The sequence below is a fragment of the Leisingera sp. M658 genome (assembly GCF_025144145.1).
Taxonomy (GTDB): domain Bacteria; phylum Pseudomonadota; class Alphaproteobacteria; order Rhodobacterales; family Rhodobacteraceae; genus Leisingera.
Genome location: NZ_CP083546.1, coordinates 2,968,320 through 3,199,005 on the forward strand (window position 1 = coordinate 2,968,320; position 230,686 = coordinate 3,199,005).

At 62.5% G+C, this 230,686-nt stretch carries 201 protein-coding genes, 1 tRNA gene and 5 pseudogenes (2 of these 207 only partly in view); 97 read left to right on the forward strand and 110 right to left on the reverse strand.

What is annotated here, in order from left to right:
* The 9 genes from glmM to K3724_RS14825 form a co-directional block, all read right to left on the reverse strand.
* A protein-coding gene (glmM, locus tag K3724_RS14785) for a phosphoglucosamine mutase (protein WP_259986557.1) crosses the window boundary here: on the reverse strand, positions 1 to 114 show its start. 1,233 nt of this gene lie to the left of the window's left edge; only the first 114 of its 1,347 coding nucleotides appear in the window; its start codon is at positions 112 to 114; its stop codon lies off the left edge, out of view.
* Between the two features lie 22 nt (positions 115 to 136).
* Entirely contained in the window at positions 137 to 1,132 is a 996-nt protein-coding gene (gene folP, locus K3724_RS14790) for a dihydropteroate synthase (RefSeq protein ID WP_259986559.1), read from the reverse strand.
* The gene (locus K3724_RS14795) at positions 1,129 to 2,049 is read right to left on the reverse strand and encodes a dihydroneopterin aldolase (RefSeq protein ID WP_259986569.1); all 921 of its coding nucleotides are present in this window, start codon (positions 2,047 to 2,049) and stop codon (positions 1,129 to 1,131) included. The genes folP and K3724_RS14795 overlap by 4 nt, the downstream gene beginning before the upstream one ends.
* Positions 2,050 to 2,179: 130 nt before the next feature.
* A complete protein-coding gene (locus K3724_RS14800) occupies positions 2,180 to 2,833 on the reverse strand; it encodes a cell wall hydrolase (RefSeq protein ID WP_259986571.1) in 654 nt (217 codons plus the stop codon).
* Between the two features lie 171 nt (positions 2,834 to 3,004).
* Positions 3,005 to 5,623: a pyruvate, phosphate dikinase gene (locus tag K3724_RS14805; RefSeq protein WP_259986573.1), complete on the reverse strand. Its 2,619-nt coding sequence runs from the start codon at positions 5,621 to 5,623 to the stop codon at positions 3,005 to 3,007.
* A gap of 135 nt (positions 5,624 to 5,758) precedes the next feature.
* The gene (glyS, locus tag K3724_RS14810; RefSeq protein WP_259986584.1) at positions 5,759 to 8,026 is read right to left on the reverse strand and encodes a glycine--tRNA ligase subunit beta; all 2,268 of its coding nucleotides are present in this window, start codon (positions 8,024 to 8,026) and stop codon (positions 5,759 to 5,761) included.
* A 9-nt stretch (positions 8,027 to 8,035) separates the two neighbouring features.
* On the reverse strand, positions 8,036 to 9,244 hold the full coding sequence (gene gltS, locus K3724_RS14815) for a sodium/glutamate symporter (protein ID WP_259986594.1): 1,209 nt from the start codon (positions 9,242 to 9,244) through the stop codon (positions 8,036 to 8,038).
* 33 nt (positions 9,245 to 9,277) lie between these two features.
* Positions 9,278 to 9,805: a DUF6446 family protein gene (locus K3724_RS14820; RefSeq protein WP_259986596.1), complete on the reverse strand. Its 528-nt coding sequence runs from the start codon at positions 9,803 to 9,805 to the stop codon at positions 9,278 to 9,280.
* Positions 9,806 to 9,822: 17 nt separating this feature from the next.
* On the reverse strand, positions 9,823 to 10,764 hold the full coding sequence (locus K3724_RS14825) for a glycine--tRNA ligase subunit alpha (protein ID WP_259986598.1): 942 nt from the start codon (positions 10,762 to 10,764) through the stop codon (positions 9,823 to 9,825).
* A 256-nt stretch (positions 10,765 to 11,020) separates the two neighbouring features.
* On the opposite strand from K3724_RS14825, the gene K3724_RS14830 reads away from it, so the two are divergent.
* Positions 11,021 to 12,793 (forward strand): trypsin-like peptidase domain-containing protein, encoded by a 1,773-nt coding sequence (locus K3724_RS14830; RefSeq protein ID WP_259986600.1) that lies wholly within the window; start codon positions 11,021 to 11,023, stop codon positions 12,791 to 12,793.
* Between the two features lie 296 nt (positions 12,794 to 13,089).
* Here K3724_RS14830 and K3724_RS14835 read toward each other — a convergent pair whose 3' ends face one another.
* From K3724_RS14835 to K3724_RS14850, 4 genes are all read right to left on the reverse strand, one after another.
* A complete protein-coding gene (locus K3724_RS14835; protein WP_259986602.1) occupies positions 13,090 to 13,731 on the reverse strand; it encodes an SDR family oxidoreductase in 642 nt (213 codons plus the stop codon).
* 29 nt (positions 13,732 to 13,760) lie between these two features.
* Positions 13,761 to 14,270, reverse strand: a complete 510-nt coding sequence (locus tag K3724_RS14840) for a DUF1178 family protein (RefSeq protein ID WP_259986604.1) — start codon at positions 14,268 to 14,270, stop codon at positions 13,761 to 13,763.
* Positions 14,271 to 14,338: 68 nt separating this feature from the next.
* Positions 14,339 to 15,112: an EcsC family protein gene (locus tag K3724_RS14845; RefSeq protein ID WP_259986606.1), complete on the reverse strand. Its 774-nt coding sequence runs from the start codon at positions 15,110 to 15,112 to the stop codon at positions 14,339 to 14,341.
* Positions 15,113 to 15,160: 48 nt separating this feature from the next.
* On the reverse strand, positions 15,161 to 15,649 hold the full coding sequence (locus K3724_RS14850; protein WP_259986608.1) for a GNAT family N-acetyltransferase: 489 nt from the start codon (positions 15,647 to 15,649) through the stop codon (positions 15,161 to 15,163).
* 121 nt (positions 15,650 to 15,770) lie between these two features.
* Between K3724_RS14850 and K3724_RS14855 the strand changes: the two genes are divergently transcribed.
* On the forward strand, positions 15,771 to 16,376 hold the full coding sequence (locus K3724_RS14855) for a flavin reductase family protein (RefSeq protein ID WP_259986610.1): 606 nt from the start codon (positions 15,771 to 15,773) through the stop codon (positions 16,374 to 16,376).
* A gap of 8 nt (positions 16,377 to 16,384) precedes the next feature.
* Positions 16,385 to 17,026 carry a CatB-related O-acetyltransferase gene (locus K3724_RS14860; RefSeq protein WP_259986612.1) on the forward strand — a complete coding sequence of 214 codons (642 nt, stop codon included), beginning with the start codon at positions 16,385 to 16,387 and terminating at the stop codon, positions 17,024 to 17,026.
* 270 nt (positions 17,027 to 17,296) lie between these two features.
* Here K3724_RS14860 and K3724_RS14865 read toward each other — a convergent pair whose 3' ends face one another.
* Entirely contained in the window at positions 17,297 to 18,937 is a 1,641-nt protein-coding gene (locus K3724_RS14865; RefSeq protein ID WP_259986613.1) for a SulP family inorganic anion transporter, read from the reverse strand.
* 238 nt (positions 18,938 to 19,175) lie between these two features.
* Here K3724_RS14865 and K3724_RS14870 point away from each other — a divergent pair, with 238 nt between their 5' ends.
* From K3724_RS14870 to K3724_RS14885, 4 genes are all read left to right on the forward strand, one after another.
* Positions 19,176 to 19,820 carry a PRC-barrel domain-containing protein gene (locus K3724_RS14870; RefSeq protein ID WP_259986614.1) on the forward strand — a complete coding sequence of 215 codons (645 nt, stop codon included), beginning with the start codon at positions 19,176 to 19,178 and terminating at the stop codon, positions 19,818 to 19,820.
* Between the two features lie 499 nt (positions 19,821 to 20,319).
* The gene (locus K3724_RS14875) at positions 20,320 to 21,183 is read left to right on the forward strand and encodes an S-methyl-5'-thioadenosine phosphorylase (protein ID WP_259992648.1); all 864 of its coding nucleotides are present in this window, start codon (positions 20,320 to 20,322) and stop codon (positions 21,181 to 21,183) included.
* A gap of 128 nt (positions 21,184 to 21,311) precedes the next feature.
* Positions 21,312 to 22,322, forward strand: a complete 1,011-nt coding sequence (locus K3724_RS14880) for a DUF418 domain-containing protein (RefSeq protein WP_259986615.1) — start codon at positions 21,312 to 21,314, stop codon at positions 22,320 to 22,322.
* A 178-nt stretch (positions 22,323 to 22,500) separates the two neighbouring features.
* Positions 22,501 to 23,040 carry an adenine phosphoribosyltransferase gene (locus K3724_RS14885; RefSeq protein ID WP_129371704.1) on the forward strand — a complete coding sequence of 180 codons (540 nt, stop codon included), beginning with the start codon at positions 22,501 to 22,503 and terminating at the stop codon, positions 23,038 to 23,040.
* 212 nt (positions 23,041 to 23,252) lie between these two features.
* On the opposite strand, the gene K3724_RS14890 is transcribed toward K3724_RS14885, so the two are convergent.
* From K3724_RS14890 to coxB, 11 genes are all read right to left on the reverse strand, one after another.
* On the reverse strand, positions 23,253 to 24,671 hold the full coding sequence (locus K3724_RS14890; protein ID WP_259986617.1) for an FAD-binding oxidoreductase: 1,419 nt from the start codon (positions 24,669 to 24,671) through the stop codon (positions 23,253 to 23,255).
* A gap of 41 nt (positions 24,672 to 24,712) precedes the next feature.
* Positions 24,713 to 25,537, reverse strand: a complete 825-nt coding sequence (locus K3724_RS14895) for an MBL fold metallo-hydrolase (protein ID WP_259986619.1) — start codon at positions 25,535 to 25,537, stop codon at positions 24,713 to 24,715.
* A gap of 206 nt (positions 25,538 to 25,743) precedes the next feature.
* Positions 25,744 to 26,334, reverse strand: coding sequence for a GNAT family N-acetyltransferase (locus tag K3724_RS14900; protein ID WP_259986621.1), 591 nt, complete (start codon positions 26,332 to 26,334; stop codon positions 25,744 to 25,746).
* Entirely contained in the window at positions 26,334 to 27,596 is a 1,263-nt protein-coding gene (locus tag K3724_RS14905; RefSeq protein WP_259986623.1) for a pitrilysin family protein, read from the reverse strand. The genes K3724_RS14900 and K3724_RS14905 overlap by 1 nt, the downstream gene beginning before the upstream one ends.
* Positions 27,593 to 28,981, reverse strand: a complete 1,389-nt coding sequence (gene thrC / locus K3724_RS14910) for a threonine synthase (protein ID WP_259986632.1) — start codon at positions 28,979 to 28,981, stop codon at positions 27,593 to 27,595. The genes K3724_RS14905 and thrC overlap by 4 nt, the downstream gene beginning before the upstream one ends.
* 12 nt (positions 28,982 to 28,993) lie before the next feature.
* Complete coding sequence (locus tag K3724_RS14915; RefSeq protein ID WP_259986634.1) at positions 28,994 to 29,662, reverse strand: SURF1 family protein; 669 nt, start codon at positions 29,660 to 29,662, stop codon at positions 28,994 to 28,996.
* A gap of 133 nt (positions 29,663 to 29,795) precedes the next feature.
* The gene (locus K3724_RS14920; RefSeq protein ID WP_259986636.1) at positions 29,796 to 30,605 is read right to left on the reverse strand and encodes a cytochrome c oxidase subunit 3; all 810 of its coding nucleotides are present in this window, start codon (positions 30,603 to 30,605) and stop codon (positions 29,796 to 29,798) included.
* A 24-nt stretch (positions 30,606 to 30,629) separates the two neighbouring features.
* Complete coding sequence (locus K3724_RS14925; RefSeq protein WP_259986638.1) at positions 30,630 to 31,217, reverse strand: cytochrome c oxidase assembly protein; 588 nt, start codon at positions 31,215 to 31,217, stop codon at positions 30,630 to 30,632.
* Positions 31,217 to 31,381, reverse strand: coding sequence for a cytochrome C oxidase assembly protein (locus K3724_RS14930; RefSeq protein ID WP_259986640.1), 165 nt, complete (start codon positions 31,379 to 31,381; stop codon positions 31,217 to 31,219). Before K3724_RS14930 ends, K3724_RS14925 begins: the two co-directional genes overlap by 1 nt.
* Before the next feature lies 1 nt (position 31,382).
* A complete protein-coding gene (gene cyoE / locus K3724_RS14935; protein ID WP_259986650.1) occupies positions 31,383 to 32,324 on the reverse strand; it encodes a heme o synthase in 942 nt (313 codons plus the stop codon).
* A gap of 96 nt (positions 32,325 to 32,420) precedes the next feature.
* Positions 32,421 to 33,266, reverse strand: a complete 846-nt coding sequence (gene coxB, locus K3724_RS14940; protein WP_259986662.1) for a cytochrome c oxidase subunit II — start codon at positions 33,264 to 33,266, stop codon at positions 32,421 to 32,423.
* Positions 33,267 to 33,464: 198 nt separating this feature from the next.
* Here coxB and tldD point away from each other — a divergent pair, with 198 nt between their 5' ends.
* The 5 genes from tldD (at position 33,465) to K3724_RS14965 (ending at position 40,925) form a co-directional block, all read left to right on the forward strand.
* Positions 33,465 to 34,886, forward strand: coding sequence for a metalloprotease TldD (gene tldD, locus K3724_RS14945; protein ID WP_259986667.1), 1,422 nt, complete (start codon positions 33,465 to 33,467; stop codon positions 34,884 to 34,886).
* Positions 34,887 to 35,125: 239 nt separating this feature from the next.
* Positions 35,126 to 36,307, forward strand: a complete 1,182-nt coding sequence (gene dprA / locus K3724_RS14950) for a DNA-processing protein DprA (protein ID WP_259986668.1) — start codon at positions 35,126 to 35,128, stop codon at positions 36,305 to 36,307.
* A gap of 195 nt (positions 36,308 to 36,502) precedes the next feature.
* Entirely contained in the window at positions 36,503 to 39,130 is a 2,628-nt protein-coding gene (gene topA, locus K3724_RS14955) for a type I DNA topoisomerase (RefSeq protein ID WP_259986669.1), read from the forward strand.
* Positions 39,131 to 39,573: 443 nt separating this feature from the next.
* Positions 39,574 to 40,296, forward strand: a complete 723-nt coding sequence (locus tag K3724_RS14960) for a CoA transferase subunit A (RefSeq protein ID WP_129371720.1) — start codon at positions 39,574 to 39,576, stop codon at positions 40,294 to 40,296.
* Entirely contained in the window at positions 40,296 to 40,925 is a 630-nt protein-coding gene (locus K3724_RS14965) for a 3-oxoacid CoA-transferase subunit B (RefSeq protein ID WP_259986670.1), read from the forward strand. The genes K3724_RS14960 and K3724_RS14965 overlap by 1 nt, the downstream gene beginning before the upstream one ends.
* Before the next feature lie 72 nt (positions 40,926 to 40,997).
* On the opposite strand, the gene K3724_RS14970 is transcribed toward K3724_RS14965, so the two are convergent.
* Positions 40,998 to 41,474: a hypothetical protein gene (locus K3724_RS14970; protein ID WP_259986671.1), complete on the reverse strand. Its 477-nt coding sequence runs from the start codon at positions 41,472 to 41,474 to the stop codon at positions 40,998 to 41,000.
* Positions 41,475 to 41,733: 259 nt separating this feature from the next.
* Between K3724_RS14970 and K3724_RS14975 the strand changes: the two genes are divergently transcribed.
* Positions 41,734 to 42,303 (forward strand): TetR/AcrR family transcriptional regulator, encoded by a 570-nt coding sequence (locus K3724_RS14975; protein ID WP_259986672.1) that lies wholly within the window; start codon positions 41,734 to 41,736, stop codon positions 42,301 to 42,303.
* Positions 42,304 to 42,310: 7 nt separating this feature from the next.
* Here K3724_RS14975 and K3724_RS14980 read toward each other — a convergent pair whose 3' ends face one another.
* Positions 42,311 to 43,120, reverse strand: a complete 810-nt coding sequence (locus K3724_RS14980) for a lytic transglycosylase domain-containing protein (RefSeq protein ID WP_259986673.1) — start codon at positions 43,118 to 43,120, stop codon at positions 42,311 to 42,313.
* A 355-nt stretch (positions 43,121 to 43,475) separates the two neighbouring features.
* Between K3724_RS14980 and K3724_RS14985 the strand changes: the two genes are divergently transcribed.
* From K3724_RS14985 to K3724_RS15065, 17 genes are all read left to right on the forward strand, one after another.
* Positions 43,476 to 43,667, forward strand: a complete 192-nt coding sequence (locus K3724_RS14985) for a Flp family type IVb pilin (RefSeq protein WP_129371725.1) — start codon at positions 43,476 to 43,478, stop codon at positions 43,665 to 43,667.
* A gap of 397 nt (positions 43,668 to 44,064) precedes the next feature.
* Positions 44,065 to 44,256 carry a Flp family type IVb pilin gene (locus K3724_RS14990; protein WP_129371726.1) on the forward strand — a complete coding sequence of 64 codons (192 nt, stop codon included), beginning with the start codon at positions 44,065 to 44,067 and terminating at the stop codon, positions 44,254 to 44,256.
* 343 nt (positions 44,257 to 44,599) lie between these two features.
* Positions 44,600 to 44,776, forward strand: coding sequence for a hypothetical protein (locus tag K3724_RS14995; RefSeq protein WP_259986674.1), 177 nt, complete (start codon positions 44,600 to 44,602; stop codon positions 44,774 to 44,776).
* A 98-nt stretch (positions 44,777 to 44,874) separates the two neighbouring features.
* Positions 44,875 to 45,732, forward strand: a complete 858-nt coding sequence (gene cpaB / locus K3724_RS15000) for a Flp pilus assembly protein CpaB (RefSeq protein WP_259986675.1) — start codon at positions 44,875 to 44,877, stop codon at positions 45,730 to 45,732.
* Between the two features lie 215 nt (positions 45,733 to 45,947).
* Positions 45,948 to 47,354: a type II and III secretion system protein family protein gene (locus K3724_RS15005; protein ID WP_259986676.1), complete on the forward strand. Its 1,407-nt coding sequence runs from the start codon at positions 45,948 to 45,950 to the stop codon at positions 47,352 to 47,354.
* Between the two features lie 15 nt (positions 47,355 to 47,369).
* Positions 47,370 to 47,999: an OmpA family protein gene (locus K3724_RS15010; protein WP_259986677.1), complete on the forward strand. Its 630-nt coding sequence runs from the start codon at positions 47,370 to 47,372 to the stop codon at positions 47,997 to 47,999.
* 154 nt (positions 48,000 to 48,153) lie between these two features.
* Positions 48,154 to 49,383, forward strand: coding sequence for an AAA family ATPase (locus K3724_RS15015; protein ID WP_259986678.1), 1,230 nt, complete (start codon positions 48,154 to 48,156; stop codon positions 49,381 to 49,383).
* A gap of 23 nt (positions 49,384 to 49,406) precedes the next feature.
* Complete coding sequence (locus K3724_RS15020) at positions 49,407 to 50,843, forward strand: CpaF family protein (protein ID WP_259986679.1); 1,437 nt, start codon at positions 49,407 to 49,409, stop codon at positions 50,841 to 50,843.
* A complete protein-coding gene (locus K3724_RS15025; protein ID WP_259986680.1) occupies positions 50,843 to 51,811 on the forward strand; it encodes a type II secretion system F family protein in 969 nt (322 codons plus the stop codon). The genes K3724_RS15020 and K3724_RS15025 overlap by 1 nt, the downstream gene beginning before the upstream one ends.
* A 10-nt stretch (positions 51,812 to 51,821) precedes the next feature.
* Positions 51,822 to 52,793, forward strand: a complete 972-nt coding sequence (locus K3724_RS15030) for a type II secretion system F family protein (protein WP_259986681.1) — start codon at positions 51,822 to 51,824, stop codon at positions 52,791 to 52,793.
* A gap of 11 nt (positions 52,794 to 52,804) precedes the next feature.
* Positions 52,805 to 53,395, forward strand: coding sequence for a tetratricopeptide repeat protein (locus tag K3724_RS15035; protein ID WP_259986682.1), 591 nt, complete (start codon positions 52,805 to 52,807; stop codon positions 53,393 to 53,395).
* A 30-nt stretch (positions 53,396 to 53,425) separates the two neighbouring features.
* Positions 53,426 to 54,274, forward strand: a complete 849-nt coding sequence (locus tag K3724_RS15040; RefSeq protein ID WP_259986683.1) for a lipopolysaccharide assembly protein LapB — start codon at positions 53,426 to 53,428, stop codon at positions 54,272 to 54,274.
* A gap of 3 nt (positions 54,275 to 54,277) precedes the next feature.
* On the forward strand, positions 54,278 to 54,775 hold the full coding sequence (locus K3724_RS15045; protein WP_259986684.1) for a prepilin peptidase: 498 nt from the start codon (positions 54,278 to 54,280) through the stop codon (positions 54,773 to 54,775).
* A gap of 151 nt (positions 54,776 to 54,926) precedes the next feature.
* Positions 54,927 to 56,234, forward strand: a complete 1,308-nt coding sequence (locus tag K3724_RS15050) for an ATPase (protein ID WP_259986685.1) — start codon at positions 54,927 to 54,929, stop codon at positions 56,232 to 56,234.
* Between the two features lie 90 nt (positions 56,235 to 56,324).
* Complete coding sequence (locus K3724_RS15055) at positions 56,325 to 58,742, forward strand: ligase-associated DNA damage response DEXH box helicase (RefSeq protein WP_259986686.1); 2,418 nt, start codon at positions 56,325 to 56,327, stop codon at positions 58,740 to 58,742.
* 37 nt (positions 58,743 to 58,779) lie between these two features.
* On the forward strand, positions 58,780 to 59,430 hold the full coding sequence (pdeM, locus tag K3724_RS15060; protein WP_259986687.1) for a ligase-associated DNA damage response endonuclease PdeM: 651 nt from the start codon (positions 58,780 to 58,782) through the stop codon (positions 59,428 to 59,430).
* Positions 59,431 to 59,503: 73 nt separating this feature from the next.
* A complete protein-coding gene (locus K3724_RS15065) occupies positions 59,504 to 59,911 on the forward strand; it encodes a PaaI family thioesterase (protein WP_259986688.1) in 408 nt (135 codons plus the stop codon).
* A gap of 149 nt (positions 59,912 to 60,060) precedes the next feature.
* On the opposite strand, the gene folD is transcribed toward K3724_RS15065, so the two are convergent.
* The 18 genes from folD to ruvC all read right to left on the reverse strand — a co-directional run bounded on the left by folD (position 60,061) and on the right by ruvC (position 76,952).
* Positions 60,061 to 60,963, reverse strand: a complete 903-nt coding sequence (gene folD, locus K3724_RS15070; protein ID WP_259986689.1) for a bifunctional methylenetetrahydrofolate dehydrogenase/methenyltetrahydrofolate cyclohydrolase FolD — start codon at positions 60,961 to 60,963, stop codon at positions 60,061 to 60,063.
* 103 nt (positions 60,964 to 61,066) lie between these two features.
* Positions 61,067 to 61,372 carry a chorismate mutase gene (locus K3724_RS15075; protein WP_259986690.1) on the reverse strand — a complete coding sequence of 102 codons (306 nt, stop codon included), beginning with the start codon at positions 61,370 to 61,372 and terminating at the stop codon, positions 61,067 to 61,069.
* Positions 61,373 to 61,431: 59 nt separating this feature from the next.
* Entirely contained in the window at positions 61,432 to 63,108 is a 1,677-nt protein-coding gene (locus K3724_RS15080; RefSeq protein ID WP_259986691.1) for a formate--tetrahydrofolate ligase, read from the reverse strand.
* Between the two features lie 188 nt (positions 63,109 to 63,296).
* Positions 63,297 to 63,872, reverse strand: coding sequence for an MOSC domain-containing protein (locus K3724_RS15085; RefSeq protein ID WP_259986692.1), 576 nt, complete (start codon positions 63,870 to 63,872; stop codon positions 63,297 to 63,299).
* A 273-nt stretch (positions 63,873 to 64,145) separates the two neighbouring features.
* Positions 64,146 to 66,059, reverse strand: a complete 1,914-nt coding sequence (ftsH, locus tag K3724_RS15090) for an ATP-dependent zinc metalloprotease FtsH (protein ID WP_259986693.1) — start codon at positions 66,057 to 66,059, stop codon at positions 64,146 to 64,148.
* A 78-nt stretch (positions 66,060 to 66,137) separates the two neighbouring features.
* Positions 66,138 to 67,391 (reverse strand): tRNA lysidine(34) synthetase TilS, encoded by a 1,254-nt coding sequence (tilS, locus tag K3724_RS15095; RefSeq protein ID WP_259986694.1) that lies wholly within the window; start codon positions 67,389 to 67,391, stop codon positions 66,138 to 66,140.
* Positions 67,388 to 68,218 carry a tol-pal system protein YbgF gene (ybgF, locus tag K3724_RS15100; RefSeq protein ID WP_259986695.1) on the reverse strand — a complete coding sequence of 277 codons (831 nt, stop codon included), beginning with the start codon at positions 68,216 to 68,218 and terminating at the stop codon, positions 67,388 to 67,390. The genes tilS and ybgF overlap by 4 nt, the downstream gene beginning before the upstream one ends.
* A 4-nt stretch (positions 68,219 to 68,222) precedes the next feature.
* The gene (pal, locus tag K3724_RS15105) at positions 68,223 to 68,732 is read right to left on the reverse strand and encodes a peptidoglycan-associated lipoprotein Pal (RefSeq protein WP_027259881.1); all 510 of its coding nucleotides are present in this window, start codon (positions 68,730 to 68,732) and stop codon (positions 68,223 to 68,225) included.
* A gap of 91 nt (positions 68,733 to 68,823) precedes the next feature.
* Positions 68,824 to 70,149, reverse strand: coding sequence for a Tol-Pal system beta propeller repeat protein TolB (gene tolB, locus K3724_RS15110; RefSeq protein WP_259986696.1), 1,326 nt, complete (start codon positions 70,147 to 70,149; stop codon positions 68,824 to 68,826).
* Positions 70,146 to 71,285, reverse strand: a complete 1,140-nt coding sequence (locus tag K3724_RS15115; RefSeq protein ID WP_259986697.1) for an energy transducer TonB — start codon at positions 71,283 to 71,285, stop codon at positions 70,146 to 70,148. Before K3724_RS15115 ends, tolB begins: the two co-directional genes overlap by 4 nt.
* Before the next feature lie 15 nt (positions 71,286 to 71,300).
* The gene (gene tolR / locus K3724_RS15120; RefSeq protein WP_129371750.1) at positions 71,301 to 71,792 is read right to left on the reverse strand and encodes a protein TolR; all 492 of its coding nucleotides are present in this window, start codon (positions 71,790 to 71,792) and stop codon (positions 71,301 to 71,303) included.
* A 3-nt stretch (positions 71,793 to 71,795) separates the two neighbouring features.
* Positions 71,796 to 72,491 (reverse strand): protein TolQ, encoded by a 696-nt coding sequence (gene tolQ / locus K3724_RS15125; protein ID WP_259986698.1) that lies wholly within the window; start codon positions 72,489 to 72,491, stop codon positions 71,796 to 71,798.
* Between the two features lie 105 nt (positions 72,492 to 72,596).
* On the reverse strand, positions 72,597 to 72,980 hold the full coding sequence (gene ybgC / locus K3724_RS15130) for a tol-pal system-associated acyl-CoA thioesterase (protein WP_259986699.1): 384 nt from the start codon (positions 72,978 to 72,980) through the stop codon (positions 72,597 to 72,599).
* 61 nt (positions 72,981 to 73,041) lie between these two features.
* Positions 73,042 to 73,584 carry an RNA 2',3'-cyclic phosphodiesterase gene (thpR, locus tag K3724_RS15135; RefSeq protein WP_259986700.1) on the reverse strand — a complete coding sequence of 181 codons (543 nt, stop codon included), beginning with the start codon at positions 73,582 to 73,584 and terminating at the stop codon, positions 73,042 to 73,044.
* Positions 73,584 to 74,252, reverse strand: coding sequence for a hypothetical protein (locus tag K3724_RS15140; protein WP_259986701.1), 669 nt, complete (start codon positions 74,250 to 74,252; stop codon positions 73,584 to 73,586). Before K3724_RS15140 ends, thpR begins: the two co-directional genes overlap by 1 nt.
* 323 nt (positions 74,253 to 74,575) lie before the next feature.
* Positions 74,576 to 75,607: a Holliday junction branch migration DNA helicase RuvB gene (gene ruvB, locus K3724_RS15145; protein ID WP_259986702.1), complete on the reverse strand. Its 1,032-nt coding sequence runs from the start codon at positions 75,605 to 75,607 to the stop codon at positions 74,576 to 74,578.
* A gap of 144 nt (positions 75,608 to 75,751) precedes the next feature.
* On the reverse strand, positions 75,752 to 76,441 hold the full coding sequence (ruvA, locus tag K3724_RS15150; protein ID WP_259986703.1) for a Holliday junction branch migration protein RuvA: 690 nt from the start codon (positions 76,439 to 76,441) through the stop codon (positions 75,752 to 75,754).
* Positions 76,442 to 76,454: 13 nt separating this feature from the next.
* A complete protein-coding gene (gene ruvC, locus K3724_RS15155; RefSeq protein ID WP_259986704.1) occupies positions 76,455 to 76,952 on the reverse strand; it encodes a crossover junction endodeoxyribonuclease RuvC in 498 nt (165 codons plus the stop codon).
* A gap of 326 nt (positions 76,953 to 77,278) precedes the next feature.
* On the opposite strand from ruvC, the gene K3724_RS15160 reads away from it, so the two are divergent.
* The gene (locus K3724_RS15160) at positions 77,279 to 77,497 is read left to right on the forward strand and encodes a DUF1127 domain-containing protein (RefSeq protein WP_259986705.1); all 219 of its coding nucleotides are present in this window, start codon (positions 77,279 to 77,281) and stop codon (positions 77,495 to 77,497) included.
* A 169-nt stretch (positions 77,498 to 77,666) separates the two neighbouring features.
* Here the strand turns inward: K3724_RS15160 and K3724_RS15165 are convergent, their stop codons facing one another.
* From K3724_RS15165 to K3724_RS15175, 3 genes are all read right to left on the reverse strand, one after another.
* Complete coding sequence (locus K3724_RS15165) at positions 77,667 to 78,011, reverse strand: hypothetical protein (RefSeq protein ID WP_259986706.1); 345 nt, start codon at positions 78,009 to 78,011, stop codon at positions 77,667 to 77,669.
* A 103-nt stretch (positions 78,012 to 78,114) separates the two neighbouring features.
* Positions 78,115 to 78,987 carry a 50S ribosomal protein L11 methyltransferase gene (locus K3724_RS15170; protein ID WP_259986707.1) on the reverse strand — a complete coding sequence of 291 codons (873 nt, stop codon included), beginning with the start codon at positions 78,985 to 78,987 and terminating at the stop codon, positions 78,115 to 78,117.
* Between the two features lie 146 nt (positions 78,988 to 79,133).
* Complete coding sequence (locus K3724_RS15175) at positions 79,134 to 80,369, reverse strand: MFS transporter (protein ID WP_259992650.1); 1,236 nt, start codon at positions 80,367 to 80,369, stop codon at positions 79,134 to 79,136.
* A gap of 122 nt (positions 80,370 to 80,491) precedes the next feature.
* On the opposite strand from K3724_RS15175, the gene K3724_RS15180 reads away from it, so the two are divergent.
* Positions 80,492 to 81,553 (forward strand): YeeE/YedE family protein, encoded by a 1,062-nt coding sequence (locus tag K3724_RS15180; RefSeq protein ID WP_259986708.1) that lies wholly within the window; start codon positions 80,492 to 80,494, stop codon positions 81,551 to 81,553.
* Between the two features lie 137 nt (positions 81,554 to 81,690).
* Here K3724_RS15180 and K3724_RS15185 read toward each other — a convergent pair whose 3' ends face one another.
* Positions 81,691 to 83,886 (reverse strand): primosomal protein N', encoded by a 2,196-nt coding sequence (locus K3724_RS15185; RefSeq protein ID WP_259992652.1) that lies wholly within the window; start codon positions 83,884 to 83,886, stop codon positions 81,691 to 81,693.
* 81 nt (positions 83,887 to 83,967) lie between these two features.
* Here K3724_RS15185 and fsa point away from each other — a divergent pair, with 81 nt between their 5' ends.
* The 5 genes from fsa (at position 83,968) to K3724_RS15210 (ending at position 87,990) form a co-directional block, all read left to right on the forward strand.
* Positions 83,968 to 84,621, forward strand: coding sequence for a fructose-6-phosphate aldolase (gene fsa, locus K3724_RS15190; protein ID WP_259986709.1), 654 nt, complete (start codon positions 83,968 to 83,970; stop codon positions 84,619 to 84,621).
* A 397-nt stretch (positions 84,622 to 85,018) separates the two neighbouring features.
* Positions 85,019 to 85,717, forward strand: a complete 699-nt coding sequence (locus tag K3724_RS15195; RefSeq protein ID WP_259986710.1) for a DUF484 family protein — start codon at positions 85,019 to 85,021, stop codon at positions 85,715 to 85,717.
* Positions 85,714 to 86,634 carry a tyrosine recombinase XerC gene (locus K3724_RS15200; RefSeq protein WP_259986711.1) on the forward strand — a complete coding sequence of 307 codons (921 nt, stop codon included), beginning with the start codon at positions 85,714 to 85,716 and terminating at the stop codon, positions 86,632 to 86,634. The genes K3724_RS15195 and K3724_RS15200 overlap by 4 nt, the downstream gene beginning before the upstream one ends.
* Before the next feature lie 51 nt (positions 86,635 to 86,685).
* Positions 86,686 to 86,913, forward strand: a complete 228-nt coding sequence (locus K3724_RS15205) for a GDCCVxC domain-containing (seleno)protein (protein ID WP_259986712.1) — start codon at positions 86,686 to 86,688, stop codon at positions 86,911 to 86,913.
* Positions 86,914 to 87,279: 366 nt separating this feature from the next.
* The gene (locus K3724_RS15210) at positions 87,280 to 87,990 is read left to right on the forward strand and encodes a phosphatidylcholine/phosphatidylserine synthase (protein WP_259986713.1); all 711 of its coding nucleotides are present in this window, start codon (positions 87,280 to 87,282) and stop codon (positions 87,988 to 87,990) included.
* A gap of 112 nt (positions 87,991 to 88,102) precedes the next feature.
* Here K3724_RS15210 and K3724_RS15215 read toward each other — a convergent pair whose 3' ends face one another.
* The gene (locus tag K3724_RS15215; protein ID WP_259986714.1) at positions 88,103 to 88,555 is read right to left on the reverse strand and encodes a methylated-DNA--[protein]-cysteine S-methyltransferase; all 453 of its coding nucleotides are present in this window, start codon (positions 88,553 to 88,555) and stop codon (positions 88,103 to 88,105) included.
* A gap of 195 nt (positions 88,556 to 88,750) precedes the next feature.
* On the opposite strand from K3724_RS15215, the gene K3724_RS15220 reads away from it, so the two are divergent.
* Positions 88,751 to 89,137, forward strand: a complete 387-nt coding sequence (locus K3724_RS15220) for a hypothetical protein (protein ID WP_259986715.1) — start codon at positions 88,751 to 88,753, stop codon at positions 89,135 to 89,137.
* Positions 89,138 to 89,294: 157 nt separating this feature from the next.
* Positions 89,295 to 89,648 carry a hypothetical protein gene (locus tag K3724_RS15225; RefSeq protein WP_259986716.1) on the forward strand — a complete coding sequence of 118 codons (354 nt, stop codon included), beginning with the start codon at positions 89,295 to 89,297 and terminating at the stop codon, positions 89,646 to 89,648.
* Here K3724_RS15225 and K3724_RS15230 read toward each other — a convergent pair.
* The 5 genes from K3724_RS15230 to K3724_RS15250 form a co-directional block, all read right to left on the reverse strand.
* Positions 89,605 to 90,630 (reverse strand): transporter substrate-binding domain-containing protein, encoded by a 1,026-nt coding sequence (locus K3724_RS15230; RefSeq protein ID WP_259986717.1) that lies wholly within the window; start codon positions 90,628 to 90,630, stop codon positions 89,605 to 89,607. The two genes, K3724_RS15225 and K3724_RS15230, sit on opposite strands and share 44 nt — an antisense overlap.
* Before the next feature lie 11 nt (positions 90,631 to 90,641).
* Positions 90,642 to 91,721 (reverse strand): transporter substrate-binding domain-containing protein, encoded by a 1,080-nt coding sequence (locus K3724_RS15235; protein ID WP_259986718.1) that lies wholly within the window; start codon positions 91,719 to 91,721, stop codon positions 90,642 to 90,644.
* 150 nt (positions 91,722 to 91,871) lie between these two features.
* The gene (locus K3724_RS15240; protein WP_259986719.1) at positions 91,872 to 92,666 is read right to left on the reverse strand and encodes a hypothetical protein; all 795 of its coding nucleotides are present in this window, start codon (positions 92,664 to 92,666) and stop codon (positions 91,872 to 91,874) included.
* Between the two features lie 234 nt (positions 92,667 to 92,900).
* Entirely contained in the window at positions 92,901 to 95,843 is a 2,943-nt protein-coding gene (ileS, locus tag K3724_RS15245) for an isoleucine--tRNA ligase (RefSeq protein ID WP_259986720.1), read from the reverse strand.
* Positions 95,844 to 96,166: 323 nt separating this feature from the next.
* Entirely contained in the window at positions 96,167 to 97,855 is a 1,689-nt protein-coding gene (locus tag K3724_RS15250; protein ID WP_259986721.1) for a calcium-binding protein, read from the reverse strand.
* 136 nt (positions 97,856 to 97,991) lie between these two features.
* Between K3724_RS15250 and K3724_RS15255 the strand changes: the two genes are divergently transcribed.
* Positions 97,992 to 98,414 (forward strand): group III truncated hemoglobin, encoded by a 423-nt coding sequence (locus tag K3724_RS15255; RefSeq protein WP_259986722.1) that lies wholly within the window; start codon positions 97,992 to 97,994, stop codon positions 98,412 to 98,414.
* A 104-nt stretch (positions 98,415 to 98,518) separates the two neighbouring features.
* Here K3724_RS15255 and K3724_RS15260 read toward each other — a convergent pair whose 3' ends face one another.
* From K3724_RS15260 to K3724_RS15270, 3 genes are read right to left on the reverse strand one after another with little or no spacing between them, the layout of a single operon-like run.
* Positions 98,519 to 99,508, reverse strand: coding sequence for a YcjF family protein (locus K3724_RS15260; RefSeq protein ID WP_259986723.1), 990 nt, complete (start codon positions 99,506 to 99,508; stop codon positions 98,519 to 98,521).
* A complete protein-coding gene (locus tag K3724_RS15265) occupies positions 99,505 to 99,960 on the reverse strand; it encodes a GNAT family N-acetyltransferase (RefSeq protein WP_259986724.1) in 456 nt (151 codons plus the stop codon). Before K3724_RS15265 ends, K3724_RS15260 begins: the two co-directional genes overlap by 4 nt.
* On the reverse strand, positions 99,957 to 101,372 hold the full coding sequence (locus K3724_RS15270) for a YcjX family protein (protein ID WP_259986725.1): 1,416 nt from the start codon (positions 101,370 to 101,372) through the stop codon (positions 99,957 to 99,959). Before K3724_RS15270 ends, K3724_RS15265 begins: the two co-directional genes overlap by 4 nt.
* Positions 101,373 to 101,484: 112 nt before the next feature.
* On the opposite strand from K3724_RS15270, the gene truA reads away from it, so the two are divergent.
* From truA to K3724_RS15290, 4 genes are all read left to right on the forward strand, one after another.
* Entirely contained in the window at positions 101,485 to 102,252 is a 768-nt protein-coding gene (gene truA, locus K3724_RS15275; RefSeq protein ID WP_259986726.1) for a tRNA pseudouridine(38-40) synthase TruA, read from the forward strand.
* A 186-nt stretch (positions 102,253 to 102,438) separates the two neighbouring features.
* Positions 102,439 to 103,179 (forward strand): NYN domain-containing protein, encoded by a 741-nt coding sequence (locus K3724_RS15280; RefSeq protein ID WP_259986727.1) that lies wholly within the window; start codon positions 102,439 to 102,441, stop codon positions 103,177 to 103,179.
* 102 nt (positions 103,180 to 103,281) lie between these two features.
* On the forward strand, positions 103,282 to 104,217 hold the full coding sequence (locus tag K3724_RS15285) for a glyoxylate/hydroxypyruvate reductase A (protein ID WP_259986728.1): 936 nt from the start codon (positions 103,282 to 103,284) through the stop codon (positions 104,215 to 104,217).
* 198 nt (positions 104,218 to 104,415) lie between these two features.
* Complete coding sequence (locus K3724_RS15290; protein WP_259986729.1) at positions 104,416 to 104,880, forward strand: NUDIX pyrophosphatase; 465 nt, start codon at positions 104,416 to 104,418, stop codon at positions 104,878 to 104,880.
* A gap of 173 nt (positions 104,881 to 105,053) precedes the next feature.
* Here the strand turns inward: K3724_RS15290 and gcvH are convergent, their stop codons facing one another.
* Both gcvH and K3724_RS15300 read right to left on the reverse strand, forming a co-directional pair.
* Complete coding sequence (gene gcvH, locus K3724_RS15295; RefSeq protein ID WP_134831259.1) at positions 105,054 to 105,413, reverse strand: glycine cleavage system protein GcvH; 360 nt, start codon at positions 105,411 to 105,413, stop codon at positions 105,054 to 105,056.
* 219 nt (positions 105,414 to 105,632) lie between these two features.
* Positions 105,633 to 107,081 (reverse strand): glutamine synthetase family protein, encoded by a 1,449-nt coding sequence (locus tag K3724_RS15300; RefSeq protein ID WP_259986730.1) that lies wholly within the window; start codon positions 107,079 to 107,081, stop codon positions 105,633 to 105,635.
* A 212-nt stretch (positions 107,082 to 107,293) separates the two neighbouring features.
* Here K3724_RS15300 and K3724_RS15305 point away from each other — a divergent pair, with 212 nt between their 5' ends.
* The 3 genes from K3724_RS15305 (at position 107,294) to K3724_RS15315 (ending at position 109,572) form a co-directional block, all read left to right on the forward strand.
* Positions 107,294 to 108,070, forward strand: coding sequence for an IclR family transcriptional regulator C-terminal domain-containing protein (locus K3724_RS15305; protein ID WP_259986731.1), 777 nt, complete (start codon positions 107,294 to 107,296; stop codon positions 108,068 to 108,070).
* Positions 108,071 to 108,152: 82 nt separating this feature from the next.
* Positions 108,153 to 108,467, forward strand: a complete 315-nt coding sequence (locus K3724_RS15310; RefSeq protein WP_259986732.1) for a hypothetical protein — start codon at positions 108,153 to 108,155, stop codon at positions 108,465 to 108,467.
* A 121-nt stretch (positions 108,468 to 108,588) separates the two neighbouring features.
* Entirely contained in the window at positions 108,589 to 109,572 is a 984-nt protein-coding gene (locus tag K3724_RS15315) for a type I glyceraldehyde-3-phosphate dehydrogenase (RefSeq protein WP_259986733.1), read from the forward strand.
* A 52-nt stretch (positions 109,573 to 109,624) separates the two neighbouring features.
* Here the strand turns inward: K3724_RS15315 and K3724_RS15320 are convergent, their stop codons facing one another.
* The 3 genes from K3724_RS15320 to K3724_RS15330 all read right to left on the reverse strand — a co-directional run bounded on the left by K3724_RS15320 (position 109,625) and on the right by K3724_RS15330 (position 111,042).
* Complete coding sequence (locus K3724_RS15320; RefSeq protein ID WP_259986734.1) at positions 109,625 to 110,233, reverse strand: hypothetical protein; 609 nt, start codon at positions 110,231 to 110,233, stop codon at positions 109,625 to 109,627.
* A gap of 64 nt (positions 110,234 to 110,297) precedes the next feature.
* The gene (locus tag K3724_RS15325; RefSeq protein ID WP_259986735.1) at positions 110,298 to 110,564 is read right to left on the reverse strand and encodes a hypothetical protein; all 267 of its coding nucleotides are present in this window, start codon (positions 110,562 to 110,564) and stop codon (positions 110,298 to 110,300) included.
* Positions 110,565 to 110,730: 166 nt separating this feature from the next.
* Positions 110,731 to 111,042, reverse strand: coding sequence for a hypothetical protein (locus tag K3724_RS15330; protein ID WP_259986736.1), 312 nt, complete (start codon positions 111,040 to 111,042; stop codon positions 110,731 to 110,733).
* Between the two features lie 84 nt (positions 111,043 to 111,126).
* On the opposite strand from K3724_RS15330, the gene K3724_RS15335 reads away from it, so the two are divergent.
* Together K3724_RS15335 and K3724_RS15340 are read left to right on the forward strand one after the other, a co-directional pair.
* Positions 111,127 to 112,929 carry an autotransporter assembly complex family protein gene (locus K3724_RS15335; RefSeq protein WP_259986737.1) on the forward strand — a complete coding sequence of 601 codons (1,803 nt, stop codon included), beginning with the start codon at positions 111,127 to 111,129 and terminating at the stop codon, positions 112,927 to 112,929.
* Positions 112,926 to 116,552, forward strand: coding sequence for a translocation/assembly module TamB domain-containing protein (locus tag K3724_RS15340; RefSeq protein WP_259986738.1), 3,627 nt, complete (start codon positions 112,926 to 112,928; stop codon positions 116,550 to 116,552). Before K3724_RS15335 ends, K3724_RS15340 begins: the two co-directional genes overlap by 4 nt.
* A gap of 21 nt (positions 116,553 to 116,573) precedes the next feature.
* On the opposite strand, the gene K3724_RS15345 is transcribed toward K3724_RS15340, so the two are convergent.
* A complete protein-coding gene (locus K3724_RS15345) occupies positions 116,574 to 117,524 on the reverse strand; it encodes a glucokinase (RefSeq protein WP_259986739.1) in 951 nt (316 codons plus the stop codon).
* Between the two features lie 198 nt (positions 117,525 to 117,722).
* On the opposite strand from K3724_RS15345, the gene K3724_RS15350 reads away from it, so the two are divergent.
* Together K3724_RS15350 and K3724_RS15355 are read left to right on the forward strand one after the other, a co-directional pair.
* Positions 117,723 to 118,715 (forward strand): glycosyltransferase family 2 protein, encoded by a 993-nt coding sequence (locus K3724_RS15350; RefSeq protein WP_259986740.1) that lies wholly within the window; start codon positions 117,723 to 117,725, stop codon positions 118,713 to 118,715.
* Positions 118,712 to 119,662: a glycosyltransferase family 2 protein gene (locus K3724_RS15355; RefSeq protein ID WP_259986741.1), complete on the forward strand. Its 951-nt coding sequence runs from the start codon at positions 118,712 to 118,714 to the stop codon at positions 119,660 to 119,662. The genes K3724_RS15350 and K3724_RS15355 overlap by 4 nt, the downstream gene beginning before the upstream one ends.
* 152 nt (positions 119,663 to 119,814) lie before the next feature.
* Here K3724_RS15355 and K3724_RS15360 read toward each other — a convergent pair whose 3' ends face one another.
* Positions 119,815 to 120,567 (reverse strand): WecB/TagA/CpsF family glycosyltransferase, encoded by a 753-nt coding sequence (locus K3724_RS15360; RefSeq protein ID WP_259992655.1) that lies wholly within the window; start codon positions 120,565 to 120,567, stop codon positions 119,815 to 119,817.
* 193 nt (positions 120,568 to 120,760) lie between these two features.
* Here K3724_RS15360 and K3724_RS15365 point away from each other — a divergent pair, with 193 nt between their 5' ends.
* From K3724_RS15365 to K3724_RS15400, 8 genes are all read left to right on the forward strand, one after another.
* Complete coding sequence (locus K3724_RS15365) at positions 120,761 to 122,224, forward strand: hypothetical protein (protein WP_259986742.1); 1,464 nt, start codon at positions 120,761 to 120,763, stop codon at positions 122,222 to 122,224.
* Positions 122,225 to 122,484: 260 nt separating this feature from the next.
* Positions 122,485 to 128,913, forward strand: a complete 6,429-nt coding sequence (locus K3724_RS15370; RefSeq protein WP_259992657.1) for a type I polyketide synthase — start codon at positions 122,485 to 122,487, stop codon at positions 128,911 to 128,913.
* A 4-nt stretch (positions 128,914 to 128,917) separates the two neighbouring features.
* The gene (locus K3724_RS15375; RefSeq protein WP_259986743.1) at positions 128,918 to 129,934 is read left to right on the forward strand and encodes a glycosyltransferase family 2 protein; all 1,017 of its coding nucleotides are present in this window, start codon (positions 128,918 to 128,920) and stop codon (positions 129,932 to 129,934) included.
* Positions 129,931 to 134,508, forward strand: a complete 4,578-nt coding sequence (locus K3724_RS15380) for a MupA/Atu3671 family FMN-dependent luciferase-like monooxygenase (RefSeq protein WP_259986744.1) — start codon at positions 129,931 to 129,933, stop codon at positions 134,506 to 134,508. Before K3724_RS15375 ends, K3724_RS15380 begins: the two co-directional genes overlap by 4 nt.
* Complete coding sequence (locus K3724_RS15385) at positions 134,505 to 135,194, forward strand: 4'-phosphopantetheinyl transferase (RefSeq protein ID WP_259986745.1); 690 nt, start codon at positions 134,505 to 134,507, stop codon at positions 135,192 to 135,194. The genes K3724_RS15380 and K3724_RS15385 overlap by 4 nt, the downstream gene beginning before the upstream one ends.
* Positions 135,191 to 136,129: a hypothetical protein gene (locus tag K3724_RS15390; RefSeq protein WP_259986746.1), complete on the forward strand. Its 939-nt coding sequence runs from the start codon at positions 135,191 to 135,193 to the stop codon at positions 136,127 to 136,129. The genes K3724_RS15385 and K3724_RS15390 overlap by 4 nt, the downstream gene beginning before the upstream one ends.
* On the forward strand, positions 136,126 to 138,663 hold the full coding sequence (locus K3724_RS15395; RefSeq protein WP_259986747.1) for a hypothetical protein: 2,538 nt from the start codon (positions 136,126 to 136,128) through the stop codon (positions 138,661 to 138,663). The genes K3724_RS15390 and K3724_RS15395 overlap by 4 nt, the downstream gene beginning before the upstream one ends.
* Complete coding sequence (locus tag K3724_RS15400) at positions 138,660 to 139,496, forward strand: glycosyltransferase (protein WP_259986748.1); 837 nt, start codon at positions 138,660 to 138,662, stop codon at positions 139,494 to 139,496. The genes K3724_RS15395 and K3724_RS15400 overlap by 4 nt, the downstream gene beginning before the upstream one ends.
* Before the next feature lie 177 nt (positions 139,497 to 139,673).
* On the opposite strand, the gene K3724_RS15405 is transcribed toward K3724_RS15400, so the two are convergent.
* Positions 139,674 to 140,879 (reverse strand): glycosyltransferase, encoded by a 1,206-nt coding sequence (locus tag K3724_RS15405; RefSeq protein ID WP_259986749.1) that lies wholly within the window; start codon positions 140,877 to 140,879, stop codon positions 139,674 to 139,676.
* A gap of 235 nt (positions 140,880 to 141,114) precedes the next feature.
* Here K3724_RS15405 and K3724_RS15410 point away from each other — a divergent pair, with 235 nt between their 5' ends.
* Positions 141,115 to 142,485 (forward strand): oligosaccharide flippase family protein, encoded by a 1,371-nt coding sequence (locus K3724_RS15410; RefSeq protein WP_259986750.1) that lies wholly within the window; start codon positions 141,115 to 141,117, stop codon positions 142,483 to 142,485.
* 2 nt (positions 142,486 to 142,487) lie between these two features.
* Here the strand turns inward: K3724_RS15410 and K3724_RS15415 are convergent, their stop codons facing one another.
* The 4 genes from K3724_RS15415 to K3724_RS15430 all read right to left on the reverse strand — a co-directional run bounded on the left by K3724_RS15415 (position 142,488) and on the right by K3724_RS15430 (position 147,059).
* Positions 142,488 to 143,738, reverse strand: coding sequence for a DUF874 domain-containing protein (locus K3724_RS15415; protein ID WP_259986751.1), 1,251 nt, complete (start codon positions 143,736 to 143,738; stop codon positions 142,488 to 142,490).
* Positions 143,739 to 143,869: 131 nt separating this feature from the next.
* Entirely contained in the window at positions 143,870 to 144,730 is an 861-nt protein-coding gene (locus K3724_RS15420; RefSeq protein WP_259986752.1) for a CpsD/CapB family tyrosine-protein kinase, read from the reverse strand.
* A gap of 149 nt (positions 144,731 to 144,879) precedes the next feature.
* Entirely contained in the window at positions 144,880 to 145,608 is a 729-nt protein-coding gene (locus tag K3724_RS15425) for a sugar transferase (RefSeq protein WP_409201422.1), read from the reverse strand.
* A 434-nt stretch (positions 145,609 to 146,042) separates the two neighbouring features.
* On the reverse strand, positions 146,043 to 147,059 hold the full coding sequence (locus K3724_RS15430) for an AraC family transcriptional regulator ligand-binding domain-containing protein (RefSeq protein ID WP_259986754.1): 1,017 nt from the start codon (positions 147,057 to 147,059) through the stop codon (positions 146,043 to 146,045).
* A gap of 349 nt (positions 147,060 to 147,408) precedes the next feature.
* Here K3724_RS15430 and K3724_RS15435 point away from each other — a divergent pair, with 349 nt between their 5' ends.
* Positions 147,409 to 148,251, forward strand: a complete 843-nt coding sequence (locus K3724_RS15435; RefSeq protein ID WP_259986755.1) for a 2-dehydro-3-deoxygalactonokinase — start codon at positions 147,409 to 147,411, stop codon at positions 148,249 to 148,251.
* 249 nt (positions 148,252 to 148,500) lie between these two features.
* Here K3724_RS15435 and K3724_RS15440 read toward each other — a convergent pair whose 3' ends face one another.
* Both K3724_RS15440 and K3724_RS15445 read right to left on the reverse strand, forming a co-directional pair.
* On the reverse strand, positions 148,501 to 149,301 hold the full coding sequence (locus K3724_RS15440; protein WP_259986756.1) for a TIGR03084 family metal-binding protein: 801 nt from the start codon (positions 149,299 to 149,301) through the stop codon (positions 148,501 to 148,503).
* A gap of 91 nt (positions 149,302 to 149,392) precedes the next feature.
* Positions 149,393 to 150,406: a hypothetical protein gene (locus tag K3724_RS15445; protein ID WP_259986757.1), complete on the reverse strand. Its 1,014-nt coding sequence runs from the start codon at positions 150,404 to 150,406 to the stop codon at positions 149,393 to 149,395.
* 362 nt (positions 150,407 to 150,768) lie between these two features.
* On the opposite strand from K3724_RS15445, the gene K3724_RS15450 reads away from it, so the two are divergent.
* Positions 150,769 to 152,082: a hypothetical protein gene (locus tag K3724_RS15450; protein ID WP_259986758.1), complete on the forward strand. Its 1,314-nt coding sequence runs from the start codon at positions 150,769 to 150,771 to the stop codon at positions 152,080 to 152,082.
* Positions 152,083 to 152,153: 71 nt separating this feature from the next.
* Here the strand turns inward: K3724_RS15450 and K3724_RS15455 are convergent, their stop codons facing one another.
* Positions 152,154 to 153,272: a class I SAM-dependent RNA methyltransferase gene (locus K3724_RS15455; protein ID WP_259986759.1), complete on the reverse strand. Its 1,119-nt coding sequence runs from the start codon at positions 153,270 to 153,272 to the stop codon at positions 152,154 to 152,156.
* A 277-nt stretch (positions 153,273 to 153,549) separates the two neighbouring features.
* Between K3724_RS15455 and K3724_RS15460 the strand changes: the two genes are divergently transcribed.
* From K3724_RS15460 to K3724_RS15500, 9 genes are all read left to right on the forward strand, one after another.
* Positions 153,550 to 155,283 (forward strand): ABC transporter substrate-binding protein, encoded by a 1,734-nt coding sequence (locus K3724_RS15460; protein WP_259986760.1) that lies wholly within the window; start codon positions 153,550 to 153,552, stop codon positions 155,281 to 155,283.
* A gap of 166 nt (positions 155,284 to 155,449) precedes the next feature.
* Positions 155,450 to 156,526, forward strand: a complete 1,077-nt coding sequence (locus tag K3724_RS15465) for an ABC transporter ATP-binding protein (RefSeq protein WP_259986761.1) — start codon at positions 155,450 to 155,452, stop codon at positions 156,524 to 156,526.
* Positions 156,527 to 156,533: 7 nt separating this feature from the next.
* Entirely contained in the window at positions 156,534 to 157,628 is a 1,095-nt protein-coding gene (locus K3724_RS15470; RefSeq protein ID WP_259986762.1) for an ABC transporter ATP-binding protein, read from the forward strand.
* A complete protein-coding gene (locus tag K3724_RS15475; RefSeq protein WP_129371819.1) occupies positions 157,628 to 158,491 on the forward strand; it encodes a carbohydrate ABC transporter permease in 864 nt (287 codons plus the stop codon). Before K3724_RS15470 ends, K3724_RS15475 begins: the two co-directional genes overlap by 1 nt.
* An 11-nt stretch (positions 158,492 to 158,502) precedes the next feature.
* Entirely contained in the window at positions 158,503 to 159,300 is a 798-nt protein-coding gene (locus K3724_RS15480) for a carbohydrate ABC transporter permease (protein WP_129371820.1), read from the forward strand.
* Positions 159,300 to 159,578 (forward strand): DUF2160 domain-containing protein, encoded by a 279-nt coding sequence (locus K3724_RS15485; protein ID WP_027259960.1) that lies wholly within the window; start codon positions 159,300 to 159,302, stop codon positions 159,576 to 159,578. Before K3724_RS15480 ends, K3724_RS15485 begins: the two co-directional genes overlap by 1 nt.
* A gap of 322 nt (positions 159,579 to 159,900) precedes the next feature.
* Positions 159,901 to 160,317 (forward strand): BlaI/MecI/CopY family transcriptional regulator, encoded by a 417-nt coding sequence (locus K3724_RS15490; RefSeq protein WP_259986763.1) that lies wholly within the window; start codon positions 159,901 to 159,903, stop codon positions 160,315 to 160,317.
* Positions 160,307 to 161,449 carry a M56 family metallopeptidase gene (locus tag K3724_RS15495; RefSeq protein WP_259986764.1) on the forward strand — a complete coding sequence of 381 codons (1,143 nt, stop codon included), beginning with the start codon at positions 160,307 to 160,309 and terminating at the stop codon, positions 161,447 to 161,449. The genes K3724_RS15490 and K3724_RS15495 overlap by 11 nt, the downstream gene beginning before the upstream one ends.
* A gap of 402 nt (positions 161,450 to 161,851) precedes the next feature.
* A complete protein-coding gene (locus tag K3724_RS15500; protein WP_129371822.1) occupies positions 161,852 to 162,100 on the forward strand; it encodes an EF-hand domain-containing protein in 249 nt (82 codons plus the stop codon).
* 119 nt (positions 162,101 to 162,219) lie between these two features.
* Here the strand turns inward: K3724_RS15500 and K3724_RS15505 are convergent, their stop codons facing one another.
* The 6 genes from K3724_RS15505 to K3724_RS15530 are packed head-to-tail and all read right to left on the reverse strand — an operon-like array spanning position 162,220 to position 167,104.
* Positions 162,220 to 162,444: an NnrT protein gene (locus K3724_RS15505; RefSeq protein WP_259986765.1), complete on the reverse strand. Its 225-nt coding sequence runs from the start codon at positions 162,442 to 162,444 to the stop codon at positions 162,220 to 162,222.
* The gene (locus K3724_RS15510; RefSeq protein WP_259986766.1) at positions 162,441 to 162,614 is read right to left on the reverse strand and encodes a hypothetical protein; all 174 of its coding nucleotides are present in this window, start codon (positions 162,612 to 162,614) and stop codon (positions 162,441 to 162,443) included. Before K3724_RS15510 ends, K3724_RS15505 begins: the two co-directional genes overlap by 4 nt.
* 1 nt (position 162,615) lies before the next feature.
* The gene (locus K3724_RS15515; RefSeq protein ID WP_259986767.1) at positions 162,616 to 164,493 is read right to left on the reverse strand and encodes a nitric oxide reductase activation protein NorD; all 1,878 of its coding nucleotides are present in this window, start codon (positions 164,491 to 164,493) and stop codon (positions 162,616 to 162,618) included.
* Between the two features lie 4 nt (positions 164,494 to 164,497).
* On the reverse strand, positions 164,498 to 165,292 hold the full coding sequence (locus K3724_RS15520) for a CbbQ/NirQ/NorQ/GpvN family protein (RefSeq protein ID WP_129371826.1): 795 nt from the start codon (positions 165,290 to 165,292) through the stop codon (positions 164,498 to 164,500).
* Positions 165,293 to 165,295: 3 nt separating this feature from the next.
* The gene (locus tag K3724_RS15525; RefSeq protein ID WP_259986768.1) at positions 165,296 to 166,639 is read right to left on the reverse strand and encodes a cbb3-type cytochrome c oxidase subunit I; all 1,344 of its coding nucleotides are present in this window, start codon (positions 166,637 to 166,639) and stop codon (positions 165,296 to 165,298) included.
* A gap of 12 nt (positions 166,640 to 166,651) precedes the next feature.
* Positions 166,652 to 167,104: a cytochrome c gene (locus tag K3724_RS15530; protein WP_129371828.1), complete on the reverse strand. Its 453-nt coding sequence runs from the start codon at positions 167,102 to 167,104 to the stop codon at positions 166,652 to 166,654.
* A gap of 124 nt (positions 167,105 to 167,228) precedes the next feature.
* Between K3724_RS15530 and K3724_RS15535 the strand changes: the two genes are divergently transcribed.
* The 4 genes from K3724_RS15535 (at position 167,229) to K3724_RS15550 (ending at position 168,504) form a co-directional block, all read left to right on the forward strand.
* Positions 167,229 to 167,441, forward strand: coding sequence for a hypothetical protein (locus K3724_RS15535; RefSeq protein WP_259986769.1), 213 nt, complete (start codon positions 167,229 to 167,231; stop codon positions 167,439 to 167,441).
* A 176-nt stretch (positions 167,442 to 167,617) separates the two neighbouring features.
* Complete coding sequence (locus K3724_RS15540; protein ID WP_129371830.1) at positions 167,618 to 167,824, forward strand: cold-shock protein; 207 nt, start codon at positions 167,618 to 167,620, stop codon at positions 167,822 to 167,824.
* A 143-nt stretch (positions 167,825 to 167,967) separates the two neighbouring features.
* Positions 167,968 to 168,198, forward strand: a complete 231-nt coding sequence (locus K3724_RS15545; RefSeq protein ID WP_259986770.1) for a DUF982 domain-containing protein — start codon at positions 167,968 to 167,970, stop codon at positions 168,196 to 168,198.
* A 111-nt stretch (positions 168,199 to 168,309) separates the two neighbouring features.
* Positions 168,310 to 168,504: a hypothetical protein gene (locus K3724_RS15550; protein WP_259986771.1), complete on the forward strand. Its 195-nt coding sequence runs from the start codon at positions 168,310 to 168,312 to the stop codon at positions 168,502 to 168,504.
* A gap of 231 nt (positions 168,505 to 168,735) precedes the next feature.
* Here K3724_RS15550 and K3724_RS15555 read toward each other — a convergent pair whose 3' ends face one another.
* Positions 168,736 to 169,431, reverse strand: a complete 696-nt coding sequence (locus K3724_RS15555) for a Crp/Fnr family transcriptional regulator (RefSeq protein WP_259986772.1) — start codon at positions 169,429 to 169,431, stop codon at positions 168,736 to 168,738.
* A 241-nt stretch (positions 169,432 to 169,672) separates the two neighbouring features.
* Between K3724_RS15555 and K3724_RS15560 the strand changes: the two genes are divergently transcribed.
* The 6 genes from K3724_RS15560 to K3724_RS15585 all read left to right on the forward strand — a co-directional run bounded on the left by K3724_RS15560 (position 169,673) and on the right by K3724_RS15585 (position 179,258).
* Positions 169,673 to 170,881: an NnrS family protein gene (locus tag K3724_RS15560; protein WP_259986777.1), complete on the forward strand. Its 1,209-nt coding sequence runs from the start codon at positions 169,673 to 169,675 to the stop codon at positions 170,879 to 170,881.
* 107 nt (positions 170,882 to 170,988) lie between these two features.
* A complete protein-coding gene (locus tag K3724_RS15565; RefSeq protein ID WP_259986787.1) occupies positions 170,989 to 171,990 on the forward strand; it encodes a cytochrome-c peroxidase in 1,002 nt (333 codons plus the stop codon).
* A 25-nt stretch (positions 171,991 to 172,015) separates the two neighbouring features.
* Entirely contained in the window at positions 172,016 to 174,391 is a 2,376-nt protein-coding gene (locus K3724_RS15570) for a response regulator (RefSeq protein WP_259986796.1), read from the forward strand.
* Positions 174,392 to 174,627: 236 nt separating this feature from the next.
* Entirely contained in the window at positions 174,628 to 176,712 is a 2,085-nt protein-coding gene (locus tag K3724_RS15575) for a peroxidase family protein (RefSeq protein ID WP_259986797.1), read from the forward strand.
* A 240-nt stretch (positions 176,713 to 176,952) separates the two neighbouring features.
* A complete protein-coding gene (locus K3724_RS15580; protein ID WP_259986799.1) occupies positions 176,953 to 178,884 on the forward strand; it encodes an acyl CoA:acetate/3-ketoacid CoA transferase in 1,932 nt (643 codons plus the stop codon).
* Between the two features lie 299 nt (positions 178,885 to 179,183).
* Positions 179,184 to 179,258: transfer RNA gene (locus K3724_RS15585), tRNA-Gln, on the forward strand.
* 163 nt (positions 179,259 to 179,421) lie between these two features.
* Here K3724_RS15585 and K3724_RS15590 read toward each other — a convergent pair.
* Together K3724_RS15590 and K3724_RS15595 are read right to left on the reverse strand one after the other, a co-directional pair.
* Positions 179,422 to 179,796 carry an HNH endonuclease gene (locus K3724_RS15590; protein WP_259986800.1) on the reverse strand — a complete coding sequence of 125 codons (375 nt, stop codon included), beginning with the start codon at positions 179,794 to 179,796 and terminating at the stop codon, positions 179,422 to 179,424.
* A 64-nt stretch (positions 179,797 to 179,860) separates the two neighbouring features.
* Positions 179,861 to 180,285: pseudogene (locus K3724_RS15595) on the reverse strand (transposase); the annotation flags it as partial.
* A 238-nt stretch (positions 180,286 to 180,523) separates the two neighbouring features.
* Between K3724_RS15595 and K3724_RS15600 the strand changes: the two are divergent.
* Positions 180,524 to 180,735: pseudogene (locus tag K3724_RS15600) on the forward strand (tyrosine-type recombinase/integrase); the annotation flags it as partial.
* Positions 180,736 to 180,834: 99 nt separating this feature from the next.
* A pseudogene (locus K3724_RS15605) lies at positions 180,835 to 180,959 on the forward strand (IS5/IS1182 family transposase); the annotation flags it as partial.
* On the opposite strand, the pseudogene K3724_RS15610 reads toward K3724_RS15605, so the two are convergent.
* From K3724_RS15610 to K3724_RS15685, 16 genes and pseudogenes are all read right to left on the reverse strand, one after another.
* Positions 180,954 to 181,265 (reverse strand): annotated as a pseudogene (locus tag K3724_RS15610) (transposase); the annotation flags it as partial. The pseudogenes K3724_RS15605 and K3724_RS15610 sit on opposite strands and share 6 nt — an antisense overlap.
* 341 nt (positions 181,266 to 181,606) lie before the next feature.
* Positions 181,607 to 182,980 carry an aspartate aminotransferase family protein gene (locus K3724_RS15615; protein ID WP_259986802.1) on the reverse strand — a complete coding sequence of 458 codons (1,374 nt, stop codon included), beginning with the start codon at positions 182,978 to 182,980 and terminating at the stop codon, positions 181,607 to 181,609.
* Between the two features lie 28 nt (positions 182,981 to 183,008).
* Positions 183,009 to 184,484, reverse strand: coding sequence for an NAD-dependent succinate-semialdehyde dehydrogenase (locus K3724_RS15620; protein ID WP_259986804.1), 1,476 nt, complete (start codon positions 184,482 to 184,484; stop codon positions 183,009 to 183,011).
* Between the two features lie 114 nt (positions 184,485 to 184,598).
* Positions 184,599 to 185,078 (reverse strand): Lrp/AsnC family transcriptional regulator, encoded by a 480-nt coding sequence (locus K3724_RS15625; RefSeq protein WP_259986806.1) that lies wholly within the window; start codon positions 185,076 to 185,078, stop codon positions 184,599 to 184,601.
* Positions 185,079 to 185,090: 12 nt separating this feature from the next.
* Positions 185,091 to 186,083, reverse strand: a complete 993-nt coding sequence (gene doeB, locus K3724_RS15630; RefSeq protein ID WP_259986815.1) for a N(2)-acetyl-L-2,4-diaminobutanoate deacetylase DoeB — start codon at positions 186,081 to 186,083, stop codon at positions 185,091 to 185,093.
* A gap of 3 nt (positions 186,084 to 186,086) precedes the next feature.
* Entirely contained in the window at positions 186,087 to 187,274 is a 1,188-nt protein-coding gene (gene doeA, locus K3724_RS15635; RefSeq protein ID WP_259986823.1) for an ectoine hydrolase DoeA, read from the reverse strand.
* A gap of 19 nt (positions 187,275 to 187,293) precedes the next feature.
* On the reverse strand, positions 187,294 to 188,286 hold the full coding sequence (eutC, locus tag K3724_RS15640) for an ectoine utilization protein EutC (protein WP_259986825.1): 993 nt from the start codon (positions 188,284 to 188,286) through the stop codon (positions 187,294 to 187,296).
* Positions 188,279 to 189,286: a hydroxyectoine utilization dehydratase EutB gene (gene eutB, locus K3724_RS15645; RefSeq protein ID WP_259986827.1), complete on the reverse strand. Its 1,008-nt coding sequence runs from the start codon at positions 189,284 to 189,286 to the stop codon at positions 188,279 to 188,281. The genes eutC and eutB overlap by 8 nt, the downstream gene beginning before the upstream one ends.
* 18 nt (positions 189,287 to 189,304) lie before the next feature.
* Positions 189,305 to 190,069 (reverse strand): ectoine utilization protein EutA, encoded by a 765-nt coding sequence (gene eutA / locus K3724_RS15650; protein ID WP_259986829.1) that lies wholly within the window; start codon positions 190,067 to 190,069, stop codon positions 189,305 to 189,307.
* Between the two features lie 10 nt (positions 190,070 to 190,079).
* Positions 190,080 to 190,517, reverse strand: a complete 438-nt coding sequence (locus K3724_RS15655) for a universal stress protein (RefSeq protein ID WP_259986831.1) — start codon at positions 190,515 to 190,517, stop codon at positions 190,080 to 190,082.
* Between the two features lie 12 nt (positions 190,518 to 190,529).
* On the reverse strand, positions 190,530 to 191,816 hold the full coding sequence (locus K3724_RS15660; protein WP_259992659.1) for a TRAP transporter large permease: 1,287 nt from the start codon (positions 191,814 to 191,816) through the stop codon (positions 190,530 to 190,532).
* A 10-nt stretch (positions 191,817 to 191,826) separates the two neighbouring features.
* Positions 191,827 to 192,393 (reverse strand): TRAP transporter small permease, encoded by a 567-nt coding sequence (locus tag K3724_RS15665; protein WP_259986833.1) that lies wholly within the window; start codon positions 192,391 to 192,393, stop codon positions 191,827 to 191,829.
* A gap of 69 nt (positions 192,394 to 192,462) precedes the next feature.
* Positions 192,463 to 193,479 carry a TRAP transporter substrate-binding protein DctP gene (dctP, locus tag K3724_RS15670; protein WP_259986843.1) on the reverse strand — a complete coding sequence of 339 codons (1,017 nt, stop codon included), beginning with the start codon at positions 193,477 to 193,479 and terminating at the stop codon, positions 192,463 to 192,465.
* 95 nt (positions 193,480 to 193,574) lie between these two features.
* Positions 193,575 to 194,969, reverse strand: a complete 1,395-nt coding sequence (locus tag K3724_RS15675; RefSeq protein WP_259986845.1) for a PLP-dependent aminotransferase family protein — start codon at positions 194,967 to 194,969, stop codon at positions 193,575 to 193,577.
* Between the two features lie 202 nt (positions 194,970 to 195,171).
* Complete coding sequence (locus tag K3724_RS15680) at positions 195,172 to 196,269, reverse strand: DegT/DnrJ/EryC1/StrS aminotransferase family protein (RefSeq protein WP_259986847.1); 1,098 nt, start codon at positions 196,267 to 196,269, stop codon at positions 195,172 to 195,174.
* Positions 196,266 to 196,718, reverse strand: coding sequence for an FdtA/QdtA family cupin domain-containing protein (locus tag K3724_RS15685; protein WP_259986848.1), 453 nt, complete (start codon positions 196,716 to 196,718; stop codon positions 196,266 to 196,268). The genes K3724_RS15680 and K3724_RS15685 overlap by 4 nt, the downstream gene beginning before the upstream one ends.
* Between K3724_RS15685 and K3724_RS15690 the strand changes: the two genes are divergently transcribed.
* Positions 196,651 to 196,863, forward strand: coding sequence for a hypothetical protein (locus K3724_RS15690; RefSeq protein ID WP_259992725.1), 213 nt, complete (start codon positions 196,651 to 196,653; stop codon positions 196,861 to 196,863). The genes K3724_RS15685 and K3724_RS15690 overlap by 68 nt on opposite strands.
* Positions 196,864 to 197,261: 398 nt before the next feature.
* The gene (locus tag K3724_RS15695) at positions 197,262 to 197,855 is read left to right on the forward strand and encodes a GNAT family N-acetyltransferase (protein WP_259986850.1); all 594 of its coding nucleotides are present in this window, start codon (positions 197,262 to 197,264) and stop codon (positions 197,853 to 197,855) included.
* A 309-nt stretch (positions 197,856 to 198,164) separates the two neighbouring features.
* Here K3724_RS15695 and K3724_RS15700 read toward each other — a convergent pair.
* Positions 198,165 to 199,326 (reverse strand): annotated as a pseudogene (locus tag K3724_RS15700) (IS3 family transposase).
* A 110-nt stretch (positions 199,327 to 199,436) separates the two neighbouring features.
* Here K3724_RS15700 and K3724_RS15705 point away from each other — a divergent pair.
* A complete protein-coding gene (locus tag K3724_RS15705; protein WP_259986852.1) occupies positions 199,437 to 199,835 on the forward strand; it encodes a glycosyltransferase family 2 protein in 399 nt (132 codons plus the stop codon).
* Positions 199,836 to 199,917: 82 nt separating this feature from the next.
* Positions 199,918 to 200,373 (forward strand): hypothetical protein, encoded by a 456-nt coding sequence (locus K3724_RS15710; RefSeq protein ID WP_259986853.1) that lies wholly within the window; start codon positions 199,918 to 199,920, stop codon positions 200,371 to 200,373.
* A 40-nt stretch (positions 200,374 to 200,413) separates the two neighbouring features.
* Here the strand turns inward: K3724_RS15710 and K3724_RS15715 are convergent, their stop codons facing one another.
* From K3724_RS15715 to pcaQ, 5 genes are all read right to left on the reverse strand, one after another.
* The gene (locus K3724_RS15715; RefSeq protein WP_259986855.1) at positions 200,414 to 203,059 is read right to left on the reverse strand and encodes a methyl-accepting chemotaxis protein; all 2,646 of its coding nucleotides are present in this window, start codon (positions 203,057 to 203,059) and stop codon (positions 200,414 to 200,416) included.
* 244 nt (positions 203,060 to 203,303) lie between these two features.
* Complete coding sequence (locus K3724_RS15720; RefSeq protein ID WP_259986857.1) at positions 203,304 to 203,762, reverse strand: hypothetical protein; 459 nt, start codon at positions 203,760 to 203,762, stop codon at positions 203,304 to 203,306.
* A gap of 153 nt (positions 203,763 to 203,915) precedes the next feature.
* Complete coding sequence (locus K3724_RS15725) at positions 203,916 to 205,574, reverse strand: transcriptional regulator (RefSeq protein WP_259986859.1); 1,659 nt, start codon at positions 205,572 to 205,574, stop codon at positions 203,916 to 203,918.
* 368 nt (positions 205,575 to 205,942) lie between these two features.
* On the reverse strand, positions 205,943 to 206,854 hold the full coding sequence (locus K3724_RS15730) for an MBL fold metallo-hydrolase (protein ID WP_259986861.1): 912 nt from the start codon (positions 206,852 to 206,854) through the stop codon (positions 205,943 to 205,945).
* Between the two features lie 128 nt (positions 206,855 to 206,982).
* Positions 206,983 to 207,909, reverse strand: a complete 927-nt coding sequence (pcaQ, locus tag K3724_RS15735) for a pca operon transcription factor PcaQ (RefSeq protein WP_259986871.1) — start codon at positions 207,907 to 207,909, stop codon at positions 206,983 to 206,985.
* Between the two features lie 88 nt (positions 207,910 to 207,997).
* Between pcaQ and pcaC the strand changes: the two genes are divergently transcribed.
* Genes pcaC through K3724_RS15755 form a run of 4 tightly spaced genes read left to right on the forward strand, consistent with a single transcriptional unit; the run spans position 207,998 to position 210,593 of the window.
* Positions 207,998 to 208,396: a 4-carboxymuconolactone decarboxylase gene (pcaC, locus tag K3724_RS15740; RefSeq protein ID WP_259986882.1), complete on the forward strand. Its 399-nt coding sequence runs from the start codon at positions 207,998 to 208,000 to the stop codon at positions 208,394 to 208,396.
* On the forward strand, positions 208,393 to 209,130 hold the full coding sequence (pcaH, locus tag K3724_RS15745) for a protocatechuate 3,4-dioxygenase subunit beta (protein ID WP_259986892.1): 738 nt from the start codon (positions 208,393 to 208,395) through the stop codon (positions 209,128 to 209,130). The genes pcaC and pcaH overlap by 4 nt, the downstream gene beginning before the upstream one ends.
* Positions 209,130 to 209,750 (forward strand): protocatechuate 3,4-dioxygenase subunit alpha, encoded by a 621-nt coding sequence (gene pcaG, locus K3724_RS15750; protein ID WP_259986894.1) that lies wholly within the window; start codon positions 209,130 to 209,132, stop codon positions 209,748 to 209,750. Before pcaH ends, pcaG begins: the two co-directional genes overlap by 1 nt.
* A 12-nt stretch (positions 209,751 to 209,762) precedes the next feature.
* Complete coding sequence (locus K3724_RS15755; RefSeq protein ID WP_259986896.1) at positions 209,763 to 210,593, forward strand: 3-keto-5-aminohexanoate cleavage protein; 831 nt, start codon at positions 209,763 to 209,765, stop codon at positions 210,591 to 210,593.
* Between the two features lie 129 nt (positions 210,594 to 210,722).
* Here K3724_RS15755 and cueR read toward each other — a convergent pair whose 3' ends face one another.
* Together cueR and K3724_RS15765 are read right to left on the reverse strand one after the other, a co-directional pair.
* Positions 210,723 to 211,112 (reverse strand): Cu(I)-responsive transcriptional regulator, encoded by a 390-nt coding sequence (cueR, locus tag K3724_RS15760; RefSeq protein ID WP_259986904.1) that lies wholly within the window; start codon positions 211,110 to 211,112, stop codon positions 210,723 to 210,725.
* The gene (locus K3724_RS15765; RefSeq protein ID WP_259986906.1) at positions 211,109 to 213,616 is read right to left on the reverse strand and encodes a heavy metal translocating P-type ATPase; all 2,508 of its coding nucleotides are present in this window, start codon (positions 213,614 to 213,616) and stop codon (positions 211,109 to 211,111) included. The genes cueR and K3724_RS15765 overlap by 4 nt, the downstream gene beginning before the upstream one ends.
* 356 nt (positions 213,617 to 213,972) lie before the next feature.
* Here K3724_RS15765 and K3724_RS15770 point away from each other — a divergent pair, with 356 nt between their 5' ends.
* Entirely contained in the window at positions 213,973 to 215,085 is a 1,113-nt protein-coding gene (locus K3724_RS15770) for an S-(hydroxymethyl)glutathione dehydrogenase/class III alcohol dehydrogenase (RefSeq protein ID WP_259992660.1), read from the forward strand.
* A gap of 112 nt (positions 215,086 to 215,197) precedes the next feature.
* On the opposite strand, the gene K3724_RS15775 is transcribed toward K3724_RS15770, so the two are convergent.
* Genes K3724_RS15775 through K3724_RS15785 form a run of 3 tightly spaced genes read right to left on the reverse strand, consistent with a single transcriptional unit; the run spans position 215,198 to position 219,989 of the window.
* On the reverse strand, positions 215,198 to 216,712 hold the full coding sequence (locus K3724_RS15775; RefSeq protein ID WP_259986909.1) for a SpoVR family protein: 1,515 nt from the start codon (positions 216,710 to 216,712) through the stop codon (positions 215,198 to 215,200).
* A complete protein-coding gene (locus K3724_RS15780; RefSeq protein ID WP_259986911.1) occupies positions 216,699 to 218,036 on the reverse strand; it encodes a YeaH/YhbH family protein in 1,338 nt (445 codons plus the stop codon). Before K3724_RS15780 ends, K3724_RS15775 begins: the two co-directional genes overlap by 14 nt.
* A gap of 18 nt (positions 218,037 to 218,054) precedes the next feature.
* Complete coding sequence (locus K3724_RS15785; RefSeq protein WP_259986913.1) at positions 218,055 to 219,989, reverse strand: PrkA family serine protein kinase; 1,935 nt, start codon at positions 219,987 to 219,989, stop codon at positions 218,055 to 218,057.
* Between the two features lie 727 nt (positions 219,990 to 220,716).
* Between K3724_RS15785 and K3724_RS15790 the strand changes: the two genes are divergently transcribed.
* The 4 genes from K3724_RS15790 (at position 220,717) to K3724_RS15805 (ending at position 228,091) form a co-directional block, all read left to right on the forward strand.
* Complete coding sequence (locus K3724_RS15790) at positions 220,717 to 223,239, forward strand: Ig-like domain-containing protein (protein ID WP_259986915.1); 2,523 nt, start codon at positions 220,717 to 220,719, stop codon at positions 223,237 to 223,239.
* A gap of 72 nt (positions 223,240 to 223,311) precedes the next feature.
* Entirely contained in the window at positions 223,312 to 224,601 is a 1,290-nt protein-coding gene (locus K3724_RS15795; RefSeq protein WP_259986917.1) for a TolC family protein, read from the forward strand.
* Positions 224,598 to 226,916, forward strand: coding sequence for an ATP-binding cassette domain-containing protein (locus K3724_RS15800; RefSeq protein ID WP_259986925.1), 2,319 nt, complete (start codon positions 224,598 to 224,600; stop codon positions 226,914 to 226,916). Before K3724_RS15795 ends, K3724_RS15800 begins: the two co-directional genes overlap by 4 nt.
* Positions 226,913 to 228,091: an HlyD family type I secretion periplasmic adaptor subunit gene (locus K3724_RS15805; RefSeq protein WP_259986927.1), complete on the forward strand. Its 1,179-nt coding sequence runs from the start codon at positions 226,913 to 226,915 to the stop codon at positions 228,089 to 228,091. Before K3724_RS15800 ends, K3724_RS15805 begins: the two co-directional genes overlap by 4 nt.
* Before the next feature lie 68 nt (positions 228,092 to 228,159).
* Here K3724_RS15805 and K3724_RS15810 read toward each other — a convergent pair whose 3' ends face one another.
* Entirely contained in the window at positions 228,160 to 228,873 is a 714-nt protein-coding gene (locus K3724_RS15810; protein ID WP_259986944.1) for a serine protease, read from the reverse strand.
* 544 nt (positions 228,874 to 229,417) lie between these two features.
* Between K3724_RS15810 and K3724_RS15815 the strand changes: the two genes are divergently transcribed.
* Positions 229,418 to 230,686, forward strand: partial view of a HAMP domain-containing methyl-accepting chemotaxis protein gene (locus K3724_RS15815; protein ID WP_259986946.1) — the 5' portion only. The gene runs 1,065 nt beyond the window's last position; only the first 1,269 of its 2,334 coding nucleotides appear in the window; it begins with the start codon at positions 229,418 to 229,420; its stop codon lies beyond the right edge, outside the window.

Below are 230,686 nucleotides of genomic sequence, written 5' to 3' on the forward strand. Positions count from 1 at the left end.
GTCACGCCGGAAGTAACGCCCGACTGCGGCGCCGATGCGCAGCGCCATCTCGGCGGTCATGGGATGGGTATTGGCAGTGCCGCGCACGCCATCAGTGCCAAAGAGTTTACGCATTATGCTTTTCCTGCCAAAAGCCTCAGCGGACGGCCTGCCAAAGTCGCAGCGCCTGAACCGTTTCAGCAACGTCATGCACCCGCAGGAATTGCACGCCTTGCCCCAGGGCCGCAAGCCCCACTGCGATTGAGCCAGGTGCGCGGGCATCCGCGCGCGGCTCTTTGCCGATTTTACCGATGAAACCTTTGCGGGACACGCCCAGCAAAATAGGGCAGCCAAGCCCGTGGAACAGGCTGAGATTGCGCAGCAGCGTCAGATTATGCGCCTGCGTCTTGCCAAAACCGATGCCAGGATCAATCACGATCTGTTCGCGGATCACGCCAATGGCCTCCAGCCGGTCGATCTGATCGCTCAGGAAGTCATAAACGTCCAGCAGCACATTGGCGTAATGCGGGTCCTGTTGCATGGTGGCAGGATCGCCCTGCGCATGCATGATACAGACCGGCACGCTGGCCTGGGCCGCCAATGGTGCCAGCGCCGGATCGAACGTGAAGCCTGAGACGTCGTTGAGCAGGTTTGCCCCCGCCTCCATCGCTTCCATGCCCACGGTGGCCTTGCGGGTATCAATGGAGACCGGCACCGGGCTGGCCGCCCGGATTGCTGCGATTACCGGCGCGGTGCGGTCTATTTCCTCAGCCTCGGAAACCTCTTCGGCGCCCGGGCGGGTAGATTCGCCGCCGACGTCGATGATAGTGGCGCCCTCCTCCACCATCCGCAGGGCTGCCGCCTTGCCGGCCTCGACACCGGAATGCCGGCCGCCGTCCGAAAAACTGTCCGGGGTCGCATTCAGGATGCCCATGATCTGCGGCTGGGTCATGTCCAGCCCGGCAATCGACGCACGCCGCGCGCTTAAGCGGCGGCGCTCCTTCTCAGGCACCAGCCCTGCCGGTGCGATCCGCGGCGGTGCGTCGCGGCTCAGGATTTCAACCTCGGTAAACCACAGGGCACTGCCTGCCAGCGGGACCGCACCTTCGGGGCGCGCCTCGCCATGCTGAACCAATGGCCGGTAATATATCACAGTTGTGTTTGCTCCACGCTGACGGCCCGCAAGGGGACACCGGGATTATCAGGCAAATCCCCGCCAAGCACAATCATTTCACCCGCCTCAAAGGTCGCCGCAAACCAGGCCGCCAGCGCAACCGAGTTCGACGGCGGGGCCGAGGGGCCTTCCACCGCGTCCAGCACGATCTTGGACGGCGCCCAGACGCAGATCTGGCCGTTCTTGATCGCCCAGTCCAGCTCGGTCCGGGTCGAAACCACCACGCAACGGTCATCCTTGGCGGCAAGGCGCCAGGCGTTCTGTTCGATTGCCAGCAGATCGATCCGGCGCTGTGTCCATTTGTGACCGGTGGTGGGGACCTCCAGCAGGTGGGCGCCAACGCACAGGATCAGCGGCCGCCGGCGGCATTCCATCTGGTCGATCCAGGCGGTCAGGTTGCCGCTGTCGATCGCGTCGTTAGACAGATACATCAGCCGCGGATGCGGGCGCTCTTCTTCATCCACCGGATGGGTGATCTGGTCCTTGGAGCGCACCACTTCGACGCCCAGCGCGCCGGGACCGCGGTCCAGTTTTTCGATCCGCACAAAGGCGCGCACCGCCTGATGCTCCAGCAGGATCCGCTCGGCCACCCGTTCGGCCAGTGTCTCCAAAAGGTTCAGCCGTTCGGCCGCCAGCTCATGGGCGATTGCCTCGGTCAGCTTGTCATAAGACAGAATCCGGTCGACATCGTCATCCAGGTCCTTGGGCAACGGCGCAATTTCGACCACCACATTGAAGCTGATCCGCTGGGTCGAGCCGCGCTCGGCCTGAAAGGCGCCGATCTCCACCTCGACAGTGTGATCCCGCAGGGAAATGCGGTCCAGCGGTCCCGGCGCAGCAGTGGCCACAGAACGCTCGGACGGGTGCGCAAAGGCAAGGCGGATTTCAGAGGGCATGGGAAAACGGGCCTTTGGCTGGCAGTGTCAGGTGATGGGACCCAACAATAGTATTTCAGCGCCGTCATAACAGGCCCGCAAACGCCACGCCAGTAGCCGAAAGCGGCACTGGCGTGGCGCCTTCAGGCGGTCAGTTGCTCAGCGCCGTCCGGTAACGTTCGTCCCGGTAGAACAGATGCACGCCGATGCGCGCTGTGTTTGTGAAGGTGCGGCTCCAGCGCGGCCGGACCGCGGTGGTATGATAGTAGGTCGCACCGCCGGTCAGCTCTGACTTCAGCCCGTTCAGCGCGGCGCGTGCCACCTTGGCCACCCGCTGATACGCCTTCTTTTCGTTGATCACTTCCTTGTGGCCATCGCAGGTATAGGTGAACTGGCACTGGTACTTGCGCCCGGTTCCCTGCTTGATCACACCGCAAAGCGAATTCGGGAATTGCGCGCTCTTGACCCGGTTCAGGATCACTTCGGCCACTGCAAACTGGCCTTTTACGGTTTCACCGCGGGCCTCGAAATACAGCGCTTCGGCCAGACAGGCGAATTGCTCGCCGCCGGCAGCTTTCGGCTGGGCATCCAGCCACGCCTTGCTGTATTCGATCTGCGGCCGCGCCTTGCGGCTCTTGAACGCGTTGTTGCGGATCCCGAAAAACCCGCTGAACTTCCGCGCAGGCACTGCGCTCAAACTGGCCTGTTCACGCTCGATCAGCGTACCCAGACCGGTTTCGGCAGCAACACTCTTACCCATCGCGATGGTGGCAGCCATCACGGCAATCATAGTCAACAATTTCATTCAGGGTTCCCCCGTCCTAGCAGCTTGTGCCCGGTTCCCCCGGCACATGCGGTCGCATCCCTTAAGGTAAAAGACCCGAAACGTCCAGCGTTCGGGCTGCAACCGCACTTATGGGGAACACATGCACACCGCCGGTGTTACATCGGCGGCTGTTGGATGGCCCAATTTTTCTTAATATTTTGTGTATGTTGGCGCCGTCTGCCCGGTCTTTCCGGAAATTGCCAGCTGGGCTGCGGCCAATCGCGCAACCGGGACCCGGAACGGGGAACATGAAACGTAATCAAAGCCCGCATCACGGCAAAAGGCAATCGATTCGGGGTTGCCGCCGTGCTCGCCGCAGATCGACAAAGTGATGGCGCTGTTTTCCGCCCGGCCGCGCTGCACACCCAGTTTCAGCAGCTCCCCCACCCCGTCGGTGTCCAGCACATGGAACGGATCCTCGGGAAAGACCCCCTGGTTCACATAGTCCGACATGAACCGCCCGGCATCATCACGCGACAGCCCATAGGTCATCTGGGTCAGGTCATTGGTGCCAAAGCTGAGGAACGCGGTATGCGGTGAAATCTCACCCGCCCTGAGCGCCGCGCGCGGTGTTTCCACCATGACGCCCAGACGGTAGGTAAAGTCCTCGCCGCGCTCTGCCTTGACCGCCGCGGCCACCGCATCGATGCGGGCCTTGACCAGCTCCACCTCGCGCTTGGCCGACACCAGAGGGATCATGATCTCTGGCACCACAGGCTCGCCCCATTTCGACGCCTCCAAGGTGGCTTCAAAGATCGCCCGCGCCTGCATGTCATAGATTTCCGGAACCGTGACCCCCAGCCGCACACCGCGCAGGCCCAGCATGGGGTTGTATTCGCCCATTTCCTCGACCCGGCGGGTGACATCGCTGACCGGGATGCCCAGTGCCTCGGACAATTCCCGCTGACCGGTTTTGGTGGCAGGCAGGAATTCATGCAGCGGCGGATCGAACAGGCGGATGCAGACCGGCATCCCCTCCATGATCCGGAACAGTTCGCGGAAATCGTCACGCTGCATCGGCAGCAGCCGCTCCAGCACCGCAGCCCGCCCTGACGGCGTCTCGGCAAAAATCATCTCCCGCATCACCGTCAGGCGGCCGGGCTCAAAGAACATGTGTTCCGTGCGGCAGAGCCCGATGCCCTGCGCATTGAATTTCCGTGCCGTTTCAGCATCTTCCGGCGTATCAGCATTGGCGCGAATGCCAATGTCGCGGGCCTCGTCCGCCCAGGCCAGCAAGGTTTGCAGCGCCCCGTCCTGGGCCGCCTCCAGCATCGCCGGCTGGCCCGCCAGCACATGGCCGCTGCTGCCGTCGATCGTGATAATGTCACCAGCCCGGAACACCCGGCCATCCGCCGCCTCCAGCATCTTGCGCTTGCTGTGGAATTTCATGTTCAGGGCGCCGACAATACACGGCAGCCCCAGCCCGCGGCCGATCACCGCAGCGTGGCTGGTCATGCCGCCCTTTTCGGTCAGCACCCCGGCAGCGGCATGCATTCCGCGCACGTCTTCAGGAGAGGTTTCCCGGCGCACCAGAATGCAAGGCTCCCCGCGGGACGCGCTGGCCTGCGCCCCGGCGGCGGTAAAGACCAGCTTGCCCGTGGCAGCCCCCGGGCTGGCGGCGATGCCGCTGCCAATCACATCCCGTTCCGCATCCGGCGCCACCTGGCGGTGCAGCATCTCATTCAGGATATGCGCATCCACCCGCATCAGCGCCTCTTCCTGCGGGATAATGCCGTCTTCGGCCAGCGCTACAGCGATCCGCACCGCAGCCTGCGCCGAGCGCACCACCCGCACCCCGTCGAGGATATGCACGCGCCCGTTCTCAATGACAAACTCCAGCTGCATTTCCTCACGCAGCTTCTCACGCATCAGCGCGGCATGGGATTGAATGTCCGCAAAAGCCTCCGGCGCCAGCTCCTCCAGCGACAGCCCGCGCGTATCCCTGGCCAGATACAGCGCCTTAGCCCCAGCCCCCAGCGCATCGCGCCCCTGGCTTTGGCTCAGGTAGCGTCCGGTCAGCCTGGGGCTGCCGGTGGTCGAATTCACCAGCTGCAGCACGCCGGAGCCGCATTCGCCCTGGCCGACACCGGGGATCATTTCCTGCACCACTAGCCCCAGGCCTGCATCAGCAGGTGCGCCCTTGGCCTGGCGCAAGAGCCGCGCCGAGGTGCCTTCCCAGGCCCGCGCCATCGACCGCAGCACCGCCGCCAGCTGTTCGCCTGGATCCTGCGGGAAAGGCTCATCCGTTTCCGCCTCGTAAGCGTGCAGGATCTCGCTCAGCGCGTCCGGGCCGCCATCCTCGACATCGTCGAACACATCCGGGTCCAGCCGCGCCACATGCACTGCATAAGATTGCACAAAGCGCAGGAACAAAGCCGCGGCGGCCTCGCGGCCCAGACTGTCGCAAAGATCCACGTAACGCGCGTCATTCATGCCGATATTCAGGATCGCGCCCGGTCCGCCCCAATCCGGATCCTCGGAAGACGGGCGCACGCACAGCAGCGCCTCCGGGTCGAATTCGCTCAGCACTGCTGTCAGATCCGGCATCTGGCCTTCGGCAATGGAATGCACCGCATCAAAAGACAGCGCCACTGTGCGCGGCACCGGCAGGTCCAGCCGCTCCAGCCGCTGCAGGCATTTCGCCCGCCCGCCATGGGTGGTGGCGGCAATCGGTGCGGTCGCGGTGATCAGGGAAGCCGGCGGGATCTGTTCGAAATCTTTCTGCACTGCAGCACGTCTCCTTTGCAAGTCACCATAAGGACAAGACATGATCGCGCAAGGGGCTTGTAACCGCCCTCCGGCAACTGGGCGCGGTTCTGCAAAAGAAAACCGGCCTTCCCTTGCGGAAAGGCCGGACCCTGCGGGGCGGGTATTTTGGACCAGAAAGAAGCAGCCGGCTGGTGCTCAGCCTTCAACCTTGGTGAGGTCAGCAACCTGGCCGCAGACCTGGCGGATCTGGCTGAGGAGGTTCAGGCGGTTGCGGCGGACGATGTCGCTGTCGGCATTCACCTGCACTGCCTCAAAGAACGCATCTATCGGCGCGCGCAGGGCGGCCATGCCCCGCATGGCAGCCGCGAAATCTTCGGCCTCGATGGCCGGAGAGATCGCCGCCCCGCCTGCCTCCAGCGCGTCGAACAGTGCCTTTTCGGTGTCGTCCTCGGCAAATTTGCGGTCGGCGCCATAGGAGTATTCGACGCCGTCTTTTTCCTCGGCCTGAGACAGGATGTTGTTGGCGCGTTTGAAGCCTTGCAGCAGGTTGGTGCCGTCCTCGGTCTTCATGAAGTCTTCGAGTGCGCGGGCGCGTTTGACCAGCAGGGTCAGATCGTCGTTACCGTCCATGGCGATGCAAGCGTCGATCACATCATGGCGGATGCCCTGATCGCGCAGGAAAACCTTGAGGCGGTCGTGGAAGAAGGAGAGGAGGTCGGTGGGTGCGTGGTCGAGATACTTGGTGTATTCGGCCAGTTCCGCAGCAAGCGCTTTGAGCTCTCGCTCCATGGCGGGCAACTGCTCCTCAAGTTCTTTACGGGTACCCGAAATCAACGTCCCTAGATACGTGGGGTCGGATAGAAGCCCCTTCACTCGATCAACCTCCGATTCCAGATAGTATAGAGCACCTTCCAAGGAAGCCTTCTTGGGCTGTTTAGCTAAACCTGCCGCGAAAACGGATTTTAGTCCGACCCGCACATCATTCTCCAGCACCAGCCGGATCACCCCCAGCGCGGCTCGGCGCAGGGCAAAGGGGTCTTTCGACCCGGTGGGCTTTTCATCAATCGCCCAGAATCCGGTCAGCGTGTCCAGCTTGTCGGCCAGCGCAACGGCAACCGAAACAGGCTCTGACGGGACATCATCGCCCGGTCCCAGCGGCGAATAATGCTGCTCGCAGGCGTTTGCCACTTCCTGCGGCAGACCGGCGGCCTGTGCATAGTAGCGGCCCATCAGGCCCTGCAGTTCCGGGAATTCATAAACCATTTCAGAGCTGAGGTCGGCCTTGGCGACCCGCGCCGCCTGCTCTGCCAGACCGGCATTGGCGCCGACATCCGGCGCGATCTCGCGGGCCAGCGCGGCGATGCGGTCAATCCGCGCCGCCTGGGTGCCCAGTTTGTTGTGAAATGTCACGTTGCCGAGGTTTTCGACCCAGGACCCCATGCCAGCCTCGGACTTGGCGGTGCGCAGGTCGTTTTCCCAGAAGAACTTGGCGTCGGCCAGCCGCGCCGACAGTACTTTTTGATTGCCCGCCAGAATGGTGGCGCCATTGTCCACGGTCTCGCGGTTGGCAACGGTGATGAATTTCTCGATCCGCCCGGTCTTGTTTTTTTTGACCGAGAAGAACTTCTGGTGCTCCTTCATGGACGTCTGCAGCACTTCGGCCGGCAGCTCCAGGAATTCGGCGTCGATGGCGCCCATCAGCACCACCGGGCATTCCACCAATCCGGCAACCTCGGCCAGAAGACCCTTGTCTTCGACCACCTCCAGGCCGCTGGCAAAGGCCTGATTGGTAGCCTCCTGCCAGATCGCCTCGGCCCGTTCGCGGGGGTCCAGCACCACATGCGCGCGCTTCAGCTTGGCGGCGTAGTCGTCAAAACCGGTGACGGTGATCTGGTCCGGAGCCATGAAGCGGTGGCCGCGAGTGATGTTGCCGGATTTAATACCGTCGATGTCCAGTTCCACCACGGTCGCGCCTGCCTCATCCGACAGGATACACAGGATTGAATGCAAGGGGCGCACCCAGCGCAAAGTTCCGGCGCCCCAGCGCATGGATTTGGGCCAGGGGAAGGTGCGGATGGTGGTTTCCAGTACCTCGGCAATGATCTCTGCTGCCGCACGCCCCGGCTTTTCGATCAGGGCGAAATAGACCGCACCCTTGGGGGTCTCGCGCTCTTCCAGCTGATCGCGGGTCAGGCCTGCGCCGCGCAGGAAGCCCTCGATTGCCTTGTCGGGCGCGCCGACCTTGGGGCCTTTGCGTTCTTCGCGGATGGTGGGGCTTTCCGCCAAGAGACCGTCAACCGCCAGCGTCAGGCGGCGCGGCGTCGACAGCGCTGCGGCACCGGCATAGGTCAGACCCGCCTCGACCAGGCCATCGGTCACGCGTTTCTTCAGATCCTCGGCGGCACGCGCCTGCATGCGGGCCGGGATTTCTTCGGAAAAGAGTTCAATCAGCAGATCGGGCATCGGGGGTCCTCAGAAATTCACGATCGCCTGGATGACGATGGCATTGGCGATATCAACAAAGAAGGCGGATACAAGGGGGAGCACAACAAAGGCAATAGGCGACGGCCCGTAGCGTTTGGTCACAGCGGTCATATTGGCGATGGCCGTGGGGGTGGCGCCCAGCGCAAAACCGCCGAACCCGGCGGCCAGCACCGCAGCCCGGTAGCCGCGTCCCAGCAGCGGGAACAGCACAAACAGCACAAAGGCCACCGTGAACAGCGTCTGCGCCAGCATGATGACGGCAATGGCCAGTCCCAGCCCCGCGATGGTCCACAGCTGCAGGGCCATCAGCGACAGGGCCAGAAAGGCGCCCAACGAGAACTCCGAGATCAGAGCAAGCGCCGGGGTGCGGGCGACAGGGTCCGCAGCGGGCGCAATCAGGCTGCGCAGGTTGGCCAGCAGAATGCCCGCGATCAGGCAGGGCACAAACAGCGGCAGCTTCACCCCCGCAGCGTCCAGGCTGATCGAGGCGGCATATCCCAGGATTATGGCAAGGTTCAGGTACAGCATCACCCGCATCAGATCGAGGTGGCCGACAGTTGCTGTCTCCGCCTCGTCATGCCCAAGGCCGACTGTCTGTTCCTCCTCCGGGCGTGCAGGCGTCAGCCCATGCCGGTTGATCAGGTGGCGGGCAACCGGCCCGCCCACCAGTGCTGCCAGCACCAGACCCAATGTTGCAACCGCCACGCCCAATTCAGCGGCACCGTCCAGCCCTGCCGCCGCCGCCACATCGGGCGCCCAGGCAATCGCTGTTCCATGCCCGCCGATCAGCGCCGCCGACCCGAACAGAACGCCTGCCTGAACCGGATATCCGAACAGCACGGCCCCGGCGGCGCCGATCACGTTCTGGGTCAGAATGGCCAGCAGGGTCAGCACCAGCAGGATAACCAGCGGCCTGCCGCCGGCAACCAGGTCGGAAAGCCGCGCGTTAAGGCCGATACCGGCAAAGAACAGCACCAGCAGGTAGTCGCGGCTCTGCATCTCGAACTCGATTTGCAGGCCGGTCAGGCTGTAGACCAGCAGCACCGCAACCGAGGCCGCCAGCCCGCCGGTCACCGGCTCCGGGATGTTAAACCGGCGCAGCGCTGCAACCTTGGCATTCAGGCGCGCTCCCAGCAGAAAGACCGCAAACCCCAGCGTTACCGAGATGAAGTCAGGTATGGTGATATGGGTTTCCATGTCCCGTGCGGGATTTGCCTCTTAACGTTCCGGTTATTCGCCTGTTGCCGGCCGGGCCGGGCATTCCTCGCCCACCACGGTGCCGTCATAGGCTTTCTGGCCGCAGTCATTCAGCTCATGCCAGACATAGCCGCGGCCATCGTCAGTGACGGCAACAACCCGGTCGACACCAAAGGAGATGTTCTTGACCGACAGGAAGGATTTGGCCGAGCCATTGGCCAGCTGTTTGCCGATGGCAGCCGCATCAAAACACTCAAACCAGCCCGGCGCGTTGCGCGGTTCCAGCTTGTCCGTCAGGGTGAACAGCTGCGCCAGTGCATCCGGCGTCACTTTGGTGCGGAAACACGCGCGGTAGCGGATCGGCGAACTGCCGGCGTCAATTGCCTCAAACTCTGAATAGGCGACCGGCTGCGCCTCGCCGCCATTCAGCGGCACAAGCATCACGTCGCGGCCCGGCTGCAGTTTCACGTCCTCATAAAACCCGTAAACCTGAAGGTAATACATTGCCCCGCCAGCGGCGAGCGCTGACAGGATCAGGATCAATGCCAGGAACTTTCCCATATCGCGCCCTACTCTGCTCAGGCTGCACTTTCGGCGGTATACCCGCCGGCGTCAGTCAGCACAAAGGCGTCGGCACATTGCTTGGCCAGCGCCCGGACCCGGCCGATATAGGCCTGGCGCTCGGTAACCGATATCACGCCGCGCGCATCCAGCAGGTTGAAGATGTGGCTGGCCTTGATGCACTGGTCATAAGCCGGGTGCGCCATGATGATGCGCTTGCCGGTCTTGGGATCCATATGCTCTTGCGCCAGGATGGCGGCGCATTCAGCCTCGGCCTCCTCGAAATGGCGCAGCAGCACTTCGGTGTTGGCCACGTCAAAATTCCAGCGGGCGTATTCTTCCTCGGTCTGCTTGAACACATCGCCATAGGTCAGCGGGATCAGCGCGTCCGGATCGTTGTAGGGCATGTCCATCACATGATCGACACCCAGCACATACATCGCCAGACGCTCCAGACCATAGGTCAGCTCGCCCGAAACCGGATGGCAGTCATGGCCGCCGACCTGCTGGAAATAGGTGAACTGGGAAACTTCCATGCCGTCGCACCAGACTTCCCAGCCCAGGCCCCAGGCGCCCAGCGTCGGGCTTTCCCAGTCGTCCTCGACAAAGCGGATGTCATGCATTGCCATATCAACGCCGATCGCCTCAAGACTGCCCAGATACAGCTCTTGCAGGTTCGGCGGCGAGGGTTTGATCAGCACCTGGTACTGGTAATAATGCTGCAGCCGGTTCGGGTTTTCACCATAGCGCCCGTCCGTGGGGCGGCGCGAGGGCTGCACATAAGCCGCGGCCCAGGCTTTGGACCCCAGCGAGCGCAGCGTGGTCGCCGGATGAAAGGTGCCGGCGCCGACTTCCATGTCATAGGGCTGCATCACCGCGCAGCCTTTGGCAGCCCAGTAATTCTGAAGCCTCAGGATAATCTCTTGGAAGGAGCGCGGCGCGCCGTTGGTCTGGGTCATCTCGTATCCCTTTTGGGGCAGCTGGGGCAGCAATTGCGGGGATCTTCCTATGCAAGGCAATGGGCAGGGTCAACGCCCTCTGGCCTTTGCGCAGGTCCGCCGGGCTTGCGCTATGCAGCGCATCGGCAACAAAAGTGCGGGAATGCGGCAACGGGGCGGGAATTCCCCCTGCGATGAGGAGTTCCCTTTGCCGTGCCAAAATGCTTAACCTCCGCGGCAAAGAATAAGAGATCTTCCGGGATACGAGGCCCTGACAATGAAAAAACTGTTTGCCGCTCTGGCGCTGCCGCTGATTGCGCTGGCCATTGCGTTCACCGCGCCGGTTTCGGCGCAAAGCAGCCGCGATGCGGTGTGGATCCAGATCGCCGCCCGCCCCTCCCTGCGCGAGGCCGAAACCGAGGCCCGCACCTATGCTGCCCGCCTGCCCGACGTCTCCGGTTATGCGATTGGCGGCGGCTGGTACGGGGTGATGATCGGCCCCTACGCCCGCGAAGACGCCGAACGGGTGCTGCAAGTCTACCGCGCCGAAAACCAGATCCCGCGCGACAGCTTCATCGCGTTCCGCCGCAACCTGCGCAGCCAGTTCTACCCGGTGGCCGCAGATGCAACCGCCCCGGCGCAACCGGCGCCTGCCCCTGCACCGGCGGCGCCTGCAGCAGAAGACCCGGCACCGCAGCAGCAGGCAGCCGTGCAGTCGAACCTGCCGGATGAGACCCCCGCCGAGGCGCGGCGCAGCGAACGCGTGCTGTCGCGTGAGCAGCGGATGGAGCTGCAGGTCGCACTGAAGGCCGCAGGCTTCTACAGCTCGTCCATCGACGGCGCCTTTGGCCGCGGCACCCGCGGCTCGATGAGCGATTGGCAGACGGCTCGCGGCTTTGAACCCACTGGCGTTCTGACCACCGCCCAGCGCCAGGTGCTGATGGATGAATACAACGCGCCGCTGATCTCGGTCGGCATGGCCCGCGTGGAAGACGCCAAAGCCGGCATCGCCCTGCAGATCCCTGCGGATGAGGTCGCGTTCGACCGCTATGAATCGCCCTTTGCCCATTACGCTGCCAAAGGCAGCCTGGGCGCGGAGGTGCTGCTGATCAGCCAGCCCGGCGACAAACGCACCCTGTTCGGCCTTTATGACATTATGCAGACGCTGGCGATTGTGCCGCTGGAAGGCCCGCGCCAGCGCGGCAAGGACAGCTTCACCATCGAAGGCCGCAACAGCAAGATCGTCTCCTTCACCCAAGCCAGCCTGAAAAACGGTGAGGTGAAGGGCTTTACCCTGATCTGGCCGGCCGGCGACGAAGACCGCCGCGCCCGCGTTCTGGCCGCAATGCAAGCCAGCTTCACCCGCCTCGACGGCGTTCTGGACCCGGCAGCCGGCGGCGATGCGGTGCAGAACATCGACCTGGTTTCTGGCCTGGAAATCCGCAAGCCGAAACTGTCGCGCTCCGGCTTCTTTGTCGATGGCGACGGCAGCGTGCTGACCACATCCGACGTGGTGGCGGGCTGTACCCGCATCACATTGGACCACGGCTACAGGGCCGAAGTAGCGGCCAACAACACCGCAGACGGCATCGCCATCCTACGCCCCGTCCAAGCGCTGGCGCCTGCCGCGGTTGGTGAACTCAGCGCCGCCTCGCCGCGGCTGCAGTCTGAGATCGCTGTTTCCGGCTTCTCCTATGAAGGCGTGCTGGGCGCACCAAGCCTGACCTGGGGCAAAGTCGCAGACGTCAAAAGCCTGGATGGCAACACCGGCGTTGCCCGGCTGGAGCTGGCAGCCCAGCCCGGCGACGCGGGCGGTCCGGTTCTAGACAGCAGCGGCGCTGTTCTGGGGATGCTGCTGCCGCGCACAATCGAAGGCAAACAACTGCCCGAAGGCGTCAGCTTTGCCGTCAACGCCGAAGCCATCCGCAGCGCGTTGAACACCGCAGGTATGACCCCGGCAGCACAGAGCGCCTCGGCAGGCAGCCTGCCGAATGCGGCAATAACCCGGCTGGCGTCCGGCATGACCGTGCTGGTCAGCTGCTGGGAGTGACCGGCTGGCCGTCACTCGCGGCAGACCTGACCGGCAAGACAAAAACCGGCGCAGATTCTGCGCCGGTTTTTTCATGCAAGCTGTACCTTCAAAGCGCAGCAGCTTGAGCACTGGCAGGCACTCCCGCCCGGCAACGGGCCTTATCAGGCCCTATGCCCGTTGGGCATAGCACCGTGCCAGTGCACGGTGCCGCGCCGCGCATCCGCGCGGCGCCCGGCCCAAGCCCGCAAACAGGGCTGGCGCTGCCAGGCCTGTTTGCGGGCGCGGGAGCTTCAGCCTTCTGTGCGGCAGTAAAGTCAGTAAGGTTGAATACGGCCGTCCCAGGTGTGGAAACAGCCAGTGGTGTCCAGGTTCAGCACTGCGAATTCATTGATCAGCCCGGCGACGGACTCTTCCACCGTGATATCACCTTCATAGCCGCCCATATCGGTACGCACCCAGCCGGGGTGGTAAATCCCCACAGAGATCCCTTCCGGCTGCAGATCGGTGGCCAGATTGCGTCCGATATTCAGCGCCGCCGCCTTGGAAGCGCGATAGGCATAGCTGCCCCCCGGCGCCCGCGACTGACTGGCCATCTGCGAAGACAGGATCGCGATCTTGGGCTCTTGTGCCAGCCGTAAATTGGGCAGCATCGCCTGCACCGTCAAAAACACGCCGGTCACATTGGCGGCCAGGGTTTTGGCCCAGACCTCCGCCGAGTAATCCTCCAGCCCCATCGACTTGTCGATGTAGACCCCGGCATTGCACACCAGCAGATCCACCGGACGGTTCTTGATCTGGGCGGCGAAACGCGCCTGCTGGCCGGGATCGGAGACATCCAGTTTCACCCCGGAGGAGTGATCGCGCGAGGTGCCTGTCACCTCATAGCCCGCTTCCTGCAGCCGTTTCACCAGCTCCTTGCCAATGCCGCGGCTGGTTCCTGTTACAACTGCATGCATCTTTGCTCTGCCCTTCAGTTCGATTTGCGTCAGTTTGATTTCCGGCCTGAACGGAAAGGCAGCGGCATTACCGGCACGCCTTCCTCAATCAGCTCCCGCGCATCTTCCAGCTTGGCCTCGCCATGGATCGCCCGCTCCGGCGCGTCGCCCAGGTGCATTGCCCGTGCCTCCTGAACAAAATTCCCGCCGACGTAATCGGAGTTTGCCTCGACCTTCTTGCGCAGCTCTGCGATGGCCTGTTCCACCTCGCCCGCGGGGCGGCTCAGCATGCCCGGCCCTGCAGGGGCTGCAGCCGCCGCCGCGGGAACCGCAGCCGGAGCGGCGGGCGCAGCGGCCTGCGGTTCCGGTTCCCCGACGGCAGACACCGCCTTGCGCCCGGGGCGGACCCGTGGCGCCATAATCGCCTTCTCCACCTGCGCACCGCCGCAGACAGCACAGGACACCAGACCGGCCGCTGCCAGTTTGTCAAAGGCCGCCGCCGATTGGAACCAGCTGTCGAAACTGTGGCCATCGGTGCATTTGAGGCTGTATTGAATCATGCTTTCCCTCTTAGCAGGAAGGGTTGATTAAATCTCCCTCTCCGGCAAGTGCAAGAGGTCTGTTGTATCTACTGTGCCGCACCTGGGCTGTGCAGCCGCTGCCGCAGCTTTGCGGCCAGCTCCTCCTGCGGCAGATCTGCATCCACCGCCAGCCGCCGAAGCCCGAAATGCACATGCGCCATCTCGCGGTAATAGCCCGCAAAGACGTAATTCACCGCGGCCCCGGCCACGGCCCCGGCGATCGGCACCGCCTGGGCTGCCAGCTTTTGCCCCAGCACTGCACCCAGCTTGGGCGCCACCTGGGCAATCAGCTTGTGCAGCCCCCCCGGCAGCCCCAGCCGCACCGAGACAAAGCCCAGATCCGCACCGTCATCTTCGGCCAATGGGCCAGCCGCTGCAAACACCTGAATGCAATCAAAACGCACGCTGTCGGCCTCAGGATCGAACCCCTCCGCAGCTGCGGCGCCCTGGATGGTCCGAAGCAAAAACGCTGTTGTCGCAGGCAGCTCCACCAATGCGCCCGGCAGGCCCGCGGCGCCGCCCGCAGCGCCCATGGCGGCGCTCACCATCCGGTCGACGCCCGGTTTCTGATCCGCCACCAGGCGGCGTGACTGGCTGGCCCCCTTCATGGCAAGCCTGAGAGCGGTTTCCGTGGCGCCTGTCAGCCCGGCCTGCACCGGTGCAGGCAGCCGCTCCAGCAGGCTTTCGCCGCTGCCGCCCAGCCGGTTCAAAAGGTCCACGCCAAAGCCGCCCGCCGCCCGGTGGCGCTGTGCCAGCGCTTCCAGTTCAGCTTCAATATCCTGCGGGGTAAATACCCGTGCTGTTGATAGAACGTCCGCCACAAGCGCCTCCTCTGCCCTTCTTAAAGATCGGCAGCCAGGGGCGGGAATTCAACCCCGCCAGCGGCGCACCTGCCCCTGGATGCCGTCCCAGGCGGCCTCTTGCAGCGCCAGCCCCAGCACCCGGTCCGGGTTGGTCGGCGGCGGCATTTCAACCCCGGTCAGTTTCGTAAAACCAAAGCGCCGGTAATAGGGCGCATCGCCCACCAGCATCACCCGTGCCCATCCGGTTTCCTCTGCCTTGGCAACACTGTCGCGAATCAAAGACCCGCCCAGCCCCTCGCCCTGCCGTGTCGGGTGCACCGCAACCGGCCCCAGCAGCAGCGCAGGCGCTGTGCCAATCAGAACCGGCCAATACCGGATGGCTGCGGCCAGGATGCCGTCACTGTCGCGCGCAACCTCGCTGAGACCCGCAACCGGCGGCACCCCGTCGCGCAACCGGTAGGACGACAACGCCTCGCGGCCCGGCGCAAAGCACAGGTCATACAGCGCCTCAACCTCCCACCGGTCTTCCGGCTGCTCTGCCATCAATTCGATCACGCCGCCATGTCCCTGTTCCGGCCTCCGCATTTTCCCCCTGCAGGCTGGCATTCGGCCTAACACGGGCGTAAGCCTTGGGCAAACACCTAAGCCCCTGAAATCCCCTAAGCAGGAAGCAAGAATGTTCTACCGACCCGAGGACGGCCACGGCCTGCCCCACAACCCGTTTAATGCCATCGTCACACCGCGGCCAATCGGCTGGATCTCCTCGCGTTCCGCCGACGGGGTGAACAATCTGGCGCCTTATTCCTTTTTCAACGCAGTGGCCTACAGTCCGCCGCAGGTGATGTTTGCCTCCACCAGCAGCAAGCCCGACCAAGAGGGCACCAAGGACAGCGTTGCCAATATCGAGGAAACCGGCGTGTTCTGCGTCAATGTAGTGTCTTACGCGCTGCGGGACGCAATGAACGCCAGCTCTGCCGCGCTGCCCAAGGAGGCGGACGAATTCGCCCATGCAGGGCTTGAAGCCACAGGCTGCGAAACCATCGCATGTTCCCGCGTCGCCAAAGCGCCGGCCGCGCTGGAATGCCGGCTGACCCGGATCGTCACCCTGCCGGGCGAGGCAAACAAGGTGGTCTTCGGCGAGGTGACCGGCGTGCATCTGCGCGACGACTGCCTGCGCGACGGCACTTTTGACGTGACCGCCTTCCAGCCGCTGGCCCGCCTCGGCTACCGCGACTATTCAGTGGTGCGCGAGCTGTTCCCGCTCACCCGTCCCGACGACTGAGGCCCGCCATGCCGCTTCCCGATCCGCGCAAACGCAACCCGATCATCCTGCCCGACGGCAGCCCGCACGCGGGCACTGTGATGCTCAGCCAGGTATTGGATCACCCCAACATCAAGGCAGGCGATTACTCCTATGCCTCCGACTTCGATCCGCCGGAAAATTGGGCGCAGCACCTGGCGCCCTACCTGTTCCCCGGCGCGCGCGAGCGGCTGGTGATCGGCCGATTCTGCCAGATCGCCCACGGCGCGCGGTTCATCACCTCCTCGGCCAATCACGCGCAGGAAGGCCTTAGCTGCTATCCCTTCCAGGTGTTCGATCCGAGCCAGATGGCCGGTTTTCAGCCCGACACCCGCGATACGGTTGTAGGCAACGATGTCTGGATCGGTTATGGCGCGCTGATCCTGCCCGGCGCCCGTATCGGCGACGGTGCCATCATCGGCGCCGGAGCAGCGGTGCGCGGCACGGTGCCGCCTTATGCCATCGTTACCGGCAATCCCGGCACCGTTCACAGCTACCGCTTTTCCAAGCCGCAAATCGCCCGCCTGCTGGCGCTCAAATGGTGGGACTGGCCGGCAGAGTTGATCAGCCGCGCCGAACCCGCACTGCTGTCCGGCGATCTCGACATGCTGGAAACCCTCGCCCCCGACTAAGCCTGCCCCAAGTATTTGCTGGTCCGGAGCCGCCGTCGCCTGAGACCGGACAGCCGCGCGGGCGGCGCCGGGACAAGGAAAATCGCCTAGGGGCCCCGCGCCCCGCGGGGAGACGGCTATTTTCCTTGGCTCGGTGCGGACCGGGTGGCAGGCAAGGATCAGGGGATGGGGGATCCGGACCAGCGATTGCTGGTATGGTGAGCCAGAGCCCCTTTCAAAAAAACCCGCGGCTCGCAAAACCCGCGGGTTTCTCTTTCAAACGATCAGGCGTCAATGGCCGCCCAGAACCCCGGTTTTGACCGAGTAGTCCACCGCAATCTCATAGTCCGGATCATCATCGCTATCGACCATCAGATGCCCCGCCTTGGTCAGCAGCTGGTGGCAATCCCGGCTCAGATGCCGCAGCATCACAGATTTACCCTCGGCCTCATACTTGCCCGCCAGCGCCTCGATTGCCTGCAAGGCTGATTGGTCGACCACCCGGCTGCGGGCAAAATCCACAATCACGTGATCCGGGTCGCCTGCCACATCGAACAGCTCGATGAAGCCATCGGTAGAGCCAAAGAACAGCGGCCCTTCGATCTCATAAACCTTGGCGCCCTTGTCGCTTTCGGACTCGCGGGTATAGGCGTGAATGCGGCGCGCGTTGTTCCAGGCATAGGCCAGCGCCGAGACGATCACGCCCACAACCACCGCAATCGCCAGGTCGGTCATCACCGTCACCACGGTCACCAGCACAATGACAAAGGCATCCATCAGCGGCACTTTGGTCATCACCTTGAAGCTGTTCCAGGCGAAGGTGCCGATCACCACCATGAACATCACACCGACAAGGGCCGCCAGCGGGATCTGCTCGATCAGCGGCGAGGCCACAACGATAAACGCCAGCAGAAACAGCGCCGCAGTAATGCCCGCAATCCGCGTCCGGCCGCCGGATTTCACATTGATCATCGACTGGCCGATCATCGCACAGCCGCCCATGCCGCCAAAGAAACCAGTCACCACATTCGACGCGCCCTGCGCGATACATTCCTGGCTGGCACCGCCGCGCTTGCCGGTGATCTCGCCCACCAGGTTCAGCGTCAGCAGGCTTTCAATCAGGCCGATCGCCGCCAGGATCACCGCATAAGGCAGAATGATCCACAGCGTCTCCAGCGTGAACGGTGCCAAGGCAGTGCCATACAGCCCCTCGCCGGTGCCAAACGGATTATGGAAGGACGGGAACCCGCCCTTGATTGAGGCCATGTCGCCAACGGTCGGCACATTAATTCCAAAGGCAATCACCAGACCTGCCACAATGCCGATCCCGGCCAGCGGTGCGGGAATGATCGCGGTGATTTTAGGCGTGCCCCAGATGATCAGCATGGTCAGCCCCACCAGCCCCAGCATCATCACCAGTTGCGCATTCCCCAGCCAGGCTTCGGTGTTCTCCGGGTCCTTGAACTGGGTCAGCTGCGCCAGGAAGATCACAATCGCCAGACCGTTCACAAAGCCCAGCATCACCGGATGCGGCACCAGGCGGATGAACTTGCCCCAATGCATCACCCCCGCGATGATCTGCAAAATCCCCATCAAGACCACTGTGGCAAACAGGTACTCGACCCCGTGCTGCGCCACCAGCGCCACCATCACCACCGCCAGCGCGCCCGTCGCACCCGAGATCATTCCAGGCCGGCCGCCGAACACCGCGGTGATCAGCCCCACCATAAAGGCCGCATAAAGCCCGACCAGCGGATGCACCCCCGCGACAAAGGCAAAGGCCACTGCCTCCGGCACAAGCGCCAACGCCACGGTAAGGCCGGACAGCAATTCGGTGCGCACGCGGGCCACGGTAAAGCCCTCGTCCTGCATGATGGAGAGGTTGGGCGGGGAAATCTGCTTGGCCAGCAAAGCCATGGCTGCGCGTCTCATTGGGTGTACCTGTACTTGAAAGGGGAGTGTCCGCAGCCCGCCCCTAGCGGAAATACGCCAATGGGGCAAGGGTGCGGGGTATTCGCAGCACCGGCCCAATGACTGGACACTGCCCTTTGCCCGGACCTGAGGCGCCTCCAGCGGTTTTTCGCAGCCCTATGGGAACCGAACACCGCTGCCAGGCGTTTTTCCATCGAGTGCTCACCCACGAACCACTTTAGATTAAGGAAGAATGGTCATGAAAAAGCTGCTACTTTCCACGGCGCTGGCCGCCGTTACAACTTTCCCTGCCTTCGCATCCGAGACGGCCACCGAAGAGGCTGCCGAGGCAATCTCCGAACAAGGCGCAGAGATTGCTGCAGAAGCCGGGGCTGCGGCTGAAGGGGCCGCCGATACGGTTGCCGAGGAAGCGGGCGAAGTGGCCGCTGAAGCTGAAGCCGCAGTTGAAGAAGCCGCAGATGCCGCAGCCGAAGCAGAGGTTGAAGCAGAGGCTGAGGTAACCGGCACCGCAGAAACCGGGTCCGCTGAACATATGACCGACGCTGAATCCACAGGGGCCATGCAGCCCCGGGTGCCGGTAGAGCGCGACGGCTACATGACTGCGGAAGAGGCCGATCTGACCGCCGAGAAGCTGACTGGTGCAGCGGCCTATGACTCCAATGACGAGTGGATCGGTGAAGTGTCCGAACTGCTGCTGACTGATGCCGGCGAGGTCAAGGCCGCCGTTATCGACGTCGGCGGTTTTCTCGGCCTGGGCGAGAAACCGGTTGAGCTGGAACTGTCGAAGATCGACATCCTGCGTGCCGACGACGGCTCGGATCTGCGCGTCTACATCTCGATGACCGAAGACGAGTTGAAAGCCCTGCCCGACTACGAAGGCTGAGCCCGGGATATGCGAAACCGGAGAACCCGCCGTATGGCGGGTTTTTCGTGTTTGCCTGCCGGACACCACCACAACCGCGCCGCGGGCCGGAGACGGCCATTTGGCTTTCCTGTGATTGAGGTTCAGCGCTGCAATGCCGCAATTAGGTCAGCTCCCCTGCCGCAATGTTTCGCGCGCGAAACATTCGGTCAATAGGGCTGACGCTTAACTTTAGCGCTTGTTAAGATTTGGACGTTCGCTTGGTCCCTCTTCAAGTGCTGCCTGCGCCGCAACGCTTGCCGGGATTATACGGCGCGAATAGCGCCCGCTGTTTCATCTTTGCAAAAATACTCCCGCCGGAGGCTCCCGCGCCATCGGCACACACCCGGTGCATAGGGGGTGCACAGCTGCCGCCCCCTGTTGATCACCTTGCTCTTGCAAAATCCGGCTCCGCTTGTGCATATCCAAGATAACAGCATCAGGAGGGCAGCACGTGACCGCATCAGAACCCCGTGAAACCATGATTGCCGTGATCGGCGGCTCCGGCATTTATGAGATCGACGGGCTGGAAGGCGCCGGGTGGGTCTCGGTCGAAACGCCTTGGGGGGCGCCATCGGATCAGATCCTGACCGGCTCTCTGGACGGCGTGAAAATGGCCTTCCTGCCGCGCCACGGCCGCGGCCATGTGCATTCCCCGACCGAAGTTCCCTACCGCGCCAATATCGACGCGCTGAAACGGCTGGGGGTGACGGATGTGTTCTCCGTCTCTGCCTGCGGGTCGTTCCGCGAGGAAATGGCGCCGGGCGATTTTGTTGTTGTGGATCAGTTCATTGACCGGACCTTCGCGCGCGAGAAAAGCTTCTTCGGGACCGGTTGCGTGGCCCATGTGAGCGTGGCGCATCCGACCTGCGAGCGGCTCTCGAATGCTGCCGAAGCAGCGGGCAAGGATGTAGGCATCAACATCCACCGCGGCGGCACCTACCTGTGCATGGAGGGGCCGCAGTTTTCGTCCATGGCGGAAAGCAAGATGTACCGCGAGCAATGGGGCTGCGACGTCATTGGCATGACCAACATGCCCGAGGCCAAACTCGCCCGCGAGGCAGAGCTATGCTACGCTTCCGTTGCAATGGTCACTGACTACGACAGCTGGCATCCAGAGCACGGCGCTGTGGAAATCACTGATATCATTGCAACATTGCAGGGCAACTCTGCCAATGCCCGCGAACTGGTCCGCCGCCTGCCCGGTCTGCTGGGCCAGGATCGTGCGGCTTGCCCGCATGGCTGCGACAAAGCGCTGGAATATGCGATCATGACTGCACCCGAGAAACGCGATCCTGCTCTGCTGGCCAAGCTGGACGCTGTGGCGGGCCGGGTTCTGGGCTGATCCAAGGCTGCAACAGTTTTGAACTATCGGGGCGGTCTTTGCAGGGCCGCCTCTTTTCTTTGCCGGGCTGCGTGCCTTTATCGTGCAGCAGACCTTGCTTCGACGTTGCTGATTTCAGGATCTCTTTCATGCGCCTTCACGGATTGGACATCGCCCGCTTCCTTGCCTTTTGCGGCATGGTTCTGGTTAATTTCCGCATTGCAGCGCAGGTGGCGCCGGGAACCGATGCAATCTCTCTGTTCACCAACAGCCTGGAGGGCCGCGCAGCCGCGCTGTTTGTGATGCTGGCGGGGATCGGGGTATCGCTGGGCAAGCCGGACCGGGCAACGATGTTCCGGCGCGCTGTGTTCCTGTTTGTGATCGGCCTTTTGAACCTGACCATATTCGACGCCGACATCCTGCACTTCTATGCGCTGTATTTCCTGGTGGCGCTGCCGTTCCTGACCGCCTCCAGCCGGACGCTGCTTTGGGCCGCCGCGGGCACGCTGGCGATCGGGCTGGCAGGGCTACTGGTGCTGGATTACGAGGCCCATTGGAACTGGGACACATTGACCTACGCGGAATTCTGGACGCTGGAAGGCTTTCTGCGCCATTCCTTCTTCAATGGCTGGCATCCGGTATTTCCTTGGGCCGCTTTCCTGTTTCTGGGCATGTGGATCGGCCGCCAGGATCTGGCCAGCCGCCGGGTGCAGGCCCGCATGGTCCTCTGGGGCGCGGCAGCGGCAGTGCTGGGCGCCCTGCCCGGGATGCTGCTGCAGGATCCGGAGCTGGCCGAACTCTTCGGCACCAGTGCCATTCCCCCTGGCCCGTTCTACATTATCGCAGCCTCCGGCACCGCGATGGCCGTGACCGGGCTGATGCTGGCAATCGGCCCGGCGCTGGACAAGGCTGGACTGGGGGAATGGCTGGCAGCACCAGGACGGCAAGCGCTGAGCCTCTATGCGGCGCATATCCTGTTGGGCATGGGCACATTGGAAGCCATGGGCCAGCTGGACGGTTCGCTCGGCACCTCCCGGATCTTCGGCTACTCGCTTGGCTTCTGCGCCCTGTCGATGGTGCTGGTCTGGGTTTGGAACATCTTTGCGAGAAACGGACCGCTGGAAGCGCTGATGCGCTGGAGCACCCGTTTTCCCCGGTGACTTCTCCCCAGCGTCGCAGCCCCCGCCCGCGGCCAGTGCCAGCAGGCCTCCCGCGGCGGCCCCGAAGCGCATGCTCACGCTTCCCCCCTTGCATGACAGCGCTGCATCGGCCAAACCGCCCATGGCCTGGTAACGCAGCCGGGCTGCTGTCTCAGTTGTGCCAAGGGGAACCAAGCCGATGCCCAAGAAGCCCGCCGTCCAGGATTACATCCGCACCATCGTTGATTTCCCGCATGAAGGGATCCTGTTCCGCGATGTAACCACGCTGTTTGCCGATCCGCGCGGGTTCCGCATGGCGATCGACCAGATGCTGCATCCCTATGCCGGCGAACGGATCGACAAAGTGGTCGGGCTTGAAGCACGCGGCTTTATCCTGGGCGGCGCCATTGCGCATCAGCTGAGCGTCGGCTTTGTGCCGGTCCGCAAGAAAGGCAAGCTGCCCGGCACCACCATCAGCGAAGAGTACAAGCTGGAATACGGCGAGGCGATTGTCGAGATCCACGACGACGCCATCAAGCCGGGCGAGAAGATTCTGGTGGTTGATGACCTCTTGGCCACCGGCGGCACTGCGGGCGCGGGCATCAAGCTGATTGAGCGCCTGGGCGGTGAGATCGTCTCTTGCTCCTTCATCGTGGATCTGCCGGAACTGGGTGGCCGCAAGCTGTTGGAGAGCATGGGCATGGATGTTCATGTACTGTGCGAATTCGACGGCCTCTGAGCACTGTAAGGACAACGTCCGCGCCGGGCGCTCCCGCCGGTCAAACGCCATTCTTGCGAACGGCTCTTCCCGTTGGGCATAGCCCTTTCCGGCCCTGAAGGGCCTGAAAGGGCACGCCGCGCGGATGCGCGGCGCCGGGCCCAAAGCCGCCAGGCGGTCCGGCGCAGCCGGGCTGCTGCGGCTGCGGGAGTTCTTGGGAATGCCCGGACGGGTCAGCCGGTCTTCAGCACCGCGCCAGGATTCATGATGCCGTTGGGGTCAAGCGCCTGTTTGATTGCCCGCATGGCCGCCAGCTTGACCGGATCGCCATAGCGTTCCAGGTCGCCCGTTTTCATCCGCCCGACCCCGTGCTCAGCACTGAATGAGCCGCCAAAGGCATGAACCAGATCATGCACCGCCGTTTTCACTGCTTCACGCATGTGCCTGAACTGATCGCGGGACTGCCCCTTTGGCGGGAACACATTGTAATGCAGGTTGCCGTCCCCCAGATGGCCAAAGCAGTTGATGCGGAAATCACCAAGACCTGCGACCACCTCTCTGCCCCGTTCGATGAAGGCGGGAATATCCGAGATCGGCACCGAGATGTCGTGGCTGGAAACCGACCCGATTGCCTTGTTGGCCAGCGGAATATTCTCGCGTACTGCCCACAGCGCCTGCCGCTGAGACCCGGACTGGGCAATCACGCCATCCGTAACCAGTCCTGCCGCCTCTGCGGCTTCGAACAACTCTGCCAGGGTGTCCTCAGCAACCACGCCCTGCGGCAAGCCCAATTCGATCAGCACGCACCACTCAGGCGCCTCGTCAAACGGTTGGCGGACCTCCGGCAGAGCCTCCGCCAGAAACGCCAGGCCCTGCCAGTGGATCAGTTCAAAAGCACTGACGGTTTCGCCGGCGTGATCGCGGGCCAGAGCCAGCAGCGCAATGGCAGCAGCAGGGTCCTTCACTGTGAACAGCGCGGTTCCCTGCGTGACAGGGATCGGCGACAGCTTCAGCGCGGCGGCAGTGATCACCCCCAGCGTGCCCTCGGCTCCGATCAGCAGGTTTTTCAGGTCATAACCGGTGTTGTCTTTGCGCAAACGCGACAGCCCGTGCCAGATGTCTCCCGAGGGCAGCACCGCCTCCAACCCCAGGCAAAGGTCGCGTGCATTGCCATAGCGCAGCACGTTGACACCGCCGGCATTGGTCGAAAGGTTGCCGCCGATCCTGGCTGATCCCTCTGCCGCCAGCGACAGGGGAAACAGCCGCCCCGCCCCTTCCGCCGCTGCCTGGACATCCGCCAGAATGGCCCCTGCTTCGGCAATCAGGACATTTTCCTGCGGGTGGACCGACCGGATTGCTTTCATCCGTTCCAGCGACAGCACCAGCGGCGCCGGGCCGTCCGGCATCACCTGGCCGCCGACCAGGCTGGTGCCGCCGCCATAGGGCACAACCGGCACCCGGGCGGCATTGGCCTCGCGGATCAGCCGTGAGACCTGCTCCACCGTCTGCGGCAAGGCCAGCACCCCTGCCTGCCCCTGGTAGCGGCCGCGCGGTTCCTCAAGGTATCGCGGCTCTGGCGGCCGCAGCACGCCTTCCGGCAGCAGGTTCGAGAGATGGTTGGCAAAGGCAGTATCTGCGGGGTTCAGCATCATGCCTTATCCATGCCGGAAGCGGCACTGGCTGGCAAGGCAGGTCACTCTTCTTCAGCCAGGTACTTCGGCTGCAGCACATGGATCGTCGGACGGCCGGGCAAGCCGCGCAGGGAGACCGTAAGGGCGCTATTGCCTTCATTCACGACATCAAACTCAGGGCCGATCCGGGCCAGGAAGCGCTGCAGAGATGCGTCGCTGAACCAATGCATCGGGATAATGACCGAGGAACGCAACCGCCCCAGTACCTCCAGCATCTGATCCAGCGGCAGGGTTATGCCGCCATCCACCGCCGCCATCACCACATCCAGCCGCCCCAGCGCCGCATATTGTTCCGGGGTCGGCACGTGGTGAAGATGGCCCAGATGGCCGATGCAGAGGCCAGCCGCCTCAAAAACGAAGATCGAATTGCCCCGCTTCTCGACTCCGCCGAACATGTTGCGGATGTCGGTCGGGACATTGCGGATCAGCATTTCTCCCAGATCAAGGTGATGCTCGGCACCTGCCCCGGACGCCGCCCAGCCCTCCAGCACGTGGGGAATGGCTGGGTCGGGATGCGCCGTCCAATGGGTTTCATGGGCGTGGTTCATGGTGACCACATCCGGGATCAGCGGCGCAGCGCCGGTGAAGCCAGTGAAATCGGTGACCACATTCAGCCCGCCTTCGGTGCGCAGCAGGAAGGAAGCATGCGCGATATAGCGGATCTGCACGCTGTCCCGGGCAACAGGATCCTGCCAGCCGGCTTGGTGCAGATACTCCAGGCCAGGGGTTGCCCCGGCCAGCGCGATACAATGGCTGGCCCGCCGCTCCTGGGCCTGGAGGGCAGTGGCACAGAGGATCAGCCAAAGGAGACAGCAAAAGCCGCGCATGAAGCAGGTTCTAGGGCGCAAACCGCAGTTGTCAGCCCCCGGGGCGGAAAATTGCGCCGGGCGCGGCCACGGCAGGCCGCAGAACTCTTTCCGGCCGCGAGGCCGGGTAGCGCCGCACCGCAGGTGCGGCGCTACCCCCAACGGAAGCGGTGCATTTCAATGCACCAGCGACGGGCGGGAGTTCCCGGCTGCCTGTGCGCCTGCGGTCATGCCTGGCCCGTCAGGGTTTTGCCGCGCCGGTCGTGCCGCAGCGAAGCATACAGAACATGGGTCCGCCAGCGGCCGTTGATCTGCAAATAGGACTGAGCGACGCCCTCGTATTTGAAGCCGGATTTCTCCAGCAGTCCGCGGGAAGCCTGGTTTTCCGGCAAGCATGCAGCCTCAATCCGGCTGAGATCCAGTTTGCTGAAGGCGTGATGCACCACCGCGCCGATCGCCTCGCGCATGTAGCCGTGGCGGGCAAAGGGCAACCCGGTCCAGTACCCCAGCGTACCCGCCTGGGCCGGCCCGCGGCGGATATTGTCAAGCGTGATCGCGCCCAGCAGCATATTGTCGGACCGCCGGATCAGGAACAGCGGCAGCGCCGTGCCCCCAGCCACCGAGCGGCGGGCCCAATAGACCCGGTTGGTGAATGACTTGCGGCTGAGGTGGTCCGCCGCCCAGCTCGGCTCCCACGGCGTAAGGTACGGCTGGCTCTGCAGCCGCAGCGCCGCCCAGCCGTGAAAATCCGCATGCACCGGCGGCCTGAGGGTCAGGCGCTCGGTTTCAATGCGGACCTTGCGGCGGTTCAGCAGCATCAGGCGGCGCGCCTCTCCTGCAGCCTCTCCAGCGCCGGGGCGTCTGCAACCGGGCCATAAAGCGCAAGAGCCGCCGGTGCGGAAACCGCCATTTCCTCGGCCATGCTGCGCACATCCTTGGTGGTCACAGCCTCAATCCGCTCAACCGTGTGCTCCAGCGACGGAACCTTGCCCCAGATCTGCACCAGCCGCGCCAGACGTTCCGCCCGGTTCGACGGGCTTTCCAGCCCCATCAGCATCCCGGCCTTCATCTGGGCGCGGGCGCGCTCGACCTCGGCCTCGGTCATGTCGTCGGCGGCGCGTTTCATCTCGTCGATGGTGATGCCTGCCAGCTCCTCCAGCTGCTCGCCAGAGGTGCCGGCGTAAACCGTCATTGCGCCGGTATCGGCATAAGATCCGGCCTGCGCAAAAATCGTGTAGCACAGACCGCGCTTTTCGCGCACCTCCTGGAACAGCCGCGAGGACATGCCGCCGCCAAGCGCGCTGGCGTAGATCTGCGAGGTATACATCGACTGGTCGCGATAGCTGGGGCCTTCAAAAGCCAGCGCGAAATGCGCCTGCTCCAGATCCTTGACCTGCCGCGCCTCGCCGCCGGTGAACCGCGCGCCTTCAGCGGTGAAATCGGGCTTGGCTTCCATGTGGCCGAACAGCCGCTCAGCCAGTTTCACCAGCATTTCGTGATCCACGCCGCCAGCTGCCGCCAGGATCATCTGGCCGGGGCCGTAATGCTCAGCCACGAAACTCTGCAGATCTTCGCGGTTGAAGCTGCTGACGCGCTCAGCCGGGCCCAGGATGGTGCGGCCCAAAGGCTGGCCGCGGTAGCTTTCTTCCTGCAGCCAGTCAAAGATCACATCATCCGGCGTGTCCAGCGACTGGCCGATTTCCTGCAGGATCACCCCGCGCTCGATCTCGATCTCGCGGGCATCAAACACCGGGTTCAGCAGGATGTCCCCGATCACATCCACGGCCAGCGGCACGTCCCCCTTAAGCACGCGGGCGTAATAGGCCGTCACCTCGCGCGAGGTGTAGGCGTTGATATAGCCGCCCACATCCTCGATCTCCTCAGCGATTTGCAGGGCCGAGCGGGTCTTGGTGCCCTTAAAGGCCATATGCTCCAGGAAATGGGCGATGCCGTTCTGCTCAAGCCGCTCGTGGCGGCCGCCGGCATTGACCCAGATCCCGACCGCCGCGGATTCCAGTCCTGGCATGTGTTCGGAGACGATGCGGAACCCGTTGGCGAGTGTGTGCTGCTGAACTGTCAATTCGCGATATTCTTTCTGATGTGATCCTCAAGGGCGGCCAGATCGTTGGCGATCCGGGTCACCCGTTCCGGCCTGTCATACAGGTCGCCCATGCGCGGGGGAAGAGGCGGATGGATGCCGCTGGCATCTTCGACCGCTGCCGGAAACTTCGCCGGGTGCGCAGTGGCCAGCGTGATCATCGGCACGTCTGCCTGGCGGTGCTCATTTGCGACCTTCACCCCGACGGCGCCGTGCGGGCACAGCAGTTCGCCTGAGGCGGCCAGCTCGGACTTGATGGTCGCCAGGGTCTCCGCCTCGGAGGTGCGGCCCGAGACGTAGGTCTCGCTCAGCGCCTGCATCGCGCCTTGGGAGACGTCAAAGCCGCCGGTCTTCAGCTCATCCATCAACAGCGCCACCGCCTTGCTGTCCTGGCCGTAGGCATAGAACAGCGCGCGCTCGAAGTTGGACGACACCTGGATGTCCATCGAGGGTGAGATTGAGGGCGCGGTATCGCCCTTGTAATAGCCCTGCCCCGACAGGCAGCGGTGCAGGATATCGTTCTGGTTGGTGGCGACGACAAGCTGGTCGATCGGCAGGCCCATCTGCTTGGCGATGAAGCCTGCAAAGATGTCGCCGAAGTTGCCGGTCGGCACGGTGAAGCTGACCTTGCGGCCCGGCGCGCCAAGGCTGACGGCGGCTGAGAAGTAATAGACCACTTGTGCCAGCACGCGGGCGATGTTGATCGAGTTCACGCCGGCCAGTTTCACGCCGTCGCGGAAATCGAAGTCGTTGAACATGTCCTTTACGCGTGCCTGGCAATCGTCAAAATCGCCATCGACAGCCAGCGCGTGGACGTTGGCATCCTGCGGCGTGGTCATCTGGCGGCGCTGCACCTCCGATACGCGGCCATGCGGATAGAGGATGAACACATCGACGTTGCTGAGACCGCGGAACGCCTCCATCGCCGCCGAGCCGGTATCGCCCGAAGTGGCGCCTGCAATGGTCACCCGGTCGCCGCGGCGTTCCAGTGCCGACTGGAACAGCTGGCCGATCAGCTGCATCGCAAAGTCCTTGAACGCCAGCGTCGGGCCGTGGAACAGCTCCAGCAGGAAATGGTTCGGCGCCAGCTGCTTCAACGGTGCGCGGGCGGCATGGCCGAAGCCCTGATAGGCACGGGCGATGATGGCGCGGAACTCCTCGTCGGTGAAACAGTCGCCAAGGAAAGGGCGCATCACGCGGAAGGCGGTTTCCTCGTAGGAGAGACCGGCCAGTGCGGCGATGTCATCCTGGGACATCTGCGGGATTTCGGCCGGCACATAGAGACCGCCGTCGCGGGCAAGCCCGGTCAGCATCGCGTCTTCAAAGGTCAGCTCGGGCGCTTGGCCCCGGGTCGAGATATATTTCATCGCCTTGGCTCTCTAGGAATTGGCGCGGTTGCGCCTCAGGAAGTAGACAGTCATCGCAGCCCAGATGAAGGCCAGCGAAAACCAGGTGATCGCATATTGCAAGTGGTTGTTTGGGATGGTGCTGGTGCTGATCCCCATCGGCCGGACATTTTCCCCGAGAGGCTCGCGTGAGATCACCAGGACCGGCTCTGTTTTCAGGGTGGCCGCCATCTCGGCCAGATCGCGCGCGTACCAGAAATTGTTGGCCGGGTCATTCTGCGGGGTAAAACTGTCGCGCTCAACCGGCCAATGCAGGTTGCCGGCGGCATAGACCGGGCCGGTGCTGCGCTTGGCGTTCTTTGCTGCCTCGGGCACGAAACCGCGTTCCAGCAGGATACGGCGGCCTGTCTTGTCTTCCGTCAGGGCCTGAATGATCCGGAAGCCGGTACCGGTTTCCTTGGAGCTGACCAAAACGTGCAGCTCCGCACCCGAGATTGTCCCGAACAGATCCACAGCTTGGTACTTGTGCTCTGCCGCGTTGGGGGAGGCTGGCAAGGGTTCAGGCAATCCGGCCAGCCGGAAGATTATATCCTCGATGACCTGCTCTTTCCACGCCAGCCGCTGCAGCTGCCAGGTGCCAAGGCCCAGCAGGATCGCGATCCCCAGACCGCTGACCACCACCAAAAAACCGACATGCCGCATCCGGGCCGCTCCGCTTCAACAGTAAAGGCGCGCAGAGCGTGATGCCCTGCGCGCCTTGCTCATTAAGGTCTGTCTGCGGCTTTTGGAACCGCAAACATGTAACCGTTACAAACCGCCCGTTACAGGCCGCCGATTAGAGGCCGGAAGTGCCCCAGATGTAGACAGCGACAAACAGGAACAGCCATACGACGTCCACAAAGTGCCAGTACCAGGCAGCGGCCTCAAAGCCGACGTGCTGTTCAGGGGTGAAGTCGCCCTTCATCGCGCGGATCAGGCAGACGGTCAGGAAGATGGTGCCGATCACAACGTGGAAACCGTGAAAGCCGGTTGCCATGAAGAAGTTCGAATAGAACTCATCGCCGCCGAACTGCCAGCCTTCGTGCAGCAGGTGGTAGTATTCGTAGCCCTGCAGCGCGGTGAAGAGGATGCCGAAGGCAATGCCGATGGCCAGGCCCTGCACCAGTGCCTTGCGGTCGTTGTTGTGCACCAGCGCATGGTGCGCCCAGGTCACGGCGCAGCCCGACAGCAGCAGCAGCAGCGTGTTGATCAGCGGCAGGTGGAACGGGTCGACGGCAACGATCTCCGGCTTCAGGTACTCGGTGCCGACATAGGTCTCCATCGGGTAGATGGCATGTTTGAAGAATGACCAGAACCAGGCGAAGAAGAACATCACCTCGGACATCACAAACAGGATAAAGCCATAACGCAAGCCGATCCGCACCACAGTGGTGTGATCGCCGGCCTTGCTTTCGGCGACAACTTCGGACCACCAGGCGAAGGCCGAGTAGAGAACTGCAACCAGGCCGATCCAGAACGCCCAGGCAGTGATGCCCTTCATCCAGAAGACCGCGCCGACCAGCATGACAAAAGTGCCCAGCGATGCGGCCAGCGGCCAGATCGACGGCGGCAGAATATGATAATCGTGATTTTTAGCGTGCGCCATTCAAGTGTCCCTCACCAAAGCGGCCTAATTCGTGGTTGCCCCTGCCCCGGTGTTAGTCCCGGTGTCGAGAGCAGCAAAGCCCTCGGGCAGATCGATTTCATGAAACGTGTACGAAAGCGTGATCGTATGCACGTATTTTGCGTCCCGGTCGTCAAGGATTTCGGGATCGACAAAGAAGGTCACGGGCATCTGCACCCGTTCCCCCGGCTGAAGCACCTGCTCGGTAAAGCAGAAGCAGTCTATTTTTTCAAAAAACCCGCCGGCCTGATAGGGCGTCACATTGTAGGACGCCTGCCCTGCCACGGGGCGGTCGGTCGGGTTGTAGGCCTCGTAAAAGGCCAGTCCGGTTTCCCCCAGCTTGATCTCCATCTCGCGCTGGGACGGTTTGAACTCCCACGGCATGCCGCGCTGTTTTGAGCCGTCAAAGCGCACTGTGATGGTCTGATCCACAATCGTGTCCGAACCGGTGCTGGCAACGCCGGTAACGCCGCCAAAGCCGGTGACCCGGCAGAACCAGTCATAAAACGGGACCGAGGCCCAGGACAGGCCGCTCATCAGGACGACAACGCCCACCAGCTGGACAACAGTTTTCTGCGGCCCCTGCAACGCCATCAGTTCTGCTCTCCCTGGGCGTCCGGGAATTTGAAAGTGGCCGAGGTCACCTTGGCCATGGTCAGCGCCATCACCAGCACCACAAAGGCGCCCAGCAGGATGCCAACGCCCTTATTGAGGCCGGAGCGGCGTTTGTGGATCTCATGCTGTTTTCGCAATGCCATCTTACCAGCCTCCCAGGCCGTAGGGCTTCAGCAATGCTTCCGCCAGGATCGCACCGAAATGCAGGAACAAGTAGAGCAGCGACAGTTTGAAGAAGCTGCGCTCCACCTTGAAGTTGTCGTTCTCGGAATCGTCCTCATCGCGGCGGGTGATCTTCCAGGCGCCGTGCAGGAACAGCGCGTTCATGACCAGCGCTGCGGCCAGATACAGCGGGCCGCCGATACCGGAGAATGCGGTGCCAATGGCCAGCACCGCCAGCAGAACTGTGTATACCAGAATATGGACACGGGTGGCGCGGCGGCCGTGGGTCACGGTCAGCATCGGCACGCCGGCGTCGTCATAGTCCGAGCGCATGAACAGCGCCAGCGCCCAGAAATGCGGCGGCGTCCACATGAACGTCAGCAGGAACATCAGCCAGGGCTCAACCGACATGGTGCCGGTGGCGGCAATCCAGCCGATCACCGGCGGAAAGGCCCCCGCAGCACCGCCGATCACGATGTTCTGCGGCGTCGCGCGTTTCAGCCACATGGTGTAGACCACCACATAAAAGAATATGGTGAAAGCCAGGAAGGCGCCGGCAAAGACATTTGCTGCCAGCGCCAGCATGATCACCGACAGGCCCGACAGCGCCAGGCCAAGTGCCAGCGCCTCGCCCGCCTCCACCTTGCCGGACGGGATCGGGCGGGTCCTGGTGCGCTTCATCACCTTGTCGATGTCAGCGTCCCACCACATGTTGAGCGCACCGGACGCACCGCCGCCAATGGCGATGAACAGGATGGCGCAGAAGCCGATAACCGGATGCACGGAGACAGGCGCGGCCAGCAGCCCGACCAAAGCGGTGAACACCACCAGCGACATGACACGGGGCTTCAGCAGGGCGAAGTAATCGCCGAAACTGGCCTCGTCTTCATATGCACGGCTTGCGTTGATGCTTGCGTCGCTCATCTTGGGTCCTTTGGCGGCAATAGGTGCGCATTGCTGCGCACCCTGATCTTTTGACTATACCACACGAAGCGCTCTCAAGCTCCGTATGGCCAGGTCTCAGTTGGAGGCGACCTGATAGGCCTGCGGCAGGCCCGCGTATTCTTCCTTGGCGCCTTCCAGCCAGGCGTCATATTCCGCCTGAGTCACAACCTTGACGGTGATCGGCATATAGGCGTGGTCCTTGCCGCACAGCTCGGAGCACTGACCGAAATAGATGCCTTCCTTGCCTTCATCGACGTTGAACCACAGTTCTGCCAGACGGCCAGGAACAGCGTCCTGTTTCACGCCGAATGCGGGAATGGTCCAGGAGTGGATCACGTCAGCCGCAGTCACCTGCATCACAACGGTTTTGCCCGACGGCACCACAACAGCCGTGTCGGTGGCCAGCAGCCACTCGTCCTCGGCATAGCCGTTTGCAGCCAGCTGGTCCTTGGGCAGCAGGAAGCTCTCAAAGCCGAATTCGTGGTCGGTGTATTCATAGCCCCAGTACCACTGGTAACCCGTCACCTTGATGGTGATGTCGGCCTTGGGGATTTCCTGCTGGGCAAACAGCTGCGGCAGCGAAAAGGAACCGATGAACACCAGCACCAGGATCGGGATAATGGTCCAGGCGATCTCAACCGGGGTGTGGTGGGTGAACTTGGCCGGTGTCGGGTTGGCGCGCTTGTTAAAGCGGACAATGGCGTACAGCATCAGGCCGGCAACAAAAACACAGATCACGGTGATGATCACCAGGATCATGTAATCCAGTTTCTGCAAGCCATCCGCCAGCGAGGTCGCCGCCGGCTGGAAGTTCAGGCCGCCGTCAACCGGCTTGCCAATGGTTTTCAGACCTTCTTGCGCCATTGCCGGAAGGCTTGAAAGGCCGGCGAAAAGGCCCGAAAGCATCAAAGCGTTTTTCATGTTCTGTCCTGATCGGTTGATCGCATTGTTCCTGCGGCAGCACGAAATGCGGGGGGAATCATTGATTCCCACAAAACGCACCTGCCCCGTTGTCTTTGACGCTGGTTAAAATCATATTCGGGGGCACAGATAAAGAGGCAGCCAAGCGTCAAACCGTCGCTTTCTTGATTTAGATCAAAAAAATCCGAGGACCGTGCCATGGAAAACCCAGCCTTCCGTCCCTTTGAAACCGCGCTCCCCGAGGATGAGGCCCTCGCCAGCTTGCGCGATGCGCTGAACGGTGCGGAGGATGGCGAGATCTTTGCAGAGCGCCGCAAATCCGAAGCGCTGTCCTTTGATGACGGGCGGCTGCGCAGTGCCAGTTATGATGCCTCCGAAGGCTTTGGCCTGCGGGCGGTGAACGGTGATGTGGCCGGATATGCACATTCCACCGATGTCTCCATTGCGTCACTGAAGCGGGCGGCGGAAACGGCCAAGCTGGCGGTTGGCGAGGGAGGCGGCACCTATTCGGATGCGCCGCAGGCAACCAATGCCAAGCTGTACACCGATGCCGACCCGATCAGCGCCATGCCGTTCCCGGTGAAGGTAGAAACCCTGCGCGAGGTTGACGCCTATGCGCGCGGCCTGGACCAGCGCGTGGTGCAAGTGTCTGCATCGTTGGCCGCCTCGCTGCAGGAAGTGGAGATCCTGCGCGCTGACGGAACGCGTGTGCGCGACATCCGCCCGATGGCGCGATTCAACGTGTCGGTGATCGTCGAAAAGGACGGCCGCCGCGAAGGCGGCTCGGCCGGCGGCGGCGGGCGGCTGGGGCTGGACGGGCTGGTCGACCCTGAACATTGGCAGGCCCAGGTGCAGGAGGCTTTGCGGATTGCGCTGGTGAACCTGGATGCGGTCCCTGCCCCTGCGGGCGAGATGGATGTGGTGCTTGGCCCCGGCTGGCCCGGCATCCTGCTGCACGAGGCGATCGGCCACGGGCTGGAGGGCGATTTCAACCGCAAGGGTTCCTCCGCGTTTGCCGGGCTGATGGGCCAGCAGATCGCCGCCAAGGGCGTTACAGTACTGGACGATGGCACCATTCCCGACCGGCGCGGATCCATCACCGTGGATGACGAAGGCACCCCCAGCCAGAAAACCACTCTGATCGAGGACGGCGTGCTGGTCGGTTTCATGCAGGACCGCCAGAATGCACGGCTGATGGGGGTTTCTCCCACCGGCAACGGGCGGCGTCAAAGCTACGCCCATGCGCCGATGCCGCGGATGACCAATACCTACATGCTGGGCGGCGAGGCCGATCCCGGTGATCTGGTCGCAGGCATCAAGGACGGCATCTGGGCCGTGGGATTCGGCGGCGGCCAGGTGGATATTACAAATGGCAAGTTCGTGTTCTCCTGCACCGAGGCTTACAGGGTGAAGGACGGCAAGGTCGGCGCACCGGTTAAAGGCGCCACGCTGATCGGCGACGGTGCCACCGCGCTGAAACAGATTCGCGGGCTTGGCAACGACATGGCGCTGGACCCCGGCATGGGCAATTGCGGCAAGGCAGGCCAGTGGGTGCCGGTCGGCGTCGGCCAGCCCTCGGTGCTGATGGGCGGCCTGACGGTGGGCGGCTCAGCGGCCTGAGGCAGCGCAAATTCACGGTAAAACCATGTTTTGACCGTAAAAATCCGGGCCGCCCGCCAGTGTTGCCGGCCCGGATTACGGCAATGCCTCCCCGTTCGAACTGTGAGCGAAAGGTAATTTCCCCCGTTTTCCGGCTACTTAAGAAAATTTTCGGGGAATTGGCCGAAAACCCTCCAGCGTTCACCACCTGTTAACCCCCTTAAGGTTAATTCTGGTTCTGCAAACAGGCGGAGCTGCGGATGACCGAAGAAACACTTTCTTCCACTCACCCCCCACTCCCACCCACCACGGAAGATACCCGGTTTTCCTGGCTTCGCCTTTTGCGCTCTAAACGGGTCGGCCCGGTGACCTTTCACCGGCTGCTCGCCGAATATGGTTCAGCGCAGAACGCGCTGGATGCGTTGCCCGAAGTGGCACGTTCCGCAGGTATCAAAGGGTATGAAACATGCCCCGCCAAGGCGGTAGACGCTGAAATTAGGACCGCAAAAGCCGCCAAAGCGCGGCTTTTGTGCTTTTCCGACCCGGAATACCCTGAGCTCCTCCGCAGCCTGAAAGATGCACCGCCGCTGTTGTGGGCCATTGGCGACCTTGCGGCATTGCGGCGTCCGTTGATTTCCATGGTCGGCGCCCGCAACGCGTCTTCGCTGGGGTTGCGCATGGCCAGATCGCTGGCGCAAAACTTGGGCGACGCCGGCTATACCGTTGTCTCCGGCATGGCCCGCGGCATCGACACCGCCGCGCATCAATCAGCGCTGCAAACAGGAACAATTGCCATTCTGGCGGGCGGCGCCGATGTGATCTACCCGGCAGAAAACGCCCGGCTTGCCGAAGACATAGCCGGTACAGGGCTGCGCCTGTCAGAGCAGCCGATGGGCAAGACACCGCAGGCCCGCGACTTCCCCAAACGCAACCGGATCATTGCCGGCATGTCCCGCGCCGTTGTGGTGGTGGAGGCGGCCGCCAAATCCGGCAGCCTGATCACTGCCCGCGACGCGCTGGACTACGGCCGCGAGGTTCTGGCGGTGCCCGGCCATCCCTTTGATGCCCGCAGTTCCGGCTGCAACAGGCTGATCCGCGACGGCGCCCTGCTGGTCCGCAGTGCCGCTGACGTGCTGGAGGCGCTGCCGCCGCAAGACCTGTCGCAAGAACAGGCGCCGGCAACCGGCAGTCCGCAGCAGGCCCTGGCCGGCCTGCCGCAGCAGCCGCCCGAACGGCGCAGCCTTGCGCAGGCCAACGCCCTGCATCAGCAGATCCTCGGCAGGCTCGGGCCCTCCCCCACATCTGAGTCCGACCTGCTGCGCGAACTTTCCTTGCCGCCGCAGCTGCTGGCCCCGGCGCTGACGGATCTGGAGCTGGAAGGCGCGATCCGGCGCCAGCCGGGCGGGTTGCTGTCCAAGGCCTTTCCGGAAAATGAAGACTGACCCTGCGCGCCTTGCCTTGCCCCTGCCTGCCGCGCCGGACAGCAGGAACAGGCTGCCGCGAACCGTCGGAATACCACCGTAAAAGGCCCGTTTCCCGCCGCGTCGAATGCACCTGGATTGACAATCTCCCCTTGCGCCCCACATCCTGCCCCGCCATAGAACCCGCAGAAGCGGTCCGAAGAGGTTACAGAATTTATGCCAGTAGTCGTTGTCGAATCCCCGGCCAAAGCAAAGACAATCAACAAGTATCTTGGCTCCAACTATACGGTTCTGGCGTCTTACGGGCATGTGCGCGACCTGCCGGCCAAAGATGGTTCGGTCGACACTGACGCCGATTTCGACATGACCTGGGAGGTCGGCAATGATTCCCGCAAGCACGTCAAGGCGATTGCCGACGCGCTGAAAGAGGACAATGCGCTGATTCTCGCTACCGACCCCGACCGCGAGGGCGAGGCGATCAGCTGGCACCTGCAGGAGGCGTTGACCAAACGGCGCTCGATCAAGAAGGACACGCCGGTCAGCCGGGTGACATTCAACGCGATCACCAAAGAAGCGGTGACCGAAGCGATGCAGAACCCGCGCCAGGTCGACATGCCGCTGGTCGAGGCCTATCTGGCCCGCCGCGCGCTGGACTATCTGGTGGGCTTCAACCTGTCGCCAGTGCTGTGGCGCAAGCTGCCGGGCGCGCGGTCCGCGGGCCGGGTGCAATCCGTCTGCCTGCGCCTGATCGTCGAGCGCGAGATGGAGATCGAAGCCTTCAACGCCCAGGAATACTGGTCCGTGCGCGCCCAGATGGCGACCCCGCGCGGCCAGGAGTTCGAAGCCCGCCTGACGGTGCTGGGCGGCGACAAGCTGGACAAATACAGCCTGAAGACGTCCACCGCTGCCGAACTCGCGGTCCAGGCCGTGGCCTCGCGCCAGCTGTCGGTGCTTTCGGTCGAAGCAAAACCCGCTTCCCGCAACCCCTCTGCCCCGTTCATGACCTCGACCCTGCAGCAGGAAGCCAGCCGCAAATTCGGCATGGGCGCGCGCCAGACCATGAACGCCGCGCAGCGCCTTTATGAGGCCGGTCACATCACCTATATGCGGACCGATGGCATCGACATGGCGCCCGAAGCGGTGCAGGCCGCGCGTGCCGAGATCGAAACCCGCTATGGCGCTGAATATGTGCCCTCCTCCCCGCGGATCTACAAGAACAAGGCGAAGAACGCCCAGGAAGCGCACGAATGTATCCGCCCCACGGATATGAGCCGCGATGCGGCCAGCCTGAAAGTCACGGACGACGATCAGCGCAAGCTCTATGACCTAATCTGGAAGCGCACCCTGTCGTGCCAGATGGAAGGTGCCCGTCTGGAACGCACCACTGTCGACATCGGCTCGGATGACAAACAGGTGGTGCTGCGCGCCACTGGCCAGGTGATGCTGTTTGACGGTTTCATGCGGGTTTATGAAGAAGGCCGCGATGATGTGGCCGACGAAGACGATAAGCGCCTGCCGCAGATCATGCAGGGCGAAGCGCTGAAATTTGCATCTTCGCTGGCCGCGCAGGCTGACAAGGCCGGCAAAGAGGCATCCGTGCTCTCTGAAGACGGCGCTGTGCTGGCGCTGCAGCACCATACCCAGCCGCCACCGCGCTATACCGAGGCGACACTGGTCAAGCGGATGGAAGAGCTGGGCATCGGCCGCCCCTCGACCTATGCCTCCGTGATCACCACAATCCAGGACCGCGAATACGTCCGCAAGGACAAGAACCGCCTGTTCCCCGAGGACAAAGGCCGGATCGTCACGATCTTCCTGCTGAATTTCTTCCGCAAATACGTCGGCTATGAATTCACCGCCAATCTGGAAGAAGAACTGGATGACGTCAGTGCCGGCAACGGCGACTATAAGGAACTGCTGGGCAAGTTCTGGCGCGATTTTTCAGCTGCCATTTCGGAAACCTCCGAGTTGCGGATCACCGAAGTGCTGGATGTGCTGGATGACGCCCTGGCACCGCAGCTTTATCCGCCGCGCGAAGACGGCACCGACCCGCGCGTCTGCCCCAAATGCGGGGAGGGCCAGCTGCATCTGAAAACCTCGCGCACCGGCGGCTTTGTCGGCTGCGGCAATTACCCGGAATGCACCTACACCCGACCCATCGCCGGCGAAGGCGCTGATGGCGACGAGCGGCTGCTGGGGATGGATGGCGAAGATGAGATCCACCTGAAGGCCGGCCGCTTTGGGCCCTATGTTCAGCGCGGCGAAGCAACGCCCGAAAACAAGAAGCCGCCGCGCGCCAGCCTGCCCAAGGGCTGGAGCAAGGACGATATGGACCTGGCAAAGGCGCTGACCCTGCTCAGCCTGCCGCGCCAGATCGGCGACCACCCCGAAGGCGGTGTGATTGCCTCCAACTTCGGCCGCTTCGGTCCCTATTTGATGCACCAGCTGCCCGAAGAGGAAAAACCTGTCTACGCCAACCTCAAGGACCCCAACGACGTCTTTGAAATCGGCATGAACCGGGCGGTGGAACTGCTGGCGGAAAAGCGCGCCAATCCGGGCCGCCGCGGCAGCCGGGCTGCTGCCAAGCCGCTGAAGGAGCTGGGGGATCACCCCGACAGCGGTGGCGCCATCAACATCATGGACGGCCGCTACGGGCCTTACGTCAAATGGGAAAAGGTCAATGCCACCCTGCCCAAGGACGTGGAACCCAAGGATGTCACCATGGAAATGGCGATGGAGCTGATTGCGGAAAAATCCGCAAAGGGCGGCAAGAAGAAAACCGCCGCCAAAAAGCCCGCAGCCAAGAAAAAAGCAGCGCCTAAGAAGGCCGCAGCGAAAGATTGACAACCGGCGGCGTGGACTTGGGCGGGGCGCTCCCGCCGGTTCCAGGCGCATTGACATGCGCCGTCACCGTTGGGCCCGGCGCCGCTAACGCGGCGCGGGTCATGTCCTGCGCGCGTCCTTCTCTGTTCTGCGCTGCGTCAAGGGCGGCCCTGCCGCTGCGTCAGCGGCTTGCCCTTGGCGCGGCGCAGAACAGTTTCACTCCCGCGAAGGCCCAATAAGGGCAAAGCTAACCTTATTGGCTTATCAGCAAAGCTTTCTTTTGCGCCGCAAAGCGGCGCCACGCCCAAGGCTGATGGAGCATCTGCCGAAGGCAAATGCTCCGGGAAGGCGCGGGAGCCTTGCCCTTTCCGTTCTCCGTAGAAATACGTGCCCGTCTCCGTATTCATTGACTCTGCTCCAGCAGGCAGCCAGAAATCCCGCAACCGGCATACTGGGAGAACTCCATGAAGAAGGTATATTCCAACGCTGCTGAAGCGCTCGACGGGCTGCTTCACGACGGCATGTACATCGCTGCGGGCGGTTTCGGCCTCTGCGGCATCCCCGAACTGCTGCTGCAGGCGATCAAGGACGCAGGCACCAAGGATCTGACCTTTGCCTCCAACAACGCCGGCGTCGATGATTTCGGCATTGGCATCCTGCTGCAGACCCGGCAGGTGAAAAAGATGATCTCGTCCTATGTGGGCGAAAACGCGGAATTCATGCGCCAGTACCTGAGCGGCGAGCTGGAACTGGAATTCAATCCGCAGGGCACCCTGGCTGAACGCATGCGCGCGGGCGGCGCAGGCATTCCGGGCTTTTTCACCAAGACCGGCGTGGGTACAGTGATTGCCGACGGCAAGTTTGAAAAGCAGTTCCCCACCGGTGCGGACGGCGCCATGGAGGACTACATCATGGAAGAAGGCATCTTTGCAGATCTTGCCATCGTAAAGGCCTGGAAGGCGGATGAGACCGGCAACCTGGTGTTCCGCAAGACCGCCCGCAACTTCAACGCGCCGGCCGCGACCTGCGGCAAGGTCTGCGTGGTCGAGGTCGAGGAGATCGTGCCGACCGGATCGCTGGACCCGGATTCCATCCACCTGCCCGGCATCTACGTGCACCGCATCATCCAAGGCCAGCACGAGAAACGCATCGAACAGCGCACCGTGCGCAAGCGGGAGGAAGCATAATGCCCTGGGATCGTAATCAGATGGCGGCACGCGCCGCGCAAGAGCTGCAGGACGGCTGGTATGTGAACCTCGGCATCGGCATTCCGACGCTGGTTTCCAACTACATCCCCGAAGGTGTGGAAGTGACCCTGCAATCGGAGAACGGCATGCTGGGCATGGGCCCCTTCCCCTATGAGGGCGAAGAGGATGCCGACCTGATCAACGCGGGCAAGCAGACCATCACCGAACTGCCGCAGACCGCCTATTTCGACTCGGCGCAGTCGTTTGCGATGATCCGCGGCGGCAAGATCGCCATGGCGATCTTGGGTGCGATGGAAGTGGCCGAGAACGGCGATCTGGCCAACTGGATGATCCCCGGCAAGCTGGTCAAGGGCATGGGCGGCGCCATGGATCTGGTCGCGGGTGTCGGCCGTGTGGTGGTCGTGATGGATCACACCAACAAACACGGCGACAGCAAGGTTCTGAAGGATTGCACCCTGCCGCTGACCGGCAAGGGCGTTGTCGACCGGATCATCACCAATCTGGGCGTCCTGGACGTCGTGGACGGCGGCCTGAAGATCGTTGAGTTGGCGGATGGTGTCAGCGAAGACGAGATCCGCAGCGCGACCAAGGCCACCCTGGTCGACTGATCCCGGATCAGATCTGACAATCAGGGCCCGCCGGTTTCCGGCGGGCCTTTTCATTGCAAATCCGGTTTGCAGTCAAACCCCGGCAGCAGATCCGGGCCGTGCGCGCGGCCGCTGGGTGTGCCAGATGGCGCCTTCGGGCGGGTTGACGATTTCATACATGTAAACGCGCTTATCGTACCAATTGACGATCTTCTCCCGACCGTCTTCGAACACCACCACGCAATACCTGCCCCTGGCCGGGTCACAGCTGTCGCGGCCAAGCATGGTAACGATGACCGGATCCACCAGATGCCGGTTGAACAGCACGATCGCCTTGGTCTGCTTGCCCGAAACATACAAAGCACCTGCAAACAGGCCCGCGGCCAGCAGCACAAAACCCAGGCCCGAAAAATTCCGGAACGGGTTGACCTTTGCAAGCCCCGGAGCAAAGGCGACAAACACCATCCGCCCGAAAATCCCGGTAAAAGCGATCAGGCCGAGCATTGCAAAGGTGCTGGTGGCCTCTTGCGAACCCGCGGCAAGCGCCGCCGGATCAATTCCCAATTCCAATTCCTGTCTCCAATTTCTCAAAGCCAAATGATGCGGCTCAATCCTGTCAATTCCTGCACCATAGCGGCGGCGGCAAGAAAAGGACAAAAACTTTGCAGAAAACACACCATTTCAAGACGTTGCGGACTGGCCACTGGGCAGGTCACTGGGCAGACTCGCAGAACTCCGGTTATGCCCTGCTTTCGCTTGTTAAACTGATTTGAGTTGCCTGCCCCTTCCTCCGCCAATATGAACAGACCGGTACACATAGAGATGAATCATGCGCCCGAACAAACGAGACGAATTGGTCCGCAAAGCCCTGGACGTGTTTTACCGCAGCGGATTTCACGCGACGGGAATGGACACGCTGGTCAAGGAAACCGGCGTCTCAAAAACCTCCATGTACAAGCATTTCCGCACCAAGGATGACCTGATCAGTGCTGTTCTGCAGCTGCGGGACGAGAACTTCCGCAACTGGCTCTATGGCCGTATGGAGGCCCTGTCGGACACACCGGCGGGACAGCTGATCGCTGTTTTCACCGCTCTGGGAGAGTGGTTCGGCAAGCCCGGGTTTGCCGGCTGCATGTTTGTAAAGGCCAGCTCTGAATTCCAGGACCATGCGCATCCGGTGTACCGGCAGTCCAGTGAACATAAGCAGATACTGCTGGACCATTTCACTGCGCTGGCCCAATCGGCCGGGGCGCCTGATCCCGCAGCATTGGCCCGGCAGCTTTTGATGCTGAAGGAAGGTGCCACTGTTCTGGCCGCCATGTCAGTCACCCCTGCCCCGGCAGAGGACGCACTGCAAACCGCGCGGATACTGTTGCAGCCTTATCTGAAAGACAGCTGACCGCGCCTTACTTGCCCAACCTGAAAACGCATCCGTCGGACAAAAACTGCGGCGGTGTCATGCATAGGCCGCGCGCCACCTGATAGGCGGCCAGGACCTTGGGCACATAGTCGCGTGTCTCGGCAAAGGGCGGCACCCCCTGGTGCGAGCGCACGGCCCCTTCGCCGGCATTATAGCCAGCCAGCACCAAAATCGGATCGCCGCCGAATTCCCCCATCAGCCAGTCGAGATACTGAATACCGCCAGCAATGTTCTGCCGCGCCTCCAGCGCGTCACTCACCCCGAAACGTTTGGCAGTATCGGGCATCAGCTGCATCAGCCCCTGCGCCCCGGCAGCGCTGACCGCATCAGGCTTGCCGGCGGATTCGACAGCTATCACAGCCAGGACCAAGGCCGGCGACACCTCGGTGCCCAGGCTTTCGGTCAGGATCTGCACCCCGCGTTCCTGCACAATATCCTGCATCAGTTGCAACCGCGGGGCCGCCAGGCCTTTGGCTCCGCTCAAGGCCTGCAGGGCGTCATCCAGACGCCCCGGCCCCGATCCCTCTAGTCCAAAGGCAACCTTATCCCAGAACCAGCCATAACGGCCGGCCGGCTTTGCGCTGCTGTCTGCGGCTGCTTTCAACGCAGGCGCCGGGGGGGCTGGCTCAGGCTGCGGCTCAATCTGTATGGTAATGCGCTTGCCTGTGCCGGACGCCGGCGGTTTGATGCGTTTTGCCTCGAACTGCGGAAAAGGCCGGGGCTGCACCTCCTCAGCCACTGCAGCCAGTGGCATGGCACAGGCTGCCAGCGCCAATACAGTGTTCCCGAATGACATTGCCCTGCCTGCCTGCGGTTTCAGTTCGTTCCAATCTGTGAAAATTGACGCCCGAAGGCCAGTATTCCTGCCCCGGAATCTGGCGCAACCGCCTTATTTGCCCCGGACTGGCGCTGAAATATCACGGGGCACGGTGAAGTAACAAAAAATTAATGCAGCAAAAACAGCAGGATGCGCAAGTTATTGCCGAAAAGTAAAAATTGGGCAGCTATTTCCGGGTTTCAGCCCAAATCCTGCCACGCTGCACTGGCTATATGTATTCATCCAAGCCGGACAGTGGTCGAGCAGGTGAGAGAGCAGACCCTGGCGAGATGGCGGGATTACACATTCAGAGATCCTTTGGAGGGACCGAACCATGATCAAGTTTTTCAAAAGCTTCCGCAAAGACTTCCGCAAAGACGAATCCGGCGCCGTGACCGTTGACTGGGTCGTGCTGACCGCAGCTGTCGCCGCACTGGGCGGCGTGGTTTACACCGCTGTGCAGGATGGCGCTTCCACCTTGTCGAGCGACACCGGTTCCTACCTGAAGACCAAAAAACCGACCTAATTGCCGGCGGCGGCGGCGTATATACCGCATCGCGACACCGCAATTCGGGCCGCTCTCTTCGGAGGGCGGCCTATTCCGTTTCCGCTCGACTGCGGGAAAGTCCGGACCTGCATTTTCAACCGGCTGGAACCTTGAAAGCCCCGGCACGCGGGAAGATCCGCCAACCCCGCAATATTCTTTCCGCTTAGCTGTAGAAGACGCCCTTTCTGACACATGCAGTTTCTTGCCAAAAAGTTAAAATTGGGCAGCCAATTCCGAATTCTCGCCCCAATCCTGCCACGCTCCGCTGGCTATATGTATTCATCCAAGCCGGTCAGTGCCCAAGCAGGTGAGAGAGCAGGCCCTGGCAAAACGGCGGGACAGCATTAATTCAGAGATCCTTTGGAGGGACCGAACCATGATCAAGTTTTTCAAAAGCTTCCGCAAAGACTTCCGCAAAGACGAATCCGGCGCTGTGACCGTTGACTGGGTCGTACTGACCGCAGCTGTCGCCGCACTGGGTGGCGTGGTCTACACCGCTGTTCAGGATGGCGCGTCCACCCTGGCAAGCGACACCGGCTCCTACCTGAAAGGCAAGAAGCCGACCTGATCGCAGGCGGTGGCATCCAATCCGCACCGCAGCACAGTAATTCGGGCCACTCTCTTCGGAGGGTGGCCCTTTTCATTCGGCACTTCTGCAATGAGGCTGGTCCCGCGTAAAGTTTTCTGGCGAAATCAACCGATTAACATGAGCTTGGGAAGTGGGATGCGAGACAAACCCTGCGCCAAAAAGTGCTTCCTTCCTTACCTCTCACATTAATAGGTTATTAGGCAAAAAGCACGGATTACGCCCCATTAACGCCCCATTCATGAAGCTTAATGATACTAACACGGGATTGCTTTCAGCAGGCGATCCTATCCCTTGAATCCCTTTGGGCAGCGAGGTCCGCAACATGAAGAAACTATGGTCATTCATTGCCAGTGACGACGGAGCGGTAACCGTTGACTGGGTTATCCTAGCCGCCGCCGCAATCGGGCTGGCCGTATTGATTGCCGGGATGACGCAAGACGGCGCGCTTGGCCTGGCCCAGGGGCTGGCAGACTATATGAGCAATTGGAACTTTGGCTGAGGCTTGGCGGACACCATCAATTGCCGCCGCAGTTCGAGTGATCCAGCAGCCGGTTCCGCCCCGCGGGGCGCCGGCTGAAATCTATGAGAGGTAACACAATGCGTGCAGTTTTCGGACTGGTGCTGATTGTCGGTGTGGCCCTCGCGGGCGGCGCCGTCATGATGGCAAAAAACTATATCTCGGCCTATCAGAATGAACTGGCGCGCGAACGCGCGGCCCGCGCCGAAGCGGTACCGCTGGTGGATGTTTTTGTCGCCACCAAACCCTTGAAATACGGCGAGCGGCTGTCCCAGGACGCAGTGCGCACCGTGCGCTGGCCCGAAGATGCCATTCCCGAAGGTGCCTATATCACCCATGAAGAGCTGTTTCCGCCGCATGCCGGTGATCAGCTGAGAGTGGTTCTGCGCGCCATGGAAACGGATGAGGCCATCATGGCCCTCAAGGTCACGGCACCTGGCGAAGACGCCGGCATCACATCGCGGTTGCAGCGCGGTATGCGCGCCTTTGCAATCAAGGTCGATGTCTCCTCAGGCGTTTCGGGTTTCCTGCGGCCTGGCGACAAAGTGGACGTCTATTGGACTGGCATGATGCCGGGATCGGCCGGCAACCGCGGTGAGGTCACCCGCCTGATCCAAACCAATGTCGAACTGGTGGCCATTGACCAAAGCGCCGGCGGCGACATCAACGAAGCCGTCATTGCCCGCACCGTCACCGTTGCGGCCCACCCCAGGCAGGTCGCCGCACTGGCACAGGCGCAAACCACCGGACGGCTGTCGCTGGCCCTGGTCGGCGCCGGGGATGACACCATTGCTTCGTTTGTCGAAGTGGACCAGCGCAGCCTGCTGGGCCTGGGGGCATTGGAAGCGCCGCAAGAAGTGGAAAAGGAAAAAGTCTGCACCATCCGCACTCGCCGCGGCGCTGAGGTTGTTGAAATTCCAATCCCCTGCACCAACTAGGAATTTCATTTCCGCGCGGACCGTTAACAGGTTCAGCCGTCCTTTTTCAGCAAAGGGCGGCTGTTTTGCCTGTTGCGCAGGCCCCACAATGGCCCGCAGACGGGAACACCCCAGAAGCCATTGATTCTTGCAATAATTCGGGATCTGCACCACAGTGCCCGAAAGAGCGGGCAAAAAGACCCGGATTTTGAGGCGTGATCGGAAAGGCAGGTCACATGGCAATTGGACGGTTCGTAGCGGCGGCCCTGGTGGGTCTATCGCTTATTGGTATGCCACAGGCAGATGGGGCATCAGCGCAATCCTTGCGGGTGGTGAAAAAAGGCACGGTTTCACGACTGGACGTGCCGATGAATCGCGCCGTGGTGGTGGAAAGCGAAACCCCTTTTGCTGAGCTCAGCATCGCCAACCCCGGCATTGCAGATATTTCCTCCCTGTCCGACCGCACGATCTATGTGCTGGGCAAGTCGCCCGGCCTGACCACGCTGACGCTGCTTGATGGTTCCGGCCGGCTGATCACCAATGTGGACGTGCGGGTGGCCGCGGATGTGACCGAATTCAAGGAACGTCTGCGCCAGATCCTGCCTAATGAAAAAATTGAAGTCCGCACCGCCAACGACGGCATCGTTTTGTCCGGCACCGTGTCCAGCGCAGTGCGGCTGCAGCGGGCGCTGGACCTGGCCGAACGCTATGCGCCGGAGCGGGTCAGCAATCTGATGTCGGTCGGCGGTGTGCAGCAGGTCATGCTTAAGGTCCGCTTTGCCGAAATGCAGCGTTCAGTCTCAAAGTCGCTGAGCGCCTCGCTGGGCTTTAACGGCGGCACCGGCAATGGCCGCACCGGCGGCATCAACACGTTGAACACATCCGGCGCGCTGGCCAACTCGCTGGCCGGCAACATCCCTGCCGCCAACGAGAACACCGGCGCCTTCCTGTTCGGCTTCAACGCAGGTTCCGTCCAGGTCAGCCTGCTGCTCGAAGCACTGGAGCAAAAAGGCGTTGTCCGCACCCTGGCAGAGCCCAACCTTTCCGCCCTGTCAGGGCAGGAGGCGAAATTCCTGGCTGGCGGCGAATACCCGGTTCCGATTGCTCAGGAAGGCGGCGTCATCACTGTTGAATTCAAACCCTTCGGGATTGAGCTGAATTTCATTCCCAGGGTGATCGACGGCGATCTAATCAATCTTGAACTGAATGCTGCTGTGTCGGCCATCGACCCGTCCAATGCGCTGGAGCTGAGCGGCCTGACCATCGACGCCTTCACGCGGCGCGAGACCTCGACCACGGTGGAAATGCGCGACGGCGAGAGCTTTGCCATCGCCGGGCTGATCCGTGATGAATTTCTCGACAACTCTTCACAGCTGCCCTGGCTTGGCGACGTGCCGGTGCTGGGCGCGCTGTTCCGCAGCGCCGATTACCAGCGCGAACAGACCGAGCTGGTGATTATCGTCAGCGCCCACCTGGTGACCCCGACCCGCGGCGAGGCGCTGACCCTGCCGACCGACCGGGTGGCGCCGCCAAGCGAAAAGGATCTGTTTCTGTTCGGGCGCACCTCCCGCACCAAAAACGGACCGGCGGCCGAAGTGGCCAAGCAGGATTTCAACGGCTCATACGGCTACGTGCTGGACTGATAGGGAGTGGCACAGATGATCAGAACCGCTGCAATTTTCGGCATTCTTCTGGCCGCAGCCGCCTGCGAACGGGAGGCAGGCCGCGAGCTGAACCGCTCAGGCGACTTTGGCGAAGCGACCCTCAGCAATGCGGCAGTGATGAGCGGTGAGCGCAGCTTTGCCATCCAATTGGCCGGCCGGTTCGCCAAAGAAGTGCCCACGACGATCAACTTCGATTTTGACAGCGCCCGGCTGGATCAGACCGCGCGGTCTGTTCTGGACCGCCAGGCAGTCTGGATCAAGCAATTCCCCGAGGTGCGATTCCGCGTCTTCGGCCACACCGACGCGGTCGGCAGCAACGGCTATAACAAATCCCTCGGCTTGCGCCGGGCCCGCGCGGCTGTGAACTATCTGGTTTCCCGCGGCATCAGCCGCAGCCGGCTGGAAGCAGTGATTTCTCATGGTGAAACCCAGCCGCTTGTCCCGACACCTGAGCGCGAACGCCGCAACCGCCGGACGGTGACCGAGGTCAGCGGATTCCTTAAGCGCCACCCGACGGTGCTGGACGGGAAATACGCCCAGATTATCTATCGCGAATATCTGGAAAGCGCGATTCCGGGCACCACCTTGACCGAACAGCAGTCGCTGGAGCGCACGCTGCAGTAGGCAGAAGACGCGGCCAGCTGGTTACGAAGTAGTAACAATTCCCCAGATTTGGGGATTTTTGGCCCCAATATCGCCTAGATTGCCACCGACATTGTTTCCAAGAGGCGGACTGTGCCCAAAGCCCGGTCTGCCCAAGTGAACAAGGATGATGGCGATGAGCAGCGGAATGCCGCAAACAGACACACCTGCGATTGTTGCCTGCACGATCAGCCGGGACGTGCAGAATTTCGACCTCCTTATCGAAGACATGGAAGCCGTCCTGGGAGAGGCCTGGGGCGATCTGGGCTTTACCGAAGCGCTGGCTTTCTTTGGCCAGGCCGAAGCAGAGCCGCTGCAGTTTGTGGCCCTGGCCATCGACAGCGCCGATGAGGGCGATCTGCCGCTGATGGGAGAGATTATCAGCCAGGCGAAGTCGCGCGGCATCAAGGTGATCCTGATCGCCGAGGACGTGACCCCGGCGGCACTGCATACGCTGCTGCGCCAGGGCGCGGACGAATTTGTGCCCTACCCGCTGCCGGAACAGGAACTGCAGGCTGCCATCGAACGGCTGCAGGCGCCGGAACCGGAGGTTGCGCAGAACCCGCATCAGCTGCAGTCCGGCAGCCAGCGCGAAGGCGCGGTGATCGTCTGCCACGGGCTGGCAGGCGGCACCGGATCGACCACCATGGCTGTCAACCTGGCCTGGGAGCTTGCAGCGCTCAGCGAACATGACGAGCCCAGCGTGTGCCTGCTGGATCTGGATCTGCAGCACGGTTCGGTCTCGACCTACCTTGACCTGCCCCGCCGCGAGGTGGTGATGGAAATGCTCAGCGAAACTGAAAGCATGGACGCGGATCTGTTTGGCCAGGCGCTGCTGCCGTTTCAGGAAAAGCTGCAGGTTCTGACGGCTCCGTCAGAACTGGTGCCGCTGGATCTGCTGTCGCCCGAGGATATCACACGGGTGATCGGGATGGCGCGCAGCCACTTCGACTTTGTTGTCGTCGACATGCCCCATACGCTGGTGCAATGGTCTGAAACCGTTCTGAATATGGCGCATGTTTACTTCGCGATGATCGAACTGGACATGCGTTCGGCACAGAACGCGCTGCGCATGAAGCGGGCGCTGCAGTCCGAAGACCTGCCGTTCGAAAAACTGCGCTTTGCCCTGAACCGGGCACCGAAGTTCACCGATCTTGCCGGTAAAAGCCGGGTCAAACGGATGGCCGAATCCCTAAGCATCTCCATCGACCTGCAGCTGCCCGATGGCGGCAAGCAGGTTCTGCAGAGCTGCGACCACGGGCTGCCGCTGGCCGTTTCGGCAGCGAAGAATCCCTTGCGCAAAGAAATCGCCAAGCTTGCAGCCTCGCTGCACGCATTAGGCCGAAGTGAAGCCGAAGCCGCCTAAGCGGCTGAACCGGGGGTGAGTTGATGTTTTCCAAGTACAAAAAGCAAGCGGCCAAACCTGCCGCGCCTGCGTCTGAGCCGGTTGCGGTCGCGGCGGCTGCTGCCGCGCCAGCTGCCAGTCTGCGGCGGCCGGTCCAGCGCAAAGCCGCCGAGGCGCAGCCGATGGATAAGGATCGCAAGCGCAAGGAGCGTTTGGGCGAGATTAAGATCCAGTTGCACCGGGAGCTTTTGGAGAACCTGAACCTGGCCGCGCTGGAACGCGCAGGCGAGGCAGAGCTGCGATCTGAGATCGCCACGATTGCAACCGAGATTCTGGCGGAAAAAGGCATTGTCCTGAACCGCGAGGACCGCCAGCAGCTGAACAAGGAGCTGTATGACGAGGTCACCGGCCTTGGCCCGCTTGAGGCGCTGCTGCAGGACGACACGGTCAGCGATATCCTGGTGAACGGCCCGCAGCAGATCTTTATTGAACGTGATGGCAAACTGCAGATCAGCGACATCACCTTCAAGGATGAGAAGCATCTGATGCGGATCATCGACAAGATCGTCTCGGCCGTGGGCCGCCGTGTTGATGAAAGCAACCCCTATGTGGACGCCCGCCTCGCCGATGGCTCGCGTTTCAACGCGATGGTGCCGCCGGTTGCGGTGGATGGCTCGCTGGTGTCGATCCGGAAATTCAAAAAAGACAAGCTGGGCATCGACGATCTGGTGAATTTCGGCGCCTTCACCGAGGAGATGGCCGCCTTTCTGCAGGCCGCAGTTTCGACCCGGCTGAATGTCATCGTCTCGGGCGGAACCGGTTCGGGTAAAACCACCACGCTGAACGCGCTGTCCAGCTTCATCGACAATTCCGAGCGGATCCTGACGATCGAGGATACCGCGGAACTGCAGCTGCAGCAGACCCATGTGGGACGGATGGAAAGCCGCCCGCCCAATGTTGAAGGCAAGGGCGAAGTCTCCCCTCGCGACTGTCTGAAGAACGCTCTGCGGATGCGCCCTGACCGCATCATCGTCGGCGAGACCCGCGGCGAGGAAGTCATCGACATGCTGCAGGCGATGAATACCGGCCATGACGGCTCGATGACCACGATCCATGCCAACTCGGCCCGCGACGGGATTTCACGCCTGGAAAACATGATTGCGATGGCAGGTATTGAAATGCCGCTCAAAGCGGTGCGCAGCCAGATCTCCTCGGCTGTGAACCTCATTGTGCAAGCCTCGCGTCTGCAGGACGGTTCCCGCCGGATGACCTCCATCACCGAAATCACCGGCATGGAGGGCGACGTGATCTCGATGCAGGAAATCTTCCGCTTCCAGCGGGTCGGGCTGACCCCGGACAACAAGATCATCGGTCATTTCACCGCCACCGGGGTGCGCAGCCATTACTCTGAGCGCTTCCGCCTTTGGGGCTTTGATCTGCCGCCGTCGATCTATGAACCCACCGTGATGGAGGCACGCTGATGCAACTGAGTGCCGAACCGCTTATCTACGGCTTGATCTTCTTCGGGGTGCTGGCCCTGGTCGAAGGCCTGTATCTGTTCACTTTCGGCAAATCCATCAGCCTCAACAGCAAGGTAAACCGCCGGCTGGAGATGATGGAGAAGGGCGGCAACCGCGAACAGGTGCTGGAGCAGCTGCGCAAGGAGCTGGGCCAGCACGCCAAATCGCAGTCTATCCCGCTCTATTCACTGCTGTCGGAACGGGCGCAGAAAGCGGCGATTGCCTTTTCGCCCAAGCAGCTGATCCTGATCATGGCCGCACTTGCTGCCGTTGCCTTTGCCGGCCTCAGCATCGGTACTTCGGCCCCCCTGCCCGTCCGGATCCTGGGATCCGTCATCATTGGCGTTGGCGCGGTGTTCTTCTGGGTCAACAAGAAAGCCGCCAAGCGGATGGCCATGATCGAAGAACAGCTGCCGGATGCGGTGGAACTGATGGTGCGCAGCTTGCGCGTCGGCCATCCGTTCACCTCGGCTGTGCAGATCGTCGCAAATGAGGTTGAAGACCCCCTGGCGACCGAGTTCGGCATCATCTCAGATGAATGCGCTTATGGCCGCGATGTCGGTGAATCGCTCAAGGAAATGGCGGAACGGCTGGACATGCAGGACATGCGATTTCTGGCTGTTGCCGTCACTATCCAGCAGCAATCGGGCGGCAACCTGGCCGAAGTTCTGGCCGGCCTGGCCAAGGTGATCCGCGCCCGCTTCCGGCTGTTCCGCAGGGTCAAGGCGATCACCGCCGAGGCGCAGTGGTCGGGCAAATTCCTGTCGGGTTTCCCGTTGTTCTGCCTGATCGGGATCCTGGTCAAGGATCCCAATTATTATGACGGCGTGCTGGACCATCCCTGGTTCATCCCCGCCTGTTTTGCGGTGGGTGTGATGCTGACTGCCAACCTGATCGTCATGCGCGTGCTGACCAACATCAAAGTGTAAGGAGGGGACCGTGGAATTTCTGACCGGAATAAACGATTACCTGACATCGCAATTCGGCGAGTTCGGCCCGCTCCTGGCGCTTGGCATTGCCGGGCTGTTCATGATCCTGCTGGCGGTTCCGCTGCTGCTGAACCAGCCCGAAGATCCGCTGAAGAAGCTGCAAAAGAACATGGCGCCCGAAACCCGGAACAAACCGCAAAAACAGCGGTTGCGCCAGGCCGACCGCAACGAGCAGCTGCAAAAATTCGCAGGTTTTCTGGAACCGCAGAACGAAGACGAACTGTCAGCGATGGAACTGAAGCTGCGCCAGGCGGGGTATCACTCCAAGGATTCGGTGCGCCTGTTCCATTTCCTGCAGTTTGCTCTTGGCATCCTGGGCCTCGTGGCCGGGCTGTTCTTTGTCTACGTGCTGAAGGCCGATATCGATTATGACAGCCAGCAAATGGCGATCCGCATCATCGGGCCTGGCGCGGCCGGCTATTTGCTGCCGAAATACTGGATCACCCGCCGGATTGAAGAGCGCAAGCAAAAGATCACCGAAGGCTTCCCGGATGCGCTGGACATGATGCTGGTCTGTGTCGAAGCCGGCCAGTCGCTGGACCAGGCGATTGTCCGCGTTGCCAAGGAGCTCCACGCCTCTTTCCCGGATCTGGCGGAAGAATTCGAAGTTGTCGCGCAAGAGATGAAGGCAGGCAAGGAAAAGGACAAGGTCCTGCGGGACATGGCCACCCGCTGCGGGGTGCAGGATGTCTCTTCCTTTGTGACCGTGATGATCCAGTCCGCCAGCTTCGGCACCTCGATCGCGGACGCCTTGCGGGTTTATGCCGGGGAAATGCGCGACAAGCGTGTGATGCGCGCAGAAGAGGCCGCAAACAAGTTGCCCGTAAAGATGACCCTTGCCACAATGGGCCTGACAGTCCCGCCGCTGCTGATCATTCTGGTCGGCCCGTCGGTGCAGGGCATCATGAACATGGGCAACTGAGGCAACCGAACATGAACTCATCAGGACGGGCCGGGCCGGGCCGTCCCTTCCGTGCTATTGCCGCCGCCAGCGTTGTTGCGCTGGCGGCGGCCTGCGCGCCGGGCGGGCTGAAACAGGACAAGGGCAGCCCTTGGGCGCCAAGCGGCAATCACCGCCAGCAGGCCGAGGACGGGCTGGTGGTCGGCCACCGGCTGATGGCAGCGGGCCAGCATGAACTGGCACTGGACGCCTTCACCCGCGCTGCCCTTGACCACGGGCTGACGCCAGAGGTTCTGTCCGGCATGGGCAGTGCCAAACTGGGCCTCAGGCGGCTTGGCCAGGCAGAAGATCTGCTGCGCCAGGCGGTGGATGCGGACGGCACCTGGCCGGAACCGATGAACAACCTGGGCGTCGTGCTGATGGAGCGCGGCAAAACCGCCGAAGCGGTGCAGGTGTTCCAGCGCGCCTATGCGCTTGACAATGGCGAAAGTGACGCAATCCGCGATAATTTACGCCTTGCTCTCGCAAAGCTTGAAAATCCTGCGCATACTGACCCTCAAAATCAAGATTATAAATTGGTGCGGCAAGGCGGCGGCAGCTACCTGATAAGCCAAGCACCATGACAGAGGCAGAGCAGTAAAAAGGACGCACCAATGCGCCAGCAGTATTTCCTATCCGCTTCTCTGGCAGGGGCGCTGCTTTTGTCGGCCTGCGCAGAGAAAGCCGATGAAACCGTGGAACGGGCTTTTCAGGAAGTGAATGTCATCGACGAGAGCAATCTGAATGACGTCATGCTCTCGGTCGCCGACCCGAACGAGGCGGTTGCCCATTTCCAGCGGACGCTGAAGAGCAGCCCGGACCGGATTGAACTGCAACGCGGGCTGGCCTATTCGCTGATCCGCGCCAAGCGCACCACGGAAGGCACCACCGCCTGGAAAAAAGTTGTCTCGATGAAGGGCGCCACAAGCGAGGATCATGTTCAGCTGGCAGGCGCGCTTGTGCGCAGCGGCGAATGGGACGCGGCCAAGGCAGAACTGGACAGGGTTCCCCCAACCCATGAGACCTATGAGCGCTACCGCCTGGAGGCAGTTGTGGCTGATGCCGCCAAAGATTGGAAACGCGCCGACAGCTTTTATGAAATTGCAGTGGGTTTGACGACAAAACCAGCGAAAGTGATGAACAATTGGGGCTATTCCAAGCTGACCCGCGGCGATTTCGCCGGCTCTGAGCGGTTGTTCGGCGAAGCAATCCGTCAGGATCAACGCCTGTTCACAGCCAAGAACAACCTGGTTCTGGCCCGCGGCGCGCAACGCAATTACACCCTGCCGGTGATCCCGATGGATCAGACTGAACGCGCATTGCTGCTGCACACGCTGGCGCTGTCGGCAGTCAAGCAAGGCGACGTCAAGACCGGCGAGAATCTGCTGCGCGAAGCAATTGACACCCACCCGCAGCACTTTGAGGAAGCCTCGCGCTCGCTGGCGGCCCTGGAGAACGGCTGATCCATGCAGTTCCCGGCCCATGCTGCCCTGTGGTTCCTTCCCTTTGTTCTGCCACTGTGCTACACAGTCGCGCTGACGGATCTGCGCGGCATGCGCATTCCCAACTGGGCCGTCGATTTGCTAGCCGTGATCTATGTGGTTGCAGGAGCGGTGCTGATGCCAAGCTGGGCGGACTACGGCTGGCATCTGCTGCACCTGCCGGTCGGCATCGGCCTGGGCTACTTGTTCTATGCAGCCGGTGCTGTCGGCGCGGGCGACGCCAAATTTGCAGGCGCCGCCGCCCCCTTCTTTGCGCTTGGCGACCTGCGGCTGTTGATGATCATCTTTGCGGCCACCCTGCTGGCGGGTTTCACCGCCCACCGGATCGCCAAATACACCCCCCTGCGCCGGCTGGCGCCGCAATGGCAAAGCTGGGACACCGGCAAAAGCTTCCCGATGGGCCTGTGCCTGGGCGGCACCCTGGCCCTCTACCTGGTGCTGGCAGCGCGCTTTGGCAGCTGACTGCATCCGCTGCAAAAACTTCGCTGGAAATCCGCCGCCTCCGCGGAATTGCTGCAGCTCTGCCCCGCTGTTGCCACAGTCCTGAATAGTCTGTTTCCTTGAACGCCCCGGCTGCCGGGGCACGGATCCGATCTTAGGGACAGGTACCGCCATGAACATGCAGAACCTCACCGTGATGGCCCCGCCCGCCCCCAAAGGGCTGGCGCAGATGCAGCTGCCGCTGGTGATGATGCGGGACATCCTGCTGAAGACCATCTTCCGCAAAAACGTCGAGAACGTCACGGAAATCGCCGAGGCAATCTGCCTGCCCGGCGCCGTCACCCAGGAACTGGTGGATATCGCCCGCGAGCAAAAGCTGCTGGAGGCCACCGGCACGCTCAACGCCAACAGCGGCAACGAAATGGGCTACCAGCTGACCGATGCGGGTAAATCGCGGGCGCTGGATGCGCTCAGCCAGTCGGAGTACTTCGGCGCCATGCCGGTGCCGCTGGACGTCTACCGCGCGCAGGTGAAACGCCAGTCGATCCGCAACATCCAAGTGTCCCGCGACCAGCTGACCAATGCCATGGGGCATCTGATCCTGCCAAACAGCCTGCTGGACCACCTTGGCCCGGCCGTCAGCGCGGGCCGCTCAATCCTGATGTACGGCCCGCCGGGCAACGGCAAGTCTTCAATTTCCAACGGCATCCGCGACGCCTTGGGGGATCACGTCTATGTGCCGCGCGCCATTGAATATTCGGGCCAGGTGATCACGGTCTATGACCCGATTGTCCACACCGAAGTGGAGCAGGAACCGGAAGACCCCAACGCCCTGCGCCGCCGCCGCCGTTTCGACGAACGCTATGTCATGTGCCAGCGCCCCACCGTGATCACCGGGGGCGAGCTGTCGCTGGACATGCTGGATCTGGTCTATAACCCGACCGCGCGCACCTATCAGGCACCTTTGCAGCTGAAATCCACCGGCGGCATCTTCATCGTCGACGACCTTGGCCGCCAGGCGGAACCACCGCAGTCGCTGGTCAACCGCTGGATTGTGCCGCTGGAGGAAAGCAAGGACATCCTGGCATTGCAGTCAGGTGAGAAGTTCGAAGTGCCCTTTGACACGCTGGTGATCTTCTCCACCAACTTCCACCCGAACAAGATTTTTGACCAAGCCGCCCTGCGCCGGATCTTTTTCAAGATCAAAATCGACGGCCCGAACCAGGAAAATTACCTCAAGATCTTTGCCATGGTGGCCCGCAAGAAAGGCATGCCGCTGGACGAAGGCGCATTGGTGCACCTGCTGAAAAAGAAATACCCGTCGATCGATAACGTCTATGCGAACTACCAGCCGGTGTTTCTGATCGACCAGATCATCGCGATCTGCGAATTTGAGGGCATCCCCTATCAGATGTCCCCCGAGCTGATCGACCGCGCCTGGGCTAACATGTTCGTCAAGGACGAAGATATCGTGAAGTGATCCCCGCCGGCAGACAGGCGGCAGCAAGAGTTTTCGAAAACTCTTGCAAAACTTTTCGAAAAGTTTTTGGCCTTCCCCTAAAAGAAAGGGATGAGCAAACTTCCCAAGGTCATTCTAGGCTGGTTTACCGCCCGCGGCTGGTCCATCCACCCGCACCAGCACTCCATGCTGGACTGTGCCGGGGATCCGGCAACCCTGCTGATCGCCCCCACCGGCGGCGGCAAGACCATGGCCGGCTTTCTGCCCACCCTCGCCGATCTGGCAGAAAGCCCTCATGACGGGCTGCACACCCTCTATATTTCACCGCTCAAGGCCCTTGCTGCAGACATCAAGCGCAACCTGCGCGCCCCGGTCGAAGATATGGGCCTGCCCATCCGCATTGACGACCGCACCGGCGACACGCCATCCTCCCGCAAACGGCGCCAGCGCGCCGATCCGCCGCATATCCTGCTGACCACACCGGAAAGCCTGGCGCTGCTCACCTCCTACGAGGATGCGGCCCGCACTTTCAAAGGGCTGAAGCGGGTGGTGGTGGACGAGATCCATGCGCTGGCCGAAAGCAAACGCGGCGACCAGCTGATGCTGGCCCTGGCGCGGCTGCAAACGCTCTGCCCTGATCTGCGCCGGGTGGGCCTGTCAGCTACCGTGGACGACCCGCAGGCCATTGCCAGCTATCTTGCCTGCCACCCGGACCCCTGCAAAATCGTGCAGGCAGACCCCGGCCCCGCCCCGGACATCCGGATGCTGGAAACCGCAGAAGCGCCACCCTGGGCCGGCGGCGGCGCGGCCTATGCCATCGCGGCGGTGATGGAACAGATCCAGGCGCATAAAACCACGCTGATATTTCACAACACCCGCGCCCAGGCCGAGATTTTCTTTCGCAATCTCTGGCTCGCCAATGACGATGCGCTGCCGATCGGGATCCATCACGGCTCGCTCGACCGGGGCCAGCGCGAACGGGTCGAAGCCGCCATGGTCCGCGGCGAGCTGCGCGCCATTGTCTGCACCGGTTCACTGGACCTCGGCATCGACTGGGGCGATGTGGACCTGGTGATTCAGATCGGCGCACCGAAGAACGTGAAACGCCTGGTCCAGCGCATCGGCCGCGCCAACCACCGCTACAACGCGCCGTCCAAGGCGCTTCTGGTGCCCGCCAACCGGTTTGAAGTGGTGGAATGCCGTGCCGCGCTGGACGCCGTCCGTGCAGGCGATCTGGATGGCGAGGCGCGCGGCCCCGCCCCCCGCGACGTTCTTTGCCAGCACATCCTGATTGCAGCCTGCGCCGGGCCGTTTGATGCGGATGAACTCTACACCGAAATAACCAGCGCCGGCGCCTATGCCGCCCTCACCCGCGCCGGTTTCGATGCCTGTCTGGATTTCTGTGCCACCGGCGGCTACGCGCTGAAAGCTTACGACCAGTGGCAGCGCCTGTTGCAACGCCCGGACGGCAAATGGCAGCTGCGCGATCCGCGCGCCGCCCAACGCATCCGCATGAACCTGGGCACCATCCAGGACGCCGACCTCATCAAGGTGCGTCTGAAGCGCAGCCGCGGCGGCAAGCCCCTGGGCGAGATCGAGGAAGCCTTTGCCGCCACCCTCACCCCCGGCGACACCTTTCTGATCGGCGGCCGGACCGTGCGATACGAGGGGCTGCGCGAAATGACCGTCGAGGTCACCCGCACCCCCGGCAGGAAACCGAAGATCGCAGTGTTCTCCGGCACCAAATTCGCCACCTCGACCCAGCTCAGCGCGCGCATCCTGGAGATGTTCAGTCAGGACAGCTGGCCAGATCTGCCCCGCCACACCGCCGAATGGCTGGAACTGCAGCGCGACGTCTCGGACCTTCCCCGCGCCGGGTCGCTGCTGATCGAAAGCTTCCCCCGCGACGGGCGCGAGTATGCCTGCATTTACGGCTTTGCCGGCCGTAACGCACAGCAAACGCTGGGGCTGCTTCTGACCAAGCGGATGGAGGAGCTTGGCCTTGATCCGCTTGGCTTTGTCTCGACCGACTACGCCACCTTGATCTGGGGGCTTGAGCCGCTGACCGACCCGGCCCCGCTGTTCGATGTCACAGCCCTGCGCGAGGGGCTGGACGGCTGGCTGGCCGGCAACGCAGTAATGAAACGCGCCTTCCGCGGCGCGGCGACCATTGCCGGGCTGATTGAACGCAACACACCCGGGCAACGCAAGAACGGGCGCCAAGCAACATTCTCCTCCGACATCCTCTATGACACGCTCAGGAAATACGACCCGGACCACCTGCTGATGGGCATCACCCGCGACGAAGCCCTGCGCGGGCTGGTGGACTTTGGCCGCGTTGAGCAGATGCTGGCACGGATCAATGGCCGGATCACCCTGCGGCGGCTGGACCGGATCTCGCCGCTTGCAGCGCCGCTTTTGCTGGAGGCTGGCAAGGTTCCGGTCAAAGGCGCAGCGCAGGAAAAGCTGCTGCAACGCGAGGCTGAAGCGCTGATGCGGCTATCCGGACTGGACCGGCTGGTGCAATAGCGCTTGCCTGTTGGGCCAGCGCGTCTAAGACCACAGCATGAACGGATTTGATTTCAACCTTGCCGGCGCCCGCCTGACCGCGCTCGGCTCCGGCGCGCTCTGGTGGGCGGACCACCGGCTGCTTTGCGTCTCCGACCTGCATCTTGGAAAATCCGCACGCCATGCGCGGCGCGGCGGCAGTGCCCTGCCCCCTTACGAAGGCCGTGACACACTCAACCGCCTTGAGAGACTGGTCGCAGACCTCAACCCGGCAACTGTGGTTTGCCTCGGCGACAGCTTCGACGATAATGCCGCAGCCACAGCATTGCCGGCCTCAGAAAGAGGCCAAACCCAAGACCTGATGCAAAACCGCCGCTGGATCTGGATCGAGGGAAACCACGACCCCGCCCCCACCGGTCTAGGCGGGGAGCATTTGGCGGACTTGCGGGTTGGCCCCCTCACCTTCCGCCACATTGCTGATCCGCCGGCAACGGCGGAAATCTCCGGCCACTACCATCCCAAGGCCCGCGTCCGCAGCAATTCACGCCCCTGTTTCCTGCTGGACACCTCCCGCCTGATCCTGCCGGCCTTCGGCACCTATACCGGCGGGTTGCGCAGCACCGATCCGGCGCTTGCATCCTTGATGGCGCCGAATGCCTTGGCCATTCTGACCGGTCCGCAAGCCCTGCCGATACCGATGCCCCGCTAAGTGGCGCAGCGTCACCGCCATGGGGCCGCCCTTCTCTTCTATGCTTGGCCTCAGCAAAAGAAGGACACTCAAAATGGAACACCGCATCCGCAGCAGTTTCGCCAAGCAAAGCATGATGCAAACCCTGGGCGCAAACATCCAAAGCGTCTCGGATGGTGAAGTGGTGATCACTGCGCCGATCCTGCCCGGCAGCCGCCAGCAGCACGATGCGGCCCATGCGGCGCTGAGCTTTGCCATCGGCGACACTGCTGCCGGATATGCGGCGCTGACAAAAATGCCGGAAAACAGCGAGGTGATGACAGCTGAGATGAAGATCAACCTGCTGGCGCCGGGTGCCGGCGACACCTTACGGGCGACCGGCAAGGTCATCAAACCGGGGCGCCGGCTGGTCATCGTCACGGCTGAGGTCCACGCGCTGCAGGGCAGCCAGGAAAAGCTGATTGCCATCCTCCAGGGCACGATGGTGCCGGTCCCGGCCTGAGGGTCAAAGACCGTAACTTCCACGTTTTTCTACAGGATCTCTGCGAGCCGCCAAGTGAAACGGCGCTTTTTCATCTTTGTAAAAAAACACTCCCGCCGGAGGCGTCCGGCGGGAGTTGTTTGGTACAGGTTTCAGCGTTCTGCGCTGCCTCAGGCGGTCAGGCCTTCGGGCTCTTTCAGACCGTTGGCGCGGCAGCAGGCGGTGACGGTGTTCGCGAGCAGGCAGGCAATCGTCATCGGGCCGACACCGCCCGGAACCGGGGTGATGGCGCCGGCGCGCTCGGACGCAGAAGCGAAGTCGACATCGCCAACCAGCTTCATCTTGCCTTCCCCTTTTTCGGGCGCATCAATCCGGTTGATGCCCACGTCAATCACGGTGGCGCCTTCCTTGATCCAGTCGCCCGGCACCATTTCCGGGCGGCCCACGGCGGCCACAACGATGTCGGCGCGGCGCACAACATCGGGCAGGTCCTTGGTGCGCGAATGCGCGATGGTCACGGTGCAGCTGTCGCCCAGCAGCAGCTGCGCCATCGGCTTGCCGACGATGTTGGAGCGGCCAATGACAACCGCATCCATGCCCGACAGCGAGCCGTGGTGCTCGCGCAGCATCATCAGGCAGCCCAAGGGCGTGCAGGGCACCATCGATTTCTGGCCGGTGCCCAGAAGGCCGACGTTGGAGATGTGGAACCCGTCGACGTCCTTTTCCGGCGCGATCGAGTTGATCACCAGGTCTTCGTTCATGTGCTTGGGCAGCGGCAGCTGCACCAGGATGCCATGCACCGAAGCGTCGTTGTTCAGCTGCTCGACCACGGCCAGCAGGTCCGCTTCCGAGGTGTCCGCATCCAGCTTGTGCTCATAGGAGTTCATGCCGGCCTCAACGGTCTGCTTGCCCTTGGAGCGCACATAGACCTGGCTTGCCGGGTCTTCGCCGACCAGTACCACGGCGAGACCGGGGGTGATGCCGTTTTCCTCTTTCAGCCGCGCCACATGCTCGGCCACCTGGCCGCGCACCTTGGCCGCAAAGGCCTTGCCGTCAATCAGAGTTGCTGCCATTTGATCTCTTCCTCTTTGCCGCAGGCGCGGGCCTCCGCCCGGATGCCTGCCCTATTCCTCTTTAGCGGTCGCGATGCCCGAGCCGCAGGTGCCCTGCTCAGCATCACTCCTCACGGATCACCCGCGCCTCGCGGGCAATCGACCACTCCACCAGCTGCCGCCACAGGCGCTCAGCCAGATCGGGGTCCAGCCCCTGGGCCTCAGCCGCGGCGCGGGCATTCAGCACCACTTCTTCAACCCGCTCCGGGATCCGCGCCGGCCAGCCGTTTGCCTGCTTCAGCGCGATCGCCCGGTCGATGTATCCAGCCCGCACGGCCAGCAGCGCCACCAGCTCCCGGTCCAGATGGTCGATCTGAAGCCGGAGGCTGGCCATATCGCTGCAGGCATCTGGCGGGGTGCGTGTGCTCATGTCTTAAAACTCTCACGGCCCGGGATGGGTCCCGGGCCGTGAGTGCCGCATATCGCCGTTTAGAACAAGCCTTCGATCTGGCCGTCGTCATTCAGGCGGATGGTTTCCGAGGCCGGTTTGCGCGGCAGGCCCGGCATCGTCATGATCTCGCCGCAGACCGCCACGATGAAGCCGGCACCGGCCGACAGGCGGACTTCACGCACCGGCACCGAATGGCCGGTGGGCGCACCGCGCAACGACGGGTCGGTCGAGAAGGAATACTGGGTCTTCGCCATGCAGACCGGCAGATTGCCGTAGCCTGCGTCTTCCCATTCCTTCAGCTGGTTGCGGATCTTGTTGTCGGCCAGCACCTCGTCGGCGCGGTAGATGCGCTTGGCGATGGTGTCGATCTTGTCGAACAGCGACATCTCGTCCGGGTAGATCGGCGCAAAGTTGGCCTGACCCGCATCGACGATCTCAACCACTTTCTCGGCCAGCGGCGCGGAGCCTTCCGAGCCCAGCTCCCAGTGGCGCGACAGCACCGCCTCGACGCCATGGGTGGCGGCGTAGGCTTTGACGGCGTCGACTTCGGCATCGGTGTCGGTGACAAAGTGGTTGATCGCGACGACAACCGGCACACCAAAGGATTTGATGTTCTCGATGTGGCGGCCGAGGTTGGCGCAGCCGTTGTTCACAGCCTCGACGTTCTCAGCACCCAGGTCAGCCTTGGCGACGCCGCCGTTCATCTTCATCGCGCGCACGGTGGCAACCAGCACAACCGCGGACGGTGCGATGCCTGCCTTGCGGCATTTGATGTTCATGAACTTCTCGGCACCCAGATCAGCACCAAAGCCTGCCTCGGTCACCACATAGTCGGCGACTTTCAGCGCGGTCTTGGTGGCAATAACCGAGTTGCAGCCGTGGGCGATATTGGCAAACGGGCCGCCGTGCACAAACGCCGGGTTGTTTTCCAGGGTCTGCACCAGATTCGGCTGCATCGCGTCCTTCAGCAGCACGGTCATCGCGCCTTCGGCCTTGATGTCGCGGCAGTAGACCGGGGTCTTGTCGCGGCGGTAGGCCACGATGATGTCGCCCAGGCGCTTTTCCAGGTCCTTCAGATCATTCGCGAGGCACAGGATCGCCATCACTTCGGAGGCCACGGTGATGTCAAAACCGGCTTCGCGCGGGAAGCCGTTGGAGACGCCGCCCAGGGACGCGGTGATGGTGCGCAGGGCGCGGTCGTTCATGTCCACAACCCGGCGCCAGGCGACGCGGCGGGTGTCGATGTCGCATTCATTGCCCCAGTAGATGTGGTTGTCGATCATCGCCGACAGCAGCGAGTGCGCCGAGGTGATGGCGTGGAAGTCGCCGGTGAAGTGGAGGTTCATTTCCTCCATCGGCACCACTTGCGCGTAACCGCCGCCTGCAGCGCCGCCCTTCATGCCGAAGTTCGGACCCAAGGACGCCTCGCGGATACAGATCATCGCGTTCTTGCCGATCCGGTTCAGCCCGTCGCCCAGACCCACGGTGGTGGTGGTCTTGCCTTCGCCCGCCGGTGTCGGGTTGATCGCGGTCACCAGGATCAGCTTGCCGTCTTCCTTGGACTGAACCGAGTTGATGAACGACTGGGACACCTTTGCCTTGTCGTGGCCGTAGGGCAGCAGATCGCCGCTGGAAATCCCGATCTTCGCACCAATCTCCTGGATCGGCTTCTTCTGCGCTTCACGCGCAATCTCGATGTCACTCTTGTAGCTCATGGCAAGGTTCCTGCTGAGTTTGCATACAATCGCCGGCACAGAGATGCCGGTTTCGCGATAGACTTAGCCAATATGCGGCAAAACACGCGCGTGATTTCCGACATTATCCTGCCTCGAAGCGGCGTGAGGTCTTTCGCAGGCCCTGCAGAGGTTCCTTAAAGGAAACGCTTTCCCTTTAAGGAAGGGATTCATGGCGCCCAGGCGCGTTGATCCGGCACAAAGAGGGCGAATTCGCCGCCCAGGTTCACACTTCCCGGCCGTTCAACCCAGGCCGTGATTCCCCGGCGGTTCTTTGCGGCAGGCTTGAACCGGGCGCCACATCCGCTGTGATCTCTTTCAATCTCCCGCCCTGGCAGCACGCAAGGCCGGTTTTCCATATCGACAGTCAAGGTCACCCCGTCCGGTCCCTGCAGCCGGGAACCAGGCGGCACAAAGGTAAAGTCCGGGATGCCGCGCAGGATGATAGTGGCGCCCAGATGGGCCGGGTCGACCCGCTCCATTCCCATGTCCGCGGCAATCACTGCCAGCTCTTCCTCGGACAGGATCGTCAACTGGCGGACATTGCGGATCTCGGTGCCTTCAGGATAGAGATTGCGGACCCGCACGCAGGAGGCGCGGTTCTCCCCCTCGTGGCGTTCACCGGCAATGCCGGAAAACCCAAGCTGCAACTGGCCGGCCGGTTCCGCCCGCAGACTATCGCCAGCCGGAACCATGCCCAGCCAGGTGATTTCCCCTTTGAATCCGCTGTCCCGCAATACCGGCATTGCCTGTTTCTCCTGCTGAAGTTTGATCAATCCCGGCGAAGGCTACACGCTTTGACAATGGTTGCCAGCGCGAAAATGCCTGATACCCCTTTGTTTCCGTATGAAGAAATCGCACAGCCGTCCAAAGGATCGGATCGCAATGGCGATCCGATCCGGGCGGGGGCCGCGGCGGGCAGCTTTGCTGCCCGCCGCGGCCCCCGCCCCCCGTCCCAAAAAAAATGTCCCGGAAACCGCAGCTGGTTTCCGGGACATTTCATTTTCAGGTTAGGATCCTTACGCCGTCGGCTCAGGCTCCATGCCGCCCTCCGGCGGGGATTTTTTCGGCTTGGCCTTGGGGATTGCGGTGACCGAGGCATTGCCCTCATCCTCGCCGCCATCTTCGTCATCGCCGGCTTGCGGCGGCTCGCCATTCATGACGCGCTTGATCTCTTCACCGGTCAGCGTCTCGTATTCCAGGAGACCCTGCGCCAGACGTTCCCACTCTTCATGATGGTCTGTCAGAATCTGGAACGCGCGGTCATAACCGGCCTGGATGAAGCTCTTCACCTCTTCCTCGATCATCTCCTTGGTATTTGCGGAGACCGAGAAGCCGGCAGTGTTGCCCGAATAGCCCTCATGCGCTTCGGCATAGTCGATATTGCCGACCTTGTCGGACATGCCCCAGCGCATCACCATGGCGCGGGCCAATTGGCTGGCCTGCTGGATGTCGCCGGCCGGGCCGTTCGACACATGGTCCTCGCCGTATTTGATCACTTCAGCCGCTTTGCCTGCCATCGTCATGGCCAGCTTTTGCTGGCATTCGTCACGGTGCCAGTTCAGCCGGTCCATTTCAGGCAAGGACACCACCATCCCCAGCGCGCCGCCGCGCGGAATGATTGTCGCCTTATAAACCGGATCGCATTCCGGCAGTATATGGCCGACAACCGCATGGCCGGCTTCGTGATAGGCGGTCTTTTCCTTCTGATCCTGGGTCAGCACCATCGAGCGGCGCTCGGCTCCCATCATCACCTTGTCCTTGGCCGATTCGAAATCTTCCATGGTGACAAAGCGGCGACCGACGCGGGCGGCCATCAGCGCCGCCTCATTGACCAGGTTGGCCAGATCCGCGCCCGAGAAGCCAGGCGTGCCGCGGGCGATGATACGCAGGTCCACATCCGGGCCCAGCGGGGTTTTGCGCGCATGCACGCCCAGGATCTTCTCGCGGCCTTTGATGTCGGGGTTGCCGACGGTCACGTTGCGGTCAAAGCGTCCCGGACGCAGCAGCGCGGGATCCAGAACGTCCTTGCGGTTGGTCGCCGCCAGGATGATCACGCCCTCGTTGGCCTCAAAACCATCCATCTCAACCAGCAGCTGGTTCAGCGTCTGCTCACGCTCATCATTGCCGCCGCCATAACCGGCGCCACGATGGCGGCCGACGGCGTCGATCTCGTCGATGAAAACAATGCAGGGCGCGTTTTTCTTCGCCTGCTCGAACATATCGCGCACACGGGAGGCACCGACGCCCACGAACATTTCCACAAAGTCGGAGCCAGAGATGGTGAAGAAGGGCACGCCCGCCTCGCCCGCAATCGCGCGCGCCAGCAGCGTCTTACCAGTGCCCGGAGGGCCCACCAGCAACGCACCCTTGGGGATCTTGCCGCCCAGACGCGAGAATTTTTGCGGGTTGCGCAGGAATTCGACGATCTCTTCCAGCTCTTCCTTGGCTTCATCAATGCCGGCCACATCGTCAAAGGTCACCCGGCCATGCTTTTCGGTCAGCATCTTGGCCTTGGACTTGCCGAATCCCATGGCGCCGCCTTTGCCGCCGCCCTGCATCCGGTTCATGAAATAGATCCAGACGCCAATCAGCAGAATGAAAGGCAGCAGCGTGATTAGGAAGGACTGAAAACCCGACTGCTGCTGTTTTTCGGCGCGCACCGGAATGTTCTTGTCGATCAGAAGTGCCGTGACTTCAGCATCGGCCGGTTTGATGGTGACATAGTTCTGCCCATCGGTCGTGGTGTAGCGCACCTGTTCCCCGTCCAAAGTGACGGTGCTGACCTTGCCGGTCTCAACCGAGCTGACGAAGTCCGAGAAAGTGCGTTCACGGCTCTGCATCGTGCTGCCGGAACCGCTGAACAAATTGAACAGCGCCAGAATCAGCAGAAACAGAACAACCCAGAAGGCGATATTGCGAGCGTTGCCCAAGGAAAGTTCTCCCTATCAGATAGGCGCGCCACACGGGCCGCCTGCGTTGTGCTTAAAATAAGGATCATTCGAGCAGGTTCAATGCGATAAAAGGGATGCAAAGAACTCTTCTTCGGTTCCTGCCGTTTCCGCCGACCAGCCATTGGCGAATCCAGCCGCTGGTGCAGCCGCCAATTCCCCGCCCCGCCACACTGCCGGAGTGGCCTGCAGCACGGCGCCCGGCATCCCTGCAGCACGCCAGTCCGGGCATAGCTGCAGACCCTTTTGGCCTAGCGCGCGAATCTCGCAACCCTTTGCGTCGCCGCCATAAACCTTCCACCTGCCGTCCCAGGCCTGCCCCGGCAGAGAGACCTCGCCGCGCACGGAGTTATATTCGCGGCAGATCCATATCTGTTTGCTGGTGGTGACCAGACGGCAGCCCGCCAATGTGGCCGATCCGCCGTTGCGGGCCGCCAGAACGGCTTTTTCCATCGGCACACGGCGCGGCGGGTAAGCAGTGCCGGAAATCCACTGAATGGAGCGCACCAGCAGCCGGTGGCTGATTTCACTGGGCAAAGTGCGGAATTTGCGCTGACACAGGGCAACAGCGCCCGCCTGCACATGCGCCAAGTCGCGGGCGGCCAGGAACACATACCAGTCCAGCGCTTCACGGGCCTTGGCCATGTTGCGGGCAATCTTGGCAAAAACCGCAGGGGTCAAGCCCAGCGGCGCCAGTTCCTGCAGCGCCCGGCGCACCCGGACCCGTTCGAATCTGGTATCCTCGTTGCTCGGGTCTTCGGACCATGCAATGCCGCAGCTTTCCAGATAGTCCCGCAATTCGCAACGGGTTACATCCAGCAGCGGCCGCAGCAGCGTCACGCCGTTGTGCGTGCGCCGCTCTGCCATCCCCGACAGCCCGGTCACACCAGAGGCACGCGCCATCCGCATCAGAACCGTTTCAGCCTGATCATCTGCGGTGTGGCCCAGTGCCAGCACCGGAATGCCGTGGCGCCGTGCCCAGCCGGTCAGCAGATCATAGCGCGCCTCGCGGGCCTGGTTCTGCAGATTGCCGTTCTGCGGCCCGTCTTCCCAGCGCAGCACCTCATGGCTGATGCCAAGCCGGGCTGCTGCCGCCCCCGCGGCTTCGGCCTCTGCTGCTGCTTCCGGACGCAGCCCGTGATCAACAGTGGCGGCAAACAACACGACCTCGCCGCCGGCGAAACAGTCGTGCAGCAGATGCAGCAGCGCCATAGAATCACCGCCGCCCGAGACAGCGATTCCCAGCCGGTCAGGAAGGGCGGAGCGGAACTGGCTCCGCACCAGGGGCAGGATATTCTGCCGCGCGCCCGTCAAGAACAGCCCAGCTTGGCCATTTCCGCCGCGGCCCCGGCCTCTTCTGCCGCACCCGGAAAGCGCACGCCGACCTCGGTCAGCGTGACGCAGGCCTGATCGGTCTGGCCAAGACGGCCCAGTGCCGAGCCCAGCTCAAACAGCGCCTTGGGGGCCACCGGCCCGGCGGAATTGCCGGAGAACGCCGCCAGATAGGCCCGCGCCGCCTCACGGGTGTCACCGAGACCATCCAGCGCCTTGCCGCGGCTGAATTCGGCGGCCGGCGCCAGCGGGCTGCCCGGATAGACCTGATTGAAGGCCGCGAATTTCTCCGCCGCATCCTGGTAAAGCCCCTCGGACAGCAGTTTTCCGGCAGCGTCAAAGTCTGCCTGCTCGCCGATTGCCAGCTCACCTGCTGCCGGGCCGCCCGCGCCCTCCGCCTCAATGGCGCCGGCGCCCGCAACCGGCAGCTCGCCGCCGCCGAGGGTTGTTGTCTCGCCCAGGGCGCCGATATCGCCGCCTTCCAGCTCGACCAGCCGGAATTCAAGATCACCGATCCGGTTGGTGCCATCGCTGACAATCCGGTCGATCCGGTGGTTCATCTCCTCGGTTTGCAGGGTCAGCCGCTGCAGCTCGCTTTCAATCGCGCCGACCCGGTCCAGAACGGTATTGCCGGATAGATCCGCCGAGGGCGCGCCAGTGGTCGACAGCTCCCGTTTCAGCCGCTGGATCTCGACGTGCAAGACAGTCAGTTCCTGGCGGATATCGGCGAGGGTCTGCTGATTCTGCGCCGCCAGCGGCAGCGGCAGCAGCAGTGCAGAGGCCAAAAGCGCAATGCGCAAAGATTTCATGGCGTTACCCCGTCAACCCGCCTGCCAGCACCGTCACCGCGCGGCGGTTCTTGGAATAGCAGACCTCGTCCGAACAGATTTCCAGCGGGCGTTCCTTGCCGAAGCTTACCACCTTGATGCGGCTGCCGGCGACCCCTTGGGACATCAGGTATTCACGGGCGGCATTGGCGCGTTTCGCACCCAGGCCAAGGTTGTATTCGCGGGTGCCCTGCTCGTCCGCGTGGCCTTCGATGGTGACCACATAATCGGCGTTCCGGGCCAGCCACTGCGACTGGCCTTGCAGCGTTGCCTGGGCCGCAGGCGACAGGGTGGACTGATCAATTGCAAACAGCACCCGGTCGCCTACGGTCTGCTGGAAATAGGCCGGGCTGGCCGGATCCAGCGCGCCTGCACCGGCGCCTGCACCGCCTGCCCCGGCCCCGCCGCCGTTCAAATCGTCGTTCCATGGGTTGCTGCTGCAGGCTGTCAGCCCCAGCACGGCCACCGCCGCCATTGCCAATTTCAAACCGCTCATATCGTCTGCCTATCCCTTTGCGTTTCTTAACCCGAAACTAGCATAAGCCCGGGGGTGGTACTATGCGGGTATCCCCGCCTTAACGGCCCATTTACTGCTGCAGCGGAGACCAGGCCGGGTCCGAGGCCCCGTCCGGCGTCCTTACCGGCTTCAGATTGCGCCCTGTAATGTCCACCGAATAAAGCAACGCCCGCCCGGTGCTGCCCTGGCTTTCACGGGTGAACATGATCACCCGGCCGTTTGGCGCCCATGTCGGCCCCTCGTCCAGGAACGAGGCGGTCAGCAAGCGCTCCTCGCTGCCGTCGGTGCGCATCACGCCGATATGGAACCGGCCCTTGTTCTGTTTGGTAAAGGCAATCATGTCGCCGCGCGGCGACCACACCGGGGTGCCATAGCGCCCCTGGCCAAAGCTGATCCGGCGCGCCTCGCCGCCGCTTGCGGGCATCACATAGAGCTGCTGACTGCCTGAGCGGTCGCTTTCAAAGACAACCTGCGACCCGTCAGGCGAAAACGACGGCGCCGTCTCGATCGAGGGCGCCGAGGTCAGCCGGGTCTTGCCCCCGGTCCCGATATCCATCGAGAACAGATCGGTGTTGCCGCCCTGGGTCTGCGAGTAGACCACCGTGCGCCCGTCCGGCGCAAACCGCGGCGCAAAGCTCATGATGCCATCGCCGCTGGACAGGATTTTGCGCTGCACCTGGCCCACATCCAGCACATGGATCTGCGGAAAGCCGCTTTCATAGCTGGTGTACAGCACCCGGTCGCCAGTGGGCGAGAACCGCGGTGCCAGCACAAGAGACGCACTGTTGGTCAGATACTGCACATTGGCGCCGTCGTAATCCATGATCGCCAGCCGTTTGCGGCGGTCGTTCTTGGGGCCGCTTTCGGAGACATAGACCACCCGGCTGTCGAAATAGCCGCTCTCGCCGGTGATTTCGCTGTAGATGGCATCAGCCACCTTATGCGCCATCCGCCGCCAGCCGCCGGTGGTGCCGGAGAATTGCAGCGCGCTTTCCAGCTCCTTCTCCGCAAACACGTCATAGCCGCGGAACCGAACCGTCAGCCGGTTGCCGGTGACGCTGACAGCGCCAGTGATCAGCGCCTGGGCGTTCACCGCCTTCCAGTCGGCATATTTCACCGGGTTGTCAAAGCCGGTCACTTTGGAGATATGGGCGCTGGCGGGCACTTCGCGGAACAGTCCGGTACCGCTGAGATCTTCCGCCACCACCCGCGCGATCTGCGCCGCATGCTCCGCAGCCGAAGGGGTCTCGGGCACAAAATCCGGCACCGCATAGGGCAACGGCTCAATCACACCCTGATCGATCTCGATGCGGAGCGGGCCGGTCTGCGCCGCAGCGGCGCCCGCCCCGGCCAGTGCCGAAGCCCCGATCAGCAGAGCTGCCAGAATTTTCCTCATTTGATCCGCATCCTTTCCGGATTGAATGTCATCTCGATATCACGCCATTGCGCGTATTTTTCAGGGGGAAGCTGAAACCCCTTGGCTCCGCAGCGGATTATTGCCCGACGGGCGGCCCCAAAGGCCTGTTGCGCCGCCGATGACGAGCCACCGGTGCTTGACAGCATCCGGATGCTGCCGCTGTCCGGCTTGCCGTCCTGCGCCAGCGACACCGTCACCACCACCGTGGTGTTCAGCGCGTCCGTCGACAGCGATCCCACATTCCAGCACTGCGAGACCGCAACCCGCAGGGCATCCTTTTCGCCCAGTGTCAGCGGCGGGCCGGATGGTTCCGGCGCTTCAACATCGGCGCCGCCTGCCAGGGCTTCCGCCAAGGCATCTTCCACTGCGGAGGGTGTATCCGCCGTCTCCGGCTCCGGCTGCGCTTGCTCGGCCGGCTGGGCTGCTTCCACGGCCTCTTCCGGTTGCGGCTGCGGCCGGGCCGGCCGTGTCCTGGGCCGCACCGAGACCTCTGGCGCAGCAGAGGCTGCAACGTCCTCGCCTTCGTTTTCTTCGGTCACGATCCGGTCGCTGGCGGCCTCGGGCGCGGTGGCTTCCTGCACCTCCTGTTCGGTCTCGGCGCCCTCCTCCGGTGCCACTTCCGGCTGGGCAGTATCGTCAACCCTGGTGTCCGGTTCTGGCGGCGCAACAGGCTCAGGCGCGACACGCTCCACCGGGCGCGGCGCAGTTTCAGGGCGCACCTGCGGCACCAGCGCAGCTATCTCCGGCTCCTCAGCCGCTGCAGGCGGCGTGTCCGGAACATCGGGCTCGGACTGCGGCTCGGGGATCTCTGTCACCTGCGGATCCGGCGCCGCCGGCATGACCGGTTCGGGCTGGACAGTTTCAGGTTCCGGGTCCGGCTGCGGCGCGGGCTCCGGTGCGGGTTGCACTTCGGCCGGTTCATTCAACGGTGCAGGTTCGGGGGCAACTTGCGGCGCCTGGCGCTGCTGGCTGAGCTTTTCAAACTGCTCCGCCGATATCAGCGCCACCTGCTGCACCCGGGACGGCAACGGTTCGGAGGGGAACCAGGCGCCAAAGACAACCCACCCCATCAACAGCCCGTGTCCGGCAAGAGAGATCCTGGTTCCGGTCTGCACCGCCCGCGTCCCCGCTTATTGCCCTGCGCCCTCAGACGGCTGCCCGTCCAGGGCCGGGCCGCCGGTGTCCGTCACCAGCCCAACATTGGAAAACCCGCCTGCGTTCAGCGCGCCCATCACCTGCATGACATCCGCATAGGCGATGCGTCCGTCGGCGCGCAGGAACACCCGGTCCGAGCTGCGCTCGGCCGCAATCGCCCGCAGCTTGGGCACCAGTTCATCGCGCGAAACCGGCGTGGTCTGGATTTCAACACCGCCCTCGGCGGTCATCGTGACAGTCAGCGGCTCTTCCTCATCGCCGGGCAAGGCGCCCGCTGCGGTCTTGGGCAGCTCGACCGGCACGCCGACCGTCATCAGCGGTGCCGCCACCATAAAGATAATCAGCAGCACCAGCATCACATCCACAAAAGGCGTGACATTGATTTCCGACATCACCCTGCCGCGTCCGCGGCGGCGTCCGCGGCGGCGGTTGCTGCCTCCTGAAGGCTGCTGGACTGCGGCACCCATAGCTCAGGAATCCAACTGGCGGCTGAGGATGGTGGCGAACTCATCGGCAAAGCCCTCATAGCCGCCAATGATGCGGTCGCTGTCCGCGCTCAACTTATTATAAAAAACCACCGCCGGAATTGCCGCCAGCAGACCCAGCCCGGTCGCCATCAGCGCCTCGGCAATGCCGGGCGCCACCACGGCAAGGTTGGTGTTCTGCTGTTCTGCAATCTCGATAAAGGCGGTCATGATGCCCCAAACGGTACCGAACAGCCCCACAAAGGGCGCGGTGGAGCCGACGGTGGCCAGGATCGACAAGCCGCTTTGCAGCCCTTCGGTCTCCTTGGCGATGGCCACATCCATCGACCGGTCGATGCGCGCTTGCGCGCCAGGGATCAGCCCGCCGTCGCTGCGGTGGCTGCGCCGCCATTCGGTCATGCCCGCGGAAAAGATCCGGGCCGCCTGACCCGGCGGCCTTGCCCCGACCTGGTCGAACAGCTCATCCAGCGGATTGCCGGACCAGAAAGCCCGGTCAAAGGCATCCGCCTCGCCGCGCGCCTTGCGGTAGTTGATGGTCTTCTGAACGATGATGCCCCACGACCAGACCGAAGCCCCGATCAGCATCAGCATCACCAATTTCACGGTTACGGTGGCCCGCGCGAAAAGGCCCCACATGGAGAAATCAATCTCCTGCGCCAGCGCCAGAGTTTCTGCTTCCATTCGCCTGCTCTACGATTTCCCGGCCGTTTCTCCGGCCTTATTTGGCCAAAGGCTAGCCCAGTTCAATGTCAAAGGCCATTAAAACAGGCGCCACTGCGCCAAATGTTACCGCAATGCGCGAATCTCTGCCGGAAGCCGCGCAGGCCGGCCGCCTGTGGTGATGCAGACGATGGTGACCTGGGCCCGGAACAGCGGCTGGCCGCCGCGCGTGACCTCTTGCATCAGCACCATCCGGGCCGGTGTCACATTGTGCAGCGCGGTAGTGACCAGCAGTTCCTCGTCGAATTTGGCGGGCGCCAGGTAATCCGCCTCAATCCGGCGCACAACATAGATCCGCCCGGCCTCGCGCATGGCGTTCTGATCGACACCAATGCCGCGCACCCAGTCGCTGCGCGCACGTTCAATAAAACGCAGGTAGTTGGCGTGATAGACGATCCCGCCCATGTCGGTGTCCTCGTAGTAGACCCGCACCGGGAATTCGTGGATCATGCTCTGCGCTCCTGTGGTTTGGCGGGCAATCTATGGCTGGGGCCGGACCGCCGCAAGCGTCTCAGCCCTCCAGCGGGTATTCCGCCAGGACATCATAGCGCGCGCCTTCGGGGGCCAGCGTGGACTGGTAAAGGGCAAAACAGTCCGCATCGGTCTGCAGCCGGAACCCCGCCGCCGTTTGCAGGAAACCGGCGATCTTCTCCAGCTGCCCCGGCTGCAGATACCGCGGGAACCGGGCCAGCGTCACATGCGGGCGGAACCGTTCCCGCGCCAAAGCAATTCCCGCCGCCTGACAGGCACTGCGCACTTGGTTCCGCAGGCGGCTTAGCTCCGGTGTCTTTTGCACCACCGCAGCCAGCACCCGCGGCTGCCTGCCGCCAAAGGTCTCCAGCCCCTGAATGCTGAGGGTCAGAACCGGCGCGCGGATGCCTGCGAGGTCCTGATGCAGGGCTTGCAGCATCTGTTCCGGCTGATCATCCAGAAAGGCCAGCGTCAGATGCATATTCTCTGCAGCAACCGGCCGCCCTGCGGGCAGCTCTTCCTGCACACGCTCCAGCGCAATCCGGGCTGCATCAGGCAGCGGCAAGCCCGCGAAAGACCGCATCAGGACTGCGGCTGCCCCGCCGCCGGCGCTTGCAACCGTGCAAACAAGCGCAGGGCGTGGGACTTGTCGTCCGCGGCCACCGGCATCATCCGGTCATAGGCCGCCGCAATGATCCCTGCAATTTCGGGGCGCAGAATGGTGGCGCCGGTCTCCGGCAGCACCGCCAAGGGAGAGGTTTCAGCAAAGGCCGCACCACCCCACATCAGCGCCACCTGCACCGCCTGGGTGAGCGCCAGCGTTTCGGCGGGCATCTGCGCCATCGCCCCCTGCATCCGCAGGAACACAAACGCCGCCTTGATGCCGCCCTGATCGTCAAACCGGAACGCCCGGTACTGGCTGGCCTCCGCCGCCTTCAGCCGTGCCACCAGCGGCGCAAGCCCGGGGATCAGCCGGTCCAGATCAGGCACTTCCAGCAGTTCGTCCCAGTCCAGGAAAAAGAAGAACATCAGATTCGAGCCCAGCTCAGGGTCGGTCTCGGCCATCTGATGGCCTGCCAGCGTCATCACCGCTTCCAGCGCTCCCTTAACGGTTTTCAGTGTCTCGTCCTGAACCCCGAAGACGATCGGCGCCACCGGCCGGCCCCAGCGGGCACAAGCGTATGAGCCGTCTTGGCGGGTGAACAGGGCTTCGATCTGTTCGGGCGTCAGGTCTGGCAGCTGGGCGGTCATATGCGTCTCCTTGATCCTGCCCTGTCTATGCCGTCTGTGCTGCGCGGCGGCAAGGGGGGCTCCCGCGCCTGTCCGGCCCCCTGGCTGCGCCAGGCCGCCGCAAACAGCCTTGGGCCGGGCACCGCTGGCGCGGCGCATCCCGCATCACCGCAAGCGGATGCGGCACAGCTTCTTTCTGGGTGGAAATACTCCCGCCGGAGGCAGCGCCGCGCGGCCGCGCGGCGCCCCGCCCGCGCATCGCAGTGGCGCATCTGTCCGGCCCGCCCGGCGCCAGCAGAATAGGTCATCATTCCTGACACAACTTATAGTGGTTTTTCCGCTGCCTACCCGAACAGATCGTTCCGGGAGCGCGGCGGCGCCATCCCCAGGTGGGTCCAGGCCTTTTGCGCCAGCATCCGCCCGCGCGGGGTGCGCTGGATCAGGCCCTGCTGCAAAAGGTAGGGCTCTATCACCTCCTCCAGCGCGTCGCGGCTCTCGGACAAGGCGGCCGAGATCGTTTCGATCCCCACTGGTCCGCCGCCGTAATTCTCGGCCAGCAGGGTCAGATACCGCCGGTCGGCGCCATCCAGCCCCAGCCGATCCACCCCCAGCCGGGTCAGCGCACCATCGGCCAGTTCGCGGGAGATCGTGCCATCGCCCTCCACAACCGCAAAGTCCACAACGCGGCGCAAGAGCCGGCCGGCGATCCTGGGGGTGCCGCGGGCGCGCCGCGCGATCTCGCGGGCGCCTGCATCATCCGCAGGCGCACCCAGCTTGCGGGCATTGCGGCGGACAATCTCGAACAGCTCGTCAATGGTATAGAACTGCAGCCGGGTCGGGATGCCGAAGCGGTCGCGCAGCGGCGTGGTCAGCAGGCCCATCCGGGTGGTGGCCCCGACCAGGGTAAAGGGCTGCAACTCGATCCGCACGGTGCGCGCCGCAGGGCCTTCACCGATCACCAGATCCAGTTCGAAATCCTCCATCGCCGGATAAAGCACTTCCTCCACCGCCGGGTTCAGCCGGTGGATTTCATCGATGAACAGCACGTCGCTGGCTTCAAGATTTGTAAGGATCGCTGCCAGGTCGCCGGCCTTAGCCAGAACCGGGCCGGAGGTCATGCGGAAATTCACCCCCAGCTCGCGGGCAATAATCTGGGCCAGAGTGGTCTTGCCAAGACCGGGAGGGCCGTGGAACAGCGTGTGGTCCATCGCCTCGCCGCGGCGGCGGGCGGATTCAATAAAGACCTTCAGATTGGCGCGGGCTTCGGCCTGGCCGATGAACTCGCCAAGCCCCTGCGGGCGCAGAGCGCGGTCGTTGTCCGCAGCACTGTCTTCCGGCAGCGGCTCAGGGCGCAGGGCAGGGTCGGCGTCAATCATGGTACGGGTCTCTCTGAAATGTCCCGCCCGGCTGAAGGCCGGGCAGCGCCCGGCCCTCCCGTTTTGCCGAAGGCAAACCTTTGGTTTGACGGGAGGGCGCTTCGCACCCACCCAGGGTCGGGCGCTGCCCTTGGTGTTTCATCTTCACCCCTTCGGCGCCAGCAGCCGCAGAGCCGCGCGGATCAGCTCGGCCTCATCCGCATCCGGATAGGTGGCCGCAGCCTCGGCCACCGCAGCAGCGGCGTCCGAGGGACCATAGCCCAGATTGCCCAAAGCCGACAGCGCCCCGGCCGACGCCGCAGCGGCACCCGTGGGTTTCTTTGGCGGCGTCTTGCGGGCCGGCCTGGCAGCAGGTGCCGGCCCGGCGTCCTCGACCACCTCCAGCCCGGGGCCGTCCATCGCATCCGCCACAGCGCCCCCCATGGCCATCACACCCGGCGCCTTGTCCTTGAGGTCCAGCACGATGCGCTGCGCGGTCTTGGGGCCGACGCCCTTGGCCGTCTTAACCGAGGCCCAATCGCCCAAAGCAATCGCACGGCTCACGCCATCCGGCCCCAGTGCGCCAAGAATGGCCAGCGAGACCTTGGCCCCCACCCCCTGCACCGACGTCAGCAGCCGGTGCCATTCCTTCTCCACCAAAGAGGTGAAACCATAAAGCTGCATCAGGTCTTCGCGCACTACCATCTCGGTATAAAGCGCGACCGCCTCGCCCGTGCCCGGCAGCGCCGCCATGGTGCGGTCGGAGCAATAGACAATATAACCGACGCCGCGCACGTCGATCAGCACATGGTCCTGCGCCCGGTAGTCGAGCCGTCCCGTCATCTTGCCAATCATGCCAATTCTCCGGTCATGCGCGTTTCTCCCTCAGCTGCCGCTGCTGCGTGCCGCCGTAATAGGCATGGCAGATGGCAATCGCCAGCGCATCCGCTGCATCGGCACCTTTAGGCGCACAGCCGGGAAGCTGCAGTTTGACCATATGCATGACCTGCTCCTTTTCGGCGTGCCCCACGCCCACCACGGTCTTTTTGACCCGGTTGGGGGCATATTCACCCACCGGCAGACCTGCCTTGGCAAGCGTCAGCAGCGCCACGCCGCGCGCCTGGCCCAGTTTCAGGGTGCCGGCACCGTCCTTGTTCACAAAGGTCTGTTCGATCGCGGCCTGATCCGGGGCATAAGCCTCAATGATCTCGGTGACCTGATTGTGCAGCGACAGCAGACGCTCGCCCAGATCATCACCATCGGAACAACAATGGCCGTTGGCAACATGGCTCAGCCGCGGGCCATTTGATTCGATGACCCCCCATCCAAGGGTGCGCAGCCCCGGATCAATTCCCAGAATCCGCATGATGTGCCCGGTCCCCGTCTGCTCTTTGCAATTATTTTTTCAACGATTAGCACAAAACGCGAACATGTCCAATTGCTTTCCCTGCGCACTGCCCGCCGCCAAGGAGGCAAATCCTGTCCTGAAACCGACCTTCCGCAATAGGCGGAACGACATTTCCCGGCAAAAGCAGTGCGCAGGCAAACCGCCCTTGTTACTAAGGCGCAAAGCTATGCGCACCGTGCATATGACGCATGCAATTTCGGATCTTGCCGGGTTGGATTTTCCTCACTAGATGCCCGCCATCGCAACATCGCGACGAAGCCAACATCAGATCAGAGGACACGGATATGGCCGCATTTGACACCACCCGCACCACCTATGGTTCCACCGGCCTGTTTGGCCGCTTCGGCGCATTGGTTGCAACCGCAACCGGCATGCTTGCTGCCTGGAATGACGCCCGTGCAACCCGCAACGCCCTGTCGGGCCTGTCCGACCGCGAGCTGGCCGACATCGGCATGTCGCGCGGCGACATCGAGACCGTTGCAACCGGCAAAACCGTTTTCTGAACCCCCTTTTCACGCCCTGCCTCCTCCCTCGGGGCGACTAGGGAAACGCCGCGGACCTTACAGGGCCGCGGCGTTTTTTGTTGCCGGGTTGCGCCGCAGGGCCGCGCCGAACAAAAAGGCCGCCGGCTCCCCCTGCCAGCGGCCTTTTTGTCCTTTGCTGGCATTGCTGTCAGCGCAGAACGGGTCCGATTTTCCGGGCCAGGAAGACTGATACCGGGTCTGCCTGCATCAGGAAGGCGCCCGCGCGTTCAATGCCGCTGCCGCCGGCCAGTGTCTGCACCCGCGCGTCATAGCTGCCAGAGCCAAGCGCGGCCATCAGGAAGCCCTTGAAGAGCAAAAACGCCGCCGCGAAGAAAATCAGCGAGCGTCCTGAAATCCGGGATTGCAGCCGCTGCGGCTTTACCACCAGCAGCCCGTCCGGCCGCAGCCTTGCGGAATAGCCCGCGGACAGAGCTTCATGTTTGCGGTTGATATGCTTCAAACGCGCCTGGAACTGATCACGATGTTCGCCCATTACGAGCCTCCGAACTGGCCCCCACCAGCGGATGGCCCATCTTTGGCTCGAATTGGGGCGAAAATGCGGCAAACCATTCAAATTCGCCGCAAAGTTAAGTCAATCAGCCCGCTTTACGGAGAAGTAACGTTGTCCATTCACCAATTTCATCCCGGCGCTCGGGATTGATGCCGTTCTGCGCATAAACGTTAACCACGTCTTCGGCCTGCTCGTTCAGGATGCCCGAGAGAATCGCATAGCCGCCGGGGCGCAGATTCGCAGCGACATCCGGCGCTAAAGCCACCAGAGGGCCCTTCAGAATATTGGCGAAGATGAGGTCGAACGGCGCCTGTGCCTGCAGATCCGGGTGATCAAAACCGGCGGCTTCCACACAGGCAACCTGGCCTTCCATGCCATTGGCCTTAAGATTTGCTTCGGCGACTTCAACTGCAACCTGGTCGATATCACTGGCCAGAATGGTGCCGTCCCAGACCCGGGCTGCCGCCATTGCCAGCACCGCGGTGCCGCAGCCGATGTCGGCCACTTTTTCGCCATGAAAGCCCTGATCCAGCAGATGATCCAGCGCCTTGAGGCAACCCAGCGTGGTGCCGTGGTGACCGGTGCCAAAGGCCATCGCCGCCTCGATCAGCAGCGGGATCCGGTCCGCAGGCAGCTTGTCCGCGTCATGCGAGCCATAGACAAAAAAGCGGCCCGCTTCGACCGGCGCCAGTTCGCGGCGCACATGGGCGACCCAGTCGGTTTCCGGCAGTTCCGAGACCACAAAGGGTTTGGCTTCGTGCATCGAGGCCAGCAGGGCAAGGCCCGCTGCATCCGGAGCATCGGTAAAGTAGCCGCCCACTTCCCACAGGCCCGAGCCGTCTTCCATCTCAAAGACGCCCACGCCGCTGGGTTCCGGGGTCAGGCGTTCCATCGCTTCGCCCAGCGCTTCGGCCTGGGCTTTTCCGGTGAGCGTGGTGAGGGCAGTGAATGTGGGCATGGCGTCTCTCCTGAAACTGTTGCTCAGCGCCTAGGTCGCCGCGCCGCCCGCGTCAAGCACCCCGGCCTGGCCGCAGGCAAGGCAGCGCCCGCGCTCACTGTGTGCGCGGGCGCTCGCCCCGCGGCTGGCGCCACGGGGCTGCAGGACTATTCTGCCGGCGCCGGGTTTGCGTATTTGCTGAAGATGGTCTCATTGCCAGGTTCCGGATGGCGCGGGATCAGCAGCGACAGGGATAGCGACACCAGCGCCATGGCCGCCGCCAGGACAAAGACCATTCCGGGCGACAATACCCACAAAAAACCCAGCAGCACCGGCAGAAACACCGCTGCAATATGGTTAATGGTAAAGGCCACCGCTGCGGTCGGTGCAATATCCCCGGGATCGGCGATTTTCTGGAAATAGGTTTTCAGCGCCAGCGCCAAGGCAAACAGCACATGGTCGATCACGTAGAGCACCGCCGCAACAGCCACGCCCCAGCCGAACCAGTAGATCCCGCCATAGGCCGCAAAGACAATTGCCAATCCGGCATATTCAAAGATCAGAGTGCGCCGTTCGCCGAACATGGCCACTGCCTTGCCCAGCATTGGCGCCAAGACGATGTTGATCACCAGATTGATCAGGTAAAGCCCGGTCAGCTCATGCACATCAAAGCCGAATTTTTCGACCATCATGAAGCCTGCAAAAACCACAAAGATCTGCCGCCGCGCGCCGGCCATGAACTGCAGCGCGTAGTACAGCCAATAGCGTTTGCGCAGGATCAGCTTCTTGGTCTGCGGGTGCGGCGCATCGAACTGCGGATAGGCAAACAGTGCAAACACAGCGATCAGCGCCGTTGCCCCGCCTGCAGCCAGAAACACGGTGTTATAGGCCAGATCAAACCGGTCCCAGGTCAGCACGATGAGGCCATAGACCACCAGCGTCGCCGCTGATCCCGCAGCCACCAGCCAGCCCAGCGTCTGCGGCGCTTTCTCCTTGGACAGCCACTGCAGCTGCAGCGACTGGTTCACCGTCTCATAATAATGAAAGCCGATAGAGCTGAGCAGCGTCACCATCAGCAGCCCGCCCAGCGACGGGAACCAGGCGGTGACAGCTGTGGCCACTCCCAGCAAGGCAAGCGAAATCAGCCCCAGCACCTGCTCGCGCACAAACAGGATCACCGCAATCACGCCCACCGCCAGGAAACCCGGGATCTCCCGCACCGTGTGCAACAGGCCAATATCGGCGCCGTCGAATTGCGCTGCCTCGATTACGAAATTGTTGAGCAATGCGCTCCAGGCATTAAAGGCGATCGGCATCGCCAGCGCCATCACAAACAGCAGCACCGTGGGACGGCGCCAGAAGGGGAGGCTTCGCGCCTCAAGCAGGGGCATGGGCTTGAACATATCCAGCATCTACGCCCCCCAACGGGATTTGGCGAGAGGGCAGCGGCCAATGCACATCTGATCTGCATCAATGCAGAGGTGGCCGCATAAACATATCACCATTCGTGAATGGGAGATGTGTGATGGATCTGGTTCCTCTGGTTGAACATATCGGCGAGGCCCCTGCCGCCGCGTTGTTCGGGCTTCTGACCGGCGCTGTCTTCGGGGTGGCGGCGCAAAGATCGCGCTTCTGCCTGCGGGCAGCTACGGTGGAATTCGCCAGCGGCCGCCTGGGGGACAAGGTTGCGGTTTGGCTGCTGACCTTCTCCACGGCTGTTGTCTGGGTGCAGGCGGCGCAGATGCTTGACCTGATGGACAGCGCCGATGCCCGGATGATGGCGGTGCCCGGCAGCTGGTCCGGCGCCATCCTGGGCGGGCTGATGTTCGGCGGCGGAATGGTGCTGGCACGCGGCTGTTCCGGGCGGCTCCTGGTGCTGGCAGCCACCGGCAACCTGCGCTCGGTTGTGTCGGGGCTGATCTTCGCCGTCATCGCGCAGATGAGCCTGTCCGGCCTGCTGTCGCCTGCCCGGGACTGGCTTGCCGGGCTCTGGATTACCGAAGGCGGGCGCAATCTGGATCTCCTGGCCGCGCTTGGGCTGCCGAAGGCGGGCGGGCTGGTACTGGGCCTAGCCACCGCCGCCCTGGCACTGGTGCTCGCGCAGCGCAACCGGATTGGCGCGGCAAGACTGGTCTTTGCCTCCGGCGTTGGATTTGCAGTCGCGCTGGGGTGGGCGCTGACTTATGCGCTCAGTCAGGTCAGCTTTGATCCGGTGCAAATCGAGAGCGCCACCTTCACCGGGCCATCGGCGCACACATTGATGTTCTTCCTCGACCGGAATGCGGTTCTCGAGTTTGACATCGGCCTGGTTCCCGGCGTGTTCATCGGCGCAATGCTGGCCGCTGCGCTGGCCGGAGAAATGAAGCTGCAGGCTTTTGACAGCCCCTCCACCATGCGCAAGGCAATGATTGGCGCGGCTTTGATGGGCTTTGGCGGCATGCTGGCCGGCGGCTGCGCGATCGGAGCAGGCGTCACCGGCGGTTCGATTTTCACTGGCACCGCCTGGGCCGCGCTGTTCTGCATGTGGGCCGGGGCGGTCGCTACCAGCATGCTGACCAGAGATCACGCCGAAAGCCTGCGGGTTTGATCAAACGATAGATGCGAGGCTCTGCCTCGCGCTCCGGGATATTTTCAGCCAGATGAAGAAGGGATCCGTTATTCATCTGGCCCCAAGTATCCCGGGGGAGGCCGCAGGCCGGGGGCAGAGCCCCCTTCATTCCGGCATCAAAAGAAACTCTGAGGATCAATATCAATGCTCAGGCGCAAGTCCCCTTTGAGACGCAAGGGCGCGGTCCAGCGGGCGATCGCCGCTTGCAACGGCACGCCCTTTGCCGCCTTGATCAGCAGCCGTACCCGGTGGCGGCCGCGGACGCGGGCGATGGGCGCTGGGGCCGGCCCGAATACCTGGGCACCGATCTGGCGCAACGGACCGTCGTTGCGGGCCATCGCATTGCCCAGGTCAAAGACTGCTGCCAGGTCCGGCCCCGACAGAATGATACCCGCCATCCGCCCATAAGGCGGCACGCCGGCGGCCTGGCGCTCAGCAGCCTCGGCCTTCCAGAAGCTCTCCTCGTCCCCCGACAGAATTGCCCGGATCACCGGGTGTTCAGGCTGAAAGGTCTGCATCAATGCTTCGCCGGGCCTCTCTGCCCGCCCGGCCCGGCCCGCCACCTGGCGCATCAGCTGAAAGGTGCGTTCAGCTGCACGCAGGTCAGAGCCTTGCAGGCCCAGATCGGCGTCGATCACCCCCACCAGTGTCAGCATTGGGAAGTTGTGTCCCTTAGCCACCAGCTGAGTGCCGAGGATGATGTCCGCCTCCCCTTTCGCAATTTCCTCGATCCGGCTCTTCAGGGCACGGGCGGAGCCGAAGAGGTCGGAGCTGAGAACCGCAATCCGGGCCTCGGGGAACAGGGCAGTGGCTTCCTCCGCCAGCCGTTCAATGCCAGGGCCGACGGGGGCCATCTTGCCCTCCACCTCGCAGGACGGGCAGGCCTCCGGCACCGGTTTGGTCTCGCCGCATTGGTGGCACATCAGCCGTTTCATAAAACGGTGCTCCACCATGCGCGCGTCGCAATGATCGCAGGCCACCTGGGCGCCGCAGGCGCGGCAGATGGTAACCGGCGCAAAGCCGCGGCGGTTCAGGAACAGCAGCGATTGTTCGCCCCGTTCCATCCGCAGTTTCATCGCCTGTTTCAGAGTGGGCGAGATCCAGGTCGAGGGCAGCAGATCCTCGGACCGCATATCGACGCTGCGCATCTCCGGCAGCACCGCCGCGCCAAAGCGCGCGGTCAGATCCAAGCGTTTGTATTTGCCCGCCTCAGCGTTGGCCCAGCTTTCCAGGCTGGGTGTGGCGGAGGCCAGCACCACCTGCGCCGAGCACATCGCCGCCCGCAGCACCGCCATGTCGCGGGCGTTATAAAGCACCCCGTCTTCCTGCTTGTAGGAGGTGTCGTGCTCCTCATCAACGATGATCAGGCCCAGATCACGGAACGGCAGAAACAGGGCCGAACGCGCCCCAATCACCAGCTGCGCCGCCCCCTGCCCGACCATTTTCCACACCCGGCGGCGTTCGGTCATGGTGGCGCCGGAATGCCATTCGGCAGGATTGGCCCCGAACCGCGCCTCCACCCGGGTCAGGAATTCCGCGGTCAGCGCAATCTCCGGCAGCAGCACCAGCGCCTGCCGCCCGGCGCGCAGGGCGGCGGCGACCGCTTCCAAATATACCTCGGTCTTGCCGGAACCGGTGACGCCCTTCAGCAGCGTGGTGCCGTAGCGCCCGCTGTGGACGCCTTCGGCCAGTGCGGCGGCGGCACTTGCCTGATCCTCGGTCAGCTGTTTGCCGGGCAGCTCCGGGTCCAGCAGCGGATAAGGCGTGTCACGCGGCGCCTCCTCCTTGCGCAGGGCGCCCTGCTTTACCAGCCCTTTCACCACCGAGGGCGTCACATCGGCCATATCCGCCAGCTCGCGCGGGGTGAAGGCGAGGCCGCCATACTCCTCCAGCACCTCCAGCACCCTTGTTCGGGCCTCGGTCATCCGGTCGGGCATGCCCTCGCCCCGGCGCAGGATTTTGCGCATTGAGGGCGGATCGGAAAGCCCCGGCGCGCGGGTCGCCAGCCGCAGCATGGCGGGCATGGGCGTCAGCGTGTAGTCGGCGGCCTTGCCCAAAAACTGGCGCATCTCGGTCCGCATCGGGGCCACGTCCAGAACCCGGATCACCGCACGCAGCTTGGCCGAATCGAAATCGCCCGCACCCGGTCCCCAGACCACGCCCAGAACCTTGCGCGGCCCCAGCGGCACCTCGACATAGGCGCCAAGGAAACAGCCGCCCTCCGGTGCGCGGTAATCCAAAAGCCGGTCAAGGGGTTGCGTGGTCAGCACCCCGACCCGTTCGCCTGCCTGAAAGAACTCCTGCCCGCTCATGCTGCTGCCCATGTTGCCGCCCGTAATCCCATGAGGTAAAGGCAGAAGCGACAGAGGCCAACCCATCCAAAGGACTGCCCCATGAAATTCTTCGTAGATACCGCCGAGATCGACGCGATTGCCGAGCTGAACGATCTGGGCATGGTGGACGGTGTCACAACCAACCCGTCGCTGATCAAGAAATCCGGCCGCGACATCATCGAAGTGACCAAGGAAATCTGCAACCTGGTCGACGGCCCGGTATCGGCAGAAGTCACCGCAACCGATGCCGAGACGATGATCGCCGAAGGCCGCAAGCTGGTGGAGATCGCCGAAAACATCGCCGTCAAGGTGCCGCTGACCTGGGATGGCCTGAAAGCCTGCAAAACCCTGTCCGGCGACGGCCACATGGTGAACGTGACCCTGTGCTTCTCTGCCAATCAGGCGCTGCTGGCGGCCAAGGCGGGTGCCACCTTCATCTCCCCCTTCATCGGGCGTTTGGATGATATCAACCTGGACGGTATGGAAGTGATCGAAGACATCCGCACCATCTATGACAACTATGGCTTTGAGACCCAGATCCTGGCCGCCTCGATCCGTTCGGTGAACCACGTGCTGGACTCGGCCCGCATCGGCGCCGATGTGATCACCGCGCCGCCGGCGGTGATTAAGTCGATGGTGAACCACCCGCTGACCGACAAAGGCCTGGATGCGTTCCTTGCCGATATCAAGGCGGCGGAGATCAAGATCCTCTGATCCCGTTTAGCGGATCCAGGACCGGGAAAGGCGCCCCTGATCGAGGCGCCTTTTTCTTTGCGAACTTTTCTACCAGTGTTTTTACCTGCGCCTTCATAACCGCAGCGAAGCACTCCCGCGTCCCCGCACTCCCCGGCTGACGCCGGACCGCATGGGGTCTTGGGCCCTGCAGCGCGCCTGCGGCGCGCTGCAGCGGCGTTTCACGCCGCCGCGCCGGGCACTCTGCCCGGCGCCCCGCCCAACGGACGCTGTGCATGCCAATGCACTGCCGGCGGGCGGGAGCAGCGCCGCCGCTGCAATTTCCGCTGCAACTGCATTTTTCCGCAGCAAAGCCCGGTTCCCATGCTATACACGTCACCAAACCCGTCAGAGGTCCGGATCCGCAAGAGTTATTGACATGAGCAGTTCAGCCAACCTGGAAACCCAGTTGCGCGAGGCGATCCTCGCCAAACCCGACGCCGTGCTGCAAGACCAGCACCTGATGAATGCCCTTGTCGCCGCCAATGAGCGGGCAATGGGCTCCAACGTTGTTGATCTGCGCGGCATCGCGATGGAGCGGATGGCGGCGCGGCTCGACCGGCTGGAGGATACCCACCGCTCGGTGATTGCCGCGGCCTATGACAATCTGGCCGGCACCAACCTGATCCACCGCGCCGTGCTGCGGTTGCTGGAACCGCAGGGCTTTACCGGCTTTCTGGCCTGCCTGGAACAGGATATGCCGGAGATCCTGCGCGTGCAGTCCCTGGCGCTGGTGCTCGAGACCGCCCAGCCCGGCGGGGCCGAGATTGAACGCAAGTCCGGCGCCCTGAAGCTGTCAGGCCCCGGCTTCACCGAAAGCTATGCCGGCCAGCCCCGCAGCCAGCGCATTGTGACCCTGCGCCAGACCCAGGGCGGCAGCCCGCGTGTTTATGGGGCAAAAGCCGAATGGATCCGCTCCGAGGCCTGCCTGATGCTGGATCTGGGCGAAGGCCGCCTGCCCGGCATGCTGGTGATGGGGTCCGAAGACCCGCATCAGTTCTCGCCGATGCAGGGCACCGATCTGCTCGCTTTCTTTGCCGGCGTCTTTGAACGCGCGATGCGCTGCTGGCTGTCATGACATTGATCTCCCCGGCCTGCCGCGATGCCCTGCAGCTCTGGCTGGAGCGCTTGGGCGGGCTGGAGGCCGCCTCGGCCAACACGCTGGCTGCCTACCGCAGCGATGTCAGCGCTTTCCTGGCCTTCATGACCGGACACTCCGGCGGCCCGCAAGGGCTGGGTGCTCTGGCGCGGATCACCACTGCCGATATGCGTGCCTGGATGGCCTCGGAGCGCGGTTCGGGCACCGGTGCCCGCTCGCTGGCGCGCAAGCTATCGGCAGTGAAAACCTTTTACCGCTGGCTGGCGGAGCGCGAAGGGTTTGAGCCTGCCGCGGTGCTTTCTGCCAGGGCGCCGAAATTCCAAAAGAAACTGCCCCGCCCGCTGGCGCCGGATGCCGCCAAGGCGGTGCTGGAAACGGTGGAGCTGCAATCGCAGACCGATTGGGTTGCAGCCCGCGACGTGGCGGTAGTGACACTGCTTTACGGCTGCGGGTTGCGGATCTCAGAAGCACTGAACCTGACGGGCTCCGACGCGCCGCTGCCGCCGGTGCTGCGTATTCTGGGCAAGGGTAAAAAGGAGCGGATTGTGCCGGTTCTGCCAGCAGCGCGCGACTCGGTGGACCGCTACCTTGCGCTCTGCCCGCATCCGCAGGAGGCGCAAGCACCGCTGTTCCGCGGTGTGCGGGGCGGGGCGCTGAACCCGCGCCAGATCCAAGGGGTGATGGCCCGGACCCGCGCCCAGCTGGGGCTGCCCGCGACGGCAACACCGCACGCGCTGCGCCACAGCTTTGCCACCCACCTGCTGGAGGCCGGCGGCGATTTGCGGGCCATTCAGGAGTTGCTGGGGCACGCGTCCCTGTCGACCACTCAGGCCTATACGGCGGTGGATACCACGCATCTGATGGACGTCTACATGCGGACCCACCCAAAGGCATGACTTGACCCCAGGTCCTGGCTGGGTTTTGCTGAAGCCAGGGAGGCCTGCCGAATGTCTGCAACTGACCCTGAAAAACCCGTCCTGACCAGTGTTCTTACCTGCCCTGCTTGCGGGCATGAGGCCGCAGAAGAGATGCCGCAAGACGCCTGCCAATGGTTTCATGAATGCCCGGCCTGCAGCGCCCTGCTGCGGCCAAAACATGGGGATTGCTGCGTTTTCTGCTCCTATGGCAGCATCCCCTGCCCGCCGGTACAGACAGGCAGAAACTGCTGCGGCTAGCGCGGCCGCGCATGTGCATTCGCTAAAATGCGCTCTATTTTCACGGCGGCGGGAAAGCTGCTGTTAAGGCGCCGCGGGCTTGATGGCAGAAACCGATCCAGAAAGGATTCTGCTATGACCTGTAACGGCTATTCAGCCTTGTTTGCCGATGGCGCCCCTGCGGCCCCTGCCCCGCCGCCCGGGACGCACCCCTGGGAGCGGGCACGCGATATACCTTCCAAAGCCCCCTTTTCCTCGCCTGACATTACAGCGCCTGCCCCCTTTGGCCAGCGCATGGCCCGCATCCAGTTCTCCAACGGTACGGATTTCCGCCCAAAGCTGCATTGAATGCTTGCGGGATTCGGCCAAATTCGCCATCAGGGGCGCATGACACCTCAGATCCGCGCCCTCTCCGTTCATCTGCTGACTGCAACCGGTGCCGTGTTCGCCATGCTGGCGATGCTGGCAGCGGCGGACGGCAAGTGGAGCCTGATGTTTGTCTGGCTGGTGATTGCATTTGCCGTTGACGGCGTCGACGGCCCGCTGGCCCGGCATTACCATGTCAAACGCTACTCGCCGGAATTCGACGGGGTGCTGCTGGATCTGATCATCGACTACCTGACCTATGTTTTCATTCCGGCCTTTGCGCTGTTCCAATCGGGATTGATGGCAGGCTGGACCGGCTGGTTTGCAATCATCGTCATCACCTTTGGCAGCGCGATGTATTTTGCTGACACAAGAATGAAGACCAAGGACAATTCCTTTGCCGGCTTTCCCGGCTGCTGGAATATGCTGGTGCTGGTGATCTTTGCGCTGGAGCCGAGCCATTGGACCATCCTGGTGCTGGTGACCCTGCTGTCCGCCGCTATGTTCCTGCCGCTGAAGTTCATTCACCCGGTGCGCACCGCGCGCTGGCGCAAGGTGTCATTGCCCATGGCGCTCGCCTGGACCTTCTTTGCCGGCTGGGCCGCCTGGGTTGATTTCCACCCCGCCAGCTGGGCGCATTGGGGGTTGGTGGTGACGTCGGTCTACCTGCTGTTTGTCGGCATTGCCCAGCAGATCGCGCCGGAACGGCGGCGCAAATCCACAGCGGTTTGATGCGTAGCTGACAGAGGGGCGCTGCCCCTCTGCGTCCCTGGCAGGATGCATTCACCCCGGGATACTTCCAGCCAGAAGAAGCTGCAGCAGCGCTGCAGGCTGGACCCTGCGTTCAGATCAGCAGGCCCGCAGCGCCTTCATGTTTCAAAAGCGCGACTTTGGTTTCGACCCCGCCCTGGCCCGAAAAGCCGCCCAGTCCCGTGGCGCTCAGCACCCGGTGGCAGGGAATGATCACCGGGATCGGATTGGCGCCGCAAGCATTGCCAACCGGCTGCGGCGGGGCGCCGAGATCCTTGGCGATTTCTCCATAAGTGCGGGTTTCGCCAAGCGGGATTGCCAGCATCGCATCACAGACCGCGCGCTGAAAGTCCGAGCCCTCTACAAACAGCGGCAAATCGAAGGCCGTCAGTTCACCGGAAAAGTAGGCACGCAACTGTGCCAGCGCGCGGTCCAAAAGCGCCGACTGCCCGTCCGCCTGAGCTGACCAGGCAAGGCGCACAATGGCGCCGTCCCGCTCTGTCACGCTGAGCGCACCCACGGGTGTATCAAGGCTCGCTGAAATCATGGGTCCTCCCCGGAGCGTCTTCTGCCTGTGCATCTTCTGCAGGAATGGCATCAGAGGCAAGGGCGTCTCCGACCGGCTGGCCGCACCCCCGCAGCACCGCATTAACACCATGTTAACCAGTGTTAAGGTTTCGCCGCCACATTGCATCAAATTATAATAAAGTGAGCATCAAGAACGATCCTAAAGGTCAGCAAGATGATTACTGCAGTTTCCAGCACCGCCAGTCTGTACAACAGCATGAAACAGATGCAGGCCGCCTATCAGCGCCAGCCCGCAGTCGCGCAAGCAGGCGGCCAGCCGGCGGATGCACCGCTGATCGAGGGCACTGCCCAAGGGCTCGCCCGGGCCGCGGCCCGGGAACAGGCGCTGAGCGGTGAACGGCCGGATGCCCTGACAGCCCAGTACGTCGGCCCTGCCCGCGCAGCAGCCCGCACCGCGGCGCTGGACCTCAGGCAGATGAATGGTATCGACATGGCCGCCTATTTCCTGGATCTGGCCAGCGGCTGCCAGGCCGGCCCCAAGCCGGTCAGTGCCCTGGAGGCGGAAAACCAGTATGCCAAAGCCCGGCGCATCACCGGCTGATCCACTCTCCCGACGCGCTGCGGACTGCATTAACCCGCTGTTAAACACGCTATGTTAACTTTTCTGCAAGACCGGTTCTCAGCCACCGCGAAGGTTCCGCTCAATGTTTATACCAGTATCAGGACGGGTTAATCCTGCCAAACCGAACCGCGGTCTTTTGACCGCCCGCCCGGTTGTCCGCTCGGACGATCCGGAGCGCAGCGAATCTGCCAGCACCAGTCCGCGTGAGCGGCACCCGGACGGCCATTCGCAAGATCCGCCCGGCGATCAGGGCAGCCGCCGTATCCGGGCGGGAGGAAACCAGCGCGATACAGACCGGATACCGGCCCTGTTTCAGGAAAACGACGTTCTGGCTGCCCATCTGCTGCTGCAACGTGCGGGGCAAGACCCGCATCCCGAGGCGGGATCCGAAGCTGCTTATCATGGCTATGAGGCCGCCAGGTCCGTGTCGGCATGGCGGCCTGAAATTACTGCAGCTGAGCCCAGAACAGTTCCAGATGGCGTGACATGATTTCCTCGAAGCGGCCGCTGTCACGGAGCTTTTTCAGGCCTGCGTTGATCCGGTACAGATGCGACGTGCCGCGCCAGTGACGCTTGGAAATCACCACGTGCAAGCCCTCTTCGGACAGCGGTTTTTCCAGCGGCAGCACAGTGTCGCGCAGACCTTCCCGGACAATCGTGCTGGCGCCCAGGAACAGGTTCACCGCCACCGCATCCACCTGCCCCTCGGACACCATGCGGAAACAGTCGGCCGGTGATTGCGGCTGCACCAGGGTGATCTTGCCGTCATCCAGCCAGCGGCGCCCCTGCCGGTTCAAATCGTGGGTGAAATAGCCTTTGGGACGGCACAGGGTCTTGCCCTCGATATCCTTGTCGTCTGCATAGGCGAACTGATCCTCAACCCGCACAAACAGCATGATTGGCAGCGCCATCACCGGTTCGGAAAAGTGAAAGTTCACGCAGCGCTCGTTGTCCGGCTCTGCCGCGCAATCGGGCTTGAACCAAGGGAAGCCCATATCGAACTCCTTTTGGTCCAGCATCGGAAACAGATGCTTGGACCAGTCGTCCTCCCAGTTGATCGCATAAGACACCGGCGAAGGCGCCAGTTCCAGCGCCGCATTGACCAGCTCGGTCACCATGCCCTGGCCCGGCAGCCCGCGGTCGGTAAAGGGCGCATAGCCGCCGCCGGTCAGCAGCGTCATCTCTGCCTCCTGCCTGCGCAGCGGGGTGGCGTCCGGGGCGGTCGCCTGTTTGATGCAGGGGATCTGCAGTTTGCGGCCCGGCACCACCGACGATCCTACAAGAACATCCTGGTTGCGGTAGTAAATCATGGTCCAGCGTTCGCGGTCGCCGTAATGGGTCTCGGCGATCGAAAACAGGTTGTCCCCCGGCTGCACGACATAATCCACATCGCAGATCGCCAGGGCCGCCGAGGGCAGCAGCCCCAGCAGCGCGCCTAAGCCCAGCAAGCGGCGGCAGAAGCTGTTCAGCATGCTCTTCCCCCTCAAAATCCGGCCCAGACCCGGGCCATGTGGTCTTCGATGATCGCCTGATAGGTGCCGTCCTCGCGGATACCCTGCAGCGACGCGTTGACCATCTGCATCAGCTGCTTTGCCTGGGGGTGGGTCTTGTGGACGATCACGTGCAGCGCCTGGATCGAGATCGGTTCGGGCACCGCGTCAAAGCGGTCCGACAGGCCCAGCTCCTTGATCTGCGCGCGGCCGGTGAATTCGTTCATTACGACCGCATCCGCCTTGCCCGCCAGCACCATCTCGTAGCATTCGGCTGTGGTCAGCGGTTGCACCACCTCAACCTTGCCGTCGCGCAGCCAGTGGCGGCCCTGCTGTTCGAACAGATAGGTCTCATAGCCCTGCGGGCGGCAGAATGTCTTGCCGAACAGGTCTTCGTCCTTGGTGAAGGTCAGGGGCCGCGCCTTGTCGGTGAACATCAGCACCAGCACTTCGAACAGCGGGTCCGAGAACAGGAAGTTCTTGCAGCGCGGTTCTTCGGGGTTGTTTCCGCAATCCGGCTTGTACCAGGGGAAGCCCGCGTCCAGCAGCGCATTGGACAGCAGCGGCTCTTCATGCGCCGTCCACAGGTCGACCCAATGAACGGCGTATCCCTGCTCAGGATTGGCATGGCGCATTGCCGCGTTCAGCACGTCGGTCATCATGCCGCCGTTGTGCAGGTCCTTGCCGGTAAAGGGGGCAAAGTCATCCGCAGTCAGCAGGTTGATGCGGTGTCGCACCTCGGCGCTGCCTGAGGCGATCTGCACCGGTTTGGCAGCCACAGGCACGCTGGCAGAGATTTCCTTGCCGCCTTCCAGACCTAGGGGCAGGCCCTCAAGACAGGCCAGCGACAGCTTCATGCCGACGCGCAGGGCACTGGGCTTGGGGCCAATGGTATCAATGTTGCGGCTGTGGATCGCGCTCCATTTGCCCGCATCCTTATACAGCTTGTCAGCGATCACCGACAGGCTGTCGCCCGGCTGCACGGAATAGACTCCGCCGCAAGTCTCAGCCGCAGCAGAATTGGCTGCAAAGGCAAACAGGCCCATAGCAGCGGCTGCAATGTATGTCTTCATAGTCCCCCCGGGAAATAGTCTGCACCGCAGCCGGTTCCGGTCTGCAGCGCCCGTCGTTCTGGTTGTTATGAGAGGTCCCCGGCCTGCACCGGCAGCGCGCCCAAGGGGCAAACGGGAACGGCCCCGGCGCAGCCGCCGGAGCAAAAAAAATCAGTTGCCGACAAACAGGGCCAGCAGCGTCGCCGTATCAACCCGCCCGTCAGCCCCGATCAGGCTGGCGGGCACGGTGATTTCCTTGCGCTCATAAGCGCCGTTCACCAGCTGGTCGATATAGGCTTCGGACTGGCCCTGGGCCGCGGCGGTCAGCACCATCTTGTAGAGCGCAGTTCCTGCCGCCGGGGCCGCAGCTGCCGCCTGGTTCAGGCTTTCCGGATTTGCCTGCTTGCTGCGCAGCGCGGCCAGGGTTCCGGCAGTGATGCGGGCGACCATGGCGTCTTCGCCGCCGGTACCGTCCTTCTGCAGCCCCCCCGCCGCAGCGGCACCGGCCGGCTGCACGCTACCGGCAGAGGGCTCCGCTTCTGCCGCCGCTTGCAGGCTGGCCTGCTCAGCTGTTTCTACCGGGGTTCCGCCGCTGAATTGGAAATACAAAAGCATCGCCGCCGCCACCGCCAGGCCGGCTGCCGCAAGGCCCAGCTTTGGCAGCGCACTGCCACCGTTCGCGGGAACCGGTGCAAAGGGCTGCGGGCCTGGCACAACTTTCTGTTGATCCGCCGCGGCACTGGCAGGTTTCGCCGTCTTGGCGGAATTGGCCGTTTTGACAGCAGCGGTTTTGGGCGCGGCAGGCTTTGCAATTGCTGCCGCGGGTTCCGGCTTTGGCCCGGAGCTGTCCGCGACCAGCCCGATTTTCATATTCTTTGGGGCCGATACCCCGTCAATCCGGATAGATGCACTGCGCGGCTTGCCCGGCTCACCCGCCGGTTGCGCGTCCGCTTTCCGCTTCAGCATAATAAACTGCCCCCCTGCCCCATGCCATATTTTTAAGTCGGCTGAAAACCCACATGGAATTAACGAATTCTTAACCAATTGTAGAAAACCGGTCAACATCTAGAGGAATTCAATTTGCCAATACACAAGGCCGCACCCGGAAAAAGTGCAGGAAATCCCGCAACAATAGCGCAAAAATGATAACGCCCGGCAATTAAGCCGGGCGCCACACACAAGCCAAAGCTGAAGGCCGGGTTATCCCAGCGCGCTATCGCAGCGGCCGCAAACACCGTCATGGACGTGATTGCCCACATCCGGCAGGATCTTCCAGCAACGCTGGCACTTGCCGCCGTCAGCTTTCTCAAACACCACCGAAACACCGTCGACCTCGGGCATACGGAATGCTTCGGCCGGGGCCGGATCATTGGTCAGCATGATGTCCGAGGTAATGCAGATATCGGCAAAGTTCACCGATTTCAGCGCCTCCAGCGCCTCGCCGTCGCGCACATGCACCACCGGGGCGGCCTCAAGCGAGGCACCGATCACCTTGTCGGTGCGCTGTACTTCAAGCGCTGCCGTCACCACCCGGCGGGCCTGGCGGATCTTGGACCATTTCGCCGCCAGCGGCTCATTCAGCCAGTCAGCGGGGGTGTTGGGAATGTCCTGCAGATGGATTGAGCTGCCCTCGCCCGGGTATTTTTCCAGCCAGACCTCTTCCATAGTGAACACCAGGACCGGTGCCAGCCATGTGGTCAGCCGGTGGAACAGGATATCCAGCACCGTGCGCGCGGCGCGGGCATTCAGGGTGTCGCCATCGCAATAGAGCGCATCCTTGCGAACGTCGAAATAGAAGGCCGACAGATCCACCGTGGCAAAGTTGAACACCGCCGAGAACACGCCCTGGAAATCAAACGTCTGATAGCCGGTGCGCACCTTGTGGTCGAGTTCCGCCAGCCGGTGCAGCACCCACTGCTCCAGCTCCGGCATATCCGCCGGCTCCACGCGCTGTTCCTCGGTGAAATCACTCAAGCTGCCCAGCAGGAAGCGCATGGTGTTGCGCAGGCGGCGGTAGCTGTCGGCAGTGCCTTTCAGGATTTCCGGCCCGATCCGCTGGTCCGAAGTATAGTCGGTCTGGGCCACCCACAAGCGCAGGATATCGGCGCCGTACTGCTGCACGATCTTTTCCGGTACGATGGTGTTGCCCAGCGACTTGGACATCTTCATGCCCTTCTCGTCCAGCGTGAACCCGTGTGTCACCACGTTGCGGTAAGGTGCGCGCCCCTTGGTGCCGCAGGCCTGCAGCAGGGACGAGTGGAACCAGCCGCGGTGCTGGTCGGTGCCCTCCATATATACGTCGGCAATGCCGTCTTCGGTGCCGTCCTCGCGGTCGCGCAGCACAAAGGCGTGGGTCGAGCCACTATCGAACCATACATCCAGCACGTCAAACACCTGATCATAGGCGTCTGCATCAACGATGCCATCCAGCACCTTGGCCTTGAAGCCGTCCTGGTACCAGACATCCGCACCATGCGCGTCGAACTCTGCCACGATGCGCTTGTTCACCTCGTCATTGCGCAGCAGGAAGCCCGCGTCGGTCGGCAGCGCACCCTTTTTGGTGAAGCAGGTCAGCGGCACGCCCCAGGCGCGCTGGCGGCTCAGCACCCAGTCGGGGCGGCTTTCGATCATCGAATGCAGGCGGTTGCGCCCCGTTTGCGGGTACCATTTCACCAGCTCGTCGATCGAGCGCAGCGCACGTTCGCGGATGGTATCGCCCATCTGGTCCATGCCGTCGTCCATTTTGCGGTCAACGCTGGCAAACCACTGCGGCGTGTTGCGGTAGATGATCGGCGCCTTGGAGCGCCAGGAATGCGGGTAGCTGTGCTTGATCTTGCCGCGTGCCAGCAGACCGCCAACCTCGGTCAGCTTGTCGATCACTGCCTTGTTGGCATCGCCCTCGCCGCCCTTGCGGTTGAGGATGTATTTGCCACCAAAGAATGGCAGATCGGCGCGGAAGCCGCCGTCGTCCATCACGTTGTAGGTGATGACCTGCTCCAGCATGCCGAGGTCGCGGTAGAGCTCGAATTCCTCCATCCCGTGCGACGGCGCGCAATGGACAAAGCCGGTGCCTTCGGTATCGGTCACAAAATCAGCGGCGCGGAAGTCGCGGATATCGTCCCATTCGCCATTGCCGCCCTCTGCGCCGTGCAGCGGGTGGGTCAGGCCGATGCCCGCCAGGTCAGAGGCCGGAACGTTTGCCACACGGGTGTACTGATCCTCAGCCAGGCGCGCGCGTTTGAACACATCTGCCGCCAGATTGTCGGCCAGGATGTATTTCTCGCCCGCAGCAGCCCAGCACTCATCCGGAGTGCCGGTGACTTCATAGAGGCCATAGGCGATCTCTTCACCGTAGACCACGGCCTTATTCGATGGCATGGTCCAGGGCGTGGTGGTCCAGATCACGACATTGGCGCCGGCCAGTTTGTGATCAGCAGGCTCTGCCACCTTGAACTTCACCCAGATGGTGAAGCTTTCCTTGTCGTGGTACTCCACCTCGGCCTCGGCCAGGGCGGTTTTTTCGACCGGCGACCACATCACGGGTTTCGAGCCCTGATACAGCGTGCCGTTCATCAGGAATTTCATGAACTCATCCGCGATCACCGCTTCGGCGTGGTAGTTCATGGTCAGATACGGATCATCCCAGTTTCCGGTGATGCCCAGCCGCTTGAACTCCTCGCGCTGGATATCCACCCAAGCATCGGCAAAGGCGCGGCATTCCTGGCGGAATTCAACCACCGGCACCGCGTCCTTGTTCTTGCCCTTCTTGCGGTACTGCTCCTCGATCTTCCATTCAATCGGCAGGCCGTGGCAGTCCCAGCCCGGCACATAGCGCGCGTCAAACCCCATCATCTGATGCGAGCGCACGATCATGTCCTTGATGGTTTTGTTCAGCGCGTGGCCGATGTGCAGATGGCCGTTGGCATAGGGCGGGCCGTCATGCAGGGTGAAGGGCTGGCGCTCGGCGTCACTGCCCTTGGCTGCGGCGGCCTTGTCACGCAAGCGGTCATAGACCCCGATCTGCGCCCAGCGCTCCAGCCATGAAGGCTCGCGCTTGGGCAGGCCTGCGCGCATCGGGAAATCGGTTTTCGGCAGGTTCAGGGTGTCTTTGTAGTCAGGCGTCTGGGGCGTGTCGGCGCACATCTGGGGCGTCCTTTGGATGATCAAGGCTGGAAATCGGGATATTCGGTTCGGCGCGATGGCTCAAGCGCCTTTGCCCGGCGGCTCGATGCTTTCAGAGCGCCGGGGATATAATTCGAATAATGATGGCCGCGAATAGGGACATGAACGCCTTATAGGATGGTCCCGCCGGTGGGTAAAGCGGCAGATACGGCACTGCTGACGGAAAACACCGCCTGCACGATTTGACAGGCGGTGCTGGATGTTCTTCAGACCCAGATCGTGGAAACCAGGCGGAAGATCATCACCCGGCTGTGCAGTGCGCATTACCCGAGCGGCAACTGGTGTTAGATAAAGATGATGTCCCCGATGGCAACACTATCTCCATAAATGGTAAGTGATCTGCTCCCGCCGAAATCGAAAACGGTGCTGTCATCAGCCCCGGACATAGCCAGCGCAAGAAGGTCGTCTGCATTGTGGATGCCGGAAAAATCCGCAAGATCGAATGCTAGCTGATCCAGCCCTCTATCAAAATCCATGACAGTGTCATGACCGGCCGAGTACACAAACTGATCGGCGCCTCCATCTCCAGTCAATTGGTCATTGCCCGCACCGCCTGTCAGTGTGTCGTCGTGGCTTCCGCCGAACAGCGTGTCATTCCCATTACCTCCGAACAGCGCGTCAAAGCCCGAACCGCCCTGCAGCATGTCATTGCCGCCTTGGCCCTCTAGCAAATCTTGATCATGGCCGCCGTCCAGACTGTCATTCCCGGCACCGCCATGCAGCGTGTCGGATCCGCGGTTTCCTACGAGGATATCCTCGCGGATGTAGCCAGTTATGGCGTCGTTCCCACGGCTGCCTGTGACTGAAGCGCCCCCGCCGCTGGAAACAAAGAGCTGCGAATCCTCCGCGACAGCTCCCCTCATGAACGTCACGTCTGAAAAGTCGTGATTACCGCTCCCTTCGAGGAAAATTTCGTGCCCTCCGGAATCCACAAATTCAACGTCTGTCATAGAGAATCTCGAACCGAGGGTGATGTTATACAAGCCCTTTTCCAGCTTCAGCAAATCGGCATGGGAGCCGCCGTCAATGGTATCATTCGAAGGATTATCGTCACCAGACCTCAAAATGAAAGTATCCGTGTTACTGCCGCCGATCAGAACGTCATCACCGCCGCCTCCCTCCAGCGTATCGGCACTCTCTTCACCTAACAGCGTGTCATTGCCATCGCCTCCGATCAGCAAGTCGGCATGGTTCCCGCCGTACAGCATATCATTCCCGTTCCCGCCAAACAGTGTGTCTTCGTTCGCACCGCCTACCAGCACATCATCGCCACCGTCACCCTCCAGTAAATCGTCACCCCGGCTCCCCACCAGACTGTCATCGCCTGAACCGCCGATAAGCGTGTCAGCCCCATAGTTGCCTTCGAGAGTATCGTTACCGTTGCCGCCAGTGATCGCGTCATTCCCGCCGCTGCCGGCAACTGTTGTGCTGAAATTGCCGCTGACTGTGAGCTGGGAATCATCCTCAACGGCGCTGTTCATAAACGTTACGTCCGAAAAGTCGTAATTGCCGCCGCTTTGCAGGAAAATCTCGTGCCCCCCGGAATCCACAAATTCAATGGATATCATAGAGAAATTCGTGCTGAGGGTGATGTCATACAAGCCCCTTTCCAGCTTCAGCAAATCGGCATAGGAGCCGCCGTCGACTGTATCATTCAAATAAACGTCAGCTGAACTCAAAATGAGCGTATCTGTGCCACCGCCGCCCATCAGCACGTCATCACCCTTGCCCCCTTCCAGTGTATCGGAACTCTCTTCACCGAAAAGCGAGTCATTGCCGTCACTGCCGACCAGAAAGTCGGCATGGTTCCCGCCGTACAGCGTGTCGTTCCCGTCTCCTCCAATCAGTGTGTCTTCATCCGCACCGCCTAGCAGCAGATCATCGCCTGCGAGACCAATCAGCGTATCATCGTCAGAAGTGCCGTTCAGGGTGTCTGCACCGCTGGTTCCTTGCAGAGAAATTCCAAGAGTCATAGTTCAACCTTAATTAGTACTGCCACGCCTTATCTCAATTAAAAGGCTAACAAGTCGTTAAGCCTTCATTAACGGCCAGGAATTTGCAGCCAGTTGCATAATCCGGTATCAGCGCGGCCAGTCAAAGGAGCCCGAAATGACCGACGCAGATACCGCAAACCCGCTGGCGCGGTTTGACATCACCGCTAAGGAAATCTCGCGCGTGGTGGCCGTCTTCTACACCCGCGTGCGGACCCATGAGGTGCTGGGGCCGGTCTTTGCCGCGCATGTCGCCGATTGGGTGGAGCATGAGGAAAAGATTGCGGGCTTCTGGCGCAATGCGATTCTGCGGGAGCGGAGCTACAGCGGCAACCCGATGCGGGTGCATGTCTCACGGCCAGATGTGAAAGCAGAACATTTCCCGCTGTGGCTGGGCCTGTTTCACGAGGTGCTGCGGGCCGAACTGCCGGAGCGCACTGCGCTGCAATGGGGGGCCCTGGCCGACCGGATCGGCGAAGGGTTCCGCACCGGCATCGTGGCGATGCGCCAGCCCGCAGATCAGCCGCCGAAACTGTTCTGAGCACCGCCAGCGGGGCGCTCCCGTGCCTGCCGGTGTTCTGGCCTTGCCAGAACACCTTTGCGGCCTTGGGCATGGCTCATGCTGCGCATGAGCCTGGAAGCGCGTTACTTATCCTTGGAAAACAGACCGGTCAGCGCCCGCTGTATCACCCTGCGCGTCCCAGGCCTGTGCTGCGGTGAAAACGGCATCGGGCGGCAGACCTCCATTGCAGCTATGCCGACCCGCGCTGACAACGCGCCATTGACCAGCCCCTCGCCGAAGCGGCGGGAGAGCTTCGACAGCACCGATCCGCCCAGCACCGGCTCCAAGAGGTCATCACCCGCCGCCACCGCGCCGGTGGCAGCCAGATGCGCCAGCACCGCGCGGGTCAGCCGCCAGGAGCTGAAGAAGCCGGGCCGGCCGCCATAAATCCCTGCCACCCGGCGGATCATCCGCAGGGAGGAGACCAGCGCCGTCAGAATATCCGCCAGTGCTATCGGCACCAGCGCCGTCACCGCGGCAACCTGCCGGGCGGCGGCCTCGACCTCGCGCAGGGCCAGCGCGTCCAGCGGCACCAGCAGCTCTTCCTCGGCCAGTATCAGCAGGGCATCGGCGTCCATGACTTCTGCCTTGCGCTCAGCCAGCCGCGCCTGATGCCAGGTAAGATCCTGGCGGGTCTTGTAGAAGCTTTCCAGCCGGGCCGTGAAGGCACGGGCCGCGGCCAGGTCTGCGGCCTTCTCTGCCTGATGGCGCAAGGCATCGACGCGCCGCAGCCGGGACAGCGCCGCCAGTTCCTGCAGGGCCATCGCGAGGGCCAGCAGCAGCAGCAGTGCCAGCCCGGCACTTACGGCCCAGCCCAGCAGCGGAATCCGTGCAATCAGCCCGGCCGCAAAATCCCAGGCCGAGACCGAGGCGATGGCGCCAATGACCGCAACCAGCAGCGCCCAGAACCAGCGGGCCAGCCGCGACGGGCGGCGGGCGGCAATCCGGGCCGCCTGCTCCATCGCTGACGGCTGGGGTGCGGCGGGTTGCGGCTCGGGCACTGGCGGCGCCTCAGTTACGGAAGGTGCATCCGTCTCGTCCTCAAGGTCGAACAGAACCGGCTTCTTGCTCATGCCGCCGCCTCCAGGTGGCTGCGCCATTCATAAGCGATGTCGGGCAAGCCTTCCTCGTTGTCTGTGCCGTCACCGCGGCCTGTCTCGGCAAAGCCCTCGCGCCGGTAGAACCGCTGCGCCATTTCATTGGCTGCGAAGGTCCGCAGTGTCAGCCGCGGCATGGCGGCCTTGGCTGCGTCCAGCAGCGCTTTGCCCGCCCCCTGCCCGCAGGCGCCGGGCGCCAGGTAAAGCGCGCAGACCTCCGCGCCGTCACGGGCCAGAAAGCCCTGCACGCGGCCCCCCCGCACAGCCACTGTGACCCAGCCGCGGTCAATCATGACGCCGCAGAAGGCGATCGCCTCGGCCCAGGTATAGAGTTCAGGCATCCATTCCGTACCCTGCTGGAAGCGGTAGAGGATCGCGCCGGCGGTTCCGGCGTCCAGAGGGTTTGCGGGCCGCAAAGAGAGTGTCACAGGGCGTCTCCGATCAGAAATTCAGCGGCGCGGTCAAGCCGGATATGCGGCGGGCCGCTGCCGTGCTTCAGGGTAAGCGGTGCGGGCGCAAAACCCATCGCCTGATAGTCGCCTTCCAGCCATTTTTCAGCCCCTTGCCGCGCCGGGGTGAGCAGCTGCGCAGGATCTTCGGGCAATGCTCCGGGATAGAACGCCGCCTGCTTGCCGCTCTTCAGCAAGGTTCCGCGGACGCAGGGCAGATCAGTTCCGTTGTGGGCGCGCATCTCTTCGGTTGTGGTGCGCAAGGAAGCCAGCGCCAGTGCCGCGGTTGCGGCGCCGGCAAAGCGGGCGCGGTCCTGCGCTTCGCGGGTCAGCGCCTCGATGATGGCGGTCATTTGCGGGTGCTGGGCGTGGTGCAGGTGATCGGCTTTGGTGGCGGCAAAAAGGATCTTCTCCACCCGCTTGCCACCCAGAAGCCGGGTCAGGAAATGATTGCGGCCCGGTTTGAACGTGCTGAGGATATCCGCCATCGCAAGGCGCAGATCCTCTACCGCCTGCGGGCCGGAATGGATCGCCGACAGCGCATCCACCAGCACCACCTGCCGGTCGATGCGGGCAAAGTGGTCGCGGAAGAAGGGTTTGACGACCTTGGATTTATAGGCCTCGTACCGCCGTTCCATCTCGCGCCACAGGCTGCCGCGCGGCGGGCTGGCCTCAGGCGGCAGCGGCGCAAATGTCAGCACCGGCGAGCCCTCAAGGTCGCCAGGCAGCAGGAAGCGGCCCGGGGTGCAGTCATAGAATCCGGCGGCGCGGGCGGCGGCCAGATATTTCGTGAAGGCGGCGGCCAGCGCCTGGGCTTGCGGTTCGTCATGTGTTCCCGCAGGGAAAGCCTTGGATTTCTCCGCCAGAAACCCCTGTGCCTGCGGGCGGCAGGCAATGCGGGAAAGGACATCGGCAGACCATTCGCCGTAGGATTTATCCAGCAGCGCCAGATCCAACAGCCATTCGCCCGGGTAGTCGACAATGTCCAAATGCAGCGTGCGCGGCCCCTGCAGCCCCGACAGCAGGCCGGCGGGCCGCACCTTCAGACTGAGACGAAGTTCAGACACCGCCCTTGTGCTGTCCGGCCAATGGGGTGACGGCCCGGTCAGGGCTGCCAGGTGGTTTTCATAGTCAAACCGCGGCACGGTGTCGTCAGGCTGGGGCTGCAGAAATGCAGCCTCAATCCGCCCCTCACGCGCGGCACCCAGTTGCAGCATCCGGCCCCGGTCCATCAGGTTGGCGACCAGCGAGGTGATGAACACGGTCTTGCCGGAGCGTGCCAGTCCCGTCACGCCCAGCCGCAAGGGCCGGTCGAACAGCGCCGCAGAAACACCGCTGGCGGCACGTTCCACACTGCTCATCACCCCATCAGCGAGGGAGGTTATCACCAAGGCCCTGATCCTGCTCTGTTCTTGCTGCTGTCAAGATAGGCAGCATGTTGCTGAGATACCAGAGCGCACACGGGGCTTGCCCCGGCCCGGCCCTGTTGCTAGGTGCCCGTCCATGCCGCGTTTTGCTTTGAAAGTCGAATATCACGGGAAGCCTTTTGCCGGCTGGCAAAGGCAGAAGGACCAGCCCTCGGTGCAGGGCGCGATCGAGGCTGCGCTGGCACGGCTGGAGCCGGGGGAGCATACGATTGCTGCCGCCGGGCGCACCGACACCGGCGTGCATGGGCTGGGACAGGTGGCCCATTGCGACTTGGCCAAGGACTGGGATCCGTTCCGCCTGTCGGAGGCGCTGAATTACCATCTGAAGCCAGACCCGGTGGCGATTGTGGACTGCGCCCGGGTGGACGGCGACTGGCACGCGCGGTTCTCGGCCGTTGAACGGCAATATCTGTTCCGCATCCTGATCCGCCGCGCGCCGGCCACCCATGAGGCGGGCCAGGTCTGGCAGCTGAGCCATGATCTGGACGCAGGCGCCATGCAGGAAGCCGCCAGCCATCTGATCGGCAACCATGATTTCACCACCTTCCGGTCGTCAATCTGCCAGGCGGCAAGCCCGGTAAAGACGCTGGATGAGCTGACGGTGGAACGCGTACAGGGGTTCTCGGGGCCGGAGATCCATTTCCACGTCCGCGCCCGCAGCTTTCTGCACAATCAGGTCCGCAGCTTTGTCGGCACGCTGGAACGGGTCGGCGCAGGGGCTTGGAAACCTACGGATGTGAAGGCCGCGCTGGAGGCCTGTGACCGCGCCGCCTGCGGTCCGGTTTGCCCGGGACACGGGCTCTATCTGGCGCGGGTGGGATACCCGGAAGACCCCTTTGGCTGAACCGCCGCCGGGGACGGGCAACTCCTGCGCACCCCGGGCATTGACTGAACCCGCTGAAAGCAGCAGCCGCAGCCCGCTTGCATAACCGCGGGCACACCGCATAATCGGCGCAACCCACCCATCAGGGCCTTTCGGCAGCTCAATCGCTGGCGGTCCGCCCGCAAAACACACAGGCAGACATCCGCAATGGCAAACCCAACCAAACCGCCGCTTCTGGCCGTCCTGATCGACGCCGACAACATCTCGGCCAAGTTCGCCGAAGCAATGTTCGAGGAGATCGCCTCCTTTGGCGAGGCCAGCATCCGCCGCATCTATGGCGATTTTGCCGGCGGCAGCCCGCAGGGGTGGAACAAGGAGAAGCTGGCAGCCCTGGCGATTGTGCCGCATCAGCAGTTTGCCAATACCACCGGCAAGAATGCCTCGGACATCGCGCTGGTGATCGACGCGATGGACATCTTGCACTCGGGCCGGTTCGACGGGTTTGTGCTGATTTCATCGGACAGCGATTTCACCCGGCTGGCCAGCCGCATCCGCGAACAAGGCGTGGATGTCTTCGGCATGGGCATGCGAAAGACACCGGCGGCCTTTGTTCAGGCCTGCAAACGGTTCATCTATGTGGAAAACCTGCTGGAGGAGCCGGGCAAGCCGAAGCCCAAGCCGAAGAAAGAAGACGGCGCTGGCAACGGAAATGCTCCGGCGGAACTGGCGGATCCGACCAAACTGGTGGTCCGTGCGATGGATGCGATCGACCAGGATGACGAATGGTTCACGCTGGGCCAGATCGGCCAGTACATTACCGCAGCCGCGCCGGATTTTGACACCCGCAGCTATGGCAAACGCAAGCTGAGCGACCTGATTGCCTCGCTGAAACTGTTTGAGACCAAACGCGGCGACGGCAACCAGATTCTGGTGCGGCGGCTGGACTGACGCGCCGCGGCGCTGCCGGAATACCTGCGGCAAATACCGCTTTCCCTTGGTCCTGAACCGTGGCTTAGTCCGGCAAATGGGACGCGGACAGGGAGAACGCGCATGGCATTGCTGATCAGCATCGGCCACGACGGCTGGTACACCGAGGAACAGCTGGCAGATGAGCTTCGCTCGGTTGCCCCCGGGGCCGACATCCGGCCCGTTTCCGACCCCGGCAATCTGGAAGACATCACCATGCTGGCGGTCTCTGCACTGAAGGGCGATCTGGCCGCGCAGCTGCCGAACCTGCAGCTGGTGCAGAAACTGGGCGCCGGTGTGGACAGCATCGTGGCGCACCCCAGCGTCGCACCGCATGTGCGTGTAGCCCGCCTGAAGCCGCAAGAGCCGGCATATGAGATTGCAGATTACTGCCTGGCTTATGTGCTGCGCGGCCAGCGCAACATGGCCGCCCACGCAGCATCCCAATCCCGCAGCGCCTGGGAGCCGCGGGCGCCGGGGCGCCCGGCGGAAACCACCGTAGGCGTGCTGGGGCTTGGCCATATCGGCGGCATGACCGCGCGGCTGATGCGGGACATGCGGTTCCGGGTGCTGGGCTGGAGCCGCTCCCCCAAGGAGATCGACGGGGTGGACTGCCGCCATGGCGCAGAGGCGCTGCCGCAGATGCTGGGGATATGCGACTATGTCTGCGCGATCCTGCCGTCCACCCCGGCCACCCGCGGGCTGATGGATGCGGGAATGCTGGCCGCAATGAAACCGGGCGCGACGCTGATCAACGCAGGCCGCGGCGATCTTGTCGATGAAGCTGCCTTGCTGGCAGCGCTGGACAAGGGCACCCCGGGCCATGCGGTTCTGGATGTAGTCAGCAAGGAACCGTTGCCCGCAGACAGCCCGCTGTGGACGCATCCGCAGGTCACGGTCACCCCGCATGTGTCAGGCTGGCATCTGGGCGATGCGCTGCGGGATGTGGTGGAGAACTACCGGCGGCTGGAGGCCGGGAAAGATCTGCTGCACGAGGTGGACCGGCAGCGGGGCTACTGATCCTGGCACCCTCCTCTGCCCCTTCAGACGGCGGCACAGAACAAAGCGGCTCCGCTGAACCCGGCGGAGCAAGACCCCGGTGTTCAGACTTAGGCGCATCCCCGCAAAGTCAGCTGAGCGGGGCAAACCCGGCCTTGGCAACTTTGTCCGTGATCACCTGAAATCCGAAACGGTACTGTACTTGGAAGGAGATTGATCATGCCGGAAATTCCAATACGCGCGTTCCTTGTCTCCCTTGTCGCCATCAGGAAAACCAATGTCCGGCATGAGGTGCTTCTGCTCAAACGCACCCAGACGCTGGCCGGCGAGTGGTGCCAGGTAGCAGGAAGCATTGAAGAGGGGGAAACCGCTTGGCAGGCCGCTTTGCGCGAGCTTGAAGAAGAGACTGGCCTGAAGCCTACTGCCTTGTATTCAGCTGATACCTGCGAGCAATTCTATGAAGCGGACAGGGATAGCATAACGCTCGCTCCGGTCTTTGCCGGCTTCATCGAAAACACCGCTAGAGTAACCTTGAACCACGAACACAGTGATTACTGCTGGGTGAGTTTTGATGAAGCGGCAGAAATGGTTGCCTTTGGCGGGCAAAGGCGCGTTCTTCGCTGGATTGAAGACGAGTTCGTGAAGAGGCCTCCTAGCAGGCACCTGCTGATTGGGCGTGGATAGCCTGCCCCTCCAGCAAAGTCGAAAAAGGCCCTGAACAGACGCAAAACCGCCAGGAACGCGCTCCTATCACAGACAGCAATGTGCCATCCTTGTTTGTTTGAGGCTGCGCTTTGCTCCCTTCCGGGAACCCGCACCGGGATTCCAAAGCGGCCCCAAACGGGGCCGCCTGCGGCTCAGCCGATAAACTTCTTGTAGCCGGCTTCATCCATGTAGTCGTCCATCGGCGACAGATCCGAGGGCTTCAGCTTGAAGAACCAGGCGCCGCCCTCGGGGTCTTCGTTCACCTTGCCGGGATCATCGGTCAGCGCCTCGTTCACCTCAACCACTTCACCGTCCAGCGGCGACAGGATGTCGGAGGCGGCTTTGACCGATTCAATCACCACGATTTCTTCATCCTTGGAGACCTCGGTGCCCACTTCCGGCAGCTCCACAAAGACGACTTCGCCCAGTTGTTCGGCGGCATGGGCGGTGATGCCAACGGTGATCAGATCGTCTTCGGGCAGCAGCCACTCGTGTTCTTCGGTGTATTTCATCATCGTTTATTCCCTTGGAAGAGGCTTGGGTTTTCAGTGCGGGTTGCTATTCAGTGCGTGTTGTGCCGCCGTAACGGATACCGCGGGAAGAAGAAAGCCGGTCCTGCCGGGCCCTGCATGCGCGGGTATACGCTAACAACGGTGCCGGTCTCCGATCAAGATGGCAAATTATGGGGGGCTTGCGTTTTTATGGGCACAGGCCGCGAATGCCCTGTTCGGTCAGAACAGATTGAAATACTCCGCCTGCTCCCATTCGCTGACTGTGTCCAGGTAACGTTCCCATTCGAACTGCTTGAGCTGCAGGAAGTAGCTGAAGGTCTCTTCCCCCAGCGCTGCACGGCACATCTGCGAGCCGCCGAACCCTTCCAGCGCCTGGCCCAGCGAACGCGGCAGGCGCTCCGCGTCTTCGCTGTAGGGCGACACTGTGGGCTTGGGCGCCTCCAGCCCTTCTTTGATGCCGGCCATGCCTGCGATAATCTGGGCGGCCAGCGCGTAATAAGGGTTGGCAGTGCTGTCCGGCGCGCGGTTTTCGATCCGGCTGGCGGTATCGCCCGGTTGCATCAGCGCCCGCAGCATGGCGCCGCGGTTGTCCTCGCCCCAGCCGATGCGGTTCGGGGCCAGCTGGAACGGCAGATAGCGTTTGTAGCTGTTCACCGTCGGCGCGATCAGCAGTGAGGTCTCAGGGGCGTATTTCAGCAGCCCCGCCATCCACGCACTGGCAGGCGGAGACAGCAGCCCGGCGGTTTCCGGCATGAACAGATTGCGCCCTGTGGCCGGATCCAGCAGCGACTGATGCACGTGCCAGCCGTTGGCCATGGCACCCGCCAGCCGCGGTTTGGCCATGAAGCTGGCGTGCAGCCCGTTGCGGGCGCAGACCTCCTTGACCATGGTGCGGAACATCACCATCGCGTCGGCCTGGGCCATGGCGCCATCCGGTGCAAAGGTGAATTCAACCTGGCTGGGACCCATTTCAATTTCCACCGAGCGCACCATCAGCCCCAGTTTCTGGGCGTTGCGGCGCAACAGGTCCAGCACCCCCTCCGCTTCGCCATAGCGGGTTTCGCTCAGGTACTGATACCCTTGCGTCAGGTTGCGGGTTTGAACCGGCGCGCCGGGGCAAGTGGCCTGTTCATGGGCCGATGCCTTGTCCGCCAGCTCGAAAATGTGGAATTCCACCTCCAAGCCAAAGATGGCTGCCATCCCTTGCACCTCCAGCGCATCAACTGCCCGCTGCAGCACGCCGCAGGACGCAAACGGGACCGGGCTGCCATCCGGATAGACCGGCGTGCAAAAGATCCAGGCGGAATGGCCGGACCAGGGCAGCGCGCGAAAGGTCTCGGGGCGCGGCACCAGCAGCACGTCGCCGGCGCCCTGCATCGGGCCGGACAGGCCGGTGCCGCCGTCCCAGACCGGAAAGGCATTGCGGTGGGACGTGTCTTTCAGCAGCAAGGTCGCCGGCATGTTGAGCCCGCGGTCAAAGACGCTGGCAAAGGCCTCGGCCATCATTGTCTTGCCGCGCAGGATCCCGTGCTGGTCGGGGAACAGCACCCGCACGGTTTCTATCCCGTCGAACTGCGCGCGGGAGGTGATCTCGGCTGCCTTGCGGCAATCTTCGGACGACAGCAGCCCCAGGCGGGCCAGTTTGCCGGATGTGAAGTCTTGTGCCATGGGCAGCCTCCTGGGTAGCGAGCTGCTTGAAATTGCACCGGAAATACCCCGGCGTCCAGTCCACGGCAGATTTTGACGCAACCCGGTGCGCAATCCGGATATTGCGGGGGTTTTGCGCCTTGACAGCATTCGCAGGGCGAACATTGTGTCGAATATTCGCACAAAGCCACTGCCCCGGGCGGTGCCATTCAAGATCAGGACAGCGGTTTCAGATGACAGCAGTTGAACAGGACAGGAATATTTCGTCGAGCTTTGCCAAAGGGCTGGCAGTTCTGGCGGTGTTTGACGCGGCCTCCCCCAGCATGACCCTGGCCGAGATCGCCCGGCGCACCGGCCAGGACCGCGCCACTGCCCGGCGCGGCGCGCTGACGCTGGTGCAGGCAGGCTATCTGCGCCAGGACGGGCGGATGCTGTCATTGACCCCGCGGGTGCTGGCGCTGGCGGGCGGTTTCCTGCAGGCCAATCAGTTCGGGCGCCGGGTGCAGCCGGTTTTGAACCGCCACGCCCGGCAAATGGAGATCGAGGTGACGCTGGCAATGCTGGATCAGGGCCGGGTGCTGCTGCTGGCGCAATCCACCGTCGAGCATGGCCATATTACTTATGGCTTCACTGCAGGTTCCCATATTCCGCTGGCCCATACCAGCCTGGGGCGGATGCTGCTGGCCGGACTGCCGGAGGCCGCGGCGGCTGCGGTGCTGGCCGCAACAGAAATCCCGCGCCATACCGAGGCCTCGCTCACCGATCCCGGCCGCATTCTGGACTGCGTGGGTGAGGCCCGCACGCAGGGCTATTGCCTCACCAGCGGCGAATTCGAGGCCGGGATCACCGGTTACGCCGTGCCCGTCTCGCGGCCCGGCCAGACGCCGATAGTTGCGGGCTGTTCAGCACCGCGCGGACTGCAGCCGGAGGCGGACGCCGAGCGTCTTTTGCGCGGGTTGCAGCTCTGCGCCGCAGAGCTGCGTCAGGCCGAGGCCGTGGACCACCTGTAACCGCGCCTTGCGGGAAAGCCTGCTTTGCATTGCACGCCGCCCTTGCTAGGCTGAAGCAAGATATTTCCGCAGGAGCATTTTGATGATCAAACAGACTGCATTGGCAGTGGCCCTGTGCGCCGCGCTTGCCCCGGCTGCATCGGCCACGGACGCCGAAGGCACCATGGTCACCGTTCTGGGCCGCGATTGGGCGGTTTTCCCGGTCGCGGACACACCGGGCCGCTACAGCGCCACGCGGATGAATCTGGAGCATTTGCCGTTCCGCCCGCCTGCGGTGCTGACCGCGCGCCAGGCAGTGCAGGCCCTGCGCACTGCCACCGGCTGCAGCGTCAACATGGACACGATGGTGCGCAGCATCAACAGCACCTATTACGCCCATGTGATCTGCCGCAAATAGGGGCATGGCTGACGGCCCTGCAGTTTTGCGGCGTATTTCTGAAACATCCTCTTGGGAAATGTGATCATTTTCCGGGAGGCCATGGATTGAGCGGCCCCGGCGCGCCTGCCATAGATTGCGCATGAGACTTGCAATCAACGGATTCGGCCGCATTGGCCGCGCCATCCTGCGCCAGATTCTGACGACCCCGCGCGGAGACGGCATCGACGTGGTGCGGATCAACGATATCGCACCCTTGGATATGTGCGCCTATCTGTTCCAGTACGACAGCACCTTCGGCCCCTTTGCCCATCCGGTGGAGCATGGCGGCGGAGCGCTGCAGGTGATGGGGCGCTCGGTCCCCGTCAGTCATGCGCCGGATCTGACATCGGTGGACCTGTCAGGCGTTGATCTGGTGCTGGAATGCACCGGCATTGCGCGGACGTCTGATGTTGCCGAGCGCGGCATCAAGGCAGGTGCGTCCAAGGTGCTGATCTCCGGCCCCTCCCCCGCCGCCGAGCTGACCGTGGTGCTGGGCGCCAACGAAGAGCAGCTGGGCGATGCGCGCATCGTCTCCAACGCCTCCTGCACCACCAATGGGCTCACTCCGCTGGTCAAGCTGCTGGACCAGATCGCCGGCATCGATACGGCACATATGACCACGATCCACTGCTACACCAACTCGCAGCCGATGGTGGATGCGCCGCGCGGTGATTTTGCCCGTTCGCGCGGCGGCGCGCAATCAATGGTCCCAACAACGACCTCGGCGATGCATCTGATCGACGAGGTGCTGCCGCATCTGAAAGGCCGGGTCAGCGGTGCCGCGGTGCGGGTGCCGACGGCCAGCGTTTCCGCCGTGGATCTGGTGGCGCAGCTGAAAACCCCGATGAGCGAAGACGCATTCACTGCCGCCCTGCGCGAAGGCGTGGCAGCATCCAAGGTGCTGGGCTGGACCGATATGCCGCTGGTCTCCTCGGACCTGCGGGCGCGGCATGAATCGCTGGTGATTGCCGGGCCCGAAACCCGCATGGCCGGCGAGCATCAGGCGCGGGTGTTCGGCTGGTATGACAATGAATGGGGCTTTTCGGCCCGGATGCTGGATGTAGCCAGGCTGATGGCGGGATAAGATCCGCCCTTGTCCGAAGACCGGTTTGCAAGCCCGCCGCTGGCGGGCTTGGCTATTCCAGCGGTTTCCGCCCTGCTCCAGACAGCCGGATCCAGCGGAAAATCAGCATCAGCGCAACCATGCAGACCGCAAGACCGATCAGATCTCCAGCCGCATAAACAGCCATGACCGGCAGCTGATCACTGGGAAAGATCAGACCGGAAAACACCACCGATTGCCCCAGCGAATTGATGACAGAGGCCAGCGCCCCCACGGCCAGCAACCCGGTCCAGGCGATCCGGCGCGCTTGGCCGGCAGAAAGATCCCAGCCGAATAGCCATGCGATTTTAAAACCCGCAAATGCGGCAAAGGCGCCGACAGCGATGGATTCCAGCAGCACCGGCTCCATTAGCTGCTGAACATTGGATGACGTGAACATCAACTCAGACAGAATCGCACCGCCGGCAAGAGGCAGAACCGCTCTCCAGCCGAACAGCCAGACGCTCAGCACCCGCACCCCGTGCGGCAGGTAGATCAGGCTGGCAAAGACGGTGATCTCCGGCAGAAACAGATTCTGCACCGGCGTGACGGCCCAGGCCGTCAGACCATGGCAAATGACATAAGCCGCGGTGATCACCGCAAAACTCTGAAACCCGGGCAGGAACTGCAATACTCGTATCATGCCGCCCGTTTAGACAGCGTGCAGAGAAGCTGCAATCGGATGTTGGACGGCTGACAGGCTGCGATCACCTTGCGGCGGGATCAAAGCAAACCACGTAATGCTTGGCCTTGCTGCCGCCCGCCCGCTCCAGCAATCCTAGGGCCAGCAGCGACTTCAGTGTCCGGTGAAAAGTCGCCTGGGCAATTTCCGTCACCAGCCGGTGGCTGCGGATTTGCTCGGACTGAACCGGGGCGCCTGGCACGCTGGTCAGCGCATGCGCGGCCAGCAGCACATCCCGTTCAGCCCTGTTCAACCGGTCCAGGCCAAGGTCGCGTTCCATCTTATGGAGCATATCCCGAAGTTCAAAAATTGACTTTAACCGATCCACAATTGTACCTCCGGGGAACACAAGCTGCTGCTTCAGCACCATTTAATCTGCCAGCATTAGATGACACCACGCGAAAATTATCAATCCGACAATTATCTGGACAGAACAATTCCGCGTGGTATCATTCCCGTCAGACTAGGCTGCATGTGAGTGGTGGCTGCGTCTGACGTTTACTCGAAGTAGCTTTGTTAACCAGTGCCAGCTCCGGCAGCTTCAACTGCCGGAGCTGAACTGAATAGTACAGTTTCTTTTTCGGTTTCCAACCACCTTTGCAGCCAATATTACCGCGCACACGCCAAACCGGCAGGATTGTGCCCGCGGCTTTGCACTCTTCCTCCAGTGCCGCCGCCTGCCAGCCGCTGCCATGCGCGGCAATCCGCTGCCGGCCGGTGGAGACCGAATCCCGGCGGAAAGCTGCTGCTTTACCGGTTCCATCCTGCAAATTTCCCGTGTTAGGCTTTGACCCAGCCGCCTGCGGCCCTGCCGGGCTTAGAGGCCGATTTTCCGCCCGCCGCCGGGAGCAGACATGAATTTTCCTTTCCGCCCGCGACTATTGGCGAGCACCATTGCCTTCAGCCTGCTGACCTTTCTGCCCCCTGCCGCCTTTGGCGCCGAGGCCACGTTGCAGGCGCCCGGTGCGGATGAAGCCCTGGCCGGGCGGCTGCGCGGCGCCTCGTCTTCGGTGGCCGCCAGCGGCGAAACCAATGTGCAGGAGCTGCTGGCGGCGGCTTTGTCGGATTACCGCACACTGGTGCAGGTGCTGTATGATGCGGGCCATTTTTCGCCGGTGGTGAATATCCGCCTGGACGGGCGCGAGGCGGCGCGGATCCAGCCGCTGAACCCGCCAAAGAACGTCAGCAAGATGGAAATCACCGTGCAGCCCGGCCCGCGGTTCAGCTTTGGCATGGCAGAGCTGGCGCCGCTGCCGCAAACCAGTGACGTGGAGATCCCTGCGGGCTTTGCCTCTGGCCAGCCCGCCAGCACCGGCGTGATCCGCGACGCGGCGATTGCCGGTGTGCGGGCCTGGCGCCGCAGCGGCCACGCCAAGGCAACGGTGGCGGAGCAGAAGATCACCGCCAACCATGTGCAAGCCCGGCTGGATGCAGAACTCCGGCTGGCGCCGGGGCCGCAGCTGCGGTTCGGGCAGTTGCGGATCACCGGCGACACCAACGTCCGCGAGGACGCCATACGCCGGATCGCAGGTTTCCCGGAAGGCGACGCGTTCCACCCCGATCTGGTCTCCAAATCCGCGACCCGGCTGCGCCGCACCGGCACGTTTTCCACCGTGGTCCTGCGCGAGGCCGAGCAGCCGAACCCGGACGGTACCTTGGATTTTGTGGCTCGGGTCGAGGATCTGCCGCCGCGCCGCTTGACCTTTGGGGCCGAGATCAGCTCCTCCGACGGAATTGAACTGTCGGGCAGCTGGATGCACAGGAACCTGTTCGGTGCCGCGGAAAAACTGCGGATCGAGGCACGGCTCAGCGGTATCGGCAGCAGCAATGACATTGACGGCCGTATCGCCATTCGGCTGGACCGGCCCGCAGCGCTGGGTCCGGATGACAGTATCTTCTATTTGGCCGAGGCCGAACGGCTGGACGAGGAACACTACAGCGCCACCCAGCTGCTGGGCGCCATCGGTGTGCGGCGGACGTTTTCGGACCATTTCTTTGCCGAGGCCGCCTTGGGCGTGACCTCCATCCTGGCAGAGGATGTATTCGGCAAGCGGCGTTTCAAATACCTGGCAGGCCGGATCCGGGCGGAATACGATGGCCGCGACAGCCGGGTGAACCCGGCCAGCGGCTATTTCCTGCAGGGCGGCGCAACCCCCTTCATCGGCATTGACGGCAACGACTCTGGTCTGCAAATCAAAGCTGACGGGCGCGCCTATTACGGGCTGGGCGCCGATGACCGGATCGTGCTGGCCGGGCGGCTGCAGATGGGATCGGTGATCGGACCGTCCCTGAGCGGGACCGCCCCCACCCTGCTGTTCTTTTCCGGCGGCGCCGGATCGGTGCGCGGGCATGAATTCCAGTCGCTGGGCGTACCCGCCAATGGCGGCACCGCCGGCGGGCGCGGTTTTCTGGCCCTCTCGGGCGAGGTGCGGGGCAAAGTCACCGATAAGATCTCGCTGGTCGGGTTTTACGACCTTGGATTTGTCGATGCAGACAGTTTTGTTTCCGGCTCATCCGCGCGCCACGCCGGGGCGGGCTTTGGCCTGCGCTATGATGTGGCGGGCATCGGCCCGATCCGGCTTGACCTCGCCTATCCGGTGGACGGCGGGACCGAGGACGGGCTGCAATTCTATATCGGGATCGGACAAGCGTTTTGAGACAGTTTCTTGGCCTTGCCCTTGCCCTTGGGCTGACGGTTGCACCGGCAGCGGCGCAGGACACCACGACGGAGGATGCCGGCGGGCTGCTGGTCGATTTCCTGGAAGACACCCTGTCCGGCGACAGCCGCTATATCAGCGTGACAGGTCTTGAGGGTGCGTTTTCCTCTGAGGCCAAGATCAAGCGGATCACGGTGGCGGATGAAGACGGTATCTGGCTGACCGTTGAGGGCGCCGAACTGGACTGGAACCGGCTGGCGCTGTTAAGCGGGCGGTTTTCTGTCAATGAGCTGTCGGCGGAGCGCATCGAAGTGGCGCGCGCGCCCAAACCGCTGCCGCCGGATCCTGAATTGCCGGAGCCAGAGGCCACGCCCTTTGCGCTGCCGGAGCTGCCGGTGGCAATTGAGCTGGGCCAGATCAAGGCAGCCCGGATCGAACTGGGCGAGGACTTGGCCGGTTCGGCGGCCAGCCTGTCGGTCGAGGGCTCGCTGATGCTGGCGGACGGGACGCTGGATACCAAGCTGGCGGCAACCCGGCTGGACAAACCCGGCGATCATTTCCGGCTGGAGGCAGGGTATGCCAATGAAACCCGGCAAATCACCCTGGATCTGGCAGTAGAGGAAAGCCCGGGCGGTCTGATTTCGCGCAGCCTGGATCTGCCGGGCAGCCCCGAGTTGCAATTGACTGCCCAAGGCAGCGGCCCGGTCAGTGATTTCACCGCCGATATCCGGTTCAGCACCAATGGCGCAGAGCGGCTGACAGGCCAGGTGGTGCTGGCGGCTGTGCCTCTGCCCGCCGACGCCGCACCCGAAGCGCCGCGCGATATCGGCTTCTCTGCCGACCTGGGCGGCAATATCGACGTGCTGCTGCCGCCGGTGCACCGGCCGTTCTTTGGCCCCGGTCTGCGGCTCAATGTAAAGGGCACGCGCGCAGGCAGCGGCGCGGTGGCACTGGACACGCTGGCTTTGCGCACCAATGCGCTGCAGGTTACCGGCGCCGCGGCGCTGGATGCGGGCGGCAAGCTGGACACTGCAAATCTGAAAACGGCCATCACCGCGCCTGCCGGCCAGGCAGCTGTCACCCTGCCCTTTGGCGGCGGGCTGACGACGCTGGCGGCGGCAGACCTGCAACTGAAAAAAACCGCCGGGGGCAACTGGACCCTGGACGGGGTGCTGGACCAGCTAAGCCACCCCGGCGCCCTGGTGGGCCGGGCCGAGGTTTCCGGACAGGGCACGCTGGACCAAAGCACCGGCTTTGCACTGAAGGGACGGCTGACTGCCGGCCTCAGCAATTTGCAGCCGCGTGATCCGGCGCTGGCCAAGGCCACCGGCAATGAAATCCGCTTTGAAGGCACGCTCAGCACCGAAGGCCCCGGCGCGCTGCAGATCACGGATATGGAACTGCGGGGCAGCGACTATCAGGCCGCGGGGGATGTGGGTTTTGACGGGTTGGAAGACGGCCTGAAAGTCAGTGCCGACCTGACTGCGGGCCTGGCTGATCTGGCCCGGTTTTCCGATCTGGCCGGGCGCCCGCTGGGCGGCGCGGTGCAGGCCAAGGTCAAAGGTTCCTTCACGCCTCTTTCGGGGGCGTTTAACACCGATCTGTCGATGCGGGCACAGGACCTGTCGGCAGGCATTGCCCAGGCTGATGAGCTGCTGAAGGGCACAACCACGCTGGCGCTGAAGGCGGCGCGGGATGAGAACGGCATCGCAATCGACCGCTTTGAGCTGGCGGGCAGCGCGCTGCTGGCCAGCGCCGCAGGCACGCTCAACAGCGATGCCGGGCGGATGGAGATCACCGCCAGGCTGAACCGGCTGGAGGTGCTGCTGCCGCAAACGCCCGGCGCGCTGGAGCTGGCCACCACCCTCATCCGCAATGGCGATACCCTGGATGGGGTGGCAGAGCTGAAAGGGCCGCATACCTCCAGCGCCAAACTGGATGGCTCCGTCACGCTGGAAGGCGATGCCGATTTCACCTTTGCCGCCGCCCTGAACGAGCTGGAGCGGTTTGTGCCGCAGCTGGCGGGCAAGCTGACCGCCCAAGGCACCGCCGCGCGCCGCAACGGGGAATGGCAGATTGCGGGTCAGGCTGCAGGTCCTGCCGCCATCACCGCGGATATCGAGGGCCGCTTTACCGAAAGCAACGGCAGCACCGATCTGCGCTTTGATGCCGCGATCGGCCAGCTGCAGCGGCTGGTCCCCGACCTGCCCGGCCGCCTCGCCGCCAAGGGCACCGCGGCCCGGCGGGACGGCACCTGGACCATCGACAGCACCGCCAGCGGCCCCGCAGGCATCGACAGCCGCGTTGCCGGCAGCTGGAGCGAGGCCAAAGGCACTGCAGATGTGACCGCCAAGGGCACGCTGCGGCTGGAGGGGCTTAACCCGTTCATCTCCCCCAACCTGATGCAGGGCCCTGCGAATTTCGACTTGGCTTTGCGGGGCGTCCCGGCACTGGATGGCTTAAGCGGTACAATCTCGGTTCCCGGCGCTTCGCTCGCCATCCCGTCGGCGGCACAGCGGGTGGATGATATCAACGCCACTGTTTCCATCGCCCGCTCCAGCGCGCAGCTGCGGGTCTCGGCCCGCCCGCGTGACGGCGGCACGGTGCGGATCAGCGGCCCGGTGGGGCTGCAGCCGCCGTTCAACGGCAACCTGCAGATTGCCATCGGCGATGTGGTGGTGACCGACCACCTGTCTTACGAAACCCTGCTGAACGGCAGCCTGGCGATGTCAGGTGCGATGGCGGGTAACAACCGGATCGAGGGGCGGATCGATGTGGGCGAGACCAATATCAACTTGAATACCGCCGGCGGTTCGGTCTCAGCGGCGCCGATCCCGCCAATCCGCCATATCGGAACCCCGCGCGATGTGCGCCAGACCCTGGCCCGCGCCGGGCTGACCGGCAGCAGCGGCGGCGGCGGCGGCTCCGGCAGAACCGAGCTGGACATTCTGATCAGCGCTCCCTCCAGGATCTTTGCCCGCGGCCGCGGGTTGCGCTCGGAATTGGGCGGCGAGATCCGCCTGCGCGGCACCACCGCACGGCTGTCGCCCTCCGGCCAGATCAGCCTGATCCGCGGCACCTTTGACATTCTGGGGCGGCGGCTGGAGCTGGATGAAGGCCGGATCACCCTGCTGGGGGATCTGAAACCCTATCTGGAGTTCAAATCCTCGGCGGCCACGGATCAAGGCACCGCAACGCTGGAAATCTCGGGCCGGGTAGACGCGCCCGAGATCAAGGTCACCTCGGACCCGCCCCGCCCCAGCGAGGAAGCCCTGGCGCTGCTGCTGTTCGGCGACAATATCCAGGACATCTCGCCGCTGGCGCTGGCGCGTCTGGCGGGGTCCGCGCTGACCCTCAGCGGACGCGGCGGCAGTGCGCAAAACAAGCTGCGCAATGCTACCGGTGCGGATGACGTCGATATCGGCGCCGACAATCTGGGGTCCGGGCAGCTGGGCCTCGGCGGCTATGTGGCGGAAAACGTCTATACCGATTTCAACGTCAACACCCGCGGCGACAGCGAGCTGAGCATTAACCTCGACATGACGGACAGCCTGACGGTTCAAGGCACGGTGGATAGCGAGGGCGAAACCGGATTTGGCCTGTTCTTCAAACGCGACTACTGACGGATGGCCCGGCGGCGTGTTTCACACGTCTGCCCCGGCGGCGGCCAGCGCCACCCGCGCAGCCCCGCCGACACCCGCAGCATCATCCGTGATCAGCCACAACGGCGTACCGGCACAGACAGCTCCCAGCTGGCCGCCCGGCGCCGTATAGCTCTCCAGGAAATGCGGCCGCGCGGGGGAGTTCAGCACACCGCGCGCGACGCTTCCGGCAAAGAACAGACCCTGCGCCGGCAGGTAGGCCGCCGTCAGCTCGCGCGCCATCAGACCCAGTAAATGCGCCCATTCGCAGACCGTCCGTGCCTCGGGCGAGTCCGGGCTTGCCAGACCGGCGGCCACAACCCCCTCGGCACTGCTGGCTGTCGAGCCGGTCAGGGCTTGGTGAAACCGCACCAGACCAGCACCCGAGAACAGCATTTCGGTGCTGGCCGCATTCTCCGGCTCATGGCCCAGCACCCCCTGCAGGCGGCGGTGCACGGCTTGCGGCAGGCTGGTGCGGCCAAGTTCGGCTGCCAGCACCACGCCGTTCAGCGCGGCTGAAACATTGAACCCGGTGCCGATGCCGGCAACCAGTGCCTGGCCGCCGCTATGCCGCCCCGGGTGCAGACAGGACAGCTGTCCCGGGATCAGCGCAGGCAAGGCATGGCACTGGGCTGCAAGGTCGTTGATTACATTGGTCTTGGCACTTGCTGGCAGTTGCAATGCGGCGGCTATGCTGCCCGCATCGCCCTGCCAATTGCGGTTGCTGAGGTGAAACTGCCCCTCCCGGACCGGACCTGCCACCGCCAGGCAAGCCCCGTGCAGGGGCGGAAATCCCGGCTGCGCGCAATAGGCCTTCAGCACATCCTCCAAACTGGCGAAACTGCTATTGGCGAAGCTCTGCAATGCTGTGACCCCGATGCCAGGGGCCGCCAAAGCCAGCCGGGTCCGGCTGCCACCAACATCGCCAGCCAAAACGGTCAGCTCAGCCGCCATCTGCCGCGGTCCTTTTCTGATCACTTTCGTACAATCAAGACTGCAGCAATCCCGCCGCAATTGCAATTGAGCGCACCCGCAGTGCTTGCAGCCATCGGCGGAAGTCTGCACCTTGACAGGAAAATTCCAGGCAACCGCAACATGGAACGCATTGTGCAAAGATCATTCGGTCAAAGGCTGGCAGCCCGCAGCGGGCGCATGGCACATGCCGCAAGGTTCCGCGCGTCGCTGCGCCATTTGCATGGGCCCGCCCGCTGCTTTGCCGCAGCGGATCAGGTGGTGCTGATCGCCCTGGTACGCAACGGCGCCTTTTACCTTGATGTGTTCTTTGAGCACTACCGGCGGCTGGGCGTCTCGGCTTTTGTGTTCTTCGACAATGGCTCAACCGATGGCACGCTGAACCGCATCCGGCAGGAACCGGACACGGCGGTGCTGCGCTCGGCCATGCCCTGGCTGGAATACGAGAACACCTTCCGCGCATATGCCGCCAACCGCTATGGCCGGGACCGCTGGTGCCTGTTTGCCGATATGGACGAGCTGTTTGATTTCGAAGGCAGCAGCACCGCGGGGCTGGCCGGTTTGACCCGCTACATGGCATCGCAAAACTATACCGCCTTGCAGGCGCAAATGCTGGAGATGTTCCCCAAAGGCCCGCTGGCGGCAGCCTGCGGTCTCAGCTACGCCGAGGCTGTGGACGCCTTCCGCTATGCCGATATCAGCGCTGTGCGGGCGGTGGACTACGGGTCTAAGGACACGGGGCTGGCCTATTATCTGCGCCAGAACCGCCTGCCGCCGGGCGGTGCAAAGATGCTGTACGGCGGCGTGCGCGGTAAGGTTTTTGGCGAGAATTGCTGTCTAAGCAAGCACCCGCTGATCTTCAACGGGCCGGGTGTGCAAGCGGCAGTGCATCCGCATCTCTCCGCCGGTGTGCGGCTGGCGGATATGGACGGGCTGATCCGCCATTACAAATTTGCCGGCGATAGCCTGGCGCGCGATCTGCAAACCCAGGCCGAGGCCAGGTCCGAACATGGCGAAGACAGGCTGCGTTCCGGTGCTCTTCAGGCCTGGCCTGACCTGAGCCTGTGGTCGGATGCAGCCCTGCAAGACGCCGGTATCGAAACCCTCCAGCAGCGCGGGTTCCTGCGCCGGACGGCTGACTACAGCGCCTTTCTGGCGGGCGGCAGCGCATGACTGCGCCCTCCATCGCGGCGGTGGTCATTGGCCGCAACGAGGGCGAGCGCCTGATCCGCTGCTTGCGCTCCTTGCATGGCCAGGCGCAACCGCTGATCTATGTGGACAGCGGCTCCAGCGACGGCTCGGCAGCTGCCGCCCGGGCACTGGGCGCCGAAGTGGTAGATCTGGACCTGTCCCAGCCATTCACGGCGGCGCGTGCGCGCAATGCCGGGCTGGCAGTTTTGGGTGAGAGAGCCGGCTGCGTGCAGTTCGTGGACGGCGATTGCGAGGTGGATCCGGATTGGATCACCACCGCATCTGCGTTCCTGCAGGCGCATCCCCAGGCGGCCGTGGTTTGCGGGCGGCGGCGGGAGCGGTTTCCCGATGCCTCGGTCTACAACCGGCTGTGCGATGCGGAATGGGACACCCCCCTGGGCGAAGCCAAGGCCTGCGGCGGCGACGCGCTGATGCGGGTTGCGGCGGTCCGTGCGGCGGGCGGATACCGCGGCAGCCTGATTGCCGGGGAAGAGCCGGAACTGTGCTTGCGGCTGCGGCGGGACGGGTGGCGGATCTGGCGGATCGATGCGGAGATGACCCTGCATGACGCGCAGATGCAGCACTTTGGCCAGTGGTGGCGGCGCAGCCGCCGGGCCGGCCATGCATTCGCCGAAGGCGCCGCCTTGCATGGGGCGGGACCGGAACGCCATTGGGCCGCCGAAACCCGCCGCGCGCTGTTCTGGGGGGCGGCACTGCCGGCAGGTATCATCCTGGCTGGTCTGATGAACCCGTTCTTGATGATTGCTATACTGATCTACCCGGCGCAGTTTCTGCGCCTGGCCCGTCGCATGGGATACTCGCAGGCGCTGTTTGCCGTCATCGGAAAATTCGCCGAAGCTGCCGGTGCTGTGGAATTCTACTGGCGCCGCTGGCATGGCAGGGCTCGCGGCATTCTCGAGTATAAGTAGCGCCGGCTGGGGCTTTGCCCCTCTTCGCCTCGCGGCCAATTCACCCCAGGATATTTACGGCCAGAAGAATAATGGATCCAGTCCTCATCTGGCCCTTAATCTTCCTTGAGTACGCGGCATAACCTCGCCAAAAGGCTGGGCATTGCCGCCCGTCACCGCGCCCGGATGCGCCAAGCCCTGAGCATCTGGCCAGGCAGGATCATCAGGCATTTGGCATAGCGCGGCAGCAGCCGCGCCGGGCTGGACAACGCCCGCCACAGCCACTCCATCGCCACCGCCCGCACCCAGGCGGGCGCCCGCTTCTGATGGCCGCCAAGAAAATCCAGCCCAGCTCCGATCGAGGCAAACCCCGTGCACGGCGACATCCGGCGGCCGCGTTGGGCAAACCGTTCCTGCTTTGGCGCGCCCAGCGCCAGGAAGCACAATGCAACGCCGGTCCCTTCCAGGCGGTGTAGGATCTGATCCGCTTCTGGCCCGTCCGGGTCAAACCCGCCTGATGGCGCATGGACCCAGGCAATGTCCAGTCCCGGCACCTGTGCCAGCAAAGCGGCCTCGGCGTCCTGCAGCGCCGCATCCGTGCTGCCCACGAGGGCCACCGGAACCCCGGCCTCTGCCGCCAGGCGGCACAGCGGCAGCACCATGTCCGAGCCGGGCATCAATTCCACCGGGCGGCGGGCAAGCCGCGACAGCCAGACAACCGGACGCCCGTCTGCAACAACCAGGTCCTGCGCCTGATAGGCCGCCAGAAAGCCCGGGGACTCCGCCATCTTGACCAGGTGGTCCAGATTTACCGTGGCCAAGGCAAACCCCTGCGAGGCCTTGAACCGGGCCCGGACCTCGGCTTCAAGCATGGAACGCGCCGGCATGGTCACCGCAACCCGGCGGCCGTGAAATTCGAAATACAATGCAGCCTCCAACAACAATGCCGCCTCCTCATACCGCCGGCACGGCGGCCAGGCCAGCAGACCCGCATCCGCTGCGCCCTGAGCGTGGCAAAGCTGCACGCTGTTTACCTCTTCTTGCAAATCCGCGGGACAGGGACGTCCGCAACCGGTAAACTTTGATGCAAATCCGGGGAATTGAGGGGGCACGAAGGCTTTGCCCAACGCTTTGGCCTATCTGATGCTGCTGGCTTGGCCGCTGGCCAGCCTGGTCCTGTTCCGGCGCCTGCCGCTGGAGCGGGCAATCCTGTGGTGCATCATCGCAGGCTATCTGCTGCTGCCGCCGCTGGCCGAGTTCGACCTGCCGCTGGTGCCGGATATGGACAAATTCGCCATTCCTTCGGTGGTGGCGTTCCTGTTGTGCCTGCTGCTGCTGCACAGGCCGGTGCCGCTGCTGCCGCGCCATCCTGCGGTGCGGCTGCTGGCGCTTTTGTTTGTGTTCGGCGTCATCCCCACAGTGCTGACCAATGGCGAGCCGATCCTGTTCCGCAGGATCGCCAATTCCGATCCGATTGTCTTTCTGACTGATCAGCTGCCGGGACTGCGCTGGCGCGACCTGGGATCCGTGATCATCAACCAGATGATCGTGCTGATACCTTTTCTGCTGGCGCGGCGTTACCTCTCTACCCCCGAAGCGCAGCGCGAGCTGCTGCTGGCGCTGATGATCGGCGGGCTGGCCTATACCGTCCCCTCGCTGATTGAAATCCGGCTCAGCCCGCAGATGAACGTCTGGATCTACGGCTTCTTCCAGCATGACTTCAGCCAGATGATCCGCCAGGGCGGCTTCCGCCCCATCGTATTCCTGCCGCATGCGCTGTGGCTGGCGTTTTTCATGCTGTCGGCGCTGCTGGCCGCCACAGCCCTGGCCCGCACGGCCGCAACCGGCCAAAGGCTTCGCCTGATCCTGGCGGCGGTATATCTGTTTGCCGTTCTGGTGCTCTGCAAAAGCCTCGCCTCGCTGGCCTATGCGCTGGCTTTCACGCCTGTGGTGGCACTGGCGCCGCTGCGCTGGCAGCTGCGGGCGGCGCTGCTGCTGGCGCTGATCGCAGTGGTCTATCCGATGCTGCGCAACACCGGGCTGGTGCCGACCGAAGCGCTGGTGGCGCAGGCCGAGGCAATCAGCGCCGAGCGGGCGCAATCGCTGAACTACCGGTTCGAGAACGAGGCGCAGCTGCTGGCGCAGGCTGCGGAAAAACCCTGGTTCGGCTGGGGCGGCTGGGGCCGCAACCTGGTGCGCCACGCCGAGACCGGGCAGATCCTGTCCATCCCGGACGGGCGCTGGATCATTGTGTTCGGCACCTTCGGCTGGCTGGGATACATCGCTGAGATGGGCTTGCTGGCCGCGCCGCTGGTTCTGCTGGCACAGGCCGCGCGGCACGCGCCGCAGGGCAGTGTCTCGCCGTTTGCCGCGCCGATTGCCCTCATCCTGGCCGCAACCATGGTGGATATGCTGCTCAACGCGACTCTGATCCCGATCACCTGGATGTGCGCCGGCTCGGTGCTGGGCTACGCTGAGCGGTTGCTCTACCCGAACCTTTTCAGCAGGAAACCTGCCCTGTTCGGCGGGGCGCAGGCGCTGATGCCTGACACCGCCGGGCCGGAGAAGCGAAGTATTCTGTGATGCCGCAATCTTTCCGCTTTTCAGGCCCAATTCAACACATTGCGTCCACAGGCTGGCCCTATGGATTGACGAAAATGAAATGATTGACTCCGGGTTGCAGCACAGATGGGGATCTGGTGCTGCAAGGCCGGGATAACCCGCCGGGGAGAACTCCGGCACCATAAACCAACCCGTCCGGCGGGCACTTGCCAGCTCTGCAAAGCAGTCTGGCATCGTTGTGCCGGACTGTTTTTAAGGGGCCAGTGGGTCAGGTATTGGCGATGCAGGATGGGAAACCCGCAGCGGGGGGCGCTGCCGGAGATATAGCAATTGTCGGGTTGTCAGTGACAGTCCCCGGCGCAAATTCTGCTGACGCTTTCTGGCAGAACCTGCGCGACGGCATTGAATCGATTGAAGTTCTGGACCGGGACACCCTGCTGGCGGCTGGCGAACGGGCGTCTGTGCTGGCCGACCCGGACTATGCGCCTGCCTCAGCCCGGCTGCAGGGGTTTGATGAATTTGACGCCGAGTTCTTTGGCTTCAGCCCCAAGGAAGCCGCCATCCTCGACCCCCAGCACCGCAAATTCCTGGAAGTGGCCTGGGGCGCCATGGAAAACGCGGGCCACCCGCCCGAAAGCATCGCTGGCCCCATCGGCGTTTATGCAGGCTGCGGCATGGGCAGCTATTTCTATTTCAACATCTGCTCCAACCCCGCATTGGTCGATGACGTCGGCATGTTCCTGCTGCGCCATACCGGCAACGACAAGGACTTCCTGTCGACCCGCGTCAGCCATGTGTTCGACCTGCACGGGCCATCTGTCAACGTGCAGACCGCCTGCTCCACCTCGCTGGTTGCGGTGCATTACGCCTGCAAAGCCCTGCGGGAAGGCGAATGCGATATGGCGCTGGCAGGCGGCGTCACCATCGAGCTGCCGCAGGGCCGCGGCTACCTGTACAAGGAAAACGAAATCCTGTCCCCGGATGGCCATTGCCACGCCTTTGATCACCGCGCGCAAGGTACCGTATTCGGCTCTGGCGCCGGTGCCGTGGCGCTGCGTCGGCTGGAGGATGCCATCGCCGACGGCGACCACATCTGGGCCGTCATCAAAGGCTCCGCCATTAACAACGACGGCGCGGACAAGGCCGGTTATCTGGCGCCCTCGGTCGGCGGCCAGTCGGCGGCGGTGCAGGCCGCGCTGCAGGCCGCAGGCACCCCGGCAGAGACCATTGACTACGTCGAATGCCACGGCACCGGCACCTATCTGGGCGACCCGATTGAGGTCACAGCCCTGACCGACGCCTACCGCGCCACCACGCCGGACAACGGCTATTGCCGCATCGGCTCGGTCAAGACCAACATTGGCCATCTGGACACCGCAGCGGGGGTTGCCAGCCTGACCAAAACGGCGCTGGCGCTGCACCACAGGGAAATCCCGCCCTCGCTGGGGTTTGAGACGCCGAACCCGGCAATAGATTTCGACAGCTCGCCGTTCCGCGTGAACGCTGCCCTGACACCATGGCAGCCGCACAAGGGGCCGCGGCGTGCCGGCATCAACTCGCTCGGTGTCGGCGGCACCAATGCCCATGTGATCCTTGAGGAAGCGCCAGAGCGCGCAGCCTCGGAAGAAAGCGATTTTCCGTTTCAGATCTTGTGCATCTCAGGACAGTCAAAGGCCGCGTTGGACGCTAATACCCAGACACTCGCCGAGTATCTCCACGCCAACCCCGAGGCCGATCTGGCCGACGTGGCCTATACGCTGAAAGAAGGCCGCCGCGGCTTTGCCAAACGCCGCGTTCTGGTGGCGGAAACCGCCGCCGAAGCGGCTGATCTTCTGACAGAAAACGACCCGCGCAAGGTCTTCACCCATGACCGCCTCGGCGACGCGCCCGAGGTGGTTTTCCTGTTCCCCGGCGGCGGCGCGCAATATGCCGGCATGGCCCGCGATCTGTACGAGACTGAACCGGTCTTTGCCGATTGGATGGACCGCGGGCTGGACCACCTGCAACAGAACCTGGATTACGACATCCGCGCCATCTGGCTGCCCGAAGAGGGCGCGGAAGATGCCGCCAACGCCCAGCTGCAGCGGCCCTCTGTTCAGCTGCCGCTGATCATGATCGTGGAGTATGCGCTGGCGCAGCTGTGGATCAGCTGGGGCGTCAAACCCGCAGCACTTGCGGGCCATTCGATGGGCGAAAACACTGCCGCCTGCCTGGCCGGCGTTATGCGTTTCGAGGATTGCATTGATCTGGTCCTGCTGCGCGGGCGGCTGTTTGATGCTGTTCCTGCGGGTGGCATGCTGTCTATCGCCCTGCCGCTGGCCGAGGTTGAGGCGATCATCGGCGATGATCTGGACATTGCCAGCGTCAACGCGCCCGCGCTGACTGCCGTTTCCGGCCCGCAAGACGCGCTGGACCGGTTGTCCGCCGACCTGACCGCGCGCGAGGTCGACCACCAGCGCATCCAGATCGACATTGCCGCCCATTCGCGGATGCTGGACGGCATCCTGCAGCAGTATGGCGATTTCATCCGCTCGCTGACCCTGTCGGCGCCAAACCTGCCGGTGATCTCCAACCGCACCGGTGTTGCGCTGACTGCGGAACAGGCCACCAGCGCCGATTACTGGGTCGGCCAGTTGCGCAACACCGTGCGCTATGCCGATTGCATTGAAACGCTCGCCAAAACCCCGAACCGTGTGTTCCTTGAGGCCGGCCCCGGCAAGGCCCTCAGCGCGCTGGCGCAAATGTCGCCCGCCGTTCAGCCGGGCCAGGTGCTCAGCTCATTGCGCCACCCGGATCAGGACGTGATGGATGACAGCTATTTCTTCGGCGTCATCGGCCGGCTTTGGGCCTGCGGGGTTGAGGCCGACTGGCAGCAGATCTGGGGCGAGGCACGGCGCAACCGCCTGCCCCTGCCCGGTTACGCCTTTCAGCGCAGCCGCTATTTCATCGAACCCGGCAAACCCGCAGTTGAAGAAGACACGCCCCCGGCCCGGCATGAAGATCCGGCCGATTGGGGCTACCGCCCCGCTTGGCGGCCCAGGTTCGCCGATTGCACCCTGGACGTGGAACATGAACTGGACCAGACACCGCACAACTGGCTGATTTTCGAGGATGAAACAGGCCATGCCACCCGTGCGGCAGACCAGCTGCAGGCCGCAGGCCACAGCGTCACCCGCGTCCGCGCTGGCGACACTTATGCGCAGCTGTCCCCGGCCTCATACATCCTGCCGCCGGAACAGGGCCGCGCCGCCTATGGTGCATTGCTGGCAGACTTGGCAGGCGCCGGGCTGCTGCCGGACCGCATCGCCCATTTCTGGCTGGTGACCGGGGAAGAAACCTATCGCCCCGGCTCCTCCTTCTTTGACCGCAATCTGGAGATGGGCTTTCACTCCCTTACCGCATTGGCGCAGGAACTGGGCAATGCCGATCTGCCCGGCCCACTGCATATCAACGTCTTCACCACCGGCGCAGCACAGGTCCGCAGCGAAGCGCTGCCCTATCCCGAAAAGGCGATGATCGCGGGGCCGCTGGGGGTGATCCCGCGTGAGCTGCCCGGCATCACCTGCGCCGCCATCGACATCGAACTGCCAAAGCCGCCCAAGGCGCTGTTTGCACGCCGCAAACCAGCACAAGCGGACATCACCCCGCGCCTGCTGGAAGAGCTGATGGCGGACCCTGCAAACACCTCCGCCGCCTGGCGCGGTGAAAAGCGGTATGAACTCACGTGGCGCCCGCTGCCGCTGCCCGCGCCGGAAACGCCGCCATTCAAACCGGGCGGCCATTACCTGATAACCGGCGGTTATGGCGGCATCGGCCTGACCATCGCAGGCCATCTGATGCGCGAATACGGCGCCAAAATTTCGCTGATCTCCCGCGAAGGACTGCCCCCGCGCGCCGCCTGGGAGCGCTACTTGCGCAGCCACAGCCCGGCCAACCGCACCGCTTTGCGTATCCGCGCGGTAATGGCGCTTGAGGAGACCGGCAAGGGCCGGATCCTGCCGCTGGCCGCCGACGTCTGCAACAGCGGCGAGCTGCGCCGCGCCCGCGCGCAAGGCGAAGCTGCCTTTGGTCCCGTCACCGGCGTGATCCACGGCGCCGGTGTTATCGATGACGGCCCGCTGCTGGCCAAAGACGAGAACCAGATCGCCCTGGTGCTGGCCCCCAAGGTCAGCGGGCTGCGCGCGCTTGATGCGGTCTTCCCCGATGGCAGCCTGGAGCTGATGATATTGTTTTCCTCCTCCTCCGCCGTGACCCGGCCTGCGGGCCAGGTAGATTACATTGCCGCCAATGAATTCCTCAACGCCTGGGCCAAGCACCGCACCGGCGGCCTCACCCGTGTGATGGCCGTTGATTGGGGTGTCTGGTCCGATACCGGCATGGCCGCCGACGCCATGGCCAGCCGCAACGGCGCCACCGCTGCCGGCACGATGGCCCCCTGTCCCCAGCCGCTGTTACAGAAATGCGGCTATGACACGGCCGGCAACCGCATCTTCACACCGCGTTTTGAAACCGCTGATTGGCTTCTGGACGAACACCGGACCGCCGATGGCACCGCCCTGGTGCCCGGCACCGGCTACATCGAAATGGCGGCAGAAGCGCTGTCAGAAACCGGTTTTGAAGGGCCGGTTGAAATCCGAGACCTCTACTTCATGCGCCCCCTGGTTGCAAAAAATGAAGCCCCGGCAAGGCTTGCGGTGAAACTCGAAGCTAATGAAAATGGTTATGAACTGTTTGTTTACTCGGCATGTACAAATGGTTACTCTCTAAATTGTCAGGCTATGCTGGCCTCAGCGGCGGCGGCAGAACGCCCCGCCGCACTCAACCTCCAGAAGATTTTCACCCGATGCCCGGAGGAGCAGGCGCCAATCAACGGGCGCTTGCGCTCCGCGCAGGAGGCGCATCTGCGCTTTGGTCCGCGCTGGCATGTGCTAAGGCGCGCGGCACTGGGCAATGGCGAGGGCCTCGCCACTCTCTCACTGCCGGACATCGCGGCGCAGGACGGCTGTCTGCTGCATCCCGGCCTGCTGGATCTGGCCACCGGCTGGGCGATGGGTCTGATCCCCGGTTATGACGCCAGCGCGCTTTGGGTGCCGGTGTCCTACCACCTGATCCGGATCTTTGCCCCGCTCACCTCCAGCATCTGCAGCCATGTGCGGCTGGCGGATGCGCCGGATGGCAGCTCTGCCGGTTTTGATATCACGCTGACCGATCCGGACGGCACTGTGCTGGTCCGGATCGAAGGCTTCCGGATGCAGCGCCTGACCGGCGGGTTCGACGCCGCAGCAGCCGAAGGGCAAGCCGACGTCACCGCCGCAGAGCTGGGCCTGGAACCTGCCGCCGGCACGCATCCCCTGTCCCCTGAGGAACGGCGCCTGCAGCTGAACATCGCCAACGGCATCAAATCCGCAGAAGGCGGCGAGGTGCTGGCCCGCGCCTTGGCCACCGGCCTGCCGCAGGTGGTGGTATCCTCTCTGGACCTGCCCGCACTGATCGCACAGGCAGGGCAGACAGCCGCCCCCGCCCAGGAGGCGCAGACGTTTGAACGCCCGCAATTGGATACTGATTATGCCGCCCCCCGCAACCCGGTAGAGGAGGAACTGGCCGGCCTCTTTGCCGCCCTCCTTGGGGTGTCGCAAGTGGGGATCGAGGACAGTTTCTTTGACCTCGGCGGCCATTCCCTGATTGCGGTGCGGCTGTTTGCCCAGGTCAAACGCGGCTTTGGTGTGGAATTCCCCCTGTCGGTGCTGTTCGAGGCCCCCAGCGTCGCCGCGCTGGCAGAACGGATCATAGACCGGACCGGCGGCGGCGTTGCTGCGGAACCAGGAGCACCTGCCGCAGCTGCAGAGGACACACCATCCTTCACCCATCTGGTGCCGCTGCATCCGGGCGACGGCACCGGACGGCGGCCCTTCTTTCTGGTGGCGGGCATGTTCGGCAACGTTCTGAACCTGCGCCAACTGGCCCTGCTCGTGGGGAAGGACCGCCCGGTCTATGGCCTGCAGGCCAAAGGGTTGGTCGGCAATGACGCCCCGCACAGCCGGATTGAGGACGCAGCCCGAAGCTGTCTGGATGAAATCCGCCGGATCCAGCCCGAGGGCCCCTATCTTCTGGGCGGCTTTTCCGGCGGCGGCATCACCGCCTATGAGATGGCACAGCAGTTGAAGGATCAGGGCCAGGAAACCGCCGCGCTGATCCTGCTGGACACGCCCCTGCCCGTCCGCCCGCCGCTCAGCCGCCGCGACAAGGCACTGATCAAACTGGCAGAACTGCGCAGCAAAGGGGCCGGCTACATTGGCGAATGGGCCAGAAACCGCATCGCCTGGGAGGTTGAGAAACGCCGCACTGCCCCGGTTGAGACCGGCACCCTGCCCGAATTCAACAACCGCAAGATTGAGCTGGCCTTCCGCACCGCCGTTGAAACCTACCCCCTGCGCCCATGGATCGGCCCGTTCACCCTGTTCCGCCCGCCGCTGGACCGCAAATGGCAGGTCAGCGGCGGCAATTGGGTCAGCACCGCGCGCGAATATGTGTTCGATGACAACGACTGGACCCGATGGGCTGCGCAGACAGAAGTGGCCGAAGTGCCGGGCGATCACGACAGCATGGTTCTGGTGCCGAATGTCAGCGTGCTGGCCGCCGGCGTCAAAGCCCGGCTCGACGCCGCCGATGCGGCGGCAGGCCGGCCCCGCTATGCCACGGCCGCGGAGTGAGCCCATGAACCCGCAACGCATCCTCACCATCCTCCTCAACTACCGCACGCCGGAGATGACCTTGCAGGCCGCCGAGGCTGCACTGCGCGAAATGGAGGACCTGCCGGGCGAACTGCTGATCATCGACAATGGATCCGGCGACGGCTCCTATGATCAGATCCGCGCCGAAGCAGACAAACGCGGCTGGCTTGGCAGCGGACGGCTCCGGGTGATCGCCTCGCCTGTGAACGGCGGCTTTGGTGCGGGCATGAACATCGGTATTAAAGCCGGTCTCCACGACAACAGCGTGCCGGAATTCTACTACCTGCTGAACTCCGACGCCTTTGTGCAGGGCAGCACCATCCGCACCCTGCGCGACTTTCTGCTGGAGCGTCCCGGCGCCGGTCTGGCAGGCTCATACGTGCGCGGCACCGACGGCGTGCCGCATCGCACCGCCTTCCGCTTCCCCTCCATCGCGGGTGAGTTCGAGGCCAGCGTGCGCACCGGCATTTTCACCCGGCTGCTGAATCCCTGGGTGGTCGCCATGGACATGCCGCAGGACGAGCTGCAGGTTGACTGGACCGCCGGCGCCAGCCTGATGATCCGCCGCGAAGTCATCGAGGCCGTCGGCGGTTTCGACGAGGCCTTCTTTCTGTATTTTGAGGAAACCGACCTCTGCCGCCGCGCCGCCCGCGCGGGCTGGCGCACCCACTATGTGCCAACTAGCGAAATCGCCCACGTAGGGTCGGCGTCCACAGGGATGAAAGCCTGGCAGCGCACGCCGCAATATTGGTTCGACTCGCGGCGGCATTACTTCGTGAAACACCACGGGCATGCTTACGCCGCCGCCGCCACGCTGGCACGGATCACCGGCAGCCTGATCTATGGGCTGCGCCGCCTGACCTCGGATAAACCACAGGCGGATCCGCCGCATTTCCTGCGCGATCTGGTCCTGTACAGCCTGCGTGCGGCATTTGCACCGCGGCCAAAACCGTCAAAAGAAACACGCGCGCCCTCTCCGATCGCAAAGGAGCAGAAATGACGTCCTTCACATGTGCCCTGATTGGCAATGAATCTCTTCTGATCGGCTGCGCCGAGGCGCTGCTGGCACGCGGCCACCAGATCCGGGCAGTGGTGTCGCAAGATCCCGATATCCGCAGCTGGGCCGATGGCAAGGGCCTGCCCCTGCTGGACACCCAGCAGCAGCTGCAAGGCGGGTTCGACTGGCTGTTGTCAATCGCCAACCTGACAGTGATCCCTGACAAGGTTCTGGCGCAGGCCGCCAAAGGCGCGGTGAACTTTCACGACGGCCCCTTGCCCCATTACGCGGGCCTCAACACCCCGAATTGGGCGCTGATCAATGGCGAGCCACAGCACGGCATCACCTGGCACCTGATGGACAGCGGCGTCGATGAGGGCGACATCCTGGCCCAGCGGCTGTTCGATGTGGCGGCGGATGAAACCGCGTTCAGCCTGAATTCCAAATGCTACGCAGCCGCGATGGACAGCTTTGGCGAGGTGATGGCGCAGCTGGAAACCGGCGATCTGAACCGCCAGCCGCAGGACCTGAGCCAGCGCCGCGTGTTCGCCAAATCCGACCGCCCCGCCGCAGGGGGGCTGCTGGATCTCTCTCGCCCCGCCGCCGAACTGGCGCGGCTGGTCCGTGCCTTGGACACCGGCGGATACTGGAACCCGCTGTGCGCCGCCAAATTGCGGATTGGCGGGCAGGTCGCTCTCACCGGGGCCGCGGAACCAGCAGTAGGCTCCGGCGCCCCCGGCACAGTGCTTGACGTCCGCAAAGATAGCGTGACAATCGCCACCGCGGACGGCGCGCTGATGCTGTCGCGGCTGACCACGCCGGCAGGCAAACCGCTGGACGCAACCGGGCTGGTCAAAGCCGGCGATGTGCTGCCGGCGCTAACCGGGGAAGACGCCGGGACTCTCACCGCTCAGATGGCCGCTGCGCAGGGCGGCGAAAGCCACTGGCGCAAGGCGCTTGCCGCAATGCAGCCGGTCCAGGTACCGCTTGCCACAGATACCGGCGGCGCAGGGGTAACCAGCCGGAAGATCGCCATGCCCGCTCCCCTCAGCGAAGAACAGGCCGCCGCCGGGGTACTGATCTGGGCCTTGCTCAGCAGCGGCGAGAAATCCGCTGATGTGGCGCTGTCCATCGCCGGTATGAACGCGGTTCCTGGGCTGATATCCGATTGGGTTCCGCTGCAGGCGCGGCGGGAACAGACCGTGTCCGGCCTCCAGGCTAAAGCAATTCAGGGTATTGAAAAAGCACGTAAATACGGCGGTTTCGCCGAGGATTTGGTCGCGCGGGCACCGGAAATTTCGGCGTTCTCTAAACCGGCCATAGGCCTGTCTCTGGACAGGGACGGCCCGGTTTCAGGCTGCGCCGCCACCGTCGCTTTCTGCGATGGCGCACTGGCGCTGCACACAGACAACGCCAAGTTGGACGAACAGACCGCAGAATTGCTGGCCGCGCGGCTGGCACTGGTGCTGGGCGCCCTCGCCGGTGATGCGGACCAAGAGGTCGCAACCCTCCCCATCCTGCCCGAAGCCGAGCGCAAGCTGCTGCTGGAGGATTGGAATCAGACCGCCGCGGACTATCCCGCAGATCTGACCATTCACGCCGCTTTCGAGGCCCAGGCAGCCAGCACCCCGGACGCCGCTGCACTGGTGTTCGAGGACCAAAGCTTCACCTACGCCGAGGTCAACGCCCGCGCCAATGCCGTGGCCGCACGCCTGCGTGAAATGGGCGTGAAACCGGGTGCACATGCAGGCATCCATATCCGCCGCGCGCCCGAGCTGGTCTTTGCCGCCTTGGGCGTGATGAAGGCCGGCGGCGCCTATGTGCCGCTCGACCCGGCCTATCCTGCAGACCGGATTGCCCATTACATCAGCGACAGCCAGGCGCAGGTGATCGTGACGCAATCCGCACTGGCCAGCGCCCTGCCCGCCTCAGCCGCGCAAGTGCTGGAAATCGAAACCGTCCCCGCGGGGACAGCCGAAGATACCATCAATGGCGGTGCGGCCGGCAGTGATCTCGCCTATCTGATCTATACTTCCGGTTCCACCGGCCTGCCCAAGGGGGTGATGGTCACCCATGCCAATGTCGCGAACTTCTTTGCTGGCATGGATCAGCGCATCCCGCATCAGCCCGGCGATGCCTGGCTGGCGGTCACAAGCCTTAGCTTTGACATCTCGGTGCTGGAGCTGTTCTGGACCCTGTCGCGCGGGCTGAAGCTGGTCTTGTCCAGCGACGAAAGCCGGCTGGAACTGTCCAAGGGGCCCGTGGCCCTCAGCAACCGCAAGATGGATTTCAACCTGTTCTACTGGGGCAATGACGATGGGCCGGGGCCGCAGAAATACCGCCTGCTGCTGGAAGGCGCCAAGTTTGCCGATAGCCACGGTTTCAACGCGGTCTGGACGCCGGAACGGCATTTCCACGCCTTTGGCGGACCCTACCCGAACCCGTCGGTAACCGGTGCTGCCGTTGCGGCGGTGACGAAGAACATCGGCGTGCGGGCCGGTTCCTGTGTAGCCCCCTTGCACCATTCCGCGCGGATCGCCGAGGAATGGGCGGTGATCGACAACCTGACAGCAGGCCGCGCCGGGATCGGCTTTGCCTCGGGCTGGCAGCCGGATGATTTCATCCTGCGGCCCGAAAACACGCCGCCTGCAAACAAGCCTGCCTTGTTGGAGAGCATTGAAACCGTGCGCAAACTCTGGCGCGGCGAAGAGGTTGCCTTTGCCCGCAAGGACGGCAGCGATCATCGCGTGGTCACCCAGCCCCGTCCTGTCTCAGCCGAATTGCAGGTCTGGGTCACCACCGCGGGCAACCCCGAGACCTGGCGCGAGGCTGGGACGATCGGGGCAAACGTGCTGACCCATCTCTTGGGCCAAAGCATCGACGAGGTCGCGGGCAAAATCCGTATCTACCACGATGCCCTGCGCAAAGCCGGCCATGACCCTGCGGATTTCAAGGTCACCCTGATGCTGCACAGCTATCTGGCAGCAACCCGCGAGGAAGCCCGCCAAGTGGCGCGCGAGCCGATGAAGGACTACTTGCGCTCAGCCGCCGGGCTGATCAAGCAATATGCCTGGGCTTTCCCGGCCTTCAAGAAACCCGAAGGCGTAAAGAACCCGTTCGAGGTGGATCTGGGATCGCTGTCGGAAGAGGAGCTGGAAGCGATCCTCGACTTCGCTTTCGAGCGGTATTTTGAGGACTCCGGCCTGTTCGGCACCATTCAGGACGCCTGCCAGCGGGTCGAGCAGCTGAAGCGCATCGGCGTGGATGAGATCGCCTGCCTGATCGACTATGGCATCGCACCGGATGTGGTACTGGAGGGGCTAAGGCCGCTGGCCGAAGTGCTGCGCTTGTCGAACGCACCGCAAGAGCTGGCGGCGGATGACTTCTCTTTAGCTGCACAGATCGTGCGCCACGGCGTCAGCCATATGCAGTGCACCCCGTCGATGGCACGGATGATTGCCGCGGATGAAGACGCCAGCGCCTGTTTGGCACAATTACGGCATCTGCTGGTGGGGGGTGATGCGCTGCCGGGCGATCTGGTGCAGGCACTGCGCGAGGCCACCCCCGCCGAAACCCACAATATGTACGGCCCGACCGAGACGACGATTTGGTCGACGGTGGAGAAAGTCACGGCTGCCCCGGCGGGGACAACCGGGATCGGCACGCCGATTGCCAATACGCAGGTTTACGTTCTGGACGAAAAACAATCGCCTGTCCCCGCGGGGACAGCCGGTGAATTGTATATCGGCGGCGCGGGTGTCACGGCGGGCTACTGGCAGCGGGAAGAGCTGACTTCTGAACGGTTCGTAAACACAGCGTTCGCTGACACTCCGCTTTACCGCACCGGGGATCTGGTACGCTGGACAGCGGGCGGCACGCTGGCCTTTCTGGGCCGCACCGACCATCAGGTTAAGATTCGCGGCCAGCGGATTGAGCTGGGCGAGATCGAAGCCGCAATGGCCGCCTTCCCCGGCGTGACGGGGGCAGTGGTTGTGCCGCGCGGCGATGCCGGCAGCGAGCAACTGACAGGTTATGTCACCGCCGCTGCACCTGTTGACGAGAGCCTTGTGAAACAAGCCTTGGCAGCCAGACTGGCCGAGGCGATGGTGCCCGCGCGGATCGTCACATTGGAGGCTTTCCCGCTGACACCAAACAAGAAAATAGACCGCAACGCACTGCCTGACCCGCAGCCGGCACGGGCCGAAACCCCTGCGGCTGTTGCGCTGGATGCAGGCGCGCAAGCCAGGATCGCAACCATCTGGAGCCGCATTCTGGGCATCAGCGGCATTGGCGCGCAGGATAACTTCTTTGCGCTTGGCGGCCATTCGCTGCTGGCGGTACAGGTGCACCGGGAATTGCGCGACGAACTGGGCGAGGCACTGGGGACTGCGAGCCTGTCGATCACGGATATCTTCCGCTTCCCAACGCTGGCCGGTCTGGCGGCCCATATCGAAGGGCTTGCAGGCACACCTGCAAATGCGGAACAACAGCCGCAGGACAGCGAAGGACCCGACCGCGCCGGCACCATGTCGAAACGGCGGGCCATGCGTGCAAACCGCAGAGCAAGGACCGGATGATAGAAGCCGAAAACAAACTGGCAAAGCGGCTGGCACTGGTCCGGCCGCTTTTTGCCGCCGATGTGGCGCTGGCCGGGGCAGATCCGCTGGGCGCCCCGCCCGCACCGCTGGCAGAGGAAGCCGCGGGGCTGTCGCCGAATGCGGTCGCCAAACGGCGCACCGAATTTGCCGCGGGCCGCAGTGCCGCGCATCAGGCGATGCGGCAGCTTGGGCTGGCACCTGCTCCTGTGCCCGTGGGCCGCGACCGGGCGCCGGTCTGGCCCAAGGGGCTGGTTGGTTCAATCACCCATACCAAGAGCTGCGCCATGGCCGTGCTTGCCCATGAGGGCGACGTTCAGGGTCTGGGGATCGACGTGGAAGAGGACACGCCGCTGAAGGACGAACTGCTGCCTGCAATCTGCTCGGAGCGGGAACAGGCCTGGCTGAAACGGCAGGATAATCCCGGACAGATGGCCAAGGTGATCTTTTCCGCCAAGGAAGCGGCCTATAAATGCCAGTACACGCTGAGCCGGGCTTTTTATGGATTTGACGGGATGGAGCTGGAGTTTGATCTGGCTGCGGGCGCCTATCAGGCTGTGTTCACCGCCGCCCGGGCGCCGTTTGCAAGCGGCGAGGCGGTTGGCGGGCGCTTTGCGGTTGGGGTCGGCCTGATCATCACCACGGCGGAAATCCGGGGGCGCGGATGATGGGGCGGCGCGGGTTTCTGGTTTGTGGCGCGCTGAGTGCGGCTCTGGGGCTGATGGCCTTTGCAACACGCAGCCGCGGCGTACCGGTTCCGCCGCCGCTGGCGCCGCCTGAGGCACCATTGAAGGTGTTTCACCTGGGGCATTCGCTGGTCGGCTCGGATATGCCGCATATGCTGGCGCAGCTGGCGCCTGCGGGGCATGGGTACAACAGTCAGCTGGGCTCGGGCACATCGCTGCGGGCGCATTGGGAGCCTGGTGAAGACATCCTCGATTTCGCAACCGCCAACCAGCCGTCCGCTTACCGGGACGCGCGGGAGGCCGTCGGGTCTGGAGAATACAATGCCGTGGTGCTGACCGAGATGGTCGAGCTGCGCGATGCTCTCCGCTATTTCAGCGCTGCTGAATACGTCGCGAATTGGGCCGGGCTTGCGCGGGCGGCGTCACCCGGCACACGTATATATCTCTATGAGACCTGGCACAGGCTGAACGACCCGGACGGCTGGCTGGACCGGATCGACGGCGATCTTGAGGCGCTTTGGGTGACTAAGCTGCTGGGTCCGGACAGCCGCCGCAACCCGCAGCACCCGGTCTATCTGATCCCCGGCGGACAGGTGCTGGCGGCGGTGGCGCGGGCGGCGGTGGCCGGGGAGATCCCTGGCCTGGCTTCACGTGAATCGCTGTTTGCCCGCACGCCGGCAGGGGAATTGGACACCATACATGTCAATGATCTGGGGGCCTATGCGGTTGCCCTGACCCATTACGCGGTTCTGTACCAGCGTACGCCCATTGGGCTGCCGCATCAGTTGACCCGCGCCGATGGCAGCCCGGCGCAGGCGTTCCCGGCGGACGCCGCGGCCAGGGTGCAGCAGATCGTCTGGGAGGTGGTGCGCGCCCTGCCCCGTACAGGTATCGCCACCGTGGGAGCACCGTCATGAAGCTGGAGGCGCTGATTACCTCCGTGGTCATGATCGGCCATTCGCTGTTCGGGCCGGACAACCCGCAGATGCTGGACCAGCTTTTGAATGCGCGCGGGCAGGCCGCAGCGGGGCCGACGGTAGAGGCGCAGATCATCAATGGCGCACCGCTCAGCTATAACTGGCAGCACAGCAGCACCGCCGAAGGTGTTGATTCACGTGAAAGACTGCGCCGCCCGGCGGATGCGGTGATCGTGACCGAAGCCATTCCGCTGGCCAACCACCTGAAGTGGAGCGATACCGAAGGCGCTGTGACCCGGTTTTACCAGCTGGCCCGGGCCGCAAACCCGGATGTGGATTTTTATCTGCAGGAAGCCTGGCACAGTCTGAACAGCGGCACCGGCGCCGAGGTGCCCTTTGACAAGGGGGCGGATGTGCCCTGGCGCGAAAGGATCACCCAGGACCTGCCGCGCTGGCAAGCGGTAGTTGATGAGGTTAACACAGCCACCGGCGGCACCGTGAAACTGCTGCCTGCCGGGCAGGCCATGGCGCGGCTGGAGGATGCGATCCTGGCGGGCACCATGCCCGGTCTCAGCAGCATCCGCGATGTGTTTGCCGATGATATCCACCCCAACGCCACTGGGTTTTATTTCCTGGCGCTGCTGCAATATGCGGTGCTGACCGATCAGGACCCAACAGGCCTGCCGCATCAGCTGAGCGACCGCTGGGGCAAGCCCTATCCCGCGCCGCCGCCGGACCTGGCAGCGCGGCTGCAGGACATTGCCTGGGCTGCGGCCCAAGGAACCGATATACGCACCGCCGCTTTGCCGCCCGATCCTGCCGCGCTGCCGCGGGAGGCTGCGCTGCCTGCGCTCAACTCGGTGATGGACGCTGACAGGGCTGACAGGACCGCACCGATGGCCAGCCCCATCCGGCAACCCGTCGCCATCAACCTGGCAGCCATTGCCGACTGGAGCACCCAGGCGCCGTTCCTGGATCATTTCAAAACGGCGCGCCCCTGGATCGGGCATCTGCCGAAACGCTGGGGCGGTGCGGACCACCAGGATCTGCTGGCCGCCGGGTATCTGGACCCGGAAGGCTGGCCCACCGCAATCCCGCCTGAGCTGACATCAATCGGCACGGTGATCCTGACCGACCTGCCTGCGGAAGCCGTCTCGCTGGCGGGCCGCTATGTGCTGCGGTTCGACGGCCAGGGCATTGTCGAGGCTGCCGGTCGGGCGGAGAATGTGCGCTACGGCAAGGGCGAAGTGCGGTTTGACTATACCCCCGGCCCCGGTCCGGTGGAAATCCGCATCCAGCGGACAGGGCGGCGCGGCGGGAACGGCGATGACTATGTGCGCAACATCCGGGTGGTAAAGGAAGAGCATCTGGAGGCCCATGAGCAAGGCGCGCTGTTCAACCCCCTGTGGCTGGACCGGCTGGACGGGTTTGCCGCGCTGCGGTTCATGGATTGGATGGCCACCAATGATTCAGAGCAAACCGGCTGGGAGGACCGGCCGCGGGTTCCTGAATATACTTGGGCGCTGAAGGGCGTTCCGGCCGAGATCATGCTGGCGCTGGCCAACACGCTGGGGGCCGATCCCTGGTTCACCATGCCGCATATGGCGGATGACACCTATGTCCGCCAGTTTGCACGGGCAGCAGAGCGCGGCTTGGATGAGGATCTGCGCGCTTATGTGGAGTATTCCAACGAGGTTTGGAACTGGCAGTTCCAGCAAGCGGCCTGGGCTGATGCGCAGGCGCAGGCGCGCTGGGGCGGCGATGGGTTGTGGATGCAGTTCTACGGCGGCCGTGCCGCAGAGATTGCGCAGATCTGGACGCAGACTTTTGGCGCTGACAGCAAGCGGCTGGTGCGGGTGATCTCCTCGCAGACCGGCTGGCTGGGATTGGAAGAGCAGGTTCTGACGGCGCCGCTTTGGAAGGCGGAACAGGCGGGGCGCCAAGCCCCTGCTGCCTATTTCGATGCCTATGCGGTGACGGGGTACTTCGGCGGCATCCTTGGCATCCCGGAACGCGCCGGGCACGTCCGCGCCTGGATCGCCGACAGCCGGGAGCAGGCCCGGGCGGTGGCGGCGGAACGCGGGCTGACCGGCCCGGCGGCAAGCGCATTTGCAAAGGAACATCAATATGATGCAGCCTCTGCCCAGGCCGGAGCGGAGTTGCGCGACGGGCTGATCTCGGGGGACGGCACCGATACATTGACCGACTTACTGGGGCGTGTGCTGCCCTATCATGCCCAGGTTGCGCAAAAACACGGGCTGGAGCTGATCATGTATGAAGGCGGCAGCCATGTGGTCGGTATCGGCCCATTGGTGGAGGATGAAACACTGACCCGGTTCTTCACCCACTTCAACTATACGCCCGAGATGGGCAGGCTGTACCGGGAACTGCTGTCAGGCTGGAGCGTCCTTGGCGGGGATCTGTTCACCGCCTATGCCGATGTTGGCGTGCCCGGTAAGTGGGGCAGCTGGGGTGCCTTGCGGGTTCTAAGTGATGAGAACCCGCGCTGGGAAGCGCTGGAGGCCGTGAAGTGACCAGAGGTGTTTCGGTCCTGATCCCGGCCCATGATGAAGCGGAGTATATCGCGGGATGCCTGCAAGCGGTCTTTGCCTCGGATCCGCTGCCTGCGGGCATGGCCGCTGAGGTTCTGGTGCTGGCAAATGGCTGCCGCGATGAGACCGCCGCGCTGGCGCGGATTCAGCAGCCTCCTGCTGGCTGGGATCTGCGGGTTCTGGAATTGCCGGAGGGCGGCAAGCTTGGGGCGCTGAATGCCGGCGATGCGGCAGCCTGCGGCGGTATCCTGATCTATCTGGATGCGGATGTTGCTGTCAGCCCGGCGCTGATCCCGCAACTTGCCGCAGCACTGTCGCAGGACGTGCCGCTTTACGCCAGCGGCTGCCCGCAGGTGGCACTGGCGCGCAGTGCGGTGACCCGTGCCTATGCACGGCTCTGGACCCGGCTGCCGTTTGTCACCGGCGGCGTGCCCGGGTTTGGCGTATTCGCCATGACCCGGGCCGGACGGCAGCGCTGGGGGGATTGGCCGGACATCATCGCCGATGACATTTTTGCCCGGCTGAATTTTGCACCGTCTGAACGGGTGAAAGTGCCGGCTGTCTACAGCTGGCCGATGGTGGAGGGTTTCCGCAATCTGGTCCGGGTGCGGCGACGGCAAAACGCAGGCGTGGCTGAGGTGGCAAGCAAATACCCAGGCCTGTTGCAGAACGAGGACAAAATCCCGCCAAGCGCCGGCGCCGTGCTGAAGCTGCTGCTGTCGGATCCAGCCGGTTTTGTACTCTATGCGATGGTCGGTCTGGCCACAAAAACACCGCTGTTTGCTTCAGCCAGCCGCTGGACCCGCGGCCGCTGAGGCCTGGGTTTTGCTGCTGATTTGTCCCGGTGGTGCTCCCGCGCCCGCAGGGTGCCCTGGCTGCGCCAGCGCACCCTTGGCGGCCTTGGGCGTGGCCCGGCGCCTTGGCGCCGGGCCACGCCCAACGGAAGCGGTGCATCTGCAGATGCGGCGGCGCCGGGCGGGAGTGCGCCGGTTTTACCCGGCGATGGCCTTGCGGAAATGGGCGGCGAGTTTAGCGGCCTCTGCGGCACTGTCATGACGTTTCAGTACGCGCCTGCGGCCCGCCTGACCCATGTCGGTCAGCTGCTGGTGCGGGGTCTGTGCAAGGGTGAGGACGGCCTGTGCCAGGGCGCCCTCATCCCCGGCCGGCAGCAGCCAGCCCGTTTGTCCTGCCACCACCAGTTCGGGCGTGCCTGCGATATAGGTCGCGATCACCGGGCGCGCGGCGGCCATTGCCTCCATCACCACCATCGGCAGGCCTTCGGCAAATGATGGCATCACCAGCGCATGGGAGTTTGCCAGCTCTGCCTGCACCTCGGTTTCGGCAAGCCAGCCGGTCAGGGTGACGCTGCCCTGCAAACCATGCGCTGCAATTGCGGCCTCCAGCGCAGGCCGCATACCGCCGTCACCAACCAGCGACAGGTGCAAATCCGGGATTTCCTGCACCAGCCGTGCCATGGCTTTCACCAGAACCATCTGGCCTTTCTGCTCCACAAACCGCCCGATCGCCACCAGCCGCAGCGGCCCCTGCGGCAACGGCGCAGGATCGGCAAACCGTTCCGGCTCAATCCCGCAATGCACCACTTTGAGACTGTCCCACTTGCCGAAAGCGGCCCAGCGGCTCAGCTGGCTTTTGCCAAAACTGCTGACAGCCACAGTAAAAGCCGCACGGTTGATCTTCTCACCCAGCGACAGCGCTTGCGGTGCGTCGAACTCTTCCGGCCCGTGCACGGTGAAACTGTAGCCCGGCCCGCCCAGCACATGGGCCAGCATCGCCACAGCGGCAGCGTTGGTGCCGAAATGCGCATGCATATGCTGCACGCCTGCCGCGGCGCAGCGCTGTTTCACATAGGCAGCCTCACCCAGGTAGATCAGGTACCGCAGGAGGCCCTTGTCCGATGCGCGGGCCAATTTCGCCGCCAACCGCAGCGCTTGTGCAAAGCGGGCGGGGGCTGCGGCCTCCCTGGCGAGGGCAGCAAGCAGGCGCCCGGCGCCGGCCTGCAGCACGTAGCTGGTACGGGCTGCCTCAGCCTGATCCTTCGGATCCGCCAAAGCCGCAGCCGAGGGGCGCATTGCCAAGCGCAGGATCTCTACGCCCTGATGTTCCAGCGCCTGCAGCTCACGCCGGATGAAACTGTGCGAGGGCTGGGGGTAAGTGTTCAGGACATAGGCAATTTTCAACGCGGCTGGTTCCGTGCAAATCTTGGGTCTGCGGCAGGTTAACGGCGGTTGCACGGCTTGCCCAGCGTCCTGTTGCGCTTGTCGCACAGATGTGGAGAATGGGCTGCAGGGGCGATGATTGTTAAAGTATTTCCGCCCCTCAATCCCGCATTCCTGTTGCAAGCGGCCCTGTGATTGACGCCCCCTGCCCTGCCGCCTAGCCTGCGGAACCGGACGTTTGGGGATTGGCGCGGATATGCAGCGGGTTGCTTCGCTCTTTACCGGTCAGGGGATGATGGCGCGGGTGCTGCGCTCAGCCTCCTGGCTGATGATCGGATATGGTGGCAGCCAGGCCTTGCGGCTGGCCTCAAACCTGATCCTGACCCGCCTCCTGTTTCCCGAGGCCTTTGGCCTGATGGCGCTGGTCTCGGTGGTGACAGTGGGGTTGTCGCTGTTTTCAGACGTTGGCATCGGGCCATCAATTGCCCAGAGCCCGCGCGGCGATGATCCGGAATTCTTGGATACGGCCTGGACCATTCAGGTGATCCGCGGTTTTGGCCTGTGGGCATTGACGGTGCTGCTGGCCTGGCCTGCCGCGCAGTTTTATGGGGCGCCGGAGCTGCTGATCTATCTGCCCATTGCCGGCGCCGGATTGGCGATTGCCGGATTCAACCCGACAAGGATCGAGACCGCGCACCGGCATCTGCTGGCAGGGCGGGTCACGGTGCTGGATCTGGCGGGCCAGGTCTTCGGGCTGGCGGCGATGATTGCGCTGGCATTGGCCACCCAGTCGGTGATCGCGCTGGTGCTGGGCGGGGTGATCCAGGCGGCGGCCAAGCTGCTGCTGTGCCACTACGGCCTGCCCGGTGCTGCAAACCGGTTCCGCTGGGAACGGGCCGCAGCGGGCGAGCTCATTCATTTCGGCAAGTGGATTTTCCTGTCGACCGCCTTCTGGTTTCTGACCTCGCAAGGCGACCGGGCGATCCTGGGCAAGTTTGTCCCGCTGGAGGTGCTGGGCATCTACAACATCGGCTATTTCCTGGCGAGTTTTCCGATGCTGCTGGGCCATGCGGTGAACCAGCGGCTGATGATCCCGGTTTACCGCGGCAAACCCGCACAGGAAGGGGCGGTGAATCTGCGGCGGCAGCGGCAGCTGCGCATGGGGCTGACGGCGGGGATCCTGACGATACTGATTGCGATGGCCTGGGCCGGCCCCTGGCTGGTGCAGTTCCTGTATGATGACCGGTACCTGCAAGCGGGGCCGATGATCGTGCTGATTGCCCTGGCGCTGGCGCCTGCAGTGATCACCATGACCTATGATCAGGCAGCCTTGGCAGCAGGCGACAGCCGCGGGTTCTTTGTGTTCTCGGCTGTGCGGGCCTGCTTGCAAACGGGCATGTTCCTGGGCGGGGTGGCCTGGTTCGGACTGGCGGGCGGCATTGCGGCGCTGGGGCTGGCGATGCTGGCGGCCTATCCGTTGCTGGTGCAGCTGGCGCGCAGGCATCATGTCTGGGATCCGCTGCATGATGCGGGCTATGGGCTGCTGACCCTTGCGGCCGGGGGTGCGGCCCTGCTCTGGCACTGGGATGCTGTAACGGCCATGGCAGCCGCGATGAGCTTTTCCTGACCTCAGGCCCCGCGCCTGAACAGTCTGGACAGCCCGCGTTGGGGCCGCCGGGCGTCCATTACCGGGATTGAGACCACTGGCAACAGGCCGGTTTCCCGCTCCATCTGCGCGGCAGTGCGCAAAACCGGGTGGCGCAGCTCTTGCAGGAAGGCCGCCAGAAGCGCCGCGATAACACTAGCCGCGGCGCCCAAAAGCGCCTTGGTCTTGCGGGCGCCGGTTACAGGAAAGTCCGGCAGCGGTGCGGGTTCGATCACTGTCAGCCGCTCGGCCTGACGGCCGGTTTCCAGGCGAAAGCCGACCTCGGCCTCGTTGCGGCGGGCGGTCATTTGCGACAATTCTCCCTGCGCCTGCTCCAGGCGGCGGTCATAAGCGCCCAGCCGGCGTTCAACCTCGGGCGTGGTCTGCAAGGAGGCCTCAAGCCCGGTCTTGCGCTGGGACAAGAGCTGCTCCTGGGCGTCCAGCGTGGCCAGTTGCTGGTCCGCCTCTGCCAGCAACCGGCGGGCCGTGGCCGGGCGTTCCGTGGCCTGGGCCTGATCGGCGGCGCGGCGGATTTCGATGCGTTCACGGGCGATCTCCAGCAGCCCCTCGTTCATCGTGGCGATTTCGGCGCGGCGGAATTCGATGGTGCCGGGCAAGGTCACGTCGTTTTCGTTCCGGTAAGCCGCGATTTCGTCTTCCAGGGCCGCAACCTGATCCGCCAGTGCGGCCTCCTTTTCGGCAAAGAAGCTGAGGGTCTCGCGGGCCTGGTCAATGCGGGTGGCGACGCTGAGTTCGATAGTGCGGCGGCCGAACTCGCTGGCGACCTGCTGCGCCTGCACGGCGGTTGGCATCCGGGCGGTGATGGTCAGCACCGAAATAGTGCCGTCATCGGCAAAGCCTTCACGGGCGGCGGCGACGCCGGTGATGCGGACCGAGTCCCGCAGCAGCGCCACCTTCTGCAAGGGGGTCAGTGCGGTCATGTCCGCGTAAAGGCCGAATTTTTCGATGATTTCCAGCACCGTGCCGCGCGCCATCAGACGTTGTTCAATCAGCTGCATCCGCCGGGCAGAGGAGCCTTCGACCGTTGATTTCGCCAGTTCACCGGCGATCTGCGGCTGGGTGACCTGCAGCACCTCGGCGGTTTCAAATTCATGCTGCTGCCGGGCGGCAAACCAGAGCGACAGCAAACATCCGAGGACAAAGACGCAAGCGATGGTGAACAGCCTGCGCCGCACCATATCCAGGAAATCGCCAAGCGAGTATATCGGCCCCATCTGTCTGCTCTCTTGCAGCTGGTATTCGCCAGCCGGTTGCCATCCATGTTTTCAGGCAGCCCGCCGGCCGCCGTAGCCCGTATTTTGACCACAGCAACCGGGCAAAACTATGACCCCCGGCTGCGTGGCCGTCAGTTCAGCGGGCTGTCCGCCTTGCGTGCCCGGTTCAAAACCACACCCAGCATTTGCGTATGGCCCGCCAGCATCTTCTCGCAAGCCGCTAGCTGGGCGGCGGTGGTGCTGGTGCCATCTGCAATCAGCAGCACCCCGTCCACCTGCGGCAGGAAGGCGGCGGTGTCGTCATGCTCCAGCACCGGCGGCAGGTCGAACAGAACGGTATCGGCGCCCAACCGCAGCATCATGTCCTCCAGCACCCCGGCACAGCTGCGGCCATGCAGGATTTCGGCGGCATCCTGATCCGCGGCGCTGTTCAGCCCGACTGCCAGCGAGGGCAGCGGGCGCAGCAGCTGATCCTCCATTTGAACGCGGCCGGACAAAAAGCCCGCCAGTTGCCCAGGTGCTGTCATTCCCAAGGCCTGCGCGGTACTGGGGCGGCGGAAGTTCATATCCATCAGCACCGTGCGGCTGTCCGGCACCCGTGCCAGGCTCAGCGCCAGGTTCACAGCCGTAAAGGTGGCGCCGCAGCCGGCGGCGGGCGCCGTCAGGGCAACCCGTTTCCAGCCGCGGGCCTTCAGCGTGTGCAACAGCCGGGTGCGCAGCAGGTCAAACGACTTGGCCGCAGGATCTGCGCGGAACCGGCTGACCAGAGGAAGCCGCGCCTGTGCCTGTGCTGCGGCGTCAAATGGCACCTGGCGGATCCTGTCCCAGGGGTCTGGCAGGGTCGCAGGCAATTGCGCAGACGCCGCAGCAGCAGAGACAGTGGCCGCGAGAGGCGCCAGTGAAGGCTGGCGGCCGCCTTCGTCAGCGGCAAAAGGCATGGTGTCCGCCGGAGCGCCGCGGCGGCGGAACCGTTTGAAGCCCTGCTCGCTCATGCCGTTCTGTTCCCCCTCCTGCGGGCTACCTGCCGGACTGGCAGCACATGCCCCTGATCGTGCAAAATGCTTCACAACCGCGTTCCCCGCAATGGCTGACCGGGCTGCAGCGGGCACTCGGGCCGGGTCTGCAGCGGATCAGACAATAGTTAATATCCAGTCCCTTTCAGCACCACGCCTGCGGTCCGCCAGATCAGCCCCAGATCCCGGCCCAGCGACAGGCTGCGCCGGTATTCGAAATCCGCGTGCATACGGCTGGCAAAGCCGGCTTCATTGCGGACCGAAACCTGCCAGATGCCGGTGATACCCGGACGCAGTTCGTTATAAGCGCCGGCATCACCATACAGCGGCAGCTGTTCCGGCATCATCGGGCGCGGGCCGACCAGGCTCATATCGCCAACCGCCACGTTCCACAGCTGCGGCAGCTCATCCAGCGAGGTCGCACGCAGAAAGCGGCCAACCTCTGTGATACGCGGATCGTTCTTCAGCTTTTGGGTGTCATCCCATTCCTGGCGCAGCGCCGGGTCGGTCTCAAGATAATACTGCAGCAGGTGGTCTGCATCGCGCACCATGGTGCGCAGCTTCAAGATGCGGAAGACCTGCCCGCCGCGGCCCAGACGGGCCTGGGTGTAAAACGGCCGGCCACCCTCCAGCCAAAGCGCTGCCGCACACAGCGCAATCAGCGGCAGTACCAGCGGCAGGCTTAGAATCACCAGCAGCAGATCCAGCCCCCGCTTGCCTGCCGCGGCATACGCACCGCCTGCCCCCTGCCTGGACCGTCGCGCCTGAGCGATGCCCTTCAAAGCCGCATTTATGTTGGCTGCTTGCATCTGTTGCGCGGCCATTGCTGGCCGCTGCCGTTCGATTTCAGCCCGCATAAAAGACAGCCCCGCCCCTCCGGGAACCATGTCTTTCATTCGAAAACCCCCGCTCTCCAGCCTTAAATCCTGCTGGACCGCCGCCTCAATAGACGGCCGTTCAAACTCAACCCCGCATTCCGCAAATCTTTGACAGCGAAATGCCATTACTGATTTTCAGATTCAGAACCGGCCACGCCCCCACGCGCCCGCATCTATTTTGGAAACCGCCCAATTCCCCGGCGGCAGTTCAGCGCTGCACTTTTCTGCAGCCCGTCTTATTTAAAGCAAATTTTAGAAATTCCGCACAAAATGTGAAAAAAGGCCGGAAAAACCCGGAAACCCCATTTGAATAGAGATTGCCCGGAGACAATTCGCACTTCTTCCAAGCCATTGTTCACGCGGGAGCGCTATGCCTGTTCGGGCTGCGGGGATCTGCGGCGCCACGGGCCGGTTTATTTACCCCGGAACTGCCCCGGGCTTTGGCCTGTCCAGCGCCGGAACGCATCGCTGAAACTATTCAGCCCGGAGTAACCCAGGAGAAAGGCGATTTCGGCCAGGGCCAGGCCGCTTTCGCGCAGATAGCGAATTGCCAGCGCCTTGCGCAGTTCTTCAAGAATGGTGAAGTAGCTGGTTCCCGTTTGCGCCAGTTTGCGCGACAGGGTCCGCGGGCTCATCCCCAGGTCCGCCGCCACAGTGCCAAGCGTGGCCGAGCCGCTGGACAGCCGCGCAGAAACCGCGTCTTCGACCTGTGCTGCAAGACCTGTATTTTTGCGGCCCCGAGCCTGACCCGCCAGAAGCTGATCTCCATAAGACCGCAGCACGCGCAGCAGAACACCGTCGGCGCCGGCCAGCGGCAGCTCCAGATCTTCAGGCCTGAAGACAAACCGGCTAGCCGGAGCGCCGAACTCCACCGGGCAGCCGTAGAATGCCGAGACTTCATCCTTTCCGCCGCTGCGCTGATGGCTGAAGGCTGCCTTTTGCGGTTCAATCCGGGATTCAGTTCCGTCACGAAGGGCGGCAAAGAACACCGCTGCCAGAAATTCAATGTACTGATGCGCGTGCAAACCGGGCTCCGCTCTGCACGTCCAGGTGAACTCGCCGTGCGAAGCAAGCCGGGAGGTCTCCAATTCCCAGACCTCGCTCATGACGCCGGCGTAACGCGCGATGTTACGCAAAAAACAGCCTGCAGTCGGCGAACTCCGCGCGATGTAGCCCAATAGCCCAGCCTGCCGCAAATCCGTTGCACAGCCGAGACGGAAGCCGAACAACGGGTCGCCGGTCAGTTCCGCCGCACGTTCAAAGAAGCCCGCGATTGCCGCAAACGGTGCTGCGGGGTCTTCCTTACTCAGCAGCGCCTGGCCGAAACCGGTTCCCGCAAATACTGCCGCAGGTGTATAGTCACGGGCCAGAAGATGGCGCGCGGCCAACTGGGCAAAAATCGCATTATGCGGTGCCGGAGTGCCGGGCATATTTGCAGTACCTCCTGTCACTGTTACGCGTTCGCCGCCTTGTTCCGGCGCGGCACAAGCCACCGGGCTGCCGGTTCCCGTATTCCGCGCCGCCGTCCCTGGCGGGACCGGCGGGCGAAGGGCCGCCGGTGCCTGAACTCTAATGGATTTTGGGGACCGGGCGCAGAGCTGGATAGGCTGTCTTTTGCACAAATCCTGCGCGCGTTAGCCCATGACGCGCATACGTTCGGACAGTACCTTCGCCATACGGGTATTCAGCCCTATACCGTCGGGCGGAGCGCCCGCTTGCCGGAGCAGAGAATCAGCGCCATAAGCCCGGTAACGCAATGGCAAAGGAAGTGAGGGCATCATGCAGCCTCCCCGCAACGGCACCGGCTGGCTGGCCGCAAATCTGGACGGAGACACGCTTTCAGCCTGGGAAATGGCCGGCAGCACAGCGGGGCCGGCCCAAGTGCTGCACCTGCAGGACAGCCGTCCGCCCGCGCTGGCGGCAGCGTTGCGGCAGGTGCTGGGCGGCGCGCCGCGTCCGGTGCTGCTGGGCGGCACTGCCCTGGCGCCGCCGCATCCGGTTCCGGTGCGGCCGGCCGGGCTGCCGGTGGCAAAAACAGTGTTGGACGGTATGCCGGTTCACGCGCTGCCAGGGCTGAGCCAGGCCGCACCCTGCGGGTTGATGCAGGGCGCTGCGGCTGCGGTCAGCGGCTTCTTGCGGCTGAACCCGGATTGGGACGGGGTGATCTGCCTGCCGGGCATGGTGACCCATTGGGTGCAGATCAGCGCCCGGGAAGCTGTCAGTTTTCAAAGTGCTTTGACCGCCCAGCTGGCACAGGTTGCGATACAGGGCATGGCACTGGAGGCGGCAGGCGCCTGGGACAAGGCAGTATTAGCAGAGGCGGTGGCAGACGGCATTGCCAAACCCGAGCAGCTGGCAGCGCGGCTGGCTTCGGTTCAGGCGGCTGCGGCGTTGGGACAGCTGCCCGCTGAAGCTGCGCGGGCGCAGATCTGGGGTTATTTTCTGGGCGCCGAACTGGCGGCTGCCCGGCCTTACTGGCTGGGCCAGAACCTGGCCTTGATCGCCGACCCGTCTCTGCAGGCTTTCTATGCCGCGGCATTGGACGCGCAAGCACTGCCGGTCACCTTGGCGGATCCTGGCCGCATGACGCTGCAAGGGCTGATCGGCGCCTGGCCAGGTTAGGTGTACCGCCTGCCAGCCTTCGCTGCCCTGGCAGTCCGCCAGCGGGACCGCATCATAAGGGCCGCAAACCAAGGTGTTTCAAGGTCATCCGAAGTGCTCCCGCGCCTGCAGGTGTCCCGGCTGTGCCGGGGCCCCTTGGCAGCCTTGGGCGTGGCGCCGCACAAAGTGCGGCGCCACGCCCAACGGGCACAGGCTTTCCGTCAGGAAGGCCGAAGCCGGGCGGGAGCGCTCCGCGGATGCCGGGACATTTCAAGTTTCTGTCTTGTAACGAATTCCCTTGCCGGGCGGAGTTTCCGGCGGGCCTGCAAAACACTGGGCGATGTTCATCCAGCTGACGGCAGTTTCACCTGACAGCTGCAGCCCGCTGTCTGCAATGCTGCGCACCTGCGTGACCACCTGGGCAAATTCCACCGCCGAGCCTTTGATAAATTCCCTGTCCTGCGGCGCGTTCCAGTCCCAGACTGCTCCGGACGGCCCGGTCAGCTGCACATACGGCGCAGGCTCCGGCACCGCCAGCCCGCGGTTGCGGAAACTCCAGCCGTAGGTCGCCACGCCCAGATGCGCGATGTTGCGGATGCGGTCCTGCTCTTGCCGCTCCAGCCCTAAAAGATCGAACACTTCCTGGCCATGCGCCCAGGTCTCCATCTGCCGGGCAGTGACCGAACTGAGCGCGCTCATGTCCGGTCCGATCCATTTCAACCGCTGTTTTGGATCCGCCTTGGCAAAGGCATCGGCGCAGGACTCCGCCCCGAGCCGCCAAGCTTCATACAGTGCCCGGCCTGACAGGCCGTTCAACCAGGGAAATTGACAGTCCAGGATGGGTTTGCCCGCCTGCATGTGCCGCAGCACCGGGGCGATGAAGGCGGCAAATGCCTCATCTCCTTGCAACGCTGCTTCTGCCGCGGCGTTGAATAGATGCAGATGCCCCAGCACGTGATCAATGGTCCAACCCTTGAACTGGGTCGCACGGTGGAACTCCGCCTCTGGCAGATCCTCCAGAATGGCCGCCAAGGCGCGGCTTTCGGCACGGAAATCTTCGGCCTGCTGCATATCTGTTCCCCGGTTGTGTCCGGCCGCAGACTAGCGGCCAGGCCATCAGGCCAGAACCCTGGACCGCACGTCACAAACGGAAGAAAGGCGTTCAGACCCCGGATATTGACTGGAACGCGCGCCCGGCAGCCTCGAAGTTGCGGCAGAGCGGTGCGGTCAGCTTGGACTGCGCGGCATAGTAGGCACCGGTGCGGCACAGCTGCGCGGCAAACTCCGGGTGCACCCCGGCGTCATCATACTTGCGCACCCGCTCCTGGCTAAGCCAGCCGCGGCTCTTGACCTCTTTCTGGATCAGCTCCAGCCGCTGGATGCAATGCAAGGCGGTATAGGCCGAGAGATACTCAAGGTATGCGCCGATCTCATGGCCGCAGCCAGGGTCAAAAGTCTCAATCATCACATCGGCCATTTGATCGGGAGCGATGGGCCAGGTCTCATCGCCGATCAGCCAGGCGAAATCCTCGGCCCCGTGGCGCAGGCCCGCATATTCGAAATCAAACCAGCGCACAAACCCGTCGTCCCCGATCGCGGCATTGCCTGCACGGCAATCCCATTTCAGAAACTGAACTCCGGGCTGCTCCATGAATTCGGCGACTGCCGGATAGTCGAATGAAGCGGGGATGCCCATGGAATAGGCTTCCAGTGCGCCGGCTGAGCTGACAAAATTGCGGATCCAGCTGCGGTTGGCGCCAAGATGCGGCAGGACGCTGTGCAGTTCGGTTTTGCGGGCGGCTGCCTGGATGCGGAAGATTGCGGCGCAGGCCTCTGCCGCCAGTTCCAGCTGGTCGCCCGGCGCATGTTCGATAATCTCTTCGCTGAGCCGGACCTGACCGGTGTCTGATTGAAACAGCACATCGTTGTGAACGCCCAACACCTGCGGAATGTCATCGCAATGGGGCGCCAGCTGCTCAAGCACGAAAGCCTCCAGATGGGTGCGGCGGAAGTTGGCGCGCAGGGTGGCGATCACGGTGCGATCCTTGAAATGCAGCCGCAAGGAGGACCGCGACTTCCCCCCCGGCGCCGAGATTTCCCGCGGCTCTTCGCCCAGAACCTCCCAGGCCGCCCCCGCAATATATGCTGAGCGTTCGTCAAATCTGCCATCAGCCATTCCTGGCACCCTATCCCAGCCTGCCGCCCGTAACCGGTGCGGATTCCCTTTTGTGAGTTAACACCCTGGCGACAAAAGGCGGCGCTTTTCGGGACAGATTTGGGCAATTCCCGTTCTCCACTGGCTGATTCGGACGGCAGCAACCGGGGTGCACGGGTCAATTGGAGGTGGAAATAAAACAATGGCGCCCCCATCAGGCCATTTGTTTCCGCCCCCGGCCTCCTTCGTTGAAATATTGACTAAAATGCGGTGGAAGTTTGGCCCTTCCGGCCCGTTTTCCTACTCTCGTTCAATGCGCGTTTGCGGCTGGCGGAAAGCTGCAGCGCCACTGTGATTCAAGATTTTTCTGGGGGTAGAAAAACATGGGCCGGGGACATTTTTCATATGGCTGGGGGCGCGGGAATGCGTCCTGGGGCGGCAAGCAGGCTTGCGGCGGCAACAGCTATTACAACGGCGGCGTGCAAGGCGGGCATTTCGGCCGCTGGTACGACAGCACCCTGTCTGACCGCTATGGCTGGAAGGGCAAGGGCAGCAAAACCTGGTGGCAAGACAAGGACCCGGACGGAACCGGAGGCACCAAGGGGTCCAGCGGCACGAAAGGGTCCGGCGGCACAAAGGGATCTGGCGGCTCCTATGGGGCTGGCGGCTCCAATGGGTCCGGTGGCACAAAAGGATCGGGCGGTACAAAAGGATCGGGCGGCACAAAAGGCTGTGGTGGATCCAAGGGCTGGGGCGGCAAGGGCCATCACGGCACGAAACACTGGTGGCACCGCGAAGAAGACGATTGGAACAGCAATGGAAGCGGAGGATCGGGCGGCACCGGAGGTTCCGGTGGATCCGGCGGCACGCATGGGTGCGGCACCGGCACCAAGGGCACAGGCGGTTCGGGTACGGGCGGTTCGGGTACGGGCGGCACCAATGGGACTGGCGGGACCAAGGCAACAGGCGGGACCAAGGGCACCGGAGATGGCGGCGGCAATGGCGGCGGCGATTCCGGCAAAACCTCGGTCACGTTTGAGATCGGCGGCAATGGCGACCCCAGTGTCTCGGTCGAGGTGCTGCAGACTCCGCAAGGGCAGCTGTTCATCAAGATGGAGCCAACGTCCTGGGATGGCGAGGTTGCCGATATCGACGGGCTGTTCTTCAACATGGCGGAAGACTCCAGCGTCGACGGCCTGAATTTCTTTCCGGATGAAAATGCGCTGCCGGTCACCGGCCACGCGGCCAGTGCCAACGCCGTCAATGCGCTGGACACCGGCACCACCGTGCCCGGCAATTTTGACGGCATGGTGCAATTCGGCCAGGCGCCGGACAGCACCGATGGCACCGTCACCAATGCCAACTTCACCCTGTGGTCCGATGCCGGGCTGACGCTGGACGATATCGACCTTAGCAGCATGTCGCTGGTGGTCAGCAACCCGGACGGCTCGCAGCAAGTTCTGGAGGGCGGCTATGATCCGGCAGCTGCGGCCAGCAGCGGTGCATCTTATGCCAATGGAGGGGTGACCGGTGACGGGCTGAGCAATTGGTATGATGCCAATCTGGCCGACCAGTTCCAGGGCAGCAGCGAACCCGGCACCGAGGATATCATGGCACTGATGAACCAACCGGTTGGCGGCACCATGCCTGGCAGCGGAACCGAGGGCGGTGCCGAAGATCTATATGAGATCGCCTGAGCCGGCCTGACCTATTCCACACATCCAGCAGGAGGGCGCAGCAGAGCGCCCTCTTGACGTATAAAACAATGTCAGGGCAGCGGATCCGTCTTGAACAGGCGGATTTTCAAGCCGCCATGCGCCACAGGAGCGCCAAAGGGCAGGAACGGCAGGTTTGCAGCCTTGGCCAGCCCGGTTTCCGAGGTGACAATGCCGACGCGCCAGCCGGAGAACCGCTCCTTCAGCACCTGCCCCAAGGCGCCGTACAGCGCAAACAGCAGCTTTTTGTTGCCGATCCGCGCGCCATAAGGCGGGTTGACGATGACCAGGCCGGGCGGGCCGCCGGGGCGCTGCAGATCACTGACTACGGCTTGGGCAAAACGGGTGCAATCCGCCACGCTGGCGCGGTCCGCATTGGCCGCGGCCATCTCAACCGCGCCTTCGTTGCGGTCGGAGCCGTGGAACAGCAGATCTGTTTCGCGGGCCTCACCTTGCTGTTTCAGCGCGGCCCAGGCCTCGGCATCAAATGTGGCCAGTTTTTCAAAGGCAAAGCTGCGGCTGCGGCCGGGCAACAGGCCCTTGGCGATCTCTGCCGCCTCGATCACAAAGGTGCCGGAGCCGCACATCGGGTCCACCACCGGCTCGGCCCCGTCATAGCCGCATTCACGCAGGAACATCGCCGCAAGGTTTTCGCGCATCGGCGCCTTGCCGACAGCGGATTTGTGGCCGCGCTTGTGCAGGCCCTCGCCCGAGGTATCGACGCTGAAGACGCAGAGGTTGTCCTCGATCCGCAGCTTCACCGTCAGTTCCGCGTCCTTGGTCACTGGCGCACCAAGGGTTTCCGCGATGGCCTTTTCCACCCGCTGGGCGGCGGCGCCGGCGTGGTAGATCTTGGACTTTTTGTTGGTCGCGACCTCAACCTTGACCGGCACATCCGGGCGCAGCACGTCGCCCCAAGGAAATTTGCGCGACCGTTTGTCGAGCTGGGCCAAGTGAAAGGCACGAAATTCACCGATCCGCGCCAGCACCCGCGCGGCGCCGCGCACCGACAGGTTGGCGCGCCAGACCTCGGGCCAATCCCCTTGCACTGTAACCCCGCCGGGAACCGCCTTGGGTGCGGCAAATCCCAGCTCCTTGGCCTCGGCCAGCAGCGCCTGTTCCAGTCCCGGCGCTGCGGTCAGGAAGATCTCAAATGTGCTTTCTTGCGTCATGCCGCCTCCTTAGCCGCAAAGCCTGCGCACGGCGACTGTTTTTTCCGCAACCGCATAAGCGGAAAGTACCGTGGCGTCACAACCGTTGATGCTGCAATGCGGCATTCCAACCCCTCACCTCCCCCGACCGGATGGAGTTGTAAATTTCAAATAAAAACAGATGCATACGCATTACTAAAAAATTAGTTTGACAAGATATTCCAACCTATGAAAGCTCTATAGCAGTCAGGTGCAGATCACGCACAACTGGCCTTAAGCGACTTTCAGGGAGGAAAAGATGCGTAAGTATCTTTTGTCCGCAGCCGCCGTTTGCGCGATGGTTGCCGGATCAAATGGCTATGCCGACGAAATGGCGGCCAAAAAATGGATTGATGAAGAATTCCAGCCATCGGTGCTGACCAAGGATGAACAGCTGTCTGAGATGCAGTGGTTCATTCAGGCAGCCCAGCCGTTCAGCGGCATGGAAATCAACGTGCTGTCGGAAGGCATCCCGACGCATTCCTACGAATCCGAAGTGCTGACCAAAGCCTTTGAGGAAATCACCGGCATCAAGGTGAACCACCAGATCCTCGGCGAGGGCGAAGTGGTTCAGGCGGTGCAGACCCAGATGCAGACCAAGCGGAATCTCTATGACGCCTATGTCAATGACTCCGACCTGATCGGCACCCACTCGCGTCTGCAGCTGGCCTATAACCTGACCGACATGATGGCAGGCGACTTCAAGGACGTGACCAACCCGGATCTGGACCTGGATGACTTCATGGGCACCCAGTTCACCACCGGCCCGGATGGCGACCTGTACCAGATGCCCGACCAGCAGTTTGCGAACCTTTACTGGTTCCGCAAAGACTGGTTCGACCGCGAAGACCTGCAGGCCGCGTTCAAGGAAAAATACGGCTATGACCTGGGTGTGCCGGTCAATTGGTCCGCCTATGAGGACATCGCCGAGTTCTTCAGCACGCAGGTGAAGGAAATCGACGGCACCGCGATTTATGGCCACATGGATTACGGCAAGCGCGCGCCTGACCTTGGCTGGCGGATGACCGATGCCTGGCTGTCAATGGCCGGTGCCGGTTCCAAGGGTGAGCCGAACGGCGTGCCGATCGACGAATGGGGCATCCGCATGGAAGCCGGCACCTGCAACCCGCAGGGCGCCAGCGTCAGCCGCGGCGGTGCTGCCAACGGACCGGCAGCGGTCTATGCGATCCGCAAATGGGACGAATGGCTGCGCAAATACGCCCCTCCCGGTGCCGCGTCTTATGACTTCTACCAGTCGCTGCCGGCACTGGCACAGGGCAACGTGGCGCAGCAGATCTTCTGGTACACCGCATTCACCGCCGACATGGTGAAACCGCAGTCCGAAGGCAACAACACCGTTGACGAGAGCGGCACACCGCTGTGGCGGATGGCGCCGAGCCCGCATGGCCCCTATTGGGAAGAAGGCCAGAAGGTCGGTTATCAGGACGTGGGGTCCTGGACCTTCCTGAAGTCCACCCCGGTGGATCGCGCGCAGGCGGCCTGGCTTTATGCCCAGTTCGTAGTGTCGAAGACCGTGGACGTGAAGAAATCGCATGTGGGTCTGACCTTCATCCGCGATAGTTCGATCAACCACGAAAGCTTCACCGAGCGTGCACCGAAACTGGGCGGCCTGGTCGAGTTCTACCGCTCGCCCGACCGTGTGGCATGGTCGCCGACCGGCGTGAACGTGCCTGACTATCCGAAGCTGGCCCAGATCTGGTGGCAGCAGATCGGTGACGTCAACTCTGGCGCCTTCACCCCGCAGGAAGCGATGAACCGTCTGGCCGAGGAAATGGACATCACCATGGCCCGGATGCAGCGTGCGGACGAGCAGGCCAGCGTCTATGGTGGCTGCGGCCCGCGCCTGAACGAAGAGAAAGACGCAGAGTGGTGGTACGCCAATGGCGGCGCCAAGCCGCCGCTGGAGAACGAGAAACCCGCAGGCCAGACCGTCAACTATGACGAGCTGGTGGCCCGTTGGGCGACTGAGTAAGCCTCTCCTCCCGGTCCGGCCAGGCTCCCCATCGCCCGGCCGGGCTGAACCCAGGCCCCGGAGACACTTTCCCGTCTTCGGGGCCTTCTTCCCCAAAAGACTGCGCGCCCCTGCCCCCATTTGCACCTGGGCGCAAACAGGCCGCCTGCCAGAAAGTCAAAGCAAGATGGCACTCGAACTTAAGGGTGTGACCAAGCGCGTCGGCGCCATTCAGCACATCAAGGACACCTCGCTGGTGCTGGAACCCGGTCATTTTAACGTTCTCCTCGGCGCCACCGGCTCCGGTAAGACCTCACTGATCAAACTGATGGCGGGCCTCGACCCGATGGCCAGCGGGCAGGTGATAATGGACGGCGAGGATGTCAGCCGTCTCAGCACCCAGAAACGCAACATCAGCCTGGTGCATCAGTTCTTCATCAACTACCCGCATATGACGGTGTATGAGAACATCGCCTCGCCGCTGAAAGTGGCCGGTATGGCCAAGTCGGAAGTTGCCGGCCGGGTTGAGGAAGCCGCAGACATTCTGCAGCTGAAGCCGATGCTGCACCGCCGCCCGCATGAGCTGTCGGGCGGCCAGCAGCAGCGCTGCGCGCTGGCCCGTGCGATTGCCAAGGAAAGCCGCGCGGTGTTCCTGGATGAGCCGCTGGCCAACCTCGACTACAAACTGCGCGAGGAGCTGCGCGACCAGCTGCCCGAGCTGTTTGCAGGCCGCGGTGCGGTGGTGGTCTATGCGACCTCGGAACCCGAAGAGGCGCTGCTATTGGGGGGCAAGACCGCACTGATGCGCGACGGCCGCGTCACCCAGTTCGGCCCCACCGCCGAGATCTACCGCAACCCCGGCAATGTCGATGCGGCGCGGGTGTTCTCGGACCCGCCGATCAACACCGCCGAGATCATCAAGCAGGGCAGCATGGCCCGCCTTGGTGCAGGCGTCACCTGGCAGCTGAACGGCGATGCAGCGAACCTCAGCGATGGCACCTACACCATCGCGATCCGCCCGCATCACGTGCTGCCTGTGGCGAAAAACGGCGCCCAGGTGCAGCTGTCGGGCCAAGTTCAGGTAACCGAGCTGTCCGGCTCTGAAAGCTCGGCCCATTTCGACATGGGCACCGGATCGGACACAGGCAGCTGGGTCTCACTGGCCCACGGCGTTCATCCCTACCGCGTGGGTGAGTTGCACGATTTTTACATGGACCCCGCGCAGGCTTACTACTTTGCCCCTGACGGCAGCCGCGCGGCGTGAGGCATCAATGGCTAAAATAACACTCTCAAAACTGCGCCACAGCTATCTTTCAACGCCAAAGTCCGACTCGGACTATGCGCTGAAGGAAATTGATCTGGATTGGAACGATGGCGGCGCCTATGCGTTGCTGGGTCCGTCGGGCTGCGGCAAATCCACCTTGCTCAACATCATCTCGGGCCTGCTGGTGCCCTCCGAGGGCCAGATCCTGTTTGACGGCAACGACGTGACAGCCCTGCCCCCGGACCAGCGCAACATCGCGCAGGTGTTCCAGTTCCCGGTGATCTACGACACCATGACGGTCTACGACAATCTGGCCTTCCCGCTGCGCAACCGCGGCCGGGATGAGGCCACCGTGCACCAGCGGGTGATGGCAATTGCCGAAATGCTGGAAGTCACCGAGATGCTGGAGCAAAAGGCCGCGGGCCTGTCGCCCGACAACAAGCAGAAGATTTCGATGGGCCGGGGCCTGGTGCGCGAGGACGTGAACGTGGTGATGTTCGACGAACCGCTCACCGTGATCGACCCGCATCTGAAGTGGAAGCTGCGCTCCAAGCTGAAAGAGCTGCACCAGCGGGTGAAGGCGACGATGATCTACGTCACCCACGACCAGACCGAGGCGCTGACATTCGCCGATCAGGTGGTGGTGATGCAGCTGGGCGAGGTGGTGCAGATCGGCACCCCCGTCGAGCTGTTCGAACGCCCCGCCCATACATTCGTGGGTCACTTCATTGGCTCGCCGGGGATGAACATCCTGCCCTGCGAGCTGCAAAATGGCGCTGCGATGTTTGCCGGCAAGGCCGTTGCGCTGGAAGGCCCCGTTCAGGGCGCTGCGAACGGCAAGACAGAAATCGGCATCCGTCCGGAATTTGTCGCGCTGGCAGACCACGGCCTGCCCGCCACGGTCACCAAGGTTTCCGACGTAGGCCGCCATACGGTGGTGGAATGCGAGGCCGGCGGCCAGCGCGTCAATGCCGTTGTCGAAGCCAACGCCCCGGCCAAGGGCAGCGCCGTGCACCTCGCCTTCCGTCAGGACATGACCCGGCTTTACGTGGATGGCTGGCTTGCCACCTCCCCCGCTGCAGACGAACAAGGAGCAGCCTGATGAAAACCGAAAACCAGAAAGCCTGGTTCTTTGTGCTGCCGGTGCTGCTGCTGGTCGCCTTCAACGCGCTTATTCCGATGATGACGGTGGTCAACTATTCGGTGCAGGAAACCTTTGGCGACAACGTGTTCTTCTGGCAGGGGCTGGACTGGTTCCAGCAGATCCTGCGGTCGGACCGCTTCCATGCAGCGCTTGGCCGCCAGTTCATGTTCACCTTCCTAATCCTGATCATCGAAGTGCCGCTGGGCATCGCCATTGCTCTGTCGATGCCGCGCAGCGGCTTCTGGGTGCCGGTGTGCCTGGTGCTGATGGCGCTGCCGATGCTGATCCCGTGGAACGTGGTTGGCGCGATGTGGAACATCTTCACTTTGCCCGACATCGGCCTGCTGGGGTATTTCCTGAACCACACGCTGGGCATCAACTATGACATGACACAGGACCCCATCGCGGCCTGGGTCACCATTGTCACCATGGATGTCTGGCATTGGACCTCGCTGGTGGTGCTGCTGTCCTACGCGGGCCTGGTCTCGATCCCCGACGCCTATTACCAGGCGGCCAAGATCGACGGCGCCTCCAACTGGGCGGTGTTCCGGTTCATCCAGCTGCCGAAGATGAAGACGGTGCTGACCATCGCCATCCTGTTGCGCTTCATGGACAGCTTCAACATCTACACCGAGCCGTTTGTGCTCACTGGCGGCGGCCCCGGCAATTCCACCACGCTGCTGTCCATCGACCTGGTGAAAATCGCGCTTGGCCAGTTCGACCTTGGTCCTGCAGCCGCCATGTCGCTCATCTATTTCGCAATCACGCTCCTGGTCTCCTGGCTGTTCTATACGCTGATGACCAAGGACGATCTGAACTAAAGGAGGGGAACATGCAGAAACGATCCATCGTCCCCATTATCTATATCCTGTTCCTCATGCTGCCAATCTATTGGCTGGTGGCAATGAGCTTCAAGACCACCAACGAAATCCTGTCGGGCTTCTCGCTGTTCCCGCAGACCTTCACGCTGGAGAATTACGCGACCATCTTCACCGATCCCAGCTGGTACTGGGGCTATATCAACTCGATCCTGTACGTCACGATCAACACAGGTATCTCGATCGCGGTGGCGCTGCCTGCGGCTTATGCCTTCAGCCGCTACCGGTTCCTGGGCGACAAGCAGCTGTTCTTCTGGCTTTTGACCAACCGGATGGCACCGGCGGCGGTGTTTGCCCTGCCGTTCTTCCAGCTCTACTCCGCCGTTGAACTGTTCGACACCCATCTGGCGGTGGCGCTGGCACACTGCCTGTTCAACATCCCGCTGGCGGTCTGGATCCTTGAAGGCTTCATGGGCGGCATCCCCAAGGAATTGGACGAGACCGCCTTCGTCGACGGCTATTCCTTCCCGCGCTTCTTTGCGACGATCTTCATCCCATCGATCAAGGCTGGCGTGGGTGTGGCGGCATTCTTCTGCTTCATGTTCTCCTGGGTGGAGCTGCTCTTGGCCAAAACCCTGACCGCCGTCGCCGCAAAACCGATTGCCGCCACCATGACCAAAACCGCGTCCTCTGCGGGCTATGAACTGGGCCTCTTGGCGGCTGCGGGAACTCTGACAATCATTCCGGGCGCCATCGTGATCTGGTTTGTCCGCAACTACATCGCGAAGGGCTTCGCGATGGGGAGGGTGTAATGTTTTCATGGATGGCCTGGACCTGGCCCACAGCCCTGCTGTTCATCGGCATCTTCAGCGCCATCGGCGTGCTGATCGCGGTGGAAATCCGCCACCCCGGCGGCGCGGCCCGCAAGGGTGTGCTTGGCCTCACCACCACCCGCGGCGACCGGCTGTTCATCAGCCTCCTGGGCACCTCCTATATCTTCCTGGCCTGGCTGGGACTGGTGGGAATGCCGCTTTGGTGGCCCTTGGGTCTGGCAATCGCCTGGGGCGTCTTCTGCTTCTGGAAGGTCTGACACCTGCGGGTCAGCCCTGATACTGCCCCTGCGGGTCAAGGAGGCCGAAGGCCCCGCGCAGCGGCTTGTCCTTGACGCGCGAGACTTAAAAAAATTGAGACAGGCCTTGAAGCCAAACCTGCCCTTCAAGGCCCGTCTCAGCCAAACCCTCGAACCGATGCGTCAGGCACCGCCCGAAAGACTGGCCCATCACCCCGCAACCTGCTGAGACGACTCGCGCGGCAGCGCACAATTTGACAACAAACGCCCCAGCCGCCGCACGTCTCCTAAAAAAATAGTTTTCACCAGCCTCCCCTTCCCCTAGCATGACTGGAACCAACAAATGAGCCGGACAGCCGAGGCAATGCGCAAGAAACACGACAATTCCCTGCTGACCGAAGTGGAGCTGGAGTTCATGACCGCCGTCTGGGACATGGGCGGCGGCACTGTGCGCGACATTCTGGCCAAGCTGAACAAGGTGCAGGAACGCGCCTATACCTCGGTGGCCACGGTTCTGAAAATCATGGAGCAAAAGGGCTTCCTCACCAGCGAGCGCAAGGACCGCTCTTTGGTTTACCGCCCCGTCGTTCCCAAGGCAGAGTATCAGAAAACATCTCTGAAAAACCTTTCGAGCAAGCTTTTCAACGGCGCGCCCGCCGCCCTGGTGGCGCGGCTGGTCGATGATGAGGATGTGACCGACGAGATGCTCGAGGAGATGCGGGCGCTCTTGGAGGAAAGGCTGGGGGACAATGCCAACTGATGCTCTGCTGAATGCCTATTTTGACCTGAATATCCTGCTGCTGGCAGGGGCTGCGTTGTGGCTCTTAGCCCGCAAGCTGCTGGCGCGCAGCAAACTTGGCCGCGCTTACCAGCCGCAATTGCGGTTGCTGAACGGAATGACAGTGCTGCTGGCGGCGACGCCAGTGCTGATCATTGCCTTCACGCATTTCGTCACCCCCCATCCGCCGAATTTCTCCGACATGCTGGTCTCGCAGTATTTGCAGGGCAATGTCAGCATGAGCGCAGGCACGTTTGAGACGCTTCTGGGCTTGCGTGAGGATGCCATGCGCGGCCTCACCAGCCTGCAGCCGTTTTGGGCCCAGGCCCTGTCCGCCGCGTTTGCCGCCGGAGCGCTGATCTGCCTCGCCCATGTGGCCGTTTCCATCTTCCGCCTGCGCCAGAACCTGGGCTGCGCCTTTGTCTGGAAACGGATCGGCCGGGTGCAGCTGATGGTCTCCGACACAGTCCGCGTTGCTTATTCCACCCGCGGTCTGTTTTGCCGCTATGTGGTGCTGCCTTCGGCTCTGCTGAGCGATCCGCGCGATCTGCGCCTGACCGTTGCGCATGAGCTGCAGCACTTCCGCCAGCGGGATATCGAATGCGAGTTCCTGCTGGAGATGCTGCGCCCGCTGCTGTTCTGGAATCCGGCGTTTTATCTGTGGCGGCGCGAGGTGCGGCTGCTGCGCGAGTTTGCCTGCGATCAGGCGCTGATGGCGCGGCCCCGGTTTGAGGTACGCGCTTATTGCGAGTGCCTGATCCGCGCCTGCGCCCATGCCGCCCGCGGCCCGGCCCTGTTTACCCGCCGCAGCCCGGCAGTGGCCCTGGTCGACCGCCGCGAAACCCGCCGCGGCGCCTCGCTGCAACGCCGTATCATTGCGGTTACTGCCGCTCAGCCGCAGGGGCAAAACTCGCTGGGCTGGGGCCTGGTGTACCTGACCATGGCTGGGGCGGTGCTGGCCACAGCCATGCTGCTGCAGCGTCCCAGCGACTGGAGCCATGACCGCATCATGCTGTCGACCATCGTCAACCTGGAACGCATGGCCAGCCGCAGCACGTCACCTGCACTTGCCGTCAGCGCGCTGAACGGCGGTTTTGCTGTCCCCGCCCAGTAAGCAGCCGGTTTCCGGTTCCGGCCAGGTACAGCCGTCCAACATTTCAGAAATGCACTGCCTGTTCGGCATTTAGTGCCCGGCCACGGTTGCTTGGCGCCCCCGTCCCAGACAGGGCACGGCAGTTCCCCGCTCTTAGATTTCAAGACGCGAACAGGCATCACAGCCGGCACAGGCAGATTTCTGCAGGAGCGGCCCCGGCGCTTGAGCGGAGAAAGGACCAGGAACAATCCAGGGCGACAAAGCGCCTAAGGCACAGGCGTGTTCAGGCAGTCCGGCGCCGGAAATTGCGCCTATGGCTCAAGGGGATAGAACCTGGCCCTGCGGCGGCCTAGCTCTATGCCACGGCACACGGAACACCGTGGCCGCTGGTAACGAACCAAACAAACGAATGGAGTGTCTCACATGAAAAAATTCGCACTGACCGCCGCCGCCTTTGCTGTTCTGACCGCTGCGCCGCTGGCCGCAATGGAATCCATCACCGAGGCCGACGTGGATGGCAATGGCACCTATTCACTGGAAGAGCTGCAGGTGGCGTTTCCTGATCTGACTGCAGAAACCTTTGCCACCATCGACGCCAATGCCGATGGCGAGGCTGACCTGGCCGAGGTGAAGGCAGCGGCGGATGCCGGCCTGCTGGCAGCGGCCGGCTGAACCCGCGGCAAGGCGGCTCTCCCCCCGAAACCGGGCCGCCTTGCCACTTTGTGTCTCCCCCACTGTTAAATGGTGACACGGCCCCGCGCTGCGGGGCCTTTTACGTGGGATGATGCTGTTTAGCCCTTATCAGCCTGTTGCATCAGGCGGGCAATGTGGCGGGCGAAGATAAATGTGGCGGGCAGGCCCAGCAGCAGCCCCCAGCCCACCGCTTCATAGGGGCTGAACACCCGCCAGCCGATCCAGCTGCCTATCAGCGAGGCAAAGAAGATGTTGACTGCCGCAGCACCCGAGCCGAACGGGTAAAGCGCTGCCAGCAGGCGCCAGGAGGGCTGCGGTGTCATCGCCGGCTCACTAGGTATTGCACCACGCCAAGGCTGATGATCAGTGCGATGGAAGCGGCCAGGAACCAGAATTCCGCCATTTCTGTCTGCGGCTGCGGGATCGGGCGCTCGAAACCGGCGGCAAAGGCGCCGGAAGGGGCCAGCAGGGCGAGGGCAAAGAAGCGTTTCATCTCAGTGCTCCATGGTCAGGGATTGATAGATTTCCGGCAAGGCGCGCGGCAGCCGGGCCGGGTCGGGCAGCAGGGTGAAACCGGCGCGGCCAAAGATGCGGGCAAACCAGTCCTGCCCGTCAGCGTCGATCACCACGCCATGCACCGACTGGCCCAAGGCGCGGGCCTCGCGCACCGCCATGCGGCTGTCATCGATGCCGTGCACGCCTTCGTAGTGGTCCAGGTCGTTGGGCTTGCCGTCGGTTATTACCAGCAGCAGACGGCGTTCGGCGCCTTCTTCGGCCAATTGGGCGGAGGCATGGCGGATGGCGGCGCCGAGCCTTGTGTAGTGACCGGGTTTGAAGCCGCCGATGCGGGCGGTTACCGCCTCGGACATCGGATCCTCAAAACCCTTGGCGCGGGTCAGGAACACCCGGTCACGGCGCAGGGAGGAAAACCCCCAGATGCCCAGCCGGTCGCCCGCAGTGGCAATACCGCCTGCCAGGGCAGCAAGGGATTCCCGCGCCGTCTCAATCACCGGGCGGTCGCCGACGGTGGCCTCGGTGGATCGCGAGCAGTCCATCAGCACCGCCACGCTCAGGTCGCGCGCCATCGGGCGGCTGGCCTGCCAGACCCGGTCGCTGCCCTGCTGGCCGCAGGCGAGGTCGACGTGGGATTTCACCACCGCCTCAAGGTCCAGCTCATCGCCGTCCAATTGCCGGGGCAGCATCACCCGGCGCGGGTGCAACGGCGCGAACTGGCGGCGCACGCGGGCGACAAGTTTGGGGTCAGGCTGGAAGCTGTCAGCGGGCTTGCCCTCGGCCTCCAGCACACGGGTGTGATCGGGCATGTGTTTACCCAAGCGATGGTTCCATTCAGGATAGGTGAACTGCCCCGCCAGCCGTTCGTGTTCGGCGTCCTGCGGCGACAGGTCCAGCGAGATCCGCAACCGCGAGGCCGCGCGTTTCATATGCTGCGAGAGGGTGAGGTTGTCCTGATCCTCTGCCGCTTTTTGGGCATTCTCGTTGTCGTCATCATCCACCATCCGGTTGATGTTCAGGCTTTCGGCCCAGGACAGGATGGATTCAAACCGGTGGACGATGAAACTGTCCTTGCGGGTGGTCTGGTCCTGATCCTGGCGCTTGGCCGTTTTGCGCGTGGACACCGCGAGGCCGGGGGTTTTCATCTCTTCCGCCTCAGGCGCTGCCCCCCTGCCCGCCTGCGGCACTGGCAGGCGCAGCCAGAACGGCACCGGCTGATAGGTCCGGTAGCCGCGCGGTTCGGTGCAAGTGCAGGGTTCGGCGATCCGGCAATCCGAGCCGATCTGATCCAGCACCATCCGCTCAATCCGGGCCTCGGACCGCGGCAGGCCGCTGCGCTTGCGGGTTTCGGCAATATGGGCGCAGAACGCGCCATAGGCCGACCGCAGCCCTGGACAGGCGGCAAACACCTGATCGGCCGCGCGGGCATTGGCCGCGATCTCCAGCTGGTCGGCCTGGTAGCGGTCCTCGTTGCGTTCCGGCAGGTCTATCGTGGCGGCCATCGCCGCCAGCCACAGATAAGCCTTGCGGTTCAGCGCGCGGCTGGGGAAGGCAGCCATTTCCGGCGGCAGGCGCAGGCGCTCGCCGTCGAAGCTGGCCATATGCGTCATCTCCCGCGGAGTGCCGATGCGGCGCAGCCGGTCCGGACGGTGGTCCGACAGAACCGAGGGCGCCGGTTGGATTTCCACGCCCCCGGCCCCGCCCAGCGCCCGGAACAGCGCTGCCAGGCTGGCGCGCATGTCCTCAAACCGGACGGTGTGTTCCGCTTCGTCCCCGGCGGCGCCGATCCGTGTGGCCATGCCGTGCCACAGGTTGCCAACCGTCTCTTCGGGTTCCAGAAGGTCGAGAGCGTGGATCATGGCATCACCCGTAGACGCTGGCGGCGAGGTCGCGCAGCGCTTGGCTCACGTCTGCCTCGTCGCTGAGGGGTTCGATGATGGCGGCCTCCACCGCGCGCTCCACGCTCATGCCTTTGGCAATCAGCGTCGCGGCATAGATCAGCAGGCGTGTGGAGACCCCTTCCTCCAGATCCATGCCCGACAACTTGCGGATATGGCCCGCCAGCCGCACCAGCGCGGCAGAGCGGTCCGCGTCCAACCCGCTTTCAGACGCAACCACGGCGGTTTCGGCAGTGGCTTCGGGGAAGTCGAAGCTGATCGACAGGAACCGCTGCCGGGTCGAAGGTTTCAGCTTTTTCAGGATGTTCTGGTAGCCGGGGTTGTAGCTGGCGACCAGCATAAAGGGTTTGGGGGCTGACAGTTCCTCGCCCGTGCGGTCAATCACCAGGCGGCGGCGGTCGTCGGTCAAAGGGTGCAGCACCACGGCCACGTCTTTGCGCGCTTCAACCACTTCATCCAGATAGCAGATGCCGCCCTCGCGCACGGCGCGGGTCAGCGGCCCGTCCACCCAGACGGTTTCCCCGCCCTTCAGCAGGTAGCGCCCGATCAGATCGGCGGCGGACAGGTCGTCATGGCAGGCAACGGTGTGCAACGGCAGGCCCAGACGGGCTGCCATATGTTCCACGAACCGTGTCTTGCCGCAGCCGGTGGGCCCCTTCAGAAGAAGGGGCAGACCGTTGGCTTGGGCCATCTCGAAGACGGTGCATTCATCGCCTGCGGGACGGTAGAAGGGCACGGAAGGCATGTTCATCGCGTTCATGGCTTACTCTCCCGGTACGGCCGCGGGGCCGGGTTTGATGACTTCGCGGCGGACCACCACGGTTGCGTAGATGAACAGGAGCGCGCCCAGGACCACCACGACGCCAGAGCCGAGGCGCATCAGGTAGAACAGCCCCAGCTGGTCCTGCACATCCATGTAATAGTCGCCGACGATGCGCTGCATGTGGGTCTGGATGGTGCCGGCAAAGGTCAGCACAAAGGTCATAAAGGCCATGCCGCCGGTCATCAGCCAGAAGGACGCCATGTTCAGCACCTGGTTATAGGGATCGCGGTTGCGCAGATGCGGCATTGCATAGGTGAACATCGCCAGGTTCATCGCCACATAGGCGCCGTAAAACGCGAGGTGTCCGTGGGCGGCGGTGATCTGGGTGCCATGGGTATAGTAGTTCACCCCGTGCAGCGTGTGCAGGAAACCCCAGACGCCGGCGCCAAAGAAAGCCACGGTCGAAGCACCCAGCGACCACAGCAGCGCGGCCTTATTCGGGTGGTTCTTGCGGCCCTTCCAGACCATGACAAAGGCAAAGCTCATCATTGCGAAGAACGGGATCACTTCGAGGGTCGAGAAGATCGAGCCGACCCACTGCCAGTAACCCGGTGTGCCGATCCAGAGGAAATGGTGGCCCGTGCCGAGGATGCCGGAGAACAGCGCCAGGGCAACGATGACATAGAGCCATTTCTCCACCACTTCGCGGTCCACACCGGTCAGTTTCAGCATCAGGTAGCCAAGGATCGCGGCCATCACCAGCTCCCAGGTGGCTTCCACCCACAGGTGCACAACAAACCACCAGTACATTTTATCAAGGCTGAGGTTGTCCGGGTTGATAAAGGCAAAGATCCACAACAGCGACAGCAGCCACAGGCCCATCAGCAGGATGTTGGTGATCGCGGTTTTGCGGCCCGCCAGCACGGTCAGGGAGATATTCACAAGGAAGATCACCGCCGCAACCAGAATGCCGAACTTGACCCACAGGGGCTGTTCCAGGAACTCCCGCCCGCCGTGGATGCCGACGAGGTAAGATCCGACCGCGCCCAGTGTGCCAACAACCAGAATGGCCAGCTGGATATAGGCGAGTTTGACCGAGAAAATCTCACGTTCGGATTCCTCGGGGATCAGGTAATAGGCGGCACCGAAAAAGCCCAGCAGCAGCCAGACAATCAGCGCGTTGGTGTGCAGCATCCGCACGATGTTGAAGGGGAGCAGCTCGCTCAGCGTGTTGGGCCAGACATAGATCCAGCCGGCCAGAAGCCCGCCAAGGACCTGGATTGCAAACAGGCCCATTGCCACCATGAAATAGGCATAGGCCACCTTTTGTGATTGATACTTCATTGTTTTTCTCCCTCAGCCCGCGTCATTCGGAGGCCAGTTCTGGGTATCGGTCTGATCCGCCCAGCGCAGGAATTCAGAAAGGCCGCGCATTTCTTCCTCGGTGATCTCGAAATGCGGCATTTGGCGGCGGCCCTCGACACCGGACGGCTGGGCTTCCATCCAGCCATTCAGCATTTCATAGGCGTCCTCGGGTTCGTCCAGCACGCCCCAGCGGGTCATCACGTTGCCGACTTCAGGGGCGAAATAGGCGCCCTCGCCATGCAGGGTGTGGCAATTGATGCAGGAGTGACGCTCCCACACGTGTTTGCCCAGCCGCACCGCGTCGGTTAGTTCCATGCCAGCAGTGGAGGTCTTGACGATGTAGCGGTGGCTGTGCGCGGTCATGGCCACGAACACGACAACGAAGAACAAGGAGCCCCCGTAGAACACGTTCCTGGCCCGCGACTTAGTAAGTATCTCTGACATATCGCGGTCCTGAGTACAGTTGCGGATAGGGTCTGCCTAAACCCGCGCACCGCCGCGTATGTTGTTAAAGCGCAAAGACCGGACCCATTGCTGCACGCAAGATGCAAGAAAAGGAGGACACGCCATGCGACGCCCCGATTTCGACAACCCGGAATTGCCCCTGTCAGACCTGTTTCATCACTGGCCCGCCTGCGCGGCTGAGTTCATGCGCCGCCAGATGATCTGCCCCGGCTGCCCGATCGCCCCCTTTCACACACTGATCGACGCCTGTGAGGAATACGGGCTGGAGGAGATGGGTTTTCGCGAGCAATTGCGGGGGCTGGTGCAGGCCAAATAAAACTATTTTCAAGATATTGCTGCTGCTCTCTTGCAATCATGCATCGCATACCCCATCTCGGTCCAGCAAAGCTTCTTCTTAGACCTTCTGTTTCCTAACGGCCCCAGTTGTTCCTATGTCGACACTGGGCCGGGCTATCGCGTGTTGCGGATGGCATTTATCAAGGAGACGACACGATGGCCAATGGCACCGTGAAATGGTTCAACTCGCAAAAAGGTTTTGGTTTCATCGCGCCCGAGCAGGGATCGCGGGACATCTTTGTCCACATTTCCGCTTTGGAACGCGCTGGCATCCAGCAGCTTGACGATGGCCAAGCCGTGACTTTCGACATCGAAAGCGGCCGCGACGGACGTGAGTCCGCCAGCAATCTTGCGCTTGCGTAAGCCTTTGCAGGCATGAACTATTGACGGGAGCATTCTTGCGATGCCCCCGTTTCCTGCATCTGCCCTGTTTAACCTGCAGATGCGGTTCTCTTCCAAAAATTACCGAAAGAACAAACTTGATAGAAATCTCTTGGGGTTCTCCCATGACCATTTTCCTGCCCTCGGAAGGCCGGACACAAAAAATCTCGACGATTGAACAAGCCCACTTCTGGCTGCAGAAAGCCTGGCCGGTTTCTGATCAAAACAGAAACATCGCGCTTGAGAAAATTGATGCCGTCATGGACTGTCTCGCCCCCGTCGACGCCGCACGCGCAGCTTTCCTCTCTGCAGTTGATACAGCTGGGTTTCACCCGGAAACCCTTGCTGCTGCTTAGATCGCCGCGCCTCACGCATCGGTTCCTGCCGCAGCAGAGAAACAGCCAAAGCTGAGCGTTCGCCCGCGAGTGTAAACCCTGCCCCGAAATCAAACCAGTAAGAGTGACAACATGACTAAGCTGAAAATCGAGGGGCTGGGCCTGGCCGGATTATCCCGCAAGGAAACAGCGATCGAAAAGACGTCACGTGCAGCGCGTGAAATCCTCGACGACGAAAACGAGCTTCGGCGCAGAAAAATTGAGCGTCTTAAACGGACCCGGCTTCAATATGAGCACGGTAGTCAGCAGCCCGAAGACACTCAATAATAAAGACACCGGTCAAGAAGGCTCGTGCCTGCTGAACCTCGTGCCGTCTGAACACTGGGCATAGCCCGCCCACAGGCCGGCCAGGGCGGCAATCGCAGCGAATGGCCTGTGCAGTTTCTGGGTGCAGTTTACCTGCGCACCAACGAAACCTTCCCCGCTTGGCGTTCCGGCCTCTTGCCCTAAAAGTTACCTGCGCTGCCAGCGGGACACTTCCCGGTCTTTCAGCCGCCCCTACCCCTGCGCGCCGCTCAGGACCACCAGCCGGTGCGGGTCGGTGACAACGATATGCTTGCGGGTGGAATGAACAATGCCGTCCTTCTCCCAGGCCGACAGCAGGCGGCTGACGGTGTGCAGCGTGGTGCCGGTCATCTCGGAGATGTTGCGGCGGGTCACTGGAAAAGCGATCTCGATCCCCTCCTCCACCTTGCGGCCCGACTGGGTCACCATCCGCAACAGCGCCGCCGCCACCCGTTGCTCCACCGCTTGCGTCGCCAGTTCGGTGATCCTTGTCTGCATCTCGCCTAGGCGCTGGCCCAGCGTGTTGTAGCTCTCGGTGGCAAAGCCCTGGTACTTGGCGGTGAACTCGCCCCACAGCCGCACCGGCCAGGACAGCGCCAGCGATTCCGATGCCGCCACAGCCGTCGCCGGATAGGTGTCGCGGTTCAGAGCGGGCGCAATGCCGAACAGCTGGCCCGGCGAGATATGCAGCGCGATGATCTGCTCGCCGCCCTCGGTGGTTTTCACAACACGGATGTAGCCGTCCAGCAGCAGGTGGAAGCGGTCGGCGTCATGGCCTTCGTGAAAAACCTCATTGCCCTCGTCATAGCGCTTGGGCAGTGCTTGATTGAGGATCTCACGGATCTGGCCGCGCTCCAGGAGGCTGAAGGGCGGCAGCCCGGTCAGGAGGCTTTCGTCGAGCTTGGACAAGAATGCACCGCAAGTTTGCTGAAGGACAAAGAGATGACCCTGCCGTTATCGCATAGTGACGCCAGAGGAAACAACCGTGCGGGAAAAACGGGAACCCGGAATTGGGGGAGCCTCCCTCCTCCCTGCCCGCCGGTGCTGATCCACGGGGTTCGGCGAAAGATTGCGTCCCTTGCGCTGAACCGGCGGGCGGCACCTGACCAGTGCCGCCCGCCTTTCTTTGATTGGACACTTGGAGGCCGAAATGGCTGCGCGAACCGACTATTCTGGACCCGTCCTTTTTTCCTTTGGCTTCAGGCCGTTCTTTCTTGGGGCCTGCCTGTTTGCCCTGCTGGCGATCCCCGCCTGGCTGCTGATCTGGCAAGGCACGCTGGAGTACAGCGGACCGTTTCTGCCAACCGACTGGCACATTCATGAGATGATCTTTGGCTACGGCGCGGCGGTCGTGGCGGGTTTCCTGTTCACTGCCGTGCCCAACTGGACCGGGCGGATGCCTGCGCGCGGCTGGCCGCTGGCGCTGCTTTCAGGCCTTTGGCTGCTGGGCCGGATCGCCGCTGCCGGCTGGCTGGGGCTGCCGGCGCTTGGGGTGATGGTTGCGGACTGCGCCTTTCTGGCCGCTGTGGTTGTGATGATCGCGCGCGAAATCATCGCGGGTGAGAACTGGCGCAATCTTAAGGTGCTGGTGCCGATCACCCTGCTGGGGGTGGCCAATGCCTGCTTCCATATTGAGGCGATGACCGAGGGAGCGGCTGATATCTCGCGCCGTTTGGGAATTGCCGTGCTGATTTTTTTGATCATGCTGATCGGCGGGCGGATCATCCCCAGTTTCACCAGCAATTGGCTGGCCAAGCACGGCGCAGAGAAGATGCCGGTCCCATTCGGCAAATTCGATGCCGTGACCCTCGCGTCGGGTGCTGCCGCTTTGCTCGCCTGGACCGCAGCGCCCTGGGCTGCCGTCAGCGGTGTGCTGTTAATGGCTGCCGGGCTGCTGCACGTATTGCGATTGGCACGCTGGTGCGGGCTGGCCAGCCTTGGTGAGCCGCTGCTGTTCATGCTGCATGCGGCCTATGCGCTGGTGCCTGTAGGGCTGATTGCCGCCGCGGCAGTGCCATTTGGCTTGCTCGAACCCGCCGCAGCCGCGCATATCCTGGGTATCGGCGCCGTTGGCGGCATGACATTGGCCGTCATGATGCGCGCCACCATGGGCCACAGCGGCCGGCCGCTGGTTGCAGGCCCGGCTCTGACCGCAGCCTTTGCGCTGGTCATAGCGTCTGCCGCTTTGCGGGTTGCAGGCAGCACTGAACTGGCCGCGGGCTGGACCGGCATCACCGTTTCCGGAGGTTTATGGACCGCTGGGTTTGCGCTGATGGTGCTGAAAACCGGGCCTTGGCTGGCAACCCGGCGTGCGGGATCCAAGAAAGTGTCAGGAACGCAGGCCGAGCACCGGACCTAGAGCACAAATGAGGCCGTAAAGACGGCAAAGCTTACGCAAATTTAACGGCCTTCTCAGAGAGTGATATTCCGGGTAACTAGGCTTTGGATAGTGTGGGGAGGTCCTAAATGCAGTGGAAAGCTGCTGCCGCTGCTGTAGTGCCGCTGCTGCTATGGGCCGTCCAGAGCCTGGCGCAACCCGCCGGGCTTGAAGCATTCAAGCGGCCCGCTGCCGTGCCATTCCCAGAGGCTGCGCCCTACAGCCGTGAAATTGCCACCTTAGGCAAGATGCTGTTCTTTGATCCGCGCCTGTCCGGCGGCCAAAACATCAGCTGCTCAAGCTGCCACAACCCTTCTTTCGGCTGGGAAACCCCGGTTCCCAAAGCCATTGGCGCGGCAAACAAACCCGTGCGCCGCCATGCGCCGACACTCCTGAACGCGGCCTGGATCACCCCGCTGTTCTGGGACGGGCGCGCGGACAGCCTGGAAGCGCAGGCCATTGGGCCGATCACCGCTCCGGATGAGATGAACGCAACCTTTGACGGCATCACAGCCCGCCTGACTGCGGTGCATGAATACAAAACCTGGTTCGAGCGTCTGTTCCCCGGGCGGGGGATCAGCAAGGAGACCGTCCTAACCGCACTCGCCACCTACCAGCGCACGATTGTCAGCGGCGTGGCCAGTTTCGACCGCTGGGTAAGCGGGGATGCTGCTGCAGTGCCGGAGGCCGCCAAACGCGGCTTTGCACTGTTTAACGGACGGGCGAATTGCGTGTCCTGTCATTCCGGCTGGATGTTCACGGACAACCAGCTGCATGACATCGGAATTCAAACAACCGATCTTGGCGGCGGCGGCCTGACACCGCCGGACCCGGAGCTGAACTACCGCTTCAAGACCCCCGGACTGCGCAACATCGCTCTGCGGGCACCGTATATGCACGACGGTTCGCTCACCTCGTTGCGCGAGGTAGTCCGCCACTATGCCGGCGGCGGCGGCGCCAAGGCAACCCGAACGCCGGATATCGAAGGTTTTTTAGCCACCGAAGAGGAAATCACCGACCTGATCGCCTTTCTGCAGACGCTGACGGATACCGATACCAATGTGCCAACCCCTATTCTGCCGGCAAACTGATGCGCATGGCTGAGGGTCCCCGCTTATGAATATCAAACGCTCCACCGTGCTGCCGGTTCTGGTGATTGCGGTTGCGGCACTGCTTGCGGCGCTGCTGATCGGCAGCATGGCGATGTATGCCTCCAGCCGGAAAGATGCGGTGCTGGAAGCCTCGCTTGAGGTGACCCGGCGCGCCAGCGGCGTCAGCACCGGCATCACGGCCGCCGAAGTTTATGCCCAAGACGTTCTGGCGATGACGCGGCTGATCCCGCAGGAAGAAGTGGCCAGCCAGTTTCAATCTTACCTCAAGGAAATCAACCGCGATCTCAGCGCCTTGCTGAAGCAACCGCTGCCTGGCCCGCTGCGGGCCGAGGCTGAAACCCTGAATCATACGCTGACAGAGTGGTGCGAATTGGCGGTTGTGCTTTTGGGCATCAAACCTGCAAAGGACATTCCCACTCTAAGCACATTGATGATGAGCAGCGAGGCGGTTACCCGGCAAGCTGCCACCGTGACCGGCCTGGCGGCTGTGCATGCGGAACAGGCCGTTGCGGCGGCGAACCGGGCGTTGTCCCGTATTTTTGTTCTGGGGCTGACCGGCACTGCACTGCTTATGCTTGCAGCACTGATTTTTGCCATTCGCAAAGCACATGCCGTCTCCGGCGCGATGCAATTGGCGGCTTCCAAGCTGCGGCGGCTGGCAAGCCGGGAGCAATTTGCGCCTTCACAGGAAGCAAGTGAGATTTCTGCCGTATTTGCGGCGCTGAATACGCTGGAAACCAGTCTGGAGGAAAAGAAGCGGATCGCCGAGCGGCTGCAGCAGGAAAAAGCCCGGGCTGAAGCTGCCACCGAGACCAAATCCCGCTTCCTGGCAACCATGAGCCACGAGATCCGCACGCCTATCAACGGGGTTCTGGGGATGGCGGAAGTGCTGAATGAAACCAGCCTGACATCTGAACAGAAATCCTGCACCGGCACCATTCTGGCATCGTCCGAGGCGCTGTTGCGCATCGTCAACGACATTCTCGATTTCTCCAAGCTGGAGGCCGGAAAAGAGCAGATGCTGGAGCAGCCCTTTAACCTGCGCGATGTGATTTATGACGTCGCCACGCTGATGTCGCCCAGCGCATCCGCCAAGGGGCTGGAGATCTGTATCGACATCCCGGAGAACACGCCTGCCGTCTTTACCGGCGACAGCGGCCGGGTGCGGCAGATTCTGATGAACCTGGTGGGCAACGCGGTAAAGTTCACTCTGGAAGGTTACATCAGCATCACCCTGAACTACGACGCCAGCCATGCTATTCCTCTGTGCATCGATGTACGTGATACCGGGGTCGGCATCCCCGAAGGCAGCATCGGCCAAATCTTTCACGCTTTCGAGCAGGTCGAAAGCACCACCGCCCGGCGATTTGAGGGCACCGGTCTGGGCCTGGCAATCTCGTCGCGCCTGGCGCAGGCCATGGGCGGGCGGATTGATGTGAACTCTGAGGCCGGCACCGGGTCCTGCTTCACTGTTTGCCTGACGCTGCCGGTTGCGGCTCCGGCGTCCGCCCTTTCCCGGCCGCTTGCGGGCAAACTGGTGGCTGTGGCTGCGGATCTGGCCTTTGCCCGCGACGTGCGGCAGCGCCAGCTGGCTCTTTGGGGGGCAGACACAATCGCGCTTCACGGCATGGACGGTCTGCTGGAAAAAGTGGCCGCAATGGCTGCTGAACAGCGGCAGCCGGATCTGGTGCTGGTTGAAACCAGCCTGCCGCTGGAGCAAGCCAGAAGCCTGTGCCGGAACCTGCACAGTCTGCCAGGGTGCAGGGAAATGCCGATCATTTTCTGCACCGGCGGCCAGATGCTGGCCGAATATGAAGTGCTGAAGGAATGCAAGACATTGCGTGTGCTGATGAAACCGGCACGCAACAAATTGCTACTGCAGACCCTGCAGGAGGTCTTGAACATTGGTGTTCTGCCGGCCGCCGCAGAGCTGCCAAGCGCCGGACAGACAGCCGGGCAATTCAGCCACTTGCGCCTGCTGGCAGCAGAGGACAACCGTACCAACCAACTGGTTTTGCAGAAAATGCTGGCCCCTACCGGCATTCAGCTGACCATTTGCAGCAATGGGCAAGAAGCCGTGGATACATTTATCGCACAACGTTTCGATCTGGTGCTGATGGACATGTCGATGCCGGTGATGGATGGCCTTGAAGCCACCCGGCGCCTGCGGGCCTGGGAGCAGGAGAACGGCCGGGCGCCCTGCCCGGTCCTTGCGCTGACCGCCAATGTGCTGAGCACCGACGAAGCGGCCTGCCGCGCCGCAGGCATGGTTGAGTTTCTTTCCAAGCCGATGCGCAAGCAGCTGCTGCTGGAACAAATTGCCAAGTGGACTGATACGCCGTCTGCCACTGATGCAACGCTGCAGGCCCGGCAAGCCTGACACGCAGGGTCCCGGCCTTTGGCTTTACCTGTGACGCAATGGCGCTGATCCGTCATGAAAATCACGACAATACACAAAATCACACTAATTCGTGATAAAGTGGGCGCCTGTCTGTGCCCCGGATTGAGTGCATTTCCGGAACCTGGGAAGGCGTTTGCCGGCACCGCTCGCACGGGGATGGCGAGCCGCACTCAATGGCAGTTTTGGTGAAGGTTAATGAGTGATTGGGGGATCACATGTCCAGTTTACAGATCGGGGCCGCACGCCCCGCCGATGGCTATGCCGCACATTCCGAAAATCCAACTTGGGGGGCAACTGGCACAGGTCTGCTGCATTTGGCGCCCAGCGGCCTGACATCTGATGGCGGCATGGCCGGGGCAGACCGGCCCAACCCGCGTGAGATTTCCAATATCCTTTCTGCACAAGACGGCAGCACTGCAAATGCGGCAGGCGCCTCGGATTTCCTGTGGATCTGGGGACAGTTTCTGGATCATGACCTGTCGCTGACCGGGGCCGAAAGCGAGACCGGGGCAGATATCGAAGTCCCGGCGGGAGATCCGTTTTTCGATCCTTTCGGCACCGGTGACGCCGTCATTCCCTTTACCCGCGTGGCACAGCAGGACGGTGAGTACCTCAATGAGATCACCGCATTTATCGATGCCTCCATGATCTATGGCTCGACGGTGGAAACTGTCGCAGCAATGCGGGACGAAGGCGGCAGGCTGCGGATGACCAAGGACGGGTATCTGGACCGGGATGGCGACGGTTTCCTGACCGGGGACGTCCGCGCCGCAGAAAATGTGGCCCTGTCCTCGATGCACACGGTTTTCACCCGCGAGCACAACCGGCTGGTCGGGGAACTGGCTGCAAGGGATCCCGATCTGACAGATGACCAGTTGTTTGAGGCCGCCCGCGCCAGGGTCGAAGCGCTGGTGCAGAGTGTCACCTTCAAGGAGTTTCTCCCCCTATTGATCGGCCAAGACGCGCTTGGGGCCTATCAGGGCTATGACCCTGACGTGAACCCTGGCATTGCAATCGAGTTTTCTACCGCCGTGTTCCGGCTGGGGCATACGCTTTTGCCGGCCAATCTGCAGCTGGTAGCAGCTGACGGAACCGCCGGCCTGCTGGCGTTGCGGGACGCGTTCTTTCAGCCGCACCTGCTGAAGGAACCGGATATGATCGAAAACGTCATGCGCGGTGCGGCAACCCAAGCGTCCGAAGCCGTTGACACAATGGTGGTCGAGGATGTGCGCTCGTTCCTGTTCGGACCGCCTGGCGCCGGCGGGCTTGACCTGGCGGCGCTGAACATTCAACGCGGGCGCGATCTGGGGGTTGCCAGCTATAACGATCTGCGGGAAGCGCTTGGCCTTGGCAGGGCAGAAAACTTTTCCGATATAACACAGGATGCCGGTTTGGCAGCCAGGCTGGAAGAGGCCTATGGCGAGACCGATCTGGTCGATGCATGGGTTGGCGGGCTGGCCGAAGACCCGACCGGCGGCGGGCTGCTTGGGGAAACCTTTACCACGGTGATGGTGGACCAGTTCACCCGCCTGCGCAGCGGGGATCCATTCTGGAGTGAAGGACGCGAAGGTATTCCCACCAGCGAGTTGAAGGCGCTGTGGGACACAAACCTGTCCGAAATCATTTTGCGCAACACTGATATCGGCGCCATTCAAAAGGACATTTTTACGGCGATGGATAGGGCTGCCGGCACAATCGGCGATGACACCCTTGAAGGCGGTGCCGGACGCGATTTCCTGTTCGGCAGCGATGGCGCAGACAGCCTGGCTGGCCGGGCCGGCGGCGATGACCTTCAGGGGGGGCGCGGCAAGGACACACTTGCTGGCAACCAGGGGGACGATTGCCTGGACGGCGGCGCTGGCCGGGACCGTTTGAATGGCGGATTCGGGGAAGACTTCATCTTTGGCGGCACTGGCAAGGATAATATCACAGGGGGGCAGGACAACGACAGCCTGTCAGGCGGGCGCGGCATGGACAGGCTGTCCGGGAACAAGGGCAACGACACGCTTGACGGCGGCCTGCATGCCGACACTCTGACCGGCGGCACCGGGGATGATTTGCTGACCGGCGGCGCTGGCGGCGACTGTTTTCTGTTCCGGACCCGGCACCATGGGGATGACACCATCACGGATTTTGAACTTGGCCTTGATGAAATCAAGGTTACAGGACCAATGCGCCATTCATTGTCTATTGAGGACACAGAAGGCGGTCTGAAATTCTCGGATGGTGCAAACTGGTCCGTGTTGCTGGAGGACATCAGCATGGGCGACTGGTTCCAATCCGGCGACAGCCTGTTCTGACCGCAACTGGGCTGATGCACGGCCACCTGGATGAGACACGCCGTCCGCCGCATCGGCAACAGCCGGCCGCCGATCGGAAACATTGCCCCGGCCCGCGGGGCGTGATGTCGTATGTCCCCCATCCGCTGACGCAATCAAAGGACAGGCACCGTCTGGCGCGCGGCTAGAATGCCCGATCAGTTTCCGCAAGGCCGCATAGCCCAAGCGGAAGGCGACAGGCATCGGGGAGGACGCGCCGCCATGAAAGACAAGACAACCACCACCGAACAGGCCATGGCACTGATCCGGGACGGGGATGTCGTGACCACCACCGGGTTTGTGCAAAGCTGCATCCCGGAAATGCTGCACGCGGCCTTGGAAAAGCGGTTCATCGAGGAAGGCGTCCCCCGTGACCTCACACTGATCATGTGCGCAGGCGCCGGCGACAGCAAGGGTTTGGGGACCGGACGGCTGCACCATGACGGCCTGTTGCGCCGGGTGATTGCCGGCAACTTCGGGCGGATGCCCAAGGTTGCGCAGGCCGCACAAGAGAACAAGATCTGCGGTTACAACCTGCCGCAGGGGGTGATCTCGCAGCTTTACCGCGCCTGCGCCGCAGGCCAGCCCGGGCTGTTCTCCAAGGTCGGCCTGCACACCTATGTCGATCCCCGCCATGGCGGCGGCAAGGTCAACAAAGTGACCGAGGAGGACATCGTCCGCTACCACAAAGTCGATGGCGAGGAATGGCTGTTCTACAAGGCCACCAAGATCGACGTCGCCTTTATTCGCGGCACCAGCGCCGACCGCTCTGGCAACATCAGCATGGAGCGTGAGGCGCTGACGCTGGACTGCCTGGCCCAGGCCATGGCCGCCCATAACAACGGCGGCATCGTCATCGCCCAGGTGGAGCGCATTGTCGAGGACGGCTCGATCAAGCCCAAGGACGTCAAGATCCCTGGCCTGTTGGTGGACTGTGTCTGCGTTGCCGATGATCCGGACATGCACCGGATGAATTATGGCGTGCAGCATAACCCTGCCCTGTCCGGCGAGATCCGGGTGCCGGTCGAAGGCATCGCCAAGATGCCGCTGGATCAGCGCAAGATCATCGCCCGCCGCGCCGCCTTTGAACTGCCGCCCAACGGTGCCGTAAATCTGGGCGTTGGCGCCCCCGACGGGGTCGCGGCCGTCGCCAACGAGGAAAAAGCCACCCCTTACATCACCCTCACAACCGAAGCCGGCGCGGTCGGCGGCGTGCTTGCAGGCGGTTCCAGCTTCGGCTCCTCAGCCAATGCCGATGCCATCATCGATCAGAACCAGATGTTCGATTTCTACGACGGCGGCGGCCTCGACCTCACCTGCCTCGGCATGGCGGAATGCGACGCCGAGGGCAGCGTCAACGCCTCGCGCTTTGGCGGCAGGCTGAACGGCTGCGGCGGCTTCATAAACATCTCGCAGAACTCCCGCGCCGTGGTCTTTGCCGGCACCTTCACCGCCGGCGGGCTGAAGGTGGCTGTCGAAGATGGCAACCTGCGCATTGTCCAGGAAGGCCGCAACAAGAAGTTCGTGCGCCTGATCGAACAGATCACCTTCTCCGGCCCTTACGCCTCGCAGCGCTCGCAGCCGGTGCTTTACGTGACCGAACGCTGCGTGCTGCAGCTGACGCCCAAGGGGCTGGAACTGATCGAGATTGCGCCCGGCATTGACCTACAGTGCGATATCCTGGATCAGATGGAATTCAAGCCGATCATCGAAAACGTCACCCAGATGGACCCGCGCATTTTCAAGGATGAGCAGATGGGACTGATGAACGACCTGCTGAACCTGAACCTGTCAGAGCGGGTCACATATGATGCCGCGCGCCACACCATGTTCCTCAACCTCGAAGGCTGGAGCGTCAAGAAGAAGCGCGACATCGAGGACCTGACCCGGGTCTTGCAGGACGCCTTTGCCAAAAGCGGCCAGGATGTGAACATGGTGATGAACCAGAACGGCTTCCGCATTGCCGAGGATCTGCAGGATGCCTATGCGGCATCGGTCGGCCGGACACTGGAACGCCACAGCGCGTCGATTGCCCACTACACCACCAGCGCCTTCATGCGCCTGAAGATGCAAGGCACCCTCGCCAGCCGCAGCGTGCAACCGCATATTTTCGAGAGCGGTGAAGAAGCGCATCAGGCCATTTGGGGGTCCTGAAGCGGACACAAGCCCGCGCCAGCCCGTATCGGGCTGGCCACCCCTTCCGCACCCGTCCGCGCGCGCCGGAGAACCGGTCTGGCTGTTCGTTCCGGCACTTGGCAGGCGCACAAAACATGTCATGCAAAAGATCCGTAAACCCTTAAGTTAAATACGGTTTCCAAGGGCATCGGGTTGCCGCCAGCCGATGAAAGCTTGGGGCCATGCAGATTTTCCAAGGAGAGCGGGACAGGAACTGCATTTTTTTTAAAAACCCTCTTGCACCCCCCCGCAACAAACTTTAGACAGCGCCTCACCGATGGGGTGTAGCCAAGTGGTAAGGCAGCAGTTTTTGGTACTGTGTATCGTAGGTTCGAATCCTACCACCCCAGCCATCGGCCTCTCACTGAACAAACCAAGGCACCCGAGGGACCCGTAACCCCCGAACTGCCCCCGTTTTCGGCCCCAGTTAGTTTGCGTGCTGCTGGCGGCTTCAGAACGGGTGTTAGGAGTGGATCGGGAGGCCCCCAGTAGATCGCTGGAGGCCACCGCCACAGGTTAGAGCAAGCTGAAGTCCACACCGTTCGCCCAATGATCCCAGTCGTCGCGCTTGTTATCCGCCGCTGACCCCTCGATCAGATGCTCTGGCCGACAGCACAGTTCGTTACCGCACCGATGCCGAACCATCGTCGTCGTCCCGATGACCGCCCGGTTGACGACACAGTAGACGAACCTCGCCGCCGCGACCTGCCGCCCCCGGAACCGCATCTTGGGCCGTCCCTGAGTGGCTTTTACCCAGCATCCGTTCTCGTCTTCCACCGTCTGCGCTAGGAGGGAGTTGGCCCTCGCAAGGGCCTCCTCGTAGTGATTGTTGATGACGTCCAGCAGCCAAAGCTCGCTGTCGTCTTGAAGCTCGAAGTACACATCCTTCATTCGATGATCTCCACTTCTCCGAATGGACCGCCACGGTCGAGATAGTCGCTGACGCGCACCGGCTCGAAGTCAGGCGTTCCTCATCAGCACGCCCTTGAGGCAATTGCCGCTGTGTGGACCGGTGCTGGCCCAGAACGCGGCAAACGCGACGCTCGGAAACCTTCATTTGGCTGCGCACATGATCAATGCAGGACCGGCGGCGGGAGGGGCTCAGAAGTTTCCCTTTGCGGCCTCGGACAGGATCAATTTGTCCAGTGTCAGGTCCGAAACCGCCCGGCGAAGCCGCTCGTTTTCCTTCTGCAGCCGCTTTAGTTCTTTAAGCTGTTCCGTGCCCATTCCGCCGTACTTCTTCTTCCAGCGATAGTAGGTCTGTTCCGTAACGCCGATCTGACGGATCGCGTCTATGCGGGGCATGCCTTGCCCCATCAAGACTTCAACCTGCCGTAACTTCACGACAATCTCTTCAGGCTTGGGCCTCTTGGTCGCCATCTATGGTCCTCCGTTTCCTAATCATAGGGGCGGACCACTTCTTTGGGGGAGACTCAGGCGGACCACTTCTTTGGGGGAGGCTCACTCTCATCTGCTCCGACCTACTGCACCCGCCTCTGCGTCTATGACCCGCGCAGTGGACGGATGACTTCTCCCGGCGCCATCGGGAGTTGGCGGTGGGAGCAGTACTGACGCCAGCCGAACATCCCAGCCAGCACCTCTGACTGAGGGGCGCTAGGTGATGCTGTCACCCGGTCTGCTGGGCCTGTTGCGGGAGTACTGAAAGAAGCACGGCCCGAAGGCTGGCTATTCCTGGGATAGCCTAAGATCAATCCGATCTCATCGCGCCAGTTGAACCGAGCTTTCACATCCGCCAAGCTCATGGCTGGGATCAGCAAGCCTGCCACCTTGCACACGCTGCGCCACAGCTTCGCGACGCACTTGCTAGACCGTCGCCCCAGCGCGGCGGCGTAAGCCCGGTGAACGCTCTACAGCCGGTGGAAGCGCCTCCTCTCAGGCATGCTTCACATGCCCTGCCCGGCAGTGAACACGACCTATCTCAAGGCACACCGCACCGCGACCAGTATGGCCGCGAAAAAGGGGGGCGTGGCCGCCTGATCCGCAGAACCAATGGTGGCATGAATACCAAACTGCATACCGTCTGTGAAAGCCAGTGTCTTCTGCCTGCAGTAAAAGGTGGCGAAGCCGGCCACGGGCCAATCCAGACCTGCCAACCGGTGCGGGCTCGACACCATCCCGGCGGTCTGTCGCAAGGACAGTTTGAACAGCACTTTGATGAGCAGACAAAACCGGATCGCCGCGCCGGAAAAGACCGCTGGGCGGCCTGAGCGGCGTTTCTGCGGCGTGCGCCAGGTCATGCCCTAGTCCACCCGGATCAGCAGCGAGCCCTGCTTGCGCAACGCGGCGTTGCAGCTGGACCGGTTTGTCGTGTGATAGCGGGAGGCGGATGGTTTGTTCAAGCGGGCCGTGTAAGTGCATGGATTCCTGATGTGAATCTGCAGAACTCTGACTTCTGAATGCTCCTGCATGTGAAACCTCAGATGTCAGAGTTCTGCAACTACGTCTCTTGAACTTCGGCGCTCATACCCTTCATTCGATCAACTCAACTTCTCCGCATGGACCGTCAAGGACATGGCCTCCACCTATACGACCAAGCCGGCTGATGAATTTGCATCAATCCGGCCAGAGCCACCACCTCCTTTCACCAGATGAAGCCAGCACCGCAAATCCCATGGTTACAGAAACATGGGGCATTCGAACCATTTATCGTGCTTGAGCTGCTGCAGGCTCGGAAGCAGTTTCATCCCAACACGGCTTGTACAGCCCGCAGCGCCGCTGCCACCACCTGATCAGCTTCCGCACGGCTGAGACAGAACGGCGGCGCAAAGCCCAGGATATCCCCCTGCGGCATGGCACGGGCGATGACCTTGTCCTGTTCCAGCAGCTTGGCCGAGATCTGCGGTCCGATCTTGTCTGCGGCATCAAAGAACGTGCGGCTGTCCTTGTCCTTCACAAATTCCACAGCACACAGCATCCCCTCGCCGCGCACGTCGCCCACATTGGCGTGACCGGACAGAGCCTCTGCCATGGTGGCGTTCAGATAGGCGCCGGCCTCGCCTGCGTTCTGCACCAGGTTCAGTTCATCGATCAGCCTGAGGTTGGCAACACCCGCTGCCGCACCGATCGGGTGCGCCGAATAGGTCCAGCCGTGGCCGATCGGGCCGTTTTCATCGGTGCCCTGTTCCAGCACCTTCCAGACCTTGTCCGAAATGATGGAGCCGGACAGCGGCGCATAAGCCGAAGTGAGGCCCTTGGCGATGGTGATGATGTCAGCCTCGATACCGTAATGGTCCGAACCAAACATGCTGCCAAGACGGCCAAAGCCGGTAACAACCTCATCAGCAACCAGCAGGATGTCGTGCTTCTTGAGCACCGCCTGAATGGCGGCCCAGTAGCCTGCGGGCGGCGGTACGATGCCGCCGGTGCCCAGAACCGGCTCACCGATGAAAGCAGCAATAGTATCTGCCCCCTCACGCTCGATCAGTGCCTCCAGTTCGGCGGCGCAATGGGCGGTGAACTGTTCTTCGGTCTGGTCCAGGTTGTTGCGGCGGAAATAGTACGGCGCCTCGGTGTGGATCACCTGTTCAATTGGCAGGTCGAACTTCTTATGAAACAGCTCCAGCCCGGTCAAAGAGCCGGTGACCAGCCCCGAGCCGTGATAGCCGCGCCAGCGGGAGATGATCTTTTTCTTCTCCGGGCGGCCCAGGATGTTGTTGTAATACCAGATCAGCTTGACGTTGGTTTCATTGGCGTCCGAACCGCCGAGGCCGAAATAGACCTTGGACATGTTCGCAGGCGCCCGGTCCAGAATCATCTTGGACAATGTGATCGAGGCTTCGGTACCGTGGCCAACATAGGAATGGTAATAGGCCAGCTCCTTGGCCTGGTCCCCGATTGCTTCGGCGATTTCCTGGCGGCCATAGCCCACGTTCACGCAGTAGAGACCGGCAAAGGCGTCCAGCAGTTTGTTGCCGTCGCGGTCTTCGATGAAAACTCCGGATGCGGTCTTGATTACCCGGTTCGGGCTTTCCCCGCGGGCGTGCTGGGCCAGATGGGTCGAGGGGTGGAAAAAATTCTCGCGGTCCCACTGGTCGAGTTGGTCGTTCTTCAGCATCGTTCGTCCTTTCTCTTGCCTGCGGGGTTCACGCCCAATCGCGACAGATGTATTTGACCTCGGTGAATTCCTCCATTCCCAGCCGTGCGCCTTCGCGGCCGAGGCCGGATTGCTTGGTGCCGCCAAAGGGAATGGGCGCGCCAGTGACTTTGGTGCGGTTTACCGCCACCATTCCGTATTGCAGCGCCCGGCTGAGGCGGTAGATCCGGCGCGGGTCGTGACTGTGGAGATAGGCCACCAGCCCGTATTCGCTGTCGTTGGCGCGTGTCACCACTTCTTCTTCGGTATCAAAAGGCGAGATGGGGGCGACGGGGCCGAAGGTTTCCTCGGACATGATCAGCGCATCTGCGGGAACATCGTTCAGTACTGTTGCTTCGTAAAATAATGGTCCCAGCGAATGCCGCTTGCCGCCGCAGGCCAGCCTGGCGCCTTTGGCCAGCGCATCGGCCACATGCTCTTCCTGCTTCTGCACCGCCTTTTCATTCATCAACGGACCAAGATCGCAGTCCTCCATGCCGCGGCCAATGGTAAGCGCCTTGGTAGCTTCGGTGAACCTGGTGCAGAATTCTGCATAAACGGGGCGCTCGACAAAGATCCGGTTGGCGCCCAGGCAGTCCTGGCCGGAGGTGGCGAATTTCGCCTTGATCGCTTCCTCCACCGCCTTGTCCAGATTACAGCCTTTGAAGACGATCACCGGCGCATGGCCGCCCAGCTCCATCACCAGCCGTTTCACAGTTTCGGCCGACTGGCGGTACAAAAGCTTGCCAATATTGGTGGAGCCGGTGAAGGATAGCGCCCGCACCCTTGTGTCGCGGGTCCAGGGTTCAACGATGGTGGGGGCATGGCCAGTTACCACGTTGAACACGCCTGCAGGGACGCCAGCACGCTCGGCCAGCTCCGCCAGCGCCAGCGCGCTGAACGGGGTCTCAGCCGAAGGATGCGCCACCACGGTGCAGCCCGCCGCCAGCGCCGCCGCTGCTTTGCGGGTCAGCATGGCAGAGGGGAAGTTCCAGGGCGTGATCAGCGCCGCCACGCCCACCGGCTCACGCCACAGTTCCACTTCGGCGTCGGGCAAATGGCTGGTCACACCTTCGATGTTGGGGCGTTTGGCCTCTTCGGCGTAGAATTCCACAAAGGCAGCGCCATAGTCTATCTCGCCGCGCGCCTCGGAGAGGGGCTTGCCTTGTTCCAGCACCATGATGCGGGCAAGATCTTCCTTGTGTTCCAGCTGCAACTCATACCAGCGCCGCAGGATGGCGGCGCGCTGCTGCGGCAGGAGACCTGCCCAGGCGGCGAATGCGGCCTGAGCCGCGTCCACGGCGGCAGAGGATTCTTTTGCTGACAGGCTGGCCACATGGCCAAGTTCTGCACCATCCGCCGGATCGCAAACCGGGAAGGTTTCGCCATTGGCAGCGGCGCACCATTTGCCGCCGATATAGGAAAATGAGCGCACCAGGGCCTTGTCGGCAATCTCGGCACGGGCTGAGAGCGCGGTCTCTGTCATGATGTCCTCCTCATGTCTTGCAAAGGAGTGTGCTTGTTCACGGCAGAGGAAGTGGCTGAAGTTTGCCGGGCTTGCAGAGGAAACAGCTGCCAGGCAGGTGCTTTCGTGCGGGGTTCACCCCTGCCCCAGCAGTATTTCCAGAGGCGGCGCCCCGGCCCCTTTGACCGGCTTGGTCACAACATAGGTGAAATAGCGGCTAAGGCCGATACGGGCGTCCAGCATCTCATCGATCAGCCGCTGGTAAGCATCGATGTCTCGGGTAACTATTTGCAGCAGATAGTCAAAGCCGCCTGCCAGCGCCCAGCAGGCGATGACCTCGTCATAGCGCTGCATCGCCGTTTCAAACGCGCGGAAACTGGCAGCGGTGTGGTCAGCAATCTCAGCGGCGACAAACACAGTCAGATGCGGCGCCAGTTTCTTGAGGTTGATGCGGGCGCCGTAGCCCTCGATCAGACCGGCCTGTTCCAGCTTTTTCAGCCGGTCCCAGCAGGGGGTCGGCGACAGGCCGATCCGGTCGGCCAGCGCGGCCTTGGTGATGCGGCCCTCGGTTGAGAGCACGCGCAGAATGTCGAGATCGCGCTGGTCCAGTTGCATAGGCTTGCCCTATCAGGCGCCGGCCACGCCGACAACTGCCACGCAGTCACCGGATTTGATCAGGCCGGGGAAATGGCGGCTGATCACCAGCCCTGCGCGGCGGGCGCGGTATTCTACCGGCTGCTGCCCGGTGCGGTCGAGCGGCCACACACGGGCCACGAGATCACCCTTGGCAACCGTTTCGCCCAGATCGGCCATCATCTCATAAAGACCGTCGCTCTCGCTGAACAGGAAGCAATCGTCATCCGGCATCGTCAGGTTCACGGTCTCATCCAGCTGCATCTCACCCTGCAGGATGCCGAAGTGGATCAGCACATTGCGCAGCCCCTTCTTGGCAATGGCATTGCTGCGCGCGGAGGAAGACCCGCCGCCGCCCAGTTCCGTGGTGACCAGAACCTTGCCCATTTCCTCGACCGCGGTGTCATACATGCCGCCGCTGTCAATCTCCAAAAGCTCCACCGAATAAGGCGCGTTGAACGCCTTCATGGCGGCAAAGCAGGCCTCCTGCGCAGCCTTGTCCTCCAGGATGTGCGCCGCGGCAAAAGGCACGAAATCCAGCGTCTTGCCGCCGGAGTGGAAATCCACCGCCAGATCCGCCATCGGCAAAAGCGTGCGCTGGAAATAATCGGCGATCTTCTCGGTTACAGTGCCGTCAGGGCGGCCCGGGAACGACCGGTTCATATTGCCCTTGTCGATGGGCGAGGTGCGGGTGCCGGCCCGGAATGCCGGATAGTTGAAGGCCGGCACAATGATCAGCCGCCCGGTCACATCCTCTGCCGCCGTGGTGGCAGCCAGCTCATGCAGGGCAATCGGGCCTTCGTATTCGTCGCCGTGGTTGGCGCCGGTCAGCAGCGCGGTCGGGCCGTCGCCGTTCTTGATCACCGTCAGCGGGATCATCACTGACCCCCAGGCCGAGTCATCCCGGCTGTAGGGCAGTTTCAGGAATCCATGATGCACGCCGTCCTGATCCAGCGCGATGGTAGGGGAAATCGGGTTTGCCTTCATGGATCAGTCCTTCACGAACATCTTGCGCGGCACATCCGACAGGCACTCCGGCCTGTTTGCCCCGATGCGGATGCTTTCAGTGATCTCAAAACCCCAGTCCTCCATCCAGAGGCCGGTCATGAAGTGGAAGGTCATATTTTCTTCCAGAACGGTGGTGTCGCCCGGACGCAGCGACATGGTGCGCTCGCCCCAGTCCGGCGGGTAGCTGACGCCGATCGGATAGCCGGTACGGTTGTCTTTTTCGATGCCGTACTTCTTCAGCACCTTGAAGAACGCCTTGGCAATGTCCTCGCAAGTGTTGCCGGTTTTTGCCATTTCCAGACCCGCCTCCATGCCTTCCAGCACTGCCTTTTCTGCATCAAGAAAGGTCTGTGTCGGCTTGCCTAGGAACACCGTGCGCGACAACGGGCAGTGGTAGCGGTGCACAACGCCTGCGATTTCAAAGAAAGTCCCCTCGCCGGATTTCATCGGCAGATCGTCCCAGGTCAGATGCGGCGCGGCTGCATCCGGTCCTGACGGCAGCAGCGGCACAATGGCGGGATAGTCGCCGCCAAAGCCCAGACCCTCGTCATAACGCAGGGCGGCGTCATAGATATCTGCCACCAGATCGCATTTGCGCATCCCTGGCTCGACACGCTCAAAGATCCGCTGATGCATGCGCTCAACGATCTTGCCGGCCTGGCGCATATAGGTGAGTTCAGCCTCGGATTTCACCGCCCGCTGCCAGTTGACCAGCGCGTTGGTGTTGGCAAAACGGGCATTCGGCAGATGCGCCTGCAGCGAGGCATAGGCCGCTGCGGTAAAATAGTAGTTGTCCATTTCAACGCCGATAGTGCCACCATCCAGCCCGCGGTCCGCCAGCTGCGCCGACAGGTAATCCATCGGGTGGCGGTCAGTCGATTGCACGTAATGGTCCGGATAGCCAATGATACTGGCGGGTTCCATGAAGCAGGTGCGCAAGGCGCCATTGGCATCCTGCCCGCGGCCGTACCAGAGCGGCTCACCCTCAAGGCCCAGCACAACGCATTGATGGACATAGAAGGACCAGCCGTCATAGCCGGTCAGCCAGTTCATGTTCGAGGGATCGGTAACGATCAGAAGGTCGATGCCGCGGCGGGCCATCCCGGACCGGGTTTTGTCGATACGCGCCTGGTATTCAGAGCGGGAGAAATACAGCTTGGGGTCTGCCATATGCGTGGTTCCTGGTTGATCAGCTGGTGAAAGTGGAGCCGGCACCCGCCGCATCTGCGCGGTTGCCTGCAAGAGTTGCGATGGCGGTGTCCTGAACGCCGGTGCCGGTCAGGTCTGCAATGATCAGATCACTGTCCACCTGGCGCCCGGCGGCCTTGCCTGAGGCGACATCTCCCAGTTCGGTGAAACTGCGGTCATTTGCGATCAGTCCCGCCTTGATGGCACTGCGCAGCTCGCCCTTGACGGCACACTGCGCCTGGCTGTCAGGCACGTACACGTCTGCCTTGGTCAGGCAAGCGGGGTCCAATTCACACTTGTGCTCTTGATCCGACCCCATGGCGACGACCAATTGGCCCGGCCGCAGCCACTCCGCCTTGATCACTGGCTTAGCTGCAGGTGTTGTTGTGACGACGATATCAGCCGAGGAGACCGCCTGCGCGGCGTCTGTGCCGGCTGTGATATCAAACCCAAGCTCTTCGCGCAGGCTGGCAGCAGCGGCCTCAGCCTTGGCAATATCCCGTGCCCAGATCACGGCGCTTTTGATTTCGCGCACCAGGGTCATAGCCTTCAACTGCATCTTCGCCTGCACGCCGGCGCCGATGATGCAGACACGCGCCGCATCCGCACGCGCCAGATGGCGCGCGGCGACAGCACCCGCAGCGGCGGTGCGCACATCGGTGAGGTAGCCATTGTCCAGCAGCAGCGTCTCAAGCATGCCAGTCCTGCTGGAAAACACCACCATCAGCCCGGTTGTGCTCGGCAGGCCGAGTTTAGGGTTGTCGAAAAATCCCGGGCTCATCTTCATGGCGAAACTGCCGATCCCCGGCACATAGGCGGTTTTGACACAGACTTCGCCGTTATGATCCGGCACAGGCAGCGTCATGATCGGCGGCATCACCACCTTGCCCCCGGCCAGCGTCGTGAATCCCTGCTCAATGCAATCCACTGCATCAGCATCCAGCGGCACCAGATCACGCAGCTCCGTCTCAGTCAGGATCTTGATGTCAGGCATCTGCGCCCCCCTTGGTTTCGGCTTCCACATTGACATCTTCTCCGTTGATGATGCGTTTGTGCAGGGTCATGTCGATGTTCTGACCACTGACCAATGAGACGCAGCGGCCGGGATTTTCGATCTTGCCCGCCAGCAGGGCAGCGATACCAACGCTGCCGGAGCCTTCGATCACCTGGCGTTCTTCGAAATAGGCATGACGGATGGCGGCGGCGATTTCCGTCTCGGAAACCAGCACCACATCATCGACAAAAGCCCTTGTCATTTCAAAGGTATAGGCATTATTCAACCCGATGCCGCCGCCCAGAGAATCCGCAAGCGTGGCTTTTTCCTCAACCAGGACCGGTTTACCGGCCTGCAGGCATTCATACATTGCCGCGCCGCGTTCCATCGACACGCCAATCACGCGGATTTCCAGGTTCACTGCCTTCATCACCATCGCCACGCCGGAAATCAGCCCGCCGCCGGACAGCGGCACCAGCACGGTGTCCAGATCCGGCATATGTTCCAGCATTTCCAGCGCTACCGTACTCTGGCCCGCGATGATGTCGCGATGGTCAAAGGGCGGCAGCATGGTCATGCCGTCCGCCACCAGCCTGTCGACCTCAACCTGGGCATCGTCCTGCGAGCGGCCCGCAATGCGCACTTCGGCGCCGTGGGATTTGATGCCTTCGACCTTGTTTTGCGGCACCAGCTCCGACATGCAGATGATGCAGCGCACCCCGGCCTGCGCTGCGGCGTAGGCCAGCCCGCGCCCGTGGTTGCCAGTGGACACGCCAACCACACCCGCCATGCGCTGTTCATCGGTCAGCGACAAAACCGCATTGGTGGCACCGCGCAGTTTGAAACTGCCAGTGATCTGGGTGCTTTCCAGTTTCAACGAAACCTCTCCGCCGCAACGCGCGCTGAGAGAGGGCGAAGATACCAGTGCCGTCTGCCGGATACGCCCGGCAATCCGCGCCCGGGCCTGATAGCTGTCCTGAAGGGTGATGTTGTCAGTCATTGGACCTGTTTAGCCTTGTTAGAGTTCAAAGAGCCTGCCGTAGCCTGGCACCGGATCCGCGATCCCGGCCAGGCGCAGGCAGCGCCAGACCATCGCCTGGTTTGAGCTGACAACCGGCTTGCCCAGCCGGTCCTCGATCCGCTGCACGCAAGGTGCCGCCCGCAGCGCGGTGCAGGACAGAAACAGCGCATCCGCGCCCTCATCACAGGCAGCGATCCCGGCCTCGATGATGCTATTCTCGGAAATCCGCGCCATCTGGCGGTCATCTGTCAGGCCAAAGCAGGCAGCACTCACCACCTCCGGCCCGTGCGCCGTAAAGTACTGCGCCATCTCATCGGTGACCGCCGGGCTGTAGGGGGTTAGCAGCGACACCCGGCTGGCACCCAGCGCCTCAAACGCATCAAAGGCGGCAGAGCTTGGGGTGACACAGGGCGTCTTTGGCTTGGCGGCGTTCAGGTAGCGGGTGACTGCGTCATTGCCCAAGACGATGGAAGCCGCGGTGCAGCCATAGGCCACCACGTCCACCTCTTCCTCCGGCAGGATTTGCGCCGCTGCTTCAGTCAGCCGCGGGCCGGTCTGCAGCAGAGTTTCCCTAGTGGTCGGATTTTCAAACGCGATACGGTTTGTGTAGACGCCGACCCGGTCCGGGTCGCAGATCCGGGCAAAGTCGCGTTCCGACGTGTGGTCGGTCGCCAGCGCCACCAGCGCGATCCGCTTTTTGACCGGACGGTCGTCCAGCCGGGCCGGAACCCGCGACGGCGTGGAATGGATATCAAAAACCATTTTTGCTTTCCTAAACAACAAGAACCGGGGTTTCGGCCAGGCTCGTCACCTTGTGAGAGACACTGCCCAGCAGCACCCCTTCCAGCGAGCCAAGGCCGCGGCTGCCGATCACGATCAGATCATGCCCGTGCTCCCTGGCAAACCCCGTGATGGTGCGCGCCACCGGGCCGGCTTTGACAAAGGCGCGGGGGCTTTGAACGCCGCCCGCCGCCGCCAGCGCCTTGCCGCGCTCGGCCACCTGCTTGGCGTGGCTGCGCATGATCTCGTCCAAGTCCTCCGGCTGATCCGGACGCACCATATGCATTGATGCCTCCAGCAGCGAATGGTGGCGGTAGACCGTCAGCAAGGTCAGCCCAGCCCCGCACAGCTGCGCCAACTCCGCCGCCTTGGCCAGCGCGGCCTCGGCGCCTTGGGAGCCGTCGAAGGGCACCAGAATGGATGTGAACATCTCAGCGCCTCGTTATTTTGCAAAGGCCAGGTCGCGCAGAAACAACGCAATCTGCGGGAAGAAGATCAGCGCCACCGACACCCCCAGCAGCATCAGGATGAAGGGCGGCGTGCCGCGCACCACCTCGGCATAGGGGCGTTTGAACACGGCAATGGCAGTGAAAATATCACAGCCGAACGGCGGCGTGGCCGATCCGATAGCCACCTGCAGGGTGATGATTGTGCCAACCAGAACCGGGTCCAGCCCCACCGACTTCACCACCGGCGCAAAAACCGGCACCAGCACCAGGATCACCACGATGGGATCGACAAACATACAACCGATGAAAAACGCGATGGAGATCACGAACAGCACCCCTATGGCGCCCATCTCGGCAATCCCTATGGCGCCAAGGATCTGCTGCGGCACCTGAGCGAATGAGATAACCCAGGAAAACGCAGCCCCTGCCCCCACCAGAATGAACACGATGGCGGTAACCAGCCCGGTGGATTTTGCGGTTTCATAGACATCCGCCAGCGACATTGAGCGGAACACGGCGACCTCCAGGATCAGCGCATAGAGAACGCAGGCCGCCGCGGCCTCGGTCGGGCTGAAGACGCCGCCGTAGATGCCGCCGATGATGATCACCGGAAACCCCATCGGCCAAAGTGCGGCACGCATGGTCTGCAGCCGCTGGCGCCAGGTGGCCTTGGGCTCGGTCGGCACGTTGTTACGCACGGCGTAGATATAGGCGTAGATGGAAAACAGCAGCAGGATCAGCAGGCCGGGACCAATGCCCGCAATGAACAGCTCGGCAATCGAGGTGCTAGAGACCACGCCATAGATGATCATGCCGATAGAGGGCGGGATCAGAAAGGCGATGTCGCTGGCGTTCACGATCAGCGCCAGCACAAAGCTGTCCTTGTAGCCCGCCTGCAGCATCCGCGGGCGCAGCGGCGAACCGATGGCCACAACGGTGGCTTGGGTCGATCCGGAAACGGCGCCGAACATGGTGCAGGCAGCTGCGGTAGAGATCGCCAGCCCGCCGCGGATATGGCCGATATAGGCCATCACCACATTGATCAGCCGCCCGGCCGACTGGCCGCGGGTCATGATATCAGCGGCAAAGATGAACATCGGCACCGCAATCAGCGAGGCGGGCCGGATGCCGGCCATCATCTGCTGTACCATTGTCTCAGTCCGGGCCAGATCGCCGAACAGCATCAGAAACCCGATGAAGGCGCCGGCAATCAGCGGGATCATCATCGGAAAGCCCAGCAGCAGCAGGGCGATCATGGTCAAAAATATTGTTGCAGCCACGGGTTCGCCCTCAGATTTCGATTTCTTCTGCGTCCTCATATCCCTCTTGCACATGCGTCGAGAGATAGATGCCGGGAGACGTCAGATTGCGCACGGCGGTCAGCAGGTATTGGGCGCCGGTCATGAAGAACCCGGCAGGCACCCAGACCAGGATGACCCAGACCGGGATCTGCAGTGCGGGCAGCACCCGTCCGCGCGCGGCCTGCGAGCCAATGTATTTCACCGCGTAAAAGCACAGCAGGAACATGAAACCAGCGGTGATTATGGAAATCACCACGATCATCACCTTGCGCAGATGCGGCGGCAGCAGGTCATAAATCGCCGACATCCGGATGTGGCGGGCGTTGCGCGCGGCATAGCTGATGCCGGCAAAGGTGATCAGGATGATCAGGATCCGGTTCAGCTCCTCGGTAAAGAAGATGGAGTTCCCCAGCACGAACCGCCCCACAACATTGGCCACAGTATTGGCGGCCATCAGCAGAACCCCTGCCGCTAGCAGAAATGATTCAATGCGGCTGATGGCGCTGTCGATCACACCCAGAAACCCAGGCAGCGCTGACTCGTGTGACTGTTGCATTCCTTCCTCCCCAGGCCCGGAAGCTGCTGAGCAGGCAGGACCCGCTCAGCACTGTTTGCAGGAGAGGCGTCAGTTGGCAGTGGCCGCCAGGTCAGCCTTCAACTGTTCCAGGATCGCGGCGCCGCTGTCGCCGGTCATCTCAATGAACTTGGCCTCGACCTCAGCCGCTGCTGCCATGAAGCAGCTGCGCTGATCGTCGTTCAGCACAGTCACCTGCATTTCCGGTTTGGCTTCCATGATCTTGGCCAGCTCAGTCTCCGCCGCTTGCTGCTGATAAACCACGGTGTGGTCATAGGCGGCCTGCGCCGCGTTCTGCACCAGTTGCTGATCCTCGGCGCTGAGGCCGTCGTAAAAGTCCTTGTTGGCCATCACCGCGGTGGTGAAATTGTTGTGGCCGGCGTAGGTGATGTAATCTGTGACCTCATAGATCTTGGTTGAATAGAGGAAGAACGTCGGGTTCTCCTGCCCCTGGATCACATTGGTCTGCAGCCCGCCGTAAACCTCGCCCCAGGGCAGCGGTGTCGGGGTGGCGCCAAAGGCCTTGTAGCTTTCGACCAGCAGCGGGTTGGTCATCACCCGGAACTTCACCTCGTCCAGATCGGCGCAGGTGGTCACCGGAGTCTTGGTGGTCATCGCCACTTCGCCCTCGGGGAACATGTTCAAAAGCTCCAGCCCCTGATCCGCATAAAGCGGCTTGAACATGCCGTTGATCGCCTTGCTTTCCTTGTAAAAGCGCGCCAGGTGATCCTGATCGGTTGGCAGCAGGTATGGCACAAAGAACACCTGTGCCTCCGGGATCAGCGAGCCGGTAAAGCCCGGTGATTGGTCCACAAACTGCAGGATGCCGTCCTGAGTCTGCTCCATGATGTCGGCCGATTCACCCAATGTGCCATAGGGGAACAGCTGGATCTCGTGATCCGAGTTCGCCTCGATCTCTGCCTTGAATTTCTGCGCATAAACACCCTGCACATCGGTCATTGCCTCTTCAAAGGCATAGCGCCAGGTGTCCGCCTGCGCGGCACTGCCTGCCAGGGCAATCCCCGCTGCCGCAAGGGCACCGAAGGTGATTTTGACAGTTTGAGCCATGTTTTCCTCCCAAGTCTCTTGGGTGCCTGCGCACCGCTGCGACAGGTTTGAGAGGAATTGTACTGCATGTCAATTTTTTTATTGTTGCAGGACAATCAGTATGTGAAAGGCGCAATCCCCTCCGGCGGGCGGCCCAGCATTCCGGCGATCAACTCCAACGCTTGCCTGAAACGCCCCAGATCCTGGATGCTGCCAAGCGACAGACGCACAGCATTCTGCGGCGGCGTCTTAGGGGGCAGGAACGGTGCATCCGGCGCCACCGCGACTTTCAACTCACGCGCGTAAGACACGAAACTGCTGGTGCTCCAGCCCTTGGGCAGCGGCAGCCATAGATGCAACGCCGAGGGGTGGCCCTGCCAGTGCCAGTCTTTCAGCACCTCAGCGGCGATGCCATGACGCTCGGCCAGCGCAGATCGCTGCCACTGCGCCAGCTCCAACGCGGTGCCGTCCTGCACCCAACGGGTGGCCAGTTCGCACATCAGCGGCGTCGCCATCCAACCAAACACGACAATCCGCCCGGTCAATGCCGGCAGCAGATGCTCCGGCGCCGCCATGTATCCTGCGCGCAGCCCCGACACAGTGCATTTGGTAAAGGTAGTCAAATAGATTGAACGCTCCGGCGCAAGAGCAGTAACCGCCACCGGACGTCCCTCGGCCACCGGACCAAAGGCATCGTTTTCGATGATGTGCAGATCGTGTTTGCGGGCGACATCCACCAGCGCGCGGCGGCGTTCCTCAGTCATCATACCCGCTGTCGTGTTGGCCAAGGACGGAAGCAAAAACAACACTTTAGGGTTGCTTTCCTGGCAAAACCGCTCAAGCGCATCCGGAAGGATACCATCCGCATCCACATCAACCCCCGCAAGGTTCAAACCCAAATAAGAACACCCCGAAACCAGCAAATGATGCGTGACCTTGTCTGACACTACCGTGTCGCCAGGCCGGGTCAGCGCCGACAGCGCCGCTGACATGCCGTGACTGACCCCATTCGTCATAATGATCCGCTCCGGCGGCACTTCCAAACCGCAATGCCGCAGCCATTGCGATCCGGCGGCACGGTGGGCGTCATGACCGATATTCGGGCGGCAGGACAGATAGTAGCTCGGGTCCAACCCCTCCGGCAGTTCCCTCAGCGCTTGTTCGAACCGCTCAGCATGTTGCTGCGAGAATGCCGGGCGTGAAATCGACAGGTCGAAACCGCCACCGCGTTCAGAGCTCAGCTGAAACGGCTGATCGTTGGACTTGTCAGGATCCAGAACGTAGCTGCCCCGGCCGACTTGGCCATCAATCAGCCTTTGCCGCCGCAAACTTTCATATGCCTTGCTGACGGTGTGGACACTGAGGCCAAGATCATCGGCCATTTTGCGATGGGTCGGCAGCTGCGTCCCCTTCGGCAGCTTGCCGTCTGAGATTGCCCTGGCAATGGCCAGCGCAAGGCTCGCATGCAGGGGGGAGGTCAAGGCGGAGGGATCAGGATGCCAAATTGTCATGCAACATTTTACAAGTGATGACCCCGACTTCGCAATACAATTTCCACACAGCTGCCCCCCAAACGCAGACAATGATCCAACTGCTGGCTTTGCAATGGTCAGTTTCGGCTGCCAATTGATGCGATGGCCGGCTCTCCCCTCCGCCATCCTAGCCCGCTAGCAGATCCAATGCGCGAAGTATCAGAAAATCAGGGCGGGCCGGTCACGCCAGTTTCAGCACCTGCTCGATTACATATTCGGTCTGCGCTTCAGTCTGAGCAGGCCCGATCGGCAGGCTGATCACCTGCGCAGCCAACGTCTCAGAAACAGGGAACGCACCCTTGCTATACCCAAGCCCGGCATAGGCGTTCTGCAGATGCGGCGGTTTGGGGTAGTGGATGACGGTGCCGACTCCTGCAGCCTCCAGCCGGGTGCGGAAAGCATCCCTGTCCGGATGGCGCACCACAAAAAGGTGCCATACCGGGTCCGCCCATTCCGGCACCGCAGGCAGTACCAGTCCGGCCACTGACAGTGCGTCCAGGTAACGGGCGGCAATGGCCTGGCGGCGGGTGTTCCAATCATCGAGCACTTGCAGTTTCACTTGCAGCGCCGCTGCCTGCATCGGATCCAAACGGCTGTTCTGGCCAGCCAGTTCATGCTCGTATTTAACCGCCGAGCCATAGTTGCGCAGCATCGACACTCGCTCTGCCAGCTCCGGCGAGGTGGTGGTAAACCCGCCGCCATCCCCCAGCGCACCCAGGTTCTTACCCGGGTAAAAGCTCCAGCAAGCGGCCTCGCCGAAGCTGCCGATCCGCTTGCCTTTGTATTTGGCGCCATGCGCTTGGGCGGCGTCCTCCAGAAGGTGCAGCCCGTGCTGTCCGACCAGCTCAATCAGCGGATCCATGTCGGCTGGCTGACCATAAAGATGGACCGGAATGATTGCCTTGGTGCGGGACGTGATGGCAGCGGCCACCGTCTCCGGGCCGATGTTGTGGGTGGCTTCCAGCGGTTCCACCGGAACGATGGTTGCTCCGCAAAAGCTGACTGCCAGCCAGGTCGCAATATATGTGTTCGCGGGCACGATCACTTCATCGCCCGGGCCGATCCCCATTGCCTTCAGCGCAAGGATCAGCGCGTCCAGGCCGTTTCCAGTGCCCAGGCAATGCGGCGCACCGGTGTAACGGGCAAAACCGGCCTCAAATGCTTCAACCTCAGGACCCAGAATGAAGTACCCGGACCGCGCAACCCGCAGCACAGCTGCCTCCAGCTGGCCCTGAATTTCGGCATGGGCACCCGCAATATCGAGGAAAGGAACCTTCACGCTGCACCTGCCGCAGCTTTGAATTCATCATAATCGCGGATGTAATCCGCTTCGTCATAAACTTCGGAGGTCAGCACCATGCAAACCGCCCCGGAGGAGAAGTTGTCGAGGTAGCGCCACATCATCGGGCAAACATACAACCCGTAGTAGGAGCGGTTCAGGTGGAAACGCTTGGTCTCAAAACCGTCGTCCAGCAGGATGTCGAAACTGCCCGACATGCAGATAATGAATTGATGCAACCCCTTATGCGCGTGCTCGCCGCGGTCGGCCCCGCCCGGCACGTCATACAGGTAATATACCCGTTTGATATCAAAGGGGATATGGTTGCCGCCCTCAACAAAGGTCAGGTTGCCCCGCACGTCTGTTATCTTGGGCAAGTCAATGATTTTGCAGTCAGTCAGAGGCACGGAAACCGCCTTCGCATTTGAATGTCCCTTGTGTATATGCATATCTGAACCGGACCAGCAAGCAGCGCCGGCCGCCAGGGCCGTCTCAATCAAGGACAATGCCCCCATGAGCAAAAAGCTACTGATCATCGGTGCGGGTGAATTCGCCGACATCGCCTATGAATACTTTACCGTCGATAGCGACTGAATTTGCGGTTGAGGTCATACAGATGAATTCAAAGGAGGTATTTGGGTTAACTGTGCAGGCGCAAAAACGCGCGAAGATAGAATGCCCCGCAACCGATGCAGAGACGCGGGCTGGGCCTCTCGTTTCCAGGCTGAAGCGAGTCCGGGTGTTTTGGGAAAGGGATGCCTGTCGGCTCACCTGCATGCGACGTTTGGGAGGCTTGCGCGGTATCCCGGGCTTGCTCGATGACGTTGTCAATATCTTAGCATTGACTGTGCCAGCCAGCAGACACCGGCTTAATATTGATTGTACTAAAACCCAGTGTGCACCAAGTGCTTTCTTGCCATCCAATCCGCGAAGTCAGTATGGAAACCACCTTGCCACACACACATGCAAACACATAGTAACTGACCAACTCCTTGAAGGATGACACATTGATGTCGGTAAGTAGTTTACTGAAATCCCCGGCGCTTGACCCGAATTTTCAGTCATACCTGAGATTGGTTGAACCATACGATGCCGCTTTTGTCTGCCAGCTTCGCGCAGACCCGGCCCTAAATCGGCATCTCAGCCCGTCATCAAATGACGTGCTTGAACAGACCAAGTGGATTGAACGCTACAAGGAGAGAGAAAAACACAGCGAAGAATACTACTTTGTAATCTCAAGCAATGAAACGGATTTCGGCGTCATACGAATGTATGACTTCCGCAGCAACCCGCGCTCATTTTCCTGGGGAAGCTGGATAGTCAAACCCGCACGCCCAGCTGGCCTTGTCACATTTTCAGCGGTGATGATCTATGAAATTGGTTTCGACACCCTGGGCTTTGAACAAGCCCATTTCGATGTCAGAAAAGGCAATAGCAAGGTTATAAATTTCCATCTGCGCTCTGGAGCGATCGAGGCCGGGGAAACGGACCTGGACCGGCTTTTCATCTTCCCGAAGGCGGCTTGGTCATCCTTCCGGGAAAAGAGCGCTGGCCAGCTCAAATCGCATCGCGTGCTCTGCAGCTAATTCCCGCCCAGACATTGGCGCTGATTCTACCCCTGTATCGGGCACCCACCGCACACGCTGAAAGCCGCTGTCAGTCTGATCGGGTGTCATCCGCAAAGGGGTATTCCGAAACGGAATTGACCCGGTTTTGGCATTTCGGCTGCCGGAAAGTGGTTCTCCTGGAACGCGAGCCAGCCATGGCCGAAAGAGTTGTTCACCACCCGCATCACCGTTTATTATCAGAACGACGGCCAACCCACTTGACACAAACGTCCACTGCCCCCCGGCCTGCGCCTGACCTAGCCCCACTTGAGTGGTCCAAATTGAAAGTTAGTGCATGGTTGGCCTTTGGTCTATCAGGACGATGGCCTCTGGCGCAGGCGGGCGGTAGCCCAGAGCACTGTGGGGCCTTTTGGTGTTGTAGTGTTTTCTCCAGCTTTCGATAATGATCTGGGCCTCGCGTAGCGAATAGAAGATTTCACCATTCAGCAATTCATCTCGCATCCGCCCATTGAAGCTCTCGCAGTATCCGTTCTCCCAGGACGATCCAGGGTCGATGTATGCGGTTTTGGCCCCGACAGCTTTGATCCAGCCTCTGACGGCCTCAGCAATGAACTCAGGGCCATTGTCCGACCGAATGTATGCTGGTACGCCACGTAGGATAAACAGGTCCGTCAGTGCATCGATGACCTCGTTTGCATTCAGCTTTCGCTTCACCCGGATCGCAAGGCATTCCCGGCTGTGTTCGTCCAGGATGTTCAATGTCCTGAACGCCCTGCCATCATCTGTCCGGTGATGCACGAAGCCGTAGGACCAAACGTGATTGCGATACTCCGGCCGCAGCCGGACACATGATCCGTCGTTGAGCCAGAGCCGTCCCCTCCTGGGCTGCTTCATTGGAACCTTCAGCCCCTCCCGCCGCCATAAACGTTCGACACGTTTATCATTCACCCGCTGCCGGCAGGCGGTGTTTACACCGCCGAGAGGGGCCAGCCAGCGTCCCGCAGCAGGGCCGCAACCCGGCGGTAGCCGTATCGGCCGTATTGACGTGTCAGCTCGATCATATCGGCGACCAGGCGTTCCTCATCAGCACGCCCTTGAGGCAATTGCCGCTGTGTGGACCGGTGCTGGCCCAGAACGCGGCAAACGCGACGCTCGGAAACCTTCATTTGGCTGCGCACATGATCAATGCAGGACCGGCGGCGGGAGGGGCTCAGAAGTTTCCCTTTGCGGCCTCGGACAGGATCAATTTGTCCAGTGTCAGGTCCGAAACCGCCCGGCGAAGCCGCTCGTTTTCCTTCTGCAGCCGCTTTAGTTCTTTAAGCTGTTCCGTGCCCATTCCGCCGTAATTCTTCTTCCAGCGATAGTAGGTCTGTTCCGTAACGCCGATCTGACGGATCGCGTCTATGCGGGGCATGCCTTGCCCCATCAAGACTTCAACCTGCCGTAACTTCACGACAATCTCTTCAGGCTTGGGCCTCTTGGTCGCCATCTATGGTCCTCCGTTTCCTAATCATAGGGGCGGACCACTTCTTTGGGGGAGACTCAGGCCTAAGCCCCCAAAACGAGAAATGCGACGCAGGCTAAAGAAAAGGACGATACATGACACAGACACCCGCCGCCAGCTTCATCCTGTTGCCTTACTGCCAGGAGGACACGATCACCGAGGCCGTACAGTCCTTGCTGAACCAGAAGTGCGAGCCGATCGAGATTATCATTTCAGATGACGCCTCGACCGACGGGACCTTTGAAAAAATTCAGGAAGTGATAAAGGACTACCGTGGCCCGCATCCTGTTTTAGCACGGCGCAATGAAGTCAACCTTGGCCTCAACCGCCACATTGCACGCTCCGTATCCCTTGCGACCTCAGACCTGATGATCTGGGCGGCCGGAGATGATCGAAACGCCCCGGGCTGGGCCCAAAAAGTTATCGATTCCTACCGGCAAACCGGCGCCAAGCTCATCTACTCCGATGCAGAAACGGTCGGACCCGACAAATAGCCCTGGCAAAGACGCTTACCGCCGCGCGCTGTTCTACAGGAGCTTCACAATACTCGATGCGGCAACATCTTTCTCTCTGTTCTTGGGCGCGACAGCAGCCTGGCACAAGGATCTGCACCAAAAATACGGCGGCCTCCCCGAGGACAGCGCCTATAAGGATCTGATTCTCGGCTTCCGCGCTCTGCTGGAGGACGGCCTGCACTATATTCCCGAGAAGCTGGTGACCTACAAAGAAGACGTCGGCATCTCAGCCCAGCTGACCAAAAAGATCAGCACTCTGACCAATCAGGAGCGCCGGACAAGGATGCTGAAAGGGCAACTGGCCGTCTTGGAACAGCGCCTTGCGGATGCCAGAACGTTTGGCCTGACGGAAAATTCGCCGGTTGTCAGGAAGATGGCACAAGCTGCCGGCAAGATCCGTGCCCGGTTGGATTTCTATGACGGTATCGGCGCCGTGCTGGCCAGCCGGCACTATGGCTGGGGGGCAAAGCTGCAGGGCATCGCCAGCGAAGGCATGCGCAGGCTGCGCAACAGGTAACGGGGCAGACCCAAAATGCCAGCCGGCAGGCCGCAGATTGTCAGGCTTGCAGCCTCCAGGGGTCTTCCTGGTCCAGACTACCTGAAACCGCATCGGAACCTGCATTTGTCCTGAAGGCGCCGATGGCCCCGGCCATGGCCTGCGCTTCTTTGGACAGACCCAGGCTTGAGGAGGTGACCTCCTCGAACAGGGCCGCATTGCGGGTGGTGGCATCGTCAAGATTGGACATTGCCGAATTGATCTCCTGCAGGCTGCCGGATTGCTCGGAGGAGGCCTGGGAAATAGTTTTCATCAGATCTGCTGCGCTGTCGACAGAGGCGGAGATTTCACCAATTGCCGTGCGGGTCTGTTCAACCAGATCCGCACCAAGTTCGACATTCTGGCCGGCTTCATCCACCAGTGCCGAAATTTCAGTCGCAGCTTCTTTCGACCGGTGCGCCAAGGTCCGCACTTCCGAGGCGACCACCGCAAAGCCCTTGCCAACAGTGCCAGCACGTGCCGCCTCAACCCCGGCATTCAGCGCCAGAAGGTTGGTCTGCTGGGCAATCGCTTCGATCATGCCGATGATCCGTGAGATTTTTTCTGAACTTTCCTTGATTGCTTCCATTGCGCCGTAGGTCCGCTTCACCACCTCAATACTGGCACTGGCATTCTCGCGCGCCGCTTCAACAGAAGCGGACGCCTCTCCCGAGGCCTGGGCGGTGCCGGTAATGGAAACCGAGAGCTGGTTCACGGCAGCAGCCGTGCCTGCCAGCGTCTGCGCAGTACGCTCTGAGCGTTCGGACAGATCGCGGGAGGCCGAGGAGATTTCGGTGCTGCCGCCGGCAATCGACTGGCCGCTGGTGCTAAGGCTGCTGACAGAGGCCTCCAGTTTTTCCAGCGCCGCATTGAAATCATCCCGCAGCTTGGTATAGCCCTCGCCCATTTCCCCGTGGATCCGGGCTGTCAGATCACCCTGCGACAGCTGCTCCAGACCCTCGCCAATGGCCGTCACTGCCGCCGTCTGCTCTGCCAGGCGGGCGTCACGTTCCGCATCCGCTGCGGCCTCGACTTCTGCCTTCTCCACCAGCCCGTCGCGAAACACCGAAAGCGCCGTGGCAATCCGGAAGATTTCATCACTCGACCGGTCGTACCCTGTTACCGGGCGCAGATTGCCCGCAGCCAGCCGCTCGGTTGTGCCGCTGATATCAGCCAGAGGGCGCAGGATAAGGATCCGGGTCAGAACCAGAGACGCCAGGAAGACACCGGCAGCCACAGCCGCCAGGATTTGCAGCTGTTGCTGCGCTGCCTTCACCTCAGCCGCGAGACCGCCCGCAATGGACGCGATCTCCAGCCGGCTTTCGGCACCCAGACTGGTTGCGTGATGTGCAAATTCCAGCACCGCATCCACAGTTGCCTGCGACGCCGCAGCAGCCGCAGCTGTGGCCTCCAGCGACGCCACCTTGAAGACCGGCAATCCCTCAGACGGATCGGCCAGGCCCACCAGATCCTTAAGCTCCTGCGCAAATACCCCGTTATTGAAACCGGCATAACCCTGCAGCGCCTTGGCAGCGTCCTGAAGCGGGGCAGCAGCGGCATCTGCGGCATCAATATCATGCGCGGCCGCCACATCCAGCGCCGCCACCTGGAAGGCGCTGATCCAGCCATTGATCTCCAGCAGCTGCTGCAGCACGCCAACCTGGTTGTCCAGCAGCCCCTGGATCGCCGTCCGGTTATCGGAACTGGCCTGGGTTGCCGCAACAGACAGGGTGAACACCATACGCTCCATCGCCTGGGTCAGCGGGCGCACGCTGGCATTACGGGCGCTCAGAACTTCTTTGCGGCTGTCCTTCAGCTCCTTGCGGCTCGCGGTGAGGGTATAGCGGAACAGTTCCACACCCGCGCGGACCTTCTTGGCCCTGAAGGCATCCAGGCCCAGCTCTTCAAGCCGCCCCATGACCGGCTCCAGCCGGCTCAAAGCGTCATTGGCCATTTTTTTGAGCGCCCGCTTGGTGGGCACGTCGCGCACATGGCCCAGAGCCAGAGCCGCACCAGACAAAATGCTGATATCAGCGCGGGTTTCCAGCAGCGTTTGCAAGCTGCCGAACCGTTGCTCAACCAGATTTTTGAGCACCTCATCAACCTGGCCGATTGTGTCCTCGCCGCCTGCCATCAAACTGTCGCTGGCCTCCGACGCGACCTGCACAAGCTTCGCTTGCACCGTTTGGCTAAGTGTCTGCAGGCTGCCGGTCTGGGAGTCGATCCAGGCCAGGTTTCGAAAAGCGCCTTTGCGGGCCGCGATCAGATTGCTGAGCATTTCGGAGGCCGCGTCAGCCTCCTGCCTGAAACTGGCCCGCTCTGCCGCAGGCAGTTCAGCCAGGCTGTTTTCAAGATGTGCTACCGCTGCAACCGCCTCAGTCTCGGCCTGGACCAGCTCGTCAACTGATCCAGCTTGCAAGACCGCAATCATCGCATCCTTTGCCCGGCTTCCCGCCTTGACAAGACGGCCGCTCAGCTCCAGCCGGGGTACCTTCTGTTCCGTCAAAACCTCCATTTGGCGGCCGGTCTGGGAAAAGACCAGCGTAACCATGACACCGCCAACAGCGATAGCAGCCCCCATCGCCATCAGGATCAGCGTGATTTTTGCGCCAATGCTGGAAAACAAACGGAAACCGCGCTTGGCGGGAAGTTTTTTCTTTGCAGTCATAGTATCACCCAAGGCATCCGCCCATATTCCGTGCCAAGACCGGACAAGCAGCCGGCCCCACCGCCGTTATCGGCTGGTCAGGCATTCAATGGTGCAGGGCCGCTGCCGCACAGCTGCCCGCATCTCCCAAACAAAAGGGACGCAAGAACGTAAAAAAAATATGAGCGGCAATCGGGAAATCTGTTGAATTTTATCGACTGGCAGAGAAAGCAGCCCGCTGCAAAGGCCGTTTCAACACTACCGGTCAGATCTCTCCGGACAGACGGCGCGCCGCGTGCAGGGGTAAATTTGTGGTTTCGGTAACAGGCCGGTAACCGGAAAGCGGATCAAAAACATGCCGGATCTGCCCGCCCTCGCGGCAAGTGGTCAGCAGCACCGGACGGCCATTCACCTGCTGGCCGGAAACAGTAACCGGCAAAGTGCCTGTCAACCAGCCGCCATAGCTGACGGCCCCGCTGCCGCTGCGGATGACAATCTCGAAGTAGTCCAGCGCTGCCATTCTGAAGATCAGATCCGGCACCTCGCTTGGCCCGCCTCCCAGATGCTCAACCGTCAGATCGGCACCGATAAGGTTTTGCACCGAATAACCCCAGCGGTGCATGAAATCCTCAACAACGTCCAGGATCTCTTGCGTCCGCTCCTCTGGCTGCACGCCCGGGCCGAATTCCGAAAACCGGCGTTCGAAAGACAGATTTTCCGGCACTCCGCCTCCTAGACCTTGGTTCAGGGCCAAACTGCCCGGTTTGCTGCTGGTTCCGGCAAAGCCTAGCACGCACAACTGCTGCCTGCACAAAAGATATTATGGGAATACAGGTTACACAACGTCACCGTGGCTTTTGCACAATCGCCTGACCGGCTATTCCGGTACGCCCGCCTGCCGCAAGGCAGAAGCCCATTCCTGTCCCGCCGGGCTCATCGCTGCAGGATTGTCGCGCTGGAACTGCGACAGGCAGAACTCCGGCGCGGCCTCAAGCAGTTTTTGGACTGTGCTGCGGGCTTCAGCGCCCCGGCCGGACATTTGCAGGGCGATCGCCTTGGACCGCAGCGGCACTGGAAAGGCGCCCTTGGCTTCAAGCGACCGCTCGGAAAGTTCAATTGCACGGGCAAAGTTGCGGGCAGACAAATACGCCAGCGCCGAGAGCGCATCAAAATAGTACCGCTGCGGTCCTAAAGGCGTCAGCCGCCGGGCCGCGTCGGTCATTTGCACCGCCTCATCCGGCATGTCCTGATAGGCCAGCGTCGCCCCTTTCAAAAGCAGCGCCAGCGCTTCGTTTGGATTGTCGCGCAGCGCCAGGTCATAGGCGTCCTGTGCCAGATCAAAGCGGAACGTCAGGTGGCTGGAGATAAGCCCCTTGAGCGTATGAGCCAATGAGAAACCCGGTGCAGCTTCGATGGCGGCCTCTGCCATCCGGCTGGCCAGACGGCTGTCCTCTCCACGGTTCACAGACAAGCCCTTTTCGACCCGCATCACGTGCCAGAATCCCATCCAGGTCAGCGGCAGCACATGTTTTGGCTCCCGTTCAAGCAGATGCGACAGGATCTCATGTGCTTGCTGGAATTTGCGCGCGTCCATTTCCTGCATCAGTGAAATCGCCGCCATCAACAGGGTATGGCTTTCCAGGGTGGACAGCGGCTTGAAACCCGCCAGCCGGACAGCTTCACCCGCAGCGGTCTGTCCGATTTGCTGGGTGGCATTGCGCAGCACGGCACTGCGGCCTTCCATCAGGCTGCCTTTGCTGCCCTCGAAACTGCGGGACCAGATTACTTTTTCGCGGACTGCATCATGCAGATCGATCTCAACCCGGAACCGGTTGCCGTCGCAGCTGACGGTGCCCGACACCAAGTAATCAACGCCCGCGACTGAAGACACTTCGGCCGGACGCACTGTTTCCGGATCAAACTGGCGCGAAGCCAGATATGAGGTGACCGAAAACGCCCAGCTGCGCGACAAGTACCGTGACAATTCTTCAGACATCAGCGACCCCAGCGGCACAACCGCGTCGCCCGGGGCACGATGCACAAAGGGCAGCACCGCAATGGAAGGCAGCAGCCCATCCAGGATTACACGGCCCGGCGATGTTCCTGCCTGCGGTCCAGGCCGGGCAGCACCACGGGCGAACTCCGCCCGGGCTTCGTTCAGCCAAGCGTTAAAAGCGGTCTCATGAGGCAGTTCAAACCCTTCCATGAAATTCGCATTGCCTGCGCAACTGTCCAACTCCACCCGGGTCAGGTCGAGGATAACCCGCTCCCGGTTTGCATACAGCAGCTTGGCCGCTTCGGGACCCAGATGCCGGCGCAACGTCGACAAGGCTGTCCGCAGGCTTGCCTTTGCCTGTTCGGGCTGCGCCAGGCACCACAATGTCTTCTCCAGAAACGCCCGCGTGCGGATCCCGCCATCAGCTGAGGACAAAAGCGCCAGCAGCGCCTGATGTTTCGCGCCAAGCTGAACATTGGTTCCATCTGCGTGAAAGACGCCAAACGCGCCAAACCGGCATATCTTCAGAAAGACCGTCATCCGTAAACCCCACAATAATCCGTGTCGCACTTGAAATTAAAGTAACGTTACATTGCATTGCCGAAATATGTTTTGCAATTACTGATTGCATTAACTTCACAATTCATTTCAAAAGCAACGCCTGACAACCTTCGGGCACATCTGACGGCGATCATAACAGCGCACACGTCAAGGCACAGTAAACCGGCCACATGGAGCAGACTGCTTTAGTGCAGCAGTGCAGGTCCTTTGCAACAACCATGACCTGATCAGCTGTAAAGAACAACCACACACGCAAAAACTGTAATTCATTATCATTTTGGAACAACGGGACTGACTGCCGGTATCGATTATCAAGCCCTCGGCCTGTGTCGTTTTGGCACCTGCCCCTAAACCGCTGGCACAAAACGGTAGCCGCTGCCAATGCGCTCTGCCCGCCCGATACCGCCGCCGGGCAGATGATAGCCAATCAGCTGCATTTGCTCGGCGGCAAGCCGGTCCAGCAAACGCATACGTGCCGCAGCAGCCGTTTGCGGCTCCTGGTCAGCACCAACCGGCCTGCCAGGGTCAGCAAAGCTCACATGATGATTGCCCACTGCATCCCCTAGAACCAGGACACTGTTACTGCCATCCCGGACTTCAAATGACATATGCCCCGGCGTGTGGCCTGGCGTGGCATGAGCAGCGACTCCCGGCAGGATCTCCTCGCCGTCCCGGAAAAGCTGCACCTTGTCTTCCAGCTGCTCCATCCGGCGCCGGGCTCCAATGGCCATGGCTGTCCTGCTGCTGCCGATGCTGTCTGCAGTCTTCGGGTCGAACCAGTACTCCCATTCTCCCTGCCCCATCAGATAGGCCGCGCCAGGGAACAGCAGATCGTCAAAATCATCCAGCACCCCCCACAGGTGATCCGGATGGCAATGTGTAAAGACCACATGCGTCACCTGGTCAGGTGTGACACCAAGAACCTCCAGCGCGCCGGTCAAATTTCCCGCACTATCCTGAAACCCCGGCCCCGCGCCGGCATCGAACAGGACAACTCGGCCTTCTTCGCGCAGCAAAGTTACATTCACCTCCGGCGTCAGCGGCCCGGCTGGAAGTCCGTACTGTTTCAACGCTTGCTGCAAAGCGTCCGGCTCAAGCCCGTCAAACAGAAACTCCGGCGGCAAAGTGAGATACCCGTCTGAAACTGTCTCAATCCGCTTGTTGCCCAAATTGATCCGCGCCGAAGCCCAGCCGGGGACAGCAGCAGCAGCCAGCCCCGCTGCAGCCGACAAGCCAAAATCACGCCTGGTGAACCCCATACCGTTTCCTTTCCCTATCGCCGCGCAATCAAATGCACAAATAATGTTTGATGAATATTACTTCATCACAGCACTAAGGGAAACACACGGCGATGCCGCAACCCGGCATGCCGGAGTACTGGCGGCACCTAAGTCAGCCCCTGCGCGGTGCAAGCCCTGCGCAGGGCCGCACAAAACCGCTGGGCGGCGGCCGAAAGCCGGTGCTCCCGCCGGACACACAGACCCACGGGGCCAAGGGTGCTGTCCGTATTCAAGGGCAACGCTGCCATGCTGCCAGCCTCCAGCTCCGGCCGCACCACACCGTGGCTGATGATCCAGATCGCCTGATGCGCCAGGACAAAGCGCCTCCCGAATGTGGCGGAAACGGTTTCGATCGGAAACCTGGGCAGTGCCAGCCCCTGCTCAAGAAACATCCGCTCAACCATCGGCCGGATGATCGATCCTTCAGACGGCATCAGCACCGGGTAGTCCTCAAATGCTGTAGGCGGCACATGCACGGCGCCAGCCATAGGATGGTTCCGCGCGACAACAACGGCCACCCGCTCGCGGTACAGCGGATCGAATTCCACGCCCGCCATGGCTTCCGGCGCAGGCATCCTGCCAACCACCAAATCAAGCCCGCCCCGGCGCAGCTGGTCGATCAGGTACTGATTGCCTCCGGACATCAGCATGAACCGCCCCGGCGCGCCACCGCAGCGCAGTTGCGCCAGCGTGTCAGGGACCAGATCGGCGGCGACGGTGGGCAGTGCGCCAATGGAAACCAGCGGTCCATCTGCCGCGTCCAGGCCACGCAACAGCGCCACCCCGTCGCGAGCCAACGCCAGGCTGCGCCCGGCATGATCCCGGAACAGCTCGCCATACCCGCTGAGCCGGATACCGCGGCCATGCTTTTCGACCAGCGGCTTGCCGCAAACTTCCTCCAGTTCGCGCAGCGCCCGTGTCACCGCAGGCTGGGTCATGCCCAAGGCCCCCGCGGCCTGGGTGACGCTCATCTTGCGGGCCACTTCGACAAACACCTCAAGATGGCGCAGTTTCAATGAAGACGATAGCCGCATATCATTCCGGTTATGATTACATGTATGATTCAAGATTATACAGCTCAGCTCCGGTATGCGATACTTTATCCAGCACAGGGAGACCAGGATGACGCAGCAGGACCGGTACAGCCAAGGCATGCAAATCAGGCGCAAGGTGCTTGGCAACACCCATGTGGAGCGCGCCGAAGCCGGCAAAACCGCGCTGGACGCCCCCTTTCAGGAGCTGATCACCGAAGCGGCCTGGGGCACGGTCTGGGCCTCTGACCGGATTTCGCTGCGGGAGCGGTCCATGCTGACATTGGCACTGCTGGCTGCCACTGGGAATTTCGACGAGATTCCGATGCACATCCGCGCCACCGCCCGCACCGGCGCCAGCCAGGAAGATGTGCTGGAGGCCTTCCAGCATGCGGCCATCTATGCCGGGGTGCCGTGCGCAAACCGTGCCCTGAAGCTGGCCAAGGAAACCTATGCCGAAATGGCCGCTGAGGGAGGGAAACCCGCATGAGCACACCGCCGAAACAGGGGGAGTTCTACCAGCGCGACCACCGCTGGCATCCGCCCGCGCTGTCGCAGGATTACAAGACCTCGGTCACCCGTGCGCCGCAATATCCGCTAATCAGCCTGGAAAACACCGCCAGCGAGATCACCGGCCCGGCGTTTGGCCACAAAGACATCGCTGCCACCGACAATGACCTGCTGTCCAACTTTGCCCAGCCCGGTGAAAGCCCGATCGGTGAGCGCATCATCGTGCATGGCCGGGTGCTGGATGAAGACGCGCGGCCGGTGCCGAATACGCTGGTGGAGATCTGGCAGGCCAATGCGTCCGGCCGCTACCGGCACAAAAAGGACACCTACCTCGGCGCGCTGGATGCGAATTTCGGCGGCTGCGGGCGGGTCCTGACGGATGAAAACGGCTGCTACCACTTCCGCACCGTGAAACCCGGCGCCTACCCCTGGCGCAACCGGGTGAACGACTGGCGGCCCGCGCATATCCACGTCTCGGTCTTTGGCACCGGCTTTGCCCAACGGCTGATCACCCAGCTCTACTTCGAGGGCGACCCGCTAATTGCCCGATGCCCGATCGTGAACACCATCCCGGACCCGGAGGCGGTGGAAATGCTGATCGCGCGGCTCGACATGAATGCAACCATTCCGCTCGACACAATCGCCTACCGCTTTGACATCGTGCTGCGCGGGCGGCGGTCCACCCTGTTTGAAAACCGGTTGGAGGGAAATTGATGCGTCAGCGTTTTGATTATCTGAAAGAAACCCCCTCGCAAACCGCCGGGCCTTATGTCCACATCGGCCTCGCACCCGGTGCTGCGGGGTTCCGGATCTACGATCAGGAACTTGGCTGGGACATTGCCAGCCCCAACGCCGAGGGAGAACAGATCAGGGTCGAGGGCATGGTCATCGACGGCACTGGCTCGCCGGTCAAGGACGTGCTTCTGGAGGTCTGGCAGGCCAATGCGAACGGCGTCTATGCTCACCCCAAACATGGCGGCGCGGTCGAAGACGGTTTTCGCGGCTGGGGCCGGGTGATCTCCGATTTTGAAACCGGAGAATGGGGGTTCGGCACCGTGAAACCCGGCCCGGTCATGGGCCGCAACAGCCAGATGATGGCGCCGCATATCAACGTGTGGATCGTGGCACGCGGCATCAACGTGGGGCTGAACACGCGGGTCTACTTTGAGGACGAGGCAGAGGCCAATGCCACCGACCCCGTGCTGAATGTGATAGAATGGGAGCACCGCCGCGCCACCCTGATTGCCAGGCGCAGCGAGCGGGACGGTTTGGCGATCTACCGCTTCGACATCCGCCTGCAGGGCGACGATGAAACAGTGTTTTTCGACATCTGAAGGGGATCAATCATGAGTAAACCCTGCATCATCTGCGTGGCCATCACCGGCTCGGTTCCGACCAAGAAAAACAACCCGGCAGTGCCCGTCACCATCGCCGAGCAGATCGAAAGCACCCAGGAGGCGTTTGAGGCCGGCGCCTCCATCGCTCATTGCCATGTGCGCAACGACGACCAGACGCCGACCTCGGACCCGGAGCGGTTCGCCCGCCTCATGGAAGGCCTGCACAAGCACTGCCCCGGCATGATCGTGCAGCTGTCGACCGGCGGCCGCTCCGGCGCCGGACACGAGCGCGGCGGCATGCTGCCCCTGCGCCCCGACATGGCGTCTCTGTCCGTTGGCTCCAACAACTTCCCTACCCGGGTCTATGAGAACTCTCCCGATCTGGTGGACTGGCTGGCCTCGGAGATGCGCACTTACGAAGTAAAACCCGAGATCGAGGCCTTTGACCTGTCGCACATCCACCAGGCGGTGAAAATGAACCGCGAGGGGCGCATTGCCGGCACGCTTTACGTGCAGTTCGTGATGGGGGTGAAGAACGCGATGCCCGTCGATAAGGACGTGTTCGACTACTACGTCAAAACCATACAGCGTCTGGCGCCGGAGGCCCAGTGGTGCGGCGCCGGTGTCGGGCCGGGGCAGATCCTGGTCAACGAATGGTCCATCGCCGCGGGCGGCCATACCCGCACCGGACTGGAGGACAATATGCGGCTCGACCGCGACACCCTTGCGCCCTCCAATGCCGCGCTGGTGAGGCGGGCAGCGGCGCTGTGCGAAACCTACGAACGCCCTGTCGCCACCTGGCAGCAGGCCCGCAAGATCCTGGAACTCCGGCCCGGCTGATGCCGCCCGCTTCGGGCCGCAGGCCCGAAGCCAAGCCCAAGACCGTCAGGCGGCCCGTCAGGGCAGCCGCGGGCGCGGGAGCCCCCCTTCTGCCTGGCTGGCCAACTGGCGCCGGTCAACTGGTGCTGGTCAACTCCCGCCGGAAAGATCCCTGAGGATCGGGCAATCCGGACGGCTGTCGCCTGCACAGCCTTTGACCAACTCTCTCAATGTGCCGCGCATCGCCTGCAGATCGGCGATCTTTTCCTCGATCTTTGCCAGATGCTCCAACGCCAGCTGCTTCACATCGGCGCTGGCGCGGGTTTCGTCCTCGTAAAGCGCCATCAGGGTGCGGCAGTCCTCGATGGTGAAGCCCAGCGCCCGGGCGCGGCCCAAAAAGGCCAGCTTATGCAGATCAGTCCCGGCAAAGCAGCGATAGCCATTGGCGCTGCGATGCGGTTTGATCAGCCCGATGTCCTCATAATAGCGGATGGTCTTGGCTGGCAGGCCGGAGCGGCGGGATACATCTCCGATATTCATGCGCGCACCTCCTGCTTGCCGGCCGCAAGGACCGCCGGCCCGGCCTGCCCTTCATCCAGGGCCGGTTTCAGGCGGCGCAAGCGCAGGGCATTGGACAGGACAAACACGCTCGACAGTGCCATTGCGCCTGCCGCAAGTGCCGGCGACAAAAGAGGCCCCCCATGAGGGTACAGAACCCCGGCCGCCACCGGCACCAGCAGCACGTTGTAGCCAAAAGCCCAGCCCAGGTTCTGGCGGATGTTGCGCATGGTGGCGCGGCTGACGGTCAGCGCGTTCACCACCCCGCGCAGATCACCCGAGACCAGCACCACATCCGCCGCCTCGATCGCCACATCGGTGCCGGTGCCGATGGCAATTCCAGCATCCGCCGCCGCCAGCGCCGGGGCGTCGTTTATGCCGTCGCCCACAAATGCCAGCGAACCATGCTCTGCCTGCAGCTCCAGGATCGCGGCAACCTTATCAGCAGGCAGGCATTCAGCTTTCACTGCATCAATACCCAGCCGCGCGGCAATCGCCTGCGCCGTCCCCAAAGCATCACCGGTGATCATTGCCACCTTCAATCCTTGGTCATGAAAGGCTTTGATTGCCGCCGGGGTACCCGGCTTGATCGGATCCGCCACCGCAATCACCGCCGCCGCCTGGCCGTCAACGGCGGCGAAAAGCGGGGTTTCGCCGCGCTCTGCCAGTTTCAGCCCCTCCGCCTCCAGCGCACCAAGCGCAATGCCTTCGCGCGCCATCAGCCGGGCGGCACCGGCCAGCACCACGCGCCCCTCGACCTCTGCGCGCAGGCCATAGCCCGGGATAGCCTTGAAAGCGTCCACCTTGGGCAGCCCCTTGCCCGCCGCTGCCGTGATAGCGCGGGCGATGGGGTGTTCCGACTGCGCCTCAGCGGCACCGGTCAGGCGCAGCACCTCGTCGCGGGTGAATCCTTCGGCGCAGATCAATTCGGTCAGCACCGGCCGGCCCTCAGTCAAAGTGCCGGTCTTGTCGAGCGCCACCACGCGTGCTTCCTGCAAGTGCTGTAGCGCATCGCCCTTGCGGAACAGAACCCCCATCTGCGCCGCGCGGCCGATGCCGACCATGATAGAGGTCGGCGTCGCCAGCCCCATGGCGCAGGGACAGGCGATAATCAGCACCGAAACACCGGCCACCAGGGCCAGCGGCAGGGCCGGCGCAGGGCCGAACAGAGACCACACCAGCACGGTCAGCGCCGCAACCGTGATCACTGCGGGTACGAACCACAGGGTGATGCGGTCGACCAGCCCTTGCACCGGCAGCTTGGCACCCTGCGCCTGCTCGACCATGCGGATGATTTGCGCCAGTACCGTGTCGCGGCCAACACGGGTGGCCCGGAATTCCAGCGCGGAATTGCCGTTGATGGTGCCCGCCGTCACTTCATCACCGCGGGACTTGGCGACGGGTACCGGCTCGCCGCTGATCATGCTTTCGTCGATGTAGGAGCCGCCGGAGGTGATCTCGCCATCCACCGCGATGCGCTCTCCCGGACGGACCCGGATCAGGTCGCCTGGGCCGATTTCTTCCACCGGAGTTTCAATTGCATCCCCGCCCGAGACCACCCTGGCGGTTTTCGGCTGCAGCCCGGCCAGCTTGCGGATCGCGGCGCCGGTGCGGCCCTTGGCGCGGGCCTCCAGGAAGCGGCCCGTGAGAATAAGGGCGACGATCACCACCGCCGCCTCGTAATAGACATTGGCGGTGCCCGCGGGCAGCAGCCTGGGCGCGAAGGTGGAAATCACCGAGAACCCATAGGCCGCGGAGGTCCCCAGCGCCACCAGCGCGTTCATGTCGGGAGCGCCGCGGAGCAAGGCCGGAAACCCCTTAGTATAGAACTGCCGACCCGGCCCGGCCAGCACCGCGGTAGCCAGGGCGAATTGCAGCAAGTAGCTGTTATGCGTGCCTATATTTTCCATAACCCAATGATGCAGCGCCGGGACCATGTGGCCGCCCATTTCGATCAGGAACACCGGCAGTGTCAGAAGCGCGGCGATCAGAACCTGCCGGCCCAGTGCGGAAATCTCATCCGCGTTGCGGCGGCCGGCCTGCTCCGCTTCATCCTCTGCCGCGCCGCTGAGACGGGCCGGATAGCCGGTATCCGACAATGTGCGGGCGAGATCGGCGGCGCGGGCCATGCCGGTTAAATAACGGATTTGTGCAGTCTCATTCGCCAGGTTCACGCTGGCCGATAGCACCCCCGGCACCGCCAGCAGCGCCCGTTCCACCCGGCCCACGCAGGACGCACAGCTCATACCGCTGATCACCAGGGAAGCTTGCGCCTCTGCCGCCGGATAACCCGCAGAGGCCAAGGCCCCGGTCAGATCCATCAGCGGAACCTCCGCGGCAGCCTCCACCTGGCCGGTGGCATTGGCGAGGTTGACGGAGGCGCTCTGCACGCCTTTGACCGCCGCCAAGGCGCGCTCAGCACGCCCTGCACAGCCCGCACAGCTGAGGCCGGTGATATTCAGTGAAATCCTGCTAAGTTCAGACATCGGAATCCTGCCGCTTCTGGTCCTTTGACAAGAGATATGAGGGTTCCAGCGAGGGGAAGGTCAAGACCCGGCATTCAATTTCCTTCCCATAACTGGAATCTTTCCAGCAAGCTGCTGGGAACCGGCAGTTTTTCATCACGCGGGAATGGCGCGGACCGTTGGCCGGCTGTCGCATTCAGGGCAAGGCCCGATACCCTGCTCCTGATAGTGTGCCGAGGCAAAGCTTGCGTGCGCCAGCCTGCAAATGTAACGCTGGGTCATTCCGGCCCGCGGCCTTGCTGCTGGCTACGCATTCAACCGGATCCGCTTCGCGGCGGCCCGGCCCCGCAGAATTTGGACGAAGGACCAGTCACATGATCAAGACCCGCGCCGCCGTTGCGGTTGCCCCCGGCAAACCGCTGGAAATCATGGAAGTGAACCTCGAAGGCCCGAAAGCGGGCGAGGTTCTGGTGGAAATCAAGGCAACCGGCCTGTGCCACACCGACGAATTCACCCGTTCGGGCGATGACCCCGAAGGCATTTTCCCGGCGATCCTGGGCCATGAGGGCGCAGGCGTCGTGGTTGAGGTCGGCGAAGGCGTCACCAGCCTGAAGCCGGGCGATCATGTGATCCCGCTGTATACGCCCGAGTGCCGCGAGTGCGAGTACTGCCTCAACCCGAAAACCAACCTGTGCCAGGCGATCCGCTCGACCCAGGGGCAAGGCCTGCTGCCCGACGGCACCACCCGGTTTTCAATGCAGGACGGCACCCCGATCCACCACTACATGGGCTGCTCGACCTTCGCCAACCACACCGTGGTGCCGGAAATCGCGCTGGCGAAAATCCGTGAGGACGCGCCGTTCGACAAGGTCTGCTACATCGGCTGCGGCGTCACCACCGGTATCGGTGCAGTGATCAACACTGCCAAGGTGGAAATCGGCTCGCGGGCTATCGTGTTCGGCCTCGGCGGCATCGGCCTCAACGTGATCCAGGGCCTGCGGCTGGCCGGGGCTGACCAGATCGTTGGTGTCGACCTGAACCCCGGTAAGGTGGAAATGGCCACAAGGTTCGGCATGACCGATTTCGTCAATCCTGCCGAGGTCGAGGGCGACTTGGTGGCGCATCTGGTCGAGGTGACCGGCGGCGGTGCCGATTACACCTTTGACGCGACCGGCAACGTCAACGTGATGCGCACCGCATTGGAAGCGGCGCACAAGGGCTGGGGTGAATCGATCATCATCGGCGTGGCGCCCGCCGGTGCCGAGATTTCGACCCGGCCGTTCCAGCTGGTCACCGGCCGGTCCTGGCGCGGCACCGCCTTCGGTGGCGCCTCGGGCCGTACTGACGTGCCCAAGATCGTGGACTGGTACATGGACGGCAAAATCGAGATCGATCCGATGATCACCCACAAGCTGACCTTGGATCAGATCAACGAAGGCTTCGAGCTGATGCACGAAGGCAAATCCATCCGCGCCGTGGTGGAATTCTAAGCCCTATCCAGTTTGCAAACAGCAAAACGCAGGCCCCTGGGCCTGCGTTTTCGTTTCCGCAGCAAGGCTGAAAACCTGCCGCCATAAGCCGGATCCGGCCCTGTGGAGAGCGTCAGTTTTCGAAGGCGGTCTCCACCGCGTCCAAGCTGACATCATACCCCCAAAGACGGCGCAAGTGCTTCAGCACCTCTTCCTGATCCTCCTCATCCAAATGAATGCCATCCCGCACAGTATGGGTCAGCTTCAATTCCCGGTCACCGCGCAGATCCGCGTCTGTCACCTGAATATCAGGTTCCAAGTAAGCCAGATCATACTGTTTTGCCAAATCGCGGCGGATCGCCTTGTATCCCGCGCGGTTATGGATCTGGCTCACCACCAGGTTGGGCAGGTCGGCGTCATTGGTCAGCGTGAACAGCTTGAACTTACGGATCAGATGCGGCGACAGGAACTGCTGGATAAAGCTCTCATCGCGGTAATTCGCCCATGCATCGCGCATCACTTTCCGCCAGTCGGGATCACCGGCGAAATCGGGGAACCATTCGCGGTCCTCATCAGTCGGGTCCTGACAGATCCGGCGGATGTCCTGCATCATCGCAAACCCCAGCGCATAAGGATTAAGACCGGAGAAACGCGGATCGTCAAATTCCGGCTGCAGCACCACATTGGTGTGGCTGTGCATAATCTCCATAAAGGCGCCTTCGGTGATTTGGCCCTGCTCAAAAAGCTTGTTAATGATGTAGTAATGCACGAAGGTCGCGCAGCCCTCGTTCATCACTTTGGTCTGTTTCTGCGGGTAAAAATACTGCGCCAGCATCCGCACGATGCGCAGCAGCTCACACTGCCAGGCCTCCAGCACCGGGCTGTGCTTTTCCAGGAAATAAAGCACGTTCTCCTGCGGCAGATTCATCTGCTTGCGGCGCGCACTGAAATCAGCATCCTCGACCAGTTCCAGCTTGTCGCGGCCCAGGGTTGTGTCGGTCCAGATATCCAGCACGCTTTGGCTGCTTTCATACCCTTCGCGCACCTTTTGCATCGCCACCAGCTCTTCCGCGGTCGGCTTGGGCGGGCGTCCGTAGCGGAACACGCCTTGGGATTGCAGCGCATGGGCCGCGTCCAGAATCTCTTCGACCGCACAAGGGCCATACCGTTCCTCGCAAGCGGCGATGTAATTCTTGGCAAAAGCCAAGTAATCATGAATACCAGCGGCATCTGTCCACTGCTGAAACAAATAATTGTTCTTGAAGAAATGGTTATGCCCGAATGCCGCATGCGCCATCACCAGCGTCTGCATCGCCATGGTGTTTTCTTCCATGTTGTAGCTGATGCAGGGGTTGGAATTGATGACGATTTCATAGGCCAGACCCTGGCGGCCAGTGCGGTACAGTGCCTCGTCGCGGGCGAAATGCTTGCCGAATGACCAATGCTGATACATCAGCGGCAGGCCGACACAGGAATAGGCATCAAGCATCTGCTCAGCCGAAATGATTTCGATCTGATTGGGATAAACATCCAGCCCAAGGTCGCCCAGCGCGATCTCCTCAATCGCGTCGCGCGCTGTTTCCATCAATTCAAAGGTCCATTCCGGCCCGTCGAACAACGGCTTGCGCGCCTTTTCAGCTGCCTGCATACTGCGCCCCTTTCACCTTGGGGAGGAAGAACTCCCGGAAAATCGGATAGATGTGGCCGGGTTGCGAGACACGCTGCATTTCAAAATGCTGCGCCTGGCCCTTCACGTCACGGTAGTTCTGCCACAGGTCTTCGCCTGCTTCGGGATTGTTCAGCAGCATTTCCGCCGCCTCATCGACGATTTCCACATAGGCATAAAACTGGCTGACCGGCAGCAGTTCGTTCAGCAGCAGATTTTTGCAACGCACCGAGTCATTGCCGAAGTTCTCGCCATCCGAGGCCTGCGCGCCGTAGATGTTCCATTCATCCGGCGGATAGCGCTCTTCGATGATCTCCTTCATTTTCTCCAGCGCGGTGGACACAATGGTGCCGCCGGTTTCCCGGGCATAGAAGAAGGTTTCCTCGTCGACTTCCTGAGCGTGATGGGTGTGCCGCACAAACACCAGTTCGGTGTGCTCATAGCAGCGTTCCAGGAACAGGTGCAGCAGCAGGAAGAACCGTTTGGCCAGATCCTTTTCCCTTTCCTGCATGGAGCCTGAGACATCCATCAGGCAGAATACCACCGCACGGGAATTGCGGATCTTTTCCGGCACAAAGGTATCATACCGCAGGTCCAGCGGGTCAATATAGCCGACGACCTTGCGCTTGCGGAGAATGCCTTCGAGTTTCTTTTGCAATTCGGCCAGAAATGCCTCTTGCGGCGGGCTGCGTTCCTCCAGCGCTTCCAGCTCGGCGATCTGCTCTTCCAAGTCCCGCTGCGACTTGGTGGTCGGACGCTGCAACGCGATCCGGCGCCCCAGAGAATTGCGCATGGTGCGCACCAGATTGAGGTTGTTGGGTGTGCCCGCAGTGGTCAGGCCGGCCCGGCGGGTGCCGATGGTTTCGGTCTCCACCGTGGCCTTTTCCACCAGGTCCGGCAGCTCCAGCCCTTCAAACAGGATTTCCAGGTATTCTTCCTGCGTGAGTGTGAAGGAAAATTCGTCCGCACCATCCCCGTCCTCGGAGGCCTTGCGGCCGCCCTCGCCCGCACCGCCGTCCGGGCGTTTGATGGTGTCGCCGACAACAAAATCCTTGTTGCCGGGCAGAACATGACGGCGCATGCCGCCCTTGGAAGAGTGAAAGAACCGCGGCTCCTTCAGCCCTCTGGTCGGGATAGTGACCTTTTCGCCTTCGTCCGGGACGCCGCTTCCGCTTTGGATCGATTTCCCCCGGACCGACTGGTCGACGCGTTCTTTAATGTTCTCCCGGGCCCGCCGCAGGAACCGCTGGCGGTTCCCGAGGCTCTTGCCCTTCGGATTGGCGCGCCTGTCGATGAAATGATGCATATGCCACAGCGCTCCTCTTTAGCCCGCCTTGTTAACGCGCATGTACCATTCGACCAGACGCCGCACTTGGCGGTCGGTATAGCCATGGCTGCGCATACGCTCGACGAACTCCTGATGTTTGCCTTCGGTCTTGCTGTCCTTCTTGCTGCCGAAACTGATCACCGGAAGCAGCTCCTCGACCTGGCTGAACATGTGTTTTTCAATCACATCGCGCAGCTTTTCATAGGAGTTCCAGGCCGGGTTTCTGCCGGTGTTTGCGCGATGGCGCAGAGCAAATTTCACGACCTCGTTGCGGAAGTCCTTGGGATTGGCGATGCCAACCGGCTTTTCGATCTTTGAAAGCTCCGCATCCAGCACTTCGCGGTTATAGAGCTGACCGGTATCAGGATCCTTGTAATCCTGCTCTTCGATCCAGGCATCAGCGTAGGAGATATAGCGGTCAAAGACGTTCTGGCCGTACTCCGTATAGCTTTCGAGGTACGCCTTCTGAATTTCGTTGCCGATGAACTCTTCATAACGCGGCGCCAGTTCCGTCTTGATGAACTCAAGGTACTTCTGCTCGGTCTCCTGCGGAAACTGCTCGCGCTTGATCATCTGCTCCAGCACATACATCAGATGCACCGGATCCGCTGCCACTTCGTCCGTGTCGAAGTTGAAAGTAGTGGACAGCACCTTGAAGGCGAAGCGGGTTGAGATGCCGTTCATCCCTTCGTCCACGCCGGCGCGGTCCTGATACTCCTGCACGGTCTTGGCTTTGGGGTCGGTGTCCTTCAGGCTTTCGCCGTCATAGACCCGCATCTTGGAGTAAAGGTTTGAGTTCTCATGCGGCTTCAGGCGGGTCAGCACCGAGAAGCGGCTAAGAATCTTCAGCGTCTCCGGCGCACAGGGCGCATCCCGCAATTCGCTGAACTCGATCAGTTTTTCGTAGATTGAGGATTCATCCGAGACCCGCAGGCAATACGGCACCTTGACGATAGACACCCGGTCGATGAAGGCCTCGTTGTTCTTGTTATTCTTGAACGACTGCCATTCGCTCTCGTTGGAGTGCGCCAGGATCAGGCCGTTAAAGGGGATCGCACCAAAGCTTTCGGTGCCCATATAGTTGCCTTCCTGGGTCGCCGTCAGCAGCGGGTGCAGCATCTTGATCGGCGCCTTGAACATCTCGACAAATTCCAGAACACCCTGGCTCGCCCGGTTCAACCCGCCGGAGAAGCTGTAGGCATCCGGGTTGTCCTGGCTGAAATGCTCCAGCTGGCGGATATCAACCTTGCCAACCAGCGTAGAGATGTCCTGATTGTTCTCATCACCCGGCTCCACTTTGGCCACGCAGATGCGGCGCAGGCGGGAAGGGTACATGCGAACAACAGAAAACTTGTTGATATCGCCTTCAAATTCATCCAGCCGCTGGACGGCCCAAGGCGACATCAGCCCCGGCAGCCGGTGCTGGACAATGCCGTATTCCTCTTCCAGAACCTTGCCCATGCGGACAGGATCAAACAGGCCCAGCGGACTTTCGAAAATCGGCGAGATCTGATCGCCGGCTTTCAGCACATAGATCGGCTGTTCTTCGACCAGGCGCTTCAGCCGCTCCGCCAGAGACGATTTACCGCCGCCGACCGGGCCCAAGAGATAAAGGATCTGCTTTCGCTCTTCCAGGCCTTGCGCGGCGTGGCGGAAATAGCCGACGATCCGTTCGATGGTGTCTTCCATGCCGTAGAAGTCGTGGAAAGCGCTGTAGCGCTTGATTGTCCGGTTCTGAAAGATCGGCCCGAGCCGCGCGTCCTTGGACGTGTCTACCAGTTCCTCTTCGCCAATTGCCTTCAACATCCTCTCGGCGACGTTGGCGTACATGCTTGGATCGTCGCGGCAGGCGTTCAAATAATCCTGCAGCGGCATCTCCTGCTCGCGGGTTTCGCCGTACTGCTCTGCAAAAAGTTCGGCAATGTCTTTCATCTTGAATCAAGCCTCCTGGTTATCTGGCGCCGTTCCTCCTGGCGTTTTAGGTCGCGAACAGACAGACTGCGCCCGGTACGTGGGCATGGATGTCCGCGTTAGTGTTGAGTTCTGATTTCTGCTCGGCGCCGTTTCTGGCGTTCTACGTCCGGCTGGCCGCTCTTTGCGGCGGCCTGCGCCCGGATACCAGGCTGGCGGCGTGTTGCTTACTCTCAAGCTTACACCAATTACGTACTTCTTACTATCTGAAAGTGGTGTACTTTTAATTAATTGCCAGAAACTTTTGCGGGAAATTTTCATCACATCGCGGCGATCACTGTTGTTGCGGCCGCCTTACGCGCCGCGGCAAATCAAGAGCCTCCAGCCGCGCGTCCACTGTTGATCAGAGGGGTGCTGGGGGCTTTCCCCTACTGCTTCTGAAGTCCAGGCAACAGGGTTAGCAGTGCCTACGGCAAGGCAAAACGGCCAATTCTCCCGCGCCAGCCATACGTCCGCCCCATATCACGGCTGCGTGAAAAAGCTTAGAAATTCTGCGGCACTCAGGACACGGTTGCCGCCCAAACTGCATGAATCCCGTCCCTGATGCACTGGACAGGACAATAAAAATCATCACAGTATGGCCTCAAAATGGCCGCAAAAGACGGCCGATGGGCAAACGTACAGGCAACGGAACGACGCGGCACCCGCCAGATTACGGCGGCGCAGCGCACAGATGAGTGGTATTACAATGAGCACGGTCGCATTTATTACCCGCGATATGGCGGGCACTACACAGCATGGGAACTTTTCCGAAGGCACCCCGGCACGTATTGACGCCGCCCATGCCAAGGATATCTCGCTGAACCTCAGCCCTGCTGATGTCGAAAGCTATTCCCGCCAGGGCGGCAACCTGCACATCACCCTGGCCGATGGCCAGGAACTGGTGATTGAGAACTACTATTCCTACGGCTCATCCGGCGGGAAGAACCTGTTCCTCAGCCAGGACGGCGAATTCACCGAAGTTGTCCTGGAAGACAAATCCAGCGGCATGCTCTTTGCCACATACGAGCCGCTGGATCTGACCGGAAAGTGGAGCGCCTACGATGAGATGGTGTTCCTGGACGTTGACCGCATCGAACCGGTGGTTGCACCGCTGGCCGCGCCGCTGTTCGGCGGGCTGGGTGCGGCCGGGGCCGCGGCGGGCGTCGTTGGTGCGGCTGTAATTGCCGGCGGAGGCGGCGGTGACGGCGGCGAAGGGACAGGTGGCATTGTGCCAACGGTCGACAACCCCGATGCCAGCTACCCGGTTTCTGACTCCACCACCGAACCGGTGGTTATCACCGGCACCGGTGCGCCTGGATCCGATGTGACTGTCAATGTCGGAACCTCCACAGCCACCACAACCGTTGATGACGACGGCAATTGGAGCGTCAGCTTCCCGGTCGATGATCTGCCGGAGGACGGCAATTATGACACAACTGTGCATGTGGTTGACCCGAACGGGACTGAGTTCGATCTGGATGGCCCCGCCGTCGTAATCGACACGGTTGCCACTGTCGGCCTCGACGAGGGCCAGGCAGGCGGCGACGACATGATCAATGCCGCCGAAGCAGCTGATGGCGTTACCCTGACCGGAACCGCCGAAGCGGGCGCCACAGTGGAAGTCACTTTTCAGGGTGTGACCCGGACGGTTACCGCAACCGAAAGCGGGACTTGGAGCGCTGACTTTGCAGCTTCGGAAATTGCCTCCGGGGAATACGACTCAGAAGTCAGCGTCACCGCGACCGATACTTTCGGCAATACGGACAGCGTCACCGGCACAATTCGCGTAGACACGACCACGGCCGTAGACATCGACAATGGACAAGCGGGCGGTGATGACATTGTCAGCAACGCCGAAGCTACCGCTGGTCTGACATTGACCGGAACCGGCGAGGCCGGCGCAAGTGTCAGCGTCACCGTTGAGGGCGTGACCCGCACCGCAACCGTGGATGCAGACGGCAACTGGGCCGCAGACTTCGAAGCCGGCTCCCTGCCTGCCGGTGAATACGACACCACTGTCAGCGTGACCTCCACCGACGAAGCCGGCAACACGGCAACCGCCACGGCGGATCTGCATGTGGACACTGTGGTCGATCCCCTCACCCTGAATTCCGGCAGCATCGAAGGCGACAATATCGTCAACGAGACCGAACGCAGCGACGGGGTGACCCTGACCGGCACGGTTGAGCCCGGCTCGACGGTTGTTGTGCAACTGGGTGATGCAACCGAAACTGCCACAGTTGATGCCGATGGCAATTGGAGCGCATCCTTTGCTGCCGCTGACATTGCTGAGGGCAGCTACGATGCAGCGGTGGTTGTGTCCGCCACGGACGCCGTGGGCAATACGTCGGAAATCACTGACACTCTGGCCATCGACACCGAGGTGGTGCCTTTCACCTCGGACAGCGTGACCGATGATGATGTGGTGAGCCTCGCGGAAAGTGCTGCGGGCCTCTCGATGTCCGGCACCGTCGAACCCGGATCGGCAGTACAAGTCACCATTCAAGGTGTAACCCGGGACGCGCTGGTGGATGCGGACGGCAACTGGACTGCCGAGTTTGAACCCGGCGATCTGCGCGAAGGCACCTATGAGGCCACAGCCGAAATTACGGCCACCGACCCGGCAGGCAACACGCAGACCCTGACCGAGGGCTTCAGCGTCGACACCGAATACGATGCCCCCAACATTGGCGACGTGATCAGCACCGGCACCAGTGTCAGCGGTGTTTTCAGCGACGATTTCGAGGCCGGCGACACAATCCATGAGCTGACCAGCACAGGCAGTGTCTCGGATGTCAGCGGCACCGAAACCGATCTTGGCAACGGCCAGACCCTGTACGACTTCGATGCAGACGTGCCGGACGGCTCGCATCTTGTTGTGAACCGGGTGGATGACGCCGGCAACAGCTCTGGCACAATGGTGGTGCTCGAAGACGGCGCCGGCGCATCTGTGCTGGATCATTCGGGCCTCTCGCAGTTCAACATCGACGAGCTGAACCTGGTTCATGCCGACGCCGTCGATCTGACCCTGACCGAGGCCGATATCAATGCGCTGTCAGGCAATTCCGACAAGCTCACTGTGCATGGGGAAGCTGACGACACGCTCACCATAACCGGGGCAACCGCCGCGGGAACCGAGACTGTCGATGGCGAGACGTACAATGTCTATACAATCGGCGATGACGGCACCACGCTGTCCGTGGATGAAGACGTCAACGTTGTGATCTGATCTATCGGCCCGGCAGTCATTTCTGCCGGGCCCAATACATCAAAAGCCTAAAACAAAAGGGCATATGGCAGGATGCAACCGGGACGCTTTTTTTGCGCCATCGCAGTGACGTGCAGCCTGTCGGCTTGCGCCCATACGCTGCCGTTCGGCGGCGGAGAAAGCGCAGAAACCGCGCCGCGCAGCAATTTCGCACAATCCGGCGAGGCCTCCTCCGAGGTGATCCACAAGCTGATGGAGCGCCGCTCCTTGCTGGCGCAGGACAGCGCCTATGGGCAAGTGGCCGAGGCCGCAATTGCCGCCTCTTCCCGCGCTGCCGAAGCAGAGCTGATCGGCGCCAAGCTGCGCGCCGAGGCGGCCTCAAAGAACTGGCTGCCAACCCTTGGCCCATCCGTCAGCCTGACCGATCTGGGGGATTTGGTGGCCGGCCTGCTGATTGAGCAGGTCCTGTTTGACAATGGCCGCCGCAAGGCCGAACGCGCCTTTGCCGCCGCCGATGTCGAAGTGGCCGCCGTCAGCCTGTCCGAGGACATGAACAGCCGCGTCGAAACCGCTGTCGGGCTGTATGCAGCGGCATTGCGCGGCGATGAAAAGGCCGCCTATGGCAACCGCGCCCTGCGCCGGATGCAGGAATTCCGCCGCATCGTGCAGGGCCGTGTCGACGGCGGCGTGTCGGACCGCGCCGACCTCAATGTGGTGGACAGCAAGATCAGCGGCATCCGCACGGCTACGGCCACCGCCCGTGACGCCGCCGCCACCGCACGCGCGGAATTGCAGGCGATGACCGGCCAGTCCTTTGCGCAGAAACCCTCGCATCTGGGCATAGCCACGCCGCCGGAGCAGGTGCAGTTCCTGGCCGTGCTGAAGGCCAGCGCCGAAGCGGACCGCACCATTGCCCAAGCCAAGTCCGGCCGCGCCGGGCTGCTGCCCCAGATTGCGGCCTCGGGCAATGTGACCTCCGACGGATCCGGTGCCGGGCTGACGCTGGGCGTTGGCCAGCCGCTGGGATTGGGCACACCCGCCGCCATTCAAGCGCTGGAGGCCACCAAGGAGGCCGCCACCCGCCAGATTGGCGAGACCGAAGAGATTGCCCGCCGCACCTACAGCCGCCAGGTCCAGCAAATTGCATCCTATCAGCGCCAGGAGGGCGAGACCGCCGCGCTGGTGCGCCGCAGCCGCGAGACCTACGGCCTGTTCCAAAAACAGTTCGAAGCGGGCCAGCGCCCGGTGATGGAGGTGATCCAGGTCTACGAAGAGCTGGTGCGCCGAGAACAAGCCTATATCGACGCGAAATATGAGGCGGTGCTGATTCAGCTGCAGCTGGCACGCGACCTGGGGCTGCTGGCCGATGGGGACAAGATTTGACCGACACGACCCAAAATCCGCCCCGCCCGCTGTCCGCTTCCGGCAAAAAGCCGGTGCTGCGGGCGGTGCCTGTATCCGGAACCGGAGCACCGGAGGCGATGCAGCCGGCCAACACGCCCGCCCCTGCGCCCGTCCCCGCTCCGGACGCCAATCCGCTGCCAAAAGCCCCGCCGCAGGACGCCCAGCCTGAAGTCGGCTCGTTGCTGGAGGGCGCAGCAACGCGCATTCAGCACCGCGCCAGCCTGATTGCCACCCTGGCCGCTCTGAAGGGCAGCGAAGTGCCGGTCAGCGACGTCGCCGCCTTTCTGTGGAGTGAAACACCGGGCGACCTGTCGCTGCATTCACTGGCCAAGGCGTTGCACACGACCGGGCTGCAGCCGAAGATCCTGGAAAAGCAAACCTTGAACCCGGCCCTCTGGCCTGCGCTTGCGGTCATGTCCGGCGGCCAATGCGTGCTGGTGCTGAGCCAGACCGAAGAAACACTGACCATCTACGACACCGCCTGCGCGGACAACCGCACCGAAGTGCCGCTGGGTGAATTCGGCCCCTATTTCACCGGCACCGTGCTGTCGGCCCGCCCCTCGCTGAAGCAGATGGCGGCGAAACACACACCGCAGATCGACCCCGGCCATTGGTTCTGGAGCGAGTTTCCGAAATACCGCCGCCAGGTGGGCGAGATCATGCTGGGATCGCTGGTCGCCAACATCCTGGCGGTTTCGGTCGCGCTGTTCTCGCTTCAGGTCTACGACCGCGTAGTGCCGCATCAGTCGCAAGCCACACTGTGGGTGCTTGCAGTCGGTGCCTTTTTGGCAATTGCGCTGGAGGCGATGCTGAAGCTGGCCCGCGCCCGGCTGACCGATGCCGCCGGCCGCCAGATCGAGCTGTCGGTGCAGCACAACCTGATGCGCCGCCTGATCGGCATGCGCTCGGACAAGAAGCCGCTGCCGCCGTCCGGCCTGTTTGCCGCGATGCGCGATTTCGGCTCGGTACGGGAGTTCTTTACCTCCTCCACCATCTCCACCCTGGCCGATATCCCGTTTATCGCGGTCTTCCTGCTGCTGGTTGCCTCCATCGCTGGGCCGGTGGTCTGGGTGATTGTCGCGGGCGGCGTTCTGATGCTGCTGCCTGCCTATTTCATGCAGAAGAAGATGATCGCCCTGACCCGCCAGACCCAGGGCGCCAATGCCAAGGCCGGGCGGCTGCTGCATGAGGTGGTGACGGAACTCGACACCGTCAAAACCCAGCGCGGCGAGGAACGGGTGCTGCGGCTGTGGGATGAGCTGAACACGCTGTCCTCCCATTCCGCGACTGAGCAGCGCAAGCTGTCCAGCGCCCTCACCTATTGGTCGCAAGGGGTGCAGCAGGCCACCTATATCACCGCTGTGGTGCTGGGCACGCTGCTGGTTTTCGCGGGTGAATTCACCGTCGGCACCATTATCGCCACCGGCATCCTGACCAGCCGCACCTTGGCACCGCTGACGCAATTTGCCGGCACTTTGGCGCGCTGGAGCAACGTCAAGGCCGCACTCGAAGGGCTGGATGCGATTGCACAGGCGCCGCAGGAGAAGGAGAAGGAACGCACCTACCTGCGCCGTCAGAAAATCGAGGGCCGGTTCGACCTGCGCGAGATCCTGTTTCGCTATGAGGACGACGCCGCACCGACGCTGGATGTGCAGGCGGTGGCAGTTACCCCCGGTCAGCGGGTTGCGGTGCTGGGTGTCAATGGCTCAGGCAAATCCACCCTTCTCAAGCTGCTGTCGGGGCTTTATGCGCCCGATCATGGCCGGATCCTGCTGGATGGCACTGACATGGCGCAGATCGACCCGCGCGACCTGCGCGCAAACATTGGATATCTCAGCCAGGACGTGCGCCTGTTTGCCGGCACCCTGCGCGACAACTTGAACCTTAACCAGCTGGAGCGTGATGACGACCGGCTGATGGAAGCGCTGGAGTTTGCCGGCCTCGGCGCCCATGTGCGCAACCACCACAAGGGTCTGGATCTGGAAATCAGCGATGGCGGCCATGGTCTGTCGATCGGCCAGCGCCAATCCATCGGCTGGGCACAGCTGTGGCTGCAGGATCCTTCGGTGGTACTGCTGGACGAGCCCACCGCTGCGTTGGACCAAACACTGGAGCGTACCCTTGTCAGCCGCCTGGAAACCTGGCTGGACGGCCGCACCGCTGTGATCGCCACCCACCGGATGCCAATCCTATCACTGACCAACCGCACCCTGATCCTGCAATCGGGCCGGATGGTTGTGGACGGGCCGCGGGACCAGGTCCTGGCCCATCTGGCCGCTGGAGAGGGCAAATGACCATGTCTTTGCACGACCCCTACGGCAACGCCGAGACTCCGCGCAGTGCCAGCCGCATCATCTATCTGGTGCTTGCCGCCTTGCTCACCTTCCTGATCTGGGCGGCTTTTGCCTCAATTGACGAAATTGTCCGCGGCGAAGGCCAGGTGGTGTCCTCATCGCGCGCCCAGATCGTTCAGAACCTCGAAGGCGGCATTCTGGCTGAACTCCAGGTGCGCCAGGGCGACATCGTCACCGCAGGCCAGGTGCTGGCCAAGCTGCAGGACACCAAATTCCGCGCCGCGGCTGATGAGCTGCAAAACCAGATCGATGCGCTCGAAATCAAACGCTACCGGCTGGAGGCGCAAATGAAGGGCGCCTTTGAATTTGCCGTGCCGGAGATGCTGGCGCAGCGCTCCCCCGGCATCCTTTCCTCTGAACGCGGGCTGCTGACTGCCCGCCAGACCGATTTCACCAGCCGCCGTGACAGCGCCAAACAGATCCTTGACCAGCAAAATGCCGAGCTGGCCAATATGGAGCGGCTCTACAAGCAGAAGATCGTGGCCTTGATCGAAGTGAACAAGGCCCGCAAACTGTCCACCGACGCCCGCGCCAAATACAACGAGATCGGCACCCAGGCAGAGCTGGAACAGGCCGAGGAATACTCCCGGACGTTGCGCGAACTCACTACCCTGCGCCAGGAACAACGGCTGGCGGTGGATCAGCTGAACCGCACCATCATCACCTCGCCGATGGCCGGTATTGTCAACAGCCTGTCCGTCACCACCATCGGCGGCGTGATCCGTCCCGGCGAAGAAATTCTGGAGATCATCCCGCTGGGCGAAGAGCTGTTTGTCGAGGCCCGCATCAAGCCGGAGAACATCGCCAGTGTACAGCCCGGCCAGGACGCCACGATCAAGCTTTCAGCTTATGATTACACCATCTACGGTTCCCTGCGCGGCAAGGTGGATTTCGTTTCCGCCGACACTTTCGAGGACGAACGCAATCCGCGCGCCGAACCTTATTACCGGGTAACCGTCCGGGTCGACAAATCCGGCTTTACCGAACGCCAGCAAACTATCGAAATCCGCCCGGGAATGCGGGCAACCGCTGAATTGCAGACCGGCGCCAAAACCGTGCTGCAATATCTGCTGAAACCGCTTTACAAGTCCCGCGAAGCCCTGCGCGAGCCTTGATGCCAAGGAAAACGCCTGCCCCCAGCACGGCGGCAGGCAGAAAGCGGTCCTGTCTCTGAATGGGGTCCCTAGCCCGCCCGCCGTATCAGATCCCGCAGCGTCGAATCCAGCGCCGTGCCAATCGACACCCGGCGGTTGCCCATCGCGGCCTTGGCCGAAATCACCGAAACCAGCCGCGGCGGCAATCCCGGGCGCATTTCCAGCACCGGCGAGCCTGAAGCACCGAAATCCACCAGGCAGGACATCACCAAGGTCCGGCTCTGCCGCGCCAGGACGCTGCAGGACCGCTCCAGATTGGGCCGGGTCGCATGCCTGCGGGTATAGGACAGAACCCCCAGGATATCCCCCCGCGCGGCGCCGCTGGACATTGTCAGCGGCTGAACCTGGCTGCCGCTGATCGGCCGGTCAAGTTTCAGTACCGCCAGATCGCTGCCGATCTGATGGGTTCCTGCAGGCCGGTACCGGTACTGCGGATGCATCACCGCTTTCACCACTTGCCGCAGGGCCACGGCCTGCCGCCCGGACAGGCCCGCTTCGAAGCGGATCGTGGACGGGTCAACCCGCGCCCCCGTCCTAGGATCGAACAGGCAATGCGCCGCTGTCAGCACCAAGTCCGGTGCAACCAGCGCCCCGGTGCACATGTTTTTGTTGGAGATGTTCAGCCGTCCCACGGCCTCCCACCCTTCCATTGATCTGACGTTGGACCGCGAATCATCCGCATCCACGCCATCGGGCATGCCCAATGACAGGCACGCCGCAATCGCAGCAATAAGAAGTCTCATTATCCACTCCAGCTTCCCACAGACGCATCGTTATTCAGGCGTGCGGCTGGAATGAGGCCCAATGTTGCCAGGCTGAGACAGATTCATGGACAGAATGTGGCAGCGTTAACAATTCCCTAACCCCCCGGTTATTGATGCTTAACCATGGCAAAAAAGCCCCCCGCAGCGCTAGGGAAAGTAAACAATTCGTTAATATTTTTTCCAAACCATGAACAAACAAAGAGAATTCCGCAGCCGTTCACCGGCTTGAGCCCCCTGGATCTGGACTGCACCCCCCCGAATCGAGGCTCCCGATTTTCTGATACGTTAATGTTTTTCGTGTTTTCGAAGCAGAACGTTGCACTGGGCACATCAGCCCGCTGGCAGCGAGACCGCCCAATTGGTTAACGCGATCTGTCCGGGACCGATGCTGCCTGCCCAGCTCATTTCTGGAAATTGCAGGTGTCTTAACAGATCGAAAATCTATCTGGCGTTGTATCAGGGGCAATATCAATGCCTGCATCCACTGCCCGGCGGATGCATTCCGGAGGTCGCAAAGTTAGAAATGTTCCGTTCCTTGAAACTGGCTCACAAGCTGCCAATGCTTGTCATCGGCTCTGCACTTACCCTGACAATTGTCCTGATTGCTTTCAGCAGCAGCTACTTCCGTCGCAGTGTTGTTCACGATGCCGAAATATTCATGCAATCGATGATACAGGACCGCGAGGCGGCGCTTCAATCCTATCTCGCCTCTATCGAGGCCGCGATCCTGACAATTTCTTCAGTCCCATCAACCGCCAAGGCAATGAAAGACCTAAGCGTGACCTGGGCCACCCGGGAAGGATCCGGTCAAGAAGAGGTTCAGAACCTTTCGATGTTTGCCTCTGCCGCGTCGCCTTATGACATTCACTTCGAACGCAACCACCCAGCCTTCAAAAAGATGATGGAGCGGCTTGGGTTTTACGACATATTCCTGATCAGCCCGTCGGGCGACGTTATCTTTTCTGTCGCCAAGGAAGCCGATTACTCGACGAACTTGTCTGCCGGCCCCTTCAAGGAGTCTGGTCTTGCCCATGCGTTCCAGCTGGCTGCGGCCGGGGAGAAAGACACGGTCTATTTTTCCGACATCGCATCTTATGAGCCCAGTGCTGGTGCTCCCGCGGCATTTGCTGCCACCCGTATCGTGGACAGCGGCGGGCGCTACATCGGTGTCTTTGCGCTGCAGGCCGCAATTGACGGCATCGCCGGGATCACCTCCAGCTATGCTGGGGAGCTGAACACGCTGGACGTCTACCTTGCCGGGCAAGACCTCAAGGCACGGACTCCTTCCCGGCTTGAAGACGGGCATGCTCTGCTGGAGGAATTGCCGCCTCTGCCCCATATCCAAGGTGCCTTTGCCGCAGCGCCCCTGCCGGCCGCAGACGAAGAAATCACATCTGCCGGAACATTTTACCCTTCTATTGCCAAGGCCGATGGCCGGGAAATTGCTGCGGTTTCAATGCCGGTGGCTTTCCGCAACCTCCAGTGGGCGCTGGTCGCAGAGCTTGACCGGGCCGAAATTCTGACCCCGGCAGTAACGCAACGGCGATTGATGATCCTGATATCCCTCAGCTGTGCAGCATTGGTTTCGGTGGCGGGCTGGCTGTTGGCGCGTTCAGTCACCAAGCCGATCGACCGTATTTGCACCGATATGGAAGCGGTTTCGTCAGGAAACCTGGAGACCGATGTCGAAGCGGCCCACCGGTCCGATGAGATTGGCAAAATCGGCAAGACGCTTGTCTCGATGCAATTAGACCTTAGACAGGCCCGCAGCGCCGAGGAGCATCGCAACAAA

Coding starts and splice junctions, on each gene's coding strand:
- K3724_RS14795 (WP_259986569.1), bottom strand. CDS start 2,049: ATGCCCTCTGAAATCCGCCTTGCCTTTGCGCACCCGTCCGAGCGTTCT.
- K3724_RS14800 (WP_259986571.1), bottom strand. CDS start 2,833: ATGAAATTGTTGACTATGATTGCCGTGATGGCTGCCACCATCGCGATG.
- K3724_RS14805 (WP_259986573.1), bottom strand. CDS start 5,623: ATGTCTTGTCCTTATGGTGACTTGCAAAGGAGACGTGCTGCAGTGCAG.
- glyS (WP_259986584.1), bottom strand. CDS start 8,026: ATGCCCGATCTGCTGATTGAACTCTTTTCCGAAGAAATCCCGGCCCGC.
- gltS (WP_259986594.1), bottom strand. CDS start 9,244: ATGGAAACCCATATCACCATACCTGACTTCATCTCGGTAACGCTGGGG.
- K3724_RS14820 (WP_259986596.1), bottom strand. CDS start 9,805: ATGGGAAAGTTCCTGGCATTGATCCTGATCCTGTCAGCGCTCGCCGCT.
- K3724_RS14825 (WP_259986598.1), bottom strand. CDS start 10,764: ATGACCCAGACCAACGGCGCGCCGCGCTCCTTCCAAGAGATTATCCTG.
- K3724_RS14830 (WP_259986600.1), top strand. CDS start 11,021: ATGAAAAAACTGTTTGCCGCTCTGGCGCTGCCGCTGATTGCGCTGGCC.
- K3724_RS14835 (WP_259986602.1), bottom strand. CDS start 13,731: ATGCATGCAGTTGTAACAGGAACCAGCCGCGGCATTGGCAAGGAGCTG.
- K3724_RS14840 (WP_259986604.1), bottom strand. CDS start 14,270: ATGATTCAATACAGCCTCAAATGCACCGATGGCCACAGTTTCGACAGC.
- K3724_RS14855 (WP_259986610.1), top strand. CDS start 15,771: ATGTTCTACCGACCCGAGGACGGCCACGGCCTGCCCCACAACCCGTTT.
- K3724_RS14860 (WP_259986612.1), top strand. CDS start 16,385: ATGCCGCTTCCCGATCCGCGCAAACGCAACCCGATCATCCTGCCCGAC.
- K3724_RS14865 (WP_259986613.1), bottom strand. CDS start 18,937: ATGAGACGCGCAGCCATGGCTTTGCTGGCCAAGCAGATTTCCCCGCCC.
- K3724_RS14870 (WP_259986614.1), top strand. CDS start 19,176: ATGAAAAAGCTGCTACTTTCCACGGCGCTGGCCGCCGTTACAACTTTC.
- K3724_RS14875 (WP_259992648.1), top strand. CDS start 20,320: ATGATTGCCGTGATCGGCGGCTCCGGCATTTATGAGATCGACGGGCTG.
- K3724_RS14880 (WP_259986615.1), top strand. CDS start 21,312: ATGCGCCTTCACGGATTGGACATCGCCCGCTTCCTTGCCTTTTGCGGC.
- K3724_RS14885 (WP_129371704.1), top strand. CDS start 22,501: ATGCCCAAGAAGCCCGCCGTCCAGGATTACATCCGCACCATCGTTGAT.
- K3724_RS14890 (WP_259986617.1), bottom strand. CDS start 24,671: ATGATGCTGAACCCCGCAGATACTGCCTTTGCCAACCATCTCTCGAAC.
- K3724_RS14895 (WP_259986619.1), bottom strand. CDS start 25,537: ATGCGCGGCTTTTGCTGTCTCCTTTGGCTGATCCTCTGTGCCACTGCC.
- K3724_RS14900 (WP_259986621.1), bottom strand. CDS start 26,334: ATGCTGCTGAACCGCCGCAAGGTCCGCATTGAAACCGAGCGCCTGACC.
- thrC (WP_259986632.1), bottom strand. CDS start 28,981: ATGAAATATATCTCGACCCGGGGCCAAGCGCCCGAGCTGACCTTTGAA.
- K3724_RS14915 (WP_259986634.1), bottom strand. CDS start 29,662: ATGCGGCATGTCGGTTTTTTGGTGGTGGTCAGCGGTCTGGGGATCGCG.
- K3724_RS14920 (WP_259986636.1), bottom strand. CDS start 30,605: ATGGCGCACGCTAAAAATCACGATTATCATATTCTGCCGCCGTCGATC.
- K3724_RS14925 (WP_259986638.1), bottom strand. CDS start 31,217: ATGGCGTTGCAGGGGCCGCAGAAAACTGTTGTCCAGCTGGTGGGCGTT.
- K3724_RS14930 (WP_259986640.1), bottom strand. CDS start 31,381: ATGGCATTGCGAAAACAGCATGAGATCCACAAACGCCGCTCCGGCCTC.
- cyoE (WP_259986650.1), bottom strand. CDS start 32,324: ATGAGCGACGCAAGCATCAACGCAAGCCGTGCATATGAAGACGAGGCC.
- coxB (WP_259986662.1), bottom strand. CDS start 33,266: ATGAAAAACGCTTTGATGCTTTCGGGCCTTTTCGCCGGCCTTTCAAGC.
- tldD (WP_259986667.1), top strand. CDS start 33,465: ATGGAAAACCCAGCCTTCCGTCCCTTTGAAACCGCGCTCCCCGAGGAT.
- dprA (WP_259986668.1), top strand. CDS start 35,126: ATGACCGAAGAAACACTTTCTTCCACTCACCCCCCACTCCCACCCACC.
- topA (WP_259986669.1), top strand. CDS start 36,503: ATGCCAGTAGTCGTTGTCGAATCCCCGGCCAAAGCAAAGACAATCAAC.
- K3724_RS14960 (WP_129371720.1), top strand. CDS start 39,574: ATGAAGAAGGTATATTCCAACGCTGCTGAAGCGCTCGACGGGCTGCTT.
- K3724_RS14965 (WP_259986670.1), top strand. CDS start 40,296: ATGCCCTGGGATCGTAATCAGATGGCGGCACGCGCCGCGCAAGAGCTG.
- K3724_RS14975 (WP_259986672.1), top strand. CDS start 41,734: ATGCGCCCGAACAAACGAGACGAATTGGTCCGCAAAGCCCTGGACGTG.
- K3724_RS14980 (WP_259986673.1), bottom strand. CDS start 43,120: ATGTCATTCGGGAACACTGTATTGGCGCTGGCAGCCTGTGCCATGCCA.
- K3724_RS14985 (WP_129371725.1), top strand. CDS start 43,476: ATGATCAAGTTTTTCAAAAGCTTCCGCAAAGACTTCCGCAAAGACGAA.
- K3724_RS14990 (WP_129371726.1), top strand. CDS start 44,065: ATGATCAAGTTTTTCAAAAGCTTCCGCAAAGACTTCCGCAAAGACGAA.
- K3724_RS14995 (WP_259986674.1), top strand. CDS start 44,600: ATGAAGAAACTATGGTCATTCATTGCCAGTGACGACGGAGCGGTAACC.
- cpaB (WP_259986675.1), top strand. CDS start 44,875: ATGCGTGCAGTTTTCGGACTGGTGCTGATTGTCGGTGTGGCCCTCGCG.
- K3724_RS15005 (WP_259986676.1), top strand. CDS start 45,948: ATGGCAATTGGACGGTTCGTAGCGGCGGCCCTGGTGGGTCTATCGCTT.
- K3724_RS15010 (WP_259986677.1), top strand. CDS start 47,370: ATGATCAGAACCGCTGCAATTTTCGGCATTCTTCTGGCCGCAGCCGCC.
- K3724_RS15015 (WP_259986678.1), top strand. CDS start 48,154: ATGAGCAGCGGAATGCCGCAAACAGACACACCTGCGATTGTTGCCTGC.
- K3724_RS15020 (WP_259986679.1), top strand. CDS start 49,407: ATGTTTTCCAAGTACAAAAAGCAAGCGGCCAAACCTGCCGCGCCTGCG.
- K3724_RS15025 (WP_259986680.1), top strand. CDS start 50,843: ATGCAACTGAGTGCCGAACCGCTTATCTACGGCTTGATCTTCTTCGGG.
- K3724_RS15035 (WP_259986682.1), top strand. CDS start 52,805: ATGAACTCATCAGGACGGGCCGGGCCGGGCCGTCCCTTCCGTGCTATT.
- K3724_RS15040 (WP_259986683.1), top strand. CDS start 53,426: ATGCGCCAGCAGTATTTCCTATCCGCTTCTCTGGCAGGGGCGCTGCTT.
- K3724_RS15045 (WP_259986684.1), top strand. CDS start 54,278: ATGCAGTTCCCGGCCCATGCTGCCCTGTGGTTCCTTCCCTTTGTTCTG.
- K3724_RS15050 (WP_259986685.1), top strand. CDS start 54,927: ATGAACATGCAGAACCTCACCGTGATGGCCCCGCCCGCCCCCAAAGGG.
- K3724_RS15055 (WP_259986686.1), top strand. CDS start 56,325: ATGAGCAAACTTCCCAAGGTCATTCTAGGCTGGTTTACCGCCCGCGGC.
- pdeM (WP_259986687.1), top strand. CDS start 58,780: ATGAACGGATTTGATTTCAACCTTGCCGGCGCCCGCCTGACCGCGCTC.
- K3724_RS15065 (WP_259986688.1), top strand. CDS start 59,504: ATGGAACACCGCATCCGCAGCAGTTTCGCCAAGCAAAGCATGATGCAA.
- folD (WP_259986689.1), bottom strand. CDS start 60,963: ATGGCAGCAACTCTGATTGACGGCAAGGCCTTTGCGGCCAAGGTGCGC.
- K3724_RS15075 (WP_259986690.1), bottom strand. CDS start 61,372: ATGAGCACACGCACCCCGCCAGATGCCTGCAGCGATATGGCCAGCCTC.
- K3724_RS15080 (WP_259986691.1), bottom strand. CDS start 63,108: ATGAGCTACAAGAGTGACATCGAGATTGCGCGTGAAGCGCAGAAGAAG.
- K3724_RS15085 (WP_259986692.1), bottom strand. CDS start 63,872: ATGCCGGTATTGCGGGACAGCGGATTCAAAGGGGAAATCACCTGGCTG.
- ybgF (WP_259986695.1), bottom strand. CDS start 68,218: ATGAAATCTTTGCGCATTGCGCTTTTGGCCTCTGCACTGCTGCTGCCG.
- pal (WP_027259881.1), bottom strand. CDS start 68,732: ATGAGCGGTTTGAAATTGGCAATGGCGGCGGTGGCCGTGCTGGGGCTG.
- tolB (WP_259986696.1), bottom strand. CDS start 70,149: ATGAGGAAAATTCTGGCAGCTCTGCTGATCGGGGCTTCGGCACTGGCC.
- tolR (WP_129371750.1), bottom strand. CDS start 71,792: ATGGGTGCCGCAGTCCAGCAGCCTTCAGGAGGCAGCAACCGCCGCCGC.
- tolQ (WP_259986698.1), bottom strand. CDS start 72,491: ATGGAAGCAGAAACTCTGGCGCTGGCGCAGGAGATTGATTTCTCCATG.
- ybgC (WP_259986699.1), bottom strand. CDS start 72,980: ATGATCCACGAATTCCCGGTGCGGGTCTACTACGAGGACACCGACATG.
- thpR (WP_259986700.1), bottom strand. CDS start 73,584: ATGCGGTCTTTCGCGGGCTTGCCGCTGCCTGATGCAGCCCGGATTGCG.
- K3724_RS15140 (WP_259986701.1), bottom strand. CDS start 74,252: ATGACCGCCCAGCTGCCAGACCTGACGCCCGAACAGATCGAAGCCCTG.
- ruvB (WP_259986702.1), bottom strand. CDS start 75,607: ATGATTGACGCCGACCCTGCCCTGCGCCCTGAGCCGCTGCCGGAAGAC.
- ruvA (WP_259986703.1), bottom strand. CDS start 76,441: ATGATTGGCAAGATGACGGGACGGCTCGACTACCGGGCGCAGGACCAT.
- ruvC (WP_259986704.1), bottom strand. CDS start 76,952: ATGCGGATTCTGGGAATTGATCCGGGGCTGCGCACCCTTGGATGGGGG.
- K3724_RS15160 (WP_259986705.1), top strand. CDS start 77,279: ATGGCCGCATTTGACACCACCCGCACCACCTATGGTTCCACCGGCCTG.
- K3724_RS15165 (WP_259986706.1), bottom strand. CDS start 78,011: ATGGGCGAACATCGTGATCAGTTCCAGGCGCGTTTGAAGCATATCAAC.
- K3724_RS15170 (WP_259986707.1), bottom strand. CDS start 78,987: ATGCCCACATTCACTGCCCTCACCACGCTCACCGGAAAAGCCCAGGCC.
- K3724_RS15175 (WP_259992650.1), bottom strand. CDS start 80,369: ATGTTCAAGCCCATGCCCCTGCTTGAGGCGCGAAGCCTCCCCTTCTGG.
- K3724_RS15180 (WP_259986708.1), top strand. CDS start 80,492: ATGGATCTGGTTCCTCTGGTTGAACATATCGGCGAGGCCCCTGCCGCC.
- K3724_RS15185 (WP_259992652.1), bottom strand. CDS start 83,886: ATGAGCGGGCAGGAGTTCTTTCAGGCAGGCGAACGGGTCGGGGTGCTG.
- fsa (WP_259986709.1), top strand. CDS start 83,968: ATGAAATTCTTCGTAGATACCGCCGAGATCGACGCGATTGCCGAGCTG.
- K3724_RS15195 (WP_259986710.1), top strand. CDS start 85,019: ATGAGCAGTTCAGCCAACCTGGAAACCCAGTTGCGCGAGGCGATCCTC.
- K3724_RS15200 (WP_259986711.1), top strand. CDS start 85,714: ATGACATTGATCTCCCCGGCCTGCCGCGATGCCCTGCAGCTCTGGCTG.
- K3724_RS15205 (WP_259986712.1), top strand. CDS start 86,686: ATGTCTGCAACTGACCCTGAAAAACCCGTCCTGACCAGTGTTCTTACC.
- K3724_RS15210 (WP_259986713.1), top strand. CDS start 87,280: ATGACACCTCAGATCCGCGCCCTCTCCGTTCATCTGCTGACTGCAACC.
- K3724_RS15215 (WP_259986714.1), bottom strand. CDS start 88,555: ATGATTTCAGCGAGCCTTGATACACCCGTGGGTGCGCTCAGCGTGACA.
- K3724_RS15220 (WP_259986715.1), top strand. CDS start 88,751: ATGATTACTGCAGTTTCCAGCACCGCCAGTCTGTACAACAGCATGAAA.
- K3724_RS15230 (WP_259986717.1), bottom strand. CDS start 90,630: ATGCTGAACAGCTTCTGCCGCCGCTTGCTGGGCTTAGGCGCGCTGCTG.
- K3724_RS15235 (WP_259986718.1), bottom strand. CDS start 91,721: ATGAAGACATACATTGCAGCCGCTGCTATGGGCCTGTTTGCCTTTGCA.
- K3724_RS15240 (WP_259986719.1), bottom strand. CDS start 92,666: ATGCTGAAGCGGAAAGCGGACGCGCAACCGGCGGGTGAGCCGGGCAAG.
- ileS (WP_259986720.1), bottom strand. CDS start 95,843: ATGTGCGCCGACACGCCCCAGACGCCTGACTACAAAGACACCCTGAAC.
- K3724_RS15250 (WP_259986721.1), bottom strand. CDS start 97,855: ATGACTCTTGGAATTTCTCTGCAAGGAACCAGCGGTGCAGACACCCTG.
- K3724_RS15255 (WP_259986722.1), top strand. CDS start 97,992: ATGACCGACGCAGATACCGCAAACCCGCTGGCGCGGTTTGACATCACC.
- K3724_RS15260 (WP_259986723.1), bottom strand. CDS start 99,508: ATGAGCAAGAAGCCGGTTCTGTTCGACCTTGAGGACGAGACGGATGCA.
- truA (WP_259986726.1), top strand. CDS start 101,485: ATGCCGCGTTTTGCTTTGAAAGTCGAATATCACGGGAAGCCTTTTGCC.
- K3724_RS15280 (WP_259986727.1), top strand. CDS start 102,439: ATGGCAAACCCAACCAAACCGCCGCTTCTGGCCGTCCTGATCGACGCC.
- K3724_RS15285 (WP_259986728.1), top strand. CDS start 103,282: ATGGCATTGCTGATCAGCATCGGCCACGACGGCTGGTACACCGAGGAA.
- K3724_RS15290 (WP_259986729.1), top strand. CDS start 104,416: ATGCCGGAAATTCCAATACGCGCGTTCCTTGTCTCCCTTGTCGCCATC.
- gcvH (WP_134831259.1), bottom strand. CDS start 105,413: ATGAAATACACCGAAGAACACGAGTGGCTGCTGCCCGAAGACGATCTG.
- K3724_RS15300 (WP_259986730.1), bottom strand. CDS start 107,081: ATGGCACAAGACTTCACATCCGGCAAACTGGCCCGCCTGGGGCTGCTG.
- K3724_RS15305 (WP_259986731.1), top strand. CDS start 107,294: ATGACAGCAGTTGAACAGGACAGGAATATTTCGTCGAGCTTTGCCAAA.
- K3724_RS15310 (WP_259986732.1), top strand. CDS start 108,153: ATGATCAAACAGACTGCATTGGCAGTGGCCCTGTGCGCCGCGCTTGCC.
- K3724_RS15315 (WP_259986733.1), top strand. CDS start 108,589: ATGAGACTTGCAATCAACGGATTCGGCCGCATTGGCCGCGCCATCCTG.
- K3724_RS15320 (WP_259986734.1), bottom strand. CDS start 110,233: ATGATACGAGTATTGCAGTTCCTGCCCGGGTTTCAGAGTTTTGCGGTG.
- K3724_RS15325 (WP_259986735.1), bottom strand. CDS start 110,564: ATGCTCCATAAGATGGAACGCGACCTTGGCCTGGACCGGTTGAACAGG.
- K3724_RS15335 (WP_259986737.1), top strand. CDS start 111,127: ATGAATTTTCCTTTCCGCCCGCGACTATTGGCGAGCACCATTGCCTTC.
- K3724_RS15345 (WP_259986739.1), bottom strand. CDS start 117,524: ATGGCGGCTGAGCTGACCGTTTTGGCTGGCGATGTTGGTGGCAGCCGG.
- K3724_RS15350 (WP_259986740.1), top strand. CDS start 117,723: ATGGCACATGCCGCAAGGTTCCGCGCGTCGCTGCGCCATTTGCATGGG.
- K3724_RS15355 (WP_259986741.1), top strand. CDS start 118,712: ATGACTGCGCCCTCCATCGCGGCGGTGGTCATTGGCCGCAACGAGGGC.
- K3724_RS15370 (WP_259992657.1), top strand. CDS start 122,485: ATGCAGGATGGGAAACCCGCAGCGGGGGGCGCTGCCGGAGATATAGCA.
- K3724_RS15375 (WP_259986743.1), top strand. CDS start 128,918: ATGAACCCGCAACGCATCCTCACCATCCTCCTCAACTACCGCACGCCG.
- K3724_RS15380 (WP_259986744.1), top strand. CDS start 129,931: ATGACGTCCTTCACATGTGCCCTGATTGGCAATGAATCTCTTCTGATC.
- K3724_RS15385 (WP_259986745.1), top strand. CDS start 134,505: ATGATAGAAGCCGAAAACAAACTGGCAAAGCGGCTGGCACTGGTCCGG.
- K3724_RS15390 (WP_259986746.1), top strand. CDS start 135,191: ATGATGGGGCGGCGCGGGTTTCTGGTTTGTGGCGCGCTGAGTGCGGCT.
- K3724_RS15395 (WP_259986747.1), top strand. CDS start 136,126: ATGAAGCTGGAGGCGCTGATTACCTCCGTGGTCATGATCGGCCATTCG.
- K3724_RS15410 (WP_259986750.1), top strand. CDS start 141,115: ATGCAGCGGGTTGCTTCGCTCTTTACCGGTCAGGGGATGATGGCGCGG.
- K3724_RS15415 (WP_259986751.1), bottom strand. CDS start 143,738: ATGGGGCCGATATACTCGCTTGGCGATTTCCTGGATATGGTGCGGCGC.
- K3724_RS15420 (WP_259986752.1), bottom strand. CDS start 144,730: ATGAGCGAGCAGGGCTTCAAACGGTTCCGCCGCCGCGGCGCTCCGGCG.
- K3724_RS15425 (WP_409201422.1), bottom strand. CDS start 145,608: ATGCGGGCTGAAATCGAACGGCAGCGGCCAGCAATGGCCGCGCAACAG.
- K3724_RS15430 (WP_259986754.1), bottom strand. CDS start 147,059: ATGCCCGGCACTCCGGCACCGCATAATGCGATTTTTGCCCAGTTGGCC.
- K3724_RS15435 (WP_259986755.1), top strand. CDS start 147,409: ATGCAGCCTCCCCGCAACGGCACCGGCTGGCTGGCCGCAAATCTGGAC.
- K3724_RS15440 (WP_259986756.1), bottom strand. CDS start 149,301: ATGCAGCAGGCCGAAGATTTCCGTGCCGAAAGCCGCGCCTTGGCGGCC.
- K3724_RS15445 (WP_259986757.1), bottom strand. CDS start 150,406: ATGGCTGATGGCAGATTTGACGAACGCTCAGCATATATTGCGGGGGCG.
- K3724_RS15450 (WP_259986758.1), top strand. CDS start 150,769: ATGGGCCGGGGACATTTTTCATATGGCTGGGGGCGCGGGAATGCGTCC.
- K3724_RS15455 (WP_259986759.1), bottom strand. CDS start 153,272: ATGACGCAAGAAAGCACATTTGAGATCTTCCTGACCGCAGCGCCGGGA.
- K3724_RS15460 (WP_259986760.1), top strand. CDS start 153,550: ATGCGTAAGTATCTTTTGTCCGCAGCCGCCGTTTGCGCGATGGTTGCC.
- K3724_RS15465 (WP_259986761.1), top strand. CDS start 155,450: ATGGCACTCGAACTTAAGGGTGTGACCAAGCGCGTCGGCGCCATTCAG.
- K3724_RS15470 (WP_259986762.1), top strand. CDS start 156,534: ATGGCTAAAATAACACTCTCAAAACTGCGCCACAGCTATCTTTCAACG.
- K3724_RS15475 (WP_129371819.1), top strand. CDS start 157,628: ATGAAAACCGAAAACCAGAAAGCCTGGTTCTTTGTGCTGCCGGTGCTG.
- K3724_RS15480 (WP_129371820.1), top strand. CDS start 158,503: ATGCAGAAACGATCCATCGTCCCCATTATCTATATCCTGTTCCTCATG.
- K3724_RS15485 (WP_027259960.1), top strand. CDS start 159,300: ATGTTTTCATGGATGGCCTGGACCTGGCCCACAGCCCTGCTGTTCATC.
- K3724_RS15490 (WP_259986763.1), top strand. CDS start 159,901: ATGAGCCGGACAGCCGAGGCAATGCGCAAGAAACACGACAATTCCCTG.
- K3724_RS15495 (WP_259986764.1), top strand. CDS start 160,307: ATGCCAACTGATGCTCTGCTGAATGCCTATTTTGACCTGAATATCCTG.
- K3724_RS15500 (WP_129371822.1), top strand. CDS start 161,852: ATGAAAAAATTCGCACTGACCGCCGCCGCCTTTGCTGTTCTGACCGCT.
- K3724_RS15505 (WP_259986765.1), bottom strand. CDS start 162,444: ATGACACCGCAGCCCTCCTGGCGCCTGCTGGCAGCGCTTTACCCGTTC.
- K3724_RS15510 (WP_259986766.1), bottom strand. CDS start 162,614: ATGAAACGCTTCTTTGCCCTCGCCCTGCTGGCCCCTTCCGGCGCCTTT.
- K3724_RS15515 (WP_259986767.1), bottom strand. CDS start 164,493: ATGATCCACGCTCTCGACCTTCTGGAACCCGAAGAGACGGTTGGCAAC.
- K3724_RS15520 (WP_129371826.1), bottom strand. CDS start 165,292: ATGAACGCGATGAACATGCCTTCCGTGCCCTTCTACCGTCCCGCAGGC.
- K3724_RS15525 (WP_259986768.1), bottom strand. CDS start 166,639: ATGAAGTATCAATCACAAAAGGTGGCCTATGCCTATTTCATGGTGGCA.
- K3724_RS15530 (WP_129371828.1), bottom strand. CDS start 167,104: ATGTCAGAGATACTTACTAAGTCGCGGGCCAGGAACGTGTTCTACGGG.
- K3724_RS15535 (WP_259986769.1), top strand. CDS start 167,229: ATGCGACGCCCCGATTTCGACAACCCGGAATTGCCCCTGTCAGACCTG.
- K3724_RS15540 (WP_129371830.1), top strand. CDS start 167,618: ATGGCCAATGGCACCGTGAAATGGTTCAACTCGCAAAAAGGTTTTGGT.
- K3724_RS15545 (WP_259986770.1), top strand. CDS start 167,968: ATGACCATTTTCCTGCCCTCGGAAGGCCGGACACAAAAAATCTCGACG.
- K3724_RS15550 (WP_259986771.1), top strand. CDS start 168,310: ATGACTAAGCTGAAAATCGAGGGGCTGGGCCTGGCCGGATTATCCCGC.
- K3724_RS15560 (WP_259986777.1), top strand. CDS start 169,673: ATGGCTGCGCGAACCGACTATTCTGGACCCGTCCTTTTTTCCTTTGGC.
- K3724_RS15565 (WP_259986787.1), top strand. CDS start 170,989: ATGCAGTGGAAAGCTGCTGCCGCTGCTGTAGTGCCGCTGCTGCTATGG.
- K3724_RS15570 (WP_259986796.1), top strand. CDS start 172,016: ATGAATATCAAACGCTCCACCGTGCTGCCGGTTCTGGTGATTGCGGTT.
- K3724_RS15575 (WP_259986797.1), top strand. CDS start 174,628: ATGTCCAGTTTACAGATCGGGGCCGCACGCCCCGCCGATGGCTATGCC.
- K3724_RS15580 (WP_259986799.1), top strand. CDS start 176,953: ATGAAAGACAAGACAACCACCACCGAACAGGCCATGGCACTGATCCGG.
- K3724_RS15590 (WP_259986800.1), bottom strand. CDS start 179,796: ATGAAGGATGTGTACTTCGAGCTTCAAGACGACAGCGAGCTTTGGCTG.
- K3724_RS15615 (WP_259986802.1), bottom strand. CDS start 182,980: ATGCTGAAGAACGACCAACTCGACCAGTGGGACCGCGAGAATTTTTTC.
- K3724_RS15620 (WP_259986804.1), bottom strand. CDS start 184,484: ATGACAGAGACCGCGCTCTCAGCCCGTGCCGAGATTGCCGACAAGGCC.
- K3724_RS15625 (WP_259986806.1), bottom strand. CDS start 185,078: ATGCAACTGGACCAGCGCGATCTCGACATTCTGCGCGTGCTCTCAACC.
- doeB (WP_259986815.1), bottom strand. CDS start 186,083: ATGAAGGCAAACCCGATTTCCCCTACCATCGCGCTGGATCAGGACGGC.
- doeA (WP_259986823.1), bottom strand. CDS start 187,274: ATGGCAGACCCCAAGCTGTATTTCTCCCGCTCTGAATACCAGGCGCGT.
- eutC (WP_259986825.1), bottom strand. CDS start 188,286: ATGCCTGACATCAAGATCCTGACTGAGACGGAGCTGCGTGATCTGGTG.
- eutB (WP_259986827.1), bottom strand. CDS start 189,286: ATGACTGACAACATCACCCTTCAGGACAGCTATCAGGCCCGGGCGCGG.
- eutA (WP_259986829.1), bottom strand. CDS start 190,069: ATGGTTTTTGATATCCATTCCACGCCGTCGCGGGTTCCGGCCCGGCTG.
- K3724_RS15655 (WP_259986831.1), bottom strand. CDS start 190,517: ATGTTCACATCCATTCTGGTGCCCTTCGACGGCTCCCAAGGCGCCGAG.
- K3724_RS15665 (WP_259986833.1), bottom strand. CDS start 192,393: ATGCAACAGTCACACGAGTCAGCGCTGCCTGGGTTTCTGGGTGTGATC.
- dctP (WP_259986843.1), bottom strand. CDS start 193,479: ATGGCTCAAACTGTCAAAATCACCTTCGGTGCCCTTGCGGCAGCGGGG.
- K3724_RS15675 (WP_259986845.1), bottom strand. CDS start 194,969: ATGACAATTTGGCATCCTGATCCCTCCGCCTTGACCTCCCCCCTGCAT.
- K3724_RS15690 (WP_259992725.1), top strand. CDS start 196,651: ATGATTTTGCAGTCAGTCAGAGGCACGGAAACCGCCTTCGCATTTGAA.
- K3724_RS15685 (WP_259986848.1), bottom strand. CDS start 196,718: ATGCATATACACAAGGGACATTCAAATGCGAAGGCGGTTTCCGTGCCT.
- K3724_RS15705 (WP_259986852.1), top strand. CDS start 199,437: ATGACACAGACACCCGCCGCCAGCTTCATCCTGTTGCCTTACTGCCAG.
- K3724_RS15715 (WP_259986855.1), bottom strand. CDS start 203,059: ATGACTGCAAAGAAAAAACTTCCCGCCAAGCGCGGTTTCCGTTTGTTT.
- K3724_RS15725 (WP_259986859.1), bottom strand. CDS start 205,574: ATGACGGTCTTTCTGAAGATATGCCGGTTTGGCGCGTTTGGCGTCTTT.
- K3724_RS15730 (WP_259986861.1), bottom strand. CDS start 206,854: ATGGGGTTCACCAGGCGTGATTTTGGCTTGTCGGCTGCAGCGGGGCTG.
- pcaQ (WP_259986871.1), bottom strand. CDS start 207,909: ATGCGGCTATCGTCTTCATTGAAACTGCGCCATCTTGAGGTGTTTGTC.
- pcaC (WP_259986882.1), top strand. CDS start 207,998: ATGACGCAGCAGGACCGGTACAGCCAAGGCATGCAAATCAGGCGCAAG.
- pcaH (WP_259986892.1), top strand. CDS start 208,393: ATGAGCACACCGCCGAAACAGGGGGAGTTCTACCAGCGCGACCACCGC.
- pcaG (WP_259986894.1), top strand. CDS start 209,130: ATGCGTCAGCGTTTTGATTATCTGAAAGAAACCCCCTCGCAAACCGCC.
- K3724_RS15755 (WP_259986896.1), top strand. CDS start 209,763: ATGAGTAAACCCTGCATCATCTGCGTGGCCATCACCGGCTCGGTTCCG.
- cueR (WP_259986904.1), bottom strand. CDS start 211,112: ATGAATATCGGAGATGTATCCCGCCGCTCCGGCCTGCCAGCCAAGACC.
- K3724_RS15765 (WP_259986906.1), bottom strand. CDS start 213,616: ATGTCTGAACTTAGCAGGATTTCACTGAATATCACCGGCCTCAGCTGT.
- K3724_RS15775 (WP_259986909.1), bottom strand. CDS start 216,712: ATGCAGGCAGCTGAAAAGGCGCGCAAGCCGTTGTTCGACGGGCCGGAA.
- K3724_RS15780 (WP_259986911.1), bottom strand. CDS start 218,036: ATGCATCATTTCATCGACAGGCGCGCCAATCCGAAGGGCAAGAGCCTC.
- K3724_RS15785 (WP_259986913.1), bottom strand. CDS start 219,989: ATGAAAGACATTGCCGAACTTTTTGCAGAGCAGTACGGCGAAACCCGC.
- K3724_RS15790 (WP_259986915.1), top strand. CDS start 220,717: ATGAGCACGGTCGCATTTATTACCCGCGATATGGCGGGCACTACACAG.
- K3724_RS15795 (WP_259986917.1), top strand. CDS start 223,312: ATGCAACCGGGACGCTTTTTTTGCGCCATCGCAGTGACGTGCAGCCTG.
- K3724_RS15805 (WP_259986927.1), top strand. CDS start 226,913: ATGACCATGTCTTTGCACGACCCCTACGGCAACGCCGAGACTCCGCGC.
- K3724_RS15810 (WP_259986944.1), bottom strand. CDS start 228,873: ATGAGACTTCTTATTGCTGCGATTGCGGCGTGCCTGTCATTGGGCATG.